The organism is Bacillus paramobilis (assembly GCF_038096195.1).
Taxonomy (GTDB): Bacteria; Bacillota; Bacilli; order Bacillales; family Bacillaceae_G; genus Bacillus_A; species Bacillus_A mobilis.
Map to the genome: position 1 here is coordinate 2,384,509 of NZ_CP151108.1, position 230,686 is coordinate 2,615,194.

The 230,686-nt window shown below is 34.1% G+C and carries 245 protein-coding genes, 2 pseudogenes and 4 other annotated features (1 of these 251 cut by a window edge); of the genes and pseudogenes, 179 read left to right on the forward strand and 68 right to left on the reverse strand.

Going from position 1 to position 230,686, the window contains the following annotated elements:
* The first annotated feature begins 250 nt into the window (after positions 1 to 250).
* Positions 251 to 2,005 carry an adenine deaminase C-terminal domain-containing protein gene (locus tag AABL52_RS12315; protein ID WP_341519533.1) on the forward strand — a complete coding sequence of 585 codons (1,755 nt, stop codon included), beginning with the start codon at positions 251 to 253 and terminating at the stop codon, positions 2,003 to 2,005.
* A gap of 112 nt (positions 2,006 to 2,117) precedes the next feature.
* A complete protein-coding gene (locus tag AABL52_RS12320; protein WP_000723234.1) occupies positions 2,118 to 2,645 on the forward strand; it encodes a hypothetical protein in 528 nt (175 codons plus the stop codon).
* Between the two features lie 123 nt (positions 2,646 to 2,768).
* On the opposite strand, the gene AABL52_RS12325 is transcribed toward AABL52_RS12320, so the two are convergent.
* Positions 2,769 to 4,148, reverse strand: a complete 1,380-nt coding sequence (locus tag AABL52_RS12325) for a catalase (protein ID WP_132132689.1) — start codon at positions 4,146 to 4,148, stop codon at positions 2,769 to 2,771.
* A 264-nt stretch (positions 4,149 to 4,412) separates the two neighbouring features.
* On the opposite strand from AABL52_RS12325, the gene AABL52_RS12330 reads away from it, so the two are divergent.
* Complete coding sequence (locus AABL52_RS12330; RefSeq protein WP_341519534.1) at positions 4,413 to 5,627, forward strand: aspartate aminotransferase family protein; 1,215 nt, start codon at positions 4,413 to 4,415, stop codon at positions 5,625 to 5,627.
* A gap of 303 nt (positions 5,628 to 5,930) precedes the next feature.
* Entirely contained in the window at positions 5,931 to 7,388 is a 1,458-nt protein-coding gene (locus tag AABL52_RS12335) for an MFS transporter (protein ID WP_001186929.1), read from the forward strand.
* A 56-nt stretch (positions 7,389 to 7,444) separates the two neighbouring features.
* Here the strand turns inward: AABL52_RS12335 and AABL52_RS12340 are convergent, their stop codons facing one another.
* From AABL52_RS12340 to AABL52_RS12350, 3 genes are read right to left on the reverse strand one after another with little or no spacing between them, the layout of a single operon-like run.
* A complete protein-coding gene (locus tag AABL52_RS12340; RefSeq protein ID WP_341519535.1) occupies positions 7,445 to 8,554 on the reverse strand; it encodes a DUF4018 domain-containing protein in 1,110 nt (369 codons plus the stop codon).
* Positions 8,526 to 9,692, reverse strand: coding sequence for a DUF58 domain-containing protein (locus AABL52_RS12345; RefSeq protein ID WP_098873200.1), 1,167 nt, complete (start codon positions 9,690 to 9,692; stop codon positions 8,526 to 8,528). Before AABL52_RS12345 ends, AABL52_RS12340 begins: the two co-directional genes overlap by 29 nt.
* On the reverse strand, positions 9,689 to 10,618 hold the full coding sequence (locus AABL52_RS12350) for an AAA family ATPase (RefSeq protein ID WP_120450395.1): 930 nt from the start codon (positions 10,616 to 10,618) through the stop codon (positions 9,689 to 9,691). Before AABL52_RS12350 ends, AABL52_RS12345 begins: the two co-directional genes overlap by 4 nt.
* Positions 10,619 to 10,821: 203 nt before the next feature.
* On the opposite strand from AABL52_RS12350, the gene AABL52_RS12355 reads away from it, so the two are divergent.
* Both AABL52_RS12355 and AABL52_RS12360 read left to right on the forward strand, forming a co-directional pair.
* Positions 10,822 to 11,139 carry a PadR family transcriptional regulator gene (locus AABL52_RS12355; protein ID WP_000991838.1) on the forward strand — a complete coding sequence of 106 codons (318 nt, stop codon included), beginning with the start codon at positions 10,822 to 10,824 and terminating at the stop codon, positions 11,137 to 11,139.
* A gap of 7 nt (positions 11,140 to 11,146) precedes the next feature.
* On the forward strand, positions 11,147 to 11,683 hold the full coding sequence (locus tag AABL52_RS12360; protein ID WP_340420349.1) for a DUF2812 domain-containing protein: 537 nt from the start codon (positions 11,147 to 11,149) through the stop codon (positions 11,681 to 11,683).
* A 324-nt stretch (positions 11,684 to 12,007) separates the two neighbouring features.
* Here the strand turns inward: AABL52_RS12360 and AABL52_RS12365 are convergent, their stop codons facing one another.
* A complete protein-coding gene (locus AABL52_RS12365) occupies positions 12,008 to 12,256 on the reverse strand; it encodes a hypothetical protein (protein ID WP_002013535.1) in 249 nt (82 codons plus the stop codon).
* A gap of 283 nt (positions 12,257 to 12,539) precedes the next feature.
* Here AABL52_RS12365 and AABL52_RS12370 point away from each other — a divergent pair, with 283 nt between their 5' ends.
* The 9 genes from AABL52_RS12370 (at position 12,540) to AABL52_RS12410 (ending at position 18,475) form a co-directional block, all read left to right on the forward strand.
* Positions 12,540 to 12,923, forward strand: a complete 384-nt coding sequence (locus AABL52_RS12370; protein WP_340420348.1) for a VOC family protein — start codon at positions 12,540 to 12,542, stop codon at positions 12,921 to 12,923.
* 14 nt (positions 12,924 to 12,937) lie between these two features.
* The gene (locus AABL52_RS12375; RefSeq protein ID WP_341519536.1) at positions 12,938 to 13,480 is read left to right on the forward strand and encodes a GNAT family N-acetyltransferase; all 543 of its coding nucleotides are present in this window, start codon (positions 12,938 to 12,940) and stop codon (positions 13,478 to 13,480) included.
* Positions 13,480 to 14,079 carry a kinase gene (locus AABL52_RS12380; protein ID WP_341519537.1) on the forward strand — a complete coding sequence of 200 codons (600 nt, stop codon included), beginning with the start codon at positions 13,480 to 13,482 and terminating at the stop codon, positions 14,077 to 14,079. Before AABL52_RS12375 ends, AABL52_RS12380 begins: the two co-directional genes overlap by 1 nt.
* Before the next feature lie 5 nt (positions 14,080 to 14,084).
* Positions 14,085 to 14,663: an HAD-IA family hydrolase gene (locus AABL52_RS12385; protein WP_340420345.1), complete on the forward strand. Its 579-nt coding sequence runs from the start codon at positions 14,085 to 14,087 to the stop codon at positions 14,661 to 14,663.
* Positions 14,664 to 14,841: 178 nt separating this feature from the next.
* Complete coding sequence (locus AABL52_RS12390) at positions 14,842 to 15,576, forward strand: LytR/AlgR family response regulator transcription factor (protein WP_341519538.1); 735 nt, start codon at positions 14,842 to 14,844, stop codon at positions 15,574 to 15,576.
* The gene (locus tag AABL52_RS12395; RefSeq protein WP_341519539.1) at positions 15,576 to 16,892 is read left to right on the forward strand and encodes a GHKL domain-containing protein; all 1,317 of its coding nucleotides are present in this window, start codon (positions 15,576 to 15,578) and stop codon (positions 16,890 to 16,892) included. The genes AABL52_RS12390 and AABL52_RS12395 overlap by 1 nt, the downstream gene beginning before the upstream one ends.
* 89 nt (positions 16,893 to 16,981) lie before the next feature.
* Positions 16,982 to 17,665 carry a YhfC family glutamic-type intramembrane protease gene (locus tag AABL52_RS12400; RefSeq protein WP_341519540.1) on the forward strand — a complete coding sequence of 228 codons (684 nt, stop codon included), beginning with the start codon at positions 16,982 to 16,984 and terminating at the stop codon, positions 17,663 to 17,665.
* Complete coding sequence (locus tag AABL52_RS12405) at positions 17,662 to 18,048, forward strand: DUF3887 domain-containing protein (RefSeq protein WP_340420341.1); 387 nt, start codon at positions 17,662 to 17,664, stop codon at positions 18,046 to 18,048. Before AABL52_RS12400 ends, AABL52_RS12405 begins: the two co-directional genes overlap by 4 nt.
* A gap of 115 nt (positions 18,049 to 18,163) precedes the next feature.
* Positions 18,164 to 18,475, forward strand: coding sequence for a hypothetical protein (locus tag AABL52_RS12410; RefSeq protein ID WP_341519541.1), 312 nt, complete (start codon positions 18,164 to 18,166; stop codon positions 18,473 to 18,475).
* A 40-nt stretch (positions 18,476 to 18,515) separates the two neighbouring features.
* Here the strand turns inward: AABL52_RS12410 and AABL52_RS12415 are convergent, their stop codons facing one another.
* Together AABL52_RS12415 and AABL52_RS12420 are read right to left on the reverse strand one after the other, a co-directional pair.
* A complete protein-coding gene (locus AABL52_RS12415; RefSeq protein ID WP_097843590.1) occupies positions 18,516 to 18,731 on the reverse strand; it encodes a helix-turn-helix domain-containing protein in 216 nt (71 codons plus the stop codon).
* Positions 18,732 to 18,741: 10 nt separating this feature from the next.
* Entirely contained in the window at positions 18,742 to 19,224 is a 483-nt protein-coding gene (locus AABL52_RS12420) for a DUF2975 domain-containing protein (protein WP_341519542.1), read from the reverse strand.
* Between the two features lie 298 nt (positions 19,225 to 19,522).
* On the opposite strand from AABL52_RS12420, the gene AABL52_RS12425 reads away from it, so the two are divergent.
* The 4 genes from AABL52_RS12425 to AABL52_RS12440 all read left to right on the forward strand — a co-directional run bounded on the left by AABL52_RS12425 (position 19,523) and on the right by AABL52_RS12440 (position 26,625).
* Positions 19,523 to 21,184 (forward strand): alkaline phosphatase, encoded by a 1,662-nt coding sequence (locus AABL52_RS12425; protein WP_341519543.1) that lies wholly within the window; start codon positions 19,523 to 19,525, stop codon positions 21,182 to 21,184.
* Positions 21,185 to 21,443: 259 nt separating this feature from the next.
* The gene (locus AABL52_RS12430; RefSeq protein ID WP_341519544.1) at positions 21,444 to 23,831 is read left to right on the forward strand and encodes an immune inhibitor A domain-containing protein; all 2,388 of its coding nucleotides are present in this window, start codon (positions 21,444 to 21,446) and stop codon (positions 23,829 to 23,831) included.
* A 302-nt stretch (positions 23,832 to 24,133) separates the two neighbouring features.
* Positions 24,134 to 25,165, forward strand: coding sequence for a fatty acid desaturase (locus AABL52_RS12435; protein ID WP_340420337.1), 1,032 nt, complete (start codon positions 24,134 to 24,136; stop codon positions 25,163 to 25,165).
* Positions 25,166 to 25,437: 272 nt separating this feature from the next.
* On the forward strand, positions 25,438 to 26,625 hold the full coding sequence (locus AABL52_RS12440; RefSeq protein WP_341519545.1) for an RtcB family protein: 1,188 nt from the start codon (positions 25,438 to 25,440) through the stop codon (positions 26,623 to 26,625).
* Positions 26,626 to 26,818: 193 nt separating this feature from the next.
* On the opposite strand, the gene AABL52_RS12445 is transcribed toward AABL52_RS12440, so the two are convergent.
* Positions 26,819 to 27,166, reverse strand: a complete 348-nt coding sequence (locus tag AABL52_RS12445; protein ID WP_000589578.1) for a VOC family protein — start codon at positions 27,164 to 27,166, stop codon at positions 26,819 to 26,821.
* A gap of 244 nt (positions 27,167 to 27,410) precedes the next feature.
* Positions 27,411 to 28,835: an amino acid permease gene (locus tag AABL52_RS12450; protein WP_000195553.1), complete on the reverse strand. Its 1,425-nt coding sequence runs from the start codon at positions 28,833 to 28,835 to the stop codon at positions 27,411 to 27,413.
* Between the two features lie 267 nt (positions 28,836 to 29,102).
* Here AABL52_RS12450 and AABL52_RS12455 point away from each other — a divergent pair, with 267 nt between their 5' ends.
* On the forward strand, positions 29,103 to 29,852 hold the full coding sequence (locus AABL52_RS12455; protein WP_341519546.1) for an IclR family transcriptional regulator: 750 nt from the start codon (positions 29,103 to 29,105) through the stop codon (positions 29,850 to 29,852).
* A 51-nt stretch (positions 29,853 to 29,903) separates the two neighbouring features.
* Positions 29,904 to 31,568: a M20 family metallopeptidase gene (locus tag AABL52_RS12460; protein ID WP_341519547.1), complete on the forward strand. Its 1,665-nt coding sequence runs from the start codon at positions 29,904 to 29,906 to the stop codon at positions 31,566 to 31,568.
* A gap of 191 nt (positions 31,569 to 31,759) precedes the next feature.
* Here the strand turns inward: AABL52_RS12460 and proC are convergent, their stop codons facing one another.
* Positions 31,760 to 32,578, reverse strand: a complete 819-nt coding sequence (proC, locus tag AABL52_RS12465; protein WP_000360697.1) for a pyrroline-5-carboxylate reductase — start codon at positions 32,576 to 32,578, stop codon at positions 31,760 to 31,762.
* Positions 32,579 to 33,069: 491 nt separating this feature from the next.
* Positions 33,070 to 33,280 (forward strand) — a binding site (T-box leader).
* Positions 33,281 to 33,428: 148 nt separating this feature from the next.
* On the opposite strand from proC, the gene proB reads away from it, so the two are divergent.
* Both proB and AABL52_RS12475 read left to right on the forward strand, forming a co-directional pair.
* Entirely contained in the window at positions 33,429 to 34,532 is a 1,104-nt protein-coding gene (proB, locus tag AABL52_RS12470) for a glutamate 5-kinase (protein WP_000744715.1), read from the forward strand.
* Positions 34,533 to 34,563: 31 nt separating this feature from the next.
* Entirely contained in the window at positions 34,564 to 35,811 is a 1,248-nt protein-coding gene (locus tag AABL52_RS12475; protein ID WP_341519548.1) for a glutamate-5-semialdehyde dehydrogenase, read from the forward strand.
* Positions 35,812 to 35,864: 53 nt separating this feature from the next.
* On the opposite strand, the gene AABL52_RS12480 is transcribed toward AABL52_RS12475, so the two are convergent.
* A complete protein-coding gene (locus tag AABL52_RS12480; RefSeq protein ID WP_000545475.1) occupies positions 35,865 to 37,058 on the reverse strand; it encodes a NupC/NupG family nucleoside CNT transporter in 1,194 nt (397 codons plus the stop codon).
* Positions 37,059 to 37,222: 164 nt separating this feature from the next.
* Between AABL52_RS12480 and AABL52_RS12485 the strand changes: the two genes are divergently transcribed.
* The 5 genes from AABL52_RS12485 (at position 37,223) to AABL52_RS12505 (ending at position 41,370) form a co-directional block, all read left to right on the forward strand.
* Positions 37,223 to 38,266: an ArsR/SmtB family transcription factor gene (locus AABL52_RS12485; RefSeq protein WP_341519549.1), complete on the forward strand. Its 1,044-nt coding sequence runs from the start codon at positions 37,223 to 37,225 to the stop codon at positions 38,264 to 38,266.
* Between the two features lie 51 nt (positions 38,267 to 38,317).
* A complete protein-coding gene (locus AABL52_RS12490; RefSeq protein WP_341519550.1) occupies positions 38,318 to 39,547 on the forward strand; it encodes an MFS transporter in 1,230 nt (409 codons plus the stop codon).
* Between the two features lie 44 nt (positions 39,548 to 39,591).
* Positions 39,592 to 39,918, forward strand: a complete 327-nt coding sequence (gene hmoA / locus AABL52_RS12495) for a heme-degrading monooxygenase HmoA (protein WP_000469503.1) — start codon at positions 39,592 to 39,594, stop codon at positions 39,916 to 39,918.
* A gap of 148 nt (positions 39,919 to 40,066) precedes the next feature.
* Complete coding sequence (locus tag AABL52_RS12500) at positions 40,067 to 40,771, forward strand: nucleotidyltransferase domain-containing protein (protein WP_341519551.1); 705 nt, start codon at positions 40,067 to 40,069, stop codon at positions 40,769 to 40,771.
* Positions 40,772 to 40,974: 203 nt separating this feature from the next.
* Positions 40,975 to 41,370, forward strand: a complete 396-nt coding sequence (locus tag AABL52_RS12505) for a VOC family protein (protein WP_000773091.1) — start codon at positions 40,975 to 40,977, stop codon at positions 41,368 to 41,370.
* 139 nt (positions 41,371 to 41,509) lie between these two features.
* Here AABL52_RS12505 and AABL52_RS12510 read toward each other — a convergent pair whose 3' ends face one another.
* On the reverse strand, positions 41,510 to 42,118 hold the full coding sequence (locus AABL52_RS12510; RefSeq protein WP_002072135.1) for a hypothetical protein: 609 nt from the start codon (positions 42,116 to 42,118) through the stop codon (positions 41,510 to 41,512).
* A 232-nt stretch (positions 42,119 to 42,350) separates the two neighbouring features.
* Here AABL52_RS12510 and AABL52_RS12515 point away from each other — a divergent pair, with 232 nt between their 5' ends.
* Entirely contained in the window at positions 42,351 to 42,854 is a 504-nt protein-coding gene (locus AABL52_RS12515; protein ID WP_000127641.1) for a GNAT family N-acetyltransferase, read from the forward strand.
* Positions 42,855 to 42,972: 118 nt separating this feature from the next.
* On the opposite strand, the gene lsrF is transcribed toward AABL52_RS12515, so the two are convergent.
* Genes lsrF through AABL52_RS12535 form a run of 4 tightly spaced genes read right to left on the reverse strand, consistent with a single transcriptional unit; the run spans position 42,973 to position 46,644 of the window.
* Positions 42,973 to 43,755: a 3-hydroxy-5-phosphonooxypentane-2,4-dione thiolase gene (gene lsrF / locus AABL52_RS12520; protein ID WP_000219776.1), complete on the reverse strand. Its 783-nt coding sequence runs from the start codon at positions 43,753 to 43,755 to the stop codon at positions 42,973 to 42,975.
* 6 nt (positions 43,756 to 43,761) lie between these two features.
* Positions 43,762 to 44,124 (reverse strand): cupin domain-containing protein, encoded by a 363-nt coding sequence (locus AABL52_RS12525; RefSeq protein ID WP_000909988.1) that lies wholly within the window; start codon positions 44,122 to 44,124, stop codon positions 43,762 to 43,764.
* Between the two features lie 25 nt (positions 44,125 to 44,149).
* A complete protein-coding gene (gene lsrK / locus AABL52_RS12530) occupies positions 44,150 to 45,712 on the reverse strand; it encodes an autoinducer-2 kinase (protein WP_142952715.1) in 1,563 nt (520 codons plus the stop codon).
* Positions 45,712 to 46,644: a sugar-binding domain-containing protein gene (locus AABL52_RS12535; protein ID WP_142952714.1), complete on the reverse strand. Its 933-nt coding sequence runs from the start codon at positions 46,642 to 46,644 to the stop codon at positions 45,712 to 45,714. Before AABL52_RS12535 ends, lsrK begins: the two co-directional genes overlap by 1 nt.
* Positions 46,645 to 46,841: 197 nt before the next feature.
* Here AABL52_RS12535 and AABL52_RS12540 point away from each other — a divergent pair, with 197 nt between their 5' ends.
* Genes AABL52_RS12540 through lsrB form a run of 4 tightly spaced genes read left to right on the forward strand, consistent with a single transcriptional unit; the run spans position 46,842 to position 51,299 of the window.
* On the forward strand, positions 46,842 to 48,323 hold the full coding sequence (locus tag AABL52_RS12540) for a sugar ABC transporter ATP-binding protein (RefSeq protein WP_341519552.1): 1,482 nt from the start codon (positions 46,842 to 46,844) through the stop codon (positions 48,321 to 48,323).
* Entirely contained in the window at positions 48,320 to 49,273 is a 954-nt protein-coding gene (locus AABL52_RS12545) for an ABC transporter permease subunit (RefSeq protein ID WP_098258986.1), read from the forward strand. The genes AABL52_RS12540 and AABL52_RS12545 overlap by 4 nt, the downstream gene beginning before the upstream one ends.
* Positions 49,270 to 50,259 carry an ABC transporter permease gene (locus tag AABL52_RS12550; RefSeq protein ID WP_341519553.1) on the forward strand — a complete coding sequence of 330 codons (990 nt, stop codon included), beginning with the start codon at positions 49,270 to 49,272 and terminating at the stop codon, positions 50,257 to 50,259. Before AABL52_RS12545 ends, AABL52_RS12550 begins: the two co-directional genes overlap by 4 nt.
* Complete coding sequence (lsrB, locus tag AABL52_RS12555; protein ID WP_341519554.1) at positions 50,256 to 51,299, forward strand: autoinducer 2 ABC transporter substrate-binding protein LsrB; 1,044 nt, start codon at positions 50,256 to 50,258, stop codon at positions 51,297 to 51,299. Before AABL52_RS12550 ends, lsrB begins: the two co-directional genes overlap by 4 nt.
* A gap of 39 nt (positions 51,300 to 51,338) precedes the next feature.
* On the opposite strand, the gene AABL52_RS12560 is transcribed toward lsrB, so the two are convergent.
* Positions 51,339 to 52,841: a malate:quinone oxidoreductase gene (locus AABL52_RS12560; RefSeq protein ID WP_063259466.1), complete on the reverse strand. Its 1,503-nt coding sequence runs from the start codon at positions 52,839 to 52,841 to the stop codon at positions 51,339 to 51,341.
* 380 nt (positions 52,842 to 53,221) lie between these two features.
* Between AABL52_RS12560 and AABL52_RS12565 the strand changes: the two genes are divergently transcribed.
* The 5 genes from AABL52_RS12565 (at position 53,222) to AABL52_RS12585 (ending at position 60,604) form a co-directional block, all read left to right on the forward strand.
* Positions 53,222 to 54,256: a DUF2332 domain-containing protein gene (locus AABL52_RS12565; protein ID WP_341519715.1), complete on the forward strand. Its 1,035-nt coding sequence runs from the start codon at positions 53,222 to 53,224 to the stop codon at positions 54,254 to 54,256.
* 371 nt (positions 54,257 to 54,627) lie between these two features.
* Positions 54,628 to 56,367 (forward strand): sigma 54-interacting transcriptional regulator, encoded by a 1,740-nt coding sequence (locus AABL52_RS12570; protein ID WP_341519555.1) that lies wholly within the window; start codon positions 54,628 to 54,630, stop codon positions 56,365 to 56,367.
* A gap of 240 nt (positions 56,368 to 56,607) precedes the next feature.
* Positions 56,608 to 58,212, forward strand: a complete 1,605-nt coding sequence (locus tag AABL52_RS12575; RefSeq protein WP_341519556.1) for an ATP-dependent acyl-CoA ligase — start codon at positions 56,608 to 56,610, stop codon at positions 58,210 to 58,212.
* A gap of 44 nt (positions 58,213 to 58,256) precedes the next feature.
* Complete coding sequence (locus tag AABL52_RS12580; protein WP_341519557.1) at positions 58,257 to 59,048, forward strand: enoyl-CoA hydratase; 792 nt, start codon at positions 58,257 to 58,259, stop codon at positions 59,046 to 59,048.
* Positions 59,049 to 59,167: 119 nt separating this feature from the next.
* On the forward strand, positions 59,168 to 60,604 hold the full coding sequence (locus tag AABL52_RS12585; RefSeq protein WP_341519558.1) for a GntP family permease: 1,437 nt from the start codon (positions 59,168 to 59,170) through the stop codon (positions 60,602 to 60,604).
* 142 nt (positions 60,605 to 60,746) lie between these two features.
* On the opposite strand, the gene AABL52_RS12590 is transcribed toward AABL52_RS12585, so the two are convergent.
* Positions 60,747 to 61,343 carry a GNAT family N-acetyltransferase gene (locus AABL52_RS12590; protein ID WP_423250475.1) on the reverse strand — a complete coding sequence of 199 codons (597 nt, stop codon included), beginning with the start codon at positions 61,341 to 61,343 and terminating at the stop codon, positions 60,747 to 60,749.
* A gap of 60 nt (positions 61,344 to 61,403) precedes the next feature.
* On the opposite strand from AABL52_RS12590, the gene AABL52_RS12595 reads away from it, so the two are divergent.
* The 3 genes from AABL52_RS12595 (at position 61,404) to entB (ending at position 64,458) form a co-directional block, all read left to right on the forward strand.
* Positions 61,404 to 61,895: a hypothetical protein gene (locus AABL52_RS12595; RefSeq protein WP_016134759.1), complete on the forward strand. Its 492-nt coding sequence runs from the start codon at positions 61,404 to 61,406 to the stop codon at positions 61,893 to 61,895.
* A gap of 143 nt (positions 61,896 to 62,038) precedes the next feature.
* Entirely contained in the window at positions 62,039 to 62,800 is a 762-nt protein-coding gene (locus AABL52_RS12600; protein ID WP_341519559.1) for a glycosyltransferase, read from the forward strand.
* Positions 62,801 to 63,039: 239 nt separating this feature from the next.
* The gene (gene entB, locus AABL52_RS12605; RefSeq protein WP_341519560.1) at positions 63,040 to 64,458 is read left to right on the forward strand and encodes a cell wall-binding protein EntB; all 1,419 of its coding nucleotides are present in this window, start codon (positions 63,040 to 63,042) and stop codon (positions 64,456 to 64,458) included.
* A gap of 50 nt (positions 64,459 to 64,508) precedes the next feature.
* Here entB and AABL52_RS12610 read toward each other — a convergent pair whose 3' ends face one another.
* Complete coding sequence (locus tag AABL52_RS12610; protein ID WP_341519561.1) at positions 64,509 to 65,027, reverse strand: kinase; 519 nt, start codon at positions 65,025 to 65,027, stop codon at positions 64,509 to 64,511.
* A gap of 100 nt (positions 65,028 to 65,127) precedes the next feature.
* Between AABL52_RS12610 and AABL52_RS12615 the strand changes: the two genes are divergently transcribed.
* From AABL52_RS12615 to AABL52_RS12630, 4 genes are read left to right on the forward strand one after another with little or no spacing between them, the layout of a single operon-like run.
* Positions 65,128 to 65,433: a YfzA family protein gene (locus AABL52_RS12615; protein ID WP_016087417.1), complete on the forward strand. Its 306-nt coding sequence runs from the start codon at positions 65,128 to 65,130 to the stop codon at positions 65,431 to 65,433.
* A gap of 13 nt (positions 65,434 to 65,446) precedes the next feature.
* Positions 65,447 to 65,995 (forward strand): GNAT family N-acetyltransferase, encoded by a 549-nt coding sequence (locus tag AABL52_RS12620; protein ID WP_341519562.1) that lies wholly within the window; start codon positions 65,447 to 65,449, stop codon positions 65,993 to 65,995.
* Between the two features lie 5 nt (positions 65,996 to 66,000).
* Positions 66,001 to 66,549, forward strand: a complete 549-nt coding sequence (locus AABL52_RS12625; protein ID WP_070168905.1) for an isochorismatase family protein — start codon at positions 66,001 to 66,003, stop codon at positions 66,547 to 66,549.
* Positions 66,546 to 67,076, forward strand: a complete 531-nt coding sequence (locus AABL52_RS12630; RefSeq protein ID WP_341519563.1) for a cysteine hydrolase family protein — start codon at positions 66,546 to 66,548, stop codon at positions 67,074 to 67,076. The genes AABL52_RS12625 and AABL52_RS12630 overlap by 4 nt, the downstream gene beginning before the upstream one ends.
* Before the next feature lie 124 nt (positions 67,077 to 67,200).
* On the opposite strand, the gene AABL52_RS12635 is transcribed toward AABL52_RS12630, so the two are convergent.
* Entirely contained in the window at positions 67,201 to 67,638 is a 438-nt protein-coding gene (locus tag AABL52_RS12635; protein ID WP_097843557.1) for a YndM family protein, read from the reverse strand.
* A gap of 150 nt (positions 67,639 to 67,788) precedes the next feature.
* Here AABL52_RS12635 and AABL52_RS12640 point away from each other — a divergent pair, with 150 nt between their 5' ends.
* From AABL52_RS12640 to AABL52_RS12690, 11 genes are all read left to right on the forward strand, one after another.
* Positions 67,789 to 71,331, forward strand: coding sequence for a DUF4020 domain-containing protein (locus AABL52_RS12640; RefSeq protein ID WP_341519564.1), 3,543 nt, complete (start codon positions 67,789 to 67,791; stop codon positions 71,329 to 71,331).
* A 79-nt stretch (positions 71,332 to 71,410) separates the two neighbouring features.
* Positions 71,411 to 71,647 (forward strand) — a binding site (T-box leader).
* A gap of 54 nt (positions 71,648 to 71,701) precedes the next feature.
* Positions 71,702 to 71,937: a binding site (T-box leader), on the forward strand.
* 194 nt (positions 71,938 to 72,131) lie between these two features.
* The gene (locus AABL52_RS12645) at positions 72,132 to 73,208 is read left to right on the forward strand and encodes a bifunctional 3-deoxy-7-phosphoheptulonate synthase/chorismate mutase (RefSeq protein ID WP_001273579.1); all 1,077 of its coding nucleotides are present in this window, start codon (positions 72,132 to 72,134) and stop codon (positions 73,206 to 73,208) included.
* 9 nt (positions 73,209 to 73,217) lie between these two features.
* Positions 73,218 to 73,437 (forward strand) — a binding site (T-box leader).
* Positions 73,438 to 73,489: 52 nt separating this feature from the next.
* Entirely contained in the window at positions 73,490 to 74,662 is a 1,173-nt protein-coding gene (gene aroC / locus AABL52_RS12650; protein ID WP_341519565.1) for a chorismate synthase, read from the forward strand.
* Between the two features lie 18 nt (positions 74,663 to 74,680).
* On the forward strand, positions 74,681 to 75,781 hold the full coding sequence (gene hisC, locus AABL52_RS12655) for a histidinol-phosphate transaminase (RefSeq protein WP_341519566.1): 1,101 nt from the start codon (positions 74,681 to 74,683) through the stop codon (positions 75,779 to 75,781).
* The gene (gene tyrA / locus AABL52_RS12660) at positions 75,774 to 76,874 is read left to right on the forward strand and encodes a prephenate dehydrogenase (protein WP_341519567.1); all 1,101 of its coding nucleotides are present in this window, start codon (positions 75,774 to 75,776) and stop codon (positions 76,872 to 76,874) included. The genes hisC and tyrA overlap by 8 nt, the downstream gene beginning before the upstream one ends.
* A 16-nt stretch (positions 76,875 to 76,890) precedes the next feature.
* On the forward strand, positions 76,891 to 78,180 hold the full coding sequence (gene aroA, locus AABL52_RS12665) for a 3-phosphoshikimate 1-carboxyvinyltransferase (RefSeq protein ID WP_341519568.1): 1,290 nt from the start codon (positions 76,891 to 76,893) through the stop codon (positions 78,178 to 78,180).
* Positions 78,181 to 78,315: 135 nt separating this feature from the next.
* Complete coding sequence (locus AABL52_RS12670) at positions 78,316 to 79,476, forward strand: GNAT family N-acetyltransferase (protein WP_341519569.1); 1,161 nt, start codon at positions 78,316 to 78,318, stop codon at positions 79,474 to 79,476.
* 231 nt (positions 79,477 to 79,707) lie between these two features.
* Positions 79,708 to 80,274 (forward strand): TetR/AcrR family transcriptional regulator, encoded by a 567-nt coding sequence (locus tag AABL52_RS12675; protein ID WP_001107306.1) that lies wholly within the window; start codon positions 79,708 to 79,710, stop codon positions 80,272 to 80,274.
* A gap of 251 nt (positions 80,275 to 80,525) precedes the next feature.
* Positions 80,526 to 83,642: an MMPL family transporter gene (locus AABL52_RS12680; RefSeq protein ID WP_341519570.1), complete on the forward strand. Its 3,117-nt coding sequence runs from the start codon at positions 80,526 to 80,528 to the stop codon at positions 83,640 to 83,642.
* A gap of 304 nt (positions 83,643 to 83,946) precedes the next feature.
* A complete protein-coding gene (locus AABL52_RS12685) occupies positions 83,947 to 85,572 on the forward strand; it encodes an ABC-F family ATP-binding cassette domain-containing protein (protein ID WP_000633867.1) in 1,626 nt (541 codons plus the stop codon).
* 531 nt (positions 85,573 to 86,103) lie between these two features.
* Positions 86,104 to 88,077 (forward strand): LTA synthase family protein, encoded by a 1,974-nt coding sequence (locus AABL52_RS12690; protein WP_341519717.1) that lies wholly within the window; start codon positions 86,104 to 86,106, stop codon positions 88,075 to 88,077.
* A 55-nt stretch (positions 88,078 to 88,132) separates the two neighbouring features.
* On the opposite strand, the gene AABL52_RS12695 is transcribed toward AABL52_RS12690, so the two are convergent.
* Together AABL52_RS12695 and AABL52_RS12700 are read right to left on the reverse strand one after the other, a co-directional pair.
* Complete coding sequence (locus AABL52_RS12695; protein ID WP_341519571.1) at positions 88,133 to 88,807, reverse strand: TerC family protein; 675 nt, start codon at positions 88,805 to 88,807, stop codon at positions 88,133 to 88,135.
* A gap of 283 nt (positions 88,808 to 89,090) precedes the next feature.
* Complete coding sequence (locus tag AABL52_RS12700) at positions 89,091 to 89,918, reverse strand: peptidoglycan-N-acetylglucosamine deacetylase (RefSeq protein ID WP_000551441.1); 828 nt, start codon at positions 89,916 to 89,918, stop codon at positions 89,091 to 89,093.
* 361 nt (positions 89,919 to 90,279) lie between these two features.
* On the opposite strand from AABL52_RS12700, the gene AABL52_RS12705 reads away from it, so the two are divergent.
* From AABL52_RS12705 to AABL52_RS12815, 23 genes and pseudogenes are all read left to right on the forward strand, one after another.
* The gene (locus AABL52_RS12705) at positions 90,280 to 91,101 is read left to right on the forward strand and encodes a hypothetical protein (protein WP_341519572.1); all 822 of its coding nucleotides are present in this window, start codon (positions 90,280 to 90,282) and stop codon (positions 91,099 to 91,101) included.
* 205 nt (positions 91,102 to 91,306) lie between these two features.
* On the forward strand, positions 91,307 to 91,696 hold the full coding sequence (locus AABL52_RS12710; RefSeq protein WP_000800664.1) for a VOC family protein: 390 nt from the start codon (positions 91,307 to 91,309) through the stop codon (positions 91,694 to 91,696).
* Positions 91,697 to 91,862: 166 nt separating this feature from the next.
* Positions 91,863 to 92,827: pseudogene (locus tag AABL52_RS12715) on the forward strand (pyridoxal-phosphate dependent enzyme).
* A gap of 222 nt (positions 92,828 to 93,049) precedes the next feature.
* Positions 93,050 to 93,733 (forward strand): DNA alkylation repair protein, encoded by a 684-nt coding sequence (locus AABL52_RS12720; protein WP_098238456.1) that lies wholly within the window; start codon positions 93,050 to 93,052, stop codon positions 93,731 to 93,733.
* Between the two features lie 16 nt (positions 93,734 to 93,749).
* Complete coding sequence (locus AABL52_RS12725) at positions 93,750 to 94,451, forward strand: nucleotidyltransferase domain-containing protein (RefSeq protein WP_341519573.1); 702 nt, start codon at positions 93,750 to 93,752, stop codon at positions 94,449 to 94,451.
* 15 nt (positions 94,452 to 94,466) lie between these two features.
* Positions 94,467 to 95,012, forward strand: coding sequence for a GNAT family N-acetyltransferase (locus AABL52_RS12730; protein WP_341519574.1), 546 nt, complete (start codon positions 94,467 to 94,469; stop codon positions 95,010 to 95,012).
* A gap of 34 nt (positions 95,013 to 95,046) precedes the next feature.
* Entirely contained in the window at positions 95,047 to 95,547 is a 501-nt protein-coding gene (locus AABL52_RS12735; protein ID WP_098238453.1) for a GNAT family N-acetyltransferase, read from the forward strand.
* 15 nt (positions 95,548 to 95,562) lie between these two features.
* Positions 95,563 to 96,084: a DinB family protein gene (locus tag AABL52_RS12740; protein ID WP_097843543.1), complete on the forward strand. Its 522-nt coding sequence runs from the start codon at positions 95,563 to 95,565 to the stop codon at positions 96,082 to 96,084.
* A 69-nt stretch (positions 96,085 to 96,153) separates the two neighbouring features.
* Positions 96,154 to 97,092 carry a DMT family transporter gene (locus tag AABL52_RS12745; RefSeq protein WP_097843542.1) on the forward strand — a complete coding sequence of 313 codons (939 nt, stop codon included), beginning with the start codon at positions 96,154 to 96,156 and terminating at the stop codon, positions 97,090 to 97,092.
* Between the two features lie 56 nt (positions 97,093 to 97,148).
* Positions 97,149 to 97,550, forward strand: coding sequence for a GNAT family N-acetyltransferase (locus tag AABL52_RS12750; protein WP_341519575.1), 402 nt, complete (start codon positions 97,149 to 97,151; stop codon positions 97,548 to 97,550).
* Between the two features lie 113 nt (positions 97,551 to 97,663).
* Positions 97,664 to 98,278 carry a hypothetical protein gene (locus AABL52_RS12755; protein ID WP_341519576.1) on the forward strand — a complete coding sequence of 205 codons (615 nt, stop codon included), beginning with the start codon at positions 97,664 to 97,666 and terminating at the stop codon, positions 98,276 to 98,278.
* A gap of 20 nt (positions 98,279 to 98,298) precedes the next feature.
* On the forward strand, positions 98,299 to 99,546 hold the full coding sequence (locus tag AABL52_RS12760; protein WP_341519577.1) for a glutathionylspermidine synthase family protein: 1,248 nt from the start codon (positions 98,299 to 98,301) through the stop codon (positions 99,544 to 99,546).
* 209 nt (positions 99,547 to 99,755) lie between these two features.
* Positions 99,756 to 100,556, forward strand: coding sequence for a BA2930 family N-acetyltransferase (gene aacC, locus AABL52_RS12765; protein WP_341519718.1), 801 nt, complete (start codon positions 99,756 to 99,758; stop codon positions 100,554 to 100,556).
* A gap of 12 nt (positions 100,557 to 100,568) precedes the next feature.
* Complete coding sequence (locus tag AABL52_RS12770) at positions 100,569 to 101,258, forward strand: phosphopantothenoylcysteine decarboxylase (protein WP_341519578.1); 690 nt, start codon at positions 100,569 to 100,571, stop codon at positions 101,256 to 101,258.
* Between the two features lie 137 nt (positions 101,259 to 101,395).
* Entirely contained in the window at positions 101,396 to 101,869 is a 474-nt protein-coding gene (locus tag AABL52_RS12775) for a tetratricopeptide repeat protein (protein WP_341519579.1), read from the forward strand.
* 12 nt (positions 101,870 to 101,881) lie between these two features.
* The gene (locus AABL52_RS12780; RefSeq protein WP_001103142.1) at positions 101,882 to 102,931 is read left to right on the forward strand and encodes a hypothetical protein; all 1,050 of its coding nucleotides are present in this window, start codon (positions 101,882 to 101,884) and stop codon (positions 102,929 to 102,931) included.
* Positions 102,924 to 103,409, forward strand: a complete 486-nt coding sequence (locus AABL52_RS12785; RefSeq protein WP_001057907.1) for an NUDIX hydrolase — start codon at positions 102,924 to 102,926, stop codon at positions 103,407 to 103,409. The genes AABL52_RS12780 and AABL52_RS12785 overlap by 8 nt, the downstream gene beginning before the upstream one ends.
* 169 nt (positions 103,410 to 103,578) lie before the next feature.
* The gene (locus AABL52_RS12790; protein ID WP_001277680.1) at positions 103,579 to 104,091 is read left to right on the forward strand and encodes a DUF402 domain-containing protein; all 513 of its coding nucleotides are present in this window, start codon (positions 103,579 to 103,581) and stop codon (positions 104,089 to 104,091) included.
* A 181-nt stretch (positions 104,092 to 104,272) separates the two neighbouring features.
* Positions 104,273 to 105,028: an ABC transporter ATP-binding protein gene (locus tag AABL52_RS12795; RefSeq protein WP_341519580.1), complete on the forward strand. Its 756-nt coding sequence runs from the start codon at positions 104,273 to 104,275 to the stop codon at positions 105,026 to 105,028.
* A 17-nt stretch (positions 105,029 to 105,045) separates the two neighbouring features.
* Complete coding sequence (locus tag AABL52_RS12800; RefSeq protein ID WP_341519581.1) at positions 105,046 to 106,032, forward strand: aliphatic sulfonate ABC transporter substrate-binding protein; 987 nt, start codon at positions 105,046 to 105,048, stop codon at positions 106,030 to 106,032.
* A 16-nt stretch (positions 106,033 to 106,048) separates the two neighbouring features.
* Positions 106,049 to 106,897 (forward strand): ABC transporter permease, encoded by an 849-nt coding sequence (locus tag AABL52_RS12805; RefSeq protein ID WP_000432125.1) that lies wholly within the window; start codon positions 106,049 to 106,051, stop codon positions 106,895 to 106,897.
* A gap of 69 nt (positions 106,898 to 106,966) precedes the next feature.
* The gene (gene ssuD, locus AABL52_RS12810; protein ID WP_341519582.1) at positions 106,967 to 108,079 is read left to right on the forward strand and encodes an FMNH2-dependent alkanesulfonate monooxygenase; all 1,113 of its coding nucleotides are present in this window, start codon (positions 106,967 to 106,969) and stop codon (positions 108,077 to 108,079) included.
* Between the two features lie 224 nt (positions 108,080 to 108,303).
* Complete coding sequence (locus AABL52_RS12815; protein ID WP_001289320.1) at positions 108,304 to 108,396, forward strand: putative holin-like toxin; 93 nt, start codon at positions 108,304 to 108,306, stop codon at positions 108,394 to 108,396.
* A gap of 228 nt (positions 108,397 to 108,624) precedes the next feature.
* On the opposite strand, the gene AABL52_RS12820 is transcribed toward AABL52_RS12815, so the two are convergent.
* Positions 108,625 to 109,446, reverse strand: a complete 822-nt coding sequence (locus AABL52_RS12820) for an HNH endonuclease (protein WP_341519583.1) — start codon at positions 109,444 to 109,446, stop codon at positions 108,625 to 108,627.
* Between the two features lie 148 nt (positions 109,447 to 109,594).
* Between AABL52_RS12820 and AABL52_RS12825 the strand changes: the two genes are divergently transcribed.
* Entirely contained in the window at positions 109,595 to 110,680 is a 1,086-nt protein-coding gene (locus tag AABL52_RS12825; protein WP_000837880.1) for an AI-2E family transporter, read from the forward strand.
* A gap of 236 nt (positions 110,681 to 110,916) precedes the next feature.
* On the opposite strand, the gene AABL52_RS12830 is transcribed toward AABL52_RS12825, so the two are convergent.
* Genes AABL52_RS12830 through AABL52_RS12855 form a run of 6 tightly spaced genes read right to left on the reverse strand, consistent with a single transcriptional unit; the run spans position 110,917 to position 111,903 of the window.
* On the reverse strand, positions 110,917 to 111,057 hold the full coding sequence (locus AABL52_RS12830; RefSeq protein ID WP_000668501.1) for a YrzI family small protein: 141 nt from the start codon (positions 111,055 to 111,057) through the stop codon (positions 110,917 to 110,919).
* Positions 111,058 to 111,082: 25 nt separating this feature from the next.
* Positions 111,083 to 111,223 carry a YrzI family small protein gene (locus tag AABL52_RS12835; protein WP_000669813.1) on the reverse strand — a complete coding sequence of 47 codons (141 nt, stop codon included), beginning with the start codon at positions 111,221 to 111,223 and terminating at the stop codon, positions 111,083 to 111,085.
* A gap of 26 nt (positions 111,224 to 111,249) precedes the next feature.
* Entirely contained in the window at positions 111,250 to 111,393 is a 144-nt protein-coding gene (locus tag AABL52_RS12840; protein ID WP_000668967.1) for a YrzI family small protein, read from the reverse strand.
* Between the two features lie 26 nt (positions 111,394 to 111,419).
* Positions 111,420 to 111,563, reverse strand: a complete 144-nt coding sequence (locus AABL52_RS12845; protein ID WP_000668969.1) for a YrzI family small protein — start codon at positions 111,561 to 111,563, stop codon at positions 111,420 to 111,422.
* Positions 111,564 to 111,591: 28 nt separating this feature from the next.
* Positions 111,592 to 111,735 carry a YrzI family small protein gene (locus AABL52_RS12850; protein ID WP_000142721.1) on the reverse strand — a complete coding sequence of 48 codons (144 nt, stop codon included), beginning with the start codon at positions 111,733 to 111,735 and terminating at the stop codon, positions 111,592 to 111,594.
* 27 nt (positions 111,736 to 111,762) lie between these two features.
* The gene (locus AABL52_RS12855; protein WP_341519584.1) at positions 111,763 to 111,903 is read right to left on the reverse strand and encodes a YrzI family small protein; all 141 of its coding nucleotides are present in this window, start codon (positions 111,901 to 111,903) and stop codon (positions 111,763 to 111,765) included.
* Positions 111,904 to 112,343: 440 nt separating this feature from the next.
* Here AABL52_RS12855 and AABL52_RS12860 point away from each other — a divergent pair, with 440 nt between their 5' ends.
* From AABL52_RS12860 to AABL52_RS12885, 6 genes are all read left to right on the forward strand, one after another.
* Entirely contained in the window at positions 112,344 to 112,937 is a 594-nt protein-coding gene (locus AABL52_RS12860; RefSeq protein ID WP_341519585.1) for a DUF4825 domain-containing protein, read from the forward strand.
* Between the two features lie 169 nt (positions 112,938 to 113,106).
* A complete protein-coding gene (locus AABL52_RS12865) occupies positions 113,107 to 113,487 on the forward strand; it encodes a GntR family transcriptional regulator (RefSeq protein WP_000805194.1) in 381 nt (126 codons plus the stop codon).
* Positions 113,484 to 114,356: an ABC transporter ATP-binding protein gene (locus AABL52_RS12870; RefSeq protein ID WP_341519586.1), complete on the forward strand. Its 873-nt coding sequence runs from the start codon at positions 113,484 to 113,486 to the stop codon at positions 114,354 to 114,356. Before AABL52_RS12865 ends, AABL52_RS12870 begins: the two co-directional genes overlap by 4 nt.
* Positions 114,353 to 115,024, forward strand: a complete 672-nt coding sequence (locus tag AABL52_RS12875; RefSeq protein ID WP_341519587.1) for a DUF4052 family protein — start codon at positions 114,353 to 114,355, stop codon at positions 115,022 to 115,024. Before AABL52_RS12870 ends, AABL52_RS12875 begins: the two co-directional genes overlap by 4 nt.
* A 36-nt stretch (positions 115,025 to 115,060) precedes the next feature.
* Complete coding sequence (locus tag AABL52_RS12880; protein ID WP_341519588.1) at positions 115,061 to 115,540, forward strand: CcdC family protein; 480 nt, start codon at positions 115,061 to 115,063, stop codon at positions 115,538 to 115,540.
* A gap of 117 nt (positions 115,541 to 115,657) precedes the next feature.
* The gene (locus tag AABL52_RS12885) at positions 115,658 to 116,167 is read left to right on the forward strand and encodes a 2'-5' RNA ligase family protein (RefSeq protein ID WP_341519589.1); all 510 of its coding nucleotides are present in this window, start codon (positions 115,658 to 115,660) and stop codon (positions 116,165 to 116,167) included.
* A 6-nt stretch (positions 116,168 to 116,173) separates the two neighbouring features.
* Here AABL52_RS12885 and coaW read toward each other — a convergent pair whose 3' ends face one another.
* From coaW to AABL52_RS12925, 8 genes are all read right to left on the reverse strand, one after another.
* A complete protein-coding gene (gene coaW, locus AABL52_RS12890; protein ID WP_341519590.1) occupies positions 116,174 to 117,004 on the reverse strand; it encodes a type II pantothenate kinase in 831 nt (276 codons plus the stop codon).
* A gap of 91 nt (positions 117,005 to 117,095) precedes the next feature.
* A complete protein-coding gene (locus AABL52_RS12895; protein WP_341519591.1) occupies positions 117,096 to 117,494 on the reverse strand; it encodes a 3-hydroxyacyl-ACP dehydratase FabZ family protein in 399 nt (132 codons plus the stop codon).
* Between the two features lie 56 nt (positions 117,495 to 117,550).
* Positions 117,551 to 118,750, reverse strand: coding sequence for an LL-diaminopimelate aminotransferase (locus AABL52_RS12900; protein WP_000222686.1), 1,200 nt, complete (start codon positions 118,748 to 118,750; stop codon positions 117,551 to 117,553).
* Between the two features lie 533 nt (positions 118,751 to 119,283).
* Entirely contained in the window at positions 119,284 to 119,646 is a 363-nt protein-coding gene (locus tag AABL52_RS12905; RefSeq protein ID WP_340420286.1) for a hypothetical protein, read from the reverse strand.
* 177 nt (positions 119,647 to 119,823) lie between these two features.
* The gene (locus AABL52_RS12910) at positions 119,824 to 120,126 is read right to left on the reverse strand and encodes a hypothetical protein (RefSeq protein WP_341519592.1); all 303 of its coding nucleotides are present in this window, start codon (positions 120,124 to 120,126) and stop codon (positions 119,824 to 119,826) included.
* A 148-nt stretch (positions 120,127 to 120,274) separates the two neighbouring features.
* Complete coding sequence (locus AABL52_RS12915; protein ID WP_242256841.1) at positions 120,275 to 121,477, reverse strand: MFS transporter; 1,203 nt, start codon at positions 121,475 to 121,477, stop codon at positions 120,275 to 120,277.
* 303 nt (positions 121,478 to 121,780) lie between these two features.
* Positions 121,781 to 122,215: an exosporium protein ExsC gene (gene exsC, locus AABL52_RS12920; protein ID WP_000148795.1), complete on the reverse strand. Its 435-nt coding sequence runs from the start codon at positions 122,213 to 122,215 to the stop codon at positions 121,781 to 121,783.
* Positions 122,216 to 122,383: 168 nt separating this feature from the next.
* Positions 122,384 to 122,536 carry a YqbF domain-containing protein gene (locus AABL52_RS12925; RefSeq protein WP_341519719.1) on the reverse strand — a complete coding sequence of 51 codons (153 nt, stop codon included), beginning with the start codon at positions 122,534 to 122,536 and terminating at the stop codon, positions 122,384 to 122,386.
* Between the two features lie 480 nt (positions 122,537 to 123,016).
* On the opposite strand from AABL52_RS12925, the gene AABL52_RS12930 reads away from it, so the two are divergent.
* The 7 genes from AABL52_RS12930 (at position 123,017) to AABL52_RS12960 (ending at position 127,636) form a co-directional block, all read left to right on the forward strand.
* Positions 123,017 to 123,802 (forward strand): class I SAM-dependent methyltransferase, encoded by a 786-nt coding sequence (locus AABL52_RS12930; protein WP_340420285.1) that lies wholly within the window; start codon positions 123,017 to 123,019, stop codon positions 123,800 to 123,802.
* A gap of 69 nt (positions 123,803 to 123,871) precedes the next feature.
* On the forward strand, positions 123,872 to 124,060 hold the full coding sequence (locus tag AABL52_RS12935) for a DUF3970 family protein (RefSeq protein WP_000621879.1): 189 nt from the start codon (positions 123,872 to 123,874) through the stop codon (positions 124,058 to 124,060).
* A 77-nt stretch (positions 124,061 to 124,137) separates the two neighbouring features.
* Positions 124,138 to 125,103 (forward strand): nucleoside hydrolase, encoded by a 966-nt coding sequence (locus AABL52_RS12940; protein WP_341519593.1) that lies wholly within the window; start codon positions 124,138 to 124,140, stop codon positions 125,101 to 125,103.
* Between the two features lie 173 nt (positions 125,104 to 125,276).
* Entirely contained in the window at positions 125,277 to 125,519 is a 243-nt protein-coding gene (locus AABL52_RS12945; RefSeq protein ID WP_000638305.1) for a GlsB/YeaQ/YmgE family stress response membrane protein, read from the forward strand.
* A 77-nt stretch (positions 125,520 to 125,596) separates the two neighbouring features.
* Positions 125,597 to 125,992, forward strand: coding sequence for a hypothetical protein (locus AABL52_RS12950; protein ID WP_000847587.1), 396 nt, complete (start codon positions 125,597 to 125,599; stop codon positions 125,990 to 125,992).
* Between the two features lie 101 nt (positions 125,993 to 126,093).
* The gene (locus AABL52_RS12955; protein ID WP_341519594.1) at positions 126,094 to 126,939 is read left to right on the forward strand and encodes an aminopeptidase; all 846 of its coding nucleotides are present in this window, start codon (positions 126,094 to 126,096) and stop codon (positions 126,937 to 126,939) included.
* 28 nt (positions 126,940 to 126,967) lie between these two features.
* Positions 126,968 to 127,636, forward strand: coding sequence for a YjgB family protein (locus AABL52_RS12960; protein ID WP_341519595.1), 669 nt, complete (start codon positions 126,968 to 126,970; stop codon positions 127,634 to 127,636).
* Positions 127,637 to 127,700: 64 nt separating this feature from the next.
* On the opposite strand, the gene AABL52_RS12965 is transcribed toward AABL52_RS12960, so the two are convergent.
* Positions 127,701 to 128,927, reverse strand: a complete 1,227-nt coding sequence (locus AABL52_RS12965; protein ID WP_341519596.1) for an MDR family MFS transporter — start codon at positions 128,925 to 128,927, stop codon at positions 127,701 to 127,703.
* Between the two features lie 101 nt (positions 128,928 to 129,028).
* Here AABL52_RS12965 and AABL52_RS12970 point away from each other — a divergent pair, with 101 nt between their 5' ends.
* The 5 genes from AABL52_RS12970 (at position 129,029) to AABL52_RS12990 (ending at position 134,556) form a co-directional block, all read left to right on the forward strand.
* The gene (locus AABL52_RS12970; protein ID WP_341519597.1) at positions 129,029 to 130,765 is read left to right on the forward strand and encodes an ABC transporter substrate-binding protein; all 1,737 of its coding nucleotides are present in this window, start codon (positions 129,029 to 129,031) and stop codon (positions 130,763 to 130,765) included.
* Between the two features lie 158 nt (positions 130,766 to 130,923).
* The gene (locus AABL52_RS12975) at positions 130,924 to 131,547 is read left to right on the forward strand and encodes a YhbD family protein (protein WP_097843514.1); all 624 of its coding nucleotides are present in this window, start codon (positions 130,924 to 130,926) and stop codon (positions 131,545 to 131,547) included.
* A gap of 13 nt (positions 131,548 to 131,560) precedes the next feature.
* Positions 131,561 to 132,271, forward strand: coding sequence for a bactofilin family protein (locus AABL52_RS12980; RefSeq protein ID WP_001258373.1), 711 nt, complete (start codon positions 131,561 to 131,563; stop codon positions 132,269 to 132,271).
* An 18-nt stretch (positions 132,272 to 132,289) separates the two neighbouring features.
* Entirely contained in the window at positions 132,290 to 132,997 is a 708-nt protein-coding gene (locus tag AABL52_RS12985) for a cytoplasmic protein (RefSeq protein WP_097843512.1), read from the forward strand.
* Positions 132,998 to 133,020: 23 nt separating this feature from the next.
* Entirely contained in the window at positions 133,021 to 134,556 is a 1,536-nt protein-coding gene (locus AABL52_RS12990) for an MDR family MFS transporter (RefSeq protein WP_341519598.1), read from the forward strand.
* A 54-nt stretch (positions 134,557 to 134,610) separates the two neighbouring features.
* On the opposite strand, the gene AABL52_RS12995 is transcribed toward AABL52_RS12990, so the two are convergent.
* A complete protein-coding gene (locus AABL52_RS12995) occupies positions 134,611 to 134,931 on the reverse strand; it encodes a hypothetical protein (protein ID WP_341519599.1) in 321 nt (106 codons plus the stop codon).
* Between the two features lie 253 nt (positions 134,932 to 135,184).
* Between AABL52_RS12995 and AABL52_RS13000 the strand changes: the two genes are divergently transcribed.
* The 4 genes from AABL52_RS13000 (at position 135,185) to AABL52_RS13015 (ending at position 139,556) form a co-directional block, all read left to right on the forward strand.
* Positions 135,185 to 135,964 carry a BC_2878 family exosporium-associated protein gene (locus tag AABL52_RS13000; RefSeq protein ID WP_341519600.1) on the forward strand — a complete coding sequence of 260 codons (780 nt, stop codon included), beginning with the start codon at positions 135,185 to 135,187 and terminating at the stop codon, positions 135,962 to 135,964.
* A gap of 249 nt (positions 135,965 to 136,213) precedes the next feature.
* On the forward strand, positions 136,214 to 136,984 hold the full coding sequence (locus AABL52_RS13005) for a GNAT family N-acetyltransferase (RefSeq protein WP_097951314.1): 771 nt from the start codon (positions 136,214 to 136,216) through the stop codon (positions 136,982 to 136,984).
* 548 nt (positions 136,985 to 137,532) lie between these two features.
* Positions 137,533 to 138,228 (forward strand): CsxC family protein, encoded by a 696-nt coding sequence (locus AABL52_RS13010; RefSeq protein ID WP_001975871.1) that lies wholly within the window; start codon positions 137,533 to 137,535, stop codon positions 138,226 to 138,228.
* 125 nt (positions 138,229 to 138,353) lie between these two features.
* The gene (locus AABL52_RS13015) at positions 138,354 to 139,556 is read left to right on the forward strand and encodes a BC_2427 family protein (RefSeq protein ID WP_341519601.1); all 1,203 of its coding nucleotides are present in this window, start codon (positions 138,354 to 138,356) and stop codon (positions 139,554 to 139,556) included.
* Positions 139,557 to 139,773: 217 nt separating this feature from the next.
* Here AABL52_RS13015 and AABL52_RS13020 read toward each other — a convergent pair whose 3' ends face one another.
* Positions 139,774 to 140,205, reverse strand: a complete 432-nt coding sequence (locus tag AABL52_RS13020) for a GNAT family N-acetyltransferase (protein ID WP_147787685.1) — start codon at positions 140,203 to 140,205, stop codon at positions 139,774 to 139,776.
* 671 nt (positions 140,206 to 140,876) lie between these two features.
* Between AABL52_RS13020 and AABL52_RS13025 the strand changes: the two genes are divergently transcribed.
* From AABL52_RS13025 to AABL52_RS13040, 4 genes are all read left to right on the forward strand, one after another.
* Positions 140,877 to 141,467 (forward strand): spore coat protein, encoded by a 591-nt coding sequence (locus tag AABL52_RS13025; RefSeq protein ID WP_199712927.1) that lies wholly within the window; start codon positions 140,877 to 140,879, stop codon positions 141,465 to 141,467.
* Positions 141,468 to 141,834: 367 nt separating this feature from the next.
* Positions 141,835 to 142,035, forward strand: a complete 201-nt coding sequence (locus AABL52_RS13030) for a spore coat protein W (RefSeq protein WP_000342253.1) — start codon at positions 141,835 to 141,837, stop codon at positions 142,033 to 142,035.
* Positions 142,036 to 142,049: 14 nt separating this feature from the next.
* On the forward strand, positions 142,050 to 142,502 hold the full coding sequence (locus AABL52_RS13035) for a spore coat protein (RefSeq protein ID WP_147808566.1): 453 nt from the start codon (positions 142,050 to 142,052) through the stop codon (positions 142,500 to 142,502).
* A gap of 474 nt (positions 142,503 to 142,976) precedes the next feature.
* A complete protein-coding gene (locus AABL52_RS13040) occupies positions 142,977 to 143,837 on the forward strand; it encodes a DegV family protein (protein ID WP_087983813.1) in 861 nt (286 codons plus the stop codon).
* Positions 143,838 to 143,868: 31 nt separating this feature from the next.
* Here AABL52_RS13040 and AABL52_RS13045 read toward each other — a convergent pair whose 3' ends face one another.
* Positions 143,869 to 144,303 carry an Lrp/AsnC family transcriptional regulator gene (locus tag AABL52_RS13045; protein ID WP_000343328.1) on the reverse strand — a complete coding sequence of 145 codons (435 nt, stop codon included), beginning with the start codon at positions 144,301 to 144,303 and terminating at the stop codon, positions 143,869 to 143,871.
* Positions 144,304 to 144,445: 142 nt separating this feature from the next.
* Here AABL52_RS13045 and AABL52_RS13050 point away from each other — a divergent pair, with 142 nt between their 5' ends.
* The 7 genes from AABL52_RS13050 (at position 144,446) to AABL52_RS13080 (ending at position 151,794) form a co-directional block, all read left to right on the forward strand.
* Positions 144,446 to 145,714, forward strand: coding sequence for an APC family permease (locus AABL52_RS13050; protein WP_000064914.1), 1,269 nt, complete (start codon positions 144,446 to 144,448; stop codon positions 145,712 to 145,714).
* Between the two features lie 116 nt (positions 145,715 to 145,830).
* Positions 145,831 to 147,420 carry a M3 family metallopeptidase gene (locus AABL52_RS13055; protein WP_341519602.1) on the forward strand — a complete coding sequence of 530 codons (1,590 nt, stop codon included), beginning with the start codon at positions 145,831 to 145,833 and terminating at the stop codon, positions 147,418 to 147,420.
* Between the two features lie 12 nt (positions 147,421 to 147,432).
* Positions 147,433 to 148,182: a WecB/TagA/CpsF family glycosyltransferase gene (locus tag AABL52_RS13060; RefSeq protein WP_098058385.1), complete on the forward strand. Its 750-nt coding sequence runs from the start codon at positions 147,433 to 147,435 to the stop codon at positions 148,180 to 148,182.
* Between the two features lie 17 nt (positions 148,183 to 148,199).
* Positions 148,200 to 149,579, forward strand: coding sequence for a 5'-methylthioadenosine/adenosylhomocysteine nucleosidase (locus tag AABL52_RS13065; protein WP_341519603.1), 1,380 nt, complete (start codon positions 148,200 to 148,202; stop codon positions 149,577 to 149,579).
* 169 nt (positions 149,580 to 149,748) lie between these two features.
* The gene (locus tag AABL52_RS13070; protein WP_341519604.1) at positions 149,749 to 150,453 is read left to right on the forward strand and encodes an alpha/beta hydrolase; all 705 of its coding nucleotides are present in this window, start codon (positions 149,749 to 149,751) and stop codon (positions 150,451 to 150,453) included.
* 284 nt (positions 150,454 to 150,737) lie between these two features.
* Positions 150,738 to 151,196, forward strand: a complete 459-nt coding sequence (locus AABL52_RS13075) for a GNAT family N-acetyltransferase (protein ID WP_142950446.1) — start codon at positions 150,738 to 150,740, stop codon at positions 151,194 to 151,196.
* Between the two features lie 100 nt (positions 151,197 to 151,296).
* Positions 151,297 to 151,794: a DinB family protein gene (locus AABL52_RS13080; RefSeq protein WP_098872694.1), complete on the forward strand. Its 498-nt coding sequence runs from the start codon at positions 151,297 to 151,299 to the stop codon at positions 151,792 to 151,794.
* Between the two features lie 44 nt (positions 151,795 to 151,838).
* Here the strand turns inward: AABL52_RS13080 and AABL52_RS13085 are convergent, their stop codons facing one another.
* The gene (locus AABL52_RS13085) at positions 151,839 to 152,255 is read right to left on the reverse strand and encodes a hypothetical protein (protein ID WP_341519605.1); all 417 of its coding nucleotides are present in this window, start codon (positions 152,253 to 152,255) and stop codon (positions 151,839 to 151,841) included.
* A 120-nt stretch (positions 152,256 to 152,375) separates the two neighbouring features.
* Between AABL52_RS13085 and AABL52_RS13090 the strand changes: the two genes are divergently transcribed.
* From AABL52_RS13090 to AABL52_RS13100, 3 genes are all read left to right on the forward strand, one after another.
* Entirely contained in the window at positions 152,376 to 153,023 is a 648-nt protein-coding gene (locus AABL52_RS13090) for a response regulator transcription factor (RefSeq protein ID WP_061679693.1), read from the forward strand.
* Complete coding sequence (locus tag AABL52_RS13095) at positions 153,016 to 154,392, forward strand: sensor histidine kinase (protein ID WP_341519606.1); 1,377 nt, start codon at positions 153,016 to 153,018, stop codon at positions 154,390 to 154,392. Before AABL52_RS13090 ends, AABL52_RS13095 begins: the two co-directional genes overlap by 8 nt.
* A 202-nt stretch (positions 154,393 to 154,594) precedes the next feature.
* On the forward strand, positions 154,595 to 156,391 hold the full coding sequence (locus AABL52_RS13100) for a Xaa-Pro dipeptidyl-peptidase (RefSeq protein ID WP_341519607.1): 1,797 nt from the start codon (positions 154,595 to 154,597) through the stop codon (positions 156,389 to 156,391).
* Positions 156,392 to 156,449: 58 nt separating this feature from the next.
* Here the strand turns inward: AABL52_RS13100 and AABL52_RS13105 are convergent, their stop codons facing one another.
* Complete coding sequence (locus AABL52_RS13105) at positions 156,450 to 156,734, reverse strand: hypothetical protein (protein WP_341519608.1); 285 nt, start codon at positions 156,732 to 156,734, stop codon at positions 156,450 to 156,452.
* A gap of 201 nt (positions 156,735 to 156,935) precedes the next feature.
* On the opposite strand from AABL52_RS13105, the gene AABL52_RS13110 reads away from it, so the two are divergent.
* The 3 genes from AABL52_RS13110 (at position 156,936) to AABL52_RS13120 (ending at position 158,771) form a co-directional block, all read left to right on the forward strand.
* The gene (locus AABL52_RS13110; protein WP_341519609.1) at positions 156,936 to 157,700 is read left to right on the forward strand and encodes a class I SAM-dependent methyltransferase; all 765 of its coding nucleotides are present in this window, start codon (positions 156,936 to 156,938) and stop codon (positions 157,698 to 157,700) included.
* 204 nt (positions 157,701 to 157,904) lie between these two features.
* Positions 157,905 to 158,168: a hypothetical protein gene (locus AABL52_RS13115; protein WP_088082008.1), complete on the forward strand. Its 264-nt coding sequence runs from the start codon at positions 157,905 to 157,907 to the stop codon at positions 158,166 to 158,168.
* Positions 158,169 to 158,540: 372 nt separating this feature from the next.
* Positions 158,541 to 158,771, forward strand: coding sequence for a hypothetical protein (locus AABL52_RS13120; protein WP_000789031.1), 231 nt, complete (start codon positions 158,541 to 158,543; stop codon positions 158,769 to 158,771).
* Between the two features lie 260 nt (positions 158,772 to 159,031).
* Here AABL52_RS13120 and AABL52_RS13125 read toward each other — a convergent pair whose 3' ends face one another.
* Positions 159,032 to 159,463 carry a cytidine deaminase gene (locus AABL52_RS13125; protein ID WP_000921703.1) on the reverse strand — a complete coding sequence of 144 codons (432 nt, stop codon included), beginning with the start codon at positions 159,461 to 159,463 and terminating at the stop codon, positions 159,032 to 159,034.
* A gap of 183 nt (positions 159,464 to 159,646) precedes the next feature.
* Between AABL52_RS13125 and AABL52_RS13130 the strand changes: the two genes are divergently transcribed.
* Both AABL52_RS13130 and AABL52_RS13135 read left to right on the forward strand, forming a co-directional pair.
* Positions 159,647 to 160,138, forward strand: coding sequence for an ankyrin repeat domain-containing protein (locus tag AABL52_RS13130; protein WP_341519610.1), 492 nt, complete (start codon positions 159,647 to 159,649; stop codon positions 160,136 to 160,138).
* Positions 160,135 to 160,731, forward strand: coding sequence for a DJ-1/PfpI family protein (locus AABL52_RS13135; RefSeq protein WP_341519611.1), 597 nt, complete (start codon positions 160,135 to 160,137; stop codon positions 160,729 to 160,731). The genes AABL52_RS13130 and AABL52_RS13135 overlap by 4 nt, the downstream gene beginning before the upstream one ends.
* A 20-nt stretch (positions 160,732 to 160,751) precedes the next feature.
* On the opposite strand, the gene AABL52_RS13140 is transcribed toward AABL52_RS13135, so the two are convergent.
* Positions 160,752 to 161,678 (reverse strand): aldo/keto reductase, encoded by a 927-nt coding sequence (locus AABL52_RS13140; RefSeq protein WP_000559363.1) that lies wholly within the window; start codon positions 161,676 to 161,678, stop codon positions 160,752 to 160,754.
* Between the two features lie 288 nt (positions 161,679 to 161,966).
* On the opposite strand from AABL52_RS13140, the gene AABL52_RS13145 reads away from it, so the two are divergent.
* From AABL52_RS13145 to dltD, 7 genes are all read left to right on the forward strand, one after another.
* The gene (locus tag AABL52_RS13145) at positions 161,967 to 162,323 is read left to right on the forward strand and encodes an FtsB family cell division protein (RefSeq protein WP_097843492.1); all 357 of its coding nucleotides are present in this window, start codon (positions 161,967 to 161,969) and stop codon (positions 162,321 to 162,323) included.
* A 259-nt stretch (positions 162,324 to 162,582) separates the two neighbouring features.
* Complete coding sequence (locus AABL52_RS13150) at positions 162,583 to 162,909, forward strand: DUF3870 domain-containing protein (protein ID WP_097843491.1); 327 nt, start codon at positions 162,583 to 162,585, stop codon at positions 162,907 to 162,909.
* Positions 162,910 to 163,064: 155 nt separating this feature from the next.
* Positions 163,065 to 164,126, forward strand: coding sequence for a dipeptide epimerase (locus AABL52_RS13155; protein ID WP_341519720.1), 1,062 nt, complete (start codon positions 163,065 to 163,067; stop codon positions 164,124 to 164,126).
* 39 nt (positions 164,127 to 164,165) lie between these two features.
* On the forward strand, positions 164,166 to 165,167 hold the full coding sequence (locus tag AABL52_RS13160; RefSeq protein WP_341519612.1) for a C40 family peptidase: 1,002 nt from the start codon (positions 164,166 to 164,168) through the stop codon (positions 165,165 to 165,167).
* Positions 165,168 to 165,187: 20 nt separating this feature from the next.
* Positions 165,188 to 166,810, forward strand: coding sequence for a peptide ABC transporter substrate-binding protein (locus tag AABL52_RS13165; RefSeq protein WP_341519613.1), 1,623 nt, complete (start codon positions 165,188 to 165,190; stop codon positions 166,808 to 166,810).
* A 119-nt stretch (positions 166,811 to 166,929) separates the two neighbouring features.
* Positions 166,930 to 167,457 (forward strand): GNAT family N-acetyltransferase, encoded by a 528-nt coding sequence (locus tag AABL52_RS13170; protein ID WP_340420258.1) that lies wholly within the window; start codon positions 166,930 to 166,932, stop codon positions 167,455 to 167,457.
* A gap of 268 nt (positions 167,458 to 167,725) precedes the next feature.
* On the forward strand, positions 167,726 to 168,907 hold the full coding sequence (gene dltD / locus AABL52_RS13175; RefSeq protein WP_097843487.1) for a D-alanyl-lipoteichoic acid biosynthesis protein DltD: 1,182 nt from the start codon (positions 167,726 to 167,728) through the stop codon (positions 168,905 to 168,907).
* 38 nt (positions 168,908 to 168,945) lie between these two features.
* Here dltD and AABL52_RS13180 read toward each other — a convergent pair whose 3' ends face one another.
* The gene (locus AABL52_RS13180) at positions 168,946 to 169,170 is read right to left on the reverse strand and encodes a hypothetical protein (RefSeq protein ID WP_061679707.1); all 225 of its coding nucleotides are present in this window, start codon (positions 169,168 to 169,170) and stop codon (positions 168,946 to 168,948) included.
* Between the two features lie 168 nt (positions 169,171 to 169,338).
* A complete protein-coding gene (locus AABL52_RS13185) occupies positions 169,339 to 169,944 on the reverse strand; it encodes a DedA family protein (RefSeq protein ID WP_341519614.1) in 606 nt (201 codons plus the stop codon).
* Between the two features lie 487 nt (positions 169,945 to 170,431).
* Here AABL52_RS13185 and AABL52_RS13190 point away from each other — a divergent pair, with 487 nt between their 5' ends.
* Positions 170,432 to 171,832, forward strand: coding sequence for an HD domain-containing protein (locus tag AABL52_RS13190; protein WP_341519615.1), 1,401 nt, complete (start codon positions 170,432 to 170,434; stop codon positions 171,830 to 171,832).
* A 191-nt stretch (positions 171,833 to 172,023) separates the two neighbouring features.
* On the opposite strand, the gene AABL52_RS13195 is transcribed toward AABL52_RS13190, so the two are convergent.
* The gene (locus tag AABL52_RS13195) at positions 172,024 to 172,788 is read right to left on the reverse strand and encodes a DUF1836 domain-containing protein (protein WP_341519616.1); all 765 of its coding nucleotides are present in this window, start codon (positions 172,786 to 172,788) and stop codon (positions 172,024 to 172,026) included.
* A gap of 257 nt (positions 172,789 to 173,045) precedes the next feature.
* Here AABL52_RS13195 and AABL52_RS13200 point away from each other — a divergent pair, with 257 nt between their 5' ends.
* Positions 173,046 to 173,495 carry a hypothetical protein gene (locus tag AABL52_RS13200; protein WP_000914486.1) on the forward strand — a complete coding sequence of 150 codons (450 nt, stop codon included), beginning with the start codon at positions 173,046 to 173,048 and terminating at the stop codon, positions 173,493 to 173,495.
* Entirely contained in the window at positions 173,483 to 173,791 is a 309-nt protein-coding gene (locus AABL52_RS13205) for a YxcD family protein (RefSeq protein WP_000447755.1), read from the forward strand. The genes AABL52_RS13200 and AABL52_RS13205 overlap by 13 nt, the downstream gene beginning before the upstream one ends.
* A gap of 24 nt (positions 173,792 to 173,815) precedes the next feature.
* On the opposite strand, the gene AABL52_RS13210 is transcribed toward AABL52_RS13205, so the two are convergent.
* The 4 genes from AABL52_RS13210 to AABL52_RS13225 form a co-directional block, all read right to left on the reverse strand.
* Positions 173,816 to 175,051: an NAD(P)/FAD-dependent oxidoreductase gene (locus AABL52_RS13210; protein WP_341519617.1), complete on the reverse strand. Its 1,236-nt coding sequence runs from the start codon at positions 175,049 to 175,051 to the stop codon at positions 173,816 to 173,818.
* Entirely contained in the window at positions 175,048 to 175,380 is a 333-nt protein-coding gene (locus AABL52_RS13215; RefSeq protein WP_341519618.1) for a (2Fe-2S)-binding protein, read from the reverse strand. The genes AABL52_RS13210 and AABL52_RS13215 overlap by 4 nt, the downstream gene beginning before the upstream one ends.
* Positions 175,377 to 175,649, reverse strand: a complete 273-nt coding sequence (locus AABL52_RS13220; protein ID WP_341519619.1) for a (2Fe-2S)-binding protein — start codon at positions 175,647 to 175,649, stop codon at positions 175,377 to 175,379. Before AABL52_RS13220 ends, AABL52_RS13215 begins: the two co-directional genes overlap by 4 nt.
* A gap of 72 nt (positions 175,650 to 175,721) precedes the next feature.
* Positions 175,722 to 177,383 carry a sigma-54 interaction domain-containing protein gene (locus AABL52_RS13225; protein WP_341519620.1) on the reverse strand — a complete coding sequence of 554 codons (1,662 nt, stop codon included), beginning with the start codon at positions 177,381 to 177,383 and terminating at the stop codon, positions 175,722 to 175,724.
* Between the two features lie 181 nt (positions 177,384 to 177,564).
* On the opposite strand from AABL52_RS13225, the gene AABL52_RS13230 reads away from it, so the two are divergent.
* The 7 genes from AABL52_RS13230 to AABL52_RS13260 all read left to right on the forward strand — a co-directional run bounded on the left by AABL52_RS13230 (position 177,565) and on the right by AABL52_RS13260 (position 185,223).
* Entirely contained in the window at positions 177,565 to 178,740 is a 1,176-nt protein-coding gene (locus AABL52_RS13230) for an NAD(P)/FAD-dependent oxidoreductase (RefSeq protein ID WP_340420250.1), read from the forward strand.
* The gene (locus AABL52_RS13235; protein ID WP_341519621.1) at positions 178,737 to 179,774 is read left to right on the forward strand and encodes a proline racemase family protein; all 1,038 of its coding nucleotides are present in this window, start codon (positions 178,737 to 178,739) and stop codon (positions 179,772 to 179,774) included. The genes AABL52_RS13230 and AABL52_RS13235 overlap by 4 nt, the downstream gene beginning before the upstream one ends.
* A complete protein-coding gene (locus tag AABL52_RS13240; protein WP_001025537.1) occupies positions 179,771 to 180,712 on the forward strand; it encodes a proline racemase family protein in 942 nt (313 codons plus the stop codon). Before AABL52_RS13235 ends, AABL52_RS13240 begins: the two co-directional genes overlap by 4 nt.
* Positions 180,713 to 180,734: 22 nt before the next feature.
* Entirely contained in the window at positions 180,735 to 181,631 is an 897-nt protein-coding gene (gene dapA / locus AABL52_RS13245) for a 4-hydroxy-tetrahydrodipicolinate synthase (RefSeq protein WP_341519622.1), read from the forward strand.
* An 18-nt stretch (positions 181,632 to 181,649) separates the two neighbouring features.
* Positions 181,650 to 183,134: an aldehyde dehydrogenase family protein gene (locus AABL52_RS13250; RefSeq protein ID WP_341519623.1), complete on the forward strand. Its 1,485-nt coding sequence runs from the start codon at positions 181,650 to 181,652 to the stop codon at positions 183,132 to 183,134.
* A gap of 130 nt (positions 183,135 to 183,264) precedes the next feature.
* The gene (locus AABL52_RS13255) at positions 183,265 to 184,755 is read left to right on the forward strand and encodes an alanine/glycine:cation symporter family protein (protein ID WP_341519624.1); all 1,491 of its coding nucleotides are present in this window, start codon (positions 183,265 to 183,267) and stop codon (positions 184,753 to 184,755) included.
* A 30-nt stretch (positions 184,756 to 184,785) separates the two neighbouring features.
* A complete protein-coding gene (locus AABL52_RS13260; RefSeq protein WP_131706423.1) occupies positions 184,786 to 185,223 on the forward strand; it encodes a carboxymuconolactone decarboxylase in 438 nt (145 codons plus the stop codon).
* Positions 185,224 to 185,288: 65 nt separating this feature from the next.
* On the opposite strand, the gene AABL52_RS13265 is transcribed toward AABL52_RS13260, so the two are convergent.
* Positions 185,289 to 185,930: an HD domain-containing protein gene (locus AABL52_RS13265; RefSeq protein WP_341519625.1), complete on the reverse strand. Its 642-nt coding sequence runs from the start codon at positions 185,928 to 185,930 to the stop codon at positions 185,289 to 185,291.
* Between the two features lie 105 nt (positions 185,931 to 186,035).
* Between AABL52_RS13265 and AABL52_RS13270 the strand changes: the two genes are divergently transcribed.
* The 4 genes from AABL52_RS13270 to AABL52_RS13285 all read left to right on the forward strand — a co-directional run bounded on the left by AABL52_RS13270 (position 186,036) and on the right by AABL52_RS13285 (position 190,283).
* The gene (locus tag AABL52_RS13270; RefSeq protein ID WP_341519626.1) at positions 186,036 to 186,539 is read left to right on the forward strand and encodes a GNAT family N-acetyltransferase; all 504 of its coding nucleotides are present in this window, start codon (positions 186,036 to 186,038) and stop codon (positions 186,537 to 186,539) included.
* 237 nt (positions 186,540 to 186,776) lie between these two features.
* Positions 186,777 to 187,442 (forward strand): lytic polysaccharide monooxygenase, encoded by a 666-nt coding sequence (locus AABL52_RS13275; RefSeq protein WP_097844766.1) that lies wholly within the window; start codon positions 186,777 to 186,779, stop codon positions 187,440 to 187,442.
* 162 nt (positions 187,443 to 187,604) lie between these two features.
* Positions 187,605 to 188,534, forward strand: a complete 930-nt coding sequence (ppaC, locus tag AABL52_RS13280; RefSeq protein ID WP_073515323.1) for a manganese-dependent inorganic pyrophosphatase — start codon at positions 187,605 to 187,607, stop codon at positions 188,532 to 188,534.
* 102 nt (positions 188,535 to 188,636) lie between these two features.
* A complete protein-coding gene (locus AABL52_RS13285) occupies positions 188,637 to 190,283 on the forward strand; it encodes a M3 family oligoendopeptidase (protein ID WP_341519627.1) in 1,647 nt (548 codons plus the stop codon).
* A gap of 18 nt (positions 190,284 to 190,301) precedes the next feature.
* On the opposite strand, the gene AABL52_RS13290 is transcribed toward AABL52_RS13285, so the two are convergent.
* Positions 190,302 to 190,499, reverse strand: coding sequence for a DUF4017 family protein (locus AABL52_RS13290; RefSeq protein WP_000789490.1), 198 nt, complete (start codon positions 190,497 to 190,499; stop codon positions 190,302 to 190,304).
* 161 nt (positions 190,500 to 190,660) lie between these two features.
* Between AABL52_RS13290 and AABL52_RS13295 the strand changes: the two genes are divergently transcribed.
* The 3 genes from AABL52_RS13295 to AABL52_RS13305 all read left to right on the forward strand — a co-directional run bounded on the left by AABL52_RS13295 (position 190,661) and on the right by AABL52_RS13305 (position 192,647).
* Positions 190,661 to 191,866, forward strand: coding sequence for a peptide ABC transporter permease (locus AABL52_RS13295; RefSeq protein WP_341519628.1), 1,206 nt, complete (start codon positions 190,661 to 190,663; stop codon positions 191,864 to 191,866).
* A 20-nt stretch (positions 191,867 to 191,886) separates the two neighbouring features.
* Entirely contained in the window at positions 191,887 to 192,336 is a 450-nt protein-coding gene (locus AABL52_RS13300) for a DUF6884 domain-containing protein (protein WP_341519629.1), read from the forward strand.
* Between the two features lie 125 nt (positions 192,337 to 192,461).
* Positions 192,462 to 192,647 (forward strand): hypothetical protein, encoded by a 186-nt coding sequence (locus AABL52_RS13305; protein ID WP_002085081.1) that lies wholly within the window; start codon positions 192,462 to 192,464, stop codon positions 192,645 to 192,647.
* Positions 192,648 to 192,699: 52 nt separating this feature from the next.
* Here AABL52_RS13305 and AABL52_RS13310 read toward each other — a convergent pair whose 3' ends face one another.
* The 4 genes from AABL52_RS13310 to AABL52_RS13325 all read right to left on the reverse strand — a co-directional run bounded on the left by AABL52_RS13310 (position 192,700) and on the right by AABL52_RS13325 (position 195,178).
* Entirely contained in the window at positions 192,700 to 193,152 is a 453-nt protein-coding gene (locus AABL52_RS13310) for a hypothetical protein (protein ID WP_341519630.1), read from the reverse strand.
* A 69-nt stretch (positions 193,153 to 193,221) separates the two neighbouring features.
* Entirely contained in the window at positions 193,222 to 193,578 is a 357-nt protein-coding gene (locus AABL52_RS13315) for a hypothetical protein (RefSeq protein WP_000606238.1), read from the reverse strand.
* Between the two features lie 129 nt (positions 193,579 to 193,707).
* Positions 193,708 to 194,331 (reverse strand): hypothetical protein, encoded by a 624-nt coding sequence (locus AABL52_RS13320; protein ID WP_000287708.1) that lies wholly within the window; start codon positions 194,329 to 194,331, stop codon positions 193,708 to 193,710.
* 685 nt (positions 194,332 to 195,016) lie between these two features.
* Positions 195,017 to 195,178 carry a hypothetical protein gene (locus AABL52_RS13325; RefSeq protein WP_176374234.1) on the reverse strand — a complete coding sequence of 54 codons (162 nt, stop codon included), beginning with the start codon at positions 195,176 to 195,178 and terminating at the stop codon, positions 195,017 to 195,019.
* A 285-nt stretch (positions 195,179 to 195,463) separates the two neighbouring features.
* Here AABL52_RS13325 and recQ point away from each other — a divergent pair, with 285 nt between their 5' ends.
* The 3 genes from recQ to AABL52_RS13340 all read left to right on the forward strand — a co-directional run bounded on the left by recQ (position 195,464) and on the right by AABL52_RS13340 (position 198,914).
* Positions 195,464 to 197,581 carry a DNA helicase RecQ gene (gene recQ / locus AABL52_RS13330; protein WP_098259121.1) on the forward strand — a complete coding sequence of 706 codons (2,118 nt, stop codon included), beginning with the start codon at positions 195,464 to 195,466 and terminating at the stop codon, positions 197,579 to 197,581.
* A 25-nt stretch (positions 197,582 to 197,606) separates the two neighbouring features.
* On the forward strand, positions 197,607 to 197,990 hold the full coding sequence (locus tag AABL52_RS13335; RefSeq protein WP_097844772.1) for a gamma-glutamylcyclotransferase family protein: 384 nt from the start codon (positions 197,607 to 197,609) through the stop codon (positions 197,988 to 197,990).
* Between the two features lie 180 nt (positions 197,991 to 198,170).
* The gene (locus AABL52_RS13340; RefSeq protein WP_341519631.1) at positions 198,171 to 198,914 is read left to right on the forward strand and encodes a class I SAM-dependent methyltransferase; all 744 of its coding nucleotides are present in this window, start codon (positions 198,171 to 198,173) and stop codon (positions 198,912 to 198,914) included.
* Positions 198,915 to 199,009: 95 nt separating this feature from the next.
* Here AABL52_RS13340 and AABL52_RS13345 read toward each other — a convergent pair whose 3' ends face one another.
* On the reverse strand, positions 199,010 to 199,852 hold the full coding sequence (locus AABL52_RS13345) for a CPBP family intramembrane glutamic endopeptidase (protein ID WP_341519632.1): 843 nt from the start codon (positions 199,850 to 199,852) through the stop codon (positions 199,010 to 199,012).
* A 361-nt stretch (positions 199,853 to 200,213) separates the two neighbouring features.
* Between AABL52_RS13345 and AABL52_RS13350 the strand changes: the two genes are divergently transcribed.
* The 9 genes from AABL52_RS13350 to AABL52_RS13390 all read left to right on the forward strand — a co-directional run bounded on the left by AABL52_RS13350 (position 200,214) and on the right by AABL52_RS13390 (position 207,597).
* Positions 200,214 to 202,289: a HelD family protein gene (locus AABL52_RS13350; RefSeq protein ID WP_341519633.1), complete on the forward strand. Its 2,076-nt coding sequence runs from the start codon at positions 200,214 to 200,216 to the stop codon at positions 202,287 to 202,289.
* 82 nt (positions 202,290 to 202,371) lie between these two features.
* Positions 202,372 to 202,704, forward strand: coding sequence for a DUF952 domain-containing protein (locus AABL52_RS13355; RefSeq protein ID WP_341519634.1), 333 nt, complete (start codon positions 202,372 to 202,374; stop codon positions 202,702 to 202,704).
* Positions 202,705 to 202,871: 167 nt separating this feature from the next.
* A complete protein-coding gene (locus AABL52_RS13360) occupies positions 202,872 to 203,219 on the forward strand; it encodes a PadR family transcriptional regulator (RefSeq protein WP_061679735.1) in 348 nt (115 codons plus the stop codon).
* The gene (locus AABL52_RS13365) at positions 203,206 to 204,207 is read left to right on the forward strand and encodes an HAAS signaling domain-containing protein (protein WP_341519635.1); all 1,002 of its coding nucleotides are present in this window, start codon (positions 203,206 to 203,208) and stop codon (positions 204,205 to 204,207) included. Before AABL52_RS13360 ends, AABL52_RS13365 begins: the two co-directional genes overlap by 14 nt.
* Positions 204,208 to 204,236: 29 nt before the next feature.
* The gene (locus AABL52_RS13370) at positions 204,237 to 204,749 is read left to right on the forward strand and encodes a GNAT family N-acetyltransferase (protein ID WP_341519636.1); all 513 of its coding nucleotides are present in this window, start codon (positions 204,237 to 204,239) and stop codon (positions 204,747 to 204,749) included.
* Positions 204,750 to 204,911: 162 nt separating this feature from the next.
* The gene (locus AABL52_RS13375) at positions 204,912 to 205,688 is read left to right on the forward strand and encodes a serine hydrolase (protein ID WP_341519637.1); all 777 of its coding nucleotides are present in this window, start codon (positions 204,912 to 204,914) and stop codon (positions 205,686 to 205,688) included.
* The gene (locus tag AABL52_RS13380) at positions 205,685 to 206,056 is read left to right on the forward strand and encodes a hypothetical protein (protein ID WP_341519638.1); all 372 of its coding nucleotides are present in this window, start codon (positions 205,685 to 205,687) and stop codon (positions 206,054 to 206,056) included. Before AABL52_RS13375 ends, AABL52_RS13380 begins: the two co-directional genes overlap by 4 nt.
* 32 nt (positions 206,057 to 206,088) lie before the next feature.
* Positions 206,089 to 206,505, forward strand: a complete 417-nt coding sequence (locus AABL52_RS13385) for a GNAT family N-acetyltransferase (RefSeq protein WP_097844779.1) — start codon at positions 206,089 to 206,091, stop codon at positions 206,503 to 206,505.
* A 285-nt stretch (positions 206,506 to 206,790) separates the two neighbouring features.
* The gene (locus AABL52_RS13390; protein ID WP_000540639.1) at positions 206,791 to 207,597 is read left to right on the forward strand and encodes a GH25 family lysozyme; all 807 of its coding nucleotides are present in this window, start codon (positions 206,791 to 206,793) and stop codon (positions 207,595 to 207,597) included.
* Between the two features lie 63 nt (positions 207,598 to 207,660).
* Here AABL52_RS13390 and AABL52_RS13395 read toward each other — a convergent pair whose 3' ends face one another.
* Both AABL52_RS13395 and AABL52_RS13400 read right to left on the reverse strand, forming a co-directional pair.
* Positions 207,661 to 207,873, reverse strand: coding sequence for a DUF3006 domain-containing protein (locus AABL52_RS13395; RefSeq protein ID WP_000820163.1), 213 nt, complete (start codon positions 207,871 to 207,873; stop codon positions 207,661 to 207,663).
* Between the two features lie 2 nt (positions 207,874 to 207,875).
* Positions 207,876 to 209,261 (reverse strand): S-layer homology domain-containing protein, encoded by a 1,386-nt coding sequence (locus AABL52_RS13400; protein WP_341519639.1) that lies wholly within the window; start codon positions 209,259 to 209,261, stop codon positions 207,876 to 207,878.
* Positions 209,262 to 209,562: 301 nt separating this feature from the next.
* On the opposite strand from AABL52_RS13400, the gene AABL52_RS13405 reads away from it, so the two are divergent.
* From AABL52_RS13405 to AABL52_RS13440, 8 genes are all read left to right on the forward strand, one after another.
* Positions 209,563 to 209,967, forward strand: coding sequence for a GNAT family N-acetyltransferase (locus AABL52_RS13405; protein ID WP_341519640.1), 405 nt, complete (start codon positions 209,563 to 209,565; stop codon positions 209,965 to 209,967).
* Between the two features lie 15 nt (positions 209,968 to 209,982).
* A complete protein-coding gene (locus AABL52_RS13410; RefSeq protein ID WP_341519641.1) occupies positions 209,983 to 210,336 on the forward strand; it encodes an MmcQ/YjbR family DNA-binding protein in 354 nt (117 codons plus the stop codon).
* Between the two features lie 21 nt (positions 210,337 to 210,357).
* Entirely contained in the window at positions 210,358 to 211,065 is a 708-nt protein-coding gene (locus AABL52_RS13415) for a class I SAM-dependent methyltransferase (protein WP_341519642.1), read from the forward strand.
* A gap of 65 nt (positions 211,066 to 211,130) precedes the next feature.
* Complete coding sequence (locus tag AABL52_RS13420; RefSeq protein WP_000851055.1) at positions 211,131 to 211,517, forward strand: DUF2809 domain-containing protein; 387 nt, start codon at positions 211,131 to 211,133, stop codon at positions 211,515 to 211,517.
* A 21-nt stretch (positions 211,518 to 211,538) separates the two neighbouring features.
* Positions 211,539 to 212,057, forward strand: a complete 519-nt coding sequence (locus tag AABL52_RS13425; protein ID WP_341519643.1) for a DNA topology modulation protein — start codon at positions 211,539 to 211,541, stop codon at positions 212,055 to 212,057.
* 32 nt (positions 212,058 to 212,089) lie between these two features.
* Positions 212,090 to 212,767: a formylglycine-generating enzyme family protein gene (locus AABL52_RS13430; protein ID WP_341519644.1), complete on the forward strand. Its 678-nt coding sequence runs from the start codon at positions 212,090 to 212,092 to the stop codon at positions 212,765 to 212,767.
* 69 nt (positions 212,768 to 212,836) lie between these two features.
* Complete coding sequence (locus AABL52_RS13435; protein ID WP_341519645.1) at positions 212,837 to 214,030, forward strand: macrolide family glycosyltransferase; 1,194 nt, start codon at positions 212,837 to 212,839, stop codon at positions 214,028 to 214,030.
* A gap of 372 nt (positions 214,031 to 214,402) precedes the next feature.
* On the forward strand, positions 214,403 to 215,770 hold the full coding sequence (locus tag AABL52_RS13440; protein ID WP_341519646.1) for a lytic polysaccharide monooxygenase: 1,368 nt from the start codon (positions 214,403 to 214,405) through the stop codon (positions 215,768 to 215,770).
* A gap of 117 nt (positions 215,771 to 215,887) precedes the next feature.
* On the opposite strand, the gene AABL52_RS13445 is transcribed toward AABL52_RS13440, so the two are convergent.
* The 3 genes from AABL52_RS13445 to AABL52_RS13455 form a co-directional block, all read right to left on the reverse strand.
* A complete protein-coding gene (locus AABL52_RS13445; protein ID WP_341519647.1) occupies positions 215,888 to 216,322 on the reverse strand; it encodes a GNAT family N-acetyltransferase in 435 nt (144 codons plus the stop codon).
* Between the two features lie 103 nt (positions 216,323 to 216,425).
* Positions 216,426 to 217,094 carry a ribose 5-phosphate isomerase A gene (gene rpiA, locus AABL52_RS13450; protein WP_341519648.1) on the reverse strand — a complete coding sequence of 223 codons (669 nt, stop codon included), beginning with the start codon at positions 217,092 to 217,094 and terminating at the stop codon, positions 216,426 to 216,428.
* Between the two features lies 1 nt (position 217,095).
* The gene (locus tag AABL52_RS13455; protein ID WP_340420174.1) at positions 217,096 to 217,416 is read right to left on the reverse strand and encodes a 2Fe-2S iron-sulfur cluster-binding protein; all 321 of its coding nucleotides are present in this window, start codon (positions 217,414 to 217,416) and stop codon (positions 217,096 to 217,098) included.
* A gap of 143 nt (positions 217,417 to 217,559) precedes the next feature.
* On the opposite strand from AABL52_RS13455, the gene AABL52_RS13460 reads away from it, so the two are divergent.
* Entirely contained in the window at positions 217,560 to 218,246 is a 687-nt protein-coding gene (locus AABL52_RS13460; protein WP_097844792.1) for an RNA polymerase subunit sigma-70, read from the forward strand.
* Positions 218,247 to 218,267: 21 nt separating this feature from the next.
* The gene (gene clpP, locus AABL52_RS13465; protein ID WP_341519649.1) at positions 218,268 to 218,849 is read left to right on the forward strand and encodes an ATP-dependent Clp endopeptidase proteolytic subunit ClpP; all 582 of its coding nucleotides are present in this window, start codon (positions 218,268 to 218,270) and stop codon (positions 218,847 to 218,849) included.
* A gap of 45 nt (positions 218,850 to 218,894) precedes the next feature.
* Here the strand turns inward: clpP and AABL52_RS13470 are convergent, their stop codons facing one another.
* Positions 218,895 to 219,752, reverse strand: coding sequence for a glycine betaine ABC transporter substrate-binding protein (locus tag AABL52_RS13470; protein ID WP_341519650.1), 858 nt, complete (start codon positions 219,750 to 219,752; stop codon positions 218,895 to 218,897).
* Between the two features lie 171 nt (positions 219,753 to 219,923).
* On the opposite strand from AABL52_RS13470, the gene AABL52_RS13475 reads away from it, so the two are divergent.
* Both AABL52_RS13475 and AABL52_RS13480 read left to right on the forward strand, forming a co-directional pair.
* Entirely contained in the window at positions 219,924 to 221,129 is a 1,206-nt protein-coding gene (locus AABL52_RS13475) for a quaternary amine ABC transporter ATP-binding protein (protein WP_097844795.1), read from the forward strand.
* Positions 221,122 to 221,958 (forward strand): ABC transporter permease, encoded by an 837-nt coding sequence (locus AABL52_RS13480; RefSeq protein ID WP_000095064.1) that lies wholly within the window; start codon positions 221,122 to 221,124, stop codon positions 221,956 to 221,958. Before AABL52_RS13475 ends, AABL52_RS13480 begins: the two co-directional genes overlap by 8 nt.
* 49 nt (positions 221,959 to 222,007) lie before the next feature.
* Here the strand turns inward: AABL52_RS13480 and AABL52_RS13485 are convergent, their stop codons facing one another.
* A complete protein-coding gene (locus tag AABL52_RS13485; RefSeq protein WP_141524357.1) occupies positions 222,008 to 222,244 on the reverse strand; it encodes a hypothetical protein in 237 nt (78 codons plus the stop codon).
* Between the two features lie 216 nt (positions 222,245 to 222,460).
* Here AABL52_RS13485 and AABL52_RS13490 point away from each other — a divergent pair, with 216 nt between their 5' ends.
* From AABL52_RS13490 to AABL52_RS13510, 5 genes are all read left to right on the forward strand, one after another.
* Positions 222,461 to 222,628: a septum formation initiator gene (locus AABL52_RS13490; protein ID WP_144563761.1), complete on the forward strand. Its 168-nt coding sequence runs from the start codon at positions 222,461 to 222,463 to the stop codon at positions 222,626 to 222,628.
* Between the two features lie 112 nt (positions 222,629 to 222,740).
* The gene (locus AABL52_RS13495; protein WP_341519651.1) at positions 222,741 to 223,565 is read left to right on the forward strand and encodes a PP2C family serine/threonine-protein phosphatase; all 825 of its coding nucleotides are present in this window, start codon (positions 222,741 to 222,743) and stop codon (positions 223,563 to 223,565) included.
* Between the two features lie 80 nt (positions 223,566 to 223,645).
* Positions 223,646 to 223,957: a DUF4181 domain-containing protein gene (locus tag AABL52_RS13500; RefSeq protein ID WP_232289208.1), complete on the forward strand. Its 312-nt coding sequence runs from the start codon at positions 223,646 to 223,648 to the stop codon at positions 223,955 to 223,957.
* 28 nt (positions 223,958 to 223,985) lie between these two features.
* Positions 223,986 to 224,426, forward strand: coding sequence for an NUDIX domain-containing protein (locus AABL52_RS13505; RefSeq protein WP_341519721.1), 441 nt, complete (start codon positions 223,986 to 223,988; stop codon positions 224,424 to 224,426).
* A 21-nt stretch (positions 224,427 to 224,447) separates the two neighbouring features.
* Complete coding sequence (locus AABL52_RS13510) at positions 224,448 to 224,828, forward strand: DUF4181 domain-containing protein (protein ID WP_341519652.1); 381 nt, start codon at positions 224,448 to 224,450, stop codon at positions 224,826 to 224,828.
* Positions 224,829 to 224,900: 72 nt separating this feature from the next.
* On the opposite strand, the pseudogene AABL52_RS13515 reads toward AABL52_RS13510, so the two are convergent.
* Both AABL52_RS13515 and AABL52_RS13520 read right to left on the reverse strand, forming a co-directional pair.
* A pseudogene (locus AABL52_RS13515) lies at positions 224,901 to 225,419 on the reverse strand (GrpB family protein).
* A gap of 40 nt (positions 225,420 to 225,459) precedes the next feature.
* Entirely contained in the window at positions 225,460 to 226,305 is an 846-nt protein-coding gene (locus AABL52_RS13520; RefSeq protein ID WP_033656354.1) for an oxidoreductase, read from the reverse strand.
* A gap of 174 nt (positions 226,306 to 226,479) precedes the next feature.
* Here AABL52_RS13520 and AABL52_RS13525 point away from each other — a divergent pair, with 174 nt between their 5' ends.
* The 5 genes from AABL52_RS13525 to lpdA all read left to right on the forward strand — a co-directional run.
* On the forward strand, positions 226,480 to 226,959 hold the full coding sequence (locus AABL52_RS13525) for a DinB family protein (protein WP_000951601.1): 480 nt from the start codon (positions 226,480 to 226,482) through the stop codon (positions 226,957 to 226,959).
* Between the two features lie 169 nt (positions 226,960 to 227,128).
* Positions 227,129 to 228,127, forward strand: coding sequence for an acetoin:2,6-dichlorophenolindophenol oxidoreductase subunit alpha (acoA, locus tag AABL52_RS13530; protein ID WP_000921294.1), 999 nt, complete (start codon positions 227,129 to 227,131; stop codon positions 228,125 to 228,127).
* A 17-nt stretch (positions 228,128 to 228,144) separates the two neighbouring features.
* Positions 228,145 to 229,179, forward strand: a complete 1,035-nt coding sequence (gene acoB, locus AABL52_RS13535) for an acetoin:2,6-dichlorophenolindophenol oxidoreductase subunit beta (RefSeq protein ID WP_000198895.1) — start codon at positions 228,145 to 228,147, stop codon at positions 229,177 to 229,179.
* 27 nt (positions 229,180 to 229,206) lie between these two features.
* A complete protein-coding gene (locus AABL52_RS13540) occupies positions 229,207 to 230,406 on the forward strand; it encodes a dihydrolipoamide acetyltransferase family protein (protein WP_341519653.1) in 1,200 nt (399 codons plus the stop codon).
* A 15-nt stretch (positions 230,407 to 230,421) separates the two neighbouring features.
* A protein-coding gene (lpdA, locus tag AABL52_RS13545; protein ID WP_341519654.1) for a dihydrolipoyl dehydrogenase crosses the window boundary here: on the forward strand, positions 230,422 to 230,686 show its beginning. It continues 1,115 nt past the right edge of the window; only the first 265 of its 1,380 coding nucleotides appear in the window; the start codon lies at positions 230,422 to 230,424; its stop codon lies off the right edge, out of view.

Consider the following 230,686-nt stretch of genomic DNA (forward strand, 5'->3'; position numbering starts at 1 on the left):
CCTAGTATGACATCAAGTGTATTTCAATGGTATAGTTTAGTATAAAAAAGGATGTCGGTTACACGACATCCTTTTTTTATTGAGAATCAAAGAAGTATGTTTTGAATTTTGAAAATTGTTATTTTAAAAATTATTCCATATAATGAAGGGTATAGGGGTTATACAGGGGAGTTATGAATGGAGAATACTTTAGTTAGTTAATTGTTTTTATTTTAATAAATAAAAGTAAATTGATGTGGAGTGAAATTCATTGGGAGAAAATCAGTTTAGATGGAGTAACAAGCAATTAAGAGAACATGTTGAAGTAATAGATGGCAAAAGAAGTCCGCGCATTTTATTGAAGAATGCAACGTATTTAAATTCCTATATGCGCGAGTGGGTACAAGCAAATATTTGGGTCTATGATGACCGGATTGTATATGTAGGCGAAAAATTGCCAGTGCAACTGCATGAATGTGAAGTCATTGATTGTGATGGAAAGTATGTAGTTCCTAGTTACATAGAACCGCATGCACATCCATATCAATTATATAATCCTGAAACTTTAGCAAACTATGCGATGCAATTTGGGACGACGACTTTTATTAATGATAATTTAACTTTATTTTTCACATTACAACGTGAAGAAGCATTTCGTTTATTAGATGAATTTGAAAAGATTCCAGCAAGTATGTATTGGTGGTGTCGTTTTGATGGGCAAACTGAATTGCAAAACGGGGAATCTTTATTTAATCGTGAAGAAATAATAGAGTGGCTTAAGCATAAAGCAGTTCTTCAAGGCGGCGAGCTAACAGCGTGGCCAAAGTTATTACATGGCGATGATGAAATGTTACATTGGGTGCAGGAAACGAAACGATTACATAAAAAAGTAGAAGGACATTTTCCAGGAGCATCTGAAACGACTTTATCGAAGTTAAAATTGTTAGGTACAGATTGTGATCATGAAGCGATGACAGGGCAGGAAGCTTTCACTCGACTTATGCAAGGTTACACGGTTTCCTTAAGAAATTCTTCAATCCGCCCAGATTTAGAAGTGTTACTGAAAGAATTGTTGGAACTAGGAGTAAAACAGTTTGATAGATTCATTCTTACTACAGACGGCTCACATCCTTCGTTTTATGAAAATGGAATGACAAACGTAATGATATCTACCGCGATAAAACAAGGAGTACCAATAATAGATGCTTATCATATGGCAAGCTATAATATCGCTCGTTATTATAATATGGAACATCTACATGGTTCGATTGCGACAGGTAGAATAGCTAATATTAATATTTTGGAAAGCAAAGAAAACCCGGTTCCAATAAGTGTAATTGCAAAGGGGAAATGGGGGAAGCGTGACGGAGTAAATAAAAATGAATCAGTACAAATAGACTGGAGTAAATTCAAAGTAACTCCATTATTATTAGACTGGTCCATAGAAAAAGAGGATATGATTTTTTCTCATAAAATGGGTATACAATTATTAAATAACGTTATAACAAAACCATACACGACTGATGTTGATTTAAACCGTGATAAACTTTCTCCAGATCATGATGAGTGTTTCCTTATGATGATTGCTCGTGACGGTACGTGGCGAGTGAATACAGTTGTAAAAGGCTTTGCAAATAAATTAGGAGGCCTTGCTAGCTCTTATTCTGGTACCGGCGACATCATTCTTATTGGGAAGAATAAAGAAGAGATGCTTACAGCTTTTCATAGAGTAAAAGAGCTTGGCGGGGGAATGGTAATAGCTGAAAAGAATGAAGTATTACACGAAATCGCATTACCATTGCTTGGGATTATGTCTAATTTGAAAATGAATGAATTAATACAGGAAGAGAAACAGATGGTGAAATTACTACAAGAGCGTGGTTACGCGTATGACGATCCGGCATTTACCATTTTGTTCTTTTCTGCGACGCACTTGCCTTTTATACGGATAACACCTATAGGACTTTATGATGTGAAAAATAGTAAGGTACTGGACTCACCGGTAAATTTAATACAGCAATGTTAATATGAAAGGCTCTATAAAAGTCCAATTTATAGGGCCTTTCACATTGTTAGCATAAGAATATTGTAAGCCTCAAATAATATAGTATCTAAATTACTTGAGGTGAAACATAAGTATGAAAAAAATATTGTATATTTTAACTGTATTTATATTATGTGTATCTATTCAACAAGTTGTACATTCTCAAACAGATGCACCAGAGCTATCTTCTGATTGTCTTGAAAAAAGGAAAATTCGAGATGACAAGCATGTGAAGAATATAATAAGTGATATTAAATCCACATTTAATTTAAAAATTGATGAACATAGTTTTTTGGAAGTAAGTAAAAGAGACCTGGATGCGGCCTATTTGATATATGGCGGAAAAGAAAATGATTCTTATTATAATTCGCTAACTAAAATTTATGATAGTGGTGGATTTAGCGAGCAGCCTAGCTTATTCGTGAGGGCACAAGAAGCATTTTTACTTTATAAAGAAAAAGATAATATCAATGTAATGAAACGCCTAAAACTAGATGTTGAAAAAGGGGAATGGCTCGTTATAAAAACGAAAAAGAAGAAAGGGAAAAAAGTGAAATTCAAGCCGTTGCAATGTGAAAAAGATTATATGAAAAAGAGAAATGAGTACCATAATTTAAAATGAAATAACGGAATTTTAAGTGGGGAAAATTTGTTAATAATTGTAAATTAAGTGGTGGAAATTCCTAGTGATTTTGCCATAAAAAAACGTCATTTTTTATTTTTAAAATGACGTTTTTTTATATACTTAAAGCTTTTGCATCGCACTTTCAATCCTCTTCACCAAATCAGCAGACACTTTATGAAAATACCCCAAAACAACCTTTCTAATATCAGCAGAGATAACTTTCAAATCACCAGCTAAATTTTCAGCAAGATGTTCTTTTTCTATCGGTTTTAAGTTCGCATAAAATTCACCAGGCTGCGTAAAGTCATCCTGTTTCGATATAGATGTTCTTTCAAGTTTACCTTCAACGTATCTTCCATCGCCGCTCGTTATTTGATTAGCAGGTGTCCAATTTCGTTGTTGGTTAATCGTTAATTTGCGGAATTCAGGTCCAATTCTTCTTCTTTGAGAATCGCTATAAATGTTAGCGCGTCCTTGCAGCATTTTATCATCTGATAGTTCTGCACCGTCTAGTAAATTAGAAGGAGAGAAGGCGACTTTTTCTACTTGTTCCATATAATTTTCAGGATTTTTATTTAACACCATTTTGCCTACTGGTATAAGAGGATACGACTTTTCATCCCATACTTTTGTATCATCTAAAGGGTCATAAGAAAGATGTCCTTCATCTTTCGGATCCATGAGCTGGACATATAATCCGTATTCCACTGGTTTACCATTTGCAATTGCATCATATAAATCTTTCCCGCTATAATCAGGGTTTTCAGCAGCCAGTGTATTCGCTTCCTCATTAGTAATGAATTGTACACCTTCAAATGGGTACCAATGATACTTTACATACTTTCGGTTACCTTCTGCATTTCTCCAAACATATGTATTTACACTATGTCCTGGGATGTGACGCAGACTTTTGGCCGTACCAGCATCAGAGTATAAATGGACAACGAAATGAATGGATTCAGGTGCTCTAGCGACAAAGCTCCAAAATCTATTCGGGTCTAGTAAGTTATTTATAGGTGAAGGTAACAACGCTTGAATCGTTTCTGGGAAGCGCATCGGATCACGAACAGAAAAGACAGGAATGTGATTACATAAAAGATCGAAAATACCTTCTTTCGTATAGAACTTTGTGGAAAAACCGCGTACATTTCTAGAAGTATCAGGTGTTCCTTTCGTACTAACAGCTAATGAAAATCTCACCATAACAGGAACTTTCTCATTAGAATTTTGTAGAAAGCTTAGTGTAGTATGTTCAGACATGGGATAGATCGTTTGAAAATAACCGAACGCACCAAATCCTTTTACATGAACAGGTCTTTCTAAAATTTTTTCGTGAATAAATTCTTGTAACGTCTCGTGAAGTACACTATCTTGCTCTAGAACAGGTCCACGCGAACCAACTGTTTGAGAGTGAAGTGTAGCTTGTTCATTACGTTCACTATCTTCATTAAAGTCATTCCCTAGTAAAGATTGCCCCTGTTTATCATAGTTTTCATCCATCGATATAGCCTCCAAATCTTTTTTGTCCATTGTTACTAAATATGATTTCATAGCCTTGATTATGTATGACATGCAAAGTAGTAACAGACCGCTAGATGAAAAAAACGCGTATGTAGTGGACCTGTTGAAATAGAAGAAATTATGGAAAAATGAATATCGAGAAGAAAATTACTATTAAAATTACAATCTTAAAAATGAATTTAAACATGACTTTATAGAGAATGAACATAAATAAACAGGGAAAATAACTAGGAGGAATTTAAAATGTCGGATTGGTTTCAATTAGATAAAGAATATATGATGCCTACGTATTGTCGTACGAAGGTTGCAATAGAAAGAGGAGAAGGGTGCAAGCTTTATGATGTGGATGGTAAAGAGTATGTAGATTTATTTTCTGGTGTCGGAGTGAACGTATTAGGATACAATCACCCGAAAATCGTGCAAACGACAATGGAGCAAGTTACAAAATCGTTGCATCTGCCGTTTCATTTTTTAAACCCAATTGCGATTGAATATGCAAAGAAATTAGTTGATTGCTCTTTAAAAAACGGAAAGGTCTTTTTTACAAACTCAGGTACGGAAGCAACAGAAACAACGTTGAAATTAATTGATAAATATAGAGCTAATATGGGTGAAGAGCGTGAAGGAATTGTAGTGCTGAAAAATAGTTTCCACGGGCGTACGTTAGGAGCACTTCATTTTACGAGACAAGAAAGTGTATATCAAAATTTCCCTAAAACATCGATTCCGGTATATGAAGTAGAGCGCGAGAATATAGAGCAATTAGAAGAAACAATTGTTAAAGAAAATCCAATTGCGATTATGCTAGAGCCGGTTTTAGGAAGCGGGGGTATTTATCCTTTATCAGGTGAATATTTACATGGTGTTCAAAACTTATGTGAGAAATATAATGTACTACTTATCGTTGATGAAGTACAAAGTGGTATGGGGAGAACTGGTAAACTATTTGCTTATCAAAATTTTAATATTACACCAGATATTATTCAAATTGGTAAAGGGGCAGGGGGCGGGATACCGCTAGGTGGAATCATTGTAGGTGAAAAGTTATGTGATGTATTTGCACCAGGAGATCACGGCACAACATTCGCTCATTCATCAATGGGAACGGCTTTAGGGCTAACAGTATTAAACACATTGATTGACGATGGTTTAATGCAAGAAGCGTATGAAACGTCACTATATTTAAATGATAAATTGCAAGAAATTCAGAAAGAAAATGCGTATTATATTGGGGAAGTACGTCATGCTGGCATGATGTTTGGAATTAGTTTAAATGATACGAATGAAAATGTGAAGAAATTACAGGTAGAGCTAATGGAGAATGGGATATTAGTTGATGTTACACAAGGGAACATCATTCGTTTACTTCCTCCATATATAATTACTAAAGAAGAAATTGATGTATTTGTTAAGGAGTTTATCTCTTGTATGCATAGTTTAGCAGCTACAAGTGTTTAAAAACTTTAATGAAAAAGTACCTTTTTTTCTATTCAAATAGGAAGAAAATAAGGGTGAAAAAAATAAATTTACAAATTAAAATAAAAAGCTGAAAAAGGTACTCATATAGCGCCTTCTTCAGCTTTTTATTTTTAACAAATTACTTAACCTAGGGAGCATCTCATTGGACAAATAATTAATTATGTGAAACAATAATAACAGATAAGGAGACATTAATTTTCCTTAAGTGCTTCGAATTAATTTTATTCAATAAGAGAAGGTGTGCTTAAAGAAGTTAAATTAAATAAGGAGCTGTTTTATTATATGCAACAAAATAATGATTTAAATTTTGAACCTCAAGACGTTAATATTGTCAATCCTAAACAAGCCAGGAAAGCAGTAATTGCTACTGGTATAGGGAATGCAATGGAGTGGTTTGACTTCGGATTATACGCGTATTTAGCGGTTATCTTAAGTCAATTATTCTTCTCAGGTGTTGATAATAGTGGATTGCAGCTTGTACTTACATTCGGTACATTTGCAGCAGCCTTTCTCGTTCGACCAATCGGAGGTGTATTCTTTGGTAGAATAGGAGATAAGTACGGCCGAAAAATCGTGTTAAGTACTACTATTATTTTAATGGCACTTTCTACATTATTCATCGCATTACTACCAACCTATGAACAAATTGGTGTATGGGCACCAATACTACTTTTAGTTGCCCGAATGATTCAAGGCTTCTCTACAGGCGGCGAATATTCAGGTGCAATGGTTTATATCGCAGAATCTTCTCCAGATAAAAAGCGTGGTATACTCGGTAGTGGTCTTGAAATTGGAACACTCTCAGGTTACATTGCTGCATCGGTAATTGTTACCATTTTGACGTTATTGTTAACAGATGAACAAATGCTCAGCTGGGGCTGGCGTATTCCTTTCTTAATAGCTGCACCAATTGGTTTGGTCGGTTTATATTTACGCCGTCATTTAGATGAATCTCCCATCTTTGAAGAGATGGAAAAAGCACAAGAGGAATCTGAAGACAACGAACAATTTTCATTTATGGATATATTAAAATATCACAAAAAAGACTTCTTATTAAGCACAGTAATTGTCGCCTTCTTTAATATTACGAACTATATGATTCTTTCGTATATTCCTTCTTATCTAACTCAAGTACTTAAAGTCAAAGAAACAACTGGCTTATTAATTATTTCTATTACGATGGCACTTATGATTCCACTAGCACTATATTTCGGTAAATTAAGTGATAAAATTGGTAATAAACGCGTCGTGCAAATTGGTTTACTCGGTTTAACAGTATTTGCAATTCCAGCATTTTTACTAATAGGTAACGGACATATTGCAGCTATATTTGCAGGTATTTTCATTTTAGGATTCTTCCTAAGCGTATATGAAGGAACATTACCTTCATTATTACCATCACTATTTTTCACTGATGTACGTTATCGAGCGCTTTCGATCTCATTTAATATTTCTGTATCGATATTCGGTGGTACAACGCCGCTCGTATGTTCATACTTAGTTCATGCAACCGGTAACCCGCTTGCACCAGCATTTTATTTAGCAGGTGTTAGTGTTATTGGATTGGTCGTATTTAGTGTATTATTCGTTACAACATCAGGACGTGCGCTAAAAGGTTCATATCCTACAGTAGAATCGAAAAAAGAAGCACACCAAATTGCTAAAGAAGACCCTGAAGAAACACTTTGGTGGCATGAAGAGTCATTAGAAATTGAAGCAGGGAAAAACGCTTCAATTTAAAAAGTAACGTAGAAGTATAGAAAGACTCCTATGAAAATAGGAGTCTTTTTGTTATGTTATTTCTTTCTTTTCTTCAAACTCTTCTGATACACATAAAGCTTATGAACCTCTTCCTTAAATTCCTGAAGTAGCATCATATTCTCACCATTTGAATAACGCACTGTATTATAAGCATCTATAATAATATGACTCTGAATATTTACAACTTCTTCACTATTTATTCTATCTAACCATGCCTCAATAGTTTCTCCTCGATTTCTATTTAAAGGGTGAGTTAACTTACTTTCAAGCTTGAAAATCTCTTTTCTAATTTCGTTATGTGGCGGTTTGTTCCGTTTCAAACGTTTTTGGCTCGTTCCTTCTTTATCAGTGATGATAGTAGATTCGAAGGCAGGCATATTTGGTAAACTGAATTGTTTTCGTCTTTTTATTATTTTCCAAACGACGTAAATAGCAATAGCAGAACAGGCTATTATGGTAATGCTATTTATGAGAGTTGGATCAAAAGCACGCTGTCCAAACTCATCCTTAATTTGAGGATCCTTTAAATTCCCTTTATTCGACCAAAAATCGTCAGTATCTTTTGATTCAGCTACCGAAAATAACGGATTAATGGCGTATCCAAATCCTAATGCAACTACTTGGACAATATAAGAAAAAAGAAGCCGAATGTATGGGAAAATAGGAATAAGGAAAGCACTAATTATTCCAATCGTAATAAGAGAAGCGAAACGTAATAGTTGTTGATTACGATTAGCACCAGTTAACCAAAATGCAATCATAATGTGTAAGACTAATAGTAACAATTTCCATAATGGTGGAAAAGGTGCATAAAATATAGCTGAAAAGACGAACCATACAATACCACCTAATGACTTTTGAACTGGATATCCTGGTCCGACTACATGTACGATAAAAAAGAAAAGCGGTAACATAATTATGCCAAACAGAGAGAAAGGAAGAAAGAGTGAACAACCGATTATTTGAGTAATTAACAGTATGACAAATCCTGTTGTTCTTTTCTTCATAAATTTATTAATAAGAAATACACCCATATAGCCTATTGCTAAAAATATAGCAATAGCAATAAGTTCATCCCTTTCTGTTAATAACGAAAGGAGGAGCAGCAGAATAAAGTCATGAACGTGATAGAGCCAAGTTTTCAAGCTTTTCCACCATCCCTTCGTTATTAATGAGAAACGTAGGCTGAGGGTGAAGAGGGAGTTCATTTCTTTGTAAACCAATATATATCATTGTAGAAGATCGTTCCCTTTTTCTCTCTACGTAGTGAAGGAATCCTTGTTTTGGAAGTAACGTACTATCATCTGAAATACGCGCTAATTCCTCTAAAGATATTCCGTAATGTGTGTGTCCATCATTTAATGGTAAGTGCAGAGGACCCCCTTCAGCTAGTACACTAATAAATAATTCAAATGGTATTTGATGCTTCGTTGCGTATTGGCAAATGTATGTTGCAAATGAAATCAGGTCTTCTATATTATCTTTCCAGCCAAACCCGCGATCAGCAGCTAATGAAAGACAGATCGTCCAACTATAATTTTTTACAGGTTCATATTGCTTCGCCTGTAATGATTGCATTTTAGCAGATGCTTTCCAATGAATAGAACGGAAAGACTCACGTTCATATCGTTTAACTCCAATAATAGATGTTTCATCATTGTAAAAAGAAAAATTCGTTCGATAAGATCCATTTAAAAGTTGCTGTAGTTCTTGCAAACCTGCTACTTCCTTAGGAGAAGGGTACACAATAATTTCAGTTCGTAATTTATCGAAAATAGGTAAATGTACAGTTAAAAGATGAAAAGGATCTTTCAAAACGCATTCGAACTGTTCAATTTGAAACACACCACGCTTCGTCGCGGTTAATGTTAAATCCCATTTTTGCGCTGAATGAGCAGGCTGTGAAAACGGGAAAGAAAATAGCGTTTTCGATATTTGTTCAATACCTTGATCTTTTTGTGGTAGTAGGGACGAATTTATATGAAAATAACAAACACCGTTAACGAGTGGTATATTTGCTCCATTTTTTAAATGAATGAAAAACTGTCCAGATTCATTAGGGAATAACCGAGTTGTTTGTTTCTCGTTTACCACTTCAAATTTTTTCTCTATATAAGCGACGTATTTATAAATAAAAAACGCAAATAAATAATAGAAGAAAAAGAGAAACATAATAATTCGTTGTGGCATAAAAAATGTAAATAGTATAGCGCCTGGGACAGTTAGTTGAATAATATGGAGTTGGAAAAATAACGGTACAGTTACAACGCGCTGTCCATTCATGCTTGCTCAATCTCCACTGGTACGTCAACTTCTTTTAAAATCCTTTGCATAATTTCATTTTTTGTCGTACGTAATGCACCTTCCATTGATAAGACGATACGGTGATTCCAAATAGAAGGAACTAAAAATTGTATATCTTCAGGCGTACAATATTCTCTGCCGCGTAAAAAGGCTAACGCCTGTACTGCACGCACTAAAGCAAGTGTGGCACGTGGGCTTACACCGTTAGCGATGTAATCATGATTTCTTGTAGCATGAGCAAGTTTAATAATGTAATGTTCTAACGGTTCTGATACAAAAATTTCTTTTACTCGTTTTTGTGCTTCTAAAATGTCTTCTAAAGAAATAACAGATTTGACGCTTTCTAACGGTACATCGCTACGAAAACGTCGCATCATTTGTAGTTCATCCTCTGGAGATGGATACCCAATTGAAATTGTCATTAAAAAACGATCAAGCTGTGCATCTGGAAGAGGAAACGTTCCTTGTGATTCAATTGGATTTTGCGTCGCAATTACAAAGAACGGTTTTGGAAGAGGAGTAGATTGCTTTTCAAGCGTTACTTGTCGTTCTTCCATCGATTCTAATAAACTAGACTGTGTTCTAGGCATAGCGCGGTTAATTTCATCCGCAAGCAAAATATTGGTCATGACGGGTCCAATTCTTAACTCGAATTCACTCGTTTTCGGATTGAAATATTCAATACCTGTTACATCACTCGGAAGTACATCCGGTGTAAATTGAACGCGAGAAAAATTACCACCTATACTTTTAGAAAGTGTTTTCGCAAGTAACGTTTTCCCCGTACCTGGCACATCCTCAAGCAGTACATGTCCATCAGCAAGCAATGAAACGAGTAATAGATCAATAACATTTTCCTTACCGACAAAAACTGATCCTATGTTTTCTTTCAATTTATTTATCATATGTATCATTCCTTTCAAAATATAAACGGATATTTCTATATTTTAACAAATTATTCAGAAAATTGATATGATTTTCAATTCAAAGAAATAAATATCCAGTTATTAAATTATACTTGCATATTTTGGAATGTAGTTATACAATATCGATATACGATATATCGTTAGTCGATATATCAGAAAGCGATGTATCGGAGGTGGTTATAATGAATGCGAAAGCGAAAAAATATATTCCGTTAACAGAGGCGACATATTACATATTGTTATCACTAGTGAAACCAATGCATGGTTACGGAATTATGCAAATGGTAGAAGAGATGACAAATGGAGAAGTAAAGCTCGGTCCAGGTACTTTATACGGGAATACGACAAAGTTACTAAAAGAGAAGTTAATAGTTGAAGTGGCCTCTACAGATAGAAAGAAGTGCTATGAGTTAACGCCACTTGGTAGAGAAGTATTAGAGCTAGAGTATAACAGGTTGCAGAGATCTGTAAGGAATGGGAATAGTATTTTAGGGGAGTGAATGGAAGATGGAGACTAAAAGGGTATTTAAGTTTTTTACGGCATGGAATTTAGAAAAAGAAGAAGCTTTTTTACGAAAGATGCATCAGCAAGGTTGGGCATTACAAAAATACAATTTAATGTATCTGTTTAAGAAAACTGAGCCAAAAGATGTAATATATAAAGCTGATTTTAGATTGGTTTATAGAGATTCGAAGGAACAACAACAAGAGTACTTCGAAATATACGAAATGTCTGGTTGGAAACGCGTAACAAGTTTCACAAGATGGAATTATTTTTGTAAAGAGGTAGAAGAGGTAAATGAATTACCTGATATATACTCAGAAAAGGAGACGAGGGTACAAAAGCTAAATGAGTTATTGCTATTCCTTGTTATTATATCAGCAAGTATATTACCATCAATGTACAATCTATTTATAAGCCCGATGGAATCAAGAGTGCCAATGTGGGCGAAAGCTATGACGGGTCTTACAGGCTGTATGTGGATATACTTCTTTATAAGACTCACTTGGAAAATTAAGAAATTAAAAAGTGAAATATTATAATAAAAAGTAGAGGTAAAAAGAAGTTGATGTTGTAGGAAACGGAAACAGGGATCAACTTTTTTTGTTTCTATATAATTGTATTTTTGTTCACTCTTTTTTATATAATAAAAATCTATATAAAGGCACAGAATTAACAGTTACGAAGACACACATAACTCAAAAATAATAAATGAAGAAAAAATGATTCATATCGAAGGTCAAAAAAATAAAAGATGACTAAAGAGGCGTGGGTGTAACTTATAATAAGGAAGAAAAACATTTTTTGATTAACATATTAAATCGAAAAACCCCCTATAGAAAATTAGTAGGGGGTAATTATAATATTTAAGAAAAAGATTGATTTTGCGCAGGTTTAATAAATTGCTCTGGGTTTTCAACAAGTCCGCATACAGCGCATTGGACGCGATAAGTTGGTCCTTGATAGGCCATATGAAAAGCATTCATCGTTTCATTTGTGTATTCTTCTTCTACATGACCAGTTTGTGGGTTTAACTTGACTGGTTTTACTTGTTGCTCAAGAATATTAAAGCGAGTACGGTTCGTTTTACAACTTGGACATAGCATTGGTTCCATATGTATACACCTCCATTTGTAGCATTTCTTAAACTTTTTAATTTTATGCAAGCAAAAAAACTTTCTCAATATAAATGGGTGTTTAAAGTATTCAAAATTCAGAAAAAATAAAATATAATAAGGGTACGAACTGGTTATGTCCAAACCAAATCTCCTGTTTTATGCCAATAAGCTGGGGGGCCGAGAAATCGGCCTCATTTTTTTGTGCTCATTACTATAGGAAACAAGGTTTTTATGAGACTTTTGTCGAAATTTTAGGGATGGATATAAAGGGGGATGTAAAATGAATTTAAAAATGAAGTACATTATTTTATATGTAGAAAAGTTTGAAGAATGTGTAAGGTTTTATAAAGATATTTTACAGTTACCTATAAAAGCAGAGCATGGTACATATATTGAGTTTAATACTGGTTCTACAATTTTAGCGATGAATACGAGGCAAGATGTGAAAGAATTAACAGGACTACCACTTACAGAAGGCGAGTTACAATCTTCTCATTTTGAATTGGGATTCGTTGTTGATCATGTACAAGAATCGATTGAGCAATTTAGAGAGCAAGGAATTAAGATTTTAGTTGAACCAATTGTGAAACCGTGGGGACAAACAATTGCATACATTGCCGATCCAGATGGAAATTATATTGAAATTTGCAGTTCATTAGAATAGAAGGAGAAAAAGAGATGGGGTTTCCGAAACTAGAAACAGAACGTTTACAATTAAGAGAACTAACACTGTTAGATGCAGAAACGATGTTCCGTTATTTTTCAAAAGAACCTGTTATACGTTATTTCGGGATGGATTCTTTCGAAAATATTGAGCAAGCGAAAACAACAATTCAAACATTTAAAAATCGTTATGAAGAGGGAACTGTATTTCGCTGGGGAATTGAGAAAAAGGGCACAGGCCAATTAATCGGAACGTGCGGATTTCATTTAATAAACAATCATCATAAGCGAGCTGAAATTGGTTATGAATTAGACGATACATATTGGGGACAAGGGTATGCAACGGAAGCGTTACAGGCGATTTTAACTTACGGGTTTGAAACGCTGCAACTGATAAGAATTGCAGCTGTTGTATATGTAGAGAATAAAGCTTCTCAAAAATTATTAAGTAAGGCAGGGTTTCAAGAAGAAGGATTACTTCGAAAACATATGATTCAAAATGAAGTTGCTCATGATACGATTTTATATTCTTTATTAAAAGAAGAGTGGAAGAAGTAATGGATACAAATGAGCTAATAAATATAATGAAGAAACATAAAAAAAATAGGTTCATTCTAGGTATAGATGGTTTAAGTCGATCTGGTAAAACGACATTCGTTGAAAATTTAAAAGAAAACATGAAACAAGAAGGTATTCCGTTCCATATTTTTCATATTGATGATCATATAGTAGAACGTAATAAACGGTATCATACTGGCTATGAAGAATGGTATGAGTATTATTATTTACAATGGGATATTGCATACTTGCAGAAGAAGTTTTTTCAAAAGTTACAAACTGAAACAAAACTGACATTACCGTTCTATTATGATGGGATAGACTCAAGTGAAATGAAAAAAGTACAGATCCCTATAGTAGGTGTAATCGTAATTGAAGGTGTTTTTTTACAGCGAAAAGAATGGAGAGATTTCTTTCATTATATGGTGTACTTGGATTGTCCAAGAGAGACAAGATTTCTGCGCGAGAGTGAGGAAACGCAGAAAAACCTTTCAAAGTTTGAGAATCGGTATTGGAAAGCAGAGGATTATTACTTAGAAACTGAATTGCCGAAGGACCGAGCGGATTTAGTCATAGAATCATTGAAAAATAGAAGGTGAACAGAATGAATATTTTATGGGATTTTGATGGGACGTTATTTGATACGTATCCAGTTTATACAAAAATTCTTTCTCAAGTTTTAGGGAAGGAAATAAGTGAAGAAGAGATCTATACAAAGTTAAAGGTTTCATTTTCACACGCAATTGATTATTATGAAATATCAACAAAACAATTAAGTGAAATTGATGTATTAGAAAGTCGCATTATGATAGAAGATATTAAGCCATTCGAAAAAGTGGAAGAGGTTTTAAAGTTTGCTGATAAAAATGTAATTATGACTCACAAAGATAGAGCAGGAGTATTATCAATATTAAATCATTACGGCTGGGACAAATACTTCGTAGACATGGTAACAATTGATGATGGTTACCCCCGAAAACCGAACGCTTTATCTTATGATCATTTACATAAAAAGCACAATATTGATCTAGCTATTGGAGATAGGGAGTTAGATCTAATACCTGCAAAAGAATTAGGTATTTCGACATGTATGTTTCAAGGGAATTGTGATGTAGCGGATTATTCTTTATCACATTACTCGGAATTTTTTAAGGAAGTGATTGATAGAGAGGTTATTTTATAAATAATTTAAATAAAACCTCTACTTTTTGATTGAAAGTAGAGGTTGTTTTCTATGCTTTATAAAAACGAAAGAAAATTAATACTTTCAAATATTTAGAAGGGGATTGGTATAACGATTTGAATTATATATTTATAGATAAATCTATAAATAAAAAGATTTCTATAAAGCGAGTGATCACATGAGTATTTTCATTTTAGAAGATGATGTCATACAAGCACAGCAAATGAAGCGGCTAGTTGAAGAGATTTGCGAGAAATATATGTTGCCTTTTGATTTTATAGAGGTAACTAGTAAAAGTGAAAACATCATTACTAACATTCCTAAGGCCAGGTATGTTCCAATCTACTTTTTAGATATAGAGATTAAAAGAGAAGAGCGTAAAGGATTACAAGTGGCGCAAGAAATACGAAAGTATGATACGCAAGGGATTATTGTGTTTGTAACGACGCATTCTGAATTTGCACCTATTTCATATCAATACATGGTATCAGCTTTAACTTTTATTGATAAAGGGTTGTCATACGAGGAGAGGCGTAACGTTTTTAAACAATGTTTACTCCAATATGAAGCACGTAATAAGCATCTTATTCCGTCCGATGACTTTATCGTGGAAAATAATAATGCGACTGTGCGGGTTCCGTTTCATGAAGTTGAATATGTTATGACCGATGAACCACACCGTTTAGCGCTAGTGACGTTAGATCGAATTGTTTATTTTTACGGGACTTTAAAACAAATTGAATTTGTAGATGAACGTTTATTTCGCTGTCATCAATCATATATCGTGAATACGAAGCAAATGTCTTCTTATGATGCGAAGCAAAAAATGATAGTTTTAAAAAGCGGGAAACGTATTCCAGTAGCTCGTCGTTTAGTGAGTAAAATACGTAACATATTAAAGGGTGAGATGTAATGTATATTTATGATTTATTTGCAATACTGCTTACTAGTATAAGCCATACGTTTTTATACATTCAATTAATCCGGTACAATAGATTGTCAGTTAAAATGTTAATAGCTTTAAGTGCGGTATTCATTATTTTACTTGCGATTGTTGTAACGGTAACGAGATATCCAGAGTTGAATAGTACGATTGTTTTATTTTTAATAAGCTTAGGATTAATGCAAAATGAATTGAAATTTAAGCATAATGTATATTTTGCACTAGTGAGTATGGTGATTATAACGTTAGTGAAAATGTTGCTTTTCGATTTAGGAATGAAAATCTTTATGTTAACGCCATTCAATTTATATTTATGGACAGGTAGCATGATTCATCTTATCATATCGACACTTACTTTTATCGGTATTTTTGTAGCCCGTAAAAGAATCCAAAAAATTGCTCAATATATAGTAGGTAGTCCGCTATACTATGTAACTTATATATTATTAATTGCCGGGTTTATTATTGAATTAATCTTAACTCAGCCATCTTCTGCGTTATTAGCACAATTAAATCAACAATACAGTGAAGTAAGTTATATTTCAGCGATTATTATATTTTTATTATTACTAATCATTGTGCTAATAAGCTCACACCTATCGAAAGAAAAGTTGCAAGAAGAGCATGAAAAACGCTTAGATAAAGAGTTATTAGATTATGTGGAGAAATTAGAGGATATGCATGATGAGCTTGCTAGTTTCCGTCATGATTATATGAATGTATTACTATCGTTAGAAGAGGGCATACGTACAAAAAATGTGAAAGAAATTGAGCAAGTGTATTATGACGTTGTAGCTCCTACATTAAAAACAATAAATGATCATGAACTTGATATTGCGAAATTATCTCGCATACATATTCCTGAAGTGAGAAGTGTATTAAGGGCGAAAGTTGGCACTGCCCAGCAGCAACAAATAAAAGTAATGCTCGATATACCAGAGAACATTGAAAGTGTTTCGATGACGATTATTTCATTTATTCGCATCATTTCAGTTTTAGTAGACAATGCAATTGAAGAAGCAGTACATAGTGAGGAAAAGATATTGCAAATCGCATTCTTTGAAATGGATTCACGACAATATTTTATTGTGCGTAATAGTTCAAAGAGTGAAGCGATTGATTTGCAAAAAATTTATGAGAAAAACCATTCAAGTAAAGCAGGAGCTCGAGGATATGGGCTATTCTCGTTAAAACGGATTATGAATAAAACAAATAACGCGACGTTAGAAACAACTTATGTAAGCCCTTATTTTACGCAAACATTCATATTAAAAGAGATGAAATGACCATCTATGATGAAAATGAAACCGAATAGGAAAGAACTACATACTTCCTTCACTTATTTTTATACACTTCAAGTAAGAGGTGAAGCGAGATGAATGGTCTTATTTTTACAACAATGATTAGCTTTGGTTTACCGCTTGTAGCACTTTTATATGCTGTTTGGAAGAAACGCTCTATTCCATATATGTTAGGTGTATTGGCTTTTGTTGTATCACAAATATTGATTCGCATACCAATACTGAATTATGTAAATGGAACTAGCACAGATTTTCAAATGTTTTCAGTCATGCAGCCTGTATTATTTGTACTTTTGCTTAGTTTATCAGCTGGAATTTTTGAAGAGATAGCTCGTTTTATTGCAATGCGTTATTTTATGAAGCAACGAGATTGGCAGTCTGGCTTTTTATTTGGAGCAGGGCATGGTGGTATTGAGGCAGTGTTGATAGTTGGTATCCCGGTAATATCTCTATTATTGTCACAAACAGTCATTCAAAATGGTGACAGTTACTATTTCGGCGGTATTGAGCGCATCTTCGCGATGATATTGCATATTGGACTTTCCTTCATTGTATTACAAGCTGTCGTCCAAAAGAAATTACGTTATGTTGTATATGCAATTCTCATCCATGGGACTGCAAATGCATTAGCGGGCATTATATTGCTATATGTACCAGGGAAAAGCGGGATCATTATGTCAGAAGTTTCAATAGCAATTTGTGCTTTACTCGTTTTTAGTTATAGTTTTATCTTAAAAAGAAAGGGTGTATTAAAATGAGAAGAATGTTACTTATTATGATAAGTGCTATCGCGGCGTTCGCACTTGCAGCATGTACCGGTAATAAAGTAGATGAAAGTACGTCAAAAAAGTTTATTCCGAAGGCAGAAGAAATTGTATCATTATTAAATGAGGTGAAGTATAAAGACGTACATGAAAAATTTGATAGTAAAATGAAATCAGCCTTATCAGAAGAGCAAATGAAAGAACTTACTCCTATAATTGAAAAAGCTGGCACATTCGAAAAAATTGAGAAAAAATCGATTGAAGAAAAAGATGGTTTATATACTGTTATTCTTGTAGCAAAGTATAGTAAAGAACAACGTACTTTTATCGTAACTTATAACGATAAAGAAGAAATAGCTGGGTTAGTAATTAGGTAGAAGTGTAATGGCAGATAAGGTGGTTGTGTCCACTTTATCTGTATTTTCGTTTTAACCAAATTATGGTTATTCATGCTAATATAAACACATAGCTATAGAGAAGGGGTGTGTTAGTATGAAAACTGAAATAGTTCCTAAAAAGAAGTACAGTATAATAAGCTACATATCTTTACTCATCGGCATTTTATGTTTTCTGTTCGTTTTTATTACACCGACAAGGATAGCAAATGTGGGTAATGTAGTGGGAGATTATATTACAGTTGCCCTCACAGTTGCAGGTATCATACTTTCTGTCATTACGATGACGAAAAAAAACGAGAAGAAGGGAATTGCTATTCTTTCATTCATACTGTCCTTATCATTCTTTATATTTTGGATCATCGCGATTATTTTAGTTTTGACTGGTCGAGTTAGTTTTGCGCCATAATGCCGAATAAAAAGAGTCCTTCATACGAGAAGGACTCTTTTTATTCGTTGTCTTCCGGTTGATATTCTAAAATATCCCCTGGCTGGCATTCTAAAGCTTTACAAATAGCATCTAAAGTTGTAATTCTAATTGCTTTTGCTTTTCCATTTTTTAATATAGAAAGGTTAGCCATTGTAATACCAACCTTCTCTGAAAGTTCAGTTACACTCATTTTTCGTTTCGCTAACATTACATCAATATTAATTATTATTGCCATGTTATTCACCTCAGACCGTTAAATCATTTTCTGATTTTATATCTATCGCATCTTTTAAAAGTCTTTGGAGAACGGCAGCAAAGACTGCGATTACCATTGAAGCAAAGATTAGGATCATGCCGATTATAATAATACCTGGTGCATCATCTCTCTCCGCTACGAGATAGAAGAGTGGCATACCTAATATATATAATACACTAATTGAAACAGCACATTGTTTTATCTTTTTTAAAGCTCTAACAGATAATTTCGAGAAGGCGTTACCCTTGTCAATGTAGCTTACAAGTTTAAAGGCTTGATATAGAGCAAAATAAAAAGGTATCACTGTTGCATATAGATTGATTAAAACAAGATATTTTATATATGCGATATCCGGGTACAATTTCGCTGCATAATTCCCGATATTAGGAATTAAAAATATACACAAAGCAAGAACAGGAATACCGATAAGGATGATTGCTGTCTTTAAAAAGAGTGTTGATCCTTGTTTCATATAAAGCACCTCATTTTTAAATTATCTTTTTAATTTAACACGAAATTTATCGTTTAACAATAAATTCTTATTTATTTTAATCGGATTTTTATTGATAAATAAATTTTAGGGAAGAGAATGATAAGACGGTTTTATAAAATAGGTGTGGTCCCAAGTTATTTGAACATAAAAAGCTATGATAGGTAGCGTTCGTTGCCTTACTAATAAAAGAAAGTGAAGGTAATGATTGTTAGCTTCATGAAAATTGGGGACTAATAAAACATATATAAATGAATGTAAAACATACGGAGGAACAACAATGTCGAATTTGGGTTTACTGATGAAGAAGTTACTGTTAGTAGGAACAATCACACTAAGTATGTTATGTACTGAAAGCATGATGAATTATTATTCGGTGGAAGCGAAAGTGAAAAAAGTAGAACGGCAACCGAAAAATGTAATCATAATGGTTATGGACGGAACGAGTTCTTCAGCAACGACATTAGCTCGTTTGTATAAAGGGAAACCACTTGCATTAGATGAAATGGTAACAGGAGGAGTTCGTACATATTCGGCGGAATCAGCTATAACAGACTCAGCCCCAGCAGCAACAGCTTTAGCGACTGGGAATAAATCGAATTCAGGATATGTAGGTGTATTACCTTCTATTGTAAGTTCACCTGGCTTAAAACCAATAAAAAAAGAGGACAAGTTACGGCCAGTTGCCAATGTTCTAGAAGGTGCTAAACACACTGGTCGCGCAACTGGAATTGTTGCTACAGCTGAAATTCAGCATGCTACTCCGGCCGGATTCTCTGCTCACCATGTAAACCGCAAGCATTTTGACGTAATTGCAGAGCAACAAGTATATCAAAATATAGATGTCGTATTAGGCGGGGGAAAAGCAGCACTGCTACCTATAAAAAGAAAAGATGGTGAAGATTTAGTAAAGGTGATTCAAGACAAAGGATACGACTTTGTTGAAACGAAAAATGCATTATTGAACTTAAAATCTAATAAAATTTGGGGCTCTTTCTCACATCATGCCTTAGCATTCGATATGGATCGTGAAGCAACAAATCCGGAGCAACCGACACTTTCTCAAATGACAGAAAAAGCAATTCAAACGTTATCAAAAGATAAAGATGGATTCTTTTTATTTGTGGAAGGAAGTAAGCCAGATTGGGCAGCTCATGTGAATGATCCAATTGGGATGATTAGTGATGTATTAGCATTTGATCAAGCGGTAGCAAAAGCATTACAATTTGCAAAAAATGATGAGAATACACTGCTCATCGCTTTAACTGACCATGGTAATAGTGGGATTTCTATTGGAAATATGAATACGACAAAGGGATATAATATAACACCAGTAAATGCTTACATAGAGCCATTAAAAAAAGCGAAAATGACACTTGAAGGGGTAACCAAAAAAATAAATAATGATTTATCAAATATAGTAGAAGTTGCTGCACTTTACGGCTTAAATAACTTAACTGAAGTTGAAAAAGAAAAATTAAAAGTTGTACAAATGAAATCGGATATGGGTCCAATACTTACTACATTATTGGCCAATCGTGCGAACATAGGCTTCACAACAGGAGGGCATACAGGTGAGGATGTGTTTTTATATTCTTACGGTCCTCAAAAGCCATATGGTTTGATCCAAAACACAGACATTGCGAAGACGATGGCGAAAGCAATGGGCTTTAACTTAGAAGAAGTAACAAACAAATTATTTGTAGAGAGTGAATCAGGCTTTAAACAAAACGGTGCAACTGTAACAATAGACAAAACGGATGCAGAAAACACGGTGCTCATAGTAAAACGTAATAATGTAAAAGCTCAATTATTTGTAAATAAAAATATAATTCGTATTAAGAATAAAGAATATGAATTAGGTAGTGTAGTTGTAGAAAGCAATGGCAAGTTCTATATACCAAAAGAAGCAATCCGTTTATTCATAAAGCATTCTCGTTAAAAAAATGTCAATTCCTTAGCTAGTACTTAGGAATTGGCATTTTTTGTGTAGCTGAAATTTCATTTGAAAACAAGAGTAAAGAGAATCACAACTTCTAAAAAGGACTTCTTGTAAATTTATTTATCTTATATTTTTCACCCTAAAAAATATTTCTCAACATTTTAGCCTTTCAAAAAGATTGAATATTCGTATTATAACGAATATTATGTTCCTATCGGCAAAAAAAACGATAATTTGCAGACACTGGGGAGGAAAAGCATTGAAAAAGAATAAGAAGTTAAAACCATTATCAGTTTTAGCAACAGCGGCAGTACTAAGTGGTACGTTTGCTTTTGGAGGTCATGCAGCGTATGCTGAGACACCAACATCATCTCTACCAATAGATGAGCACTTAATACCAGAGGAACGTTTGGCAGAAGCGCTGAAACAACGGGGAGTAATTGATCAATCTGCATCACAAGCCGAGACATCAAAGGCTGTCGAAAAATATGTTGAGAAAAAGAAAGGCGAAAATCCTGGAAAAGAAATCTTGACAGGAGATAACCTTACGCAAGAAGCTACAGATTTTATGAAAAAAGTAAAAGATGCAAAAATGAAGGAGAATGAACAGGCGCAGCAACCAGAAGTAGGACCAGTTGCTGGACAAGATGCAGGATTGAATTCTAGAAAATTAAATGGAAAAGTACCTACTACACCAGCGAAGCAAGCTGAGTACAATGGAGCTGTTCGAAAAGATAAAGTGCTTGTTTTACTCGTAGAATTTAGCGATTTTAAGCATAATAATATTGATCAAGAACCGGGTTATATGTATTCTAAGGACTTTAATCGTGAACATTATCAAAAAATGTTATTTGGTGATGAGCCATTTACGTTATTTGATGGATCGAAGATTAATACATTTAAACAATATTATGAAGAACAATCCGGCGGAAGCTACACAGTAGATGGAACTGTAACAGAATGGCTTACTGTTCCAGGAAAAGCATCAGATTATGGTGCGGATGCGGGAACTGGTCATGATAACAAAGGTCCTTTAGGGCCACGTGATTTTGTGAAAGAGGCATTAAAAGCAGCTGTAGCAAAAGGTATCAATTTAGCAGACTATGACCAATTTGATCAATACGATCAAGATGGTGATGGAAATAAAAATGAACCAGATGGAATTATTGACCACTTAATGGTTGTACATGCAGGCGTGGGTCAAGAAGCTGGCGGTGGTAAATTAAAAGATGATGCGATTTGGTCTCATCGTTCAAAACTAGGCTCAAAACCATATGCGATTGATGGTACGAAATCTTCTGTTTCGAACTGGGGCGGCAAGATGGCTGCATACGATTATACAATTGAGCCTGAAGATGGAGCAGTTGGTGTGTTCGCGCATGAGTACGGTCATGATTTAGGATTACCAGATGAATATGATACAAAGTACTCTGGACAAGGTGAACCTGTTGAATCATGGTCTATTATGAGCGGCGGTAGTTGGGCTGGAAAAATTGCAGGAACAGAGCCAACAAGTTTCTCACCACAGAATAAAGAATTTTTCCAAAAGAATATGCAGGGTAACTGGGCGAATATCGTTGAGGTAGATTACGATAAACTGCGCACAGGAATCGGTACAGCAACATATTTAGATCAAAGTGTTACAAAATCAAAACGACCAGGAATCATTCGAGTTAACTTACCAGACAAAGATATAAAAAATATCGAATCGGCATTTGGTAAGAAGTTTTATTACAGCACAAAAGGAAATGATATTCATACAACACTTGAGACACCAGTATTTGACTTAACAAATGCAAAAGACGCTAAGTTTGATTATAAGGCATTTTATGAACTGGAAGCGAAGTATGATTTCCTTGACGTAAATGCGATTGCAGAAGATGGAACGAAGACGCGAATTGATAGAATGGGCGAAAAAGATGTAAAAGCCGGTATAGATACAACGGATGGTAAGTGGGTTGATAAATCATACGATTTAAGTCCATTCAAAGGAAAGAAAGTAAAATTACAATTTGAGTATGTAACAGATATTGCGGTAGCTTATAAAGGATTTGCGTTAGACAATGCAGCATTAACTGTAGATGGAAAAGTTGTATTCTCTGATGATGCAGAAGGCCAGCCAGCAATGACGCTAAAAGGATTTACTGTGTCAAACGGATTTGAACAGAAAAAAAATAACTACTATATTGAGTGGCGAAATTATGCTGGATCTGACACGGCGTTACAACATGCACGTGGTCCAGTATTTAATACAGGAATGGTTGTTTGGTATGCGGATCAAAGCTTTACAGATAACTGGGTAGGCGTTCATCCAGGCGAAGGATTCCTTGGGGTAGTTGATTCTCATCCAGAGGCAATTGTAGGAACATTAAACGGACAACCAACTGTGAAGAGCAGTACGCGTTATCAAATTGCCGATGCGGCATTCTCATTTGATCAAACGCCAGCATGGAGAGTAGATTCACCAACTCGCGGTATCTTTGATTATAAAGGATTACCAGGAGTTACGAAATTTGATGATTCTAAGCAATACATTAATAGCGTTATTCCAGATGCCGGACGTAAGTTGCCGAAACTAGGATTGAAGTTTGAAGTAGTAGGTCAAGCTGATGACAAGTCTGCGGGTGCAGTTTGGATCCATCGCTAAAATAAAATGAAAAGGAGCTGTCATAAGTTGGTGAAAACTGACTTGTGGCAGCTCTTTTTTTTGTGAAAAAGTTCTCTGCTTTTTTATATATTTATTGGGAAAAAATAGATGTCTCTTTTATAAATGAAATGATCCATCAGTCCAATTATAGAAGCCTTTTTGGCCGTAAGTAATTTGTAAGTAATGAGTAAGAAAAAAGAAAATTTTATAATATATAATATTTATTACAGTTACTTTTAACACCTGATACTAATAGTATGCTATAATGTGAATTAGCAACAAAAAGGAAAGGAATAAGAACAATGACATTAGAAAATACTAAAAATTTAAAAAAACAAGTTGCTCCATATGAAAAATCAACGATTAAAAAAAGTGTGTGGCAACTTATTAACACAGTCGTGCCATTTGTTATTTTATGGTACCTTGCTTATAAAAGTTTGTCTGTTTCTTATCTGTTAGCATTAGTTCCATCTCTGTTAGCTGCTGGTTTTATGACACGAATTTTCATAATTTTTCATGATTGTACCCATTATTCATTCTTTAAAAGTCGACCTGCCAATAGAATAGTAGGGACATGTATGGGGGTGTTAACGTTATTCCCATTTGATCAATGGGGACATGAACATGCTATTCATCACGCTACAAGTGGTAATTTGGATAAGCGGGGTACAGGAGATATTTGGACGCTTACGGTGGATGAATATGTAGCTGCGCCATTTAGACTTCGTTTAGCATATCGTTTATATCGCAATCCATTCGTAATGTTTGGATTAGGCCCGATTTATGTTTTCTTGCTTAAAAATAGATTTAACCGAAAAGGTGCTAGACAGAAAGAACGTATGAATACTTATTTGACGAATATTATAATCGTTGCTGTAGTAGCAATACTTTGCTGGGCAATTGGATGGCAATCGTTCCTGCTAGTACATGGTACGATATTCTTAATAGCAGGTTCAGTAGGGATTTGGCTGTTTTACGTACAGCACACATTCGAGGATTCTTACTTTGAAGAGGATAAAGATTGGGAATATGTGAAAGCAGCTGTAGAAGGAAGTTCATTTTATAAACTTCCAAAAATCTTGCAATTCCTAACTGGTAATATTGGATTCCATCATGTTCACCATTTAAGTCCAAGAGTACCTAACTATAAACTAGAAGAGGCACACAATAATACGCTTCCATTAAAAAATGTACCAACGATTACTCTTGCTACAAGCTTACGATCACTCCGTTTCCGTCTTTGGGATGAGGAAAGTAACAATTTTGTTAGCTTTAAAGAAGTCAAAAAAATAATTAAAAACAATGTTTCTGTTCGGGTGAAATCTGAACTATAATTTTATCGGCTATAAAACTCCCCTTAATTATTTTCGATGTAAGGGGAGTTTTTGTTATATATAACAGATATCGAGGACGTGGAATACTCATGTGTAGGTATAAATATAAGAAGACGGTAATTTTATTATGTAAATAAGATAAATCATCAAAATTTTTTTATTGTGAAGGACATCGTACATATATAATGGAAAGCAGAAGGTAGATGAAAGTATTGAATAGAACACATACAAAGTAATAAAATAATTCTTTCAAAAGAAAGGGGACATGAAAGATGTTGAAATTACATGGAAAATACAATGAAGCGAAAGTATTTACGAATAACGTTGATGAGACTGCGACTGGGCAGATTATTGATCTTTGTAACCAAGAATTCGTAAAGGATAGTCAAATCCGTATTATGCCAGATACACATGCAGGAGCAGGTTGTACGATTGGGACAACAATGACAATACAAGATAAAATTGTTCCTAATCTTGTAGGGGTAGACATTGGGTGTGGAATGGAAGTTGTTGTGATTGATAAGAAAAAAGAAGAAATTAATTTCGATTGTTTAGACGAAACAATTCGTAAATTTGTTCCAAGTGGTTTTCGTATCCGAGATAAAGAACATCGATTCTCAAAAATGATTGATTTTGATAGTGTGAAGGCGCCATATACATTACAGCGGGCTCAAAAAAGTATAGGTACTCTTGGAGGAGGAAATCATTTCATTGAATTAAATGAAGATGATAAAGGGAATGTATATATTGTCATTCATAGTGGTTCTCGTAATTTAGGTAAACAAATAGCAGAATATTACCAAAACTTCGCATATGAACAACTAATTGATGTTACATCAATGAAAGATGAGATTATTAAAAGATTAATTGATGAGGGGAGAGCAAAAGAAATACAAGAAACTTTACGTGGAATTCATAAGCCTAAGATTCGTAAAGAACTAGCTTATTTAGAAGGGCAAGGATTCAAAGATTATATGAATGACATGAATATTGCCCAAAAGTATGCTGCGTTAAATCGTAAAGCAATGATTGATGAAATTGTTACGAAAATGGACTGGAAAATAACGGATCAATTCACTACAATACATAACTATATTGACATGGAAAATATGATTCTACGAAAAGGTGCTATTTCAGCTCAGAAAGGTGAACGAGTAATTATTCCTATTAACATGAGAGCTGGTTCAATTATTGCATTTGGTAAAGGTAATCCAGACTGGAACTTTTCTGGTCCGCACGGGGCAGGACGTATTATGAGTCGTAAGAAGGCTAAAGAATTATTGAGTCTAGAGGACTTCCAAAATACGATGACAGAGGTTTGGACTACATCGGTAGCAGAGAGCACAATTGATGAGGCACCAATGGTTTACAAGCCAATGGATGAAATTATAGAAAATACGAAAGAAACAATAGATATAAAGCGCATTATTAAGCCATTATATAATTTTAAAGCGAATTAGAAGGGAGAAATAAGCAGCCAGAAAAACTATTTTTCGTATCTTATGTCCGCAAACAATCTAATCAAGGGAAGTAGTTTCATTTGATGGCGATGGGATACGAAAAAAGTCGATTTCCTATGGAGTTAAGAAATCGACTTTTTTATTTTGTGAAACGAAAGCAATTATTAGCTTAATAGCAAACGATTATTACCGTCTATTTTTCCCAAAGCTCAATTAGACGACCATCAGGATCTTTAATCCAAATAAACTTTCCGAACTCACTAATTTCTTCTTTCTTTTCAAGAGGTACACCAATTTGTTCAAGATGCTGAATAGTCTCATTCATATTATGTACTTGGAAATTTAACATCACTTGCTGTTCTGTTGGAAAATAATTATCATTTTCGGTAAAGAAAGAAAAAATAGTTTCATTTCCTAATTGGGGCTTAATCACAGTCCCATTCCAATTGTCTATTTCAATTTTCAACACTTCACTGTACCATTTTTTTATAACATCAATATTTTTAGTTCTCCAAAATATTCCCCCGAAACCCTTTATCATCGTACATAACCCCTGTCTATTTTAAAATTTTTTGGCATTATATATTCAATATATCAAAACAATAAGTGTAAGGAAAATTATTAACTTATAAACAGTAAGAAATCAAAATTGCTAGTAGCATTGACTGTTGAAACGATATAAATATCATCCTTCGCATAACTTGAAATCAAAGAAAAAGTGAAAAGGATAAAAGACCGCACATAAGGTGAAAGTCATGTGCGGTCTTTTATATCTAAGTATAGTATTACATAGTCTCGCTAATTTTACTTTCACTACGAGTGTTTGTAGCAATTCTTTTCTTAACTTTAAAATGATAGTAAGTGTAGCAAAAGATGATAAATGGTACAGTGCAATAGATTCCAAGTCGTTGTTCAGGGATAAAGATAAGACTAATTAATATAATGCCATACAATCCAAAACCAAGAATTGGTACAAGTGGATAAAGTGGAGTTTTAAATTTTAAGTCTTCTAGTCTTCCACCGTCTGCTAAATAATGCTTACGGAAAAAGAATTGAGAGACACAAATTGACATCCAAACAATGATTGTTATGACGCCAGAAATGGAAATTAACCATAAGTAAACTGTTTCAGCAGCTACGACGCTTGTTAAAAGAGAAAAAGCAGAAATAGAAATTGTCAAAATTAAAGCGTTTAAAGGTATCCCTCGTGAAGATAATTTCTTTAAAAAGGCCGGAGCCATTTCATTTTTTGATAATGACCAAAGCATGCGAGTTGCAGCGTACAGTCCAGAGTTTGCGACAGAAAGAACAGCAGTAAGAATAACAAAGTTCATAATATCAGCTGCATAGGGAATACCGATATTATCAAAAACAGCAACGAACGGGCTTTTTGTTAATCCTGCTTCTTCCCAAGGAATTAAAGCAACAAGAACAAAAATTGCTAAGACGAAGAAAAACATCGTGCGCCATATAATATTTCTAATTGAACGAGGTAAAGTTTTTGCTGGATCTTCACTTTCACCTGCTGCGATTCCAACAAGTTCTGTACCTTGGAAGGAATAATTGACAGTAACCATTGTTAATAGTATGGCTGCAAGTCCATTTGGGAATAAACCGCCGTGATTTACGAAATTTGATAATAACGGGGCTGGTTCGTCGCCTTTTAAATCAATAAAACCGAACATAGCGGCGCCGCCAAGGATAATAAAAGCTATAATGGCAGATACTTTTATACTTGAAAACCAAAATTCTGTTTCTGCATAACTACGAGCAGATAATGCGTTAATAGTAAAGATTGTAACGCCAAATATTAAACACCAAACCCAGACGGGAATATCAGGAAACCAGCGCTGCATTGTAATGCCGGCAGTTGTAAATTCAAGACCGGTCGTATTCGCCCAGCTTAACCAATATAACCATCCGATCGTAAATCCAGTTGCAGGATTGATGAACTTAGTGGCATATTCCTGGAACGAACCTGAAACAGGCATGGCTACAGCAAGTTCACCAAGACAAAGCATAACGAAATACATTAATAATCCACCAGCCATAAAGGCAAGTACGGATCCACCAGGTCCAGCTTGACTTATAATAAAACCAGATCCGTTAAATAACCCCGTTCCAATCACACCACCGAGTGCAATCATGAATAAGTGTCTACTTTTCATCGTTCGTTTTAATTCATTGTTTGTATTGCTTACTTGCGTCATTGTTTTCCTCACTTTCGTAGTTGATAGAATGAAGTTCGATGTTTTTCCGTATTATGGAATGTATTCCGTGATGTGAAATCTTGTTATAATTTTCAGATAATTAAAAAGAAAAGTCAATATTTTTTTGATTGCGTTTTCAATTTATTATTAGCGACATATTTTTATTTTTAGAAAATTGAATAAATAGATTGATTTCATTTTAAATTTTTGTTAAATTGATAGGTAATTGAGCGTACTAGCATATTACAAGTCAAGTTGAGGTGAGTTATGGTACAGTCCATTGATCGAGCGATAAGTATTATAAAGTTGTTAAATTCTACTAATGAAAAAGAGTATTGGGCTATTTCTGATATAGCGGATAGAACACATCTCCCAGTTAGTACAGTACATAGATTACTTAATTCTCTAATCGAGCATGGGTTAGTTACGCAAATTGCAGAAACGAAACAGTACAAAATTGGGCCAATGTGGATGGAAATAGGATTACGTCAATTGGAGAAAGTAGACTACAGATCTGTAGCAAGAGAAGTGATGAAGCGGTTAGCCTCTGAAGTGGAAGAGAGTGTGTATTTAAATATTCCAAATGGAACGCATTCTATTATCATTGAAAGAATTGATAGCCCTTTAAAGATTCGAGTTATTGATAACTTAGGGGAACAGATTCCACTTTCAATTGGTGCTGCAAACAAAACAATGCTTGCCAATATGAAAACGAATGAAATGGAACATATTGTAGAACGTTTATTGTCTTCTTTACCAGAACAAAAGCGCATTCTTTTAGAGCAAATAAAGCAAATAAGAAATGAAGGATATGCGGTAAGTTATGGTGAAAAAACAGAAGGGACGGCTTCAGTAGCTGCACCGATTATCGGATTTAATCATAAAGTAGTAGGAGCATTAAGTGTTGGGTTAATTAGTCATCGCATTAATGATGATCGACTATCTTTTCTTATTAGTAAGGTAAAACAAGCAGCTCATGAAATATCAATAAAAATCGGCAGTACATCAGAACTATAATTTTGATAACTGTCGTCATTTTTTATTCATATACTGGAATTCATTTTCATAATGCGGAAAAATAGGGGGATTTATATGTCAAAGTGGCAATCAAAAGAACAATTAATTCAATTATTAAGTAGTCTTGTTGAAATTCCTAGTATTACAGGTACAGAAGCTGAAGTAATATTGCCAGACTTTGTTGTGGAACAATTATCTGATTTACAGTACTTTAAAGAAAACCCGCAGTATTTGCAAAAAAATCCGACGGGAGACGGACGATATTTTGTTACAGCCCTCGTAAAGAAAAGCGATAGTACAAAAAATACAGTAATTCTAGTTAGTCACTTTGATGTTGTAGATGTACAAGATTACGGAGTGTGGAAAGAAGATGCATTCAACCCTAAAAAGTTAACGTCTATGTTTTATTCTCATAAAGATGAACTACCAGATCATGTACGTGAGGATATAGAACAAGGAGATTGGTTATTTGGTAGAGGAACAATGGACATGAAATGCGGCCTTGCGTTACAAATGGCGATGATTGAGCAAGCTTGTGAAGAAAGATTTGATGGGAATGTACTTTTATTAGCTGTTCCAGATGAAGAAGTAAACTCTGTAGGGATGAGAGCTGCTGTTCCAAGACTACTAGAGTTAGCAAGAGAACATAACTTGGATTATAAAACGGTATTAAATTCAGAGCCTATGTTTTCACGACACCCTGGTGACCAAAATAAGTATATTTATACTGGTACTATTGGTAAAGTGTTACCTGGATTTCTTTGCTACGGAAAAGAGACACATGTAGGTGAACCATTTGCAGGCTTAAATGGGAGTTATATGGCTTCATTAATAACAGCAGAATTAGAGTTGAATACAGACCTTTGTGATATTGTAGAAGGGGAAGCGAGTCCTCCGCCAACTAACTTACTTCAAAGGGATTTAAAGGAGGATTATTCAGTCCAAATTCCACATCGTGCTGTTACATTATTTAATTTGTTTTTACTAGAAAAATCAATGACAGATGTCGTTTCATTGTTACGTCAAAAAGTAACGAAAGTAGCAGAGAAAATAGAAGAATCATATGAAAAGCAAGCATATCGTTTTTCTAAATATAATCCGTTTATACCGCCTAATATGAAAGTAAATGTATTAACGTATGAAGAGCTTATCGCTTATGCAATTGAACAACATGGGCAAAAGAAAATAGATGATATTCAATCTAGTATAATAAAAAATAGAGAAGATAAAGATGATCGTGCGGTAACGATTGATTTAGTAGATAAATTAGCTATTTTATGTAAAGAAAAGGCGCCGATGATTGTACTTTTCTTTGCTCCGCCATATTATCCAGCTGTAAGTTCACGCAACAACCCATTAATTAAAGAAGTGGTTGCAGAAATGGAAAAGTATGCACACTACAATCATAACATTACATTTGAAAACCAAAATTATTTTGGAGGAATTTCAGATTTGAGCTATGTGGGTTTACAGAATCCACTACATTCAATGAGCTCTCTTGTAGACAATATGCCATTGTGGGATAAAGGTTACTCGATTCCGCTTCCGGAACTAGAAGAGTTTGACGTTCCAGTATTAAATATGGGGCCGGTAGGAAAAGATGCACATCAATGGACAGAACGTCTAGATGTAAATTACGCATTTGAAACATTATTAGATATGTTACCGAAATGCATTGAAAAATTATTAGTTTCTAATAAAATTACACAAGCGTAGAAGGGAATAAGGAAGGGATAAAACTAAAATCTTACAAGAAGAGATAAATAAAATTATCTCAGTATAACCAAAAGAACGGACAAACTCAAGTATATATGAGTTTGTCCGTTTATCATTTAGTGAAAGCGAGATAGTATGTAGTCCACAATTTATCAACTAAATTCATAGCTAACGTGATCTCTTTTATCGTTTTATTTTTTTGTTTGACCAGACAGTTCAATAGACTTTTGCGTACAGCGCTGCATAGCTGAAATAATGGCTGTTCGTAAGCCTTTTTCCTCTAATGTTGCTACAGCCTCTATCGTTGTTCCACCAGGAGAACAAACCATATCTTTCAATTCACCTGGATGTATTCCTGTTTCTAGTACCATTTTAGCAGAGCCTAATACAGCTTGAGCTGCGAATTTATATGCTTGATTTCTTGGCATACCGTCTAGTACAGCAGCATCTGCCATCGCCTCAATAATCATATATACGTATGCTGGTGAAGAACCACTTACTGATGTAACAACATCCATTAATTTTTCACTTACGATTTCTGCTTGACCAAAGCTATTGAAAATGTTTAGCACATCTTCTAAATCTTTTTTTGTCACCATTTCATTAGGGCATAATGCAGACATTCCTTCTCCAACAAGAGCAGGGGTATTAGGCATTACACGTACAACTTTTAATTTCTTATCAAAAGATTCCTCTGTACTTTTGATGCTTTTTCCAGCAGCGATCGTTACGACGATAACGTCGTTTTTGATTACTTCTTTTATTTCGTTAATAATTGATGCGTATAGGTCTGGTTTAATTGATAAAATTAAAATATCAGCATTTTTAGCTACTTCATTATTGTCAGTAGTTGTAGTTAGCCCATATTTTTCGTTAGCGTGTTTTAAATTCGTAGTGTTTAAATCCGAACAAATAACATGATTTGCAGACACTATCTTTTTGTTTAGCATCCCGCCAATGATAGCCATCCCCATATTTCCGCATCCGATGAATCCAATTTGTTTGTCCATAATTACTCAATCTTGCTCCTTTTATAATAAATTATTTCCTTTCGAAATTGTTATCTTAAAATAACAATAACATCTTCATGCAATATAAAGAAACATTCTAAGAGAATATATTTCTTTTTGCAACACCAAAAGTTAAAAATCAATTATATTCGACGTTATGTAAATATATACACTTTAATTTAAGGTTCTATATTGATGAATCTGAGTTAAATTTATCCCGCTTTAATGGGCAGTAAGACCCCCACCTCAAAATGCAGCGAAAGCAAAGAAGTTAGGTGGGGGATCAACTGCCCATAAAAGTCCGATTGGTGAGGGCTGATAATCAGTGGGGGATGAAGAAAACCCCCACTGATTAAAGTTTCACTTTATATCGATTTGTATTTTCATTCAGTAGGGTAATAATCTCATACAAGTACTTTACCTCTCTATTTATTTTTAAAATACCTCTTGACACCAAATTAAATTATATCGCATAATATAAAAAATTAAACCGAAAATCGTTGAAGGGAAATAGTACATATGTCTTCTTGCGAAAGAGAGTGGAATTCACTGGCTGAAAGATTCCTCGTATAGAATATATCGAACCTATCCCTGAGTCTTAAATGAAAGTTTAGGCGTTCGCCTGCGTTATAGGCGCCAAGTGGATATCTATGTATATCAATTAAGGTGGTACCGCGGAACAATGACCGTTTCGTCCTTTTTATTTTATTAAGGGCGAAGCGGTCATTTTTATTTTGCTCTTTAATAGGCCAGGTGCAGCATTGGTGAGAATAGAAGTCGCTGCACCTAGCAGAATGAATAAAAGTGTAATCTATAAAAAACTTTGATTTTAGACTTGGGGGATACAAAAGTGAAAAAACAACGAATTGTTGTAAAGATTGGGAGCAGTTCCTTGGCAGATAGTCACGGAGGAATTTCTAAAGAACAACTTTCAGATCACGTTGCCGCATTGGCTCGATTGAAAGAAGAAGGGCATGAAGTTTTGTTAATTACATCTGGTGCCGTCGCTGCAGGTTTTTCTGCTCTAGGCTATCCTAGCAGACCTGTGACAATTAAAGGAAAACAGGCTGCTGCTGCTGTTGGGCAAAGTTTGTTAATGCAGGCGTACACGGAGGAATTTCGTAAATATGACATCGTTACTGCGCAATTATTGCTGACGAGAAGTGATTTTTCTAGAAAAGAACAATATAGTAACGCTTACGCTACTTTAGGAGAATTACTAAACCGTTCTGCTCTTCCAATCATTAATGAAAATGATTCCATCTCTTTAGAGGAGCTAACGTTCGGAGATAATGATATGCTGTCAGCTTTAGTAAGCGGACTTGTTTCGGCAGATATGCTTATGATTTTTACGGATGTGAACGGTTTATATGACAAAAATCCTCAGAAAAATGCGGATGCGAAAAAATATTATTTCCTTCCTGAAGTTACAGAAGAAATTGCTTCTCTTGCAGGAGATGCTGGGACCAAACTTGGGACTGGCGGAATGAAATCAAAAATTGATGCTGCGAAGACATCACTTTCTCTTGGCGTGAGTGTATTTATCGGAACAGGGCGTGGACAAGAGAAATTTGTAGATGTTTTAAAGGGCAAAGGTGATGGAACGTATGTGGGAAATACTCCTCAAAAAGAAATGAAGATGAACAAGCAATGGATCGCTTTGCATTCGCTTGTTAGCGGACAAATTGAAGTAGACGCCGGAGCAGCTACTGCTATCATTCAGCATGGTAAAAGTCTTCTTCCTGCTGGCGTTACAAATGTGTCAGGATTTTTCAAAGTTGGTGATGTCGTAGAAGTTATGACGCAACAAGGGCGCGTCATTGGAAAAGGGCAATGCACATATAGCGCAGAGGAATTAAGAGTGGTAAAAGGTATGCAAAGCCAGGATATTCAAGCAAGAGGCGAAAGACATAATTATGAAGTCATTCACAGAGATTATTGGGTTTCACTTTAAGAGTAGTGATGTTAAAAAGGAGGAAATAAAAATGAATGAAGTGTTGGCAAAGGGAAAAAAAGCGAAAGAAATTGCTAGAGAACTTGTACTAAAATCTACAAATCAAAAAAATGAAGCACTTGCTGCCATTGCAGATCAGTTAATAGTAGAAGTAGCTTATATTTTAGAGGAAAACAAACGGGATTTAGAAGCAGGTAAGGCGAAAGGATTTACTGATTCACTCCTAGATCGTCTAATGCTGAATGAACAGCGTATTATTGATATGGCAGAAGGGATTAAGCAGTTAATTGAATTACGTGATCCTGTTGGAGAATGTGTAAGTGAATGGGAGCGACCAAATGGACTATCTATTCAGGAGATGCGTGTACCACTTGGTGTTGTTGGGATGATTTACGAGGCAAGGCCGAATGTAACAGTGGATGCTGCTACAATTTGTTTGAAGACAGGAAACGCAGTTATATTACGTGGTAGTTCTTCTGCTATCCATTCTAACAAAGCTATCGTTGCTGTTATTCATCGAGCGCTCAAACAAACAAGCTTGCCTCCAGAAAGTGTACAGCTTATAGAAGATACAACGCGGGATAGCGCAAAGCAGTTGTTTACATTAAATGATTATCTAGATGTTCTTATTCCAAGAGGCGGCAAACAATTAATTGATACCGTAGTGAGAGAAGCGTCTGTTCCAGTACTTGAAACGGGTGCAGGAAATTGTCATATTTTCATTGATGAAACAGCGGATAAGCAAATGGCAGTTGATATTATTATAAATGCAAAAACGCAGCGTCCATCTGTATGCAATGCAATTGAAACGATTATACTTCATGAGAAGTGGGCGCAGCAATTTGGTAGCGAATTGTTTTTATCTTTGAAGGAAAAAGGCGTGGAGTTACGTGGTGATCAAAAAGCACTGGCAATTGATTCTTCAATTGTACTTGCTTCAGAAGAAGACTGGGGTACAGAATTTTTATCACTCACGCTGGCAGTGAAAGTAGTTTCTTCTATAGAAGAAGCGATTCATCACATAAATACGTATGGATCTATGCATTCCGAAGCGATTATTTCAGAAAACGAGGGAAACGTTAGCAAATTCTTCACAGCTGTTGATGCAGCTGCGCTGTATCATAATGCATCAACTCGTTTTACTGATGGATCTGAATTCGGTTTCGGTGCAGAGATTGGCATCAGTACCCAAAAGCTACATGTAAGGGGACCAATGGGGCTTCCTGCATTAACTTCTACAAAATATGTGATTCGTGGAAATGGTCAGATTCGAAAGTAAAAATAAAAGACACTCAATTCGTTTGGGTGTCTTTTGTTTTAAAGATTATTCATTTACCATACAAATAGCCCAACAAGCATGGCACTTAATAAGGAAACTGCCATCCCGCTAACAAGAAGCTTCCAAACATTTTTACCGATTATGGCTGATTTTTCTCCGCCAAATAATGAATTGTACGTTCCGTAAATCATACCTACTGTACTAAAGTTAGCAAAAGAAGCTAGAAATGTAGTTGCAACTGCAATCGTATGAGGTTGTAACGACTTTAGATTCGATTTTAAATCCATCATGGCAACAAATTCATTCGTCGTTATTTTGATCCCCATTAATTCAGCTACATACATTGCATCATTACCTGATAAACCGAGTAAGAAAGCAAAGGGACTAAAGATAATGGAGAAGATTTTTTGAATTGTTAAACCTGTTACGACAAAGCTTAATATCCCGTTTAAACATGCAGTTAATGCTACATATCCAATGACCATAGCTAAAATAACGATAACCATATTCATCCCGACTAACATACTGTTTGAAATAGTAGAAAAAAAATCCTTTTTTTCATCTTTTGAAGGTGTATATACGACATCTTCTTCTTGCGTAACTTCCACAGGATTTAATACATTGGCCAAAATTAATGCGTTAATACAGTTTAAGGGGATTGCGCTGAAAATATATGTTGCCGGAACCATTGATAAATAAGCGCCAAGAATGGATCCGCTTACGCTACTCATACTCATAATTCCAAAAGTTAATAAACGATTTTCTTTTAAAACGGATAATTGATCACGGACAACCGCAAGTGCTTCCGTGTTTCCTAAAAACATCATTTGAATCGAAAAGAAACTTTCTAACTTTGGTAAACGAGAAATCTTTGAAATAACTGCACCTACTTTATCAATAATCCAAGTTAAGATTCCAAAATAAGAAAGAATATCAAAGAACGTGATAACGAAAATGATAGGAAGCAATGCACTAAAGAAGAAATCAACGGTTTGATTTTCCATAGCGGAAGGAAAGGCGAACCGAATACCTTCATTCGCGCATGATAGTAGCCAACTGAAAAATGAAGCAATTTTATTAATAATAATACTGCCGAGCTTCGTGCCTAACATAAACCATGTAATAAAGAGCTCCAATATGATTAGAATAACGATTGGTCTCCATTTTATATGTTTTTTATTAGGCGAACATAGGAAAACGAATAAGATTACAATGAAAATCCCTAACATATTTAATATGAAATGCATCTCAACAACTCCTTGAGAGTTATTATTTGTATATAAAAAAGCTCCTATTCTTCTTAATTTAGAATGGATGTGTTTCAATTAAAATTTTGTTTATTCTAAAAATATAGAAGGTAAAATTCGATAAAAATAGAATTTAATATATAGCAAACAAGGAGGGGATAAAAATGGAGGTCTATCACATAAAGAGTAGAAAGAGGGAAACTTATAACGTTCAAGTGAAGTATTCGATACTTTTCGAATGTGCACTAGGTATTGCGGCAATTACTCATAAAAGGTTAATCGATACACTTGAAAAGAGTCAAAATGAATGGGAAGAAGTTAAGGAATCATTAACAGAAGAAATGAGAGAGCACGTACAGTTTGTAGAAGAACATAATACGTGGAAAGCGTTGCTTCAGTTATTGTATGAAGGAGAGTTTCAGGATTTATCACAGTTTCATGCTAAAATCGATTCGCTTTCAGAAGAAGATTTGAAGTATATATGTTTACCGTTTTTAGGCGAGAAGTATGAAGGGAAAAGACATTTAGCAGCAAGTGGAGACGTAACTGCAATACATGAACTAATGGAACTGACACATGATCATCAGTTTTTCTCCGCCTATATTCATTTTATATGTGATGTTCATGTACAAGTGCTGAAATCCCATTTAATAGCTGTTATGACAGGATGGTATGAGAGTGTTATTCAGAAAGAGGAAGAGCAAATACTAACTATATTAAAACGAGATTATGAAGCGAAAAATGAAATGAATAAAAAGATGAAACCAGAAGAGTTTATCGAGTGGGCGACTGGCGGCGTGAACTATATGCCAGAGCCAAGTGTTCACTACGTACTTCTTATACCGCAAATGACATACAGACCGTGGAATATTGAAGCGGATATTGAAGATACGAAAGTATTTCATTACCCAGTCGCAAACGAAAGCATCCATCCTGAAGATCTGTATGAACCGAATTATTTTTTAGTTCAAAAACATAAAGCACTTGGGGATGAAGCGAGATTACGCATTGTAAAAATGTTGTTCGAAAAAGAACGAACATTGCAGGAAATTACAGAAAGATTACAACTCAGTAAATCGACTGTACACCATCATTTGAAATTGTTACGTGCAGCCAAGTTAGTTGATATACATGATGGGAAATATGTATTAAGAAAGAAAGCAGTACAGTCATTAGCGAAAGAATTAGATGCGTTTTTAAATAGATAATATGCAACTAGAATGTACATAAAGGGAGGAATTTAATAGAAAAGTTGGTGTATGAAATTGAAAAATGTGTTGAAAAATCGTTCGTTTTTTTTCATGTGGATTGGTAGCGCGATTTCAGAATTGGGCGGGAGCTTCGGAACGTTATGTAATTCGATTCTTGTTTACGAATTAACAGGGTCAAAAACAGCATTAAGTAGTATGTGGTTAGTATATTTCATCCCATCGCTCATACTGCAACTTATAAGTGGTCCATTTATTGATAAATGGAGCCGGAAGTGGATTATGATTTTTTCGCAATGGGTGCGAGCTTCGGTTTTCTTATTGCCGTTAGTCATGTTACTTACTAGTAGTATAGAAGTTTGGCATGTGTATGTCGTACAAATTATAATCGGGCTTATTACGCCGCTGTATACACCTGCAAGTCAAGCAATTACACCGAGTATTGTAAGTAAAGAACAGCTTCAAGGCGCAAATGCATATATTGATGGAATGGCTCGACTTATGATGTTTCTTGGACCAATTTTAGGCGGAGTAGCCATCCATTTGATTGGAGTAGAACTTACACTATCTTTCGTATGTATTTGTCTATTTGTTAGTGGCGCTTGTTTACTCTATATAAAAGAAAAGAGAACAACACAATCCATTGGGAAAACGTGGCTAGAACAGTTTCTTCACGGTTTTACATATTTTTTCACAAAACCAGTTATCGTTTGGCTCGGTGTCTTTCTTACTTTCGTGCAATTTGGGGTCGGGATAACGCTGGTTACAAATCTTCCTTATATAAAAGATGAGTTGTCAGCAGGGTATGCGGAGTTTGGTTATTTTATGGCAGGTTTCCCGTTTGGCTATGTAATTGGATCTATACTAGTCGGAAAAATAACATATAAAAGCCGGCGTATACTTATGCTTGGTGGATTGTTTATAGGAGGACTAACATACATTTCTCTAGGGTTCAATCATAGTATAGTAATTGCGATGTTCATTGAAGTAGTTGCAGGCATTTGTATTTCATTTTTCAATGTTCATAACACAACAATTTGCCAACAAACAGTACCAAACAATATGATAGGACAAGTATTTTCAGTGCGTTTATTTTTCATACGATTCGCTATGCCGTTAGGTGTTTTATTAGGAGGCATACTAAGTGAAATGTGGGGAATAAGAGCACTATACTTTATTATCGGTGCGATTATATGTGTTACTTCTTTAATAGGATTATTACTTCCGTATTTCAAATTTTTAGATGAAGCTGTTGAAAATAATTATCATAATCAACTATAATGGAAGAATACTAGTATTCGTATTAAAAAGAGGGAGTGGAATAAATGTTTATCGAAACAAAAACATTTACAGTAAAAGAAGGTACATCAAATATAGTTGTAGAACGTTTCACTGGAGAAGGTATTATTGAAAAATTTGAAGGATTCATCGACTTAAGTGTTCTTGTGAAAAAAGTAAGACGCGGAGATGAAGAAGTTGTCGTTATGATTCGCTGGGAATCTGAAGAAGCATGGAAAAACTGGGAAACAAGTGAAGAACATTTAGCAGGGCATAGAGCGAGTCGTGGCAAACCAAAACCAGATCATATCATTAACGTTGATCACGCAGTTTATTATGTAAAATCATCGAAAGCGGCTTATCAACAGTCGTAATATATAGTTAAAGTTAGAGGATATTTGTTTAGTAATAAACAAATATTCTCTTTTTTTGATTTATAGTAAAATATGGATGTAATGTATATTCAATTGTTTAGTTATAAATGGAGGTAAATGAAGTGGAAAAAATGTTTGGAGGTTACAAATGTTAGAAGCACAGACATCTATTAAACATGAACAACATAAAAAATTAGTGCAAACAATAGTAGCTGAAATCTTATCAATAGATAAGGTAACTGGATGTATGCTTATCGGATCTGTCGCAAGAGGTGATGCATATACTGATTCGGATTTAGACTTATATATTCTGTTAGAAGACGGACAAAAGAAGAAGTTTCATTCTGAAACGAGAGAAGCAATTTTAGTTGAATATAAGTATGCAGACATCAATCAAATACTAGTAAACTTTAAAAACAATCCGATGGAACTATACTCATTTTTAGAAGGGGAAATTTTATTTGATAAAAGCGGCGAGTTGAAAAGGTTAAAGAAGATAGCTACCTATGAATTTGAAAACTATCGTATTTCTAGCGACAAAGTGAAAGGTATTTTTCATTGGTTGCATAGTTCACTCATTAAAATTCAGTCTGCTTTAAAAGCAAATGATGAGTTAAAATCTTCATTCATCGTTCATACGTCAACTTGGACATTGATAGAAGGGATATGGGCTATTAATAACAAACCTACACCGCCAGCAGGATCTGTTTTAAGGTATATTCAAGTGCTGCCTAATAAACCAATTCAATTGGAGGCATTACTTCATAAACTATTTTTAGGGAATACGACAGAGCGTATCTCTTCAGCAATTTTCTTGATTGAGTGGGTTTTATACAATTTGAAAAGTAAATAATATGGCTATTTTATTTAGGTATATTAATATTTCATGTCGAATGGTTCATATACTGCATTCATTAAAAAATCGTTCTAGGCTACAGAAAAAAGTATTAGACTATAAAGCATAGTCTTAGACTGAACGCTTGAATATCTTTCCCTACATATTTAAGTATTATGAAAATGAGTCTACATACCCTCTGCTTAAAAGGAGATGAGTGAATGAAGTTAAATCATTTAAATCTATGTGTTGATGATTTATCAGAAGCAAGACATTTCTTTGAAACATTTTTTGATTTTCAATTTTTGGAGCAAAAGGGAAAGGCACTAGTAGTGATGAGTGACGAGAGTGGATTTTTACTTGTGCTAAGCGACCCAAAAGCATTTAAGGGGAATAAGGAAGTTATGTATCCTGAAGCTTTTCATATTGGTTTTTTAGTGGATACTTCAAATGAAGTTGATCAAGCATATAATCGTTTAGTAGCTGGAGGCATTGAAATAGAAAAGGCACCGTATGCAATGAGAGGAAGTAGTTATGGTTTTTATTTTTCAATGTTTAATGGATTGTTAATTGAAGTGTCCTGCCTTGACTATAAAGATGGTAAGAAAATTCAATAGCGATTAACAAGGGTAATTGTTTGATGGTGTATATATACCCCTTATCCAGTTTGGAAAGGGGCTTAATCATTTTAAGGGACATAAAAGTAAAAACAAACGAATTTTAGTCATGAAAATGGCTTGTGAGACAGCTTCTTTATTAATCTATCTTAATTTCAAATTCAAGCACAGTTTGATCTTTCCTAAACGGCATATTGAGTTCTTTAAATCGTAAGCTTATTCCAGACAAATTATTAGGAAGGGCAGGAGATATAACGAAATGATGACTAAAATGTCCATCAGTGCCGCCACCACCTTCCGGCCAGCAGTCATATGTATCATCTATTGATAATTGGAAGAAACTATGAGGCTTATTTTCATTAAAAACTTCATCAGTGGAATCCCAATCGCTATATAAATAAACTACACTAGCATTTGCGTATTGCCGAATAAAAGTTACGGTATACATGATACCTTTATGTTCATACGTTTTAAAAACAGGTATATGTTTTTGGAATTTTGTTGGTTCAACGCGAGGTTTAAATTCACCTTCGTCCATCATGGAAGAGAATAGTGAATTTAGATAGTCTGGATAAAATCCGTATTGCTTTGCCCATTTATAAATAGCTTTATCATGTGGAAAACCTGGATCACCACCTGAAAGTTCTTTCCGTTCTTTTAATAGGGCACAAATTTTTTCATCGATAGTATATAAACTTTCATCGTAATAATCAGTAGGGCGTTCAAAACTCATTCGTTGCATAATCATTCCTCCTTTTCTTTATTTTAACAAAAAAGAAAGGAGGATACATTTTAAAGTTTAAAATCATTCATAAATCAAATATTGTAGATTTAAAATGAAGTCTGATAACAAGGTCTATTTTGCAGAGAGATTGCTTATGCATAAAATAATAATAATGTATGAATCAAGCAGGTATCCCATTTGGTAAAGTACGAAACTATTATAAGTAGTGCAGTGATATGAATAGGAGGTTACGGCTATGACAGCAGTATTTAAAGATATGGCGTTCCAGTTAAAAACGGAACGACTCGACCTGAATATGTGGGAGGAAAATGATGCAGTCTGGCTGAGAAAATTAATTGGTGAACGTGGTGTGGATATGCCAACTGTTGACTCTGTTCGTAGTAATCTTATCGAGATGCGCAAAAAAGCAGCTGAAAATGGTATTTCTCTTCTTACTATACGAAGGCGAGAAGAAGGAGATTTCATCGGATACTGTGGCTTAATTATCGGTCGTGCCACGCTTGAAGAGCCGGAGATTGCATACGAATTGTTCCAAAGTGCTCATCGTAAGGGGTATGCGACAGAGGCAGCATCAGCAGTGCTGGAAGCTGCGATTGCTACGGGGCGTAAAAGACTTTGGTCAACTGTAGGCGCTTGGAATACTGCGTCTTTCCGGGTATTAGAAAAGATAGGGTTTAAGCGGCACCACAGTACGTGGGGGGAACGCGGTGAGATTGTTTGGAACGTACGCGATCTGTAGAAATTTGATCCAATTCAGAACAAAAAAATGTAAAAGAAAACCTCTATGTTAGGTTACTTAGTAATCTAACATAGAGGCTTTTCCTTATAGTAAGTATTGATTTTGTTTATCTTTTAGCTTAATTTTTTACATCTTCAAATAATTGAAGTGCCTCTTTCACATTCAATCCATTCTTTACAATACCGTGTATCGCTTGAATCATCGCAGCAGGATGTTCAGATTGCCATATGTTCCGGCCCATATCTACGCCAATTGCCCCTTCTTGCAGTGCATTGTACGTAATGTTTAATGCGTCTTCAATAGAATCTAGTTTTGGTCCACCAGCAATTACGACTGGGGCAGGGCAAGTGCTCGTTATTTTTTCGAATCCTTCGCAGTAATACGTTTTAATAATGTCAGCTCCCATTTCAACACATACGCGGGAAGCGAGTGCTAGAAAGCGAGCTTCACGTTTTTGTAATTCTTTCGCAACAGCGGTTATGCCGAGTACTGGCAGACCGTAATCGTGAGCTTCTGAAACTACATTTGCGAGATTTGAAACTGTTTGTGTTTCATAATCGGATCCGACGAAAACAGAAACGCCGACGCCAATTGCGTTTTGTTTTACTGCTTCTTTTACAGGTGTAACAATTGTTTCATTCGCTAAGTCTTTACCGACGACAGTAGCTCCGCCTGATACACGCATAACCATTGGTGTGCTGCAGTTTTCAGGAATACAGGAACTAAGTACACCGCGCGTTAAAAAGAGGGAATCCGTATAAGGAAGTAAGTTTTTAACTGTTTCAAGTGGTTGTTCTAGCCCGTGAATTGGTCCTAAAAAGTAGCCGTGATCTATCGCTAACATAACCGCTCTGCCATCAGGTAAAATGGTATTTAATCTATTTTTGAATCCCCAAGTCATTTAAAATCACTCCTTCGTTAATGTTGGATTTTCTGTTTGTACCGTATCTTTATTTGGTAAATGTGGTGACTTAATAAAAACTGCTTTAAAAGGTTTGTTAGAATGGTTAATTAAATAGTGAGATTCATGAGGGCGAACTTGCAACACATCGCCTTGTTTAATTGGCACTCTTTCGTTATTCACATAGAAATCTATTTCACCTTCTAAAGCATAAAAGACTTCCTCACAAGTTGTATGATAGTGGTTTTGAAACTCTTGCCCAGGCTGAATGACAACAAGGCCAAGATCAATATTCGGACCTTGTATTAAATATTTCGGTCCGTTATCACCGAAGCGATAGGAAAAGTCATTTTCATTCGCTTTTAACATACATTTCACTCCTTTATGTAATGTGTTACAGAGCACCAGGCGCAATCCACATATGTGAGGTGAGCCCTTTATCAGCTAAAGCGAGTTGACTGTCATACACAGTTTTCCATGTTTCATAGAATTCTTTATAAAGTTCATGATTTTCAGTAACAGGTTCGAATGTGTGCTCCCACTGTACAAACTGTTCAGCAGTTTCTTCCATAGATGAATATATGCCAGCGCCAACTCCAGCAGCAATCGCAGTTCCTAAAGCAGCTGCTTCTTTCACAACCGGTACTTTTACAGGAATACCAAGGACGTCTGATAAAATTTGTGGCCATAGTTTTCCTTTAGAAGCACCGCCAGCAAAAATGACTTCAGAAGGGAATGTCCCTGTGAGATTTTCTATTAATTTTAAGTTGCCAAGTGTAACGAAGGCAGCATTTTCTTCAATAGCACGGAACAGTTCTTTTTTTCCGCATTTGTCAGCATCTAAACTTAAATTTAAAAAAGAAGGTGCGGCATGACGCCAAGAAATGTAGTTCATTACGTTTGAAAAAGTAGGGATAATACCATGAGAGCCGACAGGTACGTCTTTCGCTTGTTCTTCTAATAATGCATAAGCATCTACACCAAGCTTGTCAGCAAGTTTCTTTTCCTCTTGGCAAAAAGCGTCTCGAAACCAGCGCATAACAAGGCCTGGAAAAAAGGCAATCGTTTCATATTGCCAAAGGTTAGGTACGACGTGACAATTTATCCGAATTGAAGCATGTGGATCTGTTTTTGGTTCTGTAATATTTACTTCTTGCTGCCAAAAACTCCCCCCGCATATTAATGTTTGATTAGGTCTAACTACCCCTGTGCCGAGCGATGCCATTTGTGCATCTCCGCCCCCAGCGACGACAGGAATTCCTTCACGTAATCCAGTTAGTGTGGCACATTCTTTTGTAACGCTACCAATTACTGTACCAGCTTCATTTACTGTTGGTGAAAATGGTAAAGTTAAACAGCACTCCTTAGCGACATCGTTATCCCACACTCTATTTTGTAAGTTAAAAATACCGGACGTACATCCATTTGAGGGGTCGATTTGCAGTATGCCGCTTAATTTATATAAAATCCAATCGTTTAACATCGTAAAAGAATGAATATTGCTATAGACGTCTGGTTCATGTTTTTTAATCCAAAGTAGGCGGGGGAAAGCACCTAATGAAAAAGTTTGACCAGATCTTGTATATAAATCTTCTTCAAGATGTGACCGAATTTCTTTTAGTTCACTAACTTCAGCAGATGCGCGCCCATCAACATTTGCGCAAGCCCATATTTCTTGCCCATCTTTATCATATAAAACAAAACCTTCTCGCATACTAGTAGCGCTAATAGCTTGAATAGAAGAGGGAGGTATATTACTTCTTTGCAGAACTTCTTTCGTGCACTGTTGTACTAGCTTCCAGTTTTCTATTACATCAAAATTCATAGAACCTGGGTAACGAGGATCCGTTTTATGAACCCATTCTTTTTGACTGACCGCAATTTGATTACCTAGTAAATCAAAAAGAACAGCTCGAATGCTTCCTGTACCAGCATCAAAAGCTAATAAATGAGACATTAACAATCACCATCCTTTCGTAATAAGGAGAGGGCCGTTTCCTCATCGGTAATTAATGTATGAATGAACCTTCCTTTTAAAGCACCAAAAATTGCATCTATCTTTTCTGGACCTCCAGCAACACCAACGACATGCTTCATTTTGCGTAGAATCGAGAGCGGTGTACCAATTAGTCGATTATGATGCGGGAGGTTTAATAAATCACCATTCGTATTATAAAACTGCCCTAAAATATCGCCCACCCCGTTTTGACTACGAATATATGTCATCTCACGTAGCGTTAATTTTTCTTCCTTTACAATCGTAGCGTCTTGAGATAATCCTCCAATACCGACAACTGCCGTATGTGCAAGGGAAGCGACATGAAGCATATCTTTTACACTCGGTTCTGATAGAATACTTTGTGCCATTTCGGTTGTAGATGCTAGAAAGGGAGTAGGGATAATGTGAAGATCGCCCTGCATGTATTGTAAATAGTTTTGTTTTCTCGGGAGATAGTGATTTACTCCGCCAGTTAGCGTTACGATTGAAAGATTAATGGAACTTTCAAAATGAATATTTTCTAGCATTTTGCTAATCGTTTCGCCCCATCCAATGCCGAGTAAATCACCTTGCTGGAGCTGAGTTCCTATATATTGTGCAGCAGCTTTTCCGAGAGAAGCGTGATAATTGTTTACTGGAGTAGGGATTATGAAAGCATCTTTTAAATGGAATTTTTTCATTAGGTCACGCTCAATACTTAAACAGTGTAAACCAGTCCCTTTTACGTGAAAGGTAACGATACCTTCATTGCGCGCCTTTTCTAATAACCGGACGACTTTATTTCTTGAAATATGAAGAAGTGAAGCGATATCCTGTTGTGTTAATTGATCTTTATAATAGTACCAAGCTACTTTCGTTAATAAATTTTCTTCAAAGTTCAGCTGTGTCATACTCGTCATCCCTTTCAACAATTGACCACTGCTTAAACATATGTGCCACATATGTTGTTTATTCCAGTTGAAACGATGAATAGTCTGATGAAAAAGGTGTTCTAGATATGAAAAAAGGAATATACAATGCTACAGAACAAGTAGAACAAATAATCATTTTCTCAAAAAATGTTCTGTATGAAGGCAGGTGACATCATGTGGAGGACGTACATTTATTACAAGTAAAGGAAATGAGTAAGGCGTTTTCAAATCAACTTGTGCTAAAAGATGTGAACTTACAAGTAGAGCGTGGTGATATATACGCTTTAGTTGGAGGAAATGGTGCTGGAAAATCAACATTAATGAAAATATTAACGGGGTTATATTCGTATGATAGTGGAGAAATGTATGTAAAAGGAATGAGGAAACAATTTGCAAATCCGAAAGAAGCACACGGAGATGGGATTTACTTAATACCACAAGAACCACTCATTTTTCCGCATATGACCATTGAAGAAAATATATGTATCGGACTAAAAGGAAAGAAAAAGGAATTAAAAGTAAAGATTCAGCGATTGATTGACAGTTTAGGATGGGATATTGACCTTAAAGAACTAGGAGGATCACTATCCATTGCGCAGCAACAGTTAGTAGAAATCGTTAGAGGATTAATACGGGAAGCCGAGATTCTTATTTTAGATGAACCAACATCGACATTAACAACTCACGAAATAAAGAGTCTTTTTGTGCTGATGAAAAGTTTACAAGAAAAAGGAATTGGAATGATATATATTACGCATCGCTTTCCAGAAATCTTTGAAATTGCCAACAAAGTAGCGATATTACGTGATGGAATGATTGTAAGCCAAGGTGATGTATGTGACTATACATATGACATGCTAATGGAGGGGTTATTGCCGAAAGGGTATAAACAAGAAGAAAAAAGAGAAATAGTGCAAGAGACAAAAGAAACGAAAAAAATATTAGAAGTAATTGATATAACGAGTCACGCATTCGGAAATATATCATTTACCGTACATGCTGGGGAGATTGTAGGAATTGCTGGCATTGTTGGATCAGGCAGAACAGAATTAGCAGAAACCATATTTGGATTGAAGTCTATAAAATCAGGTTCTATTTTATTAGAAGGAAAATCAATTGATGCATGCTCTTTGCATAAAAGGCTAAGAGAAGGACTTGTTTATGTGCCAGAGGATAGAGCAAGAAATGGTATTTTCTTAATTGCATCGGTTAAAGAAAATATGACTGCAGCATGTTTACATCAGAATAGTCGTTTTTTCATCAATCAAGAAAAAGAAAGCGCTTTAGTAAAGTCGTATATAGAACAGTTTCGAATTGTTGTACGAAGCATGGATGAAGTACTAGCATCTTTATCGGGAGGTAATCAGCAAAAAGTCGTGCTGGCAAAATATCTTGCGTGTAATCCGAAAATTATTATTCTTGATGAACCGACACGCGGAATTGATGCGAAAGCAAGGCTTGAAGTATATGAGACGATAGAAAAAATGAAAAGGGAAGGACTCGGAATATTATTAATCTCTTCAGATATTGAAGAAATTGTTCAATTAGTAAACCGAGTATATGTAATGCGAAATGGACAATTTGTTTCTCATCTGGAGAAAGAACAAATAAATGTAGAAGAAGTTACACGTCTAGTATACAGAGGTGTAACGGAATGAAACGTATGTATAAAATGCACGAAACATCTATCATACTGTTATTACTAATTTACATTGCCATTGTCGGAATGGTAAATCCAAGTTTCGTTCAGCTTAACTCGTTATCTTTAATGATGAAATCAAGCATTATTTTAGTCGTGTTAGCAATTGGCCAATCATTCGTTTTATTTACGAAAAATATAGACGTATCAGTTGGCTCGATTATGGGATTAAGTGCAGCGGTTTGCGGGATGTTGTTATCGGATGGATATCATGCATTCTTGTCTATTACGGCTGCTATTTTACTTGGTGCTATTATAGGATTCGCAAATGGGATTGGCGTTGCAAAGTTTCGGGTACCAGCTATTATCATGACATTAGGTATGTTAGGGGTCATTAGAGGTGCGATGTTAATTTTCACAGGGGGAAAGTGGATTGAAGATATACCAAACGACTTTAAGCAACTGTCATCTATCGTCATACTTGGTTTGCCGATAATTGTATGGATTGTTCTTATTATTTTACTACTACTATACTTCTTTTTAAGGAAAGTGCCATTTGGAAGATACTTTTATGCGGTAGGTGATAATGAAGATGGCGCGAGACTCATTGGTATACCTGTTAATACAGTGAAGATATATGCGTTTATGATTTCAGGCATAAGCGCTGCGCTAGCTGGTTGCATATTCGTTATGAATATCGGGTTCGTTCCGAATCAAACAGGAACGGGGATAGAACTACAGGTTATCGCAGCTGCGGTACTAGGGGGAATTCATTTAAAAGGCGGAACGGGTTCTATAGTTGGAGCTGCATTAGGAGCGTTATTTTTAGAGGCGATAAGCAGTTCACTCGTCTTTTTAAAAATACCAGCATTTTGGAATAATGCTATTTCAGGTTTTTTATTATTACTAATCGTCATATTAGATAGTGTTATGAAAAATTGGAAGGCAGAAAGGAGAATGAATCTATGAAGTATTTATACAGATGGGAAGGTGTTCTAATTGTATTACTTCTTATCGAATTCATTCTCTTTAGTTTTATAAGTAGTGATTTTTTAAATATTAGTAATCTCCTTTTTAGTACAAATGATTTCCTATTTATCGCAATCGCGGCGATACCAATGACTTTCGTTATTGTAACAGGAGGAATTGACGTATCGGTCGGCTCAATAATGGGGCTCACTTCAATCTTAATCGGTGTACTTTGGATGAACGGAATACCTATTTTGTTTGCTGTCATAATAGCCCTAATAATTAGTTGCTTAGCAGGAGCTTTAAACGGAATCATTATAAAAATGACAGATGTAGAGCCACTTGTCGTTACACTCGGAACGATGTTTTTATACGGCGGAATTGCACTCATCATTTCAGGAGGGGCAGGTGCTTCTGGATATGAAGGGATAAGTGGTTTACCTGAAACATTAGTACAACTGGCAAATGGTAGTTTTATAGGGATACCGAATTTATTATGGATACTGATCGTATTAACGGTTTTATGTACTTTATTATTTCACCGAACTGTATATGGGCGCCACGTAAAATTAACAGGAGCGAACGAGAACGCAGCAAAATACACTGGGATCAAAACGAAAAAAGTAGTCATTATCGCTTACATACTTTCTGGGTTAGGAGGTGGATTAGGAGGCACTTTCTTAACTGCATATTTTGGTTCCGCACGTGCTGATATGGGGAGTGAAACGATTTTACCAATCATTACAGCAGTCGTATTAGGCGGGACACTTATTACAGGGGGAAAAGGAAGCATTATCGGTACTGTACTGGCGAGTATTTTTATAGGGCTAATGCAGTATGGCTTGCAAATGACTGGTTTAACAAATGAACAATCTAACGTAGTTATTGGTATTCTTCTTATTCTTTCAGTTATTATGAGACATTTCAAATTACATCAATTCAAAACGGGGAAAAGAAAGAACTTACATAAGGGGGAAATGTCATGAAGAGAAAACTGGGGATTCTATTAATAGTGTGCATTTGTTTAATTGGTTTAATAGCTTGCTCTAGTCAAACGGCAGATAAGAAAAAAGCGGATGAAGTGAAATTTGCATTCATTCCGAAATTAACTGGAGTTGGCTTCTTTACATCTGGTGGTGAAGGAGCAAAAGAGATGGGAGATAAACTAGGCGTACAAGTGAAGTATGATGGACCATCTGAAGCAAGCGTATCAGGGCAAGTGAAATATATAAACAATTTTATTAACCAAAACTATGATGCACTTATGGTCTCTTCTACTTCAGTGGATGGTCTATCACAATCATTACAACGTGCTAAGAAAAAAGGGATGACGGTGTTAACGTGGGACTCTGATGTGAATCCGAAAGACCGCTCATTTTATATAAGCCAAGGTACACCAGACCAACTTGCTAACTTATTAATTGAAATGACATCAAAGCAAATTGGAGATAAAGGAAAAGTAGCCTTCTTTTATTCTAGTCCAACAGTAACGGATCAAAATCAATGGGTAACGAAAGCGAAAGAAATTATTAAAAAGAAATATCCAAACTGGGAAATTGTAACGACGCAGTACGGTGAAAATAATGCGCAAAAATCTTTATCAGTAGGGGAAAACATATTAAAAACGTATCCTGATATTAATGCGGTTATTTGCCCAGATGCAACGGCACTTCCGGCAATGGCACAAGCAGCTGAGAATTTGAAAATGGATAAAAAAGTAGCCGTAACTGGCTTCTCTACACCAAACGTTATGCGTGATTACGTAAAACGAGGAACAGTAGCGCAATTTGGTCTATGGGATGTAAAACAACAAGGTGCACTCGCAACGTACGTAGCAAATGAAATTGTTGTAAAAGGGAAGAAGTTAAAAGTAGGGGATAGCTTTGAAGTAAAAGGAATCGGAAAAGTGAAGGTAGAACCAAACTCTATCCAAGGTTATGATTATGAGGCAGAAGGAAACGGAATTATCGTATTGCCAGAGCGGGTTGTATTTACGAAAGAGAATATTGATAAATATAATTTCTAGTAACGAAAAAACGTCCGAATATATCGGACGTTTTTTTATTTAGTTATGAACTGTTTCTTTTTCATTTAATCCAAGTGTACGACCAGTCGAAGTGTGAAGGTCTTGGAACAATCTTGGGTTTTCAGTTAGTGAAATGCCGTAAGAAGGGATCATTTCTTTTATTTTTCCTTCCCATTCTACCATGCGGCTTGGGAAACATTTTTCTAATACTTCAAGCATGACGTGAACAGCAGTAGAAGCACCTGGTGAAGCACCTAGTAACGCAGCGATTGATCCATCAGCCGCACTAACAACTTCTGTACCGAATTGAAGTGTACCTTTACCGCCAGCATCAGTATCTTTAATTACTTGCACACGTTGCCCAGCAACTACAATATCCCAATCTTCACTTTTCGCGTTCGGAATGAATTCGCGTAATTCTTCCATACGTTTTTCATGTGATAACATAACTTGCTGGATTAAGTATTTAGTTAGTCCCATTTCTTTTACACCAGCAGCTAACATTGTTAAGACGTTATTCGGTTTTACAGAACCAATTAAGTCAAGGTTAGAGCCAGTTTTTAAGAACTTAGGAGAGAACCCAGCGAACGGTCCAAATAGTAAAGCTTTTTTATTGTCTATATATCTCGTATCAAGGTGAGGTACAGACATTGGCGGTGCACCGACTTTAGCTTTACCGTATACTTTCGCATGATGTTGCTCTACAACTTTTTGATTTTTACATACCATAAATAGTCCACTTACTGGGAATCCACCGATATGTTTTGATTCGGGAATGCCAGTCTTTTGTAGTAGAGGTAGGCTACCGCCACCGCCGCCGATAAAGACGAATTTTGCAGTGTGATGCTCGATTTTACCACTATTCATATCATGTACTTTCACTTCCCACAAACCATTTTTCGTGCGTTTAATATTTTCGACACTATGTTTGTAGTTCAGCTCGACATTTTTCGTTTGTAAGTAATCAAACAACATACGAGTTAATGCACCGAAGTTAACATCTGTTCCAGAGTCAATCTTCGTCGCAGCCATCGGTTCGTTTGGCGCACGTCCTTCCATAATGAGTGGAAGCCATTTTTTTAATGTTTCAGGAGCATCGGAAAATTCCATACCTTGAAACAGTGGATTTTTTGAAAGCGCTTCAAAACGGTTTTTTAGAAACTCAACATTTTTTTCACCTTGTACTAAACTCATATGAGGTAGAGGCATAATAAAATCTTGTGGATTACGAATTAATTTGCTTTTTACAAGATATGCCCAAAATTGTCTTGAAAGCTGGAATTGCTCATTCACTTTTACAGCCTTACCAATATCTATAGATCCGTCAGATTTTTCGGAAGTATAGTTCAGTTCGCATAGCGCAGAATGCCCTGTACCTGCATTATTCCATTCATTAGAGCTTTCTTCCCCGGCACTTGCGAGTTTTTCAAAAACTTTAATTTCCCATTCAGGTGCTAATTCTTTTAGTAATGAGCCTAACGTTGCACTCATAATTCCTGCACCAATTAAGATAACGTCTGTTTTTTGCTGCATGTTGCTCATGATAATCTCTCCATCCCCTATATTGGCAAAAAAGAGTAGGTGTTTTCTATGTCTAAGCCGTAAAAGAGAAACACCGCCTAGGCCCCACCTAGGTATTTACCTTTTTTGTCTCAATTGTATAACCATCTCATACTCTATTATAATAATTAATAGACTAAAATATCTAGTGTTATCTGATAATTTTAAACTATTTAACGTTTTATTCGCCAAAAATCTTATTTAACAAGCTCTTTCAAGGTGATAAATAGAAAAAAATTACAGTTTGAAATTATCTCGAAAAAGCTTACGTATCGTAAATTGGGTAGAAAGGATACCTTTTTATGGAATGTTTGCACTATAAATAGTAAGATTATTCTGTAAAAACAAAAGGAGGGATACCAATACGTACACAAGAACAAATCGCAAACTTATTTCGAAACTTTTCAATAAAGGAATGTAAAGGGTCAAGTGACTTATATGAATACTTATCAATACAAATTGCTGAAGATGAGGAAGTGCTTACACTATCTTCCTACGCTCAAGTAGGCCAACCAGTCCCCAACTTATTATTAGGCGCCGTACATTATTTATTACTTGCAGGGAAAGAACATCAGTTAAAAACGTATTATAGTAGCTTAGTTGAAAATAAGAATACAAATTTAGACCAAGCGTTTGATCATTTTAAAGACTTTTGTAAAGAGTACCGAGAAGAAATCATTACTTTGTTACAAACAAAACTCGTTCAAACGAATGAAGTAAGGCGATGTGCGTACTTATACCCAAATTTTTGCTATATATTTAATAAAGTGGAAAAGCCGTTAGCGTTAATCGAAATTGGGACAAGTTCTGGATTACAACTATTTTGGGACCAATATAGCTATTCGTACGGAACAGATGAAATATACGGAAATGTAAATTCGAATGTACATTTAACTTCTGAAATAAGAGGGGAGAATGTACCACATTTTCTAAAAGAAAGTCCATCTGTCGTAGAAAGAATCGGACTAGACTTACATGTAAATGATTTACATAGTGATGAAGATTATTTATGGCTACGTGCACTCATTTGGCCAGAACATAAAGAAAGACTTGAAATGTTTGATCAAGCCGCATCTTTAGTGAAAAATGAATCTGTCCAATTAATAGAAGGAGATGGTGTGGAGCTATTGCCATCTATTATTGAACAAATAAGTGATGATGCTGTAATCTGTATTTTCCATACACACGTCGCAAATCAAATACCTGAACAAGTAAAACATAAATTAGAAAAACAAATACAAGAAATCGGTGCAAAACGTGATGTATTCCACTTGTATAACAACATGTGGGACCGGGACCTTCATATTGATTATTATATTAACGGAAACGAATATCGTGAAACGGTTGGGGAAACGGAAGGGCATGGGAGATGGTTTAGTTGGAAGCTTTGGGATTGAACTTTATGCTAAAGAAAACCTATCAATTATGGGTTTATTCACCAATGTTTGTAATAAAAACAGTTGGCAGAAGGTAATCCGTCAACTGTTTTTTCTTTTTATTAAACTTGTTTTATGTATCCAATGTAAGTGTTAAACATGTCCATGCTGCATGTTGCAAATAGCCCATGAGATAATCTTCTTCCAAGAGAAGCTAAAGAAAGTGGATTATAAAACTTTTGCTAGTGCCAAAAAAGAAGCTATTGGTAAATGAGCTATATTACTAGTTTAAGAATTTATTACTTCAAACGGAAAAACCAAGGGAAAGTAAATATTTAAAATGAATATATAATACATGCGAGAATGAGCAAAATTGGATAGGAGGCTTCCAAATGCATATGGACGAACGAATGAATTGGCAGGTAACTAGTCAGGCTCTTCAGGTAATGAATAACGGAATTGCTGTTATAAATCATGATGGAATCATCACATATAGCAACAAACTATTCTGTAGCATGTTACATAAAAAAGAAAATGAAATAATAGGTCAGCATATATCAACGATTATTCCTGATCGGAAGAAGTTAGTAGTGAATCAAAGTGATAGTTTGTACAGGTATGAATGCAGGAGTGGAAACCAAGTTTTAATTGTGAATGAATCCCGTGTATATCAGAATGAGACAGAATACGGATCAATTGCCATTCTGGAAAGTAAGGGGAAAAGTATACAGTCTTTGGAAAGCATCATAAGTCGATATGAAAGTGCCTTACATTTACTGTCTGAGTGCATTCTAGGGGTAAATGAACAAGGAATTGTTAATTTTTTAAGTGGTTCTTATGCACAATTTTTAGGGATTGATGATCCGAAGAAAGCGATTGGAAAGCATTGTACGGAGGTTGTTGAGAATACGAGGATGCATATTATCGTAAAGACGGGACAGATGGAAATTGGGCATATCCAGCGTATAAGTAATCGGAATATAATCGCAACGCGCATACCTATAATAAAGGAAGGTAAGATTATTGGAGCAATTGGTAAAATTATGTTTCATGATATACAGCAGTTTAAAGCTTTGGGAGACCAAATTAGTGAAATGGAATCAAAGCTATCTTACTATCAAACTGAATTACAGCGGCTGCAAGAAGGGCGACTTTCCTTTCAAAGCATTATAGGAGAGAGTGCAAAAATGAAAGAAGTCAAAATGATGGCTTTAAAGGTTTCTAAAAGTCGGTCTACCGTTTTGATAAGAGGAGAAAGTGGTACAGGAAAAGAGCTCTTTGCGCATGCGGTACATCGTGCAAGTCCACGTGCAAATGGTACATTTATTCGTTTGAATTGTGCTGCGATTCCAAGGGAGCTTTTGGAGGCTGAATTGTTTGGATACGAAGAAGGGGCTTTTACAGGAGCGAAAAAAGGCGGTAAGCCTGGAAAGATTGAATTAGCCGATAAGGGAACGTTGTTTTTAGATGAAATTGGTGATATGTCTTTGGATATGCAGGTGAAGTTGCTTCGTGTATTGCAAGAGAAAGAGATTGAAAGAATTGGAGGTACGAAAATTCAAAAGGTTGATGTCCGTTTCATTGCGGCGACACATCGAAATCTCCGTGAAATGGTGCAAAGAGGGGAATTTAGGGAGGATTTATATTATAGGTTGAATGTGTTTGAGATTGATATTCCTCCGTTGCGAGAGAGAAAAGAAGATATGATACATATAACGGAATTTTTAATTAAGAAATTGAATGGTGAGCTAGGTAGTAATGTTCTTTCATTGGATAAGAGAGTAAGAGACATATTCATGGAACATGATTGGCCAGGGAATATTAGAGAGCTAGAGAATGTGTTAGAACGAGCGATGAATGTTATAGAAGAAATGATTATTCAAGTGCATCATCTTCCGGCATATTTACGGAAAAAAGATTTGGAAGAAGAGCTAAACCATGTAACATTTACGACGGACCAAGATAAGCATGAGATGAGTTATGTACTGCAGGCGGAAGTGGAAGCTGCTGAAAAACGTGCGATTACGAGAGCTTTGGAAAAAACAGCTGGAAATATAAAAGAGGCAGCCGAGCTTTTAGGAATTCATCGGGCCAGCTTATATCGAAAAATAGAGAAGTACGAAATGTCATGAAGGAAAGCAAAGGGCAAACAGGCCCTTTTTTTGTTTGTAGCAATAAACATTGTCTCTCTTTTGCGACATTTTCTTATATATGCGACATGGTTGCTAATATTTGTAGCGTAAATGCGACATGTGAAATTAGACAAGTAAGGGAGAGTACGAAGGAGTAAGGGAATAGGGAATGAGTCGATTTTTGGCATGCTTCTTGCTATATAAATAAAAAGAATTTTAGCAGGAAGGGGATGGAATTCAATGTTGAAAAATCAAAGTTTACCGCATTTTATTATGCAAAGTATCGAAAAAACACCTAGTAAAGTGTATTTACAATTTGAAGAACAAAGGATTACATATGAGGAGCTTTATCATCGAATTGCAAGAGCCATAGCAGGATTTTGTGAGCTCGGTATTCAAAAAGGAGACAAGGTTTGTATTATGCTTCATAACACTCCTGAATATCTGGATGTTTGGTTTGCTTTATCTTTCATGGGAGCAATTGCGGTACCTCTGAATGTGCATTTAAAAGGAGAAGGCTTGCAGTATATTGTAGCCCATTCTGATTGTAAGTTAATTATTGTTGATAAGGAGTTTGTTCCTCAAATTGCTTCTTGTTTGTCATGTATACAAAGGGACATTCAAATTGTTGCTTACGGAAGAAATGAAAGCGTGTTCATTAAAGGCGATGGTAAGGAGCGGTCAGTAATCGAATTGAAAGATGTACTACATACAAATAACCATCACCTTCCAAACGAATTTGTTTCTTCCACTTCTATTAACAGTATCCTATATACCTCTGGAACAACTGGATTACCTAAAGGAGTCATGTTAAGTCATTCTGCCTATGTAAATTCTGCGCAGTCATTTGCCAACTATATGGTTGGTGCAAGTTCAAAAGATGTCTTATTTACAGCGCTTCCGTTATTTCATATAAACGCCCAGGCTCATACAGTACTTGGGGCTATTTCTTCTAATGCGACGATCGCTCTTGGTAAACGGTTTAGTGCTTCTAGATTTTGGAGTGAAATTCGCAGTCATGGTGCAACCATTTTTAATTCTTTAGGATCTATGATTCCTATTCTTTACAAGCAGCCAGAAAAGGAAAACGATAATGACAATTTAGTAAGGGTGACGGCTTGCGCTGCTACGCCTAAGGAGTTTTGGAAGCCGTTTGAGGAGCGATTTGGCGTCCGGATTGTGGAAGGTTACGGATTAACGGAAACGACTGGTTTTTGTGTAACGAATCCAATTCATGCCAACAAGCCACCTTCTATAGGAAAACCATATTCTTACGTAGAGACGAAGATTGTCAATGAAGATGGAAATGAGGTACGGACTGGTGAAATTGGAGAGATTTTTATTCGTTCCTTACAGAGACAAGCATTCATGGAAGGTTATTATAAAATGCTTGATAAAACAGAGGAGGCAATGAAGGAAGGATGGTTCCATACAGGAGATCGAGGTTATCTAGATGAGGAAGGTTATCTATACTTTTGCGATCGAATCAAACAGTGTATCAGGAGGCGTGGTGAAAATATCTCCTCTTGGGAAATCGAAAAAGTTGTGAATAATCATCCAAAAATACTTGAATCAGCGGCCATAGGTGTCCCGTCAGAAGTGGGAGAAGAGGATGTCAAATTATATGTGATTGTAAAGAAAGATGAAACGATGTCCCATGAAGAGATTCTAGATTGGTGTCAAGAACGTATGGCTTACTTTATGGTACCTAGATATGTTCAGTTCAGTGAAACTTTCCCAAAAACCGCGACGGAACGGATTCAAAAATTCAAGCTGCAGGAGGAAGGAATCGGCGGTGCTTGGGATCGTGAACGGGTCGGTTATGTAATTAAAAGAACGAGTTGATGTGCTAATTTTACCTCATATCATATTAGAAAGAAGGGAATGGATTGGAAAATAAGCGAGTTGTTACATGGTCCAAAGAAAATGGAATCGCAACGATTATCATTGATAATCCTCCTGTAAATGTACTAAGCGGTGCTGTGGTAGAGCAACTGACGGTAGCGGTCGATGAAATTGAACGGGACGATGAAGTAATTGTTGTACTTCTAACTGGCGCTGGTGGAAAGGCCTTTGTTGCAGGAGGGGACATTAAGTCGTTTCCGGAATGGATTGGGAAAGGAAGTGAATACGCGGAGGGAAAATCATTGTGGCTTCAGAACCCGTTAAATAAAATTGAAAGATTGCCGAAGCCTGTAATTGCTGCTATTAACGGACTAGCGCTTGGGGGCGGGTGTGAATTAGCTTTATCGTGTGATTTACGGATTATTGAAGAACACACCCAAATCGGGCTTCCGGAAGTAAAATTAGGCTTGTTTCCAGGTGCGGGAGGAACGCAACGTTTACCTCGATTAATCGGAACTGCAAGTGCAAAGGAAATGATGTTTACTGGTGAACCACTCACTGCTGAAGTAGCATGGAGAGTTGGTTTGGTGAATCATGTTGTTCCGCGTGGCGAATCGCTGAATAAGGCGAAGGAACTAGCATTGAAAATAGCTCGGTTTTCTCTTCCTGCATTATCTTTGATGAAGCAATCTATCGATAAAGGGATATCTTCTTCTCTTGAGGACGGATTAAAAATAGAAGCTGAAAATTTTGGACATGTGTTTCAAACGAGTGATGTAAAAGAGGGAGTGGAGGCTTTTATAGAAAAGAGGGCACCAATCTTTCATCATAAATAAAAAACTATAACTATAATATGCAAAAAGTAATGCCTGCTCTGACAGGCATTACCACAATATATACAAACAGAAAAGGATACAAAGTTGAAAAATCCATATTATAGAAGGGGATTGGGGTTATGGATTTATTGATTGTATTGTTATCGCTTGGCTTACTCATTTTTGTAGCTTACCGAGGATTCTCAGTCATTTTATTCGCTCCGTTATGTGCGTTGCTCGCTGTATTTTTAACAGAACCAGCGAATGTTTTACCGTTCTTTTCTAATGTTTTTATGACGAAAATGGTCGGATTTATAAAATTATATTTTCCTGTATTTTTGCTTGGAGCGATATTCGGTAAAGTGGTGGAAATCACTGGAATAGCAGAAAAAATCGCGAAAATTATTATCCATTTTATAGGCGTGAAAAGAGCAATTCTTTCCATCGTATTAATGGGAGCGATTCTTACATACAGTGGTGTCAGTTTATTTGTGGCAGTATTTGCGATTTATCCATTTGCGGCGCAATTATTTCGCGAGGCAAATATTCCGAAACGTCTCATTCCAGCGACAATCGCATTCAGCGCATTTACGTTTTCGATGGATTCACTTCCTGGATCGCCTCAAATCCAAAATGTTATTCCAACTACGTTCTTTAAAACAGATATTTATGCCGCTCCTACATTAGGAATTATCGGAGCACTGTTTATCTTCATATGTGGTATGTTGTATTTGGAAAGGTGTAGGAAGAAGGCTGCTGCTAAGGGAGAGGGGTACTTCGGAAAAGGCGGTGCCACTTCTGAGATGGCTGCCACAACTAGTGCACAATTGGTGCAAAATCCGATTGCTTCAAGCGATGTAATTCCAGTTAGTTACTGGATAGCTTTCCTTCCGCTTATACTGGTTGGCGTAATGAATAAAGTCTTTACAGCATTCATCCCTGTTTGGTATACAAAGGGATTTGATTTTGCATCCATAGGTTTGAAGGAGTACGGAACAATTGATATGGGACAAGTCGTGGGGATTTGGTCTGTGGAAATGGCACTACTTATCGGTATATTGTCTGCTATTTTATTAAATTTCCAAGCAATAAAAGAACATTTTCAATCTATTACAAGCGTGGGCGTAAGTGGTTCAATCTTAGCTGCCATGAACACCGCAGCTGAATATGGGTTTGGTGCCGTTATAGCAGCTTTACCTGGATTTGTCATGATTCAAAACTATTTAACGGGGACTTTCTCAAATCCTTTAATTAGCGGAGCGGTCATGACGAATATATTGTGTGGACTGACGGGATCAGGCTCGGGTGGAATGAGTATTACATTAGGTTTAATGGCAGAAAAATATATTGAAGCGGCCACGAACTTTGATATTCCGTTAGATGTGCTACATCGTGTAATTGCAATGGCGGCAGGAGGTATGGATACTTTACCTCATAACGGAGCAGTTATAACCTTACTTGCAGTTACAGGATTAACGCACAGGGAGGCTTATAAAGAGATATTTGGTATTACGATAATTAAGACTTTAGCCGTATTCTTCGTTGTTGGAATGTATATGATGTTTTCTATTGTATAGTAGGGAGATCGATTGTCTGCTATAAATAACGCAGACTTCAATTTGAAATTATGAATAGTGGTAAATAGAAAAAGTCACCATTGCATAAGATGATGGCTAAGAGGAAGAGGAGATACTACTAGTAGTATCTCCTTTTATTTAGTTAAATATATGTACATAATATTTCCCCAGGCAATCCATCAATCTCGCAAACTTTCTCCAATATAAAACCTACATATATTAAAATTTTGCGAGAGGGGACATTGTTCGGATCAATAATTGCTTTTAGTACGTTTATATCTGTCTGCTTTGCTATATTCATTAATTCCTTTGCAATTCTGCCACCATATCTTTTTCCCCAGTGCTCTGGCAAAATCATATATCCAATTTCAGCTTCTTTAACATAATCCTCGTTTACCGTAACATGTAAAAGACAAACATATTCATTTGTAATAGAATCATACACTTTATAGGAGCTGAATAGTTGATGGTTTTCATTGGGCTTTAACAGCCTTGTAACGTCATTTTGTGCTGCGTCTAACGGAATAGCGCGTTCGGTAATTTGCGCCAGTACTTCTTTATTTGATATGGGTTGAAAATATAAATTAAAATCTATTTCTTCAAATTTAGCTTTTGCATAATATTCCTCCAAACTAATTTTTAATTGTTCTTCAGAAAAGATTAATGATAAGTAAATCATAATTTCAATTATAAAATGATTGATAAAGTGAATTGTTAATTTTTGATCGATGCCGTACATACAATATGTAATTAAGTACGTGTACTATGGAGCGAATACAGAAAAGGGTGAATGAAGCATATGAATTCATTTGAGCAAATGATGTACGTTGGTGTCATTATGTCTATTGTATTATCCGTAATGATTTTAGGATCTTTATATTATAATCCTCGTCTTTCGTTAACTGATTATCCGAAAGATATTCAAAAGGTAGTTTTTCCAAAATCGATTCATGAAAAAAAGCAAACGATTTACTTTAATGTCGTATATAATGCTATTCTTTTCGGTACTCCTTTCGTTTCTACATATATACTACATAAACATGGAAAATTATTATTTATTGATGCCTATTTACATACTTTTGGTATTTTAATGATTTTTAATGTAGTAGATTTGTTTATACTTGATTGGCTAATCTTTTGCTGGATTACCCCAAGATTTGTTGTGATTCCTAGTACAGAAGGCATGAAGGAATACAAAGATTATAAGTTTCATTTAAGAGGGGCTATAGTCGGCACAAAATTTTTAGCAATCGTAAGTTTGTTTTTAGCGGGACTTGCGACAACTATGTAGCATAAAAAGTATTGTTTCATTTTGTTTGGATAGAAGAATTCTAGGTGACTTTTAACATGTTTTTAGTTTTTATAATACAGTCTCATAAATATTAATATATGTTATATAGATTGAAAATTTATTTTATAAAAAGGGGAAGTGTTATGAAGGAAACAAATGAATCTTCAGGCATTGATTTGAAAAAAGGTGTAAAGTTTTCTATTATAATCCCTGCGCATAATGAAGAAAAGTACATTGGAAAATGTTTAGATTCAATTTCAAAGGCAGCGGAAGCATATAAAGGTCAAACTGAAGTGATAGTGGTTTTAAATCGTTGTACAGATAAAACAGAGGAAATCGCAAAGGAGTATAACTGTATTACATTAAAAAATGATGATAAAAATTTATCTAAAATCCGAAATGCAGGGGCCATGATAGCTACTGGGGAAATAATCATTACTATAGATGCTGATACCCAAATGACAGAGTCTTTTTTGTCTAACGTAGACAAATATTTAGTTTCAGGTAAATACATTGGCGGTGGGGTAACTGGAAAGTTTGAAAGAATATCTTTAGGAATAATTGTTTCCGCACTGTTAATTATAATTCCAATATTTTTTAAGTATGGGGCTATATCTGTCGGGATTTTTTGGTGCTATAGAAAAGACTTTATGGCGATTAACGGATTTAACGAAAACATGCTTATGGCTGAAGATGCAGATTTTGCAAAGCGGTTAAAAGAATGGGGGAAACAAAAAAATAAGAAATTCGGTACAATAAAAAATGGAATGATAACTTCGTGCAGAAGATTTGATACATATGGAGATTGGACTTTAGTTAAAAATCCAAAAATAATCTTAGCTTATTTAAAAGGAAATGATAAAAAATATGCAGATAAAACATATTATGATAACCAAGAAAGATAACTGTAGAAATTCTTAAACAAATAGCCTTTCGTTCACCTCATTTTATATATGATGAGGTGATTTTTTATTTAAAGAACGCTATAAATTTGATTTTTTTGAAGAAAAAGGATATTTTTAACAACAATATATTAAGTAGTATTAATATATTGTTACAAAAGTTTTGATATTCTGTGAAAACACCTAATTTTATGGAAGCATTTGATATAATAGAAGTCAAAAAAACGTAATGGAGGCCTAATATGAAAAAAATAATTGGCGCAGCAACAGCAACAGTTTTTGGGATGGGGGCTTTTACCACAGTTGCTACTGCAGAAAAAATCGTAACAGCGGATGTACTAAACGTACGTGAAAAGCCAACTACGGAATCAAAAGTTGTCGAAAAGGTAAAGGAGGGACAAGAGTTAAAAGTAATAAATACCGAAGATGGATGGTCAAAAATTGATTTAAACGGTAAAGAAGTGTTTGTAAGCTCAGAGTTTACAAAAGATGTGTATCATGTAACAGCGAATTTGTTAAATGTCCGTTCTGATGCAAATACAGAATCAGAAATACTTGGTAGACTGAAAAAAGATGATGTTATTGAATCAACGCATCAAGTAAAAGACGGTTGGCTACAATTTGAGTATAAAGGAAAAACAGCCTATGCAAATGTTTCTTTCCTATCAAGTACAGCACCAGTTGAAAAAAAAGCTGAAGAGAAAACGAAGCAAGTAGCAAAAGTACAAAAAACGGTTAAAGCTAAGGAAGAAGTGAAAACACAAAAGGTAGCAAAGCCTAAGGAAGAAGCGAAAGTCCAAGAAGTAGCAAAGCCTAAGGAAGAAGCGAAAGTCCAAGAAGTAGCAAAGCCTAAGGAAGAAGCGGAAGTCCAAGAAGTAGCAAAACCTAAGGAAGAAGCGAAAGTCCAAGAAGTAGCAAAACCTAAGGAAGAAGCGAAAGTCCAAGAAGTAGCAAAACCTAAGGAAGAAGCGAAAGTCCAAGAAGTAGTAAAGCCTAAGGAAGAAACGAAGGCTAAAGAAGAAGAGAAAGCCCAAGAAATAGCAAGAGCTAAGGAAGAGGCCAAAGCCCAAGAGATAGCGAAGGCTCAAGAAATAGCAAAGGCTAAAGAAGAAGCAAAAGCCCAAGAAATAGCAAAGGCTAAAGAAGAAGAGAAAGCAAGAGAAATAGCAAGGGCTAAGGAAGAAGCAAAAGCCCAAGAGATAGCGAAGGCTCAAGAAATAGCAAAGGCTAAGGAAGAAGAGAGAGCAAGAGAAATAGCAAAGGCTAAAGAAGAAGAGAAAGCAAGAGCAAGAGAAATAGCCAAAGCTAAAGAAGAAGCAAAAGCAAAAGAAGAGTCTAAAAATAACATACAGTCTGCTAAACGTGAATTAACGGTAGTAGCGACAGCGTATACTGCTGATCCAAGTGAAAATGGTACATATGGTGGTCGCGTTTTAACTGCGATGGGGCATGATTTAACGGTTAATCCGAATATGAGAATTATCGCAGTAGATCCGAAAGTAATCCCATTAGGATCTAAAGTATGGGTAGAAGGTTATGGCGAAGCTATCGCTGGTGATACTGGAAGTGCTATTAAAGGAAATCGTATTGATGTTTTAATGGGCTCAAAAAGTAAAGCTATGAATTGGGGAAGACAAACAGTTAAAGTTAAAATTTTATAATAAATATAGTTAACTAGATAGAAGTCAGTTCTCTTTATTGAGGCTGGCTTTTATTTTTGGATTACAACATCAGTAAGAATCGCATCAAATATATCTTTTTGCGTGAAGTTATCTGTAAAAATAGCTTCTCTGGTAACTTCAATTGTATCGTGCGGATTATACCATTTTTCTAGGGAATCCTCACCAAATTCATTTCGTCTATCCCTTGTGTTATGTCGTCGAATCGTTTCTTTTAACGATAAATCAAAGTAATATGTATAGACGTTTCCTTCGAAAAAATGTATTAATTCTTTCAGCATATCACCGTATCTACGATTGTTTAAAATGCCTTCTAAAATAACAAATTTACATTTTCCTTTTCCGTACTTTGTAATTTCAAATAGTAAATCATGTGATAAATTCCCCATCGTATCGTGTACTCTAAGCATATCTCTACGTACAACATCCTGTGATACTAAAAGTGTACCTTGTCCGAAATGTTCTTGTAATTGCTTTGCGATTGTTGTTTTACCACTTGCGGAGTTGCCTCTAAGAATGATTAAAGTTGATTTAAGTATAGGATTAGACATAATGTATTCCCCCAGCGTGAATGAGTATATAGAAAATTTTAACAAATAAAGTGCGAAAAGTGTATAATTAATAGGATTGAAATAAAAAGGTGGGAGTTAGATGGAACATGAATTAAATAAGGCGCAGCCGATTTGGAAACGGACATGGTTTCGCTATCTAGGGGCATTTATAATTGTTCAATTACTATTTATTATTTGTGAGATTACAGGATGGGCACCAAATTTTAAGCCAAGTGGAGAGTTTTTAAATAGAATTTTACATTCTGAATTTTTCACGGAATGGTTCACTCCATATGAAATTCCTCATTTTAATTTGTTTACAGCATTTTTTGCGATTACATTGTTACCATACGCATTAATTGGTGCAATGAAAGATTTCACAACAAGGAAAAATACAAATAATTAAAAAGAGGTATTATATGCTATTTCAAAAAGATCATGTATCGGTACGGTACGTAAAAGAAGAGGATGCACAGGTCATTTCAAAATGGTTAACAGACCCAGAAGTCTTGCAGTATTACGAAGGAAGAGATAATCCGCAATCTGTAGAAATGGTACTGAATCATTTTATACATAATCCAAATAGTCATGAAAAAAGATGTTTAATAGAGTTTGATGCCGTTCCAATTGGTTACATACAAATGTACCCAATTGATTCTGAGTGGAAAACATTATATGGCTATGAAGAATCACAAAATGTATGGGGAATGGATCAATTTATCGGAGAGCCGACTTATTGGGGAAAAGGAATTGGAATGAAACTCGTTCAGGCAGCAATTACATATATTATGGAGAACACGGGAGCAGAAGCAATCGCAATGGACCCGAAAGTAAATAATGAACGTGCGATAAAATGTTATGAAAAATGCGGATTTAAAAAGGTGAAGATATTAAAGGAACAGGAGCTGCATGAGGGGAAATTAGAAGATTGTTGGATGATGGAATATAAACGTATAGAGGATAGGTGATAAAAATGAAGGCGCTACTTGTATTAGATATGCAGAAGGGGATTTTAGAGTGTAAAGATTTTTCTGTTGAAAAAGAGTTAATCGCAAATGTTTTAAAACAATTTAAAGCAGAGAATGAACCTATTATTTTCTTAAAACACCGAGATGATAATCCAGAAAGTACGTTGTATTTTGAATCAACTGGAAGTGCATTAGTAGAAGAATATATCGAGTTTGCGGATTATATAGCCGAGAAGACAACACCTAGTGCGTTTAAAGATACAGGTGTTGAAGAAATATTAATGAAACATAAAGTTGATCATGTTGTTATCGTTGGATTTAATACGGAATTTTGTTGTTTATTTACAAGTATCGCTGCTTTTGAAAAAGGCTATAAAGTTACGCTCATTGAAGATGCGACGGGAACAGCTAACGATGAAGAAGTATACGAAATGCCTGGATTAGATATAAAGGACTTCATCGGATCAATCCTGAATTGGTCCCATGTAATTGAAGTACTATATTATGATGAATATGTAGAGGCCTATACAAACAAAGGGAGCTGCGCGAAATGAAAAAAGCTTTAATAGTAATTGATGTGCAAGCAGGTATGTATACAGCAGGAACGCCAGTACATAATGGGGAGAAGTTTTTAGAAATATTACAAGAACTTATTGGGCAATGTCGTTCTAATGATATTCCCGTTAGTTATGTACAACATAACGGACCAAAAGATCATCCGTTAGAAAAAGGTACAGAGGGCTGGAAAGTACATGAGGTGATTGCTCCGCAAGAAGGGGATAGTATTGTTGAAAAGGCGACGCCAGATTCATTCCATAAGACAAAATTAAACGAAGTATTACAAGAAAAAGGAATTGAACACGTTATTATTTCAGGTATGCAAACGGAGTACTGTGTGGATACGACAACGCGAAGAGCGTTTAGTGAAGGGTATAAAGTAACGTTAGTGAGTGATGCACATAGTACGTTTAATACAGAAGTGTTACGTGCGGAAGACATTGTAAAGCATCATAATGTGGTGTTTGGAGCGTTTGCTAATGTTGTTGCGTTAAAAGATTTGAAAGTGACTGCCTCTAAATAAGAGGTAGTTTTTTTATTATATGAACGATATCTTGAAAACATCGTTCATATAATTTCACGTACCATAATGAATACATGAAAAAGGAGCACCAAATAATTAAAAAGGGTGCTCCTGCATCGAAATGTTACTTCTTCTTATCTTTATCCAATATATTCTGTTCTTCAGCAAATTCTGTACCATACGCAAAGCGGCGATTAATATGAATGTTATCATTGTGGTGCCTTGTGTGCGAGTTAGAAAAACGATGAACGATTACTTCAGATAATGTAAAGACTGTAGCGGAAAGGAAGCTACCCCATGCAATTTGCATGTAATTGTCTAATAAAATATTACCGAAAATCCATACGCTTAAATACGTTAGTAAGAAATCCGACATAATGGCACCAGTATTGCCTATTCGGTTTAATATGATTTTATCGACGAACATATAGGATACGATTGTAACAAAGAGACTAAATGAAATAATTTGGACGAATGTTGCAGGGAAAAATAAAGCAAGTCCAATACTAAATGCGATAATGCACGATATAAACTTAATAAGAACTACAGTAAAACCATTCAATATTTACACCTCCGATTTATACATAGTTTTACAATAAATTTAGGAGTTCATACATTGTAACAAATATATTTATATAAAACTTTTTCACGTTCCATTTTTGTCTAAATATTAAAAAAACAAAGAAAAAATGTTATAGTAAAATGAAAGTATATGACATTTTTAGGTAAGGGGGAATCCATGGTGTGGATTACTTCAGAAGTAGAAATTCCAGATGAGTTAATTGATCATCTTGAACAAGGAAAGTTAGTACTATTTGTTGGAGCGGGGGTTTCTATGAAAGGGAAATCAAACTTACCGAATTTTGATGATCTAGTTGATGAAATTGCGAAGACGTTATATGTGGAAACGCGTGAAATAACAGAACCACATGATTATTATCTTGGTAAAATTGCGAAAACAAAAGACGTACATCAAGTTGCAAGAGATTTAGTTCATACTGAAAAGTCAAAGCCGAATCCGCTTCATTACACGATTCCAAGGTTGTTTCCTTTAGATACAGAAGTCCGCATCGTAACGACAAATTTTGATCGGCATTTTACAACTGCGATGAAAGAAATGAATAGAGAATTAAACGTATATTATGCACCTGCGTTACCTACAGGTAGAGCGTTTAAAGGACTCGCCTACATACATGGCAATATAGAACAAGAGAAAGAAGCGTTAATTTTAACAGATGGTGATTTTGGAAGGGCTTACTTGACGGAAGGGTGGGCAAGAAGATTTTTAGTTGATTTATTCTCGAATTATACCGTTTTATTCGTTGGATATAGCCATAATGACCCAGTAATGAAATATTTAGCGACTGGTTTACCACCAAGTACAAGGCGTTATGCATTTGTTGCACAAGGGGAAAATACGTACCACTGGGAGCATTTAGGAATACGGCCGATTGTATATCCGAATAAAGGTAATAATCATCAATCTCTTGTTAAAGCAGTGAAGCGATGGGCGGAATTAATGGGAGATAATTATATTACAAAACGAATGCGTATTCGTGACATAGTAACAGTTCCACCATCAGTAGAGCAGGAACAATTATCATACATAAAACAATCAATAAAAAAAATTGAAACAGTCCGCTACTTTGTTGAATTTGCTCATGATTATGAATGGGTGGAATGGCTTGAAGCAGAAGGAAAATTACAAAATTTATTTTTAGTTACATCAAACTATAATGAGGTAGATGAACTACTTGCAGAATGGTTAGTGGAACAATTTCTTTTTAGTCATCAAAAAGAATTATTTCAGTTAATTTTTAAAAATCATTCTAAACTATCTCCGTTATTTTGGAGAACAATTTGTAGCTACTTAAACGAGACGAAAATTGAGATGGATCCGTTGTTGTTTGCAAGATGGACACTTCTTTTACTAGAAACAGCTGAAAAAGATAGTAAATCAATTGAAAAAATTTCTTACTTACTACAAAAATGTTCTTTTCCTGAGCATAAAGAAATTGCATTATTATTACTAACGTTTATTTTGGATGGGAAGCTTAAGTTGAAGCGGGAGAGAAAATGGGGAAATGGTACGCAAGAATCAATAGAACTTGAGGAATCGAGTCGCTTACCAGTGTCTACATTTTCTTATGTGGAGCAAATTTGGAATGAGAAAATGAAACCTCATATTTCCTATTACGCCGTACCAATTATGATGATGGGAATAGAAAAGATGCGAATGCTATCACTACGACAAACGGCATTGAAAAAAAAGGGTAAGGAAAATGTTGAAAAAGAGTTTCAGCAAAATGATCTTGCCTTTTTAATTCAAATTGTAAAAGAGTGTTTAGCTTATTTATGTGAAAATAATGAGAAAAAAGCAAATTATTATATTACAGAAATGATAGAAGCAAACAGCGTGCTTCAGACCCGAATTGTAATTGATGCGATGAATAAAAACATATTTGTTAGCGCTGATGACAAAATGAAATGGTTGTTACAGGAAGGACTTCTTTTAAATGTCACGTATAAACAAGAAGTTTTTCAACTTATAAAAAATCATTTCGCATCTTCTTTAGAAAAAACAAAGGAAGAAGTCATTCAAATTGTACTGAAAGATCTTGCAGAGGAGAGGGCATTTGATGTTTGTTTAGTATTAGATTTATTATTCACTTGTGACTCAAATAGTCCATCTACAGCAAAAGGTTATGAGGTAATGAAGCAAAAACATCCTCACTTTCATTCTGAGAGATACAGTGTACAGAAGAAAGAAACCACAGAACAAAGTATTACTTGTAATGTAACTGCTGATGGATTATTACAGCTGAAAGGCGAAGAAATTATGAAACAAGTTCGGCAATTTTCTCAAGACGGTGTTTTTGAACAGCGTCATTTTTTAGAGATGTTATCGAAAGCATGTAAATTGAATACAGAATGGAGTATTTCATTTGCTTATCAATTAGTTAGCATGCATGAAATAAGTAATGAAGTATGGTTTGTTTGTATTAGAGAGTGGCGAAATAACCGAGGACTGACAAATGAACAAATCCAAAAAGTTATTCCGCTATTGCAGAAATTTGTTAGAAATACTGCTTTTCATTGGTTAATTAGTAGCTTTCTATATGAAATTAGTAATCGATTAGAGGAGCTAGAGGAGAATAGCATACGTAATGTGAAACGATTTGCTTTTTCGGTATTCCCTCAAGTAATGAAAAGTGATACAGATTTTAAGCTTGGAAAACAAGATTTCTACAATGAATCGATCCAGCATCCAGTTGGGAAAATGACAGCTGTATTATTAAAACTGTTATCATATGATCATTTATACGATCGTAACGTGTATGAATATTTATTTTTATTTGAAGAACAAGTGAGAGTTAGTTCAGAGCGGACAAATTACATGTTAGCTCGTTTAGTAGCAGATATAACATTTCTTTATCATATTGAGAAACAGTGGTGCCGAAAATATTTGTTACCGTACTTAGATTTAAAGAAGGAAAATGAGATTACGAAATATGCATGGGCAGGCTTATGTTACACGCAAATCAATTTACCTTTATTTACAGAAATGAAGCGATTTATTAAATATGCGGTAGAACATTTGGAAGTATTGCATCCGCATACGAGGGAAGCTTTCTTGAAATGGCTTAGTTTTGTATTTATTAAATGTGTACTGTATTGGGAGCAAAAAACAGATTGGTTATACCCGTTGCTTATACAAGAAAATGAAGAAAATAAAATTAAATTTATGCAGTTTTTATGCTATTACGTCAAAACGTTAAGTACAAAAGAACAACAAAAATTTTGGGCAGCTTGGCTCAGTATATTTTTGCGAGAGCGACCGAAAATGGGTGAAATCACAGCTAGAGAATATGTAATGCTTTTACGTATTATTTTATTTATGGATGAAATAGTAGAAAGAGGATTATCGATAATATGTAAATCATTTTCGGACGTGGGTGGAAAAGGGAATCAAATGGAGATAAAACAGTTATTTAATGAAATACTTGAAAAGACAGAGCGTATAAAAATGTCCAAAGATTTGTATGCAAATGCATTTTTCACTTTACTGCAAACGCTTCAGGAAGCTGATTTACTTGAAACGGAAATCATTCGAATAAAAGAAGTATTAATCCGGTATGGTGTAGAAAAATATGTATTAAATGCAATAGATAATGAGATAATTCGCATCGGAATTGTTATGGAGAATTTACAAGAAGAAATGCAGGGCGAAAGTGGAATTTTAAAAAATATATAAAAAGTTGTTGACAGTGTTTTGAAAAGCGTTCTATAATACGAATCATACTTATTCAATTTCAAAAAAACATTTGAATAAACAAAGTGCAATGAAGAGATCACAGTAGTGGTTAGTCTTACTGTAACAGAGAGCTGGTGGTTGGTGTGAACCAGTACAGGGATAATCATGAATTACAGTCTTGGAGCATCTTTTTCGTAGTAAAGATAGTTTCGTCTTTATGAAGAAAAAGCGGTCAATTGATCGTTAACAGTGAAGAGAGGTAGACGGAAAGTTAGTCTACAACTAGGGTGGTACCGCGATAAATATCGTCCCTACTGATTTATTCAGTAGGGACTTTTTGTATTTTAGTGGTCCAACTTGAAAATTAAATATTCATGCGTTGAAAGGAAAAGCAGTAGTTGTTGTTTCCCTGTAACAGAGAGCTGGTGGTTGGTGCGAACCAGTACAAAAACAAGAGCGAATTACAGTCCTAGAGCATCTTTTTCGTAGTAAAGAGAGTATTGTCTTTATGAAGGGAAAGACGGTCAGATGATCGTTAACAATGAAGAGAGGTAGACGAAAGAAGTCTACAACTAGGGTGGTACCGCGATAAATATCGTCCCTACTGATTGAATCAGTAGGGATTTTTTGTACAAAAAAGTGGGTTTTTATATAGTAGATAGTGTCCTTATAGTAAGTATTCGTTTAAAATAAGAAGAGGTATCGATTCCACTTAAAATTTGTATAATTTATCAGTTCAGAAAATAGAGAATTTTTCATTCTCTTACTATATTTTTAAAACATTAGAGGAGGATTTCCAAATGGCAAATCATGAATTAGATCAATTACGTAAACAGGTAGATGAAATTAACTTACAACTATTACACCTTTTAAATAAACGTGGTGAAATCGTTCAAAAAATTGGGGAGCAAAAGCAAGTACAAGGTACGAAACGTTTTGATCCAGTACGTGAGCGTGAAGTACTTGATATGATCGCAGAGAATAACGAAGGACCATTCGAAACGTCAACAGTTCAACATATTTTCAAAACAATCTTCAAAGCTAGCTTAGAATTACAAGAAGATGATAACCGTAAAGCATTACTAGTATCACGTAAAAAGAAAAAAGAAAATACAATCGTTGATGTAAAAGGTGAATTGATTGGTAACGGAACACAAACGTTCATCATGGGACCTTGTGCGGTAGAAAGCTTAGAGCAAGTTCGCCAAGTAGGGCAAGCGATGAAAGATCAAGGCTTAAAATTAATGCGCGGTGGTGCTTTCAAACCGAGAACATCTCCATACGATTTCCAAGGTTTAGGAGTAGAAGGATTACAAATTTTACGCCAGGTTGCAGATGAGTTCGACTTAGCGATCATTAGTGAAATTTTAAATCCGAACGATGTTGAAATGGCATTAGACTACGTTGATGTAATTCAAGTTGGTGCACGTAACATGCAAAACTTCGATTTATTACGAGCTGTAGGTAAAGTTAACAAGCCAGTATTATTAAAACGTGGATTAGCAGCAACAATTGATGAGTTCATTAACGCAGCTGAATACATCATTGCACAAGGTAACGACCAAATTATTCTATGTGAGCGTGGTATCCGCACATACGAAAGAGCAACACGTAACACATTAGACATTTCTGCAGTACCGATTTTAAAGAAAGAAACACATTTACCAGTTATCGTTGACGTAACGCATTCAACTGGACGTAGAGACTTATTATTACCAACAGCGAAAGCAGCACTTGCAATTGGCGCAGATGCAGTAATGGCTGAAGTACATCCAGACCCAGCAGTTGCATTATCAGATTCTGCACAACAAATGGATATTCCAGAATTCCATAGATTCATGGATGAGTTAAAAGGTTTCAAAAATAAATTATCTTAATTCAATATCATATATGCGCTGAAGAGGAAACAGTAGTGCTTATCTCCCTGTTAAAGAGAGCTGATGGTCGGTGTGAATCAGTACAAAGGTAAGCATGAATTACAGCCTTGGAGCATCTTTTCCGCCAACTGTTGGAGGAAAGGACGGTCTAATGATCGTTACAGAAGAAGAGAGGTAGACGATAGTTGTCTACAACTAGGGTGGTACCGCGATAAACATCGTCCCTACTGAGCGCTCAGTAGGGACTTTTTTGTACAAAAAATAGTAAAGGGGCAAGAGAAATGAGATACATTACAGCTGGAGAATCACATGGACCGCAGTTAACAGTTATTTTAGAAGGTGTACCAGCAGGTTTAACATTAATAGCGGAACATATTAATAAAGAATTATTAAGAAGACAAAAAGGGCACGGACGCGGAAGACGCATGCAAATAGAAACTGATACAGTTGAAATTGTAAGTGGTGTTCGTCATGGGATGACACTTGGCTCGCCGATAACGTTAATCGTAAAAAATGATGATTTCAAACATTGGACGAAAGTAATGGGTGCAGAGCCAATTTCGGAAAAAGAAAGTAAAGATATGAAACGTACAATTACAAAACCACGTCCAGGACATGCGGATTTAAACGGCGCAATTAAATATGGACATCGTGATATAAGAAACGTACTAGAGCGCTCATCTGCAAGAGAAACAACAGTTCGTGTAGCTGCTGGTGCAGTTGCGAAACAAATTTTGAAAGAATTAGGCGTAGAAATTGCAGGGCATGTACTTGAAATTGGTGGAGTAAAAGCAAAACATATTTCAAACTTATCAATGGAAGAGATTCAAACAATTACTGAAAACTCACCAGTTCGATGTTTAGATAAAGAAGTAGAACAAGAGATGATGGGTGCGATAGATAATGCTAAAAGTAGTGGAGATTCAATCGGCGGCATTGTTGAAGTCATTGCAGAAGGCATGCCAATAGGTGTTGGTAGTTACGTTCATTACGATCGTAAATTAGATGCAAAACTTGCTGGTGCAATTATGAGTATTAATGCATTTAAAGGTGCTGAAATTGGCATTGGTTTTGAAGCGGCAAGACAGCCAGGAAGTAAAGTGCATGATGAAATTTTATGGGATGAAGAACATGGATACACGAGGAATACGAATAATGCTGGCGGTTTAGAAGGTGGTATGACAACAGGAATGCCAATTGTCGTAAGAGGTGTGATGAAACCAATACCTACATTATACAAACCGTTAGCAAGTGTTGATATTGATACGAAAGAAGCTTTCCAGGCGAGTATTGAAAGATCTGATAGTTGTGCAGTACCAGCAGCAGGAGTAGTAGCTGAGTCTGTTGTAGCATGGGAACTTGCACATGCACTAGTCGAACAATTCGGAAAAGATCGTATGGAGTTAATTCAGCAAAACATTACGCAACATAATAAATACGCAAAAGAATTTTAATAAAAAGGTGGTTTTAACATGCAAGTAAAAGATCAACTCTCATCATTACAACCATATACACCAGGTAAATCACCTGAACAAATGAAAGAAGTGTACGGAGATCATTCATTTGTGAAATTAGCATCGAATGAAAATCCATTCGGTTGTTCCCCACGTGTTGTAGATGAGTTGCAAAAATCGTGGTTGGAACATGCTTTATATCCTGACGGAGGTGCTACAACACTCCGTCAAACAATTGCAAATAAGTTACATGTACAAATGGAACAAGTTCTTTGCGGTAGTGGATTAGATGAAGTCATTCAAATAATAAGCCGTGCGGTACTTAAAGCAGGAGATAACATCGTGACGGCTGGTGCGACATTCCCTCAGTATCGTCATCATGCAATTATTGAAGGTTGTGAAGTGAAAGAAATTCCTTTAAATAACGGTGTATACGATTTAGACGAAATTTCATCAGCGGTAAATAATAATACGAAAATCGTATGGATTTGTAATCCGAACAACCCGACAGGCACATATGTAAATCATGAAAAATTGACTCGATTTATTGAAGGTATTAGTGAAAATACGTTAATTGTCATTGATGAAGCGTACTATGAATACGTAACAGCAAAAGATTTCCCAGAGACATTACCGCTTTTAGAAAAACATAAAAACATTCTTGTACTTAGAACATTTTCTAAAGCGTACGGATTAGCTTCTTTCCGCGTTGGATATGCGATTGGACACGAAGAGCTAATTGAGAAATTAAATGTCGTACGTTTGCCATTTAACGTATCTTCATTAGCGCAAAAAGCAGCGACGATTGCTTTTGGTGACGATGAGTTTATTGAGGAAATAGTTCGTGTAAATACAGAGGGATTACAACAATATGAAAGCTTTTGTAAGGTAGATGAAATTCCATTTTATCCATCACAAACAAATTTCATCTTCTTGCCAGTTGAGAATGCAGGAGAGATTTATGAAGCTTGTGCACACGCAGGATTTATTATTCGTCCGTTCCCAAACGGTGTCCGTATTACAGTCGGAACAAGGGAACAAAATGAAGGAGTGATTTCAGTGTTACAACAACACTTTGAAAATAAAAAAAGAAAGTCTCGAGATGAGGCAAATGTGTAAAAAGGTAGTTTTAATTGGAACTGGTTTAATCGGAGGCTCACTTGCATTAGCAATTAAAAAAGAGCACGATGTAACGATAACAGGTTATGATATTTTTCTAGAACAAGTAGAGCGTGCAAAAGAATTACACGTAGTAGATGAAGTAGCGGTAGATTTACAGCATGCATGCGAAGAGGCTCATTTAATTGTTTTTGCTTCTCCAGTTGAAGAAACGAAGAAGTTATTACACAAATTAGCGTCATTTCGGTTACGAGAAGATGTTATTGTAACCGATGTTGGTAGTACAAAAGGGACGATTATGAATGAAGCGGAAGCTTTATTTTCAAAGGAAGTTTCTTTCATTGGTGGACATCCAATGGCAGGTTCTCATAAAACGGGCGTTGAAAGTGCAAAAGCACATTTATTTGAAAATGCATTTTACATTTTAACACCAATGAATCATGTGCCAAATGAACATGTGGAAGAACTAAAGCGTTGGTTACAAGGAACAGGATCTCATTTTCTCGTTTTAAATACGGAAGAACATGATTATGTAACAGGGATTGTGAGTCATTTTCCGCATCTTATCGCAGCAGGATTAGTAAAACAAGTGGAGAAACATGCAGGAGATAATCCACTCATTCATCAACTAGCTGCCGGAGGATTTAAAGACATTACACGTATCGCATCTAGTAGCCCAAAAATGTGGAGTGATATTGTTAAACAAAATCGGGAGCATTTAATGGTATTATTAAAAGAGTGGATCTCTGAAATGGAAGATTTATATGATACAGTTTCGACCGGAGATGCAGGCGAGATTCAAAACTATTTTGCAGACGCGAAAGAATACCGTGATTCTTTACCAGTACGAAGAAGAGGGGCAATTCCTGCCTATCACGACTTATACGTCGATGTTTTAGATAAAGTAGGAGCATTGGCTCACATTACGAGCATTTTAGCACGCGAAGAAATTAGTATTACGAACTTGCAAATATTAGAAGCACGTGAAGGATTGCTTGGGGTATTACGCATTAGCTTCCAAAGAGAAGAAGATCGTATGAAAGCAAAGCTAGCGCTTGGAGAAGAAAAATACCAAACTTATGAAACAATTTAAATGAGAAGGTGAAAACGTGAAGGAAAGAACGATACAACCTGTTAATAACGGATTAAATGGAAACATTACAATTCCAGGTGATAAATCCATTTCACACCGTGCTGTCATGTTCGGCGCGATTGCAGAAGGAAAAACAACAATTAAAGGTTTCTTGCCAGGTGCAGACTGTTTAAGTACGATTTCTTGTTTTAAAGAAATGGGAGTAGACATCGTGCAAAATGGTGATGAAGTCACTGTAGTTGGTAAAGGTTTAGAAGGTTTACAAGAACCGAAAGCTGTATTAGATGTTGGTAATTCTGGTACAACAATACGTTTAATGTCAGGAATTTTGGCAAATACACCATTTTTCTCTTGTGTACAAGGTGATGCATCTATCGCAAAAAGACCGATGAAACGTGTTACAAATCCATTAAAACAAATGGGTGCAAATATTGATGGCCGCGAAGAAGGAACGTTTACACCGTTAACGATACGTGGCGGAAATTTAAAAGCAATTGAATACACTTCACCTGTAGCAAGTGCGCAAGTAAAATCAGCTATTTTACTTGCAGGACTTCGAGCAGAAGGTGTAACAGCTGTTACAGAGCCACATATTTCACGCGATCATACGGAAAGAATGCTTGAAGCCTTCGGAGTTAAAGTAACGCGCGAGGGAAAAATAGTGAAACTTGCAGGTGGACAAAAGCTAACAGCAACAGACGTTCAAGTGCCAGGTGACGTATCATCAGCAGCATTTTTCCTAGTAGCGGCCGCAATCATTCCAAATAGTAGACTAGTATTACAAAATGTAGGGATGAATCCAACTCGTACCGGTATTATTGATGTATTAGAGAAAATGGGTGCTACGTTTACTGTAGAACCAATTAACGAAGGAGCATCAGAACCAGCTGCAAACATTACGATTGAAACATCTTCATTAAAAGGAATCGAAATTGGCGGAGATATTATCCCGAGATTAATCGATGAGATTCCTGTTATTGCCTTAGCTGCAACGCAAGCGGAAGGAATTACAGTAATCAAAGATGCGCACGAATTAAAAGTTAAAGAAACGAACCGTATTGATACAGTCGTTGCAGAATTAACAAAGCTAGGAGCCCGCATAGAAGCAACTGATGACGGGATGATTATTTACGGAAAATCACCTCTAAAAGGCAATACAGTAAATAGTTACGGTGACCACCGCATCGGAATGATGCTTGCGATCGCTGGATGTATCGCAGAAGGAAAAACAACAATTGAAGATGCAGAAGCAGTAGGCGTATCATACCCTACATTCTTCGAAGAACTTCAAAAATTAGCTAAATAAAGTAATGAGAAGCAGATACGACATGTATCTGCTTTTTTAATTGGATTCGTGTCGTTAAGTCAGTATAATTTCATTCACCGAACTGTAATGTTTAGAATTATGATACAATTCAAATAAGGAATGGAGGAGAAATATATGAACGTTATACGATTAAAAGAAGATAAATTTAGAGAAGCATTACGTTTATCAGAATACGCTTTTCAATATAAAGTTGATGAGGAACGGTTGCAACAACAACTTACAAAGATGAAAGAAAGTCATGAAATATACGGTATTATGGAAGGGGAGGATTTGGCAGCCAAACTTCATGTTATTCCGTTTCATATATACATAGGAAAAGAAAAATTTAAAATGGGAGGCGTTGCAGGGGTAGCAACGTATCCAGAGTATAGAAGAAGCGGATATGTAAAAGAATTGCTTCTACACTCACTTCAAACGATGAAAAAAGACGGATATACAGTATCGATGCTACATCCATTTGCTGTTTCATTTTACCGTAAATACGGATGGGAACTTTGTGCGAACCTCCTTGTATGTCAAATGACAAAGAGCGATTTGGTGATGAAAAAACAAGTAAACGGTATTGTGAAACGTTTCGATAAAGAAAATCACTCTGAAGAAGTTGAGAAAATTTATGAGGTATTTGCTGAACGCTTTTCCGGTATGCTAGTTCGCGATAAAAAATGGTGGTTACAGGCTGTTTATGATGACTTAACATTAGCGATTTATTACGATGAAAATAAAAGGGCAGCTGGCTACATGCTATATAAAATTGAAAACAGCAAAATGACAGTAGAAGAATTTGTTCCACTGCATAATGAAGCGCGAAATGGTCTGTGGAACTTTATTTGTCAGCATGATTCTATGATTAAAGAACTTGAAATGACTATAAGTGAAAACGAACCATTATTATATACACTACAAGAGCCGCGAGTAAAGGTAGAAATAAAGCCGTATTTTATGGGAAGAATTGTAGATGTAGAGCAGTTCCTAAAACAATATGAATTAAACTGGAACAATGTACAGCAAGAAGTGATTTTACATATTACAGATTCGTTTGCACCGTGGAATAACGTTTCAGTGAGGCTTGCAAATCGTGAAATAACAATTATGAAAGAGGAAACAATAGATAAAGGGATTAAGCTGGATATAAACGCATTATCTACAATAATGTTCGGCTACAAGCGTCCGTTAGAACTTAATGAATTAGAATTCATTACCGGAAGCGAAGAGGAAATACAAGCGTTTGAGAATATAGTTCCGGTACGTAAAGCATTTATTTATGATTTCTTTTAAGTTTTAAATAGGAAATTGGGCTGTCTCAAATGGAAATTTGGGACGGCTTTCTCTTTGGTTGTTGGTTTTTATCGGTAAGTCGATATATTTAGAAAACCGCTAATATAAATTGGTTCACAAACAAGGGATTAAAATTACAACTATACGTAGTCACGCACTTGACTTTTAGTCCCTGTAATTTATAATTAAAAACGGAATGAATTTTCATTCCTGAAAATAGAGGTGGAAAAAATGGCTAAAAACAAACAAGAGGATATTTTTGATGCTGCGATGCAACTTTTTGCAGAGCGTGGTTACGATGGTACGACAATTCCAATGATCGCTGAAAAGGCAAATGTCGGTGCGGGTACTATTTATCGCTATTTTGCCAATAAAGAGGCACTTGTTAACTCATTATTTTCAAAAAGTATGTTACAGCTTTCTGAAATGATAAAAACGGATTTTCCTGTTGAAGCAAATATTCGTGAACAGTTTAGTCATACGTATAACCGTTTATTTGAATTTGCGAGAAACAATGTGGATGCTTTTTTATTTACAAATTCTCACTGCGATAGCTATTTTCTTGACGAACAGAGTAAGAAAATATTTGACGATTTTATAGGCTTCTTTATGAATATTATTGAAGATGGAATCGCAAAAGGTTTTCTTCGTCCATTGCCTCCCGTTGCTTTAATTATTATTGTATATCAACCGTTAGAAAAATTAACGAAAGTAATTGCAACAGGGCAATTAGAATACTCGAAAGAGTTAGTAAAAGAATTGGAAGAAAGCTCTTGGAATGCTATTAGAATCATTTGATTCTATAGCTTTATAAGGACAGGAATGAATATTCATTCCTAAATAGATTTAAAAAATGAAAGTAGGAGAGGATATTTGTGTAACTAAGGGAATGAACATTCATTCCGGAAAGAGTAGTTTAATAGGGTTTATAAAATAAATTAATAGAACGATAGGAATGAACGTTCATTCCGAAAAATAGTTTCGAAATAATAGGAATGAATATTCATTCCGAAACTAACATAATACTTTCAAAACGGGAGATGATTAAAATGAGTAAGCTAAAAAATTGGAGAAGTTTATCTTTTCTATTATGGATAGTTATTACTATTACAATGATCGTAACGATGCCTAATATGGATAAATTAGTGAAAGAAAAAGGGCATATTACGATTCCTAATACAGAGCAAAGTAGTATTGCTGACAAAATGATAAAAGAGATGGATAAAGGCGGGACAGAAAAATATGAAGTTATAGCTGTTTTTAATAGTGGAAGTAAAGCAGCTTTAACATCTGAGCAAAAAGATGAAATAATAAAAACAATCAAGGCTTTACAAAATGAAAAAGAGCAATTAGGAATTAAGGAAGTTGTTTCACATTTAGATAATAAAGATTTGGAAAAACAGTTGATATCTAAAGACAATACGACTATTTTAACGCAAATCTCAGTAGATAAAAAAAATGGTGAAATATCAAAAGTTGCAAATGATCTTCATAAAAAAGTGCAAACGAAGGGTGTTAAAACGTACTTAACAGGAAGTGATTTAATAGCGGGTGATTTCCTTACATCCTCTCAAGAGGGAGTGAAAAAGACAGAAGTCATTTCTATCATTTTCATTTTAGTTGTATTAATCATTGTATTTCGTTCACCAATTGTTCCAATCGTTTCTCTTCTTACAGTTGGTGTATCCTATTTAGTTTCAATGGGGATTATCGCCCACCTTGTAGATCAATTTAATTTTCCATTTTCTAACTTTACACAAGTGTTTGTAGTTGTCGTCCTGTTTGGGGTTGGAACAGACTATAACATTTTATTATATACAAGATTTAAGGAAGAATTAAGTAAACAAGAAAATGCATTTTTAGCTACGAAAGAAACGTTTAAATCGGCCGGGAGAACCGTTTTATATAGCGGAATAGCAGTACTAATTGGTTTTGCATCCCTTGCTTTAGCGAATTTTAAATTATATCAATCTACTTCAGCCGTAGCAATTGGTGTCGCAGTATTATTACTCGTATTAACTACGTTAAATCCATTTTTTATGGTGCTTTTAGGAAAAGGAATGTTTTATCCAGTTAAAACATTTAAAGGCCATGAGGATAGTCGTTTATGGGGATTTCTTGCGAAAAACTCAGTAGTAAGACCATTTGTCGCTTTAATCATTGTATTTGTGATATCGATTCCTTTCGTATTGAAATACTCTAATACACTAAATTACAATGATTTATTTGAAGTAGATAATAAATATGAGTCGAAAATGGGGATTAACGTAATAGAAGAACATTTTCCACCTGGTTTTTCTTCACCAAGTACGTTAGTCATTCAATCGGATAACAAGTTAGATGAGGCGAGTTCTCTTCAAACTTTAGATGAACTAACTGATAAGATTTTGAAAGTGAAAGGTGTTTCCGAAGTATATTCACCGACGCGTCCAACTGGGGAAAGGATAAAAGAATTATATATAAATAAACAAGCGGGAGAACTAAATACAGGTTTAGGAGATGCTAATGGTGGTATAAAGGAAATTAATGATGGATTAACTACTGCGAAAGATAAAATGGGTAGTAAAGACTCAAATAGTCTTGCAAACATTCAAAAGTTAATTGATGGAACAAACGAAGCGAAAAACGGTGTAACGGCATTAGGAACAGCTTTACATCAACTATCAAGTGGTATAAATGACGGAGCACAAGGTGCGCAACAAATTGAGGGTGGATTAACTTCAGTAAATGAAAATATAAATGTTTTATCTAATGCAACTTCACAACTTCATGCTGGTTATGCGCAGTTAGAAAAAGGTTTAAGTTCTTACGATCAATACTTTGGAAATATTTCTCAAGCCATTGATGGTGCGAAAAAAGGTTATGAACAAATTGAAATGTTAATGACTAATTTCATTCAAACGAAACCAGAATTAGCAAATGATCCGAACATACTACAAACGATAGGAATTGCTAAAGAGGCTCAGAAGCAATTAGGTGTGCTTTCAAATGAATTAAATCAATTAGCAACGCAACATAAAGCGGCGATGGGCTCATTTAAAGAAGCAAATCAATCGTTATTGAAAGTGGATAACGGCTTAAAAGAAATGAACAATGGAGTTACTAAATTACAAAAAGGAACAGCTGATCTTAAAAATGGATTAGATGAAGGTGCTTCAGATTCTAAACAAATTGCGAACAAGTCATCTGAGTTACAAAACGGATTAACAAAAATAAATGATGGGCAAGTCCAGTTATTAACCGGGCTGAAAGACTTGCAAGAACAGATGGGGCAATTACAATCAGGATTATTTAAAAGTACAGAAGGGCTCGAAAAGGTAAGTAACGGACTAGGGGATGCTCAGAAATATTTAGGAGAACTAAATGAATCAAAAAGCTCTGAGAAATTTTATATTCCAAAAGAAGTTTTAGAGGGAGAAGATTTCCAAAAAGCATTGAATACGTATATGTCACATGATAGAAAGACTGCTAAAATGACAATCATTTTAGACGTAAATCCGTATTCCAAAGAAGCGATGCCAATCATTGAAGAAATTAATAAAACGATAGACGGTACGTTAAATGGTACAGAATTAAAATCAGCAAAAAAAGCGATCGGTGGTACAACTGCTAGAAACGTTGATTTAAAAGAAGTAACAGGTCAAGATTTCTTACGTACAGCTACGATTATGTTATTTGGAATTGCGATTGTATTACTCGTTATTACACGCTCATTTTTAAATACAATTTTCATTATTGGATCTTTAATATTAGCTTATTTTGCATCACTTGGTATAAGTGAACAAATTAGTGCACACATACTAAACGTAGAGTCATTAAGTTGGAATGTACCATTCTTTAGTTTTATTATGATTGTCGCTTTAGGTGTGGATTATAGCATTTTCGTAATGATGCGATACAATGAGTTAGAAGGGGATCCTGCAACGAAAATTGTAAATGCATCTCGTCACATAGGAGGAGTCGTATTATCAGCGGCACTTATTTTAGGTGGTACATTTGCTGCATTAATTCCTTCAGGTGTATTGACGCTTATACAAGTAGCATCTGTTGTTGGTGTTGCACTGTTACTACTAGCTATCATTGTGATGCCAATATTGTTACCTGCTTTAATAGGGTTAACGAATAAAATGAAGAATTATATGAAGAAATTAAGTAAAAGAAAATAAAAGGATCCCCTTTTAAAAGGGGGGCTTATTTAATAAGCTCGTACATTACATCTTTATATTTTGCAAAATCTTCATTTTTCATATCTCTATTCATTATGAAATTTGCTTCTATATAATATTGTTTCGTTAAAAACGTACATTTTATTCAAGATAGAAAAGGGGTGAATAGTAATCAACCGTTGCTATTCATCCACCTTCTACTATATAATAGCTATAGTCTACAATAATTGAGTCGTAATATGCGATTTTTTAAGACAATCGGTGAGAAAACGCTGAAATAAGCGGTATTAGTAGGAGGACACAAATGATTACAGTAAGTAACGTTAGTTTGCGTTTTGCGGATCGCAAATTATTTGAAGATGTTAACATAAAATTCACGCCAGGTAACTGCTACGGTTTAATCGGAGCAAACGGTGCTGGTAAATCGACATTTCTAAAGATTTTATCTGGAGAAATTGAACCATCAACAGGTGACATACATATTACGCCAGGTGAGCGTTTAGCAGTATTAAAACAGAACCACTTCGAATATGAAGAGTTCCCAGTATTAGAAACAGTAATTATGGGTCACACGCAACTTTACAAAGTAATGCAAGAGAAAAATGCCATTTACATGAAAGAAGACTTTAGTGATGAAGATGGTATGCGTGCTGCTGAACTTGAAGGTGAGTTCGCTGAGCTTAACGGTTGGGAAGCAGAATCAGAAGCTGCAATCCTTCTTAAAGGTTTAGGTATTGGTGAAGATGTTCATGATAAGAAATTGTCAGAATTAACTGGGGCAGAGAAAGTAAAAGTATTACTTGCTCAAGCATTATTTGGTAAACCTGACATTCTATTACTAGATGAGCCTACCAACCACTTGGACTTAAAAGCAATTCAATGGTTAGAAAACTTCTTAATGAACTTTGAAAATACAGTAATCGTTGTATCCCATGACCGTCACTTCTTAAATAAAGTTTGTACGCACATGGCTGATCTTGATTTCGGTAAAATTCAACTTTATGTCGGCAACTATGACTTCTGGTATGAGTCAAGCCAATTAGCTTTAAAATTAACACAAGATGCTAATAAGAAAAAAGAAGAGAAAGTAAAAGAGTTACAAAACTTCATTGCACGCTTTAGCTCAAACGCATCTAAAGCAAAACAAGCAACTTCTCGTAAAAAGTTACTAGATAAAATTACATTAGATGATATTAGACCATCATCACGTCGTTACCCATTTGTTGGCTTTACACCTGAGCGTGAAATAGGAAATGACTTATTAACTGTTGAAGGTCTTTCTAAAACAATTGATGGTGAAAAAGTGTTAGATAATGTGTACTTCACTTTAAATAAAGGTGATAAAGTTGCATTTATCGGTCGTAACGATATTGCGATGACAACATTATTTAAAATCCTTATGGGTGAAATGGAGCCAGATAGCGGTTCATTCAAATGGGGCGTTACAACATCTCAATCTTACTTCCCGAGAGATAACTCTAAATACTTTGAGAACAGTGACTCCAACTTAGTTGATTGGTTACGCCAATTCTCTCCACAAGATGAGTCAGAAAGCTTCTTACGTGGTTTCTTAGGCCGTATGTTATTCTCAGGTGAAGAAGTTAAGAAGAAAGTTTCTGTATTATCTGGAGGCGAAAAAGTTCGTTGTATGTTATCTAAAATGATGTTAAGTGGTGCGAATGTAATCACGCTTGACGATCCAACGAACCACTTAGACCTTGAGTCTATCACTGCATTAAACAACGGTTTAATCGCATTCAAAGGTACAATGTTATTCACATCTCATGACCATCAGTTCGTACAAACAATTGCAAACCGCATTATCGAAGTAACGCCAAACGGTGTAATCGATAAAGAGGCTACTTACGATGAGTTCTTAGAAAATGAAGAACTTCAAAAACAAGTAGATGCAATGTACAAAGGTCAATAATAAATGATGAAAAACCTTGCTCTCGTAATGAGAGTGAGGTTTTTTTATAATCATTGATTTTATGAACTGTGAATAATTATACAAAAATAACTTTAGAGGTTGAAGGATATTTTGATGTTGCATATAGAGAAATGGCTGCAGCATGAATAAACTTGAGTTACATGAAAGGATGTAATATACACCGAAAAAAACTAATGCTATCTATTGTGAATTTCATTATATTACATTAATGTTCCAGAACTGGAGACATATTTATTTGCGAAGCAGTGAATAAAGGTTTATAGTATGTGGTGTCATAATTAGTGGATGAATCTTGGGAGAAAACCGAAAATGTTACAAAATTATTTTGTTAAATAGAAACCAAGGTCAAAATATTTGTAAAAAAATAGTTGAATAAATAATAGCTTCAAATTATAATTACTAATATTCTTCATATAGTAAAATAAATAAAATCTATTTGGAGATTAAAAATTGAATAGAGAGACAGACTTATATCAAAATAAGCCTTGGATGATTAAAAGAGGTGGAGAGATGAAAAAGTTCTTATTAAAGAGCAAAAGTGTGTTAAGCAATCACTTTGGATTTTTTGTGTTTGCCGTTGTTTTATTCTGGTTAAAAACATACGCAGCATATGTGACAGAATTTAATTTAGGGATATCCAACACAATCCAAAAGTTTTTACTGTTTTTCAACCCGTTAAGCTCAGCAGTTCTATTTTTAGGGCTCGCATTATTTGCAAAGGGGAAACGTGCTTACATTTGGTTAATTGTTATTAATTTGTTAATGTCTATACTTTTATACGCAAACGTAGTATATTATCGCTTTTTCAGCGACTTTATTACGTTCCCGACATTAACACAGACGAATAACTTTGGAGATTTAGGTGGTAGTATTTTTGCATTACTACACGCATATGATCCACTATATTTCTTAGATACAATCATTTTAATTGTTTTAGTCGCAACAAAATTTGCAAGTCCAAAACCTATCCGTGTTGCGAAGCATAAATTATCACTAGTATTTGTAGCAGGTATTTTATTATTCAGCATTAACTTAGGTCTTGCAGAATCAGATCGTCCTGAATTATTAACAAGAACATTTGACCGTAATTATATTGTGAAATATTTAGGGGCATACAACTATACGATTTATGATGGCATTCAAAGTGCGAAAGCATCAACAGAACGAGCGTTAGCTGATGGAGATAATATGACTGAGGTTAGAAATTATCTTACATCAACATATGCAAGTCCAAATCCTGAGTACTTTGGTAAAGGAAAAGGAATGAACGTAATTTATATTCATTTAGAATCATTCCAAAACTTTTTAATCGATTATAAATTAAATGGGCAAGAAGTTACACCGTTCTTAAATTCATTTACAAAAGATGCGAATACGTTATACTTTGATAACTTCTTCCATCAAACAGGACAAGGTAAAACATCTGATGCGGAGTTCATGCTAGAAAACTCAATGTTTGGATTACCACAAGGATCTGTTTTTACAAATAAAGCTCATAACACGTTTCAATCAGCACCAGCTATTTTAGGTCAACAAGGATACACATCAGCAGTGTTCCACGGTAACTATAAAACATTCTGGAACCGTGACGAGATTTATAAATCATTTGGTTTTAATAAATTCTTTGATGCGTCATACTACGATATGAACGAAAAAGATGTAGTAAACTATGGATTAAAAGATAAACCGTTCTTTAATGAATCCATTCCGTTATTACAAACATTGAAACAACCGTTCTATACGAAGTTCATTACGTTATCGAACCATTTCCCTTATCCGATTGATAAAGAGGAAGCGACGATTGAACCAGCTAAAACAGGTGATTCATCAGTAGACACGTATTTCCAAACAGCACGTTATTTAGATGAGTCTGTAAAAGGATTCTTGGATTACTTGAAACAATCTGGTTTATACGATAACTCAATTATCGTTATGTACGGTGACCATTACGGTATTTCTGATAATCATGGCGCAGCAATGTCTCAAATAATGGGTAAAGAAATGAACTCATTTGAAAATGCACAATTGCAACGTGTACCGTTAATCATTCGTGTTCCAGGAATGAAGGGTGGCGTACAACATCAATACGGCGGAGAAATTGATGTTCTTCCGACACTATTACACTTACTAGGTACAGATACGAAAAATTATGTCCAATTTGGATCCGATTTATTATCACCAGAGCATAAACAAGTTGTTCCATTCCGTAACGGTAACTTCGTAAGTCCAACAGTTACTGCATTGAATGGAAAATACTATGATACAACTACTGGTAACTCTGTAGAATTAACAGACGAAATAAAACAAAATGAACAAATGGTTCAAAAGTCATTAAAATACTCTGACCAAGTCGTAAACGGTGACTTATTACGATTCTACACACCGGAAGGATTTACACCGGTCGATCGTTCGAAGTACAACTATAACCATCGTGATAAAAATAAAACGAAGGTAAAGACGACTGAAGATGGGGAAACGAAATAAATAGTAAAAAGCGCTACTCATATGAGTAGCGCTTTTGTTTGTACATATAACGTTGTCATTTTATAGAATTATCTTTCGTTTTTTGTTTCATTTTTCCAAAGAATACTACACCAGCAATGATAATTATGATAAATGCCCATTTTATGAAAGGGTTACTTTCGAAAAATCCAGCGAACCATTTCTCATCTACAATCATTTTCGCAGCAGTATAAGCTAAAACGGCTGCTCCAATTGTAATGATAACAGGGAACCGGTCAACCCATTTTAAAATTAATGTACTGCCCCATACTACTACTGGAATTGATACTAATAGTCCGATGATGACTAAAGAAAAATTGCCATGCGCAGCTCCTGCAACAGCAAGTACATTATCAATACCCATTAACGCATCAGCAATAATAATGGTTTTAATAGCAGACCAAAATCCTTCTTCGGCCTTAATATCATGATCTTTGCCTTCAGCAATTAATTTGTAAGCAATCCATATAAGGAGTACACCACCAATTAGAAGTAGCCCTGGTATTTTTAATAACCAGACGACAACTAAAGTAGCGAGGGCCCTAATCGCAATTGCCCCGATAGTTCCCCATATAATCACTTTCTTTTGTTGATCTTTCGGTAATCGCCTTGCTGCTAATCCAATTACAATGGCATTATCACCAGCTAACACTAAATCAATTACAATGATGGCAAGTAGGGCAGATAAATATTCGGCTGAAAGAAAATCCATATACACATCACTCCTTAAGAGTAATATGTGCTAAAGTGTTGATAATATAAAAAATAGGATTGAATTTGTATATTCAATCCATAATTTCTTACTGTATTTTGATATATTTTTTAATTTCGTACTAGTCGTTTTTAGAATAACATGTCATGTTTTTTAGTTAAATTAATGTGGTTTTTATATCCCATTGATATAAAGGAAGAAGGGGGAATCGAATATAAGAGAAGTAATACCCAATACGAAAAAAAGACTCAATAACCTACTAGAGGAAATAGAGTCTTTCACATTACATACGATTATCGTGCCAGAAGTTTAATGGGAAGTGTTCGTTCTCATTATAACTTTCTAATTCATATCCTTTTTCTTTCAGTCCTTTAATAATTCCAGGCACTGCTTTAACGGATTGTGGATGAATATCGTGCATTAGAATAACTTCTGTTGGCTTGTCAGCTCCATTTACAACGTTTTGTACAATTTTAGCTGATGCAGCATCAACAGGCATTTTGTTGTATGTCCAGTCTAAAGAATCAATTGTCCAATCCCAAACTTTTAATCCATTTTCGACAACTTTGTTGCGAAGTGCTTCGTTTAACCCTGGCATTGAGCCGTAAGATGGGCGAGTTAATACTGGTGATTTACCTAGAACGCCAGCGATTAAGCCTTGATCTTCTTTCATTTCATCTACGTAATGACCTTCAGTGTAAAGCTTCTTGTAGTTATGAGTCATACTGTGCATCCCAACATAGTGGCCTTCAGCATCTTCACGTTTTACAAGTTCCGGGAATGCTTTTACATTTGAACCGATTAGGAAGAATGTTGCTTTTGCATTTTCTTTCTTTAACATATCTAAAAGCTCAGCTGTGTATTTTCCAGGACCATCATCAAATGTTAAGTAAGCGACTTTTCTAACTTGCCCGTTATATTGTTTTGGAGCTTCTTTCGGTGCAAGAGATGATTGAATTTCACTTACAAGTTGAACAGATTTTGTTTCATCCTCTGTACTTGCTAGAGCAGTATGTGTTGATCCTAAAGTTGCTTCGTATGTAAATAATACCCCCGCGCAAATCAACATAGCCCTTTTTACTAAAGTTGTCATTCGAATTCCATTGTGCATAATTTTCCTTCTCTCTATAAAAGTTCTACTCTACTATATTAGCAATTATAGGGCGGTAATTGCAAAAAAACTTTTTTACAAACGTAAAAAAGTTTGGTCAAAAGTATGCAAGATTTTGTATCAATTGTAGTCTTGAAAAAAAGGGTGATTTTAAACTTTATTATGAAAATTTTCAAGCATTAAATTTAATTCTTTTAATAATGAAGTATGTGCTTTTTTAGACGAACGGGTATCAAAACGAAAAGGGATTCATCATACTTTCGTATCACTTCATTTTCATTCCAATTATTGATTCGAATATTTTTGTTTTCTATTAAAATATTGGTATAAGAACAATTAAATTTAATAAGGGAGTGGGAATATGGTTAATTATATTTGCACTACATGTGGAGTACAGTATCCTGAAAATGAAGAAGCGCCTTCTAGTTGTAAAATTTGTAATGAGGAAAGGCAATATGTGAATCTAATTGGGCAGTCATGGACAACATTAGAAACTATGCAAAATAGCAATTTATACAAAAATGAAATAATAAAAGAAGAAAGTGGTTTGTATAGCATTACTACAAAACCTAAATTTGCAATTGGACAAACAGCATTTTTAATACAAAGTAAAACTCTAAATGTTATGTGGGATTGCATTAGTTATTTAGATGATAAGACGATTCAGAGTATATATGATTTAGGTGGTATTCAAGCAATAGCACTTTCTCATCCACATTATTACTCTACACAAGTAAAATGGGCGGAAACATTCAATGTACCTATCTATATTCATGAAGATGATAAAGAGTGGGTGGTTCGCCCGAGTAAACAAATTAAATTTTGGTCTGGGGAACATTTGATATTATCGAAAGAACTTACATTGCATCGCTTAGGAGGCCATTTTAAGGGTGGGACTGTTATGCATTGGAAAGAAGGTAACGAAGGGAAAGGAATTTTGTTATCAGGTGATATTATACAAGTAGTTTCTGATCAAAAATGGGTAAGTTTTATGTATAGTTATCCAAATCTCATTCCATTACCAGCGAATAAAGTTAGAGATATGGCAGAGAAAGTAAAAGATATCCAATTTAGTCGACTATATAATGCATTTCATGGTGTGGTGGAAGATGCGAATAAGGCTGTACAAAGATCTGCTGATCGGTATATAAAGGCTCTGCAAGGAGAACTTTTTCATACGTAATAAAATATAAGAAATAACTATTTATTTCATCTCAATATTTATATAACTACTTTTATATGAATTTAATACTAAAGTCCTACTATTTATAAACTAATAGGTCTTTCAACTTAGGTAGTTCTCATACTAATGAGGGATATGAAAGGAAATATATGTAACTTATAATGATTACTATAAAGCTTTGGAAAATGAAAAGGAGGAGATTTGCATGAAGAATTGGGTTCAATTTAGAATTGCAAGACCAACAGATAAATTTGAAGAAGTTATAAGTTTTTATGAGACGGGGTTAGGGTTAAAGCGTATAGGAGAATTTCACAATCATGAAGGATATGATGGGGTTATGTTTGGATTACCGGATGCCGAGTATCATTTGGAGTTTACAACGCACGTTAATGGAAGTCCATGTCCGGCACCGACAAAAGATAATTTACTAGTTTTTTATATGCCTAATAAAGATGAAATTGAAAAAATAGTGAATCGATTAAGTAATATGGGCTATCATGAGGTAGAACCAGAAAATCCGTATTGGATAGAGAAAGGGATCACAATAGAGGATCCAGATGGTTGGAGAATTGTGCTTATGAATGCATTTGAATAAAGAAGCTCTTTTTGTATGTAATGTAGTGTAACAAAATGATTGAGTCATAAATCCCTACAGCATTTGTAGGGATTTTTATATAAAAAGATTTAGTTAAGAGAGTTATGAAATTGTAGAAAGTATTTTAGCTAAAAATAAATATGATTTATGTAGGAGGAATAGAAGTATGACATTAAAGCATTTTCATGAGTTTGCTAAAAATGTTGGGAACACACCTCTCATTAAATTAGAATGCGAAGAAACGAAGGATTTTTCTATTTATGCTAAATGTGAATGGCACAACCCTACAGAATCGATTAAGGATAGAGCTGCACTTGGAATGATTAAAAAATATTTACAAGAAGCGGACAAAAAACAACCTATCTTAGAGTATAGTGGTGGAAGTTTAGCGAGATCAATTAGTTATATTTGTTATTATTTAGAGGTTGAATGCACGTTAGTTTTAAGTTCTGGAACTGGTAAATCATTACTAAATGAACTTGAGTGTTATGGAGCTAACGTGATTTTAGTTGATAAATGTATGGGTTTCTACGCAGTAATTGAAAAGGCAATTGAGATTAGCAAACAAAAACCAGAGTTATACTTTTTATTCCAACATTATAATAACGCAAATCTATTAAGTCATATAGAAGGTACAGGCAGAGAAATTATTACACAAATGAATGGAAAACCAATACACGCATGGTAGCATCTGCTGGTACTGGTGGAACTCTAATGGGAGTCTATAAAGAAGTAAAGAATTATACCAAAAATGTTGAGCTACATTTAGTAATGCCTGCTGAATTGCCTTATGGTTCCGAACAACCACCGAATGATTTAAAGAAATATGCTGGATCAGGTGGGTTTGGCTTAGGAAGGAAACAACATTTCATAGAACAGGAAGACAATTTGATAGAAAAACAATGGACTTATTCATATGAAGAAACCTTGTATGAAATGGCACGTTTTTATAATGAAACTGGTATGAAAGTAGGAACGTCTGCGGCAGCGAATTTATTAGCTGCTAAACAAATTGGAAAAGAAAAAGGTGCGAATTTTAATGTAGTTACAGTTTTTCCGGACGCAGGGTCTATAGAAGAGTGGTCAGATGTAAAGAGCTTACAAAAAATAAAGAAAGAATCAAACAAATAAAAGTTCTTTCAAATTCTATTTCTTACACTTTGGGAAATTGATGAAATGAAAACCTGTATAGGTAAAATGTACAGGTTTTTCGTGGTTGTTTTAGTTATATATAGCAACTATAAAATTTCACATACCGTATTTTAAAAATACATATAGGAAAACCAAAAAGTAATGTAGAATATATCGTACATACATATATGAAATCAACATAAAAGAAAAAGAGGTGTGCATATGTTACTGGAAGAAGTAATGCAACAACTAGAGGAATATGGAACAGAACAAAATCGTAAAACGTATAAAAACCACGGAGCGAAAGAGCCACTCTTCGGAGTTAGTTTTGCCAATTTAAAATTGTTAAAAAAGAAGATAAAAAAAGATCATGATTTAGCAATTTTATTATGGGAAACAAAAAATATGGATGCAATGACTTTAGCGACGATGATTTTAGATCCGAAAAAAGTTACGACAGAACAGCTAAATAAATGGGTACAGGAAGTTGATTATTATTGTTTAATGGACGTTTTGATGACCGCTATTTGTACATCGCCAATCGCGATAGAAAGAATGGAAGAATGGACAAAGTCTGATGATGAATGGATCGGAAGAGCAGGTTGGTCATTATTAGCGAATATCGCGATTAAAAATAAAACGTTACATGATGATTTCTTTTTGCCGTATCTAGAAGAGATTAAAACTTATATACATAATGAAAAAAATCGTAAAAGAGAAGCGATGAATAGAGCTTTAATTGCAGTAGGTGTTCGGAATGAAAGTTTGGAACGACAGGCGATTGAAACTGCACGCGTGATTGGGAAAGTAGAAGTTGATCACGGTGAAACGTCATGTAAAACACCTGATGCAGAAGCCTATATAAAAAAAACAAAAGAAAGAGCTGAAAAAAAGAAAGTGAAATAAGAATAGGAGAACGGTTATGAAAGCAATGGAAGCGGCACAAAGCATCATTACATCACAATTTCCGAATTGTGATGTAGCTTTACTGGGAGGAAGCGTTGCACGAGGAGAAGCGACAAAAACATCTGATCTGGACATTGTAATAATAGATTGTAGTTTGTCATCTTGTTATAGAGAATCTTTCTATAGTAATGGATGGCCCGTTGAGGTGTTTGTACATAATTTTGAAACGTATAAAACCTTTTTTAAAATGGATTGTGATCGTGGAAGACCTTCGTTGCCACAATTAGTCTCAGAGGGAGTTGTATTAAAAGGTGAAAATGAAATTGTTGATGAATTAAAAAGAGAAGCAAATGATTTACTAAATAAAGGACCAGTTAAATGGACTGAAGAAATGATGAAGCAGAAGCGATATTTTATTACGGATACTTTGGATGACTTTATCGGGGCTACAAAAAGAGAAGAAGAATTGTTTATCGCGAATCTATTAGCTGATTTAGTACATGAATATGTATTAAGAGTAAATCGGAAATGGCTCGGAAATTCAAAATGGTTTATAAGAGTACTTAGAAAATATGATGAAAAATATGCAGATCAATTTGTAGCGGCGTTTGATCATTTTTATACAACAGGAGAGAAAAGTAAATTAATTACTTTTGTAGAAAAAACACTAGAACAGTATGGAGGAAGAATGTTCGAAGGGTTTTCTATAGGAAAATAAAAAGGGGATAGCACAATGAATGTACCATTCGTTCAATTAAGAGAACTGACACTAGATGATGTAGAAGATCGATATCAATGGTCATTAGATACAAAAGTAACAAAACATTTAGTTGTACCAGATCAATATCCACCGTTTACTCGTGAAGAAACGAAAAAATGGATTGAAGCATGTATAAATCGGAAAAATGGCTATGAACAAAGAGCTATCACTGCAGAGAACGGCATACATATTGGATGGGTAGATCTTAAAAATTTTGATAAAACAAATCAAAATGCAGAACTGGGAATCGCGATTGGTAATAAAGAATATTGGGGTAAAGGGTATGGAATGGCAGCCCTATATAGTATGTTACATGAAGCATTCTTTGAATTTGAATTAGAAAAAGTTTGGCTACGTGTAGATGAAGATAATTTTCAAGCTAGAAAGAGTTATGAAAAGGCTAGTTTTGTTTGTGAAGGACTAATGAGAAATGATCGATTACGTCAAGGAAAGTTCATTCATCGTTATCGTTATAGTATGTTAAGAGAAGAATACGAATCTTTGAATAATAGTTTATAATAATATTATGTTAATTAAAAGGGGCTGGAGAAATATGATTCGATTACTTACGAAAGAAGATGCGAAAAAATATTGGGATTTACGTTTACAAGCATTACAAATAAACCCAGAGGCATTTGTAACAACTTATGAAGAGGCGATTCGTCAGGAAAATCCTATTAAACGAGTGGAAAGTAATTTAACAGCTACTACTAGTTGTACATTTGGTGCTTTTAATGAGGATCATCAATTAGTTGGAGTTGTCACTTTACTAACAGAAGAGAAAGAGGCGTATAAACATAAAGGTCATATCGTTGCGATGTACGTAGATGCAGGTAATCGAAGAAGTGGCCTTGCACGTGAGTTAATACGTAAGGCAATTGAAAGATCAAGAGAAATGAACTTGGAACAATTGACATTAGGTGTTGTGTCCACAAATGAACCAGCAAAAAAATTGTATGAATCGATGGGCTTTAAAACATATGGGATTGAAAAGAGAGCTATAAAAATGAATGGTGTGTATAGTGATGATGAACATATGGTGTTATTCTTTTAATGGAGGAAGTTTAGTATGAAAGATCTCCATTTAGAAAAAAATATGAACCCGCAAGTTGCAATTTTGTATGCGATGGTTACGGATACATTTAAACGATTGCAAAAATTAGTAGAAGGTACTGATGAGAAAGAACTGTCTTTTAAAGGGTCAGAAAATAAAGAAAATAGCATTGGACAACTACTTCAACATTTAGCAGTTGTGGATTTATACTGGGTGTACCGTTTAAAAGGAGAGGCAGTTCCACGGACACTTAATAATATATATGGACCAATGTTAAATGAAGCAGGAGAACTACCGAGTTTAAGAAAACAGGCGTTGCAACAATTAATGCAAGATTATGAAGCTGTGCAACATATGTTTTATGAGGAATGTATGAAACTAACAGAAGCTGATTTAACACGAGAGGTTTTTTATGAAAAGGGAGAAAATGCGACTATAAGGTGGGGGATATGGCATATAGCTGATCATAATCGGTATCATCAAGCTCATATTAGCCAGTTGAGAAAACTATATAGAACTAGAATACATGCGAGATAAAGATTTCAAATTTTAATTATATTTAATTTGTTGTATAGTATAAGAACAAACTAAATAAGGGGTTTTATAATGAAAGCTATTGCAATAGGGATATTGGCATCATTTTTCTTTGCCTTTACCTTCGTTTTAAACCGGGCGATGGACTTAGAGGGTGGAAGCTGGATTTGGAGTGCATCATTACGGTACTACTTTATGGTTCCAATGCTTTTACTCATTGTCATGTATAGAGGTAACTTAAAACAACTCTTTCAATATATGAAAAATAATCCGAAAGAATGGTTAGTGTGGAGTATCGTTGGATTTGGCCTCTTTTATGCTCCGCTTAGTTTTGCTGGAGCTTTTGGACCTGGTTGGCTCGTTGCATCAACATGGCAAATTACAATCGTCGCAGGTATTTTGTTAACACCATTTTTTGCAGTGGATCCATTACATAAAAAACTTCCAATGAAAGAACTAGTTATGTCGGGCATTATTTTATGCGGTGTTGTATTCATGCAAGTAGAACATGCTTCTTCATTAGGAATTCGTGAAACCGTTTTATGTGTAGTTCCTGTCCTTATTGCAGCGTTTGCGTATCCACTTGGAAATCGAAAAATGATGCAAGTTTGTAAAGGGGAATTAGATGTATTCCAGCGAGTTCTCGGTATGACATTAGCAAGTTTACCATTTTGGTTTTTACTATCTGGTTATGAAGTATCAACAGGCGGGCTACCGTCAAGTAGTCAAGTTTTTCAATGTTTTATAGTAGCGGTTAGTTCAGGTTTAATCGCGACGGTATTATTCTTCTTTGCGACAGATCTTGTAAAAGATGATCCACAAAAACTAGCAACAGTGGAAGCAACTCAGTCTGGTGAAGTTTTATTTGCGCTAGCAGGAGAACTCATCTTGCTATCGGCACCAATTCCGTCATCTTTATCTTGGATTGGTATGAGCCTAGTTATTATTGGGATGATACTACATAGTTATGTGGCTGTAGTTGTGAAAAAAGAAGAAAAAATAACGGCGTAATGAGATTAGCTCTTTTTATAAAGGGCTAGTCTTTTTTCATAGAAAGGGATGGAAGTATGAATTTATATCGTGTTGAACAAATTGAAAAAGATTCAATTTTAAATGTACTACAGTATGCAATTGGTCCAAGTGAAACTAGCTTAAAGAAAGCAGTTTTATTTTATGAAAGGAATAAAGGGACTTTTTACAAATATGAAGAAAAAGCTTGTATAGGTATTGAAATAATTGGAACAAATAAAGCGAGAATATGCCACATAGCAGTCGCTCCGCAATATCGCTATAAAGGAATTGCATTACAAATGATAAAGGAAGTATTAAGAATACATCAATTGACTTATGTAGAAGCAGAGACAGACAATGAGGCAGTAGAATTTTATAAAAAAATTGGTTTTCAGGTTAAAAGTTTAGGAGAAAAATATCCGGGAGTCGAAAGGTTTCAATGCTATCTAGAAGGATAGCATTGAAAATATGCAAATATACATATTGATTATAGTTTGAAAAAAGTAAGAATTACATTATATAATAAAGGTATCTGGAAAAATATAGATAAAAGAAATTAGGTGTATAACACATGAGAATGGATAAAAGTAAATTTATAAAAATTGCTACTTCAATAGGGGTGTCATCTTTTTTATTAACAGGCTGTGGCGATTATGAAGAAGAAACGGCCCAGAAAGAAAGTACTGCTATTAAAACAGATGGTGGAAAACAAGGAAATGAACAAGAAACATTAAATTGTGACGATAAAACCCCTACTAATGAAAATGTAGAAAATGATGAGTTATGTAAGGAAAATAATCCATCTTTTTCATCGTATAATGAAAATTCACATTTACCAATACTTCCATTCGTAGCAGGCTATTTATTAGCAAACAGAACCTCAAATATGAATTATACAGCAAAACCAAATATAATGAAGAAACCGTATGCAAATAATATTATTCCATATCGTGAAAAAGACCAAAGTAGAACTGGTGGCAGCGGTGGTGGAGGATACTATGGTGGAACTAACAGTAACAACAATAATTCTTCTTCCAATAAAGTAGATTTAAACAAACAACAGCCGAGTACATCAAATAAAGTGACGCCAGATACAAATACGCCGAAATCATCTACTACTCAAACGCCGAAAGTGAATTCTGGTTCAAGTGGAATTGGAAACGCAAAAGCGCCAGCCGGATCATAACACGAAAGGATAATAGGATCATGTATACAGAACAAGAGCAGAAAGAGTATATGAAAGTATGGTTTTCACTTGCGGAAGAGGCTGGTCGGAATGGATTTACGTGGCCGAGTCTTTTAGAGAAGGAAGAATGGAATCAATATATGGCAACGGGTATGTATCGTATGCCAGCAAACACATATACTGCTATTTTAAAAGCGACAGAAGAAATTATGTATGTGTTATATAGAACGTATCAATATATTGTAAATACGACAGAAGATTTTCAAACACTAGGGTTTCCAGCTGAAACGTGGGAAATTGCGAGAATGAAACATATTGGCTTGTTTTCATATTTTACAAGGTTTGACTTTATCGTAAATGGTGAAGATATAAAATTAATAGAAGTAAATTGTGATACACCAACAGGTTATTTAGAGCCGTCTGTCGCAAATGAAGTGTTATGCCGTTATCACGATGTGAATCACCCAAATCATATAGAAGAGCATATTGTGCAGGCATGGGAACAAATTAAACATGACTATAATATAAGTCCTATAGAGACGATATATTTTACTAGTTATGATTGGCATGATGAAGATCATCAAACAGTTCAATTTTTAAGAAGCTATTGCTTAGATCAATCAACGGACTATATAGGCATACAAGATATCGTTGTTGCAGATGATGGTATATATACGCAAAATGGTGAACGAATCCATTATTTATATAGACTATATCCAATTGAATATTTAGTTTCAGATGCCGATAAAAATGGGAAAAGAATTGGACTTCAGTTTTTAGATCATATAGCGCAAGGAAGAGTGAAAATCATTAATCCACCTGCTGCTTTTCTTATGCAAAATAAAAGTGTACTCGCATTAATTTGGCAACTGTTCGAAGAGGGAGTTTTCTTTGAGAAAGAAGAGAGAGAAATCATTCAGAACTACTTCATACCAACATATTTTACAAATAGACCATTTATAGAAAGAGATGCATCATATGTTTCTAAGCCTTTATACGGACGTGAAGGTGGAGGGGTATCTATATACGATAATGATGAACTATTAGCTGAAGATAAAACGGAGTATTACTTTGGACAGCGAAAAATATACCAGCAATACATAGAAATGCCTGACTATACAATTGACACATGGGATGGTCCATATACTGGTAAACTATTAATTGGTTCACACTGTATTAGCGGGAGAGCCGCAGGGTTATTTTTACGTGTAGGTGAGAAAATAACAGGAAACTTATCGATGTTTACAGGGGTTACAATTGAAGGGTAAACGAAAGAGCTCATCATTTTCGATGAGCTCTTTCGTTTATATTAGTGTTATTATTGTTTGACGTAACGCCTTTATTTTTCTTCTTTTGTTATATAATATTAATATATTACCATTTTTTGTATGGATGAAAATGATTAAGTTAAAAATTAAGAAAAATATGATAATATATATGTAGTAGTTTAATACAAAATGGGGGAACAATCGTGAAAATGAATGACATAGTGGCAAATACACAATTGCCAAATACAATCAAAACAATTACAAATGATTTAAGAGAATTAGGGTTAGAAAAAGGAATGACGGTTATTGTACATTCTTCGCTCAGTTCTATTGGCTGGGTATCTGGCGGAGCAGTTGCGGTAGTAGAGGCGTTAATGAAAGTGATTACGGAAGAGGGAACAATTATTATGCCAACACAATCTTCGGATTTATCTGATCCGAAACATTGGTCAAGACCGCCTGTACCTGAAGAATGGTGGCAAATTATCCGAGATAATGTCCCGGCATTTGAGCCACATATTACACCAACAAGGGCAATGGGAAAAGTAGTTGAATGTTTTCGTACATATCCGAATGTAGTACGTAGCAACCATCCATTAGGAAGTTTTGCTGCATGGGGAAAGCATGCAGAAGAAATAACGATGAATCAGTCGCTATCAATGAGTTTAGGAGAGGAATCTCCATTAAGAAAAATATACGATTTAGACGGATACATATTATTAATTGGTGTTGGATATGATTCCAATACGTCTGTTCATTTATCTGAAGTACGTACTGGTGCATGTGAGTTAATAAAAGTAGGGGCACCAATTATAGAGAATGGGGAAAGAGTATGGAAAGAGTTTGTTGATATGGATTACGATTCTGATAAGTTTGTAGAAATCGGTGTAGAGTTTGAGCGAAAAGGAACTGTAACAACTGGAAAAATAGGAAATGCAACGTGCCGTCTTATGAATCAACGAGATATCGTTGATTTTGGAACAGAATGGTTTCGTAAGAAAAATCAGTAAGGGATGGTTACAATGAAGGGGAAAAAGGTATTAATTACGAGTGGTGGTTGTTTAGAAAAATGGGACCAAGTACGCGGGCATACGAATATGGCGAAAGGCACAATTGGGAGAATAATCGCCGAAGAGCTTATTAATAAAGGGGCACATGTTATATATTTACACGGTTATTTCGCCGAAAAACCGAACGATATATATAATCAATTGGAATTACATCCATTTGAAGGAATTGTTGATTTGCAAGATAAAATGAAAAGTATACTTACGCATGAAAAGGTCGATGCGGTCATTATGGCAGCGGCTGGATCAGATTGGGTTGTAGACAAAATTTGTGATCAAGATGGTAATGTTCTTGATATGAATGGGAAAATTTCAAGTGATATTGCGCCAATTATTCATTTTCAAAAGGCTCCGAAAGTATTAAAACATATAAAAGAGTGGGATCCAGAAACGGTACTCGTTGGATTTAAACTTGAAAGTGATGTAAATGAAGAAGAACTGTTTGAAAGAGCGAGAAATAGAATGAAAGAAGCTAAGGCAAATGTAATGATTGCAAATTCACCACATTCTTTATATTCGCGCGGAGCAGTGCACTACGTAATTGGACAAGATGGTAAAGGGAAGTTATGTAATGGGAAAGATGAAACAGCGAAAGAAATTGTTCAAAGGTTAGAAGTGCTATGTAATCACATTACCGTTTTATAATTTTAAGTATTTGGATAAGAGTGAATCCGCATAGTATATATAGGTAAGTGAAGCTTTAATTTAAGGGGATTTTACTTTTACACGAACGTTAACCATTCAAGATGGATACATAGAATAATTGGTGAGGAGTGGATTCTATGGAACATTTATTAAAGCAAGCTATTAAACTAAGAGATGAGAAGAAATATGCGCAGTCCAAAGAGATACTTATTGGGTTAACAAACTTTACGCGGGATGCAGAAGTGCTTTTTCAATGTGCCTGGATACATGATGTAATGGGACTTGAAACAGAGGCTGTGCCATATTATGAACAGGCGATTGCAAACGGTCTTGAGGGTGAGTCACTTTGCGATGCATATATCGGTCTTGGAAGTACATATCGTTGTATAGGTGAGTATGACAAGGCGATAACTGTTTTAGAAACAGGTATGCAGCAGTTTTCGGATAACGACGTGATTAAAGTGTTTCTCTCATTAGCAAAATATAACGTAAACGATCATGAATCCGCGATGAAATTATTACTTGAAACGGTTATAAAAGTAGATGAAGTTAAAGAATTTGAACGTGCCATTATATTTTATAAAGACCATTTAAACGAGGTTTTTAAATAGAGGAGTGAACATATGAATGTCTCACTATCGCGAAGGCGAAAAGGCATTTGGATTGGACTCGTATCTTTCATCTTGTTATCAAACTATTTATTGTATACCCTTCCGATTGTACCAGCTGCTCCGAATGAAGTAGTGCTTGGTTCTTTGTTAGATTGTATGTTTGTAATTCCGGTCATTACGTATTTCTTTATTATTCGAAAAAGATACTCGTTAACGTATATATTCCCTGTCGTAATAGCTGGTTATATATTTGCAAGATTTATTATTCCAAGCGACTATTTACGAGCGTTTTCAAACGTTTCTTATATTATAGTTGCGGGAGAAATTGCTTTTGTAGGTCTAGAATTTTTCCTTCTCTATAAAATCGTTAAAGTGCTTCCTGAAACAATCAAACGATTTAAAGAATATAGAAGAGAATATTCTTCATTTTCTTATGCGATTGATGCAGCGTTTGATGCTACTATGAAAAGAAATAAATTAGTAGATATCATTGTAACAGAGTGTAAGTTAATCTATTATGCATTTTTATCGTGGCGTGCAACAGTACCAGAAGGTGAATCCGTGTACTCATATCACAAAAAGACTGGAGCAATAGGTGTATATATCATGATTATCCATGCGACCTTAATAGAAAGTATCGGTTTTCATTATTTGCTTCATCAATGGAATCCAGTAATAGCATGGATTTTACTTATTTTAAACATATACGCAATGTTTTATTTTTTAGCTGAAATACAAGCAATGCGTAAAAATCCGATTATCATTACAGAAGAACAAATAATCATTCAAATTGGATTAGGTAAGAAAATTGTTATACCATTTACACAAATTGATAAAATTTTGTTTTATAAAGGAGAATCTTTAAAGAAAGAGAAAGAGGTCCTTGACGCAACTGTGATGGAATTTATAAAGGAACCTCCAACATTTGAAATAACACTAAAAGAGCCTGTAAAAGCGCAATTGTTATATGGATTTTCTAAAACAGTAAGCCGCGTTCACTTAAATGTTGATGAGGAACGGAGATTTTATGATATGGTCACAGAGAAGTTGAAGCATGAATAATGCTACTAATTTTCATCGTGCGTTTGGTGTGTACGGAATTTGTATCGAAAACAAGAATTTATTAGTAATTGATAAAATTAAAGGTCCATATAGAAATCGGTATGATTTACCTGGTGGTAGTTTAGAAGATGGGGAATCATTATTAGGTGGACTTCATAGAGAGATTAAAGAAGAGACTGGGCTAAATGTAACGGTAGTAAAACAAGTAGGTACAATTGATTTTCAATTTCCATCAAAATTCAAGGAGTACACACATGTACATCATATCGCAGTTTTTTACTTTGTAGAAAGGTGCGAAGGTGAATTCAAAGTACTGGAACAATTTGAAGAGCAAGATTCATTAGGAGCTAGGTGGATTCCAATAGAAAGTATTACTGAAGGTAATTCATCTCCTCTTGTATGTAGTGCTGTGGAGTGGTTAAAAGAATCTAAGTTTCGTTTAGAAGTGAAGGCTTACAAATCATGGGTTATAAAATAATAATACAAATAGAGTTCCTTCTAACTTAGAAGGGACTTTTTTGTGAAGTAGAAAATGAGATTATATAAATTTTAACTAAAAAAATAATGAACGAATAGACTGAACGCTTTCTTAGCGGAAATATAAAGAGTTATAATGAAAGAACTAAAATAAAAGGGGTATTTAAAAAATGAGTTGCTTACGTCCGTCAGGGATTGAAATTATTGAAAGAAAAATCCGATATGATGCTACAACTGTAGATCATGCTTGTTTACTAGTAGAAGCGCAGCAGGACAAAATTGTTTTGTATCATGAAGTACTGTACTCTTTTACAATGGAAGCGAACGATAAGAAGTTAACGATCTCGAAAGGAAGTTGTACAATTGCATACTACTGGAGGAATCGTCCATATAATTTATACGTTTGGAGAGATCATGATGGGAGTTATCTAGGTTCTTATTTTAATATTGTAAAGAATACATATATATCGGACGAAGTTGTATCCTTTGAAGATTTAATCCTTGATATTATGGTACTTCCCAGTGGAGAGTTTATTATACTGGATGAGGATGAATTACCTGAGCCGTTAGAACAATTTGAAGACGGATATGTAGAAAAAGCTCTTCATACAGTCAAAAATACAATTCAAGAATCGCTTCCAAACATCATTTCAGAAACTGTTACTATTTTTAAAAATAAATAACGTTCATTAAAACCTAGTTGACTTATCGGAAAAATTTGTATAATATGTAGTTAATTCTATAACGTATAGCTGATTGGAGAAACCAAAGGCATTTCATTACAAGATGAAATGCCTTTGGTTTTTTTATTGTACAAATGTTGCATCTATTCATTTAAATGAATCATTTCAAGGAGGGGAAGAAGTGACGGTTTCAATTGATGGGGTATCAAAATATTTTTCGAAACAAACTGGTACGGTTCAAGTATTAGAAGATATTAATTTTCAATTAGAGAAAGGGGATTTTGTCACCATAATTGGACCGAGTGGTTGCGGGAAAAGTACGCTTTTGAAAATTGTTGCGGGGTTAGATAACGAATTTGAAGGTAAGATTGTCATTGATGGGGAACAAATCGTAAAACCGAGTAAGAAACAAGGTTTTATTTTTCAAGAACATCGCTTATTTCCATGGTTAACAGTTGAAGAAAATATTGCTGCAGATTTGTCGTTAAAGGATAAGCATGTAAAAGATAAAGTAAAAGAATGGGTTGAAATCGTTCGATTAGACGGTTTCGAAAAATCCTATCCGAAAGAAATTTCAGGCGGGATGTCACAACGCGTTGCGATTGCGAGAGCTTTATTAAGGGATCCGAATGTATTATTACTTGATGAGCCATTCGGGGCACTTGATGCTTTTACTAGAAGTCATTTGCAAGAAGTACTGCTAAATATTTGGGAGCAGAAGAAAACGACAATGGTATTTGTTACTCATGATATAGACGAAGCGATATATCTCTCAAACCGAATTATCATCATGAGTGCAAAGCCTGGAAAAATACATAAAGTGATTGAAAATAATTTACCTTATCCACGTAGTAAAACTTCGGAATTATTCCAAGAAATTCGTACGAAAGTATTGCAGCAGTTTGAACAAGGGGGACTGATTCAAACGAGTATATAGGAAAGGGTGGATTATATATGAATAAAAAAGGAAAAGTTCTTTCTTTTGCATTAGGTATATCTTTATTTTTATTAGGGTGTGAAAAAAGTACAGCGAGTAGCAAGAAAGAAGATGTAACAATACAAATTGGTATACAGCAAGGGTTAAGTCCGCTCTTACTGGCACAGAAAAAAGGATGGTTTGAAGAGGAGTTTAAAAAAGAAGGAGTTAAAGTGAAATGGACAGAGTTTCAAAGTGGACCTCCCTATTTTGAAGCGATTGCATCAAATCGATTAGATTTTGGTGAAGTTGGGAACTCCCCAGTTATTTCAGCTCAAGCAGCTGGTATTGAATTTACCGAAATTGCTAATACAAGTTATGCAAGAAAAGGAACAGGAATTCTTGTACAAAAAGATAGTAAAATTACGAGTGTAAAAGATTTAAAGGGTAAGAAAATTGCAGTAGCAAAAGGAAGTAGCGCATTTAATTTATTGTATCGAGCCTTAGAAAAAGAAGGTATCAATGCGAAAGATGTAAATGTCATTCAACTGCAACCAGATGAAGCGCAGCCCGCATTTGAATCAGGATCAGTAGATGCATGGGCCATTTGGGATCCATTCATTTCGCTACATACGTTAAATAAAGGCGCCAAGGTTATTACAGATGGTGAACGATTAAATGTTTCTTCTCCAGAATTTTTAATTGCGAGAACAAAATTTGCGAAAGAACATCCAGAATTAGTTGAGAAATTTCTTAAAGTTTATGAAAAGGCACGTGTGTGGCAAGAGTCAGACTTAGATGAAGCAATAAAAATATATACTTCGGCAAAAAAAATAGATGCTGAAATTGTAAAAGAAGTATTTGATCACGACAAGCCAATTTTAGTTCCTGTAACGAAAGAAATAATAGCCGAACAGCAAAAGACAGCGGATTTTCAATATAAGCTCGGTTCTATAAAGAAAGAAATCAAGACAGATAAAGTTGTAGATAATTCTTTCGTAGAAAAAGCATTAAAGGCGAAATGAAAAGAGGTTTTGTAAATTGGAGAATACGAAAGCTGTTATGAAACCAGCGGGTATAACGATTGGCAAAAAGAATGTAAAGAAAGTGCGAAAGACTAATGTAAAAGTGCTAGTAAGAGCAATTACTATACCGATTATCGTATTAATTATTTGGCAGTTAGCTGGCGTATTCGATTTAGTTTCTAAAACAATTTTACCGACGCCATTAGATATATTTCTAGCTTTTCAAGAACTTATAAAAACAGGAGAGTTATTCGGTCATTTAAGTGTTAGTGTATTTAGGGCTGCGGCTGGTTTCTTTATCGGCGGGGGTTTAGGAATTATTCTAGGAACGATTGTTGGATTTTCAACGAGAAGTGAGCAATATTTAGACCCGTCAGTACAAATGTTAAGAACTGTGCCCCATTTAGCTGTGGCACCGCTTTTCGTATTATGGTTCGGTTTTGGAGAAACATCGAAAGTATTATTAATTGCGGACGGTGCATTTTTTCCTTTATACGTAAATGCATTTTTAGGAATAAGAGGTGTGGATTCAAAGCTATTTGATGTTGCGAGAGTGTTAGAGTTTAGTAAAAGAAAATTAATTACGAAACTCATTTTACCTGCTGCATTGCCGAATCTATTACTTGGAGCAAGATTATCTTTAGGAGTTGCATGGGTGAGTTTAGTAGTAGCAGAACTTATGGGATCGACAGAAGGTATTGGCTATATGATTATGGATGCAAGGCAATTTTCAAATACAGACATCGTATTTGTCGGTATTATTATCTTTGCATTTGTCGGAAAGTTTTCTGATTCACTCGTACGTTTACTAGAAGTGAAGTTTTTGAGATGGCGAGATAATTTTAAAGGAGAGACAGGGAATTAATATATAAATTATTAGGGGTAATTTATATAGGGTATTTTATTTTAAAATAAGTAAGGGGTGTGTAAAGATATGGAATTGTTATGGTTTATTCCAGCTTATGGAGATGGTCGATATTTAGGGACGACAAAAAGAGGAAGGACAGCTGAATATGGTTATTATAAGCAAGTTGCACAGGCAGCTGATTATTTAGGATATACGGGTGTGTTACTTCCAACTGGTCAAGGGTGTGAAGATCCATGGGTATTAGCATCTGCACTTGCTGCTGAAACAGAGAAATTAAAATTTTTAGTAGCAGTTAGACCAGGACTAATGTCACCGACAGTTGCAGCGAGGATGGCATCGACATTTGATAGAATTTCAGGTGGGAGGTTACTTATTAATGTAGTAGCTGGAGGAGATCCTGTTGAATTGCATGGCGATGGATTATATCTTGAACATGATGAAAGGTATGAAGCAGCGGATGAATTTTTAAAAGTTTGGAAATCGACCTTACAAGGTGAAACGGTCTCTTTAGAAGGGAAACATATTCAAGTTACGGATAGTAAAGTTGTATTTCCTCCGGTTCAAACACCGTATCCAACAATTTATTTTGGCGGATCGTCTGCTGCAGGTAAAGAAGTTGCTGCGGAACATAGTGATGTATATTTAACGTGGGGAGAGCCACCAGAGCAAGTGAAAGAGAAAATAGATGAAGTAAGAAAACTTGCAGAAGAGAAGGGGCGTGCAGTACGATTTGGCATCAGATTACATGTAATTGTAAGAGAAACAGAGGAAGAAGCATGGGAAGAGGCTGAAAAGTTAATTCAATATGTAGATAATGAAACGATTGAGCTTGCTCAAAAAACATTTGCCAGATATGATTCAGTCGGACAAAAACGAATGACACATTTAAATAAAGGTACACGGGAGTCGTTAGAAATAAGTCCTAACTTATGGGCTGGCATTGGGCTTGTAAGAGGTGGTGCAGGTACTGCCCTTGTAGGAGATCCGCATACAGTAGCAAATAGAATAAAAGAATATGAATCCTTAGGAATTGATACGTTTGTATTATCAGGGTACCCTCATTTAGAAGAGGCATATGAAGTGGCAGAACTGTTATTTCCTTTATTGAAAGACGAGAAGAAACAAGAAAATAAAATTGTTGGTGAAATGATAGCTGATGCATATGCTTTAAAAAAATAGTGAGAAATAAAGTTGAACCAATCGGGCATTTACAAGTAGTTTCACCTATGTTTTGCTTCATTTTGTTAACTTCCTGTTAATATAGGATAAAAAAACCCGCAAGTATTTCACTTGCGGGTTTTCATCGTAAACTATTAGAAAATATGGTAAAATTAAATAGTAACTTAAGGTACGGTTGGTTGTTCAATTATCACTTCTCCAAAGTAGGAGGGGGGTGATAATACGTGAGTGAAATAGCGTTGCTACTGCAGGGTGGACTGTTTCTCGTTGCATTATTAACGTTCGTCGTCGTTTTAATAGACAAGCTCAAAAAATAACAACCCACCTATGCCAATAGAATGTGGGTTGTTTTGTTTGTAAGAAACAAATAGGATAAATGAACAATCCAATCTGCTAAGTTACGTGGACTAGTGTGTAGCCGCACACTAGTCTTTTTTATTTATATACAATTAATAATTGGTTTATGTGATTGTATTGTTCTTTTCATACTTATTATAACACAGTGTCTTTTCATCAAGAAAGGAGACCGTATGTTCTGATTGTGATTACATAGAAGGAGTTTTTTCTTTAAATAGCCCATCCATATACTGTTTTAAAGTTTGGACATAAAATTCCTGCTTACTTACATTATTTACGCCGACAATAGGCGATGGAAGTTCATACCTCTTTTCTGATAAATGAACAACAACGTCAAAAATATCAAATAGACGAATGAAACAGAACAGGCCATCTTTATCACTTAATAAAATAAAGTAATGGTTTTCGCTATTTGTATTTAATGTATTCCATAAAGAACTTTTGCTCAAATCGCGGACAATGCTCTTTTCTTTTAATTCCATGAAATCCGCATTTGATAGAATGTTAGAAATATCAATCGCGTCTGGATCTTCAAGATAGCCATCAACAGCTTGGACAGCAAAAGTATAAGCCATTTTTAATACGCTCATTTTGTATTTACGGTTATCTAAAAGTAATTCACGTTGAATAGAGCTAGCTACTTTCGTAACACGTTCCTCTTTCCAAATTTCATTATGTAGTGAAATATCGTGCTTTTTACATAGTTTCATAATTAATGCATTGGAATAAAGTATTTCATCACTTACTTCAACAACATCTGTTTCAGCAGCCGCAAGTTCCTCACCATGCTCATTCGTATAGAGAGGGGAATCAATTTGTTTTTTCATTTGCTCAATCTTAAATTGGCTTAATTTATGCCGAATTAAGGGACGATCAATATTTGTTGTCATTTGTTCATGACAAGTATCACAAATTGAGTTTGTGAAATAATATCCACATAATATTTCTGGAATGACATATTGTTCACTAAGTTCTTTCGTATCTTTTCTGCAAATGATGCATTGTGTCATTTTTATCACCTTTACCTGCAAATTTGTATGTAATCTCATTGTAGTGTATTTATTGGCATTTTGGAATATTGTAAAGGAAAATATTATGTGAAATTGTAGTGTATTTTGGTACAATAAAGAGAAGTGCTAGTTTAAAGGAGGAAGTTTTTTGAAATCGAAAGTGCACTTTTGGACATTAGAAGTGCTAATGGTTGTAGCGATCATATTTATTTGCACAAAAATATCGTTTTTATTTCAACCGATTGGTATCTTCATATCAACGTTGTTTTTCCCAATCTTAATCGCGTTATTTTTATACTTCATATTTAACCCATTGTTAGTCTTTTTGGAGAATAAAAAAGTACCTAGAAATTTAGCGATTTTACTGTTATATCTTTTTATCATAACATTAACTGCGGTTGGAGTTGGAGTTGTTGTTCCAACAATCTCACAACAGTTAATGGATTTAGTAAAAAATATGCCCGGTTATATTAAAGAGGGGAAACTATACATACAAGATTTATCCCATCACAGATTATTTGAATGGTTATCTACACAAAACTACGTTTCCATTGAAACAATTGAGAAAAATGCGATTGAATACTTAAAGGATATACCAAACACGATTACGTCGAGTGCAACGGCTTTATTTGGTATTATCACGAACGTTGCATTAGTTATCTTCACAGTACCATTCATTTTATTTTATATGTTTAAAGATGGACATGCGTTTCCAGGTAAAGCAGTAAGCCTATTACCAGAGTCTTACCGTGAAGAAGGACTTCGCATCATTAAGGAAACGAACGAAACATTATCTGCATATATTCAAGGGCAAGCGCTCGTTTGTATATTTGTAGGTGCTTTTACTTTTATCGGTTATTTAATTATCGATTTACCGTACGCTTTCGTTTTAGGAATTATAGCAGCATTTACAAATATCATTCCTAACTTAGGTCCATTTATCGGTGCAGCACCAGCTGTTATTGTAGGTCTGTTCGTATCTCCGATGCAAGCGTTGTACGTAATTATTATCGTAACAATTGTACAACAGTTTGAAAGTAACATCATTTCACCGCGTATTATGAGTTCAAAATTAAATATCCATCCGTTAACAATTATTATTTTAATTTTAGGGGTAGGTAACTTTGCGGGAATTATCGGAATGATTTTGGCAGTACCAGTTTATGCAGTAACAAAAACAGTTGTATCGAACTTAGTGAGATTGTTTAAGACGAAACGAAGTAATCGAAAATAGTTTATGCTGAGAAAGATACACCGCTTTTTAAGTGGTGTATCTTTTGTTTGTTAATCGATGTTAAAAAGTGTATTGATGCAATTTTATTATATATTTATTACATATCAAATGTAACAGAAAACTTGTATAATATAGCCTCGATAAAACTATGTGGAATCCCTCTGAACTATCCAAATCATTTCCTTAGAGCGTGCTATCAACATCATAATCGACTCCTTTCAAGTTTTATATTGTGATTATAGGTGAGAGTAGTATTTACTTCTACGATCTCGAATTTCATCTATAACCTGTTTATATTGTTGTTCTTGTTTTAATTCAGCTTCAGAAAAGTTTTTTTTCTGAATTGTAATTGTTAAAAAGAAAAGGTGAAACTTCATAATACATTCCTCCTTTCGAAAGGAATTATAGATGGCTACAGTAGTGACTTTGACGTTCTTTTACATCTTCCATAGCTTTATTAATTTGTTGATCATGCAATATCTCACTGTCCGAGAACTTAGTTTTTTGAATTGTAATTGTTAAAAAGAATACTTTAAATTTCATAAGTGTATTGCCCCTTTATAAATGATTTAGAAAAGACGGTTGCAATAAAAAGCTTGACGCTCTTTTACTTCGCCCATAATAGTTTGAATGTGTTGTTCGCGTAAGATTTCTTTCTGTGAAAGCTTACGTTTTTGAATAGTGATTGTTAAAAAGAATGCTTTAAATTTCATAAGTGTATTGCCCCTTTAAAAGTTATTTAGAAAAGACGGCTGTAATAAGAAGCTTGACGCTCTTTCACTTCGTCCATAATAGATTGAATGTGTTGCTCACGTGAAATTTCTTTCTGTGAAAGCTTACGTTTTTGAATGGTAATCGTTAAAAAGAATGCTTTAAATTTCATGAAGGTATTTCTCCTTAAAAATATATTTTTAATACATTTGCGTATAGTATGAACTTTTAATGTCAGTCATTTTATCAGTTAGTTGTTTTAATTGTTGTTTACGAATGATCTCATCTTCAGATAAAGTGTTTTTCTGAAGTACAGTCGTAAAAAAGAAAATATGAAAAGTCATAAATGAATTCCTCCTTTCGAAAAGGAATTACAGGTGATCACAATAAAGCGCTTGGCGCTCCTTAACATCATTCATTGCTTTTTCAATTTGCTCATTATGAAGAATTACATTTTGGGAAATTGTATTTCTTTGAATCGTAATACTTAAAAACAATACGCTAATAGTCATCGAATGTTGCTCCTTTCTTAACAAAATGATATAAGAGGCTAAAAAATCGCACAAAAAAGCCACAGGAAGATATAGTTCTCCTATGGCAGGGCGCGAAAAAGCCACAGGAAAGTATACGACCTCCTGTGGCGAATTTATGAATTAATCGAAACAATGTACGATTTTCAATTCTCCATTAGGGTGGTCGAATTCATATTTAATTGTCCGAAAAACAAAGGTGCAGTTAACGCTAAAGTTAAAGCATGTAATTGTAATTTCATCATTTCCTTCGACCTCCTTTTAGAATATTTTTCTTACGTTAGTAAGTATATACAATTAATGGATAATTGTAAACAGGAAAATTGAAAATTTTTAATTTTGATTAAAATGCGTATATTTCAAAAGGTTTTGAGAAGATGTATTATAATTAACTAAATATTGATAAAAATGGGGGAAGCTAAATGAAATATATGCATCGTGATGTGATTATTATGCTAACAATTTTTTTATTTATTGCTGCTTGTTCTAACGGAGAAAGAATAAAAGAAATATCTGATGTTGAACCTAGTGATTTTAAAAAATATGCTGGGACATACGTTGGTAATAACTCAGTTGTGGTTGCAATTGTTAATCATTTACCTGGTGGTGATACATTTCAAAGTATTAGTTTGGAGAATGAAAATATAAAGGTAAACTATGGTGCAAAAGGAAATGGAACTCTGACAGAAGACATGGTTGAGACGTATTGGTTTGATGGTAAGGACACGATGGAGAAGAATTTTCTCTTTAACGTTATTTATCTAGCTATTTTAGTACCAAATGCGAAAAGTTACGAGTTTCAAGTAGAAAATAAAAATTTCAAGATAAAAAGAGAAGAAATACTATCAATCTTGTATGAAAAAATTGATGATTTTCCAAAAGAAGATGATATATGGGATAAAAAGAAAGTAGTAAAGTTCCTTAGCGACAATAACGAAAAAATTACAATGCTTATAAATGATAAAGATTTTCGGAAATCTTTATTTGCTAAATATCCAGTGCAGCAGTTGGAATAAAATGAAAAGAAATTGAGAACAAGAGTTGAAACTTCAAAATTTTAGAAAGAGAGTCATCCGTAAACGGATGACTCTCTTTTTTGTAAAAGAAATTTATGGAAATAAACATTTTTATGTGATATGGTTAATTGCATAAGTAATGAACCTATGAACCTAAGGTGGTGAAGTTGTGAAACCTACTCTGGAGCAAAATAAATTAATATACTTACAAATTGCAGAAACGATTGAATCTGATATTTTAAAAGACATATTACTGGAAGAAGAACAAGTTCCATCAACAAATCAATTTGCGAAGATGTTACAAATAAATCCAGCTACTGCAGCTAAAGGGGTAAATGTATTAGTGGACGAAGGGATTCTATATAAAAAGAGAGGGATCGGGATGTTTGTTGCAAAGGGAGCGAAAGAAGTCGTACTTAAAAAAAGACAAAATACTTTTATGACCGAATATTTACCTAAAGTATGGGAAGAAGCAAAAGTATTAGAAATATCGAAAGACGAATTGATGGATATGATTCAAAAAATTACGAAGGAGGGCAAAGAGGGATGATTGCACTTGAAACGAAAGATGTAACGAAAAAATATAAAAAGAAAGTAGCAGTAAATGAAGTAACGATTTCATTGGAAGAGCATAAAATATATGGTTTACTCGGTAGAAACGGTGCAGGAAAAACGACACTATTAAATTTACTTGCAGGCCAAATTACTTCAAGTAGTGGTAGCGTATCAATATTTGGTGAAAATGTTTTTGAAAATAGTAAAGCAATGCAAAATATTTGTTTTGTTAAAGTGAAAGAAGAAGCACATTTAAGTTATAAAGTAAAAGAAATCTTTAAGATGTGCAGCATGTTTTATAAAAACTGGGATGGAAAGTACGCTGAAGAACTCGCTGATAAATTTCAGCTTAATATGACAGTGAAATATCATAAACTATCACACGGTATGCAAACAATCGTCGGAATTATTCAAGGATTAGCAAGTAGGGCACCAATAACAATTTTTGATGAACCGACTACAGGTTTGGACGCAGCACATCGAGAGTTGTTTTATAGTTTACTACTAGAAGATTATGGTCAGTATCCACGAACAATTATATTATCAACACATTTAGTAGAAGAAGTAACCCGTGTGATTGAAGATGTGATCATCATCAAAGAAGGAAAACTAGTTGTTCAATCATCGGTAGAAGATTTATTGCAACAAGCTCATATTATTTCAGGGAAAATAGATAAAGTAGATCAATTTTCGATAAATAAGAAAGTAATAAATCGAGAAGTCTATGGGAATAAAGGCATTACTGTTATATGGGAAGAACTTTCTAATGAAGATTATTACTCTCTTGAAAAAGAAGGTTTAGTAATTGATAGAATTACATTACAAAAACTATTTATACACATAACTGGTGGTGAAGTGAAATGACGATGTTAATGAAGCAGTTGAAGTTACATATAAATTTTCATTATAAAGCAATTATAATATTTTGGATTGTAGCTTTATTAATAAAAGGGGCTTTACATGCTGCTCATTTAAATGGAGCGAACATTGGTTATTTACCCGAAATTATAAATAACCCTTCAATAGCAATTATGCTATTTATAGTAGGGAGTGTTTTCATCATACAAGATGAGCTATTTCGTTTAGCAGTTTCATTCGGTGTAACGAGAATCCAATATTTTATCGGGGCAGTTTGTTATATCGTATTGCAATCTGCATTTTTTTCATTTCTTCAAGTTATGCTTTTACAAGATATAAAATATAATTTAGTAAATGTTAGTTTTGGGGAGCAATCGGTACAACAATTTATTTTGCAATTTTTATTTTATGTTACAACAGCATGTTTCTTCCAAGTGCTAGTGGTTTTTAAACAACGATTTCAGTGGATTGGTCTTATGATTGGTGGAACACTTTTCTTATCAACAAATAGTGTGCTTTATGGGGAAGCAGGGATAACTGGTTTATTATTTACGAGTGATGGATCTTTAGTAGATATTCCATATTTTACTGTTATTTCAATTGGATTAACTGTTCTTTATATCGTAACTAGTGGTATATTTATTCGAAAAGTATCATTCGAAAAAACGATTTGAAATAGTATTAGATTACTAAAGAGAGAAGGATAGCGAATGAGAGACACATCTTCACTCATTACCGTATTTTTATGTATTGCACTACTAATATTTTGGCGTCGTTATCGTTCTATGCATAAGCCAATTAAGGGGACGGGAAAACGTATTTTGTGGCCATTATTATTTTTAACACCAGGTGTTTTATGGTTTTTTGGTCCTATGCATCCAGCTATTTTACAAGTTATTATAGCAGCATTTATTGGAGTTCTTTTCGCCGTACCACTTATAGTTTTAACAAATTATGAACGAAGAGATGATGGGAATATTTATACGAAAAAAAGTGCAGCTTTTTTAATTACTTTTATTGCACTTATCATTTTGAGGTACGGTTCAAGACAATTTATTGTTGACTTAGATCAGCAAACAATAGGTTTATTATTTTATGTTGTTGCTGTCTCGTATATTATTCCTTGGAGAATTGCATGTTTTATCAAGTTTAGGAAAGTTTGGCGGGAAAATAATAATCACACTATATGAAAACTTCTCATTTGAGAAGTTTCTTTATTTTTACATGTATGTAAAACAAGCTGTTGAAGGACAGGCTATCATAGAATATGATACATATTATAATGAGGGGAAGTTGCGGGGATAAAAATGCGTACAATTTTAGTTTTTCTAAATAACATGTCCATCGATAAAATAGAGAACATTAGACATAAACATGATCCTTTATTTGGATTAATTCCACCACATATAACAATCGTATTTCCATTTAAAAGTAATATTTCAAATGATGAATTAAAATCTCATATTTTGAATTTATCAAAAGGGGTAGGTAAAATTGAAATTGAGTTTGCAAATCGTATCACTAGTGTAGGAAACTATTTGTTTTTAGAAGTTGAGGAAGGGAAAGAACAAATAGAAGAATTGCATGATTTGCTGTATACAGGAGCTTTATTACAATTTTTGAAAGAAGATATTCCATATATACCGCATGTAACAGTCGGGAGAAAAGAAAGTGCTGAGTTAGCTGCTGAAGTAGCTAAAGATATTCAAAGTTTCACTGAAAAGTTACAATGTGTAGTTGATAGAATTAGTGTAGAGCGAATTGGAGAGAATGGGGAATCAATTATTGAATTTGAAGTACCGTTGCAAAAAAGCTGACAAGTGTCAGCTTTTTTTATTCGTAACATGAAGTAAAGCACCAATCGCACCGCTATTACCACCATCACGTAAAAAGATTGGTGTTTTATTTTGATATTTTGTGTAGTTACTAATAATGTTTTGAAGGTGTACGTTATTACATAGAGTGGAACCAATATAAATAATATGGTCAATGTTTTTTGTTTCGGCGAATTGAAGGCTTAATGCAGTAACGACTTCACCGACGAGTCCTTGTACAGTAGCAAGTATGTCTGAGCTATTATATTTTGATTCTGAAATAGCGGCTTTCCCAAAATTGCTAGCAGTTAAGCTATTATCAATAGGAGAGAGAATGCCATCATAAATATCTCCAACCGTAATATCTAGTACTTTTCTAGAACCTACTTTTGTTAAAGGGATCACATCTTCAAAATGATCTATATTTGTTAATAATTTTGAAAGCCCCATAATAGTACCACCGCCAACACCGGTACCACCAGCGCGAATATATTGGTCATTATAAACGTAATGAATGGAAGTACCTGTACCGATATTTGTTAATATAAAGTTATTTATATCAAATTTTACTTCTTTTAATATGTATTGGACACCTACTAGAGTAGCTTCAAATTCGTTTCGTTCTACTATTTTATATGAGTGTGAAAGTAGTTGCTTTAATTGTTTTGCTTTACCACCTGTAATACATATTTGTTTTATACGAGTGTTTTTCTTAAGCCAATCTATTATTTTATCTAGTTCATTTGAATAAAATTTTTCAAAAGCTAATTGCTTTTGTTCGTTCAAATAAGCAATTTTCGTTAATGTTCCTCCAGCATCGATACCAATAGTACTTTCCATTTTCCTGCTCCTAACCAAGTAATTTGTTTACTCTGCTCATGTTGGTGAGACAAATTTGTAGAAATTAGATACCCCGCGGATTAAATCGTCTCTAATCTGCTTGATATATTAATAGCTTTTCCACAGTTACAATCGGCTGATTATTAACAGTTGCAGTACCTTTACCGAGAATAAAACCTCCACGATTACGAGTTAACTCATAATGTAAATCTAGTTTATCACCTGGATATGCGTTTCCGTGGAATTCAACTCCATCTAATGAGGAGAGGAATCCTAGACCTTCAGAGTCATTTGGATGTACAAATGGATTAAGCTGAGCAAGTGCTTCTACAATTAACATATGGGGCATATGGTCTTGACTAACATTTATAAACCATTCGTTATTTGTAATGAGTTTATATCCCGTAACGGATTCACCATGTTTTACATTTGTTATTTTATCAATCATTAAAAATGGATAACGATGGGGAAGAGTGTCTTTAATGTGCATATGGAAGTACCTCCAATGAATAATACCCCTGCAACAGTTAAGCAGGGGAGTTATCATTAATTTTTAACTAATTCATTTACTTTTTCAAGAGAAAAAATACCACTATTTTTGATGTTTTCAACGACTTGCTGCAACACTTCTTTATCTTGAACGAGTGCAATACGTACAAAGCCTTCTCCGTGAGGTCCAAATGCATGACCTGGTGTAACAACGACATTCGCACGATCCATTAATGCATAAGCGAAATCTATAGAAGTCCAGCCTTTCGGAATTTCGGCCCAGACGAACATACTACCAGCTGGTTTATCAACATTCCAACCAAATGTTCGAAATCCATCAACTAAAGTATCTCTACGTTCTTGATATATACCACGATTTTTCTCGCAAAACGAAGCGCCATTTCTTAGTGCAGCTGATGCTGCTTTTTGAATTGGTAAAAACACTCCGTAATCTGTATTGGATTTAAATTGCGTAAGTGCACGAACAATTTCTTCATTACCAATCATATAACCAATACGGCTACCTGCTAAACTATAACTTTTTGATAAAGAGTTGATCTCTACTCCAACTTCTTTAGCACCAGGTACAGAGAGGAAGCTAATTGGTTTATTGCCATCAAAATAAAATTCAGCATAAGCAAAATCATGGACAACAATAATGTTATGCTTTTTCGCGAATGCGATTACCTCTTTAAAGAAATCTTCATGAGCCATTGCTGGAACTGGATTCCCTGGGAAGTTTAAAATCATCATCTTTGCTTGATCAGCAATATCTTCGGGGATAGCTGCTAAATTAGGTAAGAATTCATTTTCTTTCTTTAAAGGCATGTAATAGGATATTGCACCAGCCATTTGAATTCCTGTTTCATAAGCTGTATATCCTGGATCTGGAACTAATATAATATCTCCCGGATTTGCATAAACCATAGGTAAATGAACAAGTCCGTCTTGTGAACCCATTAATAATAAAACTTCTTTATCGGCATTTAATTTAACGTTATGAGTGTTGTTGTAATATTTAGTTACAGCTTCGTGAAATTCTTGAATACCACTTAATGTGTATCCATAGCTTTCTTTTTCACTTGCTGTATGTACCATTTCTTCTCTTACGAAGTCAGCAGGTGGCATATCAGGATTCCCAATACTTAAATCAATCATTTTGTGACCTGCTGCAATTTTTTCTTTTTTATAAGCCCCTAATTCACTAAATATAGAAGATTGGAATGCTTTCATTCTAGTTGCTAACGTGTAAGTCATCAAAACCCCTCCTAAAAACAGTGTTTTCTTTCTGCGTTTTTAATTATTCTGAAAACACATGGTTACATTTTATCATTTTTTTATGAAAATTAAAACGATTGACAAATTTAGAGGGAGGATTAGTCTTTTTTGAAAGGGCGCTGTAAATAAGGATTGGTTAACTGAACTGTTTATTATATCTTTCTATACGGTTTAGGATGTTTTATAGTTTTTATTAAGTATATCCCGTATATTTTGGATGAAAAAGAACACGAAAACGAGGCCTAATATACCACTAAGCCAATAGTATGAATTTCCTGTCGTGAATCTTTCATAAACTGAAAGTGCACTCCATAGGATTAGGATAATGGAACAGATTGTTGATACAATTAATGAACTTAAACTTCTCAAAAAAAGCACCTCGCATTAAAATATTGTTATTATATAATACTACATTTGAATTTTAAGATTTAAAAGAGGAAAATGTTTTTGGGGAGGTTTTGTAAATTAAAAATAACGCAGAAAATATTTTCTGCGTTTTAAATGAAGTGTAATCATTTCTTTTTATATGTACATAATTTTTCCACTGCATAAAAGTATACATTTAATTTGCCATCGACAACTTTTAAAGTTTGATCCGATGTAAATGAGTTACCATAATCAATGTGATATACATTAGAATTCTTTACAAATGAGCCTTTGTATAAATCTTCTTTTTCCTTTGATGTTTGCATCTCCACTAAATATTGAACAATTTTTTCTTTCTTTTCTTCTTTTACAACTGTTTCAAATTTATAAGATGTAGGGCAAAGACCATTTTTGTTGTCAACGACTTCCCAAGAACCGTATATATCATTATTGCTACATCCGCTAAGTAGAACGATGAATATAGGAATAATCAATAGAATCTTTTTCATTTTGTGCTCCTTTCATTTCGTTTTCAATAAACGTGCGAATACGATAGTGATATTGTAATAAATAAAGTTTAAATTTTTATAAAGAATTATTTAATTTCACATAAAAATTGGAGGAAGGTGAGGTTTTTAAAATAAAAAGGCAGGAATCTAATGTAATCCAGATTCATGCCTAGTGTGCTATCTTATATTTTGTTTTTTGAGGATAAATGAAGTAGAAAGAAGAATAACAATACCGTTTAAAATATACACGTTTATAATAGAAGAGGTTAGGTTAATTGATCCAAAACCAGCGTTATCGAATTTAGAAGTGAGTGCCGTAGTTGTCAAAAAAATAATAGGCGTTAGCAGTAAAAATATGAAGCCTGCCACAATTCTTCTTTTAAGGCTATGTTGAGATAGGGAAATTGCTAAAAAGTTTATGATGCTAAACATAACGAATACAACAAAAAGGATAATAAATAACTGGATGCCATCAGACATTTTGCACCTCCTATAGACCGTATTTATATATTATATTCGAAAGCAAAATGGGGTACTCCTTTAAATCATTTCAGTAAACGTAATAAATAAGATTATATATAACAAAGAAGCATGGATTAATCTAATGATCCATGCTTCTTTTCTTAAGTTATAAATTCGCAGATTGCGAAGGTTGTTTTTCATATTGTTTCTGTTTAGATAATGAAATGAAAATAATTAATAATGAAATGACACCGAAAATTAATACCATGTACTGTAAACCAATCGTATCTAAGAAGAAACCTGTGCCAAGTAAGACAATTTGGAACATAACTCTCTCAAACATATTACGGAATGAGAAGAGGCGGCCATGATAGCTTTTTTCCACTTTCGTTTGGAAAATTGTCGACATAATAGGGAAGAAGCAACCGACACTAAAACCAAACAAACCAAATGATGTAAGTGACATCCATTTTATATCGCTAAAGAACAAGGAAAGGTGTGCAAAAGCGGTACAAACTGCGAAGAAATATAATAATTTTTCGGGTTTGAAATGGTCAGATAAACGTTTAATAACGAAGGCTCCTAACATAAATGCGACACCTTCAATTGTATATATAAAACCTTTAATCGTTGGATCATGTTGCATTTCACTAATGTTAATTACCATTAAATTAAATCCGGCTATAAATAATAGAGGGATAATACTTAATATAAGTGCTGTAAAAGCAATAGGAATTCCTTTTAAAATGCGAAAGACTTCCATAAAGCTATTATCTTTTGCAGCTTGTTTATTTGGTGTTGTTGATTTCTTATCCTCGAATTGTAGGAAGAAAGTTGAGAGGAATAATAAAGCGTACGCTGCCATTGAGAAGGCATACATATACTGTAAACTCATCACAACTAAAAGAATTCCACCTAGTGAAGTACCTGCAATACGAGCGATTGTACCTACATTCATATGTACACCGTTCATCTGTAACAACTCATGCTCACGTACGATAAGTGGGATTACAGATTGTAATGCAGGGAAATAAAATGCTGCCGAAATTTGAAGAGCAACCATAAATGCAATCATAAAGGCGATACTTTCAAATTGGATTGCGAAAAACATAAAGATAACACTAATAACACGACCGAATCCAGCATAAAGAAGAACTTTTTTCTTTTCATACTGATCAATGACACGACCTGCCATAGGGCCCACTAGAACACCTGCTAATAATCCGATAAATAATATAACTGATTTCATGAAATCAGAAGGGACATATTTTTGCATAAATTCAAGGTTGCCAAGAATACCAAGCCATAACCCTAGACCAGCAATAAACTCCCCAATTAACACAATCCAAACATTTTTATTACGCCACATAATGTAAAACCTCTCCGTCTTTTAAAATGAAAAACTCGTATATAAAACCTCCTTATTTTATGTGTAATTTATAACGAACTTTTTTAGAGTCAGAGTCTATATTACGTGTTTCATGAGTGGATTTCAATTTTTTTGATTTGTCGAAAAGATGATTTGTTAGTTGATGAAATAACCAATGAAAATGTAAAAGAATTGTGATGAAGTGTCTATTGAAAGTAAGGATAAATTTGAACAAAATAAAAAAGCAAGAACATATATACTACGTCTTGCTTTTTTCAAGCACAAAATTAAATTTTAGATTGTTTAGCAGCATTTACGTTCTTGTCCAATAGCTAATGCGCTAAAAGATAGAGGACCAATAACTTCTGCACTTGCGCCACTAGTTAGGTTTTCTACAGTTAATGAATATTGGTGTGTTCCACTTCCAACGTTTTGATCTATAGCTTGAAATGTTTGAGCATAGAATTGTTCAGAATCTGTAGATTCAATACCTACTTGTGTATTAAAAATTTCAATGTTATCACGGAAAATTCGGAATAAAATTTGTGAAATCTCAGTTATCCCTTCTACACCAACTGTAGCGATTAATTCTACTCGGTTATTATGAGAATCTCTACTTGAAATTCTCAATTTCAAATTTGCTAGAATTGCTTTATTTGGAGAAGCTGGGATTGCAAAAGTAGTTTCACCAGTTTTACTTATAGGTTGAGTAGCCTGGTAATCAATGATATGAGTCATACTCGTCACCTCCTTATATACTAAAATATGAAATTTACGATGAAATAGATTGGACAAATAATAGTATGTATTAAGAGAATGAGCACAATTGTTGAAAAGAGGGAGAGCAAATGAAAGCATCAAGAAAATACCACAATTATGTGATAGTTTTCTTGATGCTTTTTGTAGTTAAGCCGAATATTCTTCTTTACGTACCTCGAAAAATTCATTGCGACGTAAGTAATTATAAACTTTTTCGGAAACCACTTCTTCTTCAGACATTAAGAAGCGATGATCAAAAGCATAGAATGATTGACCTTTAATTAATTTTACGTAATATATTTTACACGCCTCCTCTAGCAGAATTGGAACTTACCTAATATTATGATGGCCTATATGCTTGTGAATCATACTTGGATTTTCAAAGGATATAAGCTAAACAAATTGAAAAAGCTTACAAAATTGTAATGTTGTTGTCACGTTTTCCGATAGTTAAAAACAATCACTCTCTTCTATACTACAAATAAGTTACATAAAATAAGGGGGTAAAAAAGATGGATGAAGTAATTGGAGAAGTAGTAGTAGGTATTTGTGAATTTGTGGTTGAAGTAACGGCGGATACTATTGGTAGCCTAACTTCAGGAAATGAAGAAAGGGAAAAAGAAACTATATAGAAAGCTAAAAAACTGTGAGATATATTCTTACGGTTTTTTTATTTTTTCAAAGCAACATATAATCTGTCGAATAGAGGAATTGAAAATTTGAAATAGAATTTATTAGGTATCTGAATCGTGAAAATAACAATAGAAAGAAGATGATAAAATGAGTAAAGAGGAGCTTGTGAAACAGCAGTTTGGTAATAATGCGGAGAAGTATGTGAAAAGTAAAATTCATGCTAAAGGGCCGGATTTACAATATGTAGTTCAACAAGTTGAGTCTCGTCATAATTATCGTCTTCTTGATATCGCTACTGGCGGTGGACATGTTGCGAATTTATTAGCTCCATTTTTTAAAGAAGTAGTAGCCTTAGACTTAACTGAAAAAATGTTAGAGAGTGCGAAAAATTTTATTATGAGTAATGGACATGAAAATGTATCTTTTGTCGCTGGAAACGCTGAAATTTTACCATTTACAGATAGTTCTTTTGATACGATTACGTGCCGAATTGCAGCGCATCATTTTACGAACCCATCTCAGTTTATATATGAAGTAAATCGTACGTTAGAAGATAATGGATTGTTTATTCTAATAGATAATGTTTCACCGGAAAATAATGAATTTGATACATTTTATAATTTTATAGAAAAAAAGAGGGATCCTAGTCATGAACGAGCGCTGAAAAAAACAGAATGGATTACCTTGTTAGAAAAAAACGGTTTGCAAATGCAGTCATGTCTTACTTTTGACAAGAAATTTGAATTTGACTGGTGGTGCGATATGATGAATGTACCTTTGCAGAAACGCGCGAAGCTAACAGAATGTATGATGAAAACATCAGTTGAAATGCAAGAGTTCTTTAACATTCAATATGAAAATAATAAAATTATATCGTTTTATACCGAAATGGCACTGTTCGTATGTAAAAAAAGTGCGACATTAAAAAGATAAATTTCTTGCAGTCTTTTCAAAGTACGTTATACTTAGTACAGAGAAAATGAGAATTGAGGAAATGTAATAATGATTCGCGTACGTATTGAAGGAACTGAAGAAGAAATGCTTGAATTTATGGAGAAAATGCCGGATATTCCTGGATTTGAAAAAACACATATGAGAGAACCGAGAAAAGGAAATAATCCAAAATACGATTCAAGTAAAAATGTACTAGCATATTTATCTTATAAAAAGATTGAAGTCGCCAATAAATAGGCGGCTTTTTTAGTTTGCACCGTTTCACAGCCTTGTCTTTTTCACATAATAATAATAGTAGATTATGCTGAACAGGGGTGAGGATAGTTAATAAGAAAATCATCTTTTTTGGAGACTTTGGTATTGACGATGCGGTGGCTTTAATTTATGCAAATAAAACATGTAAATTAGATATTATAGGTATTGTTGCTGAATATGGGAATGTATCGCGAGATATCGTAACGGAAAATGTGTATTTTTTAGAAAGATACTATGCTACAGAAGTAAAAATCATTGAGGGTGCAGCAAGGCCGATGACTGCTGAGGAACCTTTGTTCTTTCCTGAAATTCATGGGGATCACGGTTTAGGACCAATTATTCCACCTAATATGAGGATTTGTAAACGGGAAAATTTTTGTGAATTAATTAAATTAATTGAACCTTGTCCAGAAGATATTATTATCGTAGCGACAGGACGATTAACAACATTGGCAACGTTATTTTTATTATATCCAAATGTAATGGATAAAGTATGTTCGTATTATATTATGGGCGGTGCTTTTTTATTTCCTGGTAACGTTACGCCTGTATCAGAAGCAAATTTTTACGGAGATCCAATTGCCGCAAATATTGTAATGAAATATGCAAAGAATGCGACTATTTTTCCGTTAAATGTAACGCAAGAAGCACTAATTACTCCTGAAATGGTGGATACTATAAATAAAGAAGGAACAGGACAGGCGAAACTTATTAAACCAATGATTGATTTTTATTATGAGAACTTTTATAAAAAAGAATACCCGGGTATTGCTGGAAGTCCGATTCATGATTTACTTCCATTCATATCATTTATAAATGATAATATTTTTGAATATAAAAAGTCAGCAGTTTGGATTAGTACGACAAATGATGTAACAAGAGGACAAAGTGTGGCAGACTTTAGGAAAATAGCTGAGCCAACAACATTTGATAATAGGCCTATTCAAAAAATTGCAGTTTGTTTTAATTATCCTGCATTTAAAGAAGAGTTTATGCGGACAATATTAAAGCCTGACTGTCCTTAAAATGTGAAATACAAAAGGCATTAACCACAAGTCGGAAAAAATGGTTGTTCCTTATTTTGAAATAATCTAATAGTTGATCTGTATGAATAACAAATGAAAAATGTAACATAACTAATGGTAAGCAATTGTTTCTAATTATATTTTGATTGGTGAAATATAAAGGAGGTTATCATATGATTTGGTCTTTAATCGTCGGTGGTATATTAGGATGGCTTGCGAGCTTAATTACTGGAAAGGACGTACCTGGTGGTGTAATTGGTAATATTATTGCTGGAATTATCGGTTCTTGGATTGGTTCGAAATTACTTGGTAGTTTTGGTCCAGTCATTGGCGGATATGCAATTATTCCAGCTTTAATCGGTGCGATCGTTTTAATTTTCATCGTAAGTTTCTTATTACGGGCAATGCGAAAATGAATGTAAGGACTGTTTACATTTGTAAGCAGTCCTTTTTATATGTTATGCTAGTATTATACAATCAGGAGGTGTCAGCATTGAAAACATTTACAGTAAATTTCCATCAAGAAGATAATGCTAAAGCGACAACAGTACATAAATTAAGTGAAGAGGACTTCAACAAAGCAACAGAAAAAGGCACTCGTCATCTATTTGATTTAGATACAAACGTTGGCTTCTTCGTATTCTTTGATGCAGAAGATGCAGAAGGAAACGATCAATACTTAATGTTACAATATGAAGGCGATCATGAAGAGCCAACTGCGTGCTACGGATTTGATTTAAAACTATACTATCAATTTTTAGCACTATACTTAAATGATCTTGAGTTCCAAGGTGAAACAGATGAAGAAGAGGAAGAGTATGGCCCAATTCATCATTTAGCTCACTTACTTTATCATATTGTTGAAGATGGTAAGTCAATCGAAGTGTAAAAATACATATGTAAAGCTGTCCTTATTGGGCAGCTTTTTTCATTTAAAGGAAGGATTATAGTGTAAATGGCGAGAAGGGATATGTTAAGGAGATGGGAAAAATGATAAATAATACAATCCCGAATTTTTTAAAATTATGGGAAAGTGACGATGTAGAATTAGAAGCTCTTAATCAATACTTTACTTCGCATCCAGAGATATTTGATGAATACTTTAAATATCATTGTCCTAAAACGAGAGAACGTCTTTCGAATGCCATTAAACAATATCCGGCGAAACTAGAAGATATTCGTATCATTGCAGAAACATTACCGACTATTATTCAAGAGATAACGAATGAATATAATAATAAATATAATTTTGATGTAAATATGAAGTTTCATTTATTTGTTGGAGGATTTGGTTCTAATGCATTTGTAGAAAGGGAAATCATTGGTGACATATTTTTTGCGGCGGAAAAATTATCTCCAGATTCGAACCATCTTCGCGTTATTGTCGCTCACGAAATAGGCCATATATATCATAATGTTATGTTACAAAATGATGGCATAGATTGGGCAAAAGCTGAGTGGACTGACGCAGCAGTTACTTTGTATCGTGAAGGTGTCGCAACATATTTATCAAAGCAAATTTTGAAAGGCTTAAATGAATCAGTGTATTACTCATATGACAATGAGGGTGAACGTTGGTTACAATATTGTATAGAAAATGAAGAACATATAAAGAAACGTTTTTTGGAAGATTATATAGAAAGATGGACGCTTGATAAAGAGAAAGAATGGTTCCGATTATCTGGCGGACAATATTTTGGGTATAACCGACTTGGTTATTTTTTAGGAACAGCTTTTGTGGAATATGTTGTGCAAGCATTGGGTGAGAGTGAAGCATTTACTTTTTGGAACAAACACAATTTGAAAAGTAGTGTAATGGATTGGTTATCGAAATGAATAAGATTATTATAAGGGGCTGAAATGTATGAAATTGTATGTAAAGATAGCTATGTTATTTCTTGCTTTTACATGCATATTTGCATTAGCAGCATGTAAAGGGACAGATGAAAAAAAGGAAACAAACCCAACAGCGGAAAATAGTAAAAGCGAACAGAATAATTCTGCAGAAGAAAAGAAAGAACCTAATGTAAAATCAAATAATGAAGAATCAACAAAACCAAAGACAGATTCAAGCACGAAAGACACAGTAATGAATCAAAAATCAATTAACTATGTTAAAGGATTATTTGAACTAGCGAAAGAAGGAAAAGTACCTAACGTTCCGTTCGCAGCACATACAGGAGATATTGAAGAAATAGAAAAAGCTTGGGGGAAAGCAGATAAAACGGAACAAGCAGGTAACGGAATGTACGCAACTTTTACAAATAAAAATGTTTCCTTCGGTTTTAATAAAGGATCACAAGTTTTTGATGTACGCTCCTATCATGCAGAGCTAAAATCAATTACATTACAAGAAATAGAGAAAGCATTAGGAAAACCAGCTTCAGTTAAAGTAAATGGGGAAGATAAAATATATGTATATAAAGTAAACAATCAGTTTGAGTTAAAATTCATTATTCCAAAATCGACTGGTAAGGTAAATCATATTTCGGTATTTTCGCCAGAGGATAGTATTAATAAAATGGCAGGGTAATAAAAAGGATGTCACAATAGTCTCAAGACTTTTGTGACATCCTTCTTTTTATAAAGAAAGCATCCTATAAAATATGAGTAGTATGCTCCGAAAGGTCTTTTTTCATTTTATTACGTTCTATATTTTGAATAAACATTGCTTGAATAATGCCTCCGACTACTAAGAAACAAGCACAAATATAAAATAGCATGCTACCGTTTAGTTGACTTAATAAAACCGCACCAAGTACAGGACCGCACGTTCGAGATATATCCCAATGTAACCCGTAAATTGAAAAATACAATCCACGTTTATGTGTAGGAGCAATTTCTGAAACGAATCGAAGTAAATGGTTTAAAGCAATACTTTCCCCAATGACTAAAAAGAGTAATGTGAAAAATAGTGATAAGATTGTTGCTGAAAACCCATAGCCAATTGCAGCTATCGTAAAGCAGATGTAAGAAATAAGTATAATTTTCGTCATGGAAAATCGTTCAGACCATTTCACGAGGAAAATTTGCAGAATGATTTCCATCATAGCTTTGCATGTTGAAATAAAAGCGAGTATGAATACGAAATCTGAAAGTATATCTTTAGCGAAAATGCGATAATTTGTTTCAGTTTGTGCATAAAAAAAGCTAATAGGAAGTGTAGTAATCATAAGTCCCAAAACAGCGTAATGTTTGTGTACAAATTGTTTTGGAGATGATACTTCAAGTTTTTGCTTTGGCGTTGTAAGTACTGGAGCAGTTTCTGGAAGCTGCGTCCATACAACGACTGCATATACCATAAGTGTAATACTTTGCATAATAAATAAATATTCAGGGTGAGTACGATAAAAGATAGCACCAATTATTGGACCGATTACGGAACCAATTGCAGCCATTGTATGCAAAAGAGCAAAAATTTCTGCTTGCTGCTTTTGCTTTGTTAAATCAGCAATTTGTGCACGTTGAGCGGGAATATATAAGGAACGGCCAACCCCATTTATGACGTATAACAATGCAAATATAAAAACAGATTGAGCAAAGACGAAGCTGCCGATTGCAACGCCTTGCAGCAATAAGCCGAGCAACATAATTTTCTTTCGCCCATATTTATCAGTCACTCCTCCAGCAATAAGTGTAAATACAATATCTGAGAGAGGTTGTAGTCCAAAAATGAGCATAGTTATTATTATATTACCGTTTAACATTTTATTAACGTAAATAATCATAATAAGAGCTAACATAGATTCAGTCGTTCGTGTTAATAATTCGCCGCACAGTCTAATAATAATGGGTTTATTATAACGTAGTATGAGATTGTTCAATATTAATTCCTCCTTTCTATATTGAAATGATAAGATGAAAGGAGAGGTGGAAAAAGGGTAGAAACAAAAGGGGTTATTTTTCACCTTTTAGGGGGATTATGATGTTTATTTTAAATCAATATATTGAACTATGGTGTGCCTATGGTAAAGGTAGACAAGAAGGAGAGCAATTAGAAGTTACCGTACAAATGATAGCAGAAACATTATTTTGTACGGAGCGTAATAGTAAATTAATTATAAAAAAATTAGAAGAGTTACATTGGATCACTTGGTTTCCAGGTCGCGGGAGAGGGAATCGTTCTAAATTAATATTTCAAAAGCAGCCAATTCCACTAATTTTAGAAAGAGGAAAAGAACTAACGAAAAAAGGAGATGTGAAAAGTGGAATCTCATTTGTAGAACGCTACAGCTCACAATTTCCATCAGTAAAGAAAGAGTATAAAGCTTGGGTAGATTCCATATTTGGTCATCAAATAGAAAGGACACCTGAAGGAAGAAAAGACGTACTTCGTTTGCAAGTACAGATGAACCTAGACATCGCTTTAGATCCGGTTTACGCAACAATGCGCTCAGAATGTCATATGGTTAAACATATTTTTGATACACTCGTATATGTTAATGAGGAAACAAATTGTATAGAGCCTAGGCTTGCTTTTCACTGGCAATATAATGCTGCTGAAAAGGTTTGGACATTTTATTTAAGAAAAAGCGTTTATCTTCATAATGGAAAACGACTTACTGCACACCATGTTATACATTCATTGAATCGATTTATGAAAGCAGAAAACAACCCACACGCATGGATGTTACAACATGTTGAAAGTGTCCGTGCAGCGGATGAATTTGTTGTTGAAATTCAATTACATAAGGAAAATAGGATGTTTTTACATATGCTAAGCGCAGAACAGTGTTCTATCGTAAATGAAGATGAAACAGGGAGCTTCATTGGTACAGGTCCTTTTATATTACGTGAGAAGAATGCACAGTTATTTGTATTAGAAGTGCATGATTTATATTATCGTGAAAGACCTTTTCTTGACCGAATTGAACTAATGAATGTAGAGCAAAATGTAAATACGTATGATGTATTAGTAAAGGCACAGTATAAAGATAAAGAAAATCCTAAAAAAGAGTTGTCTCGGCTTGAATCGAACGTAACATATGTAACGTGCAATCTTGTAAAAGATGGACCAATGCAAGATGAGTTGTTTCGAAGGGCGCTATATAAAATTATTCATGGCGATAAAATTGTTCAAGAGCTCGGCGGTGAACGTGGAGAATCGGCAAAGAAACTAATATTAGCAAATGAAAGCATAGTAGAGATTGAAGAAGATATAGCATGTTTAATGAAAAGGAGTACGTATCATAACGAAGTGCTACAACTCTATACATTTACAGGACGAGATCACGTTGAAGATGCACAATGGATACAAAAAGAGTGTGCGAAGTACGGGATTCGTGTAGAAACTAATTTTCTTGAAATAGAAGAGTTATTGGAAATAAGTACGATACAAAAGGCTGATATGATGCATGATAGTGCAACTATTAGCGAACGAATTGAAGATAGTCTGCTATATATGTTTCTTACAAAAAATAGCTTTATTCATGGGCAAAGCAGCATGGACTTTCATAAAACGTTGTCCCCGTATTTTAAACAAGAACGAGCAGAAAAAAGAGTTACATTGTTACGCGATATTGAGAACACTTTGTTACGTCAAATTCATATTATTCCTTTATACCGCAACGAACAACAAGTAACTTCTCACGAAAAAGTACAAAATATAATGATTAATTCACAAGGGTGGATTGATTTTTATGAAATATGGTTTACATGTTGATATATAAGGGTTTTTACGCATTTTATAGGATGCGTGAGAACTCTTTTTTTGTGTAAAATAGGGTTGTTTTTACACATTGTTACGCTGCTTGTGATAAAAGTCTATTTACAGCGTAACAGTGTTATGTTACATTGTTATCAGGAAGGAGTGTTATACAGTTGAGTACAGATTTAATTTCAAAAAAAGATTTATTAGAACTAACTGGTATTTCATACGGACAGTTATATAGGTGGAAAAGAAAAAATTTAATACCGGAAGATTGGTTTGTACGAAAGTCAACATTCACGGGTCAAGAGACATTTTTTCCGAAAGAAAAGATATTAGAGCGTATTGATAAAATTCAAACGATGAAAGAAGATTTATCTCTTGATGAACTAGCGAATATGTTTTCACCGAGTGTAAGAGAAATCCTTTTAACAAAGGAAGACGTCTTACGTAAAGGGATTGCATCAGAGTCAGTTTTACAATTCTTCATAGAACAAACGAATAAAACAACAGAGTTTCAATTTGTAGATATTCTTTATGTGTATATGTTAGAAGAATTACTACAATCTGGAGAGATTAGTTTAGAAGAAGGAAAAATGGTCTTACAAGTTTTACGTGAAAATTATGAAACGATTAAGCATAAAACTTGTGATTTAATCGTCGTCCGAAAGTTAGGGATTTCTACATGTTTCTTAGTTTCAAACGTGGACGATTTAATTTTTGAAAAAGGCACCAAAATTGTTTTACGTGAAGCGATTATGAAATATACCGAAGCATTAAAAACGAAACTATTATAGTGGAGGAGAAAGTATGCGTACAGATAATTTGATTATAAATGGTTATGGTTCATCGAATGGCGGCGAGTTTCATAAAGTGCAATTAAATGGAAAAGGGACTGTTAATGGAAATGTTGAATGTGATCAATTTGAATGTAACGGTTACGGTGCTGTTACTGGAAATTTGAAAAGCAGCAATGCAAGAATTAGTGGATCGGGTAAAGTCGATGGTACAGTTATTGCGGAAACGATGCGAATTGATGGAAAAGCAACAATTACGCAAGATGTGAAGGCGAACAGTTTAAAAATTGCAGGAAAAGGTACGATAGGCGGAAATGTAACTGGTGAAGAATTTAAAATCAACGGTCAAGCAACGATTGATGGTAATTGTGAAGTGGATACTTTTTCTTCAGAAGGACAATTTACAATTGGTGGATTATTAAGCGCCGATGAAATAAATATTAATATTCACGGTACATGTCGAGCGAAAGAAATTGGTGGTCAAACGATTAAAGTAAAACATAGACTAAGTACTTTTAGCAGACTGTTTAAATCAGTATTTGGTATGCAGTTAGAGGCTGAACTATTAGAAGGTGACAATATTGATATTGATTATGCTCACATAAGAACGGTAAGAGGAAACAATGTGACAGTAGGAGCGAACTGTGAGATTGAACTCATTGAATATACGGGTGTTCTGACTGTCGATAAAAGCGCAAATGTAAAAGAAATTAAGCAGGTCTAATGGGAGGGGAAAAGTAATATGGAACATCAACATAGTCTTACTGTCAACGGTTCTGGTAGTTCAGCAGGCGGAGATTATAACAAAGTGAAGATACGCGGCGAAGGAACGATTTGTAATGATATGAGTTGTAATGAATTTAAAACATACGGAACGAGTGATGTACAAGGTAATATGAAAGTAAAAGATTATGTTGTGTATGGAGATAGTGAAGTACAAGGAAATGTAACTGCTGAATATGTAAAAGTATATGGAAATACACAAATGAATAGTGATGCTCATATTGAAAAAACGAAAGTAAGAGGTATGATAGAAGTTAAAGGGAAGTTTACTGGCGATTTTGTAGATGTGAAAGGCGCTTTAAATGTGAAAGGAGATATTGAAGTAGAGGAATTATCATTAACGGGTGGCCTTGAAAGTGATGGATTACTTAATGCTGAAAATATTGAAATTTCACTTCGTTATGAAGGAAGTAAAGTGAGAGAAATCGGCGGTAAAAAGATTACTGTTCGTAAAAAAGCGAGATTTATTCCATTTACAAGTCATGCTGGAAGCCTCCAAACGTCTGTCATTGAAGGAGATGAAATTTATTTAGAGCATACTATCGCTGAAGTAGTAAGAGGAAATAACGTTACCATTGGTCCAGGATGTGAAATTAGTGTTGTAGAATATCATACTAGTTTTAATCAAAAAGGTAATGCAGTTGTAAAAGAACATAAACAAATATAAGTAGTACGAGGGAGAGCAAGGTTATGGTTGAGAAGAATAATAAGCTCGGCTTTGTTGTGGCGGGCTTATTGCTAGGTATTTTAATGGCATCAATGGACAATACCATTGTCGTAACAGCGATGGGAACGATTGTTGGTGACTTAGGAGGCCTTGAAAACTTTGTATGGGTCGTTTCTGCCTATATGGTCGCAGAAATGGCCGGTATGCCGATATTCGGAAAACTATCAGATATGTATGGTAGAAAGAGATTCTTTATTTTCGGTTTAATCGTCTTTATGATTGGTTCGGCACTTTGTGGTACTGCTGAAAATATTACACAGTTAGGTATTTATCGTGCCATTCAAGGTATTGGCGGCGGGGCATTAGTGCCGATCGCGTTTACAATTGTTTTTGATATTTTCCCTCCTGAAAAGCGCGGGAAAATGGGTGGATTATTCGGAGCAGTATTTGGTTTATCAAGTATTTTTGGTCCGTTGCTTGGTGCATATATTACAGATTACATAAGCTGGCACTGGGTATTTTACATTAACTTACCGCTTGGCGTTTTAGCACTTATTTTTATTACATTCTTTTATAAAGAATCACGAGTTCATAGAAAGCAAAAAATTGATTGGTTTGGCGCAATTACTTTAGTTGGTGCAGTAGTTTCTTTAATGTTTGCGCTCGAATTAGGTGGACAAAAGTATGATTGGGATTCTAGCTTTATTTTAAGTTTATTTGGTGGATTCACTATTTTAATGATCGCATTTATTTTTATTGAACGAAAAGTAGAAGAACCGATCATTTCATTTGAAATGTTTAAACAACGTTTATTCGGAATGAGTACCATTATTGCATTATGTTACGGTGCTGCGTTCATGTCAGCAACTGTATACATACCGTTATTCATTCAAGGTGTATACGGTGGTAGCGCAACAAACTCAGGATTATTACTTTTACCGATGATGTTAGGATCAGTCGTAACAGCGCAATTAGGTGGATTTTTAACGACGAAGCTTAGCTACCGAAACATTATGATTATTTCTGCGGTTATTATGCTGATTGGACTATTCTTATTAAGCACATTAACGCCAGAAACAAGTCGTATATTATTAACGGTTTATATGATTATTATTGGATTTGGAGTAGGTTTCTCATTCTCTGTACTAAGTATGGCAGCTATTCACAACTTCGGTATGGAACAGCGCGGATCTGCAACTTCAACGAGTAATTTCATTCGTTCATTAGGAATGACACTTGGTATTACAATCTTCGGAATGATCCAAAGAACAGGTTTCCAAGATCAATTAGAAGAAGCATTTAAAGGGATGAGCGGAGGAATGAATACAAATGCTTTAGGAGATTCAAGAGCTATTCTATCAGAATCGGCAAGATCTCAAATCCCGCCGCAAATATTAGATAAGATTATTGAAGCTCTTTCTAGTTCAATTGTTCAAACATTTATGTGGGCATTAGTACCAGCTGGTTTAGCATTCGTATTTATTTTCTTTATGGGAAATGAGCGCATGGTAATTAAGAAACAACAAACGAATAAAAAGAGCGAAACATCAAAAGCGTAATGAAAAAGCTCCTTTCCAATTGGAAGGGAGCTTTTTCGTATGTACGGATTTAGATTAGCCTTCGATAATTTCGTATTCTTCGTCTGCTAATAATAAAACTTGTGTTTTCTTACCTTTGTTTTGAACTTCGATTACATCGTATGCACCTAAGTCTCTTAGCTTGCTTTGAGAAGCGTTAACCATAACTTCCATAGAATCAATTAAGATATCTTCTTCAATGTATGATTCAGGCAATGCCATATCTTCTGTTTCTAATACACATGCATATAGATTTTGTAAGTTTTCAGCAGTTGGGTTTTGTTCCTCAACATCAATGAAGTTTTTTACTGCTTCCATATTTTCTTCTTTTGCTTGGTATACTTTAATTTTAGCCATTGTTTTATTCTCCTTTATAACGTAATCGTAGAGGCTACACCTTATTATAACGTTTTTTTCATGAAAGATGAAATTGTTATATGTATTTATAGGGAAATTTATGTGCTATTCCTCATTATTAGCGTAATTTCATTATTAATGTGGTAAGTAAGTACCTATATTCCTGAGTTAAAGTTATATTGTCCAAGCTTTTTTATACTCCGTTCATATTATATGTATTAGATAAAACATATAGGGAAGGGATGGAGTGTAAGTGGGTTGTGAGCCGAAACGAAATTATCAATTCTGCCAAAATAGTATTTGTGAATTTTTGCGAAGTCTAGAGCCTTTTACAAAAGTTGAGAGTATAGTAATCGCTGGAAACGAAATTGTTGTATCTTATTTTCTTTCATTTAATAAGAGGAATGGTATCGTATCCTTCGTACAAGAGGACAATGAGGTTATTTTTGTAGATTGCTCTAAGATTGATGCAATTCGAATAGGAAAGGTTTGTAGTTGTAAAACGAAAGTTAAATTTATTGAAGAAGATTTTAGTCTTCTTGGAAATGTGTGTCCGAAATGTTTAACGGAGGGAAGTACACTCTTTTTTGACTTTCACAATCCAGAATTGAATTTATCACTTCAAGCAAAAACAATTGATGCACCTAGTTGTACTGAGTTTATAGATGAGATGGGAAATATAGTAAAGCAAATTACTATAATAGGTGAAGCAATTGTTTCTAAAGATTTTGTTCAAGTGCCTGAATTATTAAGTTTCCGACTAGTATTATCTGATACGGCTACGAACCCTTTAAAGTTTGGAATACTGTTCATTAATTTCCCTGATCTTACGTTTATTATTCTTTTCGCATCGAGTGGATACCTCAACATATCGAACTGTTTGAAAATTGAGAGTGGAGCTGGTAATACCGAGATAGATGAGATGAGAAAGATGATATCGAATGACGATAATGCGTACACATCAGTTGTTCAAGTGACTAAAGTATATAAAAACGGGGCAACAGAATCATTTCTTTATAAGAATGAGTTATAACATATATATTTAAATGAACCCTTAGACTAATGTTGAGGGTTTTTACATAATAAAAGATTATAGATTGTGAATTATTATTAAGTATATTATCTATAAACCTATACACTAGGAAGTCATTTACTTTTTGATGAAATGTTATAATAATTTTATATTTATGAATAATTTATAATTATATGGAATGTAGTAGACGTTTGCTTATATGTAGAAAAGAGTAGAAGTACATTAATTCTAAAGAAAGCAGGAATGTAAATGATATATGAAGCGAATATACATACAAGAGAAAAATTAGTTACTATGTTCGAAGATTTCAATAACGTTGTTTTACTTTCTTATTTACAAGGACATATGGGTACCGCTTGGGTAAATAATCTTGAAAATCCAACAGTAGCGCAAGTTACGATAGGGATTTTCACATTTTATGCTGGGGATTCAAATGCGAAAGAAACAGAAGAATTAGTGCGTAACATTCCTGATAGAATGTTAGTAATCGTAAATAGTGAAGAGTGGAAAAAGCGTTTAGAAACATTTTACGGAAGAAAAATAGATAAGTTTTTACGCTATAAATTCAAACGTAATGCAGAAGTTTTTAATCGTTCAAAATTACAATCTTTTATATCAGTGCTTCCAAAAGGATACGAGTTAAGAAGAATAGATGAAGATATCGTAAATAACCCTACATTACATAAAGTCTCTGAAGATTTTACAAGTCAATTTCAATCAGTTGAAGATTATATAAACCGAGGTATAGGGTATTGTATTTTGTATACAGGAGAAGTTATATGCGGTGCATCATCATATAGCATTTATGATAATGGGATTGAAATCGAAGTGGCGACTGATCACAACCATAGAAGAAAAGGGTTGGCAACTATAGTTAGTGCGGCGTTAATCTTGGATTGTTTAGAAAAAGGGATATATCCAAACTGGGATGCAGCAAATACTACATCTGCGAAACTAGCAGAAAAGTTAGGATATGTTTTTGATAAGGCGTATGATACGTATTTTGTGGATAATAGATGAATGGGCAGAGAGTGTAAGATGTGTACAAAGTAAAGAGTTTAAAGGGAAAGACAGATAACTAGAATGCTTTGATAGAGTTTTTAAAAACTCTATCAAAACATTAGAAAATAAAATAATTAGTTCAATAATAAGAATATTCTATAATATATTGAGTGTAAAAACTGGCTTTTTTAGTCCGTTTTTATTTTTTATAAAAAGATAAATTAGTCGAGACCTTCTATTTTGTGGATATTAAAAAGTCGGTAAATGGTTCTTATTAAATATTAACCTTTGTTAGATGGAATAAAAGACTCTTGAAAAATTAATTTTGGAACACCTATTAGCTCTAACAGAAAAAAGTCGAGACCTTCTATTTTATATAGGTAGATATCAGTATAGGCTCCTTTTATTAATTTATATGTTTTTAACTATCAAGGGGAAATGAATCTCTTATTTTGCAAATGATAAAAGTGACTATGATACAAACCCACGCATTAATAGAAAAAGTACATATACAGTATAGAGAGTTGAAAAACTCTAATTTTTTTTTATAAAGGAGATTATATATTATGAGTGAACAATGTCCAATTAATGTACCATGTCAGGTAGTAGGACAAACCCAAACACCATTAAGTGATGAGGCAGCAGCACCAATTCTTACACCAGGAGCACCGATTGTAAAAATTCCAGTGGTATTAGCCGAAAGAACAATTCAAATTGTTGTAGAATCAGATGTTCCATTAGCACCTGCAGCATCCGAAATTAAACGTGTGTTAAAAAACGTATTTTTAACACAGTGTAAGTTAGTTCCAGTAGCATTCACTCCAGTACCAGGTACAAATTACCGCCGAGTTACAAGAGCAAAGTTATTTGTACAAGGATATATTCGTAAAAACATTGAATATGCAGGTAGTGGATGTAATTCAGTACTATTTGATCGTATCGCAAATGTTCCATTTTCTGGTTTTGCAGATTTAACAGAAACAGATTTTCTATCACTAGCAATAGTAGCTGCTTCCTCAGATACTACATCTCACTTTATTAATCCTAATAACGGTGACTTACCACGTTTAGACAAATACTTCTTTGAAAATACTGTTTTTTATAATGAACAACCATATTGCGAATTAGTTAGCGCTCAATTTTTTGAATTAGACTTCTCTCCTTGTCCAACAGAATTAAACGAATCATTTGAGACTCTTCGTGAGAAAATTGTACTGGATCTTACTGTGAAAGTTTTACAAGTGCAACAAGTACGAGTGTAAAACTAAAAAAGCATTGTCTTTGATAAAAAGACAATGTTTTTTTTTGTTTTATAAAACATATATAATAATGAAATGGTCGCGTACAAAAATATATTTTTATGAGTTTCATTGGTGGGGGGATGGTGATGAAAAATCCATGGGGTGGTAAGAAAATATGGAACAAAGTTTACAAAGGAGAGATACTGATTGATCAAGAGCAATCTCATGAAATAAGAGAAAATAAGAAAAGTAAACAAACAGATTCAGAGAAAAAAGAGAAAGCAATACAAGTAGAGAAAGAAGGTAAAGGACCAGAACGTAAGGTGAAGGCAATACAAGCAGAAAAGGAAAATAAAGAAACAAAGTCAAAAAAAGAAGAAAAAGCAATACAAGCAGAGAAAGAAAGTAAAGAAACAAAGTCAAAAAAAGAAGAAAAAGCAATACAAGCAGAAAAGGAAAATAAAGAAACAGATCCCAAAAAAGAAGAAAAAGCAATACAAGCAGAAAAGGAAAATAAAGAACCAGAGCCCCAAAAAGAAGAAAAAGAAAATGAATCTGAGAAAAAAATTGAAAAAATTGTCCTAGGAAAAGAACATAAAACGAGTGGATTAGAGGGAAAAAGTATAGATACTGAATCAAAAATAGCGAATTCAGAACGTTCAATAGAAGTGAAAACCCCATTTTCTATTATTTCAGATGTTACTAGTTTTAAAAAATTCCCTAATATGAATGTGAAAAATCAAGAAGTATATGTATTTCGTAATGAAGAAGATGCAAGAGGGCGTGAGCTGGATTCTACGTTACTAACTACAATGGAATATTATCATGGAGAGATTGATTGTAATTTAGTTTCTTCAAACCTTCATGAAAAGAGGGTACTTTTAGAACTTTCTAATCAAAAAGAAAAAGGGAATATTGAAGAGAGTTGGGTAGGCTCATCTTCATGGATTCCTATCCACGGTATAATATTAGAGAAGGAAGTTGAAGCAGATGTAAATAATTATATAACTGCGAAATTACCAATTGAAATAGGGAGGTATAAAGGTGAAATTAGTCTAATAGAAAAGATTGTTTTTAAAGAAACAGTTATAGAAATAAAAGAAGTATCACAGGAAATTATTGTAACAAACAAAGAATTCTTATTGCCAAAAATAATAAAGAAAGGAAAAAATCCATCTATAATTGAAAAAGGAAGCTTACGTGTAGAAGGTTATATATTTCAGTGTATTGAATTTACATCAGAACAAAGTGAAAATCATGATAAGATCTACCAGTTAATGCAAAATATTATATTGGAACTAAACATCCAATTATTACAAGAACAGGAAGTTCGTGTGCGGATTACATAAATGATTATTTCACTATCAATCAGTTGAATTTTTTTAGGAGTTTGTAATAGAAAAACACAAAAAGTGCTAGCAAGTCTGCAAACAAGCTAGCTAACATGCATTGGAAGTGAAATACTGCCAATGTAGTAATTAACAATACGTTAATTAACTAGGTGAAACGTGATAAATCTTTTTTACATGTGGGGAAATACAAGGTGTTAAATCTTAATTTAGAAACTCACAACTTAAATAGTAAAACATGTTTATCATAAGTATCCAAACACCAGTTATATTTTTTTAGAATAATTGGATGGATAACCTCTTTTGTAGCATCAACTTCAGTAAAGCCATATTTCTTATAAAAGTTTTCTAATTCCTCAAAAGGAAGACAATATACATTTTTTACTTGTAATTTTTTCGCAGTTTCTACTAAAAATGATACAAGTTCCCCAGCTAATTGTAACCCTCTAAATTGAGGAAGAATAAAAATTCCACCCATTTCTATAGTATCATCATCTATTTGGACTAATCGTCCCACACCTGCATACTCGTTGTTATATGTAATAATTGCAACTTGATCTCGTTTTAAATCACTTCGTACAAATCCTATTGAGTCATATTGACTATTAATCCATTTTAAATCGTTAGATGTAGCTAGTTGAATACTCATATACATCCTCCTTCGGAATACTAGCGCTCTCTTCATTATATAGAACATAAGATACTATATCAAAGGAACCTTGAGATAGCACATTTGTTTAAGTTATTAGTTAAAAGTGTGGGGTTGCTGGCATTGAAATGATGGCTTCACCAAATATAGGATAATAATCTTGTGAATTTAGTGTTACATAGTCAAAATAAAAATTAGTTCATGCGTTCGGTAACGCACGATTTTTTTAGTGTAGAGAAGATCATAGGGGTATTTTAATTAGTAGCTACTGTATTAATTGAAGTTATTAAGGAAATGTGGTAATCCCTAGCCTTAGTGATACAAATCATATTAGGGTTTAGTAAAAAAACTCTTCCTGAAAAAGAGGGGGATTAAAGATAAGAGCACTTTGAAAAGTGCCCTTCAGTAACGACTACTTATTCTAAAAAGAAAGGATGCAATATATTATATGAAGTTTAGTGTATTTAAGTATGGGTCTTTTATATAAATGTGAAATAAAAGAGGGTTGTCTTCTTATTAGAAGGCAGCTTTTTGTTATTAGAAAAAAGAATTAGAAGTAAAATAGAAAATCAAGTTACTTGTCCAAACAATTTTTTTGAAAATACATAAAATGCTAGTAGTTAGCCAATATTTTCATATTGCTAATTTTTTAGTCTAAAAGGGGTGATTTTATGTGTGATTGTGAAGTTTGTAGACGAAAGAAAAACCGGGATCCATTAAATCGGGATTCTGAACGAAAAAAAGTGGATTCTGAGCTAATAAAAAAGGATTGCGAACCAAAAAAAGTGGATTCTGAGCCAATAAAAAAGGATTGCGAACCAAAAAAAGTGGATTCTGAATCAATAAATCAGGATTCAGAATCATTAAATTCTAATTCATTTAGTAAAAATGCAAATTTTTTAGAAGAAGCTATACAAACAGATGAAATCGATCAAATTTCTGAGGAATATATTGAAATAGTAGATTCAGCAGATGTACAAGTTACTACTACAGATACAAAAGCTGCGCTATCTATCCAAGCTGCATTACAAGCAGCTATTGTGGTTGTGGTAAGTGTTTCTATAGCAGATAGTGAAAAGGCAGATAAAATAACACAAGAATTGTTTCAAAAATCATCTATTAAACAAATTAATAGACAAAAAACATTTATTAAAAATTCCAGAAACGTAACCGTAACAACTACTGATACAGATATTGCAGTGAATATTCAAATTCTCCTTCAAATTTTATTAGCGTTACTAGTTAAACTAAACATTTTATAAAGTGTCTATCCCATTTATATTTAGTTATAAGGGTTCACTCTAAGTAAATATTTTTTTGTTGTAATATGTGGTACAAGCTTGGACTTCTCATTATGACTGAATTAATATTCAAGATTAATGGGAAATTAAGTGTGGAAAACTACACAATAACAAAGGTGAACTTATAATTTAACATTGAATAAAACTTATATATGTGAAGTAAAGGAAGGCTGTCTTCGTATTAGAAGACAGCTTTTTGATTTTATTAGTAAAAAGAAGTGAAAATAGAAGATTAAGTTACTTGTCCAAGCAATTTTTATTTAAATGCATATAATGCTGGTAGTTATTTGAAATTTTTATAGAAAACTGATAGGAGTGAACATTGTAAATGGATGATTTAAATAAATTTTCTTCCTTTAAGTTTGATAAGGATCAAAAGAATATAATTATAGACCTTTTACTCTCAGATATTTTTAATAGGCATGGGATCAATGAAGAAAAACTAAAAAATTTATCACCAGAAAAAAAGCAGCAAATTAAAAGTATTGTTTCTGAAATACAATCACAAGTTAATAATTATTTAGATTGAAAGGGGGTGAACGTATGGACAAAACATGTCATTCAGATGAAAATAAAAAGTGGAGTGCATTAGATTCCTCAAATCCTCATCCGTCTTTTAAAAATGCTAGCGTTTCAGAAGCAGCTGCGCAAGAAAGTAAAACTTACCAAATTTCTGAAGAATCAATTACAATTGTTGATTCAGCAGATGTAGAAGTTACTACTACAGATACAAAAGCTGCGTTATCTATTCAAGCTGCATTACAAGCAGCTATCGTGGTGATAATAAGTATTTCTATAGCAGATAGTGAAAAAGCTGATCGTGTTGCACAAGAATTGTTTCAAAAATCATCTATTAAACAAGTTAATAAACAAGAAACTGTTATTAGAAATTCTAGAAATGTTACAGTTACGACTACGGATACAGACATAGCTGTAAATGTTCAAATTCTTCTCCAAATTTTATTAGCTTTACTAGTAAAATTAAATATTTTATAAAATATTTAACCTTTTTTTATATATGCTGCTTCTTAGTGATAAATATTCACTGTTTTAATTCTAGTACAGGCTATAAATATTAATCATAACTGGACTAATATTTAACATTGCCTAAATAATAATGTAAACAAACAATGTGATGGAAAATAAAGTTTGGTTATTTTTTTAAAAATTTAAAAGCCGTTTCCTTTATTGGATTTGGCTTTTAAATTTTAAATAGTATAAATTTGAAAAGACTATATTGAATTAAAAAATAAAATATATAAATGCAAAATAATCATAAAATCATTTGTGTTATAGAAAGAATAATAAATAGTTAAAATAGAATGATTTTTAGTAAAGGTTCAAGTTTTGAAGAATAGTGCATACAATATAAAGTCTTTTCCTTTCTTCATTTAAGTTTTACGTATATAATTTAAAAGTACTATTTTTATTTTATATTTTTTATATTTATAACAGAATAGAGGTTTAAAAATGGGTGTTAAAATCATTACGGATAGTGCGGCGGATTTACCGGTAGAATTGCTGCAAGCATATGATATTGATTTAATTCCACTCCGTGTATATGATGAAGCAGAAACAGAGTATTTAGATGGAGTTACATTAGAGTCAGTTACATTATTGCAAAATATGAGAGAAGGCGCTGTTTATAGAACGTCATTGCCTTCCCTTGAAACTTTCCAAGAAAAATTTGTTTCTTATGCAAAAGAAGGTAATCCTTGTATATATTTAGCTTTTTCATCTGAACTGTCTGGTACATATCAATCATCAGTTCTTATTAAAGAGGAAGTAAAAGAAACATATGCTAACTTAGATTTAGAAATTATTGATACGAAATGTGCTTCGCTTGGTCAAGGGCTTGTCGTATTAGAAGCTGCTAAAATGGCGAAAGACGGCGCATCAAAAGAAGATATTTTAAAGCGTGTTGATTTTCTAATGAACCATATGGAACATATTTTCACTGTAGCTGACTTACAGTACTTAGTGAGAGGTGGACGCTTAAGTAAAGTCGCTGGATTTATCGGTGGTTTACTAAACATTAAGCCTATCTTAAACGTGGAAGAAGGAAAACTTGTACCACTTGAAAAGGTAAGAGGGAAAAAGAAAGTATTAAGCCGAATTGTTGATATTATGGAAGAGCGTGGTAAAGACCTTAAAGGTCAAACAATCGGTATGACTCATGGTGATGACTTAGAAACAGCTGAAGCATTAAAATCATTAATTATGGAAAGATTCGGTTGTGAAGTATTTATCGTAAATACAATTGGTGCAGCAATCGGAGCACATACAGGACCTGGCGTTATAACGTTATTTTTCTTAAATGAAGTAGAGTAAAGGATTGATCATTTGATCAATCCTTTTTTCTTTAATCTGTGATTACCGGTCGATATGGTATTGGTGAAGATAAAATCATCGAAGTTTTGACTGTTCCAAACGGAATAACGATATCAATTAATTCTTCTAATTCCTTCATAGAGTGAACTGCTACTTTTAAGTAATAGCTACTTTCACCTGTTACTCGGTGACATTCAAGTATTCTATGTTCTCCGTATATTTTTTCCTCAAATTTTTTACAAGGAATCTTTAAATTTTCAATTCTTAAAAATGCTTGAATTGATTTTCCAACTGCATCTAATGATATCCGTGCGGTATATTTCTCAATTATTCCAGTATCTTGTAATCTCTTTAGTCTTTCGGTAACACTAGGGCGGGTGAGGTGTAAGTGCTCAGTCATTTCTGTAATTGTCATTCTGGCATCTTCTTGTAGTAATAGGGTTATTTTCTTATCAATTTCATCCATGAATTATGCTCCTTTACAAATACGAAAGTGAAATTCTGAAATAAATACATAATGTAAAATCTAATGCCAGACTACATACACTTTTGAATGTCAAATAGACTGACAACTTTCTATAATTAAAATATAAATGGAGGTGCATGTAATGTCTAATCATTTTAATGAAACAATTTCAATTAAAAAGGGAACTGCTTTATACGTCGGAGCGGTTCTAGGATCAGGAATTCTTATATTACCTGGTATGACAGCGAGTGTAGCAGAAGGGAATGCGATTGTTTCCTGGCTTGTTATGATAGCACTTAGTATTCCACTTGCGTTCACATTCGCTTTTTTATCGATTGAGCATCCAAGTACAGGTGGAATTGCTACTTTTTCAGAAAAAGCTTTTGGCAAAAATGTAGGTGCTATTATAGGTTGGTCTTTTTATATAGCAGGTAGTGTTGGGCAAATCGTTGTATCTTTGACTGGTGGCATGTATATAGTGAAGGTTTTTACGTTACCATCATATTTTTCGTACGTTATAGCGCTAATTATTTTAAGTATTTCAATTGGTTTCAATTTATATGGGTTACAAATAAGTGGATTGTTTCAAATATGTATAGGTGTATTAACTTTCATTATTTTAATCGTAACAATTATAAGTTCATTACCTTATATTGAAATGAAGCATATAAATGTACATATTTCTATGCAAAAAATAAACCCAATTTTAGAGGCATCATTATTAATTTTTTGGTCGTTTTTCGGTTGGGAAGCCATTGCGAGTTTAGCGCCAGAATTTAAAACACCTAGAAAAAGAAATATTATTTTATCCACAGGATTTGCGATTGTTATTATTGGAGTTTTATATATGGGTATTGCATTATCAGTAATTGGAACGAAATCCTATCATATTAATGTTGATAATACTACAGCTCTCGTGCTTGTAATTAAGCAAACTTTAGGCGACCAATTTGCATGGTTAATTGGATTTGTAGCTTTTATCATTTGTTTAGGGACGACAAATGCATTTATTGCAAGTATGGGGCGCTTAGGTTATTCACTAGGAAAAGAAGAAGTTGCACCTCGTTATTTAGCACATGTTAATAAAAAAAGAGAAACACCAACAAATGCAGTAAAAGTTGTTGGTTACATTGCAATAATAGGTTTGTTAATAAGTTTCGTTTTCCATATTAGCATAGATAAAATTGTTTTAATACCAAATTCGTTAGGGATTGTTACATACATTGTCGGTACTGCGGCTGGAATGAAATTAATAAAGAATAGGTTAGGTAAAATTTTTTCTATAGTAGCTTTTACATGTTGCGTAGTTGTTTACCCTTTTATTGGAGGAGTAGTACTGATCCCAGTAGCCGTAGCATTCATATGTTTATTTTATGTGCGTTTCAGTAGCAGAAGAAAAGAATATAAATAAGAATGAGTTTGTGGAAATCTAAATATTTAAAGATATTAAAATTTTTACATTTCGTTTATAATTGTGAGGGGAGAAATATCTGTAACTATTTGTAAAAATAGGAGGCGGCTATAAAAATGCACGAAATTGCTAGGTGGGATTTAGATCGATTGTATCCAATTGAGGATATTGTAACGCCAATATTGAGGTTGAAAGAACAATATTATGTGACAAAAGATGTAGAGATTCTTTCAAAACTTATACAAGCTATTGAAAAAGCAGAATACTATTTGTATTGCCGATCTGCTGAAGAAAGTATTTCATCTGATCTTTCTGTATTGACTATTACAGTAAAAGATTTGAAAAGAGAAGTACAGCAAGTAATACAAAAAAGTAAATTGGAAGCTTCCGATAACATTAATACTAAGTTAATAAAAGATGAACTTGATGCATGGGAAAATATGTACATACAATTAAGAAATAAGATAGAAATAGAGCACAATAATAAGCAATTATCATTTGGACAAGCAAATCATATTGCAATGAATAGTGATAATGAAAAGGAAAGAGTAGAAGTATTCGAGTTATTAACAAATGCCTTACATAAGGAAAAAGAAATTTTTGCTACTGTATTAAATCAAATAGGGAGAATACGTAATACAAAGAGTAATGAATTAGAAGATAGAGGGATTTTAACGCAATCTCTACATGCGAATGGTATTACTGAAACTGTATTATTACAAATGTGGAATGCGACAGAAGAAAATCTAGATAAATTAGTTAGTGCTTTAAATGTGTATAAGAAAGGTAGAGCTTCGATTACATGGCATGAACTTATGACAGTAAAGGAAAATAATGAGGTTATTATTCCTTTTTCAGTAGCAGTACAAAATATATATGATGCATTAAAAAATATAGATGAAGAATTAGCAGAATTTGCACGTAATGCGATAGAAAGTGGTTGGGTAGATGCGGAACCAAGAGAGAATAAACCACCAGGTGGATTTTGTGCACCTTTTTTCAGTGAGAAAGAATCACGAATCTCTATGCGTTATGACGGAAGTATCGATAGTGTAAGAGTACTTGCCCACGAACTAGGACATGCTTGGCATTTTTATAATATGAGTTTTGAACAATCCTCTTCTTTTTCAGATGATTATTTGCCAATGAGTACGGCTGAATCAGCGTCTATTTTCTTTGAAACGGTGCTTATAAATTATCTAATTCAAACAACAGATAGCATAGATATGAAAAAGTCATTGCTAAGTTGGAAAATAAGAAACTGTTTTAATTATGTAATGGCAATTCGAGCATCGTTCGAATTTGAGAAGAACTTTTATGAAAAATGTAAAGAAAGTCCTTTAAGTGCTGATGAAATAGAGAAATTATCTATAGCAGCGCAAGAAAAAGCATATGGGAATGCATTATCAGAATATCAGCCATTTGTTTGGATGAAATATGTCCAGTTTTATATAGCAGATGTTCCTTTTTATAATTATCCATACACATTTGGCTATTTAGCTAGTTTTAGTTTATTAGAAATAGCTAAGGAAAGTAAAAGAACTTTTCATTCAAAATATAAAAAGTTTTTACGAGAAACTGGAAAGGCTCCGGTGGAAGAGCTTATGAAAAAACATTTTGAAATAGATATAACAAGATATGAATTTTGGGATAAAGCTTTTAAACAAATTTCTATAGATATTGATGAATATTTGAGGCTTATGTAAGGAGAGAGTATAGTGGATCACCAACTTATAAAGGGAATACCTTTTTCAACTTTAGAATATGCAAAAGCTATAAGTTTATTAAAAGGTTGGCTACATGAAAAACAAGAAAAACCAAGATTTGTAGTAACTGCAAATCCTGAAATTGTTATGTCTGCAAAGGAAAACACGGCTAAATCAAAACAGTTTAAAAAGATATTACTTTCTGCAGATTTAATAACAGCAGATGGGATTGGCGTCATAATTGGCTCGAAAATGTTAAAGGGAACTTTGAAAGAACGTGTTACTGGGGCAGATATCACTCACGAATTAATAAAGCATTGTAATGACAATGAATATCGTGTCTTTCTTTTTGGAGCTGCTCCAGAAAGTAATAAAAAGGCAATAGAAAAATTAAATGAGCAGTTCCCAGGAGCACAGTTTAAAGGACAGCATGGATTTGTAAATGGCGAAGAAATAGAAGAAATAAAAATGAAAATTAAGCAATTCAAGCCGGACTTACTGTTAGTAGGACTAGGCTCACCAAAACAAGAAAAATTCATCTACGAAAACATACAAACATTAAACATTCCACTATCTATTGGTATTGGAGGTATGATTGATATATTATCTGGTACTGTAAAAAGAGCACCAAAAATCATGAGGGATACTGGAACTGAATGGCTGTATAGGTTACTTTCGCAGCCGAAAAGATTTAAGAGACAACTTGTACTTCCGAAATTTTTATTGTCAGTTATGTCTGAAAGAATTAAAGGGAGTAATTAATAAAGGAGAGTACATTCATGAACAGAATCGGAATTATCGGAGCAATGCAAATTGAAATAGACTTACTTTTAGAAAAATTAGTTGTACAAGAAGAACAAATAATTGCGGGAATGCCTTTTTACGTTGGAGAATTCATGGGAACTGAAGTAATTGTTACAAGATGTGGCGTAGGAAAAGTAAATGCAGCCGCATGTACGCAAACATTAATTCATAAATTTGATGTAGATGCTATCATCAATACAGGTGTTGCTGGAGGATTGCGGCCGGATGTAAAAGTTGGTGATATCGTTATTTCAACGAATGTTACCCATCATGATGTAAGTAAAACTCAAATGAAAAACTTATTCCCGTTCCAAGAAGAATTTAATGCAAGTGAGGAATTAATAGAGTTAGCACGTAAAGCATGCAATAGTAGTAGTTTACATATGAAGATTCATGAAGGAAGAATCGTCAGCGGTGAATGTTTTGTTGAAGATTCAAAACTAAAAGCGAGATTAATAGACGAATATGCGCCGCATTGTACTGAAATGGAAGGTGCAGCAATTGGCCATGTTGCCTACATAAATGAAGTACCGTTTCTCGTAATACGATGTATTTCTGACAGTGCAGACGATGAAGCGCAAGTTTCTTATGATGACTTCGCGAAAACTGCCGCAAATTATTGTTCAGAAATTATCGTGGAGATGCTGAAAAATATATCGAGTAAAACTTATAGTTCAAAAGGGGAGAATGACATGTTACAAGCATTAATTTTTGATATGGACGGAACGTTATTTCAAACAGATAAAATTTTAGAATTATCGTTAGATGATACATTTGATCACTTAAGATCACTACAATTATGGGATACGGTAACGCCTATTGATAAATACCGTGAAATTATGGGTATGCCTTTACCGAAAGTTTGGGAAGCTTTATTACCGAATCATTCTCTTGAAGTAAGAGAACAAACTGATGCATATTTTTTAGAAAGATTAATTGAAAACATTAAGAGCGGAAAAGGTGCTTTATATCCGAACGTAAAAGAAGTTTTTACATACATAAAAGAAAATAATTGTTCAATATATATTGCTAGTAATGGTTTAACTGAATATTTACGAGCAATCGTATCTTATTATGATTTAGACCAATGGGTTACTGAAACATTTAGTATTGAACAAATAAACTCACTTAATAAAAGTGACTTAGTAAAAAGTATTTTAAACAAATATGATATAAAAGAAGCAGCTGTAGTTGGGGACCGGTTATCTGATATAAACGCAGCCAAAGATAATGGCTTACTTGCGATTGGATGCAATTTTGATTTTGCGCAAGAAGATGAACTTGCTCAGGCGGATTTAGTAATAGATGATTTAATGGAGCTAAATGGGATATTGCCTACTGTGCAGAGATTATAAAGTCATTTAAAAAATCATATAATATTTTAAAAATTCTTCTTCCACGAACGGAGTAGAATCATTTGTGATAAATTAGTAATAGTTTGATTTTTTTAAAAACTGAGTAGAGGATTATTAAGTGTGTGCAGTTTTTTGCCAATTCCTATATATCTTATTCCACGGAGGAAATATGCTGAAAGATAATTTTAACATTAGTAATATTCCCGCGGTTTTGTGGGGAGATAAAAGTGAAAAAGTTTTTATTGCAGTACATGGAAATATATCAAATAAGGAAGATGCAGTTATTCAAATATTAGCTGAAGAAGCTAATCAAAAAGGTTATCAAGTATTAAGCTTTGATTTACCTGAGCATGGAGACAGAAAAAATGATAATACTCCTTGCAAAGTACAGTTTTGTGTTAGTGAATTATCTATAATTATGAATTACGCAAAAGAACATTGGAAAGAAGTAAGCGTGTTTGCATGTAGTATAGGAGCTTATTTTAGCCTTTTAGCTTATCAAAATGATGTGATAGAAAAGGCATTATTTTTATCACCAGTAGTTAATATGGAACGAATTATCGAAAATATGATGAAATGGTTTAATGTAACACCAGAGCTTTTGCAAAAAGAAATGACTATAGAGACACCTATTGGTCAAAAGTTATATTGGGATTATTTATGCTATGTAAAAGAACATCCTATTAATAAATGGAATATAGATACATATATTATGTACGGAGCAAAAGATGAACTGTGCGAATTTGAAACTATTAACGATTTTACAAAAAAACATTGTTGTGAATTAGAAGTCATGGAGACGGGGGAACATTACTTTCATACTGCAGAACAGTTAAAGATATTTGAACAGTGGTTACACAAACATATCAATTAGCAAATTATAATGTATCTTGAGTCTGTTAGAGAAGGATGGCAAATATATAAACTAATATAATATTTGAGAGATATTATAAATGTATTTACTTAAACGGCTTTATTCATGATTTTTGTGTACAAATAGCTTTAAATGTATAGAAATTAGACAATTATATTATCGATTTATATCTGAAGTGAAGAATAGCCATTCTACGAATTGAATAAAGTAACAATCATAAAAATGCTCAGAACAAAAGATTCTTGAGCATTTTTATGTATTTTCATATTAAGGGGGGAATTTACTTGAAAGACATACATATTCAACAAATTGAAGATTTAATGATATACGAATACGACTATCTCATTGAAGAAAGTAAAGAAGAAGGATTTAATTTCCTAATAAGACTAATAAGTGAATATGGAAATAAAATAAACACCTTTAATAAAACTGGAGAATGTTTACATGGTATCTTTCAAGGGGAAAAGTTAATTGGAATAGGAGGGCTGAATGAGGATCCATATACAGAAAACAATAAGATTGGTAGGGTAAGGAGATTTTATATTGCAAAAGAATACCGAAGGAAAGGATTAGGGAGGGTACTGTTAGTACGAATTTTAAACGATGCGAAAAAATATTTTAATATTGTTGTCTTACATACAGATACAGAACAGGGTGACAAATTTTATACTTCGAGTGGATTTGTGAAAGGGACAAAATATGTGGGAGCGAGCCATTATTTGAACTTATATAAAAGGATGTAATGAATTATTATTTATCCCTCTAATAGAACTTTTGTTCTATTTTTGTGTAGATTGATGTTATAATTTATATGAATCTAATATTAGAATGGGGAATTGGATAATGGGAGAAAATAAAATTATTAATGATTTCAATGAATATTCAATTTGGATAAATACATTGAAAGGTATGAAAGAGGAATTGTGGGTGGCACCAATATCAGAGGGGAAATGGACTGTTGGTGAGATCGTATCTCATATTATGAACTGGGATGACTATCTATTACGTGAGACATTATCATCAGTGCGAGAAGGACAGGGAATGGAGTTTCCTGATTTTGATACATATAATAAACTAGCATCTAATTATGCTAAATCAGGAATATCTAAGATGAGACTTCTTGAAGAAGCAAAAGCTAAAAGAGAGTTACTCGTAAAAGAACTTAGATTACTGCATGATGAAAAACTAAAGAAACCTTTAACAGCCAATGGAGTATCACACTGTCCTCATACTGGAACGCCGTATTCTCTTATTTATATTATTAAAGAATTTATAGAGCATGATAACCATCATAAAAGACAGATTATTCATTTTTTAAATGAAAATGCAGTTGCTAACTGATAAAGAAAGATCCCACAAATGATATTTATGGGATCTTTCTTACATTATAATTTAACATTCATTTCTTTCAATAACCCCTTCGGATCACCTTTCACATAATAAAAGTGCGGATTATTTTCATCATCGTAAAGCATAATATAAGGTTTTTGATTAAGTGGTAGAAGAATAAGTACTTCATCAATTGTTGTATGTAACCATTGATTTGTAATAGAAACTGGTTTAGATAATGGGATTTTTATCATGTGACCATCTTTTGGAACGACGTTTAAGTTTTTGAACGGGCCAGTAATGGATTTAGCATATTTAACAGCTTCTTTTTGAATAGCTGGATCTAAAGATTGTTTTTGAACGACCATTTCTTTTTGACAATCAAATACTTCAATTTGTTGATTAGTATTTGCGAACACATTTGTTGATAATAAGAAACAAAGAAGAGTAATGACCCCGATTTTTTTAATCATAATACAACACCTCGTCTTTACTATACCCTTAAAAGGTTCAAATATTTTTCTGTCACATTGATGTAACAAAGAAGTTGTATAATACAATTGGTTTTGTTTAAAAGCAATGGAGGATAATGTATGAGAGTATTAATCGCGGATGATGAACAAGATATGTTAAGGATTTTAAAAGCTTATTTTGAGAAAGAAGGCTTCGAAGTTTTATTAGCGAAAGATGGGGAGGAAGCACTTCAAATATTTTTTGATGAAAAAATTGATTTAGCTATTTTAGATTGGATGATGCCGAAACATAGTGGTATTACTGTCTGTCAAGAAATAAAAAAGAATTCAAGCGTAAAGGTATTAATGCTTACGGCGAAAAGTGAAAGTGAAGATGAGCTCGCAGCGCTTCAAAGCGGGGCAGATGAATACGTAAAAAAACCATTTCATCCAGGCGTACTCATTACGCGAGCGAAAAAGCTAATACAGCATGATGATGTCATTCAAGTTCAAGATTTGAAAATAGATTTTACTAAAAATAAAGTTTATAAAAATGACAAAGAGTTAGATATTACAAAAACAGAGTTAGAATTGATAAAGTGTTTTTTAAATCATAAAGGCATGATTTTAACTCGAAAAAAATTGTTAGATATCGTATGGGGATTTGACTATTTCGGAGAAGAGCGAACTGTTGATACACATGTAAGAAGATTACGTAAAAAAGTAGGAGAAAATATTATAAAGACGCATCGTGGTTTAGGATATAGTTTGGAGGAGCAGAGTGAATAAACTTGGAAAAAAGCTATTTCTCAGCATTTCTTTAACTGTTATTCTTATTTTTACAATCTCTTTATTATTAATTAACTATCTTTTACCGAAATATAATATTTACAAAACGCGAGAAAGTTTAGAAGGTATTACAGCACAAATACAGTCCATACCGAGCGAACAACTGGATGAAGCAATTACTAGCATTGAAAATAAAGGAAATGTTACGATTGCGTATACATCAATTAACAATTCGGAAGATCGAATTAATGATGAGTTACGTATGCAACTTACAAGGAAAAGGGTTGCCCTTAATAAACTTTGGATTACAAAAGAAGAAGTAATGAAAGTAAAGAACTTCGGGCAAGCGAATAAAATATATGATCAAGAAAAGATTAAATCTAGTTTTTTTGTGAAATACATTGCGAAAGACGATATGATAATTTTAGTAGGAGTTTCGATCGCACATTCTAATGAAGTAATAAAAACGTTAAATTCATTTTATTTTTACATTTTTGGCATTACGATTTTTCTCATTATCGTACTTGTATGGATACTTTCAACAACAATCACCAGACCATTGAAAGAATTAAGTAATGTTGCAGAAGATATTTCAAATTTGAAATTTGAACGAGCGAAAGTGAAAACAAATGATGAAATAGGAGAATTAGCAAATAGTATTAATGTCATGAGCGATAAACTACATGAGGCACATGAAGATTTAACAGATCGAAATGAACATTTAAAACGATTTATGGGTGATGTGACACATGAATTAAAAACTCCAATCGCATTAGTGAAAGCATATTCTATGGGAATAAAAGATGGTTTAGATGATGGTACATACATAGATACAATCATTAAACAAACTGATCACATTTCAAACCTAATTGAAGAGTTATTACGATTTTCTAAACTAGAAAGAGATGTTTTACAAAAAGAAGAATTCGATATTAAATCACTAGTCCAAAGTATATTAGATAAGCATAAGATTGAACTGGAATCGAAAGAAATCAATTTGCAAGTGAACTATAATGTTAGCGATGTAGTGGTTAATGCTGATATAAATAAAATGAAAATGGTCTTTCAAAATTTAATATCTAATGCGATAAAATATACAGCAAATCAAAATATAAAAATTACTTTAGAAAATCGAAATGAAAATATATATTTTCAAATTCAAAATGGTATGAATGCGGAACAGATGAAAGATATCGATAAAATTTGGGAACCTTTTTACGTCCTAGAATCTTCTCGCAGTAAAGACCATTCTGGTACGGGACTAGGTTTAGCGATTGTAAAAAGTATTTTAGAAAGACATGGTTTTGATTATGGGCTCTCTACAATAGAGGGAGATATACGATTTTATATTAATATGAAGAATGACTAATTCAATACTATTAGAAACATCGTCTATTATTAGGTGATGTTTTTTATTGATTATATGAGAGTGGAAAATTAGAATATATAACCTCGAAAGCTCGCTCGAAGGGTGTTCTACCAATTTTTCAAATTATTGCGTGAAATATAAACTGAATTTTCAGTAATTTTGTTGTATAGTAAAAAGGAGACATATATGGGGAGGAAAGAATATGGGGAAAAAGAAAATAGCAATTACATTATCGACAATCGTATCTTTATCAGTCACATCAGGAGTTTCTAGTATGACTGCGTATGCAGACAAGAAAGAAACAAACTACATAAATGAGAATGACGTGAAATTAAATGGGAAAGTTGCAGAAGGACTACAATCAAATACGAAGATTGAATTAGAAAACGGGATGACAAAGCCGATCTACTCGCTTGATGAAGCAATCATCGAAAATTTATTTGTAGAGACGGAAGTTGATAGTGATCGAGATGGTAAAAAAGATCGAGTGTCAGTAAAAGTTATGCGTCCAAAAACAGATCCTAACGTGAAAGTTCCTGTTATATATGAAATGAGCCCATATCGATCTGGTTTAAAAGATGTACCTGTATATAATGTAGATGAAGAATTGTATGCGTATGAAGGTAAACCGTATGGAGCTGTTAATCTTGGTTCATACGGCAATTATTATGTGCCAAGAGGCTATGCAGTCATTTTAGGTGAAAGTATTGGAACAGGAAAATCAGATGGATGTCCGACTACTGGAGACGAACAAGAAATATTAGGGACGAAATCTGTTATTGATTGGGTGAATGGACGTGCGAAAGCATATACAGAAAATGGTGAGGAAGTTAAGGCTGATTGGTCAACAGGAAATGTAGGTATGACAGGAGTATCTTATAATGGTACGTTACCGAATGCTGTTGCGACGACTGGTGTTGAAGGTTTAAAAACAATTATTCCAATCGCAGCGATTAGTAGTTGGTATGATTATTATCGTGCAAACGGTGCAGTCATTGCGCCAGGTGGATACCAAGGAGAAGATACAGATAATATGGCAGAAGCAGTACTAACAAGAGAAAATCCTGAAGTTTGCGGACAAGTAATAAAAGAGCTAACAGCTGGACAGGACCGGAAAACTGGTAATTATAATAATTTTTGGGATAAGCGTAATTATGTAAAAGATGCTAAAAATGTAAAAGCAAGTGTATTTGTTGTTCATGGTTTAAATGATTGGAATGTTAAGACGAAGCAGTTCGCGCAATGGTGGGATGCACTTGGAGAAAATAATATTCCTCGTAAAATGTGGTTACATCAAGGTGGACACGGTGGGACATCAACGAATGACTGGCAAAGAACACAAAATAAATGGCTCGATTATTGGTTGTATGGAATTGAAAATGGAATTATGAATGAACCAATGGTTGATGTACAACGTGAAAATAAAACTTGGGAAAAATTAAAAAACTGGCCGGATCCATCAGCTGTGCCGTCAAAAGTTCGTATGTATTTAAGTAACAAAGCAGTGAATTTACCATTAAGTATGGGCTCTGCAAATAAAGTTTTCTCATTCGTAGATGATGCAAAATTGAAATCAAATCAATTAATAGCAAACCCAGAATTAGAAGTGGCCAATCGTTTAGTGTATACAATGCCAGTATTACAAAAAGATATGAGAATAAGCGGGACACCAAAGATTTCAATTACAGGAAATATTGATCGTCCTGTATCAAATTTAACAGCATTACTTGTTGATTATGGCGGAGCAAAACCTGAAGTTGTTACGAGAGGTTGGATGGACCCACAAAACTTAAATAGTATAAAAGATTCAACAGCACTTAAACCAGGTAAAGATTATACATTCACATGGGACATGCAGCCAGATGATTATGTATTTAAATCGGGGCATCAAATAGGGGTTGTTTTACTCGCTAGTGACTATGATTATACAATTAGACCGAAAGCTGGAACGAATCTTACAGTAAAATTAAGTGAAGTGACATTGCCAATTGTGAAATAAATAGTTATGGATAAAGAGCTTACTGCATAGTAAGCTCTTTACATTTTGAAATAGGAGTTTAATGTGAATTTTTATTGGTAGATACAAAAATGCTTACAATAAATAAAAAAATGGCATTTATGATCAGTAGGACACTAAAGGTAAGCCCCGCAAAACCTCCAGCAACTCCATCTCCTACTTTTTCACCAATTAGGTGCAAAGCGGCGAAGAAAACAATGGGGGAAGAAAGAATGAAAATACCACTGGCTATTTTCCATATTTGTTCATACTTCTTTGCTATAAAGAAAATCAGTATATTAAAAGAAATAAGAAGAAAAACAAATCCAATTAATGAATTCATCATATCCTCCTTCTAATAAGAGTCTGAATTTTCGATTTCTATGTTTTCATTTCGAAGGGAATATTATACAATATAATTATATTCTATGGAAAGCGAGTGATATATTATGACAGTCAGCTCTTTCGAATTTTCATTAAAAATAAAGGTACAGGAAGATTAATTGAAAGAAAATCTTCCGTACGTAAAAAACGGAGGAGAAAATAAATGTTTAGTTTTTATAGTACACTTTGCACGGAACTTTATGATTACACAAAGCCTGTCGGTTATTCTTTAAATGGTGATATTGAGTATTACGAAGAACGTTTAAAAAATTGTAGGGGAAGAATTCTCGAAGCGGCAGTAGGATCAGGGCGTGTCATCATCCCACTTCTTGAAGCTGGTTTTACAGTAGATGGGATAGATTATTCACCTGAAATGCTAGATTCTTGCCGTATACGGTGTAAAGAGAGAGGATTACATCCTAATTTACATGAAGGAAGTTTACAACAATTTTCACTGCCACATAAATATGAGGCAATTATCATTCCTACTGGATCTTTTTGTTTAATTGAAAATCGTACAGATTCTATAAATGCATTAAAATGTTTTTATGAACATCTTAATCCAGGCGGGCGATTAATCGTAGATATTATGCTTCCACATGATTGGAAGACTGGGGAGATTCATACATCGACTTTTTCTTTACCGAGCGGAGACGGAATTACATTAGAAAATAAATCAATTGAAATAGATTGGCTGAACCAAGTTACTCTATCATATTTAAAATATGAAAAATGGAGTAAGGGACAGTTAGTACAATCAGAACTGCAACGCTTTGCGGTGCGCTGGTATGGAATAGACGAGTTTAAACTTCTGTTAGAAAGTATAGGTTTCTCTAATATTACTTGCTCCGCTGACTATGTTTATGGAAAAGAACCGTCAAATGCAAATCAAATGTTTACTTTTGAAGCTGTGCGAATCGAAAAATAAAGAACTATGTATGAAAATAAGGCAATCGATACAATATCGATTGCCGTATTTTCATTTGTATATTACTTACATGTTATTATGCTTTCATTGTCCAAGCATCCTTCTACTATCTACATATACTACTTATATTAATAGCAATCACTATTTTAAATACAACTGTAATTTGTCTATAAATGATATTTTAGAGCAGTAGGGGGGATAATATTGGAAAACATAGAACAAGGAAGAATTGAAAATCAAGTGTATTCAAATCGTGTAGTAAGATCTGAATTTGATGCAAATTGGGAAACATGTATATCAAAAAGTGGTTATGTAATTTATGTAGCAACGAGTAATAATGCTGAAGTAATAGTACTTCTTGCAGATGGTTCAAGTAAATTATTAATTTTTGAAAAAGGCGGTAAAGTAGTAGTAGGTGGCGGTGGTACAAGTCATTACAGTAAGCCGCATATTGCAAGAAATATTTAAGGTAGAACATGTTAATTGAGAAGAAACTGGAAAGTGGTTAGTCATTCGTGTTTAGAGCATATATGACTAACCGTTTTTATTTGTTTATATGATGTAAGTAGTGCTGGGTTTATTGCAAATACATTGGGATGATTAGGAAATTAGAGGGGAATTGTATGGATAAGAATTCGATAAATAATGTAAGTATAGAACAAACATGTAAGCAATTTAAAAAAAGCATTTCCTATTTCGGAAAATGCTTTTTTTATGTTATAGTATAATAGTGTTTTAAAACGATGTTATTTTAATATACTTCAAATTTTGTTGTGTATTATTTTTATATTAAATCAGTCGTTTAAGTATTTTTTTATATAAGGAGTAATAATTAGAGAAATGAAAAATATAGACTTTATACTAGAAAGTGATGAGGCATTAAAACCGTCTGAACGATTAGTACTATTATTATTAGAGAAGCATAGAATGTTATATACGAACGATCTATTAGCATTATCTAATTTATCATATAAAACATTAACGGATTCGTTAACGGCGCTAGTTTTAAAATCATATGTATTAAAGGAAACAGGTAAGGGAAGAAGACAGAATTGTTATAGATTAGTATGATAAGACTGCTGATTTTAGAGAGTTCATACTAACTTTTTTCAAATGTAAGGAGAAATATTATTTTTGTTTTCAAATGAAAAACACTCTGCGATGCGCGCTTAAATATTTAGATTTCATTTTTGTTAATGATAATTCTATTAGTGTAAAAATAGAAAAATAAAATAAACTGCATAAAAAAGAAATAAAAAAACAATCCGTTTTAAAAATGGATTGTTTTTTTATTGGAATAATATTATTTGAAATGTTGAAAGTATGAATGATTATTCTACTTCGCTTGTATACTTTTCAGGTAATAATTCCATTACGTTACATTTTACAAGTTCACCATTATAAGAAAGTATAACTTTCGTATTTTTTCCATAATCACTTATCAATTCTCGACACATACCACACGGAGCAACAACCCAACATTTTTCTATATCTTCATGGGGGTGTGGGTGAGCAACTGCTACAATGGTATCAAATTCATGATCGCCTTCTGAAATAGATTTTCCAATTACCATAGCCTCACCACACACTGTTATTCTTCCGACATTCGCTTCAACATGCACTGCTGCATAAATATTACCTGTTTTAGTTCTTACAGCTGAACCGATATGATGACGACCATATTTATAGTTTTTTTCAATTACTTTTTCAGCAGCTGTAATTAAATCATAGTCCTCGCTATTTAAAGGTATTACTTTTAACATAATTTCTCCTCCGTATTAAACAAGATTATTTTTATTTTAACAGAAAATTTTAATATTTAAAATAAAAGATGGTAATTAGTCAGATAATATTATTATGTAAACTGTTGTTTTGACAGGAATATATAATAATCAATAGAATTTATAGAAGAGTATGCTTAAATATTTGAAAGATGGGAGATTATTATGGGAATTTTAGAATCAATAGTACAAGCTGTTATAAGTGGTAATAAGGAAGAAGTGGTGGTCTTTATAAAGACGAATCCAAGTGCTGTTAACGAATTTAGTGACGATGGCTGGACTCTACTTCATTTAGCAGCTTATTTTGGACAAAAAGAGTTAACGAGTTTTCTTTTAGAAAGCGGAGCAGATATACATAGTAGAGCAAAAAATGAAAATGAAAATACACCTTTGCAAGCGGCAATTGCGAATAAACAAAGTGAGCTTGTTGCTTTCTTAATTGAAAAAGGATCAGATGTAAACGCTATACAAAGCGGAGGTTGGACAGGTTTACATGAAGCAGCATTATTAGGAAGTGAAGAAATAGTTATATTACTTCTTGAAAAGGGAGCTAGTAAGACGATTAAGAAAAATGATGGAAAAACAGTATATGATATTGCATTAGAAAAAGGATATGATCACCTTTTACATTATTTAAAACAGGAAGTGAACGTATGATAAATAAATGGAGCGTAGGCATATTTTTATTTAATGATGTAGAAGTGTTAGATTTTGCAGGGCCATTTGAAGTTTTTTCTGTAACCGAAGCGGATGAAGAAAAACCATTTACTGTGTATACAGTTAGCCAAAATGGAGAAATGATTACAGCAAGAAACGGATTAAAGGTAAAGCCAGATTATAGTATTGAAGATTTACCACCAGTTGATATTTTAATCATTCCAGGTGGTAAAGGTGTTCGGGAAAATGAAGTGCAAAATGATATTATAATAAATTGGGTTCGTCAGCAAATGAAAGAAGTAAAGCTAATGACTTCAGTTTGTACGGGTGCGCTATTACTTGCGAAAGCCGGTTTACTAGAAGGCTTAAAAGCAACAACGCATTGGGCTAGTATTCAAACTTTCAAAAAAGATTATCCGAATGTAGAAGTAATGGAGAATGTGAAATTTGTAGATGAAGGACACATTATTACATCTGCAGGTATTTCAGCTGGTATTAACATGTCATTTCATATTGTGAAAAATTTGTTAGGTGTGGAGATTGCTGAGGAAACAGCTAAAAGTATGGAATATGATATTGATTTACAAAATTAAAAAGCCCAGGCTGGGCTTTTTTATATTGATTGAATATAGCTAATCTCCTCATCACTCAAAATAGGGCGAACAGACGCATTTGCATTTTCTTGTGCTTGTTTTTCTGTTTTTGCACCTGGGATTACAACACTCACTGCTGGATGAGTGAGTATATAGCGAAGTGCAAGTTGCCCTAAGGTCTGATTTTTATTTGAGAGCAACCGAAGTTTCTCTACCTTTTGTAAGTCTTCTTGAAACCAATTTTCATTTGGCCAATCTTTGCGTAAATCTCCATTTGGAAAAGTTGTTTTATTTGTGAATTTTCCAGTTAAAATACCCATTTTTAACGGCCCACGAATAACAGCTCCTAGATTTTTTTCTTGTAAGAATGGCAAAATATCATTTTCTGGTTTTTGATTCAATATATTGTAATCAATTTGTACGATGTCAATTTCATTGTTTTTATTGAAATGACGAATGTATTGTAAATCATGTGTCGAAACACCGACTGCTCTTACTTTTCCATCACGTTTTAATACTTCAAATGCACGTAAAAATGCTTCTGTTTCTCTACGATTATGCCACCAAATATGACAAAAATAAAGATCAATGTAATCTGTTTGAAGACGTTGTAAACTTGTTTCAAATACGGCGATAATTTTTTCGGGAGTATCATATACAGGCTCTCCATTCGGATCGTAGTGATGTCCGATTAAACCGCCTTTCGTTGATAGGATAATATCATTACGATGTCCTTTAATTGCGGTAGACACTAACTTTTCACTATGTCCTAAACCATACACATCTGCAGTATCAATAAAATTCACACCACACTCAATTGCTTTTTTTATAGCGGTTATAGATTGTTTATCGTTAACAGGTCCCCATTCATCACCACCGATTGCCCATGCCCCAAAACCTATTTCAGAGACAGTTATTCCAGTTTTACCTAATGTACGGTAATGCATATTTTTCCCCCCTTGTAAGCATGTTATAACATCGATATGTAGGTAAGGTATTTTGTGTGTAAAAAAACTCTTCTACAATAGTAGAAAAAGAATAACAGAAACTACTATTTTATGGCAGCATACATAAAAAAAATCAATGCAAATATGGAAATGTCGTCGAATGCTATCTTTAATTGGTTAATTTGTGAGATATTTTTGTGAAGGAGCTTATTTTATAAGGATAGAATTACAGTTAGTAAGAGATCATGCCGATGGTAGTGAAAAAATATGTGTTAGGGGGATTTCATAATGAGGAAACTCAAGCGAATAAATGTTCCTAATATACAAGAACAACTATCACAGTCTAATGAGAATCGAGCAATTAACAAGAAGAAACTAAGGCGATTTATATTCATGTTTATATTTATTGCGGCGGCTACTTTGTACGTTCAATTTATTTTAACGAAACAACAAGAAATAATCGTGGGAAAAAAAGATACAATAACGAATCAAAAGAAACAATTAGTATCTTTAAAGAAAGATAGAGGCTCTTTAAAGGCTAACATAGAAAATTTAACAGACGATGAGGAAGAAATTTTGAAGTTTGCGAGAAAAGAATATCAATTTTCAAAATCAAATGAAACTATATTTGTGTTGCCGAAGTAGTGTAATAGAACAGTTAGCGATAGCTAACTGTTCTTTCATGTATAAATGGCATGGTACAAGAAGCAATCACATATTGTAAAAATGAAGGGTTTGAGCTGTTTTTATAATTATGGAATATACACCGAAATAAATGTTGTTAAAATTCTGTCAATTGTATTATAATACAAGGTAAGCGGATACATTTTTTAATCAATGTTGAGTTTATCACTCATACGACTATTAAGAAAACCGTTATCCCGTATTAGAAAGGAAGATAGCTGTGTACGCTTCAAATACAATTTATATCGTAGGGGATGCGAAAGCACCTCAAAATAATCCTATTACTGAAAAGTTCAAAAGTTATTTTGTAGCATTTGTACTTGTTAAGGAGACTGGGGAAATTGTAGATGCAGATTGCTCAGCGACAATTGCATTAACATCTCAATTCGTTAAATATTTGTTTCTACATAAAAATATTAATAATCCATTATTGGTAACAGAAATAAAAAATAGATACTTCGGTTCGTCTCAAAAGGCACTACTTGTAGCGTTAAAAGATGCACAGAAAAAATATAATCAAATCGCTGCTTTGTCTACACATTCCTAGACAAAATCCAGCCGTAAGAATTTTCTTATGGCTGGATTTTTTTATTTCACATTAATTTCTTACATGAAAAGTAAGTGAAAGAGTAGGTTTATTGCTCTCCAAAAATTAATTGTTTTTTGGGGGATTAAGGTTCCACTTTGTCAGACAACGAAAGGATGAACAATATGAAAATTACTGATGTAAAAGTAAATCGTAGACTTGTTAATCTTCATACACCGTTTAAAACGGCGCTTCGTACCGTAACCGAAATAGAAAGTATAGATGTATATATTCATACAGATGAAGGAATTGTTGGCAAGGGGGCTGCAGCCGCAACACCAGTTATTACGGGTGATTTCGCTAACGGGATTGAAGCAGCAATTTTAGGGCCGATGCGTTCCTGTTTAATTGGTCAAGATATCATTCAGTTTCAGCAGTTACTGCAGCACATTCAAATGAGTTGTATTGGAAATCCAAGTGCGAAAGCGGCGGTAGATATCGCTTTATATGATGTGTATTGTCAATATCAAAACGTTCCACTTTATGCATTATTAGGCGGGAAGAAAGAAATTCATACAGACATTACGGTGAGTGTAGATGAGCCTTTCATTATGGCGAAAGAGGCGAAGCAACATGTAGAAAAAGGATTTCAAACTTTAAAAATTAAAGTGGGGAAATCTGCTCATTTAGATTTAGAACGTATTGAAGCAATTCGAAATAGTGTACCAAAAAATACGACGTTACGATTAGATGCAAATCAAGGGTGGAATCCAAAAGAAGCGGTTACGATTATTAAAGAGATGGAAAATCGTAATTTAAATATCGAATTTATTGAACAACCTGTTCATGCGAAAGATTGGGATGGGTTAAAGTACGTCAAAAATCATGTACAAACGCCCATTATGGCAGATGAAAGTATATTTTCAGCAAGTGATGCATTGAAAATTGTTCAAGGAGGATATGCAGACTTAATCAATATTAAATTAATGAAATGTGGTGGCATACGTGAAGCGTGGCGTATTGCAGATATCGCTGAAACAGTGGGTGTAAAATGCATGGTCGGTAGCATGATGGAATCTTCCACTTCCGTTAGCGCTGTAGCCCATTTAGCAGCTGCACATCCTAATATTCATTACTTCGATCTAGATGCACCGCTTTGGTTAATGGAAGAACCGGAAGGAATGACGTATTCAGGGTCAAAGGTAAACCTTCAATCGACAGTGAATAGTAAATCTTAGGAGAAGAGACTAATAAACTATCTTTTAAGGGGGATATTTATGAAAAAAGTAGGAACTGCATTTTTAACAACTTTATTTATATTTTCAGCGTTCACATCAGCACATGCTGAGGAGAAGAAAGATAGTAAAGCGTTTATTGATGTATCTGCCGCAACACTTTGGACTGCACCTGATTCATTACGGCCAATTGATGCACCGAGCGCTACAAATCCAGTTGATTTGTGGAAGTGGACGAAATCGATGACGCTTGATGAGAAACTTTGGTTAACAAATGCAAATAAATTAGAAACGCAAGCGTTATTAGGTCAAGAAGTAACGGTTGTTGATAAAAAAGGGGACTGGGTGAAAGTGTTAGTCCATGGTCAGCCAACACCTCGAAATGCAGAAGGCTACCCAGGATGGATGCCTGAAAAACAGTTAACATATAATCAAGAATTTGCAGATAAAACAAATGAACCTTTCGTATTAGTAACGAAACGGACAGCTATTTTATATATAAATCCTTCTGAAAAACATAAATCACTTGAAGTGAGCTATAATACGCGACTGCCGCTACTTAGTGAAGATACGATTTCATACCGCGTGTTGTTACCAAACGGACAGAAAGCTTGGCTACGAAAAAATGATGGCACGGTTTACCGTTCTCAAAATGATATTCCAACTCCGGCGGCCGATGATTTAATAAACACAGGGAAAATGTTTTTAGGATTACCGTATATATGGGCTGGTACAAGTGGCTTCGGATTTGATTGCTCTGGATTTACACATACAATTTATAAATCGCACGGTATTACTATTCCGCGAGATTCTGGTCCACAATCGAGAAATGGAGTTGCGGTTGATAAAGAAAATTTACAAAAAGGAGATTTAATCTTCTTTGCACATGATCAAGGAAAAGGCAGTGTTCACCATGTTGCTATGTATATTGGTGACGGAAATATGATTCACTCACCGAGAGCTGAAAGATCAGTAGAAATTATACCGCTAAATACGCCAGGATATATAGAAGAATACGCTGGTGCTCGTCGTTACTTACCTTAAAAAATAGAGGGGGTTTTCAAATGAAAAAAGTTGTTCGTTACTCATTAGTTAGTACACTATTAGTTTCTTCATTTTTAGTAGGATGCGCAAAAGAAAAAACAGCGACAAAGCCGAAAGATGAGAAGAAAGTATTACAGTTACTAGAAACTGGTGAAATTCCGTCATTAAATTCAGGGAAAATAACAGATGCAGTATCATTTAACGTTTTAAATAATGTAATGGAAGGATTATTTCGTTTATCGAAAAATGATGAACTGATTGAGGCTGGAGCACAAAAATATGAAGTGAGTCAAGATGGAAAAACTTATACATTCCACTTGCGTGAAGCGAAATGGTCTAACGGAGACCCAGTAACAGCACAAGATTACGTATACGCTTGGAAGCAGCTTATTAATCCGGATACAGCTTCTCAATATGCATATATTGCGTATGATGTGAAAAATGCAGAGAAAATAAATAAGAAACAACTAGGGCTAGAGGAATTAGGAGTAAAAGCGAAGGATGATAAAACGTTCGTAGTAGAGCTAGAACATCCTGTACCGTATTTTACGAAACTACTTATTTTACCGTCTTTCTATCCAATTAATGAAAAATATGCGAAAGAACAAGGTGATAAATACGGATTAGAAGCAAATAAAGCGGTATATAATGGGCCATTTACACTATCTGATTGGAAGCATGAAGCGAGTTTTACAATGAAGAAAAATGATAAGTATTGGGATAAAAAAGAAGTGAAGCTTGATGAAGTAAACTATCAAATCGTTAAAGAAATTTCAACCGCGGTAAATTTATATGAAACAGATAAAGTTGATAGAGCAGTCATTTCAACAGAATTCGTAGATAAATATAAAAATAATAAAGAACTAAAACAGTATACAGATCCGGTTATGTACTTCTTCCGATTCAATGAAAATGTACTGATTCTTAAAAATAAAAATGCAAGGCTCGCGCTAAGTACAGTGTTCGATAAGAAAGGACTTGCAACTTCATTTTTAAATGATGGTTCAGTTGCTGCAAACTATTACGTGCCAAAAGGATTTTTAAAAGGTCCAGATAAAAAAGACTTTAGAAGTACGGCTGGTGAGTTTAATAAGACAGATGTAAAACAGGCGAAAGAATATTGGGAAAAGGCGAAGCAAGAGACAAGTACAAATGAAGTAACGCTTGAGTTATTAAACTATGACTTAGAAAACTTCAAAAAAGTAGGAGAATACATTAAAGAAGAGCTAGAGAAAAACTTACCAGGCTTAAAAGTAAATGTAAAACTACAACCACATACGCAAAAACTGGCATTAGAGAAGAAGAAAGAGTATGAAATGTCATTATCACGTTGGTTACCGGATTATCCAGATCCAATGACTTACTTAGAAGTATTCCTTTCTGGAAGCAGTGTAAACAATACAGAGTATGCAAATCCAGAATATGACGCATTAATTAAGAAGATTAAAACAGAATTAGGCAATGATGAAAAAGCTCGTTGGAAAGCAATGCAAGATGCTGAAAAAATGTTATTGGATGACGCAGTAATTGCACCCGTATTCCAGCGCGGATTATCATACTTACAAAAGCCATATGTGAAAGATTTATATGTACATCAATTCGGTCCAGCAACAAGTTTAAAATGGGCAGATGTGCAGAAATAAAATTATGGAGAAACAGACTTCGCGTATGTGATTGTCTGTTTTTCTTATTTAAAGTTAGAGAAATAGTACGTGGTATAATTTACTAGTCTGTATAAAACGTTTGGATGGGAATGATGTTTATGTTGGAAGAAAAGGAAGTAATATGTACAAAAAGATTGTTCATGAGGAGACCAACTATAGAATATGTTGATCAATTTTATAACATATTAAAGAAAGAAGCTGTTGGCAAATGGCTTGCTAAATCCAGAGGAATGTCAAAAGAAGAAGCAAATAATTATATCAGGAAGCTTATATTACATTGGGAACAGTATAATTTTGGTGTATGGCTGTTATTCAATAGTGAAACAGGAAAGCTTTTAGGACATTGTGGTTTAAGAAAAGTGGATGAAACTGATGAAATAGAGATTATGTATCTACTTGATCCGGAGTATTGGGGAAATGGATATGCGTCAGAAGCAGCAGGGGCTTCTATTCAATATGCAAAAGAGACGATGGATGTAAAAAGAATAATTGCTAGGGTGAAAATAGCAAATGACAATTCAAAAAATCTTTTACGAAAGTTAGGTTTTACATATACTCATGATGTTGATTATAGTGGACGTACCTTATCTTATTTTGAATTTAATATAGCTCCTGATGAATTATAGACATTTTATATGTTTTTTCATGTCTTAATAATAAAATTATTACTAAAATTCCAGTGTGAAATTTATGTAGAATCTTGTATAATTAACGTGTTTCTATGGAAACATTTTCTTGCGCTATTTATATAAGACTTAATAGAACAAGGAAAGAAATACATACATGTATATAATAGATAAATAGAATGGAACATGTATAGAGAAAAAGGAGAGAAATGATGGCGTGTCAAGAACAAGGGTTACAATTTAATGGCGATAGAAAGAGGAAGAGACGATGAAAATGAAGCATGCTTTTGGTCCGATAATTTTAGCGTGTGTGCTTTTTTTCATTATCATACTCATCCCATCGAAAAGTTTAGTATCACTTATTAGTGATAAGAAGGTAGAAGATGCGGCAACCTCCTTACAAAAAGAAAAATTACAAGGTGTTTTCTTACAGCAAAAAATGTTAGAGAATTCACAGTATTTACCGATGTATGGTTCATCTGAATTTTTACGAATGGATGCATATCACCCATCTAATTACTTTAAAGTAAATCCGGCAGGTTTTACACCATATTTAATGGGGATTGGCGGTACGCAAAGTTTAGCTCATATATTAAATATGACGTCTACAATGGATGAGCTAGAAGGTAAAAAAGTAGTCTTTGTTTTATCACCACAATGGTTTACAAAGACTGGTGTATCACAGGGGGATTTCACAAACAATTTCTCCAAACAACAAGCATATCATTTTATTTTTAATGATAAAATAAATGCTGAGATGAAGAAGCAAATTGCAAAACGATTATTAGACTATAAAGTTGTTCAAAAAGATGATATATTAAAAAATTCATTAGAAGGTATTGTATATAATGATACGAACCATAACATAAAAGCAGGTATAGTCAAACCACTTGCTTATATGCATCGAAATATTTTAGATCATAGAGATTTATTTAACTCCTTATTTAAGATTGAGCCGATGAAAGAAAAAACAAATATGGGATTACGTTCGATTTCTTGGGTAGATGCACGTAAACATGCAGAAGAAGAAGGGAAAGCGGAATCTACTACAAACAAATTTGGAATTGAAAATCCGTATTACTATAAACATAATTTAAAGAAAAAATTAAAAGGTTTAAAAAACTTTAGAGCAAATGAATCGTATGAAGAATCACCTGAATATGATGACTTACAAATTGTTTTAAATATTTTTAAAGAGAAAAATGTCAAGCCACTCTTTATTTCTGTACCTGTAAACGGACCATGGTATGATTACGCTGGTTTCCCTAAAGAGCGTCGTGAAGTGTATTATAAAAAAGTTCGGGAACAAGTTGAGAATGCAGGATACCCAGTAGTTGATTTCTCTGGCCATGAATATGATAAGTATTTCTTAAAAGATACAATTCATTTAGGTTGGAAAGGCTGGATTTACTTTGATGAAGCAGTACAAAACTTTTATACTGAGAAATAAGTATGGAGAAAAAGGAACGGCTATAAGCTGTTCCTTTTTTAGTATAGAGTATTTTGATGTGGGCAATTCGGGAAGGCATGTATATCTTGAATTTGTCTAAAATCATAATGCTTCATTGCGAATTGAGCTTGATAAAGGTATTCATATACATATAATTGACCATCATGTGCTGAACATAATACACCAGAAGTACCTTGCCCGTTCATGAAAGAAATGCCGATAGGGCGTCCGATTAAGTATTGTATTTTTTGTTGCCAATGCATAGGGAAATCACTCCTTGTTGAGATAATATACGAAATGGATGAGCGAAAGGTTGCTTATCCATGTAAATGTTAAACTGAAGGACTTTCTTGTCATGTTTAAAGATTAGTCAATTTTAATAGAAAAACCGCTAACATTCGTAATGAATTATTAGCGGTTTTTCTATTATCTTAAGCAAGATTTTTACGTTTTTTTGTCCATTTTTTAATGATGAAGTATAAAAGAATAAGTATGACGCCGCCAATTGCGAAAAATTTCACATAAGGCCCAGCTACATCGTTAATATTCTCCCAATTTTGACCTAGTTTTTCACCTAAGTAAATGAAAATGATAGACCAAGGAATGATTGCAAGTGCTGTTAATGTAGTGAAACGCAATAATGGCATTTTTGTAATACCAGCAGGAATTGAAATTGCATGGCGTACTACTGGAATAAAGCGTGCTGTAAAAATAACGCCAGTTCCGTAACGATTAAACCAATCTTCAGCTGCATCTATTTGTTTTTTATGGATGAAAATATATTTTCCATATCGTTCTAATATAGGTCGTCCACCGTATCGTCCAATCCAATAAATAAAGATTTGGGCAATAACACCGCCAATTGTACCAAATACAACTGCGCCTATAAATGAGATACTACCGTTGAATACTAAGTAACCTGCATAAGCAAGGACAATTTCACTTGGAATGATCTCAATCATAAGTCCAAGCATAATGCCCCAATAACCTAATCCTTCAAAAAACGTTAAAACTGAGTGAATAAAACTACTTACCATTGTTGCACCTTCTAATTTATGGATTTTTGAATAAATTCCCCTTTATTTAACTATATAAAAGGTTCACTATATGTATATTATACCTTATTTATATAGGGGATTGCTATTTCAATTCTTTTATGTCTCTGATATATAGTAAAGCATATAAGTTCAGTTTTCATGAAGAGGTAATGAAAAAATATTAAAAATCTCTCATATATAAATGATAATGTTATGGGCTTTTAATTTACAAAGTGAGAAGAGTAATGTATGCAAAATAAGAATCAAATTTATGGACTATTTTCTATTTGGGATAGAGATATGATTCGGTTGATAAAAACAAAAGTATTTCAAAGGTTGGCTTATAGGTTCAAAAATATAAAAATAATTCAAGGAGAATGAAAATATAAATATTCTCTTATCACCTAGACAGGTACTTCACTTTCAAATAACGAATTATAAGGTTAATAAAATTTTTATAGAAAATTTACATGATGAAGGTGAAAATATGAAAAAAGCATTATTAGAAAAGGCCTCATATCTACATAAAGCAGAATTAGAACAATTACATAAAGCTATATTAGTTTCCGAGAAAGCACATGAAGGACAATTCCGCGTTTCCGGTGAGCCGTATATTACTCATCCATTTGCAGTTACAGAAATTTTGTTAGATTGTAAGGCAGATATTATAACTTTAGTTGGAGCATTACTACATGATGTGGTGGAGGATACAGATTATACAATTGAGTATATACGTGATATATTCGGTAAAAAAGTTGCAGATATTGTAGAAGGGTTAACTAAAATTGATAAAAAACAAATCCCTAATAAAGAAGAGTATGAAGCAATAAATTTAAAGAAATTATTGTTAGCTACGCAAGGAGATATAAGAGTAGCTATTATAAAAGTGATAGATCGTCTACATAACATGAGAACTTTACAGGTGAAAGCTGTAAAGAAACAAGTTCCTTACGCAAATGAAACACTCAAAATTTTCGCTCCGATTTGTAAAAGACTAGGGCTATTACATATTCAACACGAGTTAGAAGATTTAGGTTTTTATTATCTTAACCATTCTAAATATAAGGGAATGAAAATTCTTTTACAAAATTATGTTAAGTTATTAGAGGGTTTTTCTCAAAATATCATGCAAGATATAAATAATTTTCTAAATCCATCTTTAATATTTGAAGTTAACTATGAAGTAAGCCCTATTTATACAGCTTATTCTCGTCTCCAAGATATTCAAGACATTACAGCAGTGTCAAAAATAATTATCACGGCCTCAAATAATTTAGACTGTTATAAAATATTAGGAGTTATACATCAACTATACCAACCAATTCCATATCAATTTGAAGATAATATAGCAATTGAAAGTGATGTATTAAACAAATACTTAAAGACTAAAGTTGTGATCAATAACCATGAAATAGTGATATGTATTGAAACAAAAATAAATCAGGAGATACGAGATAAAGGAGTATTTCATGTACTTACAAAAAGTTTAACTGATAAGGAGATGCAAAATATAATTCATAAATTGATGGATCATTTTATTAAGACAAATGATCTAGTAACTCAAGATGCGATTGAATTTTATGATTTAGTATCGTATGAACTATTCCAAGATAATATTGTTGCATTTACTCCTAAGTTAGATGCCGTGAACTTACCGCAAGGTGCTACTGTAATTGATTTTGCTTTCGCATTAAATCCTGAGATTGCTAAGTATATGTCAGGTGCTAAAGTTAATGGTATAAATAAATCGATAATAACGAATGTTTCACATCTAGATATAGTTGAACTTTTGGTAACTGAAAACATTAGTAATGTGAGACAGGGTTGGTTAAGTTTTGCTAATAGCTCAAGAGCTCAAATCGAAATTTATAAAGAGTTACAAAGATGAAGGAATCAAATTTATCGAGAAAACTTGTTCGAAACATAATAGAATGAAATGATCATTTTTGAATTAATAATAGGCGATTATGTTTTTTTATAATTAATATCTAGAGAAACAAGCATCAACCTGTTCTAAATATGTAACAGGTTGATGCTTGTTTTCGTTATAAAAAAATAGAAGCATTTCTGCTCCTATTTTTACTGTTTCACATCTAAATTTTGTAAAAATAACGTTGCTGTTACGTAACGTTTTGCTAACATTTGTACATAAGCGGTATGCACAGATAATGTGGCAATAATAATCGCGTTACGAATCGCTTCACGTTGCTCGTTATTAATTTGATCGAACTTGCTTGCAATTTTGTCAGCTCTTTCTTTTACGATGTTTTCAATTGTATGGATTGTATCTGTTGCATTTAGTTGTAAGCAGTTCCCTTGATTGAGTTCTTCAAATAGAGAAGAGTATGCTCCGTACAAATGAACAGGATTGATTAAGTCATCACTTCGATCGGCTGGGTCATTTACGATAAGGCGTAATAGCTTACGAATGGATTCAAAATCAAGTGCTGTTTTTAAATCTTCGACAATGAATAGTAAGGCTGCTTGTTCAATTGAATATTTTTTCCCTTTTTGAGGGGAGCCAATCATTTCTTTAATATCTCGTTTTACCCAGTTTTGCATGGCCGTTACTGAGAAACTTGTATTTTCAATTTGATTTCCAAGCGCAACTATTTCATTTAATGAAAAACCGACGTCTGTATCGTCAATTTTAATCAGTTTTTCAAAAATAGGTGAAAGTGCGGTAGTAATAAAAGCAGTTACGCTTTGTCCGCTTTCAATATCTTTTTTATGTGACTTTGCCCACGCTTCTTGTAAAATACCGAGAGGCTTTTTCGTATTCCATCCTCTTAAAGATAGAAGAAGGGTAGCCATTTCGTTTCGTGTGAGATGAAATGTTTCCATCTTTTCACCTCCAAAATAATAAAAGTTCTTATGAACCTATAATATGTTTTGTTTCATTTAAAGTCAATTCTGTTTTGCTTAATTTTTCCTTTGTCACCAAACTGTCGCAAGTAAATAATGCTTGCATATTTCGACAAAAGTTCATATAATGAGTTCATAAGAACCTTTAAAATGTTTTTAAAAACAAATCTATCATTCTGAATTTACTAGAAAGGTAGATTTCACATATATCTATATAAAAGGAGAATGGATATAATATGTTGAAAAAACTTGTAGCAGTCATGACAGCATTCATGGTTATCTTTGGAGCTAGTAGCTTCATGTTTGTAGATCACGCAGCAGCGAAGAGTTACAAATCTGGTAAAAAATCATACACACCAAGTTCTGGTCAAAAGTCAAAAGTTGATTTGAACAAAAAAGATAGTAACGTGAATTCACAAAAAACAACAACAGATTCAAAAACAAAAGCAACAAACACAGCACCAAAAAGTAATAAAGGAAGCTTTATGAAAGGTTTATTACTAGGTGGTCTTGGTGGTTTACTAATGGGTAGCTTATTTGCAAATATGGGAGCTCTTGGTTCTGTATTAGCGTTTATGGTAAATATGTTAGTAATGGCTGGTATCGTAATGTTAGCAGTTCGTGCATTTAAATACTTCAAAGATCAACGTAAGAAAAAGGAAGATGAAGTAGCATGGAAACAATAAAAATTTCTGAACAAGAACTGATTAATGCGCTTTGCGTATATATCGCTGAAAAAAGACAAGTCGGTCCAGAAGAAGTTTTAGTTGAACTAATGTATGACGATGACTACGGTTTCTCTGCTGAAGTAGAGGTAAATGGTCGAAAACAAATTTTAATTCAAGCGAACTTAATCGAAGCACTACGCTTATTGCTTGACAGAGAATATAATGTCAATTCATTTGCAGCAAGATTACAACTTGAATTAGATGATGAAGAAGGCATTTACGCATTAGCGAAATTTAATAACTCAGATGAGTAGAAAAAAGAGCTGTTGAGAGTAATCTCAACAGTTCTTTTTAGTATGTGCATATGCCAGGGAATAATCACGCCAAATTTCATTCATTTTCCGTCTACCGACATCAACCATCGGGTTAAATTGAATGGCAGCTTCTTGTCGTACGGTATGTACATGTTGGATCGCTTGTTGCAAGTGTTTTTCAACCGAATGAGATTTTGTATTTGCTTGTTTTACGATTGAATATCCAGCAACAGTTCCTTGTGCCATTGCGATTTTCCCACTTTCAATGCCAGTTATATTGCCGGCTACGAATAAACCGGGAAGAGGGGTTTCCATTGTTTCGGAATGCAGTGGAACATGTCCGCCTAATTCCGGAATGTAACGGAAAGGACAGCCAGCTACAGCAGCTAACTCAGCAAGAGGGTATAAGCCACCAGCAATACAAACGAAGTCTGCCTCATATATTTGTTCCGATCCAGTTATGATGTTTCCTTTTGTATCAATATTAGCAACACGTACACCTTCAACTTGATCTGTACCGATAATTTCAAGAGCTGCTTTTCGGAGGTGAAGAGGTGTGCCATTTATTTTCATACCGTTATTTGGGTAGAAGTTTAATCCAGCTTGTTTCGCCCAATTATATTTCATCAATCGACTACCTATACGTAATAAAGGTGACGGGGCAAGGTGTGCAGCATGTAATAGAGAGTTTAAAACTTCTTCTGGTTCACCAGCCTGTTGACTTAATTCACTTTTTTCAGGAAGTACGATATGTTCCACTTTAATACCCGCTAATTGTAATTCATTTAAAATAGCGAATGACAAAATGTTAGCACCAATAATTACTCCTTTTCGCCCAACTTGAACGCGATGTACATTTGTCATTACTTGGGCTGCTCCGATTGACATGACACCTGGAAGTGTCCAACCAGGAAGGGGGATAGAGTACTCAGCGGCTCCAGTAGCAAGTAAAACGAAAGGTGCTTCTAACGTACCGATATTCGTATGTACGAACCAAGAACTTTCATCTTTATCTAAATTATAGACGGAAATGCCACATCGAATATCAACTGAAAGTGATTGTGCTTCTTCATGAAGACGTTTTGATTCTTCTATCCCGTTCCACCATTCTCCAGTAGGTTCTTGATGTAATTGACCGAGCAATCTTCCGCCAGGCTTTATGAATTCATCAATAACAAGTACATTCAACCCAAATCGAGCGCAAGAGATGGAGGCTGATAAACCTGCTGGTCCAGCACCGATAATAATGACATCGTTCATCGCTTCTTCACCATCTCTCTCACGATATTTGGATGCTGTTTTTCGCTGTCAACAATCATATCTTTTTCTACAACAGTTAAGCATGCTCGTACGTTCGATTGATTATTTACTGTGACGCGGCATTCAGAACAATGTCCAATATTACAGTAAATACCTCGCGGCGTCCCACTATCTTCATGCACTCTTAAATTTCTTATTCCGTTTGCGAGTAAAGCGGCCGCAATCGTTTCATGTTCATATGCTTCATATTGTTGCCCGTTAAATTGGAAAGTGATAGGCTTACTATTATTTAAAGTCCCTAAAACAGGGTGATGGGTAATTCTATTCATTGATTTTCACCTACCGCTCCAAAGGTAATTGCGCGCACAGGTGGTTGATATTTTAATGGGATTTCATTAGTAGTTACGCCAGGATTTGCACTTTCAATCATTCGATCTATCATCATTCTACATGTGCGGCCACCGCAAAATCCCATGCCAGCACGTGTTCTTAGTTTTAATTCTCTTGCCGAGCATTTATATTCAGCAATTGTCGATTGAAGTTGACCGTATGTAACTTCTTCACATCGACAAACAATTAAGTGATCTTTATTCGTCATATGAATTCCTCCTCTAGATCGGTTTGCACAAATTATTATGCAAAAACTATGCCAATATAAAGGAGGAAACGGTTATTGTAACCCAAGCTTTTTTAAACGGTTATATAAAGTGGCTCTCGTAACACCGAGTTGTTTCGCGCACTCTAATTTATTCCCATTTAAAATACGTAAAGCCCTCTCGATTACTTTTTTCTCATGTTCATCCATCTCTTCTTGTAAGGAGAGGATTGTATGATTGTTGCTGAGTAATAGGGAATGAGCCGTATGATTGTCTAACGTTTCAGTTGTATGGAAAGGTAAATATTCTTGTTTTATAATACCGTCAGTCGCAAATACGACAAGTCTTTCAACAACGTTACGAAGTTCGCGAATATTACCTGGCCAATTGTAATGAAGCAGTTCATGCATAATACTTGAAGGTAAGTCACGAATTGGTCTGTTATAGTTGATTGAAAAATCGTTTAAGAAAGAATAGGTTAATTCAATAATATCCTCGCGTCTTTCGCGCAGCGGTGGAATATGCAAACTAACTACATTTAGGCGATAGTACAAATCTTCTCGGAACGTGCCTTTTCTCATTTCCTCTTGTAAATCTCGATTTGTAGCAGCGATAATGCGGAAATTAATATGAATCTCTTTTTCTCCACCAACACGGTAATACTTTCGTTCTTGTAGTACACGCAAAAGCTTTACTTGCATATCGAGTGGCATTTCTCCTATTTCATCTAGGAATAATGTACCGCCTTGCGCGAGCTCTATTTTACCTTTCTTACCTTTGCTATTTGCACCAGAAAATGCTCCACGTTCATACCCGAATAATTCACTTTCAAATAACGCTTCTGGAATGGCGCCGCAGTTAATTGAAATGAAAGGTGCCTTAGCTGTCTCACTAGCTTCATGTATCGCTTTTGCAAATACTTCTTTTCCAACACCACTTTCTCCGAGTATTAAAACAGTTGATTTCACCGAGCAAACCTTTCTAGCTAATTGTATTGTTCTTTGTATAACAGGGCTTTTTCCATTCATCGCAAGGAAAGGATCTGATTCATCTTTGTATTTTGCGACTTCTTGTTCTAATCGGTGCATTTCATGTGACATATTGAATAGTTTTTCATTTAAAGCAACTTGATTTGTAACATCCGTTTCTGAAACGACCGCTCCTATAATTTCATCGTTACAATACACTGGGTTTGAATTTATTAATACGAACAAATCTGGACGAGGCTGATGGAACTGAGCGATTATGCTTTTTCCGTCATGTAATGATTGCAAAATTTCCAAATCTTTATAGTCAAAAAAACGAGTGATAGGTTGTCCAATAATTTCATTATGATTGACTGAAAAAATTTTTTCGGCGCCATCTGTCCAAGTACGAACATGTTCTTTATCATCGATGACTGTAACAGAAGAATCCGTTGTTTGTATAACGGCGTTATAAAAAGATTGTAGTTCATAGTACGACTTAACTAGAAACGGAATGATCTGCTGAGTCGTTATACAGCATATAGGCTCTTTATTTTCGTTCATTATGATAACGACTATTTCATTGGAAAACGCGTTAATTAAAGCGGTGAATGAGTCATTTTCATATATAACTACACAGTTATATTCTTCTGTAGTAGAAGGGCGGTAATAATACTTTTCATTAATTTGCTTAATATGTTGCAAGCTGTATGTATGATCAATGGATAAAGTTTTTAGGAATTCTTTTATTGTCGGAAATGAGAATGCCATATTGTCCTCCTGTTATGTATAAAAATTTTGACAGTGATAAAAAAATAATACACCTATTTACGATGAATTTAAAATATTTTTACAAATAAAAATATTATTTATAAAAAGTGTATATATGTACAGTTGGCACGTCAATTGCATAAAAGAAAGTGAGGGATTAAAAAGAAGGGAGGGCTGCTACGTGAGGCACTGTGACGTTTTAATAATAGGCGGTGGTATTATAGGCTGTTCTATCGCTTATTACACATCAAAATACGGAAGAGACGTAACAATCATTGAAAAAGGAGAATTTGTCAGTGGGACGTCTTCACGGTGTGACGGGAATATTTTGGCTATTGATAAAGACCCAGGGTTTGATAGTCAAATGTCGTTAGTAAGTCAAAAATTAGTTACTGATTTAAGTGAAGAGTTAGAGCACTCATTTGAATATAGGGCGCCAGGAAGTATTCTCGTATGTGAGTCAGACGAAGAAATGGAAGCAGCGCAGCAATGGGTGAATCGTCAAAAAGAAGTTGGTTTACCGTTCCGAATGCTTGATAGGCAAGATATAAGAGAGGAATCGCCATTTTTTGCGGACGATTTATTAGGTGGTTTAGAATGCGCAACGGATTCGACTGTAAATCCATATCTCCTTGCTTTTTCACTACTTGCAGAATCGAAGAAATTTGGTACGAAAGCTTTTAATCATACGGAAGTAAAAGAAATGAAAAGAGATACAGATGGTTCCTTTATTGTAGAAACGACTAACGGGACGTTTAGTGCGAAGCAAGTGGTGAACGCAGCTGGTGTGTGGGCTCCGAAAATCGGAGAAATGTTGGATGTAAATATCCCAATTGAACCGAGAAAAGGGCATATTATAGTAGCTTCAAGGCAACAACACGTTGGTTGCCGTAAAGTAATGGAATTTGGTTATTTAATTTCTAAATTTGGCGGAAAACGAAAAGTGGATGCTTTAACTGAGAAATATGGGGTAGCTCTTGTGTTTGAGCCGACAGAAAGCCAAAATTTTTTAATTGGTAGTAGTAGAGAGTTTGTAGGTTTTCATACGAAGATAAACAACGAGGTTATTAAATGTATTGCAAACAGAGCAATTCGTTTTTATCCGAAAATGGCGGATATGATGGTGATTCGTTCATACGCTGGATTACGCCCGTGGACAGAAGACCATTTGCCAATCATTTCACGCGTGGAACATATCCCGAACTACTTTATAGCAGCGGGGCATGAAGGGGACGGCATTAGCCTTGCAGCGGTTACTGGAAAAGTAATTGAAGAGTTATTAAATGAAAAAGAAACAATCATTCCTATTGAACCACTTCGTTTGAGTCGTTTTACAGAAAGGGTGTTAAACGGATGAGGTCACAAAGAGTCTTTACGACAATTGATACACATACGGGCGGGAATCCAACGAGGACATTGATAAGCGGACTTCCAAAATTAATTGGAGAGACGATGGCAGAGAAGATGTTACATATGAAAAAGGAGTATGACTGGATTCGCAAATTGTTAATGAATGAACCGCGTGGTCATGATGTAATGTCAGGAGCACTATTAACAGATCCATGTCATCCTGAAGCAGATATTGGTGTTATTTACATAGAAACTGGTGGATATTTACCAATGTGTGGTCACGATACAATTGGTGTATGTACAGCTTTAATTGAATCAGGTTTAATTCGGGTAGTTGAACCGATTACTTCGTTAAAGTTAGATACGCCAGCCGGCTTAGTTGAAGTAGATATCTTTGTTCAAGATGGAAAAGCAAAAGAAGTTTCCTTCTGTAACATACCAGCTTTTTTACTGAAACATATCACTGTACAAGTCGAAGGGATTGGAACCGTAGAGGCCGATATTGCGTATGGAGGGAATTTTTATGCCATTATTGATGCGAAATCAGTAGATTTAGAGCTAGTACCAGAAAACGCATCTACAATCATCGATAAGGCAATTCATATTAGAAATATCATAAATGAGGAATTTGAAATCATTCATCCACAGTATTCGTTTATTAGGGGATTAACACATGTTGAATTTTATACAAATCCTACTCATGAAAGTGCGCATGTAAAAAATACAGTTGTTGTTCCGCCAGGAGGAATTGATCGCTCTCCATGTGGTACAGGAACATCAGCGAAGTTAGCTGTATTATACGCAAATCAAAAAATTAAAATGGATGAAGAGTTTATTCATGAGAGTATCGTTGGTTCTTTATTTAAAGGATGCGTCATAAATACGACATTTGTAGAAAATATTGAAGCTGTCGTAACGAAAATTACAGGTTCAGCTTGGCTTATGGGGATGCATAGATTTTTTTACAATGAAAAGGACCCACTGAAAGAAGGCTTTTTGCTAATTCCGCCGATGGAACATGAAACGGAGGATGTAAAATGAACATTCAAAAAATGTATACAGCAGTAGACGTACACGTAAATGGCGAGGCATTTCGTGTAATAAAAGATGTACCATGCAAGTTCTACTACAATTTAGAGCAATTAAACGAACAATTTTCAGGTGAATTAGCAGAAGAAATGAAGCTTTTATTAAATGAACCGCGTGGTTTTATCGGTTTAAATGGATGTATCGTCGTTCCTTCTATTCATACGGAAGTCGATGCAGCTGTAATATTTTTTAATCATGAAGGATCAATTCCTCTTCATTACGGAGGTATTGTCGCAGTCATAACGATGTTACTAGAAAGCGGGTATTTAAAAAAGAGAGAGACGAATCAATACACAATCGAAACGTTATCTGGCATATTCTCAGTCTATGCGTATGTAGAGAATGATGAAGTTGTATCTGTTTCGTTTGAAAGTAAACTATGTTATATGATTGAGAAAAATTTACAAGTTGGTAATATAAGTTACTCTCTCATACAGGCAGATAAAGTATACGCAGTTGTAGAAAAAGGTGCGTATTCGCCAGAAATTCGTATTGAAAGCATTTCAGAATTGAAAAAATGGGGAGAAGCTACACTTCAAGCTATACAAAAACAGTCACTTATAAAAAGACTTATTTTAGTAGATTCCACGCAAAAAGAAAAGAACCATATAAAGTCGATTACATTTCATGAAGATAACTTTATCGTACGTTCGCCAGGGTTTGTCTCTACTATTGTGTCCTTTGTTCATACATTATTTAAAAATGATTATATAGCGGATAAACCTTTTAAAAATGAAAGTATTTTTAATAGCTTTATAACAGTGGAACAAGTGAAGAAAGAAGAACAAGGCTACATTTTTCGATTTGAAAGTAGAGGATTTATTACAGGGATGCAGACGTTCCTATTAGACCCTACAGATCCGTTTCCGACAGGATTTTTATTAAAATAAAAAGGTAAAAGGAGAGATAAATATGAAAAACATTAAAGGGGCATTTCCAGTATTAATCACACCGATGGATGAGTTTCAAGAAATTAATTGGAACGGTGTAAAACAAAACATAAACTACTTTATTGAGCAAAAAGTAGCTGGGATTATTATTAATGGAAGTACAGGAGAGTTTGTTAGTTTATCAAAAGAAGAACGATTTAAAATGGTAGAAACAGTATTAAAAGAAGTTGATGGGCGTATCCCAGTTATTGTTGGAACTGCAGCAGAAACGACGAAAGAGACGATTGAATATACGAAACATGCAGAAGCGAATGGAGCAGATTGTGTATTAATTATAAACTCATACTATTGTAAACCGAAAGAAGAGGAAATTTATTTTCACTTTAAAGAAATCTCAAACGCTGTAAATATACCAATTATGTTATACAATAACCCGTTTACATCTGGTGTTGATATGAGTACAGAGCTCATGCTACGTATTGGAAAAGAATGTGAAAATGTTACACATATTAAAGAATCAAGCGGAGATATTCGAAAAGCTAGAGATTTAGTACGACAAGGTGAAGGTGCTTTTCAAGTATTCTGTGGATCTGAAGATTTAGTTATGGAATCTTATTTAGTTGGTGCGACGGGATGGGTTTCAGTGGCAGGAAATATCGTACCGGGACTTGTTACGAAAATGTATGAGCATTTTCAAAATGGTGAATTAGAAAAAGCTTGGGAAATAAACGATGCGATTTTACCACTTTGTGAGTTTCTTGAAGGGTCTGGGAAATATGTACAAATCGTTAAACGCTCAATGGAATTACACGGGCAAGCCGGGGGACCTTCTCGTTATCCGAGACTCGGACTAACTGAAGAAGAAGATCAAAAACTTCAAATGATTATTTCAAAAATTGCAGCTCATGCAGCTGTTTAAATAAGGAGGAGATCATATATGTTAACGACAAACATTGAGCTGAGACCAAAAGTGAAAGCGTTTTTAAATGAAGAAATTAAAATGTTTATTAATGGTGAATTTGTCCCTTCCATTAGCGGAAAGACATTTGAGACATACAATCCAGCAACAGAAGATGTTCTGGCTGTCGTGAGTGAAGCGCAAGAAGAGGATGTTGATGTCGCAGTAAAAGCAGCAAGATCTGCATTTGAATCAGGACCTTGGGCAGAAATGACTACTGCTGAAAGAGCGCATCTTATTTATAAATTAGCAGACTTAATTGAAGAGAATGGAGAAGAATTAGCACAGTTAGAAGCTTTAGATAACGGGAAACCATATCAAGTAGCACTGGATGATGATATTGCAGCGACTGCAGAAAACTATCGTTATTATGCGGGATGGGCTACAAAAATTATCGGGCAAACAATTCCGATTTCAAAAGATTACTTAAATTACACACGTCATGAACCTGTTGGGGTTGTAGGTCAAATTATCCCTTGGAATTTCCCGCTCGTCATGTCTTCTTGGAAAATGGGAGCTGCATTAGCAACAGGTTGTACAATTATATTAAAACCAGCAGAACAAACGCCTTTATCGTTATTATATACAGCGAAACTCTTTAAAGAAGCAGGTTTTCCAAACGGTGTCGTAAACTTTGTGCCAGGTTTCGGCCCTGAAGCGGGAGCTGCAATCGTAAACCATCATGATATTGATAAGGTAGCCTTCACAGGTTCAACTGTTACAGGGAAATATATTATGCGTCAATCTGCAGAAACAATTAAACATGTAACATTAGAACTTGGTGGTAAATCACCAAATATCATTTTAGAAGACGCTGATTTAGAAGAAGCGATTAACGGTGCATTCCAAGGCATTATGTATAATCATGGCCAAAATTGTAGTGCCGGTTCTCGCGTGTTCGTTCACCGAAAACATTACGAAACAGTCGTAAATGAATTAGTGAAAATGGCGAATAACGTGAAACTTGGAGCAGGTATGGAGAAGGAAACGGAAATGGGGCCACTTGTATCTAAAAAGCAACAAGAGCGTGTGTTACATTACATTGAACAAGGAAAAGCAGAAGGAGCTACTGTTGCTGCGGGTGGTGAACGGGCATTTGAAAAAGGATATTTTGTACAGCCAACAGTATTCACAAATGTTACCGACGATATGACGATAGTTAAGGAAGAAATCTTCGGGCCAGTTGTCGTTGTACTTCCATTTGATTCGACGGAAGAAGTAATCGAAAGAGCAAATCGTTCTTCATATGGACTCGCTGCAGGCGTATGGACACAAAATATTAAAACAGGACATCAAGTTGCCAATAAATTAAAGGCAGGAACAGTATGGATTAATGATTATAATTTAGAAAATGCAGCGGCACCATTTGGTGGCTTTAAACAATCTGGTATCGGTCGTGAGTTAGGTTCTTATGCACTTGATAACTATACAGAAGTGAAAAGTGTTTGGGTAAATATAAAGTAATAGAGAGTCTAACTGTTATTAAATAGAGGGATGAAATAATGAGAAATACGGGCAACTGTAAGGTTTAATAATAGTTGTCCGTTTTCTTATATATAAAATAGTTTTCAAAAGAATGTTAAGGGGGATTTGGATGGAGCAATTAGTAGAGTGGTTAGTAGGGCAAGTATGGAGTATTGGGTTAGTTGTTTTTGCATTAGGTGCAGGTGTGTATTTTACAATTGCCACTCGTTTTCTGCAAATTCGTTATTTTAAAGAGATGATTAAACTATTATTTGAAGGGAAGAGCTCGGAGACGGGAATTTCATCCTTTCAAGCATTTTGTTTAGCCTTATCAGGTAGGGTTGGAATAGGTAATATCGCAGGGGTGGCGACAGCTATCGCTTTTGGCGGACCTGGAGCTGTATTTTGGATGTGGGTAATGGCACTTTTAGGAGCAGCGAGTGCATTTGTTGAATCAACATTATCTCAAATATATAAAAGTAAAGTCGGAAACGAATACCGCGGTGGTACACCATATTTCATTGAAAAAGGCCTGAAAATGAAATGGTTTGCAGTCATTGTAGCGGTTGTTGTAACACTTTCATATGGCGTTTTATTACCAGGTATTCAGTCTAGTAGTATCGCAGTTGGATTTGAAAACTCTAATGGCATTAGCAAATATATAACTGGAATATTATTAGTTATATTATTAGCATCAATCATTTTTGGTGGCGTAAAGAGAATTGCGGGCGTTTCGCAAATGCTTGTTCCATTTATGGCAATAGGTTATGTAATTGTTACATGTATCGTATTAATTGCGAATGTAACAGAAATTCCAAGTATGTTCGCTTTAATTTTCTCTAGTGCTTTTGGTGTAAATGAAATGTTTGGCGGAATCGTCGGTGCAGCAATTGCATGGGGAGTAAAGCGTGCTGTATTTTCAAATGTTGCTGGTGTTGGAGAAGCGACGTATAGCTCCGCTGCTGCTGAAGTATCCCATCCTGCAAAACAAGGGCTAGTTCAAGCATTTTCTGTATATATCGATACAATTGTTGTATGTACAGCGACAGCTCTTATGATTTTAATAACAGGTATGTATAATGTTATACCTGAAGGGAAAAGCGCCATTGTAAAGAATATAGGGAATGTTGATGCAGGTCCAATCTATACACAACAAGCAGTTGAAACTGTTATGACAGGGTTTGGTCCAATATTTATTTCATTCGCAATCTTCTTCTTCGCGTTTACAACTTTACTTGCTTACTACTATATCGCTGAAACGACACTTACTTATTTAGATCGTGAGCTTAAACATAGCTGGTTAAAACCAGTTTTAAAAATTGGATTTTTAATTATGGTATACATCGGTAGCGTAGAATCGGCGTCACTTTTATGGAATCTTGGAGATTTAGGAATTGGTAGTATGGCATGGTTAAATCTAATCGCGATTCTACTATTAAGTAAAATTGCATTAAAAGTGTTAAAAGATTATGAATCACAGAAAAAAGAAGGGAAAGATCCAGTGTTTGATCCTAAAAATGTGGGAATTGAAGGTTTAACATTTTGGGAAGAGAGGAGTAAAGAGATTGAAAGGAAAAACTATAAAGAACAATCAGTAGTGGATGATAGTCTGAAATTGTAGTTATAATAAACTGAATATTCATTCTATTTAATGAGGTATATTACCTTCTTTTCATCACATACTACAATAGGTACACATAATTTGAATGGGGGTAATAATAAGATGGAACACGAACAACATAGTTCAGTAAATGACGTTCTACATCATTATAAAGAAGGTATCGGTAGTTTTACAAACCAAATTCCTGAAATTGCAGAAACATATAATGCATTCACGCAAGCTTGTTTTCAAGAGGGCGCTTTAACAAAAAGGGAAAAACAACTTATCGCATTAGGAATTAGTCTAGCAACGCAAGATGAATATTGTACCGTTTATCATACAAAAGGTTGTCTTGATCAAGGGTGTTCAGATAAAGAAATTCTGGAAGCGTGTGGTGTATCAGCAGCATTTGCTGGTGGAGCTGCAATGAGTCAAGCGGTAACTTTAGTACAGGAATGTTTAACAGAACTGAAAAATCAAAAGCATTGAATAAAAAAACGTTTTAAACATAAAGTTTAAAACGTTTTTTATGTGAGATTAAATTTTTATTCACTTTAATATTCTATATCTTCATAAATCGAATTCTCTACATCAGGAAGAACTGTGTATATGCTTTTACCGATTAAAGCTTCTAATTCTTTCTTAATTGCATAAAACCCTTTCCAATGTAATGATGTATGAGACGTTGTACCATGACGTAAACCAACGGAAATCAATCTTCTTTCCAGCGTAGTAAAACCATCCGCGTCAGCAAGAGCATCACAAAGAGTAATTGCTTTATTGTATAAATCGTAGTTACAATGTTCATTCAATATTTCAACTAACTGGATTCTCATATGGTCAGGAACGAGACTCCACTCCGCTGCTATATCTAAATGCTCATTTTTACACGGGAATGAATGTGTCACGCAAATAATCGCGTTTCCTGTATACCCTAAATTATTCAAATACATATAACCATCATAGGAATGAATAACAGATTTAGTAAACCCTTTATATCTTCCTATATCATGCAGGAGGGCAGCATTATATGCTATGTCAGCATCTAGGTCGTACCCATTATTAATAAGTTCTACAACTATCTTTTCAGTTGCAAGGGCAACATTACATGAATGTTCGAACCACGGACCTGGGTTTTGTTCATATGCCCACTTGAGAAGTTCTCTTGCGTATGTCCTATCTAATATATACTTCATATAAGTATCCTTTCTCAAAAAAATGTACCTTAAATAATTTCATCTTAGTTATCCGTTATTCCTTCTTTAAAAATTGGTACAATGAAACAAAAGGGGGATTAGTAAATGCAAAATGTAGTAATTGAAGAGATTAAGCAAATAGAAGATGATGTGGAAGAGCTTTCTAAACTTTTGAAAATGGTTGTAGATGATGGGGCGTCAATTGGTTTTTTACCTCCACTGGAACGAAAAGAATCAGCGAAGTATTGGGAAACTGTATTAGCACCAGAAGTGATCTTGTATGTTGCTAAAATAAATAATGAAGTGGCAGGGAGTATTCAATTACATTTAGTTACAAAGCCTAATGGGATTCATAGAGCTGAAATTTGTAAGTTAATGACTCATCCAAACTTCAGACGTAATGGCATTGGACGTTTGCTTATGCAAAAAGCAGAGGAAAGAGCAAAGCAAGAAAATAGGTCTCTTATAGTGCTAGATACGAGAGAAGGAGACCCTTCTAATAGATTGTATAAATCATTAGACTATAAAGAAGTTGGAAAAATACCAGAATACGCAATTTCTCCGAGTGGTGATTTGGATGCCACAGTTATTTATTATAAAGTTTTATAAGTTATGATTAAAAAGCTATTATGCTAAAAATAATAAACTTTGATTTTTAACACCGCCTATATTTTTATAGCGGTGTTATTTGAATGTATCAATAATATTTATTTCAAGTACTCAATGAATTTGAGAAAGTTTTTAGAGGGTTCTTTTAGTTACGTACCTCGACTTATAATGAATGTAGAGAAGATGACTAGGCAACTATAGTTATTTTCGCTTTATTATGGGAAAGGGGATGACGGGATGAAAACGAAAGGCTTACAGAAGGCGAAGAAAGTTATATTAAGTGGTGGTATATTACTTACAGGATTGTTAACTTTCGGTTTTGCAGAAAAAGCTTCAGCTCATGGATATGTAGAATCACCAGCGAGCCGTTCTTATTTATGTAAGCAAGGGGTAAATGTAAATTGCGGTCCAGTTCAATATGAACCGCAAAGTGTAGAAGGAATAGGTGGATTTCCTCTATTAGGACCTTCTGATGGACAAATTACAGGAGCTGGCCATTTCCCTGCTTTAGACGTTCAAACAGTTGATAGGTGGAAGAAAGTTACGTTAAACGGCGGCGCGAATACATTTAAGTGGAAATTAACCGCACCTCATAGTACGAAAGAATGGAAATACTATATTACGAAAAAAGATTGGAATCCAAATAAGCCTTTAACAAGATCTGATTTAGATTTAGTACCGTTTTATGTAAAAAATGATGGGGGGGCTAGACCAGGAACTTCGGTAACACATGAAGCAAACGTACCAACTGATAGAAATGGGTATCACCTTATTTTAGCTGTGTGGGAAATTGCAGACACTGGGAATGCATTTTATCAAGTTATAGATGTTAACCTTGTAAATAACGGTTTAGCATCAAATTTTCCGCTAAATCATGTAGTGCAAGCTCCTAGCCTATTTTAAATAAAATATACATTTTGATCATCTAATTCATTTTAGATGATCTTTTTTTACGAAAAACGATGAAAAATATAGAAGAAAGTGCAATTATTTATAAAAAATTATGCTTTAAATATTGTCATATTTGCTTCTTTAAGATATCCTTTTCATGAAGAGGTGGAAAACATGGAAAAAGTACTAGTTTTCGGGCATAAAAACCCAGATACAGATGCAATTTGTTCTGCAATTGCATATGCAGAATTGAAAAAAGAATTAGGAATGAATGCTGAGCCTGTACGTTTAGGCGAAATCAGCGGTGAAACTCAATTTGCGTTAGACTATTTTAAAGTAGAAGGACCGCGTTTTGTTGAGACAGTAGCAAGCGAAGTGGACAACGTTATTTTAGTTGATCATAACGAGCGTCAACAAAGTGCTAACGATATCGAATCTGTTCGTGTGTTAGAAGTTATTGACCATCACCGTATTGCTAACTTTGAAACAAGCGATCCTATTTACTACCGTTGTGAGCCAGTTGGTTGTACAGCTACAATCTTAAACAAAATGTACAAAGAAAACGGCGTTGCAATTCGTAAAGAAGTTGCAGGTTTAATGTTATCTGCAATCATTTCAGATTCTTTACTATTCAAGTCTCCAACTTGCACAGAGCAAGACGTAGCAGCAGCTCGTGAATTAGCGGAAATCGCTGGTGTAGATGCTGATAGCTACGGCTTAGAAATGTTAAAAGCTGGTGCTGACTTAAGCGGAAAAACAATGGAGCAATTAATCTCTCTTGACGCTAAAGAATTCCAAATGGGTAATGCGAAAGTTGAAATCGCACAAGTAAACGCTGTTGATACAAACGACGTTCTAGTACACCAAGCGGAACTTGAAAAAGTTATCTCTGCAGTAGTAGAAGAAAAAGGTTTAGACCTATTCTTATTCGTTGTAACTGATATCTTAACTAACGATTCTGTCGGTCTTGCGATCGGTAAAGCAGCAAACGTTGTTGAGAAAGCATACAACGTATCTCTAGAAAACAACACAGCTACATTAAAAGGTGTTGTATCTCGTAAAAAACAAATCGTACCAGTATTAACAGAAGCATTCCAAGCTTAATAGTATTGAGCACGGTTTAACAAAAAAGGACAAGTAGTCAGATTGGCTACTTGTCCTTTTTTATCTCTAAAAAACGGAAAATTAAAAACGGGGGGATTGTGTATGCTTAAAGATTTAGAAAGTAAATTACAGTCACTTTTAGAGCGAAATATTACTTCTGTTTCAGAATTAGAGCGTTGGCTTTTGGAGGAATTGCGTGTAAACGCTGAAGTAGAAGAGGAGATAACAAGTAGTTTAATCGCCATGTATAGAGATACAAATGACAGAAATATACGTGATTTACATATGTATAATCAAAATACAATTCAACCACTTTTAAAAAGATACAATGCAAAATTTGACCAGAAATTTAGAGAGTGTCCATTTTCTAATTTATTAGATGAGCAGAAATATGGATTTATGAAAAAATCAAGGGTAGTAAAAAGTAAAATGTTTAATGAAAAGAACATTGCTCTCTCCATTAAAGAGCAAGAACTTATTACGAAATATAGAGAAATAATGTCTAACATATCTATTAATTGGGAAGGTGAGCAAAAGACGTATGCATACGTAAAAGCAAAGCTAGATAACCCCAATAGAGCTATTCGCGAAAAAGCTTGGTACGCTTTATGTGAAGCAAGAAGTGCAGTGAAAATAGAAATAGATTGTATTATGAATGGACTCGTACAATTACGGAATGACATTGCTTTACATGCAGGATTTAATAATTATAGTGAATATGCTTTTAAACAAAAAAATAGAGACTATAGTATTGAAGAGTGTTATAAACTTCATGAATCTATAGAAAAGTATGTTGTACCAATTTGGAAACAGTTAGGAAGTCTTTCTAAAAAGAATCTCGGTGTAAAAACGTATCGCCCTTGGGATCTAACGCCTTGTAATTTACCAAAAGCCCCATTTCAAAATACCGTTGATTTATTGGATGGGGTGGAAGAAATGTTTCGGAAGACTGATTTATATTTTTATGAGAAATTTATTCATTTAAGGAAAGCTGGATTCATTGACGTAGAAGAACGTGAAAATAAAGCTCCAGGAGCCGCTTGTTTTACCTTGCCTCATAGTAAAGAGGTTTTTGTGTATTCTAATTTTAGTCCATCATTTTATGCAATTAATGCACTCATACATGAAGTAGGGCATGCGTTTCATTTTTATAGACAATTTAACAATGATAGTAGCATGCAGGAAAGATATCTTCGTGAAGAAGTGGCTGAGCTTTATTCCCTTAGTCTTGAGTTGCTAGTAATGGATAAGCTGGATATCTTTTATAAGCAAGAGGATGAATATAAAGAATTGCAGCGCGTACAATTATATCGTGCTTTGTCTCTGTTAATGTCGTCAATTGCAGGAGATGTATTTCAGCACTGGCTCTATACAAATCCAAATCATACACCAGAAGAACGTGATAAGAAATACGCTGAAATATGCAAAAGGTATCAATATTCATCAGTCGATATTACAGGATTAGAGAATGAAATCGGTGCAAGCTGGTTAGAGTCATTTCACTATGTTCAGTTTCCTTTTTATCAAATTGAATACGCCATTGCACAAATAGGAGCAATGCAATTGTTTCAAGTTTATCGGAAAGATCGAGAAAAAGCGATTGCTTTCTTTAAAGAGGGAGCGAGTGCAGATTGGAATTTAACTATACAAAAAATATATGAAAAAACAGGTGTCACGTTTGATTTTTCGGAAGAAAGGATAGAAAGTACTGCAAGTGTAATTTTTGATCTGATTCATGAATTAAAATAAGGATAGCATTAGCTATCCTTACAACTGTTTATTCGTAGACTTTTTCCTGTTTATATAAAATGTAATAATAGCTGCAATGATGAAAATAGGTATGGCATACGCTTGCCCAACAAACAATTTCCAGCCAACATGATTATAACCTTCAGATGCTGGAGCAATCATAGCGATTATGCAAACAATAATATAGAGTACTAGTGCAGGGATTATATTTTTCATTTGTTCACCTCCCTTTCATAAAATCATCACATGTATATTTACATAATACATTATAGTTTTAAAAAAGATATATACTTTTCTAACATTTATGTAAATAAAAGGATTATTTTTAAGTGGAATAGAATAGGTGTATGTAGAATGATATAGGGGTGTTACATATAATGAACAATATATTAAATCGAATAAAGAAAGATGTAAATATAGAATTATTGAATACGCTATGGCCTGGTTTCAATAGGACTGCATTTGCATTATATAATGATGAGCATGTGTATGTATTTCATCATCCATTATTTTTGAAAGATGATAGTGAGTATGCCGTTATAAAGCGGGATGAACAATTTAAGGGTGATACATTTATCCTATTCAAAGATTATCCGACTGCCATCGTTAATATGAATAGATATAAAGATTATGAAAGTTTATTTGCGATTTTGGTGCATGAACTTTTTCATTGCTATCAATATTTGAATAAAGAAAGTAGATTTCCAAATGAATCTATAGGATTTCAATATCCTATAACAGAAGAAAATATAGAATTGCGAAATAAAGAACGAATTTGTTTATATAATGCTGTGCATTGTAAGTCACAAACTGAGAAAAATAATTATATTAAGCAATTTATTGAACTAAGAGAACAAAGAGCTCGTTTTATAAAAGAAGAGTTTATAACTTATGAGTGTATGGTTGAAAGTATAGAGGGACCTGCTTGGTATGTTGAAATGAACGCCCACATTGCAGTATGTATAAATGATGAAAGCGAAACATTACGAAAATATAGCAGACTTATTTTAGATACATATGATGCTAATTATAACATTAGGAAGAGCTGCTATAGCTCAGGAATGCTTTTATGTTTATTATTAGATGAAATCCATCCTGAATGGAAAACGAACTTCTTTAATAGTGATAAATCGTTATATGCTTTTTTAAAACAAAATATTAATGTTGTTTTAAGTTTAAATAATGAATTTGCAATAAGCAAAGAAACGAAGCAAATCCTTTATTTTGTTCAAAACGAAAGAGACAAGGAATTTAAACAATTTTATAAGGAAAAAGGATATCAATTGTATATTGTAGGGAATATACAATTAAATTCGTTTAATCCAATGAATGTAAAATTAAACAAAAATAAAGCGTTACATAAAACCTTTTTAAGTGTACGTATACATAATAAAACATATATGATAAATCAACCTGTTTTAGCATCTTTTGAAGAAGATTTTAAAAATATGACACAAGTTCATATTATAATGAATGAAAAGCCGATAGAAACAAATAATGGTTGGAATATAGTGGGTGTTGGTGATATAGAAGCTGAGTATGAAGAAGAAGAGAATTCTATATTTTTATATTTAAAAAGTTAGAAGTGAGGTAAGAAATAAAGATGAAAAGGTTATGCATAATTCCATGTGGAAAAAAGAAAATTTGGGATAATTATCCATATTATGGGCCGATGGAGGCAAAAGATGTATATATTAGCCCATTCGGAAAAGCATGTCAGGCGTATGCAATTATGTTTTTTGAGAATTGGGTTATATTATCGGCGAAGCATGGATTTTTAAGACCAAATGATATTGTACTAGAAAACTATGATCTTGCCTTTGATTCAAAGAGCGATGAAATTATTAGTATGGAACAATTAAAACAACAGATGATTGAAAAAGACTTGCTTCAGTTTGATGAAATTGTTTTACTTGCAGGCAAGAAGCATAAAAAAGTAGTGACACAATTATATCCAGAAGAAATCATTACGTACCCATTAGCTGGGTGTAAAGGAATTGGGTATATGTTGCAGAGATTGAAGCGGGCAGTGGAGGCGCAGAAGGAAGTATAGGGATAAATTAGTAATATAGATTCAAATTATACCAAATGAATACATTTAAAATAGACTAGTAAACAAGCCTTTTTCGTTTTTAAACATAGAATATGATGAACGCTATAGAGGGGAGAGTCATATTCATGTGTAATAATTGTGGTTGTAGACGTAGAGATTGTAATAGATTTTGGGATGATTTAATGTTTGGAAGATGTAGACGTAGAGATTGTGATGATTGTGGTTGTAGACGTAAACGTGACTGTGATTGTGATGATTGCCGTCGTAATCGTAAACGTGACGACGATGATGATAAATGTCGTAAGTGGTAATATTTTTAAAAGAGTACTTTGAAGTAAAGTACTCTTTTTTTGTATGAACCTTTTAAATTCCATCTTGAACAGATTTTTTTACAATTTCCCACGTGTCTTGTTTTTTTATCTGTATAGCTACATTAGTTCCGGTAGACTCCGTATAAAAGATATATCCATTGTTTTCATCCACATATGTTAATGGTTCACCTATGCAATCTCGCGCACAAGAAGTATTAATTAGCTCGATTAATGATAGTTCGCTCGGATCGGTTTTACTTGTATCTATAATAGTGTCAAGATTTGTTTTACGATAACCTTGTAAGTTCACATGGAAATTCTGTTCAATTTCTCCTGTAATACTAGTATTCATTACTTCAACTGAATTTTTCTTTTCTTGAAGAAAGCCGTTTTCATAAAGAAATTTTGTATATCCAAGCCATCCAATTAAAACTAGCATAATAAACATACTAGATATTTTAAGTGTTCGAAGCCGTTTACTAACAATCGTTTCTGAGTATTTCATTCAGTTTAATCCTCCAATGTTTTTAATTAAAAATATGCCTAGATACATACTTTTAGAAGAAGGATAGAACTATCTGTTTGTTACTTGTTTCATAAGTGGTCTTATTTCTTTAACGGGTGGTTTTTTATCATAGGCATCAACGTAAGAGAAATAGTAATTTAAGTTTCTGAGAAGTCCTTTTCCTATTTTAGCGCTTAAGAATGGAAATACTTGTCCAGTATAATCGTCGAGGGATTTACAGTAGTATTTTTCATCTAAATATATACTGTATTTACATGTTAGTTCTACTAACGAGTTACCTTCATCATCAATTACTTCCTTAGAATCAATAATGTCTATTAATGCGAATTTTTCATTTAGATAAACTTTCTTTTTTTTCTCGTGTTTATTTGTAAGTATAAATACGAGACCAATTGCGTTAATCAAACTGTTTCCTCCTATAAAAAACGGATATAAATAAAATATATCGATATACGTTAAATGTAAAGAGGAGAGATGAAATATCATTGATAGAAAGTTTTATAAGCCGATTTGTTTTTTCAAATCGGCTTATTGTTATTGAAACACTTGTGGGAATTGTTTTACGATTGCGTTTGTTATCATGTCGGCCATTTCTAATGCTTCCTTTTCAATTTTATCGTATAGTTTTACGCTTGCTTCAAAATCTTTATTTAGGAAGGCAACTGCTTCCGCTTTTGTTAAGGCTAAATGTTCATAAAACATTTTTCGGAATGCTTCTTTTTCTATATACGGGTTGATACTAGTAAGAAACGCCACAATTTCATCACCGTTAGCGTACCATTTCTTCTCTATAGCGGCAGTGGCATTTTGGTCACCAGCTTTTGCGGCTTTAACAAGATCCGCTGCAATTACTAAGTGGTCTTTAATTAATGCACTATATTTTTTTACAGCATCCTCACCATAGAATGGTTCAAGTGATAGTCCCATATGTGTTGCGTTTTGAAGAAGCCGCCCAACTGTAACGTTAACGTCTGGTAAATTAAAGACAATACTTATAATAGCTAATCTCGTCCAAGCAACATGTTGTTCCCATAAAGAACGCATATAACCTTTTAAAAAGTTCTCGTTTTTACTAATTCGGTAATTACGTACAGATGTATCAAAGTGTACATAAGGGTTATGATAGGGGGAGTAATACGATTGCCAATAAGAATACATAAACGGTAACACTCCTTTGAACATGTATAACTCAAAGTATGTTGGGAATTTATTTTTAGTTACGTGTCCTAGATTAATTTCAAAAATTGATGTGGAAGATGATGAAGAATTTCATTGTGGTATATATGAATAAAATGAATATAAAGTAAAAGAGGCTCTGCAAGGGAAGTTGCAGAGCCACAAAGGGTATTGCCGAGATGTCGGACTCGACTACGTAATATTATCATAAAATTCTTTTAAAAAAACCTGGTAAATGTGTCCAAATCAAAGTGGGTCTTTAATAAAGTCAAAGGGATCCGCTTCCCGCAGCAGATCCCATTAACTAGATAATGTTGATGAGCAAAAAACTCATCTGGAGTACTTTTATTGTAACAAGTGAAATTTGTTTTATGTATTGAGAAAAAAAGAATTCCTTCAATAAATGTTTAGAACTTATATTTTACTTCTAGTTATTATCATCATTTGTTGTGAGTGGAGTATGGTTATAAAATGGAGAAAAGACTTGCAAGCATTTATAAGTGTACTGAAATATAAAATATTCAAAAAAAGACCTGCTAATATAGGCAGGTCAACTTAAGGGATTTATAAAAGCAGAATATTTCATATGATAACAGCTGTATTGTAGTAAGTCTATAAGGTTTATATTGAGACAATGTTTGTGAATGATATATATTTCGCATACGTATTAACGTTTAAAAAGTTGAGAAAGAAAATGAAAAAGTTTTCTATAAGAAAATAATGGCTGGTATTTATAATACGATTCATATTTCCACGCATCATGATTTGAGGATTGTAGTTGGTTCGGTACTGTTTTCTGCTTGATGGAACTAATATTACAGTGCTTCATATAGTAACCTCCTGAATTCATATGTATAAGATTAGTAGTATTCAAGGAAGAGTAATAAAATGTGTATTTATTTTGTAATTCATTTTATATGTGCTTTATTTATGTTTTAAAATTTATAAATACAAATCACCATTAAAACACCGTTGCTAACCAACCTTTAAAACGTAGAGAAGCGTAAAATAATGAAAAAGCAAGCTGTTAGTCACATATTGATTACTTTCAAGTCACATAAGTGATGATATAATAGGAGTAGATGAAAGATAAAGAAAAGCAGGTGACTCTTTTTTGTTTACAAAAGCACAAGAACTTTTAGCGTCTTATTTCGGTTATTCGTCATTCCGAAGAGGACAAGATGAAACAATTAAAAATGTATTAGATGGGAAAGATACAGTTTGTATTATGCCTACGGGCGGTGGTAAGTCAATTTGTTATCAAATTCCCGCATTAGTATTCGAAGGAACGACATTAGTTATTTCACCTTTGATTTCACTTATGAAAGACCAAGTAGATACATTAGTACAAAACGGTATTTCAGCTACTTATATTAATAGTTCTATTTCTATTACAGAAGCAAATCAACGAATTCAATTAGCGAAACAAGGTCATTATAAGTTACTTTATGTGGCGCCTGAGCGTCTTGATTCAATGGAGTTTGTTGACCAACTTATCGATATGAAAATCCCGATGATTGCAATTGATGAGGCGCACTGTATTTCGCAGTGGGGACATGATTTCCGTCCAAGTTATTTACATATACATCGCATATTAGATTATCTTCCAGAAAAGCCGCTCGTATTAGCATTAACTGCTACGGCAACACCACAAGTTCGTGAAGATATTTGCAACACGCTTGGAATTAATCAAGAAAATACGATTATGACAACGTTTGAGCGCGAGAACTTATCATTTTCTGTTATTAAAGGACAAGATCGTCATGCATATTTAGCGGATTATATTCGTCAAAATCAAAAAGAATCTGGGATTATATATGCAGCTACTAGAAAAGTAGTTGATCAATTGTATGAGGATTTAATGAAGGCGGGCGTTTCGGTATCAAAATACCATGCTGGTATGAGTGATACCGATCGAAATGAGCAGCAAGAACTCTTTTTACGTGATGAAGTGAGTGTAATGGTAGCGACATCTGCATTTGGGATGGGGATTGATAAATCGAATATTCGTTACGTAATCCATTATCAACTGCCAAAAAATATGGAAAGTTATTACCAAGAAGCAGGACGTGCAGGACGTGACGGATTAGATAGTGCATGTATATTGTTATATTCTTCTCAGGATGTGCAAGTACAGCGCTTTTTAATTGATCAATCGACTGGAGAATCTCGTTTTTCAAATGAACTTGAAAAGCTGCAAAATATGACTGACTACTGTCATACAGAACAATGTTTACAATCATTTATTTTGCAATACTTTGGAGAAGAGCCGAAGGAAGATTGTGGACGCTGCGGTAATTGTACGGACGACCGCGAAAGTATCGATGTGACGAGAGAATCACAAATGGTTCTATCTTGCATGATTAGAACGAACCAACGATTTGGTAAACAAATGATTGCACAAGTTTTAACTGGATCTAAAAATAAGAAAGTTATTGAATTTAATTTTCATACGTTACCAACATACGGATTACTATCAAATCGTAGCGTAAAAGAAGTTAGTGAATTTATTGAGTTTCTAATTTCCGATGAATTAATTGCCGTTGAACATGGTACGTATCCGACATTAAAAGTAACGGAAAAAGGGAAAGAAGTGTTACTTGGTAAAGTGAATGTTTTACGTAAAGAACGAGTAGAGACGAGACAAATTGTTCAAGATCATCCTTTATTTGAAGTACTTCGTGAAGTACGTAAAGAAATTGCGCAAGGAGAAGGTGTACCTCCATTCGTTATTTTCTCTGACCAAACATTGAAAGATATGTGCGCGAAAATGCCGCAAAGTGAATCTGAACTTTTAACTGTAAAAGGGATTGGCGAACATAAACTTGTGAAGTATGGCTCTCACTTCTTACAAGCAGTTCAGCACTTTATAGAGGAAAACCCAAACTATGCTGAAACAGTTAAAACAGAAGTGGTGACAGAGCCGAAAAAATCAGGGAAAGCTTCAGCAAATTCTCATTTAGAAACGTATGAAATGTACAAGCAAGGCATTGATCTAGATGTAATTGCGAAAGAACGTGGCTTATCAAGGCAAACGATTGAAAATCATTTAATTCGTTGTTTTGAAGATGGAATGGAAGTAGACTGGAACAGTTTTGTTCCTGCAGAATATGAATCACTGATTGAAACTGCCGTGCAAAATGCAGAGGGTGGTCTGAAATCGATTAAGGACCAACTTCCAAATGAAGTGAGTTACTTTATGATTCGTGCTTATTTACAAATTAGAAAATAGAGACATATAAAGGGGATAGGGATATATGCATCACGTTTTCGTGTATGGCACGTTAAGAAAAGAGCAAGCGAATGCTCATTTTATGCAAGGTGCAATATGCATCACAGACGAAGCATGGATGTATGGTAAATTATTTGATACAAACGAAGGGTATCCGGCAATGATTTGTTCAAATGAGGACAAAGTATACGGAGAAGTTTATGAAGTAAATGAGGTTGTTCTGCAAAAATTAGATGAACTTGAAGAATATACAGGTAATGCAGAAAGTGATTTATATGACCGAATCACCGAAACGATTTATTTAGGCGATAGAGAAATACATGCATTTGTGTATGTCGCTCAAGATAAAGAAATGCTAAAGAAAGTTATCATTTCTGGTGATTGGGTGAAGTATCAACAAGGACAATAAAGCCGTAGAAGCAGATAGTGGGAACATCCATTATCTGTTTTTTTTAATTGAAACTTTTAAATTTCTGATTATTTTGATAAAATGTAAATATAGGGGAATTAAAGGAGGATTTTTCATGGGTATCAGAAATTTAGTTTCTCACCTGTAGCAGAAAAAATAATATACAGGAGGAGAATATTAATGAACGAATTAGATGTGAGAGAATTTTACGAAAAACAATTCAAACTATCCAATTACGATATTAATACAGAAAGCTGGTTAGAACAGGTTGCGAAAGAAGTTCAAGAACAAATTGGCCATTCATTTCAGTCGATGTTAGAACTAGGAGCAGGAAATGGCGGATTTGCAAGGGCAATGTCTAAGTTACAAGTGAAAATGACTACAGTTGAGCTCGTACCAGAGTTAGTTATGTTTGCAAAAGAGCATTCTACTAATGATATTGTTATTCATTGCGCTGATTTTTATAAAATAAATTTTGAAGAAAAGTTTGATATTGTTAGTTATTTAGATGGATTTGGTGTAGGAACAGATGATGAACAATTGATTCTATTAAAACGGATTAAAAATTGGATGAAGGATGATGGATGTGCACTTATTGATATTTATCAACCATTGTATTGGAAAAAGGTAAGTGGACAGGAAATGACATTAAGTGCAGCTATGCGAAAATATGAATATGATAGTATAAATGAAAGAATGTTAGATCATTGGTGGCATCCTAATAATCCAAATGATATAGTTACACAGTCTTTACGTTGTTATACGGTAGATGAGATTAGCAATATATGTGCTGAAGCTGGTTTAAGTATTGTAGGGATCTTTCCAGGAGGAGCATATGATTTTGAAAAACGAAAATATAAAGAGCAAGCATCTTTAACTGAATGTTTCTCATATCGTATAAAAGTCAAAAAGAGTAGGGATTAAATCCTTACTCTTTTTGACTTTTATATCCTGTATTAACAGGCAGCAAAAGCCTCACTGATTAAAATCTCACTTTATGGTTTGAATAACTGGCTGGCTTACATACTTAATTGTCGTTCTTTTTTTATCCTTATGGATCTTAGTACAATCCCGATGCCAAGAAATAAAACAGTGGCAACGACACCATTAATAGGATTTAACCAAAAATCACTACTATTTGTAAGAGTAATAATACCGGTTATAGTTATTAAAACAGTAGGTACGGCGTCTTCAAGTGCATGCATGAACACACATGGCCACACTGATTTTGTAAGTCTATATATTTCGACATACATAATAGACCAAGAAACCATAAGTATGCATCCTGATAAAAGCATATTTAACCTAGAAATAGATTCAAAATATTCATTTGGTAAAAAAACTAAATAATAAGCGGCATGCCAAAGAGCCCAAATTAAACCAGAAACTAAATAAATTAGCCAATCGTTTAACTTTAATTCAATAAGCTTTGGGGTTAAATAACCGCGCCAAGAGAACTCTTCGAAAATATTTTTAATAAAATTACCTATAATAGACATGAGTATGAGTGAAGATAATGAGGACATCTCAAAGTTAGATATGTTAACGACTCCGAAAAATAGAGCTAAGCTTATAGTTATTAGTGTAACGAATGGATAAATAAGTATTGCTACGAAATACCATTTAAAGTTTCCTTTTAAATTTGGTTTAATACCAAAATTATGCCAATCTCGGCTAAGAATTCTAAGTAATATGCTGACGAAGAAAGGAAGTATAAGCCATAAGCCCATGCCTAAAGAATTTCCTTCAGGCTGATCTGTTAGAAGAGAATCAAGGAATACACCGATCCAGCCACTTGCTAGCACAAATAACACAAAAATAATTAAATGTAACTTTACATGCTTTCTATTGGTTGTAGTCATTTCGAATAAACTCCTTTTTTATTTTTGGTATTTACCTATTGACACTTCTCATTATTTTACAAGTGAAAGGAGGAAATCGATAGAAAGGGAGATGAGAGTTTTAGTAAGTTAGTGTATAAATCGTTATTAATAATAGAAAGTAATAGCATTTATATGCATTATTTTATTATATGTAAAGTGTTGTAATTTAGATATTTTATATTCTTATAATGTAAAAATAACGATAAGATTTCAAAATTAGAAAGATGAAAAGTGAGTTTTTTCGGAAAATTTAAATTGAAACTATTGACTTTATAAATGGATTTTTAATACAATTGTATTTCGACTGAAAAAATTAGAACGGACAGGAGGGAATCATCAAATGAACAACATTTTTGAAGAAGAGTTACAAAAAATGAAAGATACGTTAAGTACGATGGATGATCAATTAGAAAAACTTGAAAAAATTCCAGTTTATTATGGGGAAGATTTTAAAGAACAAATTCTAGAAAGTATGAGAGAATCTAATAGACAAAACTTACGTATTGGAGTGCAAGAGCCGTACTTTGGAAGATTAGATTTTCAGGAGGATGGCAAGGAAGATGTTATACCGATCTACATCGGTAAAGTAGGTGTTTCACATAAAGATACAATGAAACCAATTGTAATTGATTGGCGGGCACCTGTCGCAAGTATGTTTTATTCGTTTACCGGTGGTGACGAATTAGCGTTTTATCAGTCACCAGACGGATTAGTAGAAGGTGATGTGTATTTAAAGCGAAACATCTCTATTCGAAAAAGAGAACTAGAACGTGTTGTTGATACATATGTAAAAGGAAATGAAGATGTATCGCATGCCGATGATTTTCTTCTATATCGATTAGGTGAGAATAAAGATAATAAACTAAAGGATATTGTTTCGACAATACAATCGGAGCAAAATGATATTATTCGTGCGGAAAGAAACTTACCACTACTTATTCAAGGGGTTGCAGGGAGCGGAAAAACAACAATCGCTTTACATCGCCTTGCTTTTTTAATTTATGAATATCGTGAACAATTAGAAGCAGAGAGAATGATTGTATTCGCACCGAATAGTCTGTTTTTAGACTATATCTCGAGTGTGCTTCCGGAATTAGGTGTAGGGAATATTAGTCAAACAACATTCGCAGATTGGGCATTACGTACGTTAGATGATTCGGTGAAACTAAAGCAAACAGAAGAGAAGTTGAAAGAAGCATTTTCTATTAATCGTGATGAAGAAAAGGTTATGCTCGGTAAATTGAAAGGCACGCTGGAATTTAAGTCCTTTATTGAAGAGAGAATGGTTCAATTTGAAAAAGAATTAATACCAACAATTGATTTTGAGGCATGGGACAAAGCTATTATTCCAGTAGAAGACATAAAAAAATGGATGCAAGTGGAATATAAACACTATCCATTAAAGAAAAGAAGAGAAAGATTAGTCGGCAGAATGAAGCGCTGGATTGAAATTGAACTGAAAAAGTATGGAGAAACAAACGAGAAGAAATTACTAAAAAAAGAAGCGACAAAGAGATTGAACACATATATGAAGTTTTGGCCGAAAATGAGTGCACTTTCACTATATAGTTCAATATTGAAAAGTAAAGAAATACTCGAAGTATTACCTGAAGAACTTGTGAAAGAAACTGAAAAGAGTTTTCGTAAAAAAGAAATGTATGTAGAAGATTTACCAGCTTTAATTTACATACATCACCGAATAACAGGTATTGAAATCGGACAGAAATTCCATCACGTCGTTATTGATGAAGCGCAAGATTTCTCGCCATTCCAAGTGTATGTATTAAAAGAAATTACACTAGGTAATTCTTTCACTATATTAGGCGATTTATCTCAAGCAATTTATGATTATCAAGGGATTGAAGATTGGAGTGCTTTTAAGGAAGTATTTCAAGAAACAGGTTATTATGAACTAACGAGAAGTTATCGTTCTACAAAAGAAATTATAGAATTTGCGAACGAAATAATTAAAAATGCACAGATTCCAGTTGGGCTCGCAACACCAGTTTTTCGTAGTGGTGAAGAGGTTAAAGTAATCCATGTAGAGGATCAATTTAATGAGATTATGAAGACGTTAAAACATCTACAAAATGAAGATGTGAAAACAATTGCGGTAATAGGAAGAACAGACGATGAATGCCGCGATATATATGAGAAATTAACAAATGCAGGATTAGCTGTAAACGTCATTGAAGCAGATCAAAGTAAATATGAAGGCGGTATTTCAGTAGTACCTGTATACTTGGCGAAAGGGCTAGAATTTGATGCCGTACTATTAATGGACGTTGATGAAGAACATTATAAAAATACAAAACACGATGCGAAGTTATTGTATGTCGGATGTACAAGATCGCTTCATGATTTATGGATTTTCCATAGCGGAGAAGCATCGCCTTTAATTAAAGGATTAAAATAAATATGAAAAACAAGAGGATTTTCTAGTAACAAAAAGAAGAACCTCTTGTTTTTCTATATAAAGACATGGAGAGAAACTAACTATGATTACAAAGGTAATAACAAAAAGAAATTGGGAAATTGCAAAGATAAATAGAGAAATTAATGAAACTTCATTAAAAGAAGAGGGATTTATTCATTGTTCATTTTTAAAACAAGCTTTAGAAGTTGCTGAAAAACATTTTAATCATGAAGAAGATGTTTTATTACTAACAATTGATCCATCCTTAATAAAAGCAGAAACAAAATATGAACTTGCTTCTAACGGTCAAGAATATCCGCATGTATATGGAGTAATTCATATTGAATCAGTTGTAAATGTTATCCCATTTATTAAAGAAAAAGGAGAGTTTATATTACAAGAGGTACAAAATTAAAATTGTTATAAGCATTTAAATTAGCCAGAAAAGCACAAAATATATAGTTTGTGCTTTTTATTTTCTATTTTTGTAAATTCTTATTGTTTTTATCACATTAATACTGTACGATACATAGTATAAAACACATACTGTATGACATATAGTAATGAAAATGAGGTGAGTGAATGGATGCTTTATTAAATTCGTTAATTACTGAACTAAGAAGAGGTACATTAACATTAGCGGTTTTAAGCCAGTTAAGAACACCGCAGTATGGGTATTCACTTGTCCAATTATTGGAACAATCAGGGATTACAATCGATCAAAGTACTTTATATCCACTACTTCGCCGATTAGAAAAGCAGGAGCTAGTAACGAGTAGTTGGGATAAAACGGAGAGTAGACCTCGTAAGTATTACGTTTTAAGTGAATACGGATTAGAGATATTTTTGCAGCTGAAGAAAGAATGGATAAAGGATTCGAAAGAGCTTTATAACCTATTAAAGGAGGAGGACAAAAATGAATTTGATTGATATTTATGTAGAAGAAGTAGCGAAGAGATTACCTGAAAAAAATCGTGAAGATATTATTCTTGAATTACGGTCAACAATCGAGGATATGTTACCTGATGATTATAGTGAAAACGACGAAAAAAGAGTTCTTGAAAAATTGGGAAGTCCCGTTTCATTGGCTAATGGATATTTGGATAAACCGATGCATTTAATTGGACCACGTTATTTTGATGTATATACGACGTTATTAAAAATGATTATACCAATTGCAGCTGTTATCGCACTCATTGCAATGGTTGCAGAAAATTTTGTAGGATATAATGGTGAGCAAGCGGTATTAAACGTTATTTTAAATTTGATAGGTAAAGGAATTGGGGAAATTATCGAAGTAGGCCTCCATGTGTTTTTCTGGTTGACACTTGTATTTGCAATTTTAGAAAGAACAGATAAAGACAAAGGTACCCAACCGTTGACGACAAGTTTAAAAAAATGGACGCCTGATGATTTAAAAAATACTTCGTATGTTCCAAAGAAAAAGTCGATTTCAAAGTTCGAAGTATTTGGAGGGTTAATGTGGACGGCAATATGGGGAACACTTTATTTTTATGCGAATCATCTTGTAGGTGTATATCATGGTACAGAAAACGGACTGAAGTTTGTCACGCCTACTTTTAATCAGGATGTGTTACTTCAGTATTGGCCAATCGTTGTAATTATGATTGTTTTTGAAATAGCTATATCTCTTTATAAGTTTGTACAGGGACAATGGACGAAAAAGTTGGCAATTGGGAATGCTTTTCTTCAAATAGCTGGAACAATAGTATTCATTGTAATTGTAGTAAATCCGCATTTGTTTAACGAAGGATTTATTACGTTTGTGGCAAATGTGTTTACTATTTCTCTAGAGGAATTTAAAACGTGGTTAATAGGTGGAGGTATTATCATTTACATTTTGTCTGCTGCGTTAAATATATTTGATGGTTTCCGAAAAGCTCGTATTCGTATATAGGAGTGAAATTAGAGGAAAGGAAGAAAGTGATGATAAGGGAAGCAAGGAAACAAGATGTAACATACATTTTAGATATTTATAATGATGCTATATTGTATACAACGGCCATATATACGTATAAACCTGTAACACTTGAAAATAGAATAGACTGGTATGAACAAAAAAAGGCTGAAAGTTATCCGATTTTAGTATACGAATTAGATAATAAAGTAGTAGGGTTTGCGACATTCGGGCCGTTTAGAGCTTGGCCTGCCTATAAATATTCAATTGAGCATTCTGTTTATGTTCATAAGGAATATAGAAAAAATGGGATAGGAACTTCTTTAATGAAAGCATTGATCACAGTTGCAAAAGAAAGGGAATATATGACCTTAATTGCTGGAATTGATGCAGAAAATAAGAAAAGCATTGCCTTACATGAAAGCTATGGATTTGTTCATGCGGGGACAATTAAAAAGGCTGGTTATAAGTTTAATAGGTGGTTAGATTTAGCTTTTTATCAATTGGAGCTTAATGGTCCTAAAAAACCTACGGAAGAGTAAATGTTTGCGTTATGCGAACTATGTATTTTAGCAAGATAGCATGGGGAAATTTCATGCTATCTTTTTTATTGTATGCATAAATATCATGAAACAAAAAAGGTTTTTAATATTCTATATCGAATTTTGAGAAGATGATAAAACAATATAAAAAGAGGTATCAATATGCAAACGATTATAGAAAAAATGAAAGAAATGCAATCTGGTCAACTTGGAGTGATTGTGTACTCAACAAAATATGATAATATAATTGCCTCCTATAATAATGAGCTGTATGTTCCTTTAGCATCAGCAGCAAAAGTGGCAATTGGATTTGCAGTAGCAAACATGATAAAAGAGAAACAAATTAGTTGGAATGATACACTTCACCAAATTAAATTTAATTCGAAAGAAGATAGCGCACAATTATATCCACACTTGCAAGGGAGAGATACATTAACACTTAGTAAAGCTGTTGAAGTGATGATAGCGTGTCATGATATTTATATTGCAAAGTCAATTGTAATGCACTGCGGAGGATGGGGTTTTATTAGAAAGTATGTTTCAACGTATTTTTCCAAGATACACGTCCAAGAAAACCCTATAGATGAACAGAATGTTGGAGAGTTAAATCAAGTACATTCACTTTTAGTGCATATTTTTAAATGTTATAAAAGTAATCCAGAATTATGGGAACCAATAATAAACGGAATGGTAAGGCAGCAAGGAGAATATGAGGGGATACCGTATTATCATATAGCCCATATGACAGGTGGATTGCCTACAGCAATAATAAATATTGGTATCATGGGGAAGTTCCAGGAATTTCCGCTTCTTTATGTTATTGGAGGGAAAGATTTGCCTAATCGATTTGATAATAACGAAGTCGATGAAACCGTTATATCGGCTTTGAAATGCATATACAAAAAATATAATGATGGCATGTTAGGAGTGAGAGATTGAATAGAAACTTGAAGACTTCAACAATCATCATATTAATTTTAACAATTATTGCTTTGGAAGTTGGAATCGCGATTTACGATCATACTCTGTCATTAGATACGATTTACTTTGCAGCAATCCTTATTTGTATTGTATTGCTTTTTGGCACACGTGTTTCTGAAGAGAAAGAAAGTACATCGAAAGAGAGTCGAAGAAAAACAGCTCTTATATTTTGGCCATCTATTTTATTGTCTATCGCTTGCTTTGCCGTTATTAGTTATATAAGAATAGGTTATGTCTCTGTACCAGGGATAATTGGTTTCTCATGCTTTGTTACTTATGGTGGATTCGTGTTTATTAGTATTTTAAAAAGGAAAAGTAAAAATTAAAGGTAGCTTATTAAGTTGAAAGGAAGAAATATATGAAACATATAGAAAGTGGTACTCGAACTGAAGGAGAATACATAAAAAATAAAGTAATTCAATATAACATGTCGATTTTAAAAGATGAAGCAAAACAGCCGATGGAGCAAGTAAGTTTCGTAGTAAAAGATGAGGATGGAAAAATATTTGGTGGGGTAACAGGAACGATGTATTTTTACCATCTTCATATAGATTTTTTATGGGTTGATGAAACAGTTCGTCATGATGGTTATGGCAGTCAACTGTTACATAAAATCGAAGACATCGCGAAGGAAAAAGGGTGTAGATTAATATTATTAGATTCATTTAGTTTTCAAGCGCCAGATTTTTATAAAAAGCACGGCTACCAAGAATATGGTGTTGTTGAAGATCATCCTAAAGGACATAGTCAACACTTTTTAGAGAAGCGGTTATAGTGATTGGATTCGTGCTCTAGAAGAAAAGTTTATTTTAAAAGCATCACCAAACAAGGTGATGCTATTTTAATTTTAAAGCAACTACTCAAGTTGATGTAATTATGGGGACAAATAGTACGATTCGTATAGCTATGATTTTCTTTTTTAATGGAAATGAGTTACTGTCTTTGTAGAAGACACTTGTCGTATTTACTATATGTACTAGCAAATACTATTGAATTTTTAGGAGAGGAAGAGCAATAAGACTAGCTCTGAATATAATACTAATAAAGGAGGTGTAAAGCAATGGGTTACATTGTAGATATTTCAAAATGGAACGGTAACATTAACTGGGATGTAGCCGCTCCACAACTAGATTTCGTAATCGCTAGGGTACAAGATGGATCAAATTATGTAGATCCTTTATATAAAAATTATGTCCAAGCAATGAAAACTAGAAATATTCCATTTGGTAACTATGGATTTTGTCGCTTTATTTCAATTGCTGATGCGAAGAAGGAAGCGCAAGATTTTTGGAATCGCGGTGATAAGAGTGCTACAGTTTGGGCTGCTGACGTAGAAGTGAAAACAATGGATGATATGAGAGCTGGTACACAAGCTTTTATCGATGAGTTACGCCGACTAGGTGCTAAGAAAATTGGCTTATATGTTGGGCATCATGTATATGAGCCTTTCGGTATGGCGAACGTAAAAAGTGATTTTTTATGGATTCCTAGGTATGGCGGTAACAAGCCGGCATATCCTTGTGACATTTGGCAATACACTGAGACAGGTAATGTACCAGGTATCGGTAAATGTGATTTAAACCAATTGATAGGAAATAAGCCCCTTTCTTGGTTTACTGAATCGGTACCAAAACAAGAAAACATACAAGCACAAGTTTCTAAACAAAATATTATCCAATCGGGTGCTTTTTCACCATATGAGGCTCCTGAAGCTATGAAGGCTTTAACATCGGTAAAAATGACTGCGACCTTCATTTTACAATCAGATGGCTTAACGTATTTTATTTCGGATCCAACTAGCGATGCGCAATTAAACGGTATGAAAGGTTGGCTTGATAGGAAGGGTTGGTGGTACGAAGTTAAATAATAAAAAATAACTAGCTACTAATTGTGCAAAAAAAGAGCCATCCTTTTGGAGGGCTCTTTTTTTCTATTCAAATAGCCTATTCATTAAATCTTGGATTTCACGTCTTCTTTTATCTGTTTCGTTCTTATCAATTGTATACTTATCATTCTCGATTATAAGTACATCACCTTCTTTTGCAGTGGAAGGGATTTTGGATTTAGGTACATCAATTGTTACGTTATTCACTTCAATAACTGCTAGTTCGCCTTCAAAACGGTCAATAATACCTCTTTTCATAATTACCTCTCCGTTCTTACAGAAATATTTGAACCATCACTATTAATAACTACAGTGCCATTTATATCTGTTCTATATACTTTAACAGACATTGAATTTAACTTTGTTAAAGTTTCCTGCGTAGGATGGCCATAGCGGTTACCTGCACCTGCACTAATTACAGCGATATTTGGTTTCACTGCATCTAAAAATGGCTGAGAAGAAGAAGTCTTACTTCCGTGATGACCTGGTTTTAATACATCTGATTTTAGGTTAGAACCATGTGTTGCAACCATATCTTTCTCACTTTTAGATTCAGCATCACCTGTGAATAAGAAGGATTTGCTGACGTGTGTTACTTTTAATACAGCACTCCACTCATTTAGATCGTTACCATATTCTTTAACGGGAGCTAAAAATTGTGAGTTTAAACCATTGATTGGTAAAGTTACACCGGATTTCGCTTCTTTAATTGTTAATCCTTTGTTAGCTACTGCAGTTAGGAAGTCTTTAAACGTTTGTGTCGTATGACTTACTTTAGGAGCGTAAACGTTTTTTACATTCATAGAATATAGGACTTCATCTAATCCACCTACATGATCAGCATCAGGATGCGTAGCAATCATATAATCAATAGTTTGGAATCCTAATCCTTTTAAATAATTTGCTACTACTTTACCTTTTCCATTGTTACCAGCGTCAATAAGGATAGTTTCTCCACTTGGGGATTTAATAAAAGTAGCATCACCTTGTCCGACATCAATATAATGAACCTCTAAGTTACCTTTAGGCTTAGGGAGAGCTGGACGGAAATTTGGTTCTAAAACACGAGCCAAGAATGCAGCGAATTGCTCACGAGTTACTTTTACATCTGGACCAAATGTACCATCAGGAAATCCAGCAGTGATATTATTTTGGGCTAAAATTTTGACATAATTGTAACCCCAATGTGTAGATGGAACATCAGGAAAATTGACGTCGGCACCTGTAGGTTTCAAATCAAAAGTTTTAACAAGAACTACTGCCATTTCCGCACGAGACAATGAGCGATCCGGGAAATAGTTTTTTTCACGTTGTACAATGTTGTTGTGTGCTAGCTTATGTACAGAATCGTAATAATAGATACCTTTAGTTACATCTGAAAAAATATGATTATAACTAGATGGCTTTTCTAATTTTAACGATAAATCTAGCATTAAGGCCATTTGTCCACGAGTTACATTATCGCCTGGCTTAAAATAACCTTCTGGGGTACCATTAATAATACCTTTATCCGATAAATAGTTAATTTCTTTAATTGCCCAATGATTAGATTGGACATCTGGAAAAGCTTTAGCACTTGTAAAATTAGGGATGAATAACGATAAGATTATGACAAATGCTGTTAGTAATAAACTAAACTTTTTCAAAAAATCGCCTCACTTTATGTATTTTTCACCTAATTAACTTTACCAGTTCTTGAAAGAAATTCAAGCTTTAATAGTTAAATAGTATATGAGAAATGCTTTTGGTATTATATTCATTAGTTTTCTCTTATTCAGTATATTTAATATAAGGAATATGAAAAGGAGAGAGTGACGATTGCAATTGTAAAATTGATATTATAAATTAATCTTATGTAGGTTTTCATAACAAGCTGGATTCTATAGTTTTATATTGAAGGAAGTAAGACAAAATAAATATAATGAGCAGTTTGATGGGAGAAGGAAAATGTACACGTATAAATTGCAACATGAACAACCAATCTGCGTAGGCAAAATAAAAAAACTTTATGACTCTGTAGGTTGGTGGCCAGAAAGAAAAGAAATCGATATTCAAAATATGTTAAAGAGTAGTATAGCGATTGGGGTATGGGACGAAAATGAATTAATTGGATTTGCTAGAGTTGTTTCTGATGGTGTTTTTCGAGCGTACATAGAAGATGTTGTCGTACATAAGAGTGTAAGAAATCAAGGTATTGGGGAGAAGATGCTTACAATATTACTTCAAGAGATATCTCATGTTCATATTGTTAGTCTATTTTGCGGAGAGAATTTAATAGAGTTTTACGGCGAACAGCAATTTCAAGCGACGAAACAAATTGTAATGCATCGTAATCAAATCGTGAAAGAATAAGAGGTGCCAATAAGAATGAATGCAACTAGAACATATTGTTTATCGAAAAGAAAAGCAACAGAAGATTCACCAGATGGTTGGAATGCAACATGTATGAGGCTTAATAATAAAATATTTGCGATTGTAAATCATGAAGAAGGAGAAAAAGCTGCGATTACATTAAAATGTGCCCCAGAACTTGCACTAAGGTTAAGAGAAGACTTCCCAGAAACCATAATTCCTGGTTATCATATGAATAAAAAACATTGGAATACAGTGTATATACATAAAGATGTAGAGCAGGAGCAAATTAATAATATGATTGATTGGTCATATGATTTAGTTTTACAATCATTTTCAAAGAAAAAGCAGCAAGAGTTATTAAATTAGTATGTATAAGGGGTGGATGTATTGAAAGACACGATCAAAGGTACATATGATAAATTAGCGAGTACATATAAAGAAAATTTAGATGTGGCAAATCCATATAACAGTTATTACGAAAGACCAGCGATGATGGAGATGATTCCAAAGAAGTTAGAAGGGAAGAGTATACTAGATGCTGGATGTGCAGCTGGATGGTATACTTCTCAATTTGTAGAAAGAGGAGCAAACGTTACTGCAATTGACGTAAGTTCTGAAATGGTAAAAGCTGCAAAGGAAAGTATGGGTGATAAAGCAACGTTTCTTTGTCATGACCTGCAAGAAGTATTACCATTTGAAGATAATACATTTGATATTATTGTAAGTTCGTTAACGCTTCATTACTTGAAAAATTGGAATATAGTATTTCAGGAGTTTCGCCGAGTATTGAAGCCTGGTGGAGAATTTATATACTCCATTCATCATCCTTTTATGGATTTCACAAAGTTTACTAGTGAAAATTATTTCGAAAAACAATTATTAGTCGATACTTGGGTTAAACCAAATATTACAATAGAAGTTAGCTTTTTTAGAAGGTCACTTCAAGACATAATTAATGAAACAACAAATTATTTCGTGTTAGAAAAAATGGTGGAACCGAGGCCAGTTGAAAAGATGAGAGAAGTAAACGAAAAATCATATCATTACCTAAATACAAATCCACATTTTCTTATTATGAAAGCCATTAATAAATAGGTAGTAAAATAATTATATTTTACTACCTATTTACAATTTTAAATTACATATTAGGAGATCTTGAGATGAAAACGAAACGAAATAGACTATTATATGCACTGTTTACTATCGTTGTAATTATTTTAGGTCTTAGCTCGAGAAAGTTAGCTTTTGCGTTACCTCAGCTATTAAATGACTACTTAGGCGATGCTTTATGGGCATTGATGATTTTTACTGGATTCGGATTTTTATTTCCTAAAATAAAAACGAAGAAATTGGCTTTTATTAGTTTGCTATTTTGCTACGTGATTGAAGTGAGCCAATTGTATCATGCTGAATGGATAGATAGTATTCGTGCAACGACTTTAGGTGGACTCGTATTAGGTTACGGATTTTTGTGGAGTGATATAGTTGCTTATACAATTGGTGTTGGGATTGGAATGTTTTGTGAGTTTATGTTAAGGAAGAAATAAAAGATGTAAAAAGGGGTATTTATGAAAAAAATAATATTAATAGGTTCTGGTGGTTCAGGAAAATCTACATTAGCAAGGCAATTAGGAAATAAATTAAATATTAAAGTACATCATCTTGATGCGTTATTTTGGAAACCAAATTGGGAGGGTGTACCGAAAGAGGAGCAAAGAAAGGTTCAAAATGAATTAGTTAAAGAAGATGAGTGGATTATTGATGGGAATTATGGCGGGACAATGAACATAAGAATTAACGCAGCTGATACAATTATTTTTCTTGATATTCATAGAACAATATGTGTTTATCGTGCTTTTAAAAGGGTTGTACAATATCGGAATAAAACAAGACCGGATATGGGTGCTGGATGTGAGGAAAGATTTGACTTGCAATTTTTTAAATGGATATGGCAATATCCTAAAACGAAACGGCCTTCAATTTTAAAGAAGCTAAATCAATTGAGTAAAGATAAAGAAGTTATTATTTTAAAATCCTCAAATGAAGTAAGACTATTTTTAGAGAAGTACGATACCATAAATAGTTAGATTATAAAAAGAAGTAAAATGGGGGGATAGGATTGAATAGATTCATTGGCTCCGTTGATTCTAATATGGTGAAAATTCCAGAAGGAAAAGTAGTATTAAGAGATGATCGAATTAAAAAAGAATGGCAAGTCCAAGTTAAACCATTTCTTCTAGCAAAGTACGTTGTAACGATGGAATTATATGATGCGATTGCGAATCATAAACCAAATTTATTCAAAGATAAAAATAAACCAGTTGTAAATATCTCATGGAATGATGCTATTATATTTTGTAATTTACTTTCAAAAAAAGCAGGATTAAAAGAATATTATTCTATTAGTGATGATGGTCTAATTGTTAGTTGTAATTTAGATTCAATTGGCTACCGATTACCTTTTGAAGCAGAGTGGCAATATGCATGTAAAGCAGGAACTACTGGATACATATATGGAGAACTGAAAGAGATTGCTTGGTATAATGAAAATTCAGATGGACGTATTCAAGAAATCGGTAAAAAAAAGCCGAATGCATGGGGTTTGTATGATATGTTAGGAAACGTTTGGGAATGGTGCTATGATTTGTATGATGAAAAGGTATATGGATCGTACCGAATTTTTCGAGGCGGTAGTTGGGCTGAAGAAGCTAGAGGTTGCGGTGCGACTTGTCGTCGGCGTAGTCATCCTACATTTCATATAGATGATCTTGGATTTAGGCTTGCAAGGTCAATTTAGAAGAATAAGACCAAATACCTGTAATCCTAATGAAAACGTAGAAAAGATTTAAATTAAGGAGTGTTTAAAGTGGCACGTGTTTTATTCATTAATACTGGATCAGAAGGACATATAAATCCAACATTGCAAGTTGTAGAAGAATTAGTTTCACGTGGGGAAGAGGTAATTTATTTTTCAATAGAATCTTTTAGAGAGCGTATTGAAAAGACAGGTGCTACTGTCCGAACAATTGACGAGCAAAAGTTTATAAAAGCTTTTCTTTCTGGTGGTCGAAATTATTTATTAGAAAGAATTAACGGCCTTTTGCATACAGTGGATGTTGTGATACCTAGTGTTCTAGAGCAAATTGAAGGGGAACATTTTGATTATATTATTCACGATTCGATGTTTGGCTGTGGCCATATAATTTCTCAAATTCTAAAGCTTCCAGCAATAAATTCATCTACATCTTTTGCACAGGATGAAAAAGCATTTGAACAAATGTTAGCCCACTTGTCTAAAAATATCCCAGTGGAAGATCAAGGTAGGATACATAATGATTTTGAAAGCTTAACTAAGGGAATTGCGAAAAAATACGGTGTTAAAATAAACTCGCCGTATGAAGTTTTCTGTAATCCAGCGCCACTTACTATTGTGTATACAATAAAGGAGTTCCAACCTTTTGGAGATATGTTTGATGAAACATTTACATTTGTAGGTCCATCTATCTCTACACAAGTGAAAAATGAAGAGTTTGATTTTACTGCAATTGAAGAAAAAAGCCTGATTTACATTTCATTAGGTACTGTTTTTAATGAATCGCTTGATTTTTATAAACTATGTATGAAGGCGTTTGAGAATAGTGATTATACTATTGTGATGTCTATTGGCAATAAAACGAAAATAAGTGATTTAGGTAAAATTCCTAAAAACTTCATTGTGAAAAATTATGTACCACAAACAAAACTACTTACATATACAAAGCTATTTATTACACATGGTGGGATGAACAGTACACATGAAGGATTATATAACGGGATTCCACTCATTGTAATTCCGCAAAGTGCAGATCAGCCAGTTATCGCAAAGCAAGTGGAGAATCTCGGAGCTGGGGTTAAGTTGTCGATGAAAGAATTAACTGAGGAACAACTACGTGAAAATGTAGAACTCGTATTAAATAATCCTTCATTTAAAGAAGCTGCTTTGAATTTGAAGGAGTCTTTCCAGAAGTCTGGTGGCTATAAGCAGGCTGTAGATATTATTTTTACATTTATAGATCGGTAATAAGTATAAAATTACACATGAAAAAAGTGCCTATATTAAATGATATAGGCACTTTTCTATTATTTGAAAAGAAAAAGGATGAATATCAATTTTGACAAAAGCACCTGAAATCCCCAGTATGTACGGTTACTTAGGGCGTAATTTTACATGTTAGTAATGATGTCACTGTTTCTGCGCAACTTCTGCACATACTTTGATGATTTCTATGTAATGATATATTCATTAAGTGAAATATTTCACAAAAGATGAAATGTATTTTCACTTTGGTGTATGCATAACTAACACATACATCGATACAAGATTGTCTCTTGTTATTCTTTTACATCAAAGCCCACATTACACTACGAAGTATAACAAAAAGGGGACAGGAACATGAATAATCGATTTTTAAAACAACTACAAAATATGAAAATGAACAAAAAAAGTCTAGGAGCTGTTGCATTAACAGCTGGAATTATTGGCACGACTCTTATTCCTCAAAATGCATACGCGCACGGTTTTGTTGAAAAGCCTGGCAGCCGATCTGCTTTATGTAGTCCAACTTATGGCGCACTAAATGTAAACTGCGGAAGTGTTATGTATGAACCGCAAAGCTTAGAAGCACCAAAAGGATTCCCACAAGGTGGCCCAGTTGATGGACAAATCGCTTCTGCAGGCGGAAAATTTGGCGGTATTTTAGATCAACAAACTGAAAATCGTTGGTTTAAAAATACAATCACAGGCGGAGAAAATAGTTTTACTTGGAAATATACAGCGCCTCACTTAACGAGTAAATGGCATTACTATATTACCAAAAAAGGATGGAACTCAAATAAATCGCTTACAAGAGCAGATTTTGAACCAATTGGAACTGTACAACATGATGGTTCTGCAGCCTCAAATCATTTAACTCACAAAGTTAATGTACCTACTGATAGAAGTGGATACCATGTGATTTTAGCAGTATGGGATGTAGCTGATACAGCAAATGCATTCTATAATGTTATTGATGTTAATCTTATCAATGATGTGAAACCAGATATAGAAGCTCCAAGTAGTCCAAATGGAATTCAGGCACAAAAAGTAACAGCGAATAGTATAGAACTAACATGGAACTCTTCTACGGATAATGTAGGGGTAAAAGGGTATCAAATCTTCCGTAACGGAGAGATGATTGACACAGTACCAGGCCCTCATTTTATTGATAAAAAATTACAAGCGAGTACAGAGTATTCTTATATTGTAAAAGCGATCGACGCAGCTGGGAATGTATCGAAAGAAAGCCAATCGCTTACAGTAAAAACAACTGTTGAGACTCCTGATACAGAAGCACCAACACAACCAAAAGGATTACATAGTATGGGAACGACAGCGTCAAGTGTGGATCTAATGTGGAGTCCTTCTGACGATAATATTGGTGTAGACCATTACGATATTTATAGAGAAACAGAAGGATCAATGAAAAAGATTGCAACATCCAATTCGACTTCTTATATGGATAAAAATTTATTTCCTAATACTACTTATAAATATGTAGTGAAAGCTGTTGATGTAGCTGGAAATGAATCCATACAGAGTGATATATTCGTAATTACCACAAAAACTGAAAGCGCTTCATATGAAGAGTGGGATGCAAAGAAAGCATATGAAAAGGGAGATAGAGTTCTACACGAAGGAAAAGTATATGAAGCAGTCCAGAGTTATCAAGGAAATGGGGATCCAAACTGGATTTATGCCTTATCATTATGGAAAACAGTGTAAGCTTTACCTAGATATGAACTAAGAGATGATGGGCTTTGATGCAAAAGGAAATATTGAGAATTTACTTTTCTATTAATAAAAAAGGGTAGTATATGAATTCATATATTACCCTTTTTATTATGATAATACTTTCGTCATAAGAACGTGTGGAATGCCATCTTCCATAAATACATCTGAAGAAGTTTGATAACCTAGTTTTGTATAAAATCCTTCAGCTTGTGTTTGACCGTGTAGTTTTACTTTTGTTGCTTCTTTGTCACGAGCAATTTCTTCCAACGCCTTGATTATTACTTTTCCTAATCCATATTTACGGTAGTCTTTTAAAATACAGATGCGTTCTAATTTTCCTGCGCCGTCAACAAATCGGATACGACCTGTACCTACAGGAAGCTTGTTATAATAAACTAAAATATGTTTACATTCCTCACCGATTTCATCGAATGTATCGAATTCATCTTCAAGAGGGACATTTTGTTCTTTTACAAATACTTCTTTTCGAATATGAAAGGCAGTTTCTAAATCTGTAAGTTCTGTTATGAGTTTGGAGTGCAAATTATTCAGCCCTTTCTAGTGTGATGTGCTTTTGTTTTCATAGTATATCATAATACCACGCTATAAAGAAAAAATATAAAAAGCTGACAGTAAGAGTCAGCCTTCATAATAATTCCTTTATCCCATTTTTTCTTCCAATAATCGCCTTACTAGTCATATTAACAAACAACCCTGTTTCAACTACGCCTATAATCATTTTTAATTGAGTATGTAAGTTGGCAGGATTAGATATGTCATGAGGGAATACACAATCAATAATCACATTATTGTTATCGGTAATAAACGTTTCATTATTTTTTAAACGTAACGTTGTTTGACAACCTAAAGATTGAATTTTCCTTTCCGTTTGTTTCCATGAAAAAGGTGTAATTTCAACAGGTAATGGGAAAGTACCTAAATGCGTTACGAGTTTTGATTCATCAGCAATGATAATTAGTTCTTTAGAAGATGAGGCAACGATCTTTTCACGAAGTAATGCGCCACCGCCGCCTTTTATTAATTGTAAATTTGAATCAATTTCATCTGCACCATCGATTGTAAGATCGAGTATATCCATTTCGTTTAAGGAGATTAATGGAATAGAAAGTTGTTTAGCTAGAGATTCCGTTTCTTTTGAAGTCGGTACAGCTTGAAATGATAAGCCTTCCTTTACACGCTCACCTAATTTTTGTATCGTCCAATATACAGTAGAACCTGTGCCTAGTCCAACTTTCATCCCTTCTTTTACAAAGTTAGCAGCATATTCACCTGCGAGCTGTTTTAAATTTAGCATATTATTCTGTTGGACGCGGGCCTGCATCAAGACCTGAATTTTCTACTGTAAGTATAGGGCGAACGACTATATCTTTATGTACGTGCATTTGGCATGATAAACGTAAGTGATCTTCAATTCCTTTTTCCGTAATCGCATTTTTTTCATTAGAACCAGCTTCACAAAACTCACCTGCTATAATTTCTACTCTACAAGTTGTGCAGCGTGCTTTCCCGCCGCAGCGATGGAGAATGTGTACACCGTTATCTTCAATCGCTAATACTAATTTGGTGCCTTCTTTTACATCAAAAGTTCCCGCACCTTCAATTGTTAATTTTGGCAAATTTGTTCCTCCTCAAGTAAAATTGTACATAACATATTTATGACCGCGAATTATTAAACATAAACATAATTTTTTTATATGCCCCGTAACTTTTTTATTTGTTGAATCGTTAATTAAGTAAGCGCTGAAAAGGAGTGGTTATTTTGTGCACAAAAGTAACTCATATGTTTAAAAATCATATCGATACGAATCATTCAAATATAAATTTTTTAATTGAGCAATACGGAGAATTGAAAAGGTACTGTACATTTTTAACGAAAAACAAATGGGACGGCGAAGACCTTGCCCAAGAAACTGTTTGTAAAGTTCTTCAAAAATATAGTAATAAAGATATTTGTATGACACTTGTATATAAAATAGCTCGCCATCGCTGGATAGATCAGATGAAATCAAAATCAGTTCATGAAAAAATAAAGGGACAAATTACTTTTGAAGAACCACAAGAGAACATTGCAGATTTGCATGAAATGGTAGGAAAAGTATTAGCGTCACTCAATGTACAACAATCCACAATTTTATTATTAAAGGATGTTTTTCAATATAGTATCGCTGATATTGCTAAAGTATGTTCCATATCGGAAGGTGCAGTAAAAGCTTCTTTATTTCGGAGTAGAAATAGGCTGAAAACTGTAAGTGAAGAAGGGATTGAGATAGTCGAATTCACAGATGATATTGAAGTTGTAGTAACGTCTATTCGTGAGGAAAAGCCGGAATTGCTAACAAAGCTTCTTCCGACAATAGATTTTACTAAGTTACCATCTAAACAGCCAGTCTTATTATTTAATGCAAAAACACCTTCTTCCTACAGTTGTATGCTTTGCGCGGCATAACAATTATTGGAGGGATTAAAAATGAATGCAATTCCATATGTAGTAGAACAAACGAAATTAGGAGAACGTTCCTATGATATATATTCAAGGTTATTAAAAGACCGCATTATTATTATCGGTTCAGAAATAAATGAACAAGTAGCAAGTAGTGTCGTAGCTCAATTATTATTTTTAGAAGCGGAAGATGCTGAGAAAGATATATTTTTATACATTAACAGCCCAGGCGGCTCGACGACAGCAGGTTTTGCCATATTAGATACGATGAATCTCATTAAACCAGATGTACAAACGCTATGCATGGGATTTGCAGCATCATTTGGTGCATTGTTATTATTATCAGGTGCAAAAGGGAAACGGTTTGCACTCCCTAATAGTGAAATTATGATTCACCAGCCACTAGGTGGTGCGCAAGGTCAGGCAACGGAAATTGAAATAACAGCAAAAAGAATACTAAAGTTAAAGCGTGATATTAATAAAATGATTGCAGAAAAAACAGGGCAATCAATTGAAAGAGTAGCACATGATACAGAAAGAGATTATTTTATGACTGCAGCAGAAGCGAAAGAATATGGGATAGTAGATGATGTTGTTACGAAAAAATAAGATACAAACAGGCTAGAGGATATGTTTATCCTCTAGCCTGTTTTATTAATCTTTTACCCATTCATTAACTAGCGCTTGATTCTTTTTAATCCATTTTCGCGCCGCTTCTTCGGGGTCTTTCGTTTTATTTAACTCGACCATTAATGTACCAAGCTGTTCATCGTTCATTTTCCATTTGTCAAAGTATTTTATGATATCCGGATGATCTTTTTCGAAACCTTTACGAACAGAGTAATAAATGTCATCTTTTTCACCATATACTTTCTTAGGGTCCTTTAAATATTTTAAGTCAAATTCTGAAAAGCCCCAATGCGGATTCCAAAGCGTAACAGCGATTGGTTTCTTTTTCGTATATGCTTTCTTTAGTTCACTCATCATCGCAGCTTCAGAAGATTGGACAAGTTTTAGTTTTATATTATATTCCTTCATTGCTTTATTTGTTAAATTCATAAGACTACTACCAGGTTCGATTCCGACAATTTTGTTATCTAGCTCATCTTTATGAGCATTTAAATCTTCGATACTGTTTATGTTTTTCACATAAGAAGGGACGACTAAGCCTAGCCCAGTACCTTCATACCATTTGGATTTTAAGACAATATCATCTTTATAACGAGCATTTAGCGGTTTATCCGTAACGGGTAGCCATACCTCTAAATTCGCATCCACATCACCACGAGCAACGCCAGTCCAAATCGCAGCTTTTTCTAAATACATGAGTTCAACTTTATAGCCTTTTTGTTCTAGTAATACTTTCCACATGTTTGCAGTTGCAATATTTTCTTTCCAACTTGTTACACCAAGTTTAATTTTTCCTTTCGAATTTGCATTTGTTGCATTACATGAAGAGAAAATCATAGTAATAAATAATGCAAGACATATAAGCCATATTTTCTTTCTCATTGAAACCCTCCTAAGAAACGTTTGCGTTTTTAAATAAATGTATAAGTAAGCATTCTTATTATGAACGGAAACGAGAATTTTAAAGAAATCTTATGAATGTCATTTTTATGTAATATTTCTCTGCAAAATCGCAACACTATGTGAATAGATGGGTAGAAAAGGAGTAGTGACATGGATAATACAAAGGTGCGTGTTGAAAACGTAACAAAAGTATTTGGGAAACACCCGCAAAAAGCGCTTACCTTATTAAAAGAAGGAAAAAGCAAATCGGAAATTTTGAAGGAGACAGGAATGAATGTTGGAGTGAAAAAGGCAACGTTCGAAGTATATACTGGAGAAATTTTCGTTATTATGGGGCTGTCTGGTAGCGGGAAATCTACGTTAGTTCGTATGTTAAACCAATTAATTAGACCAACAGCGGGGCATATATACATAGATGGTGAAGATATCGCAACGATGGGTAAAGAGGAGTTGCGAAGAGTGAGAAGAACGAAGATGAGCATGGTGTTTCAGAAATTCGCTCTATTCCCTCATCGTACCGTTTTGCAAAACGTTGCATATGGATTAGAAATACAAGGAGTTCCAGTAGAGGAACGAGAGAGAAAAGCGTTAGAGTCCTTGAAGTTAGTTGGATTAGACCATCATAAAGATAATTATCCAAGTCAACTTAGTGGTGGTATGCAGCAGCGTGTCGGCATTGCGAGAGCGCTTACGAATGATCCAGATGTTTTACTTATGGATGAGTCATTTAGTGCATTAGATCCACTGATTCGAAAAGAAATGCAAGATGAACTGTTAGAATTACAAGATAAAATGGAAAAAACAATTATTTTTATTACGCATGATTTAGATGAAGCCCTTCGAATTGGTGATCGAATTGCGTTAATGAAAGATGGAGAAGTTGTTCAAATTGGAACACCAGAAGAAATTATGATGAGTCCTGCCAATGAATTTGTAGAGAAATTCGTGGCGGATGTAAATTTAGGAAAAGTAATTACGGCGGAATCTATATTAAAACGACCAGAGACGTTATTGATTGATCGTGGACCTCGTGTAGCACTTCAGATTATGAGGAATGCAGGTGTTTCTACTGTATATGTTGTTAACAAAAAATATGAGTTTTTAGGGATATTAACTGCAGATGATGCGAGTAAAGCAGTACAAAAGCAATGGCCAATTGCTGATTTATTGCTTAACGATATCCCGCACGTGTATTTAGATACTTTACTGGAAGAAACGTATGCGAAAATGGCGGAGATGAAATATCCGTTACCAGTAATCGATGAGAAGAAAAGGCTAAGAGGAATTATTAAACGCGAAAGTGTCATTCAAGCTCTTGCAGGTAATATTGAGGAAGAGGTGAAAGACGATGAGTAGTATACCACGTATTCCATTAGGGGAATGGGTCGACTCATTTGTTGCAAGTTTATATGAGCACCTTGAAGGCTTATTCCGAGGATTCTCTTATATTATCGGCGGATTCGTTGATTTACTCACTAATTTTTTAACAATAATACCGGCCATATTGATGATTATTATCCTTTGTTTCCTCATTTGGTACACAACGAGAAAAGTGTCTTTAATTATTTTTACACTGATCGGTTTATTATTTATTTTAAATATTAACTACTGGGCACAGACGATGCAAACATTAGCACTTGTACTTACGTCTGTTATTATTTCAATTATTGTAGGAATCCCAATTGGAATTTTAGCTTCTCAAAATGAACGCTTTTCAAAATTTTTAAAACCGACATTAGATTTTATGCAAACAATGCCGGCTTTCGTATATCTTATTCCTGCGATTACATTTTTCGGAGTAGGTGTAGTACCTGGGATTATTGCATCAGTAATCTTTGCGATGCCACCGACAATTCGGTTTACTGACTTAGGAATTAGACAAGTTCCAGAAGATTTAATAGAAGCAGCAAATGCGTTTGGTTCTACTGCATCACAAAAATTATTTAAAGTACAATTACCACTCGCAACTGGAACGATCATGGCTGGTGTGAACCAAAGCATTATGCTTTCATTGTCTATGGTAGTAACAGCATCTCTTGTAGGAGCACCAGGTCTTGGGGTTGATGTATACCGCTCTGTAACACAAGTAAATATCGGAATGGGATTTGAAGCTGGACTAGCTATTGTTGTCATCGCTATTATATTAGACCGTATTACACAAGGTTTTCATCAAAAAAGAAGATAAAGAAAAAACACACTTTATTATACAAAGTGTGTTTTTTTGTTTGAATAGATTACATACGAACAATGACAGAACCGCCAGCTGGGGCACAAACTTGGTTTTGTTTCTGTTCCATTGATTTAATTAAATGATTATTTTCTTCGATTAATGAGATTAATTTCGCTAATTGGTTTTCAAGACTTGCGATACGCTGCATCATATATTGTGAATCATGATGCAATGTATTCCTTATGGGATGCGGGGAATAAGCATATTGTTGATTTAAATTCGGATTCCAATGAGGATACATTTGAATCGTTCCTCCTTCAATAAATTACGAAGCTTTCTTATAGTAAATGCCTATATATATTCAATGGTTACTTGAATTTATTCATTATAAAAGGAGTATGTACAGAAAATGCAAAATATTATATGTAAAGCTAAAGTACATTTTTTGGAAATATTCAAGTGAGATAGTAAATATATTAATACATTCAAGTAAGTGTATGTTGTTTAGGGAGAAACTTTGGGAGGTGATGCAATTTTGGCTAAAAATAATAAAAGAAATGATGCCTTGGCAATAGGTATCGGTATAGGGATTGTAATCGGAGTGTTTCAAGGGTTTTTTACTAATAATTTAGTAATCGGAATTGTGATAGGAATCGTAATTGGCGTTGCATTTTTGAAGAAATAGTGAGTATTAAACTTATTTCAAAAATTGCCGAATTGAAAGAATGAATTTTCGGAATATAAATCCTGTATTTCCTTTTTTTGTGATATTATATATGGAAAGGTTGGTGATGGAAATGTATACAACAAATAATACACAATATTCATGGGTTGGAAATAAGAAGATGTGTTTAGACGAAGTTTCAGTAAAAAAATATGGTGATATCGTACTCGGTACATATGGCGGGAATATAAGTGCCGGAGCAAAAAAGAATGAAGATGGTGCGTTAGTTTGGTCGAATGGTGATTGGGAATTTGCAGCTATTTTAGATGGACATAATAGTGCGGAAAGTGTTGATTTAGTAGTAAATACAATCCAAAAAGAATATGAAAATATAAAAGTAATAATGAATGAATCGATTGATACAGTATTTCGATCTGTTGAAAATCATATACTTACAATTTTTCAATCCTCTTCATTTAAAGAAAAATGCCAAAGAATTAAAGGTGAAACAGCTTGCTTAATATGTGTAAGAAAAGAAAATTATATATGGTGGTTATCTATTGGTGATTGCCTCATTTATGTATTTCATGAAGAGTTACATAATTTAGGACAATATGTATTAAATCAACGTCATTTTTACGAATGGATTGGAAATGTAAACACATTTCATTTACCAGTTCCTTGCTATTCAACAGGAATTCGTGAATTACGTACTGGAAAGAACCGAATTGTAATGGTTACAGATGGAGTATTAGAATGCGGGGAACGTCATTATGAAACACCATTGAATCTATATAATGATATGAATAGAAATAAGATAGAACTTCACGAAAGTGTACATTATGTATTAGAACATGTTCATCATCAATTCGGACGAGATAGTGCGACAATTATTAGTTGGGACGTTGAAAACAAAGAGAATGCTACATATCCGAGTAATCAGCCGGGTAAAAAGTAAAGGAAGAGACATCACTGTTTTTAGTTAAAGGGATTTTATTAGTAATATGGATCATATTTGTAGTTATTTTGGAAAAAGTAGTGAGGAAAAAATTAAATATACCGAAACAAATAGACTGGAATAGAAAATATGTAAACAACTCTCATAAATGGGGTACTAGGGTTCTTATCATTTCTTATATAATTGTTACGATGATATGTGCCACTTTAAATCCCATTTATATTAGTAATTTACCCATATTATTTTTAATAACTTTATACTGCTTTCAATCATATATGGAGTGGAAATATGATAAAGAATCGAGGGAATATGTCATTTCTTTAGGAACAGTTCCATTATTAATAATAACAGGAATTATGTTTAATCTCTTCTTTTATAGTTATTGGATTTAATCATATGTGGAATGAATGGGGAGACAAAATGAAAATACCTAAATTACGTGCTGAAGTAATAATTTTAAATGAATATCATTCTAAAGTACTTGTACAATGTGATTTAAGTGAAACATTTTATCGTTTTCCAGGCGGTTCTATTGAATTTGGTGAAACAGCAAAAGAAGCAATAATGCGAGAATTAATGGAAGAATACGATTTGAAGATTGATGTTCAAGAATTAGCAGTTATAAATGAGGATATTTTTGAGTGGAACAACGAAAAAGGACATCATTGCACATTGATACATAGGGGTACTGTTCAAGAGAGAATTATAAAGGAAATAAGACATAAAGAATATGAAGATATTATATTAACTTGGAAAAGTATAAATGAATTAATGGAGAAGCCCACATATCCTGAAGGGATTATAAGCTATTTAGAAGAGGATAACAGTAATATAGTCCACTTTATTTCTAAAAATAAATAAAGTAATAGGAGGGGAACAACAATGAGTACCTCTACAATCTTGATTATTATTATTGGACTGGCTATAGGTGGTTACTTTTTAGAACAGTTTTTAAGAAGAAAGTTGAAAGTGGAAAAAAGAGGATTATTTGGATATAAGCATGTGAATAGTTTACATGTAAAATTGGAAATAGGGCTTATTATTATTTATGTAATAGGTAGTTGTTATTATATGTTTGAATTTGAAAACTCTAAAATGGCTTATGTTATGTTCGCTTATTTAGGAATATCATTGACTTTAAGAGCATGGATGGAATGGAAGTATGATAGAGAATCAAAAGAATATAAACTTTCTATAACGGGAATGGTTGCATTTATATTGATGCTCTCAATACTAGTTTATTTCGTTCCACCTGCTGCATAATAAGGTGATTATTGATGGTACAAATCAAGAGTTAACTAATAAATAAGAAACCATTTAGTAGTAAATGGTTTCTTATTTAAATTTATCATTTATTTTAGCTAAAATGGATGTAACGAAATTTGTTTTATCTTCAGCATATCGATGTTTATCATTAGGATTAGCTTGTGAAAGTAGAATCTTTAACTGTTCATACTGTATACGAGAAGTTTTGTTGTCAATTAAGTAATCTCTGAATTGTAATTGTTCTATTAAATATGTATTGCCTTGTTCATACATATGAATTTGATGAGTTCGTGGATCTCCTTTATTAAAATAATATCGTTCAGGCAGTACATCTTTTCTGTATTAATAGTTTAGCAGTTCTAATTTATTAATACATTTTAAACCGTCCTTATACTCATTTAGTTCGATTGCAATATCAATAACTGGCTTTGCACTTAGATGTGGAATAGAGGTACTACCAATATGGTGTATCGCTAAAATATGTTCGCCAATTTGTTCCTCAATGAATTGTTTCTCTTTTATAAACTCAATTTCCCATTCTTCAGTCCACGGAACTAAAAATACTTTTCCATACGGTAAACCTAACATTTAATTAGCACCTCTTTCAAAATGGTTTTCAAAAAGTCTATTACATTTTCTTAAAGCTTCTTAACACAAGGTATTCCCACAATCTCCATGGAAGAATCTTCTTCGCAAAAATCATAAATTTTACACCTTTTCCAATCGGATATCGTAATTTCGTACGCTTCGATTCAGCAATTTCTACGATTTTATTAGAAACATCTATCGGATTACCAAATGTATCACTGCCGCTATTAATATGTTTTTGTATTTTATCCATATATTCATTGTAAGGAGAAGTAGTTTCAGATTGGTTTGTAGCTAGTTGTTTGCCTACTTCCCAAATATTTGTGTTATAAGAACCTGGTTCCACTAAAACAACATCTATTCCGAACGGTTTTACTTCTAAACGAAGGGATTCACTCCAGCCTTCTAACGCATATTTTGAAGAAACGTAAGGGGATAGACCAGGGAATCCAACTTGACCACTAATGCTGCTTATATTAATGATTTTCCCACTTTTTTGTATTCTCATATAAGGTAAAACAAGCTGAGTGATTGATATAGCCCCAAAAAGATTCGTTTCAAATTGTTTACGGTATTCCTCTACCGGAATCTCTTCTACAAAGCCCCCATGTGCATATCCTGCGTTATTAATCAGTAGGTCTACTTTGTTTATTTCTTTTAAATATAATTGAAAGTTATGTATTGAGTTTTGATCGGTTACATCTAATTGTTGAACTGTTATGTTTTTCTGCAAGTTGAGTTGAGTAGCTTGAGAAATTAAGTTCACTTGTTTTTCAAGGTTTCGCATTGTAGCTATGACTAAATAGTCTTTTTTCGCAAGCTCAAGTGTTGTTAAAAGACCGAAACCGCTTGAAGCCCCGGTTATAACTGCGATTTTTTTATCCATTTTCCGCCAGCTTTCTTTTTCTTTTATCATAACGAGTTATGAAAAGAAAATCTATTACTCTTACATTCGTTTTGAGAGCAATACCGTTAATTCTATTTTAAAAGAGGGAATCATACGGACTCAGCGTATATAAAGAAGTGAGTATGAATACGTTAATGAAATGAGGGAATAAAAATGGCCCATGTGAAAGATGTTTTAGCAGATCAATTATTAGCGAATGCAAACGACCCCAGTTGGTATATTCCATTTTCAGATGCAGTGAAAGATCTATCTGAGAGAGAAGCTTTCTGGAAACCGAATGAAGAGAGTAATAGTATAGCTGAAATCGTACAACATTTACTGTATTGGAACTCTACGTGGCAAACTAGGTATAAAGAATCAAATGTGAATGCAGTACCCGCTATAGGAGATAATAACAAAAGTTTTATGCTTTCAGATAATCAATCTTTCGATGAGTTAAGAGAAAAACTACTAGAGAAACTGTTACAATGGCAAAAGCTTATAGATGAAGAGAAGGTTGAAAATGATGTAGTTGGATTTCCTGTTTCTGCAAAGTGGTGGGAAATATTAGCGAATGTAACGACTCATAATGCTTATCATATTGGTCAAATTATTTACATTCGAAAATTACAGAAAAGTTTTGATAATGAATAAGATCATAATTCTCAAATTAGGTGAACAAAAGTGGACAAAACGAGACACCTGTCTCATTTTGTCCACTTTTTTATTGTGAAAGAAAAGAGAAAATCTATTAAATCAAGGATTAGAATTTGGCACAGTACTTGCAATATAAAAGATGAACAAGAAAATAGGAGGGCTGAACATGTTAAAAACAACTGAAAGTAAAGGGAATGAAATTACGAAAGAACAAGCTCGTTGGATGTATGAAAAAATGTTAGAAATTCGTAAGTTTGAAGATAAGGTACATGAATTGTTCGCGCAAGGCGTTTTGCCAGGTTTCGTTCATTTATACGCAGGTGAAGAAGCGGTAGCGGTTGGTGTATGTGCCCACTTAACAGATAGTGACAGTATTACAAGTACGCATAGAGGACATGGGCATTGTATCGCAAAAGGCTGTGACTTAAATGGGATGATGGCTGAACTTTTTGGGAAAGTGACAGGGTTATGTAAAGGTAAAGGCGGTTCCATGCATATTGCCGATTTAAATAAAGGAATGCTTGGTGCAAATGGGATTGTAGGCGGAGGTTTTCCACTTGCTTGCGGTTCAGCATTAACAGCTAAATATAAAGGAACGAAAGATGTGAGTGTTTGTTTCTTCGGTGACGGAGCAAATAATGAAGGGACATTCCATGAAGGGGTTAATTTAGCGGCGATTTGGAAGTTACCAGTTATTTTTATTGCAGAAAATAACGGTTACGGTGAAGCAACAACATTTGAATATGCTTCAAGTTGTGATTCCATTGCCGATCGGGCGAAAGCTTATAATATTCCAGGTGTTCAAGTAGATGGAAAAGATTTACTTGCAGTATATAAAGCAGCTGAAGAAGCGGTGGAGCGCGCACGTAATGGCGGTGGTCCAACAATAATTGAATGTATGACATATCGCAATTATGGTCATTTCGAAGGTGAAGCGCAAACATATAAAACTTCAGAAGAAAAAGAAGAACATTTAAATGAAAAAGATGCGATTGTGAATTTCCGTAAGCATTTAATTCATGAAGCTTTATTAACTGAATCTGAACTTGTGGATATGGAAAAGGCAGTAGATGAAGCAGTACAAAAATCAATTGAATTTAGTGAAAATAGTCCATATCCAGAGGATGAAGAATTATTAAAAGATGTATACGTTTCTTACAAATAAGAGGAGGGTGAAAAATAATGACTAGAACAGTAAGTATGTCAACTGCAATCAATGAAGCGATGAAAATATCAATGCGTCGTGATGAAAATGTAATTTTAATCGGAGAAGACGTTGCAGGCGGTGCACAAGTGGATCACTTGCAAGATGATGAAGCTTGGGGCGGTGTACTCGGCGTTACGAAAGGGCTTGTACAAGAATTTGGTCGGAATCGTATTTTAGATACTCCAATTTCTGAAGCAGGTTATATGGGAGCAGCAATGGCAGCTGCGGCAACGGGATTACGTCCGATTGCTGAATTAATGTTTAATGATTTTATTGGAAGCTGTCTTGATCAAGTATTAAACCAAGGTGCAAAATTCCGTTATATGTTCGGTGGTAAAGCGAAAGTGCCAGTTACAGTACGTACGATGCATGGTGCTGGTTTTAGTGCAGCGGCACAGCATTCACAAAGTTTATACGCTTTATTTACGAGCATTCCAGGTATTAAAGTTGTCGTTCCTTCCACTCCATATGACGCAAAAGGCTTATTATTAGCAGCAATTGAAGATGACGATCCAGTAATCTTCTTTGAAGATAAAACACTTTACAATATGAAAGGCGAAGTACCAGAAGGGTACTATACAATTCCTTTAGGAAAAGCAGATATTAAACGCGAAGGTTCTGATGTAACAATCGTCGCAATTGGAAAACAAGTTCATACAGCACTTGCAGCTGCTGAGCAATTATCGAAAAAGGGACTTGAAGTAGAAGTAATCGATCCACGTTCTTTATCACCACTGGATGAAGATACGATTTTAGCATCTGTTGAAAAAACAAATCGCCTAATTGTTATTGACGAAGCAAATCCAAGATGTAGTATCGCAACAGATATTGCAGCAATAGTAGCGGATAAAGGATTCGATATGTTAGATGCACCTATTAAACGAATTACAGCACCACATACACCAGTTCCGTTCTCTCCACCACTTGAAAAGTTGTATTTACCAACGCCGGAGAAAGTAATTGAAACTGTATCAGAAATGATTGGAGACCAATCTTTATTACATGTGTAATGAAACGATGAGAAGGGAGCGATAACCATGGCTGTAGAAGTTGTAATGCCGAAGTTAGGTATGGCGATGAAAGAAGGTATTATTACGAGCTGGAATGTTAAAACAGGCGATAATGTGGCTAAAGGTGAACTAATTGCTAGTATTAACTCGGAAAAAATCGAAACGGAAATAGAGGCACCAGCTGATGGAACTGTTCTTGATATAGCTGTAAGTGAAGATGAGGGAGTTCCACCTGGCACTGTAATTTGCTATATCGGTAAGCAGAATGAAAAAGTAGAAGTCCATGAAAGTACAAATGTTGTAGAAGAAAAAATACCTAATTTAGAATCTAAAAATGTACAACATCCAGAACCATATGCGAAAGAAGTAGCAAAACAAAGAATCAAAATTTCACCTGTAGCGAAGAAAATTGCAAAGTCTGAAAATCTAGATATCAAGACATTAGTTGGTACAGGTCCTGGCGGAAGAATTACAAAGGTAGATGTGTTAAAGGTGCTTGAAGAAAGAGTGACGATTCCAGAAATATTTGAACAAGAAGAAAGTAAAGTAATTCCGGTGACTGGTATGCGAAAAGCAATCGCAAACCGTATGCATGCAAGCTTACAAAATAGTGCGCAATTAACATTAACGATGAAAGTAGATGTGACAGATTTACTTGCTTTACATAAAGACATAGCGGAAGTTGTACAAAAACGATACGATAACAATCTAACCATTACAGATTTCGTTTCTCGTGCTGTTGTATTAGCGCTTAGAGAGCATAAAGAAATGAATAGCGCTTATATAGATGATGCAATTCATCAATTTGAACATGTTCATTTAGGTATGGCAGTCGCGTTAGAAAAAGGATTAGTTGTTCCGGCTATACGCTTTGCTAATAATCTATCTGTAGTAGAGTTATCTAAAGAGATTAAGAATGTGGCACAAAAGGCACGAGCAGGCAGTTTAAGTAGTGATGATATGCAAGGGACAACATTTACAATTAGTAATTTAGGTAGCTTTGGGATTGAATATTTTACGCCAGTATTAAATACGCCGGAAACTGGTATTTTAGGTGTAGGTGCAATTGAACATGTTCCACTATATAAAGGAAAGAAAATAAAAAAAGGGAGTATGTTACCTTTAAGTTTAACATTCGATCATCGTGTATTAGATGGTGCACCAGCAGCTGCATTTTTACGCACAATTAAACGTTATTTAGAAGAACCTGTAACAATTCTTTTATAAAGAGAAGGTGAGAGAATGAGTAAATTAGTTGTTATTGGAGGCGGACCTGCTGGGTATGTAGCAGCAATTACCGCGGCTCAAAATGGGAAAGATGTCATTCTAATTGATGAAGAAAATCTTGGCGGGACTTGTTTAAATGTTGGTTGCATGCCTACAAAATCTTTGTTAGAAAGTGCAGAAGTGCATGACATTGTGAGAAAAGCGAACTATTATGGAATTGCTCTTAACGAAGGAAGTATTTTAGTTGATTGGAAGCAAATACAGGTGCGGAAATCACAAA

Excerpts from the sequence above, each read along its gene's own strand:
- AABL52_RS13220 (WP_341519619.1), bottom strand. The coding sequence starts at position 175,649 with ATGACGAATAAAGATCACTTAATTGTTTGTCGATGTGAAGAAGTTACA.
- AABL52_RS13335 (WP_097844772.1), top strand. The coding sequence starts at position 197,607 with ATGCATCACGTTTTCGTGTATGGCACGTTAAGAAAAGAGCAAGCGAAT.
- AABL52_RS12425 (WP_341519543.1), top strand. The coding sequence starts at position 19,523 with ATGTCGAATTTGGGTTTACTGATGAAGAAGTTACTGTTAGTAGGAACA.
- AABL52_RS12440 (WP_341519545.1), top strand. The coding sequence starts at position 25,438 with ATGTTGAAATTACATGGAAAATACAATGAAGCGAAAGTATTTACGAAT.
- AABL52_RS12995 (WP_341519599.1), bottom strand. The coding sequence starts at position 134,931 with ATGGCTAAAATTAAAGTATACCAAGCAAAAGAAGAAAATATGGAAGCA.
- AABL52_RS13160 (WP_341519612.1), top strand. The coding sequence starts at position 164,166 with ATGAAAAAAGTAGGAACTGCATTTTTAACAACTTTATTTATATTTTCA.
- AABL52_RS13250 (WP_341519623.1), top strand. The coding sequence starts at position 181,650 with ATGTTAACGACAAACATTGAGCTGAGACCAAAAGTGAAAGCGTTTTTA.
- AABL52_RS13035 (WP_147808566.1), top strand. The coding sequence starts at position 142,050 with ATGGACAAAACATGTCATTCAGATGAAAATAAAAAGTGGAGTGCATTA.
- AABL52_RS12790 (WP_001277680.1), top strand. The coding sequence starts at position 103,579 with ATGAGTTGCTTACGTCCGTCAGGGATTGAAATTATTGAAAGAAAAATC.
- AABL52_RS13540 (WP_341519653.1), top strand. The coding sequence starts at position 229,207 with ATGGCTGTAGAAGTTGTAATGCCGAAGTTAGGTATGGCGATGAAAGAA.
- AABL52_RS13305 (WP_002085081.1), top strand. The coding sequence starts at position 192,462 with ATGTGTAATAATTGTGGTTGTAGACGTAGAGATTGTAATAGATTTTGG.
- AABL52_RS12560 (WP_063259466.1), bottom strand. The coding sequence starts at position 52,841 with ATGAGCAACATGCAGCAAAAAACAGACGTTATCTTAATTGGTGCAGGA.
- AABL52_RS12585 (WP_341519558.1), top strand. The coding sequence starts at position 59,168 with ATGGATTTATTGATTGTATTGTTATCGCTTGGCTTACTCATTTTTGTA.
- AABL52_RS12330 (WP_341519534.1), top strand. The coding sequence starts at position 4,413 with ATGTCGGATTGGTTTCAATTAGATAAAGAATATATGATGCCTACGTAT.
- AABL52_RS12600 (WP_341519559.1), top strand. The coding sequence starts at position 62,039 with ATGAAGGAAACAAATGAATCTTCAGGCATTGATTTGAAAAAAGGTGTA.
- AABL52_RS13040 (WP_087983813.1), top strand. The coding sequence starts at position 142,977 with ATGGGTGTTAAAATCATTACGGATAGTGCGGCGGATTTACCGGTAGAA.
- AABL52_RS12460 (WP_341519547.1), top strand. The coding sequence starts at position 29,904 with ATGCGGAAAAATAGGGGGATTTATATGTCAAAGTGGCAATCAAAAGAA.
- AABL52_RS13170 (WP_340420258.1), top strand. The coding sequence starts at position 166,930 with ATGTTGGAAGAAAAGGAAGTAATATGTACAAAAAGATTGTTCATGAGG.
- AABL52_RS13155 (WP_341519720.1), top strand. The coding sequence starts at position 163,065 with ATGAACAATATGAAAATTACTGATGTAAAAGTAAATCGTAGACTTGTT.
- AABL52_RS12625 (WP_070168905.1), top strand. The coding sequence starts at position 66,001 with ATGAAGGCGCTACTTGTATTAGATATGCAGAAGGGGATTTTAGAGTGT.
- AABL52_RS12930 (WP_340420285.1), top strand. The coding sequence starts at position 123,017 with ATGAGTAAAGAGGAGCTTGTGAAACAGCAGTTTGGTAATAATGCGGAG.
- AABL52_RS12760 (WP_341519577.1), top strand. The coding sequence starts at position 98,299 with ATGTATACAGAACAAGAGCAGAAAGAGTATATGAAAGTATGGTTTTCA.
- AABL52_RS12575 (WP_341519556.1), top strand. The coding sequence starts at position 56,608 with ATGTTGAAAAATCAAAGTTTACCGCATTTTATTATGCAAAGTATCGAA.
- AABL52_RS12415 (WP_097843590.1), bottom strand. The coding sequence starts at position 18,731 with ATGGCAATAATAATTAATATTGATGTAATGTTAGCGAAACGAAAAATG.
- AABL52_RS12335 (WP_001186929.1), top strand. The coding sequence starts at position 5,931 with ATGCAACAAAATAATGATTTAAATTTTGAACCTCAAGACGTTAATATT.
- AABL52_RS12325 (WP_132132689.1), bottom strand. The coding sequence starts at position 4,148 with ATGGATGAAAACTATGATAAACAGGGGCAATCTTTACTAGGGAATGAC.
- AABL52_RS13260 (WP_131706423.1), top strand. The coding sequence starts at position 184,786 with ATGAGGTATATTACCTTCTTTTCATCACATACTACAATAGGTACACAT.
- AABL52_RS12755 (WP_341519576.1), top strand. The coding sequence starts at position 97,664 with ATGAGAATGGATAAAAGTAAATTTATAAAAATTGCTACTTCAATAGGG.
- AABL52_RS13195 (WP_341519616.1), bottom strand. The coding sequence starts at position 172,788 with ATGGAAACATTTCATCTCACACGAAACGAAATGGCTACCCTTCTTCTA.
- AABL52_RS13105 (WP_341519608.1), bottom strand. The coding sequence starts at position 156,734 with ATGATGAATTCATTAATTGGATTTGTTTTTCTTCTTATTTCTTTTAAT.
- AABL52_RS12435 (WP_340420337.1), top strand. The coding sequence starts at position 24,134 with ATGACATTAGAAAATACTAAAAATTTAAAAAAACAAGTTGCTCCATAT.
- AABL52_RS13375 (WP_341519637.1), top strand. The coding sequence starts at position 204,912 with ATGCAAACGATTATAGAAAAAATGAAAGAAATGCAATCTGGTCAACTT.
- AABL52_RS12525 (WP_000909988.1), bottom strand. The coding sequence starts at position 44,124 with ATGTTAAAAGCGAATGAAAATGACTTTTCCTATCGCTTCGGTGATAAC.
- AABL52_RS12400 (WP_341519540.1), top strand. The coding sequence starts at position 16,982 with ATGAATGGTCTTATTTTTACAACAATGATTAGCTTTGGTTTACCGCTT.
- AABL52_RS12610 (WP_341519561.1), bottom strand. The coding sequence starts at position 65,027 with ATGTCTAATCCTATACTTAAATCAACTTTAATCATTCTTAGAGGCAAC.
- acoA (WP_000921294.1), top strand. The coding sequence starts at position 227,129 with ATGTTAAAAACAACTGAAAGTAAAGGGAATGAAATTACGAAAGAACAA.
- AABL52_RS12350 (WP_120450395.1), bottom strand. The coding sequence starts at position 10,618 with ATGATAAATAAATTGAAAGAAAACATAGGATCAGTTTTTGTCGGTAAG.
- AABL52_RS13070 (WP_341519604.1), top strand. The coding sequence starts at position 149,749 with ATGCTGAAAGATAATTTTAACATTAGTAATATTCCCGCGGTTTTGTGG.
- AABL52_RS12515 (WP_000127641.1), top strand. The coding sequence starts at position 42,351 with ATGACAGCAGTATTTAAAGATATGGCGTTCCAGTTAAAAACGGAACGA.
- AABL52_RS12570 (WP_341519555.1), top strand. The coding sequence starts at position 54,628 with ATGCATATGGACGAACGAATGAATTGGCAGGTAACTAGTCAGGCTCTT.
- AABL52_RS12735 (WP_098238453.1), top strand. The coding sequence starts at position 95,047 with ATGATTCGATTACTTACGAAAGAAGATGCGAAAAAATATTGGGATTTA.
- AABL52_RS13295 (WP_341519628.1), top strand. The coding sequence starts at position 190,661 with ATGAACAATATATTAAATCGAATAAAGAAAGATGTAAATATAGAATTA.
- AABL52_RS13300 (WP_341519629.1), top strand. The coding sequence starts at position 191,887 with ATGAAAAGGTTATGCATAATTCCATGTGGAAAAAAGAAAATTTGGGAT.
- AABL52_RS12775 (WP_341519579.1), top strand. The coding sequence starts at position 101,396 with ATGGAACATTTATTAAAGCAAGCTATTAAACTAAGAGATGAGAAGAAA.
- AABL52_RS12685 (WP_000633867.1), top strand. The coding sequence starts at position 83,947 with ATGATTACAGTAAGTAACGTTAGTTTGCGTTTTGCGGATCGCAAATTA.
- entB (WP_341519560.1), top strand. The coding sequence starts at position 63,040 with ATGAAAAAAATAATTGGCGCAGCAACAGCAACAGTTTTTGGGATGGGG.
- AABL52_RS12900 (WP_000222686.1), bottom strand. The coding sequence starts at position 118,750 with ATGACTTACACGTTAGCAACTAGAATGAAAGCATTCCAATCTTCTATA.
- AABL52_RS13120 (WP_000789031.1), top strand. The coding sequence starts at position 158,541 with ATGAAAAATATAGACTTTATACTAGAAAGTGATGAGGCATTAAAACCG.
- AABL52_RS13405 (WP_341519640.1), top strand. The coding sequence starts at position 209,563 with ATGTACACGTATAAATTGCAACATGAACAACCAATCTGCGTAGGCAAA.
- AABL52_RS12390 (WP_341519538.1), top strand. The coding sequence starts at position 14,842 with ATGAGTATTTTCATTTTAGAAGATGATGTCATACAAGCACAGCAAATG.
- tyrA (WP_341519567.1), top strand. The coding sequence starts at position 75,774 with ATGTGTAAAAAGGTAGTTTTAATTGGAACTGGTTTAATCGGAGGCTCA.
- AABL52_RS13310 (WP_341519630.1), bottom strand. The coding sequence starts at position 193,152 with ATGAAATACTCAGAAACGATTGTTAGTAAACGGCTTCGAACACTTAAA.
- AABL52_RS12595 (WP_016134759.1), top strand. The coding sequence starts at position 61,404 with ATGAATTCATTTGAGCAAATGATGTACGTTGGTGTCATTATGTCTATT.
- AABL52_RS13130 (WP_341519610.1), top strand. The coding sequence starts at position 159,647 with ATGGGAATTTTAGAATCAATAGTACAAGCTGTTATAAGTGGTAATAAG.
- AABL52_RS12510 (WP_002072135.1), bottom strand. The coding sequence starts at position 42,118 with ATGATTATGCAACGAATGAGTTTTGAACGCCCTACTGATTATTACGAT.
- AABL52_RS13265 (WP_341519625.1), bottom strand. The coding sequence starts at position 185,930 with ATGAAGTATATATTAGATAGGACATACGCAAGAGAACTTCTCAAGTGG.
- acoB (WP_000198895.1), top strand. The coding sequence starts at position 228,145 with ATGACTAGAACAGTAAGTATGTCAACTGCAATCAATGAAGCGATGAAA.
- AABL52_RS12375 (WP_341519536.1), top strand. The coding sequence starts at position 12,938 with ATGGGGTTTCCGAAACTAGAAACAGAACGTTTACAATTAAGAGAACTA.
- AABL52_RS13355 (WP_341519634.1), top strand. The coding sequence starts at position 202,372 with ATGATTACAAAGGTAATAACAAAAAGAAATTGGGAAATTGCAAAGATA.
- AABL52_RS13165 (WP_341519613.1), top strand. The coding sequence starts at position 165,188 with ATGAAAAAAGTTGTTCGTTACTCATTAGTTAGTACACTATTAGTTTCT.
- AABL52_RS12855 (WP_341519584.1), bottom strand. The coding sequence starts at position 111,903 with ATGACTATTAGCGTATTGTTTTTAAGTATTACGATTCAAAGAAATACA.
- AABL52_RS12345 (WP_098873200.1), bottom strand. The coding sequence starts at position 9,692 with ATGAATGGACAGCGCGTTGTAACTGTACCGTTATTTTTCCAACTCCAT.
- aacC (WP_341519718.1), top strand. The coding sequence starts at position 99,756 with ATGAATGACATAGTGGCAAATACACAATTGCCAAATACAATCAAAACA.
- AABL52_RS13525 (WP_000951601.1), top strand. The coding sequence starts at position 226,480 with ATGGCCCATGTGAAAGATGTTTTAGCAGATCAATTATTAGCGAATGCA.
- AABL52_RS13520 (WP_033656354.1), bottom strand. The coding sequence starts at position 226,305 with ATGGATAAAAAAATCGCAGTTATAACCGGGGCTTCAAGCGGTTTCGGT.
- AABL52_RS13320 (WP_000287708.1), bottom strand. The coding sequence starts at position 194,331 with ATGTATTCTTATTGGCAATCGTATTACTCCCCCTATCATAACCCTTAT.
- AABL52_RS13395 (WP_000820163.1), bottom strand. The coding sequence starts at position 207,873 with ATGAAAAGAGGTATTATTGACCGTTTTGAAGGCGAACTAGCAGTTATT.
- AABL52_RS12860 (WP_341519585.1), top strand. The coding sequence starts at position 112,344 with ATGAAATATATGCATCGTGATGTGATTATTATGCTAACAATTTTTTTA.
- AABL52_RS13240 (WP_001025537.1), top strand. The coding sequence starts at position 179,771 with ATGAACATTCAAAAAATGTATACAGCAGTAGACGTACACGTAAATGGC.
- AABL52_RS12475 (WP_341519548.1), top strand. The coding sequence starts at position 34,564 with ATGAATGAAGTGTTGGCAAAGGGAAAAAAAGCGAAAGAAATTGCTAGA.
- AABL52_RS12645 (WP_001273579.1), top strand. The coding sequence starts at position 72,132 with ATGGCAAATCATGAATTAGATCAATTACGTAAACAGGTAGATGAAATT.
- proC (WP_000360697.1), bottom strand. The coding sequence starts at position 32,578 with ATGGACAAACAAATTGGATTCATCGGATGCGGAAATATGGGGATGGCT.
- AABL52_RS12885 (WP_341519589.1), top strand. The coding sequence starts at position 115,658 with ATGCGTACAATTTTAGTTTTTCTAAATAACATGTCCATCGATAAAATA.
- AABL52_RS12360 (WP_340420349.1), top strand. The coding sequence starts at position 11,147 with ATGGAGACTAAAAGGGTATTTAAGTTTTTTACGGCATGGAATTTAGAA.
- AABL52_RS13255 (WP_341519624.1), top strand. The coding sequence starts at position 183,265 with ATGGAGCAATTAGTAGAGTGGTTAGTAGGGCAAGTATGGAGTATTGGG.
- AABL52_RS12365 (WP_002013535.1), bottom strand. The coding sequence starts at position 12,256 with ATGGAACCAATGCTATGTCCAAGTTGTAAAACGAACCGTACTCGCTTT.
- AABL52_RS12380 (WP_341519537.1), top strand. The coding sequence starts at position 13,480 with ATGGATACAAATGAGCTAATAAATATAATGAAGAAACATAAAAAAAAT.
- AABL52_RS13360 (WP_061679735.1), top strand. The coding sequence starts at position 202,872 with ATGGATGCTTTATTAAATTCGTTAATTACTGAACTAAGAAGAGGTACA.
- AABL52_RS12410 (WP_341519541.1), top strand. The coding sequence starts at position 18,164 with ATGAAAACTGAAATAGTTCCTAAAAAGAAGTACAGTATAATAAGCTAC.
- AABL52_RS12985 (WP_097843512.1), top strand. The coding sequence starts at position 132,290 with ATGGAACATCAACATAGTCTTACTGTCAACGGTTCTGGTAGTTCAGCA.
- AABL52_RS13440 (WP_341519646.1), top strand. The coding sequence starts at position 214,403 with ATGAATAATCGATTTTTAAAACAACTACAAAATATGAAAATGAACAAA.
- AABL52_RS13385 (WP_097844779.1), top strand. The coding sequence starts at position 206,089 with ATGAAACATATAGAAAGTGGTACTCGAACTGAAGGAGAATACATAAAA.
- AABL52_RS12750 (WP_341519575.1), top strand. The coding sequence starts at position 97,149 with ATGAATTTATATCGTGTTGAACAAATTGAAAAAGATTCAATTTTAAAT.
- AABL52_RS13290 (WP_000789490.1), bottom strand. The coding sequence starts at position 190,499 with ATGAAAAATATAATCCCTGCACTAGTACTCTATATTATTGTTTGCATA.
- AABL52_RS12370 (WP_340420348.1), top strand. The coding sequence starts at position 12,540 with ATGAATTTAAAAATGAAGTACATTATTTTATATGTAGAAAAGTTTGAA.
- AABL52_RS13045 (WP_000343328.1), bottom strand. The coding sequence starts at position 144,303 with ATGGATGAAATTGATAAGAAAATAACCCTATTACTACAAGAAGATGCC.
- AABL52_RS13270 (WP_341519626.1), top strand. The coding sequence starts at position 186,036 with ATGCAAAATGTAGTAATTGAAGAGATTAAGCAAATAGAAGATGATGTG.
- AABL52_RS13180 (WP_061679707.1), bottom strand. The coding sequence starts at position 169,170 with ATGCATTGGCAACAAAAAATACAATACTTAATCGGACGCCCTATCGGC.
- AABL52_RS12385 (WP_340420345.1), top strand. The coding sequence starts at position 14,085 with ATGAATATTTTATGGGATTTTGATGGGACGTTATTTGATACGTATCCA.
- AABL52_RS12705 (WP_341519572.1), top strand. The coding sequence starts at position 90,280 with ATGGTTAATTATATTTGCACTACATGTGGAGTACAGTATCCTGAAAAT.
- AABL52_RS13285 (WP_341519627.1), top strand. The coding sequence starts at position 188,637 with ATGCTTAAAGATTTAGAAAGTAAATTACAGTCACTTTTAGAGCGAAAT.
- AABL52_RS12590 (WP_423250475.1), bottom strand. The coding sequence starts at position 61,343 with ATGTACGGCATCGATCAAAAATTAACAATTCACTTTATCAATCATTTT.
- AABL52_RS13420 (WP_000851055.1), top strand. The coding sequence starts at position 211,131 with ATGAAAACGAAACGAAATAGACTATTATATGCACTGTTTACTATCGTT.
- AABL52_RS13215 (WP_341519618.1), bottom strand. The coding sequence starts at position 175,380 with ATGAATAGAATTACCCATCACCCTGTTTTAGGGACTTTAAATAATAGT.
- AABL52_RS12955 (WP_341519594.1), top strand. The coding sequence starts at position 126,094 with ATGATAAATAATACAATCCCGAATTTTTTAAAATTATGGGAAAGTGAC.
- AABL52_RS12485 (WP_341519549.1), top strand. The coding sequence starts at position 37,223 with ATGGAGGTCTATCACATAAAGAGTAGAAAGAGGGAAACTTATAACGTT.
- AABL52_RS12770 (WP_341519578.1), top strand. The coding sequence starts at position 100,569 with ATGAAGGGGAAAAAGGTATTAATTACGAGTGGTGGTTGTTTAGAAAAA.
- rpiA (WP_341519648.1), bottom strand. The coding sequence starts at position 217,094 with ATGCTAAATTTAAAACAGCTCGCAGGTGAATATGCTGCTAACTTTGTA.
- AABL52_RS12970 (WP_341519597.1), top strand. The coding sequence starts at position 129,029 with ATGTTTATTTTAAATCAATATATTGAACTATGGTGTGCCTATGGTAAA.
- AABL52_RS12800 (WP_341519581.1), top strand. The coding sequence starts at position 105,046 with ATGAATAAAAAAGGAAAAGTTCTTTCTTTTGCATTAGGTATATCTTTA.
- AABL52_RS13015 (WP_341519601.1), top strand. The coding sequence starts at position 138,354 with ATGAAAAATCCATGGGGTGGTAAGAAAATATGGAACAAAGTTTACAAA.
- AABL52_RS13410 (WP_341519641.1), top strand. The coding sequence starts at position 209,983 with ATGAATGCAACTAGAACATATTGTTTATCGAAAAGAAAAGCAACAGAA.
- AABL52_RS12980 (WP_001258373.1), top strand. The coding sequence starts at position 131,561 with ATGCGTACAGATAATTTGATTATAAATGGTTATGGTTCATCGAATGGC.
- AABL52_RS13010 (WP_001975871.1), top strand. The coding sequence starts at position 137,533 with ATGAGTGAACAATGTCCAATTAATGTACCATGTCAGGTAGTAGGACAA.
- AABL52_RS13205 (WP_000447755.1), top strand. The coding sequence starts at position 173,483 with ATGGAAACAATAAAAATTTCTGAACAAGAACTGATTAATGCGCTTTGC.
- AABL52_RS13510 (WP_341519652.1), top strand. The coding sequence starts at position 224,448 with ATGAGTACCTCTACAATCTTGATTATTATTATTGGACTGGCTATAGGT.
- AABL52_RS12690 (WP_341519717.1), top strand. The coding sequence starts at position 86,104 with ATGAAAAAGTTCTTATTAAAGAGCAAAAGTGTGTTAAGCAATCACTTT.
- AABL52_RS13200 (WP_000914486.1), top strand. The coding sequence starts at position 173,046 with ATGTTGAAAAAACTTGTAGCAGTCATGACAGCATTCATGGTTATCTTT.
- AABL52_RS12675 (WP_001107306.1), top strand. The coding sequence starts at position 79,708 with ATGGCTAAAAACAAACAAGAGGATATTTTTGATGCTGCGATGCAACTT.
- AABL52_RS12535 (WP_142952714.1), bottom strand. The coding sequence starts at position 46,644 with ATGACACAGCTGAACTTTGAAGAAAATTTATTAACGAAAGTAGCTTGG.
- AABL52_RS13325 (WP_176374234.1), bottom strand. The coding sequence starts at position 195,178 with ATGAAGCACTGTAATATTAGTTCCATCAAGCAGAAAACAGTACCGAAC.
- coaW (WP_341519590.1), bottom strand. The coding sequence starts at position 117,004 with ATGGAAAGTACTATTGGTATCGATGCTGGAGGAACATTAACGAAAATT.
- AABL52_RS13235 (WP_341519621.1), top strand. The coding sequence starts at position 178,737 with ATGAGGTCACAAAGAGTCTTTACGACAATTGATACACATACGGGCGGG.
- AABL52_RS12935 (WP_000621879.1), top strand. The coding sequence starts at position 123,872 with ATGATTCGCGTACGTATTGAAGGAACTGAAGAAGAAATGCTTGAATTT.
- AABL52_RS12480 (WP_000545475.1), bottom strand. The coding sequence starts at position 37,058 with ATGCATTTCATATTAAATATGTTAGGGATTTTCATTGTAATCTTATTC.
- AABL52_RS12990 (WP_341519598.1), top strand. The coding sequence starts at position 133,021 with ATGGTTGAGAAGAATAATAAGCTCGGCTTTGTTGTGGCGGGCTTATTG.
- AABL52_RS12840 (WP_000668967.1), bottom strand. The coding sequence starts at position 111,393 with ATGAAATTTAAAGCATTCTTTTTAACAATCACTATTCAAAAACGTAAG.
- lsrK (WP_142952715.1), bottom strand. The coding sequence starts at position 45,712 with ATGTCTCATTTATTAGCTTTTGATGCTGGTACAGGAAGCATTCGAGCT.
- AABL52_RS13125 (WP_000921703.1), bottom strand. The coding sequence starts at position 159,463 with ATGTTAAAAGTAATACCTTTAAATAGCGAGGACTATGATTTAATTACA.
- AABL52_RS12875 (WP_341519587.1), top strand. The coding sequence starts at position 114,353 with ATGACGATGTTAATGAAGCAGTTGAAGTTACATATAAATTTTCATTAT.
- AABL52_RS12490 (WP_341519550.1), top strand. The coding sequence starts at position 38,318 with ATGAAATTGAAAAATGTGTTGAAAAATCGTTCGTTTTTTTTCATGTGG.
- AABL52_RS12960 (WP_341519595.1), top strand. The coding sequence starts at position 126,968 with ATGAAATTGTATGTAAAGATAGCTATGTTATTTCTTGCTTTTACATGC.
- AABL52_RS12420 (WP_341519542.1), bottom strand. The coding sequence starts at position 19,224 with ATGAAACAAGGATCAACACTCTTTTTAAAGACAGCAATCATCCTTATC.
- AABL52_RS13475 (WP_097844795.1), top strand. The coding sequence starts at position 219,924 with ATGGATAATACAAAGGTGCGTGTTGAAAACGTAACAAAAGTATTTGGG.
- AABL52_RS12845 (WP_000668969.1), bottom strand. The coding sequence starts at position 111,563 with ATGAAATTTAAAGCATTCTTTTTAACGATTACCATTCAAAAACGTAAG.
- AABL52_RS12820 (WP_341519583.1), bottom strand. The coding sequence starts at position 109,446 with ATGACACAATGCATCATTTGCAGAAAAGATACGAAAGAACTTAGTGAA.
- AABL52_RS12720 (WP_098238456.1), top strand. The coding sequence starts at position 93,050 with ATGTTACTGGAAGAAGTAATGCAACAACTAGAGGAATATGGAACAGAA.
- AABL52_RS13085 (WP_341519605.1), bottom strand. The coding sequence starts at position 152,255 with ATGATTAAAAAAATCGGGGTCATTACTCTTCTTTGTTTCTTATTATCA.
- AABL52_RS12320 (WP_000723234.1), top strand. The coding sequence starts at position 2,118 with ATGAAAAAAATATTGTATATTTTAACTGTATTTATATTATGTGTATCT.
- AABL52_RS13275 (WP_097844766.1), top strand. The coding sequence starts at position 186,777 with ATGAAAACGAAAGGCTTACAGAAGGCGAAGAAAGTTATATTAAGTGGT.
- AABL52_RS13340 (WP_341519631.1), top strand. The coding sequence starts at position 198,171 with ATGAACGAATTAGATGTGAGAGAATTTTACGAAAAACAATTCAAACTA.
- AABL52_RS13185 (WP_341519614.1), bottom strand. The coding sequence starts at position 169,944 with ATGGTAAGTAGTTTTATTCACTCAGTTTTAACGTTTTTTGAAGGATTA.
- AABL52_RS13100 (WP_341519607.1), top strand. The coding sequence starts at position 154,595 with ATGGGGAAAAAGAAAATAGCAATTACATTATCGACAATCGTATCTTTA.
- aroC (WP_341519565.1), top strand. The coding sequence starts at position 73,490 with ATGAGATACATTACAGCTGGAGAATCACATGGACCGCAGTTAACAGTT.
- AABL52_RS12620 (WP_341519562.1), top strand. The coding sequence starts at position 65,447 with ATGCTATTTCAAAAAGATCATGTATCGGTACGGTACGTAAAAGAAGAG.
- AABL52_RS13135 (WP_341519611.1), top strand. The coding sequence starts at position 160,135 with ATGATAAATAAATGGAGCGTAGGCATATTTTTATTTAATGATGTAGAA.
- hmoA (WP_000469503.1), top strand. The coding sequence starts at position 39,592 with ATGTTTATCGAAACAAAAACATTTACAGTAAAAGAAGGTACATCAAAT.
- AABL52_RS12745 (WP_097843542.1), top strand. The coding sequence starts at position 96,154 with ATGAAAGCTATTGCAATAGGGATATTGGCATCATTTTTCTTTGCCTTT.
- AABL52_RS13055 (WP_341519602.1), top strand. The coding sequence starts at position 145,831 with ATGCACGAAATTGCTAGGTGGGATTTAGATCGATTGTATCCAATTGAG.
- AABL52_RS13050 (WP_000064914.1), top strand. The coding sequence starts at position 144,446 with ATGTCTAATCATTTTAATGAAACAATTTCAATTAAAAAGGGAACTGCT.
- AABL52_RS13345 (WP_341519632.1), bottom strand. The coding sequence starts at position 199,852 with ATGACTACAACCAATAGAAAGCATGTAAAGTTACATTTAATTATTTTT.
- AABL52_RS13030 (WP_000342253.1), top strand. The coding sequence starts at position 141,835 with ATGGATGATTTAAATAAATTTTCTTCCTTTAAGTTTGATAAGGATCAA.
- AABL52_RS13140 (WP_000559363.1), bottom strand. The coding sequence starts at position 161,678 with ATGCATTACCGTACATTAGGTAAAACTGGAATAACTGTCTCTGAAATA.
- dltD (WP_097843487.1), top strand. The coding sequence starts at position 167,726 with ATGAAAATGAAGCATGCTTTTGGTCCGATAATTTTAGCGTGTGTGCTT.
- AABL52_RS13025 (WP_199712927.1), top strand. The coding sequence starts at position 140,877 with ATGTGTGATTGTGAAGTTTGTAGACGAAAGAAAAACCGGGATCCATTA.
- AABL52_RS13485 (WP_141524357.1), bottom strand. The coding sequence starts at position 222,244 with ATGTATCCTCATTGGAATCCGAATTTAAATCAACAATATGCTTATTCC.
- AABL52_RS12835 (WP_000669813.1), bottom strand. The coding sequence starts at position 111,223 with ATGAAATTTAAAGTATTCTTTTTAACAATTACAATTCAAAAAACTAAG.
- AABL52_RS12915 (WP_242256841.1), bottom strand. The coding sequence starts at position 121,477 with ATGTGGCGTAATAAAAATGTTTGGATTGTGTTAATTGGGGAGTTTATT.
- AABL52_RS12500 (WP_341519551.1), top strand. The coding sequence starts at position 40,067 with ATGTTAGAAGCACAGACATCTATTAAACATGAACAACATAAAAAATTA.
- AABL52_RS12725 (WP_341519573.1), top strand. The coding sequence starts at position 93,750 with ATGAAAGCAATGGAAGCGGCACAAAGCATCATTACATCACAATTTCCG.
- AABL52_RS13470 (WP_341519650.1), bottom strand. The coding sequence starts at position 219,752 with ATGAGAAAGAAAATATGGCTTATATGTCTTGCATTATTTATTACTATG.
- AABL52_RS12780 (WP_001103142.1), top strand. The coding sequence starts at position 101,882 with ATGAATGTCTCACTATCGCGAAGGCGAAAAGGCATTTGGATTGGACTC.
- AABL52_RS12830 (WP_000668501.1), bottom strand. The coding sequence starts at position 111,057 with ATGAAGTTTCACCTTTTCTTTTTAACAATTACAATTCAGAAAAAAAAC.
- AABL52_RS13390 (WP_000540639.1), top strand. The coding sequence starts at position 206,791 with ATGGGTTACATTGTAGATATTTCAAAATGGAACGGTAACATTAACTGG.
- AABL52_RS13090 (WP_061679693.1), top strand. The coding sequence starts at position 152,376 with ATGAGAGTATTAATCGCGGATGATGAACAAGATATGTTAAGGATTTTA.
- AABL52_RS12680 (WP_341519570.1), top strand. The coding sequence starts at position 80,526 with ATGAGTAAGCTAAAAAATTGGAGAAGTTTATCTTTTCTATTATGGATA.
- AABL52_RS13005 (WP_097951314.1), top strand. The coding sequence starts at position 136,214 with ATGATATATGAAGCGAATATACATACAAGAGAAAAATTAGTTACTATG.
- exsC (WP_000148795.1), bottom strand. The coding sequence starts at position 122,215 with ATGACTCATATCATTGATTACCAGGCTACTCAACCTATAAGTAAAACT.
- AABL52_RS13110 (WP_341519609.1), top strand. The coding sequence starts at position 156,936 with ATGTTTAGTTTTTATAGTACACTTTGCACGGAACTTTATGATTACACA.
- AABL52_RS13365 (WP_341519635.1), top strand. The coding sequence starts at position 203,206 with ATGAATTTGATTGATATTTATGTAGAAGAAGTAGCGAAGAGATTACCT.
- AABL52_RS13225 (WP_341519620.1), bottom strand. The coding sequence starts at position 177,383 with ATGGCATTCTCATTTCCGACAATAAAAGAATTCCTAAAAACTTTATCC.
- AABL52_RS13210 (WP_341519617.1), bottom strand. The coding sequence starts at position 175,051 with ATGAACGATGTCATTATTATCGGTGCTGGACCAGCAGGTTTATCAGCC.
- AABL52_RS12550 (WP_341519553.1), top strand. The coding sequence starts at position 49,270 with ATGAAGTATTTATACAGATGGGAAGGTGTTCTAATTGTATTACTTCTT.
- AABL52_RS12730 (WP_341519574.1), top strand. The coding sequence starts at position 94,467 with ATGAATGTACCATTCGTTCAATTAAGAGAACTGACACTAGATGATGTA.
- AABL52_RS13190 (WP_341519615.1), top strand. The coding sequence starts at position 170,432 with ATGAAAAAAGCATTATTAGAAAAGGCCTCATATCTACATAAAGCAGAA.
- ssuD (WP_341519582.1), top strand. The coding sequence starts at position 106,967 with ATGGAATTGTTATGGTTTATTCCAGCTTATGGAGATGGTCGATATTTA.
- AABL52_RS12505 (WP_000773091.1), top strand. The coding sequence starts at position 40,975 with ATGAAGTTAAATCATTTAAATCTATGTGTTGATGATTTATCAGAAGCA.
- AABL52_RS12945 (WP_000638305.1), top strand. The coding sequence starts at position 125,277 with ATGATTTGGTCTTTAATCGTCGGTGGTATATTAGGATGGCTTGCGAGC.
- AABL52_RS13020 (WP_147787685.1), bottom strand. The coding sequence starts at position 140,205 with ATGAGTATTCAACTAGCTACATCTAACGATTTAAAATGGATTAATAGT.
- AABL52_RS12695 (WP_341519571.1), bottom strand. The coding sequence starts at position 88,807 with ATGGATTTTCTTTCAGCCGAATATTTATCTGCCCTACTTGCCATCATT.
- ppaC (WP_073515323.1), top strand. The coding sequence starts at position 187,605 with ATGGAAAAAGTACTAGTTTTCGGGCATAAAAACCCAGATACAGATGCA.
- AABL52_RS13495 (WP_341519651.1), top strand. The coding sequence starts at position 222,741 with ATGTATACAACAAATAATACACAATATTCATGGGTTGGAAATAAGAAG.
- lsrF (WP_000219776.1), bottom strand. The coding sequence starts at position 43,755 with ATGACTTGGGGATTCAAAAATAGATTAAATACCATTTTACCTGATGGC.
- AABL52_RS12740 (WP_097843543.1), top strand. The coding sequence starts at position 95,563 with ATGAAAGATCTCCATTTAGAAAAAAATATGAACCCGCAAGTTGCAATT.
- AABL52_RS12850 (WP_000142721.1), bottom strand. The coding sequence starts at position 111,735 with ATGACTTTTCATATTTTCTTTTTTACGACTGTACTTCAGAAAAACACT.
- AABL52_RS12895 (WP_341519591.1), bottom strand. The coding sequence starts at position 117,494 with ATGCACATTAAAGACACTCTTCCCCATCGTTATCCATTTTTAATGATT.
- clpP (WP_341519649.1), top strand. The coding sequence starts at position 218,268 with ATGAATGCAATTCCATATGTAGTAGAACAAACGAAATTAGGAGAACGT.
- AABL52_RS12445 (WP_000589578.1), bottom strand. The coding sequence starts at position 27,166 with ATGATAAAGGGTTTCGGGGGAATATTTTGGAGAACTAAAAATATTGAT.
- AABL52_RS12455 (WP_341519546.1), top strand. The coding sequence starts at position 29,103 with ATGGTACAGTCCATTGATCGAGCGATAAGTATTATAAAGTTGTTAAAT.
- AABL52_RS12700 (WP_000551441.1), bottom strand. The coding sequence starts at position 89,918 with ATGCACAATGGAATTCGAATGACAACTTTAGTAAAAAGGGCTATGTTG.
- lsrB (WP_341519554.1), top strand. The coding sequence starts at position 50,256 with ATGAAGAGAAAACTGGGGATTCTATTAATAGTGTGCATTTGTTTAATT.
- AABL52_RS12785 (WP_001057907.1), top strand. The coding sequence starts at position 102,924 with ATGAATAATGCTACTAATTTTCATCGTGCGTTTGGTGTGTACGGAATT.
- AABL52_RS12910 (WP_341519592.1), bottom strand. The coding sequence starts at position 120,126 with ATGTCTGATGGCATCCAGTTATTTATTATCCTTTTTGTTGTATTCGTT.
- dapA (WP_341519622.1), top strand. The coding sequence starts at position 180,735 with ATGAAAAACATTAAAGGGGCATTTCCAGTATTAATCACACCGATGGAT.
- AABL52_RS13080 (WP_098872694.1), top strand. The coding sequence starts at position 151,297 with ATGGGAGAAAATAAAATTATTAATGATTTCAATGAATATTCAATTTGG.
- AABL52_RS13370 (WP_341519636.1), top strand. The coding sequence starts at position 204,237 with ATGATAAGGGAAGCAAGGAAACAAGATGTAACATACATTTTAGATATT.
- AABL52_RS12615 (WP_016087417.1), top strand. The coding sequence starts at position 65,128 with ATGGAACATGAATTAAATAAGGCGCAGCCGATTTGGAAACGGACATGG.
- AABL52_RS12355 (WP_000991838.1), top strand. The coding sequence starts at position 10,822 with ATGAATGCGAAAGCGAAAAAATATATTCCGTTAACAGAGGCGACATAT.
- AABL52_RS13145 (WP_097843492.1), top strand. The coding sequence starts at position 161,967 with ATGAGGAAACTCAAGCGAATAAATGTTCCTAATATACAAGAACAACTA.
- AABL52_RS12405 (WP_340420341.1), top strand. The coding sequence starts at position 17,662 with ATGAGAAGAATGTTACTTATTATGATAAGTGCTATCGCGGCGTTCGCA.
- AABL52_RS13425 (WP_341519643.1), top strand. The coding sequence starts at position 211,539 with ATGAAAAAAATAATATTAATAGGTTCTGGTGGTTCAGGAAAATCTACA.
- AABL52_RS12670 (WP_341519569.1), top strand. The coding sequence starts at position 78,316 with ATGAACGTTATACGATTAAAAGAAGATAAATTTAGAGAAGCATTACGT.
- AABL52_RS13480 (WP_000095064.1), top strand. The coding sequence starts at position 221,122 with ATGAGTAGTATACCACGTATTCCATTAGGGGAATGGGTCGACTCATTT.
- AABL52_RS13505 (WP_341519721.1), top strand. The coding sequence starts at position 223,986 with ATGAAAATACCTAAATTACGTGCTGAAGTAATAATTTTAAATGAATAT.
- AABL52_RS12870 (WP_341519586.1), top strand. The coding sequence starts at position 113,484 with ATGATTGCACTTGAAACGAAAGATGTAACGAAAAAATATAAAAAGAAA.
- AABL52_RS13350 (WP_341519633.1), top strand. The coding sequence starts at position 200,214 with ATGAACAACATTTTTGAAGAAGAGTTACAAAAAATGAAAGATACGTTA.
- AABL52_RS12640 (WP_341519564.1), top strand. The coding sequence starts at position 67,789 with ATGACATTTTTAGGTAAGGGGGAATCCATGGTGTGGATTACTTCAGAA.
- AABL52_RS13065 (WP_341519603.1), top strand. The coding sequence starts at position 148,200 with ATGAACAGAATCGGAATTATCGGAGCAATGCAAATTGAAATAGACTTA.
- AABL52_RS12710 (WP_000800664.1), top strand. The coding sequence starts at position 91,307 with ATGAAGAATTGGGTTCAATTTAGAATTGCAAGACCAACAGATAAATTT.
- AABL52_RS12630 (WP_341519563.1), top strand. The coding sequence starts at position 66,546 with ATGAAAAAAGCTTTAATAGTAATTGATGTGCAAGCAGGTATGTATACA.
- AABL52_RS12545 (WP_098258986.1), top strand. The coding sequence starts at position 48,320 with ATGAAACGTATGTATAAAATGCACGAAACATCTATCATACTGTTATTA.
- AABL52_RS12450 (WP_000195553.1), bottom strand. The coding sequence starts at position 28,835 with ATGACGCAAGTAAGCAATACAAACAATGAATTAAAACGAACGATGAAA.
- hisC (WP_341519566.1), top strand. The coding sequence starts at position 74,681 with ATGCAAGTAAAAGATCAACTCTCATCATTACAACCATATACACCAGGT.
- AABL52_RS12395 (WP_341519539.1), top strand. The coding sequence starts at position 15,576 with ATGTATATTTATGATTTATTTGCAATACTGCTTACTAGTATAAGCCAT.
- AABL52_RS12880 (WP_341519588.1), top strand. The coding sequence starts at position 115,061 with ATGAGAGACACATCTTCACTCATTACCGTATTTTTATGTATTGCACTA.
- AABL52_RS12905 (WP_340420286.1), bottom strand. The coding sequence starts at position 119,646 with ATGAAAAAGATTCTATTGATTATTCCTATATTCATCGTTCTACTTAGC.